The sequence below is a fragment of the Kitasatospora sp. NPDC040550 genome (genome assembly GCF_055594965.1).
The window spans coordinates 750-165,573 of sequence record NZ_JBVIWC010000022.1 but is presented as its reverse complement, the minus strand read 5'-3'; the positions used below and the strand labels follow the sequence as shown (position 1 = coordinate 165,573).

At 73.9% G+C, this 164,824-nt stretch carries 122 protein-coding genes, 1 tRNA gene and 2 pseudogenes; 29 read left to right on the top strand and 96 right to left on the bottom strand.

The annotated features are described in order from the left end of the window. Positions 1 to 127 precede the first annotated feature (127 nt). Together ACZ58X_RS28945 and ACZ58X_RS28940 are read right to left on the bottom strand one after the other, a co-directional pair. Complete coding sequence (locus tag ACZ58X_RS28945; protein ID WP_470336527.1) at positions 128 to 556, bottom strand: DUF4267 domain-containing protein; 429 nt, start codon at positions 554 to 556, stop codon at positions 128 to 130. A 32-nt stretch (positions 557 to 588) separates the two neighbouring features. Next, positions 589 to 1,035 carry an anthrone oxygenase family protein gene (locus tag ACZ58X_RS28940; RefSeq protein ID WP_470336526.1) on the bottom strand — a complete coding sequence of 149 codons (447 nt, stop codon included), beginning with the start codon at positions 1,033 to 1,035 and terminating at the stop codon, positions 589 to 591. An 88-nt stretch (positions 1,036 to 1,123) separates the two neighbouring features. Here ACZ58X_RS28940 and ACZ58X_RS28935 point away from each other — a divergent pair, with 88 nt between their 5' ends. Beyond that, complete coding sequence (locus tag ACZ58X_RS28935; RefSeq protein WP_470336525.1) at positions 1,124 to 1,702, top strand: TetR/AcrR family transcriptional regulator; 579 nt, start codon at positions 1,124 to 1,126, stop codon at positions 1,700 to 1,702. A 51-nt stretch (positions 1,703 to 1,753) separates the two neighbouring features. Here ACZ58X_RS28935 and ACZ58X_RS28930 read toward each other — a convergent pair whose 3' ends face one another. From ACZ58X_RS28930 to ACZ58X_RS28920, 3 genes and pseudogenes are all read right to left on the bottom strand, one after another. Continuing rightward, the gene (locus ACZ58X_RS28930; protein ID WP_470336524.1) at positions 1,754 to 2,884 is read right to left on the bottom strand and encodes an acyl-CoA dehydrogenase family protein; all 1,131 of its coding nucleotides are present in this window, start codon (positions 2,882 to 2,884) and stop codon (positions 1,754 to 1,756) included. Positions 2,885 to 3,000: 116 nt separating this feature from the next. Continuing rightward, positions 3,001 to 9,813 (bottom strand): annotated as a pseudogene (locus tag ACZ58X_RS28925) (amino acid adenylation domain-containing protein); the annotation flags it as partial. A 130-nt stretch (positions 9,814 to 9,943) separates the two neighbouring features. Continuing rightward, positions 9,944 to 19,375 carry a type I polyketide synthase gene (locus ACZ58X_RS28920; protein ID WP_470336523.1) on the bottom strand — a complete coding sequence of 3,144 codons (9,432 nt, stop codon included), beginning with the start codon at positions 19,373 to 19,375 and terminating at the stop codon, positions 9,944 to 9,946. 473 nt (positions 19,376 to 19,848) lie between these two features. Here ACZ58X_RS28920 and ACZ58X_RS28915 point away from each other — a divergent pair, with 473 nt between their 5' ends. After that, on the top strand, positions 19,849 to 20,814 hold the full coding sequence (locus ACZ58X_RS28915; RefSeq protein WP_470336522.1) for a LysR family transcriptional regulator: 966 nt from the start codon (positions 19,849 to 19,851) through the stop codon (positions 20,812 to 20,814). Here ACZ58X_RS28915 and ACZ58X_RS28910 read toward each other — a convergent pair. The 11 genes from ACZ58X_RS28910 to ACZ58X_RS28860 form a co-directional block, all read right to left on the bottom strand. Then, positions 20,775 to 22,046 carry an MFS transporter gene (locus ACZ58X_RS28910; RefSeq protein ID WP_470336521.1) on the bottom strand — a complete coding sequence of 424 codons (1,272 nt, stop codon included), beginning with the start codon at positions 22,044 to 22,046 and terminating at the stop codon, positions 20,775 to 20,777. The two genes, ACZ58X_RS28915 and ACZ58X_RS28910, sit on opposite strands and share 40 nt — an antisense overlap. Continuing rightward, positions 22,043 to 22,744: a TIGR03086 family metal-binding protein gene (locus tag ACZ58X_RS28905; protein WP_470336520.1), complete on the bottom strand. Its 702-nt coding sequence runs from the start codon at positions 22,742 to 22,744 to the stop codon at positions 22,043 to 22,045. The genes ACZ58X_RS28910 and ACZ58X_RS28905 overlap by 4 nt, the downstream gene beginning before the upstream one ends. Then, complete coding sequence (gene paaI / locus ACZ58X_RS28900) at positions 22,741 to 23,211, bottom strand: hydroxyphenylacetyl-CoA thioesterase PaaI (RefSeq protein WP_470336519.1); 471 nt, start codon at positions 23,209 to 23,211, stop codon at positions 22,741 to 22,743. The genes ACZ58X_RS28905 and paaI overlap by 4 nt, the downstream gene beginning before the upstream one ends. Before the next feature lie 110 nt (positions 23,212 to 23,321). Then, positions 23,322 to 24,641: a flavin monoamine oxidase family protein gene (locus tag ACZ58X_RS28895; protein WP_470336518.1), complete on the bottom strand. Its 1,320-nt coding sequence runs from the start codon at positions 24,639 to 24,641 to the stop codon at positions 23,322 to 23,324. Next, positions 24,638 to 24,871 (bottom strand): phosphopantetheine-binding protein, encoded by a 234-nt coding sequence (locus ACZ58X_RS28890; RefSeq protein ID WP_360237721.1) that lies wholly within the window; start codon positions 24,869 to 24,871, stop codon positions 24,638 to 24,640. Before ACZ58X_RS28890 ends, ACZ58X_RS28895 begins: the two co-directional genes overlap by 4 nt. A 17-nt stretch (positions 24,872 to 24,888) precedes the next feature. Beyond that, positions 24,889 to 26,436, bottom strand: coding sequence for an amino acid adenylation domain-containing protein (locus ACZ58X_RS28885; RefSeq protein ID WP_470336517.1), 1,548 nt, complete (start codon positions 26,434 to 26,436; stop codon positions 24,889 to 24,891). 63 nt (positions 26,437 to 26,499) lie between these two features. After that, positions 26,500 to 27,765 (bottom strand): MFS transporter, encoded by a 1,266-nt coding sequence (locus tag ACZ58X_RS28880; RefSeq protein ID WP_470336516.1) that lies wholly within the window; start codon positions 27,763 to 27,765, stop codon positions 26,500 to 26,502. 10 nt (positions 27,766 to 27,775) lie between these two features. Beyond that, complete coding sequence (locus ACZ58X_RS28875; protein WP_470336534.1) at positions 27,776 to 29,167, bottom strand: class-II fumarase/aspartase family protein; 1,392 nt, start codon at positions 29,165 to 29,167, stop codon at positions 27,776 to 27,778. Positions 29,168 to 29,333: 166 nt separating this feature from the next. Next, on the bottom strand, positions 29,334 to 31,274 hold the full coding sequence (locus ACZ58X_RS28870; RefSeq protein ID WP_470336515.1) for an FAD/NAD(P)-binding protein: 1,941 nt from the start codon (positions 31,272 to 31,274) through the stop codon (positions 29,334 to 29,336). Positions 31,275 to 31,316: 42 nt separating this feature from the next. Next, the gene (locus ACZ58X_RS28865; RefSeq protein WP_470336514.1) at positions 31,317 to 33,032 is read right to left on the bottom strand and encodes a class I adenylate-forming enzyme family protein; all 1,716 of its coding nucleotides are present in this window, start codon (positions 33,030 to 33,032) and stop codon (positions 31,317 to 31,319) included. Continuing rightward, positions 33,025 to 34,365 (bottom strand): KamA family radical SAM protein, encoded by a 1,341-nt coding sequence (locus ACZ58X_RS28860; RefSeq protein WP_470336513.1) that lies wholly within the window; start codon positions 34,363 to 34,365, stop codon positions 33,025 to 33,027. The genes ACZ58X_RS28865 and ACZ58X_RS28860 overlap by 8 nt, the downstream gene beginning before the upstream one ends. Positions 34,366 to 34,932: 567 nt before the next feature. Here ACZ58X_RS28860 and ACZ58X_RS28855 point away from each other — a divergent pair. The 3 genes from ACZ58X_RS28855 (at position 34,933) to ACZ58X_RS28845 (ending at position 39,389) form a co-directional block, all read left to right on the top strand. Further along, positions 34,933 to 36,516, top strand: coding sequence for a class I adenylate-forming enzyme family protein (locus ACZ58X_RS28855; protein ID WP_470336512.1), 1,584 nt, complete (start codon positions 34,933 to 34,935; stop codon positions 36,514 to 36,516). Positions 36,517 to 36,588: 72 nt separating this feature from the next. Next, the gene (gene hemA / locus ACZ58X_RS28850) at positions 36,589 to 37,836 is read left to right on the top strand and encodes a 5-aminolevulinate synthase (RefSeq protein ID WP_470336511.1); all 1,248 of its coding nucleotides are present in this window, start codon (positions 36,589 to 36,591) and stop codon (positions 37,834 to 37,836) included. Then, the gene (locus tag ACZ58X_RS28845; protein ID WP_470336510.1) at positions 37,833 to 39,389 is read left to right on the top strand and encodes a long-chain-fatty-acid--CoA ligase; all 1,557 of its coding nucleotides are present in this window, start codon (positions 37,833 to 37,835) and stop codon (positions 39,387 to 39,389) included. The genes hemA and ACZ58X_RS28845 overlap by 4 nt, the downstream gene beginning before the upstream one ends. On the opposite strand, the gene ACZ58X_RS28840 is transcribed toward ACZ58X_RS28845, so the two are convergent. From ACZ58X_RS28840 to ACZ58X_RS28765, 16 genes are all read right to left on the bottom strand, one after another. Next, positions 39,343 to 40,029, bottom strand: a complete 687-nt coding sequence (locus tag ACZ58X_RS28840) for a helix-turn-helix transcriptional regulator (protein ID WP_470336509.1) — start codon at positions 40,027 to 40,029, stop codon at positions 39,343 to 39,345. The genes ACZ58X_RS28845 and ACZ58X_RS28840 overlap by 47 nt on opposite strands. A gap of 90 nt (positions 40,030 to 40,119) precedes the next feature. Beyond that, entirely contained in the window at positions 40,120 to 41,568 is a 1,449-nt protein-coding gene (locus ACZ58X_RS28835) for an MFS transporter (protein ID WP_470336508.1), read from the bottom strand. Positions 41,569 to 41,638: 70 nt separating this feature from the next. After that, the gene (locus ACZ58X_RS28830; protein ID WP_470336507.1) at positions 41,639 to 43,525 is read right to left on the bottom strand and encodes an AMP-dependent synthetase/ligase; all 1,887 of its coding nucleotides are present in this window, start codon (positions 43,523 to 43,525) and stop codon (positions 41,639 to 41,641) included. Between the two features lie 35 nt (positions 43,526 to 43,560). Next, on the bottom strand, positions 43,561 to 44,910 hold the full coding sequence (locus ACZ58X_RS28825; RefSeq protein WP_470336506.1) for a cytochrome P450: 1,350 nt from the start codon (positions 44,908 to 44,910) through the stop codon (positions 43,561 to 43,563). A gap of 45 nt (positions 44,911 to 44,955) precedes the next feature. After that, positions 44,956 to 45,810, bottom strand: coding sequence for a methyltransferase domain-containing protein (locus tag ACZ58X_RS28820; RefSeq protein ID WP_470336505.1), 855 nt, complete (start codon positions 45,808 to 45,810; stop codon positions 44,956 to 44,958). Further along, a complete protein-coding gene (locus ACZ58X_RS28815) occupies positions 45,804 to 46,634 on the bottom strand; it encodes an alpha/beta fold hydrolase (RefSeq protein ID WP_470336504.1) in 831 nt (276 codons plus the stop codon). Before ACZ58X_RS28815 ends, ACZ58X_RS28820 begins: the two co-directional genes overlap by 7 nt. Next, positions 46,631 to 47,287: a LysR substrate-binding domain-containing protein gene (locus ACZ58X_RS28810; RefSeq protein ID WP_470336503.1), complete on the bottom strand. Its 657-nt coding sequence runs from the start codon at positions 47,285 to 47,287 to the stop codon at positions 46,631 to 46,633. The genes ACZ58X_RS28815 and ACZ58X_RS28810 overlap by 4 nt, the downstream gene beginning before the upstream one ends. Beyond that, a complete protein-coding gene (locus ACZ58X_RS28805; RefSeq protein WP_470336502.1) occupies positions 47,280 to 48,014 on the bottom strand; it encodes a DUF6182 family protein in 735 nt (244 codons plus the stop codon). The genes ACZ58X_RS28810 and ACZ58X_RS28805 overlap by 8 nt, the downstream gene beginning before the upstream one ends. A 17-nt stretch (positions 48,015 to 48,031) precedes the next feature. Then, positions 48,032 to 49,189, bottom strand: a complete 1,158-nt coding sequence (locus tag ACZ58X_RS28800) for a hypothetical protein (protein ID WP_470336501.1) — start codon at positions 49,187 to 49,189, stop codon at positions 48,032 to 48,034. Then, positions 49,186 to 50,628, bottom strand: a complete 1,443-nt coding sequence (locus tag ACZ58X_RS28795; RefSeq protein WP_470336500.1) for an FAD-dependent oxidoreductase — start codon at positions 50,626 to 50,628, stop codon at positions 49,186 to 49,188. The genes ACZ58X_RS28800 and ACZ58X_RS28795 overlap by 4 nt, the downstream gene beginning before the upstream one ends. Before the next feature lies 1 nt (position 50,629). Then, on the bottom strand, positions 50,630 to 51,487 hold the full coding sequence (locus tag ACZ58X_RS28790) for a class I SAM-dependent methyltransferase (RefSeq protein ID WP_470336499.1): 858 nt from the start codon (positions 51,485 to 51,487) through the stop codon (positions 50,630 to 50,632). A gap of 55 nt (positions 51,488 to 51,542) precedes the next feature. Beyond that, complete coding sequence (locus ACZ58X_RS28785) at positions 51,543 to 53,246, bottom strand: GH3 auxin-responsive promoter family protein (protein WP_470336498.1); 1,704 nt, start codon at positions 53,244 to 53,246, stop codon at positions 51,543 to 51,545. Continuing rightward, positions 53,233 to 53,763, bottom strand: a complete 531-nt coding sequence (locus tag ACZ58X_RS28780) for a hypothetical protein (protein WP_470336497.1) — start codon at positions 53,761 to 53,763, stop codon at positions 53,233 to 53,235. Before ACZ58X_RS28780 ends, ACZ58X_RS28785 begins: the two co-directional genes overlap by 14 nt. Before the next feature lie 131 nt (positions 53,764 to 53,894). Beyond that, positions 53,895 to 55,127: a 3-deoxy-7-phosphoheptulonate synthase gene (locus ACZ58X_RS28775; protein WP_470336496.1), complete on the bottom strand. Its 1,233-nt coding sequence runs from the start codon at positions 55,125 to 55,127 to the stop codon at positions 53,895 to 53,897. 46 nt (positions 55,128 to 55,173) lie between these two features. Further along, on the bottom strand, positions 55,174 to 55,689 hold the full coding sequence (locus tag ACZ58X_RS28770; protein ID WP_470336495.1) for a hypothetical protein: 516 nt from the start codon (positions 55,687 to 55,689) through the stop codon (positions 55,174 to 55,176). Between the two features lie 158 nt (positions 55,690 to 55,847). After that, a complete protein-coding gene (locus ACZ58X_RS28765; protein ID WP_470336494.1) occupies positions 55,848 to 56,981 on the bottom strand; it encodes an acyltransferase family protein in 1,134 nt (377 codons plus the stop codon). Between ACZ58X_RS28765 and ACZ58X_RS28760 the strand changes: the two genes are divergently transcribed. Next, complete coding sequence (locus ACZ58X_RS28760; protein ID WP_470336493.1) at positions 56,980 to 57,108, top strand: hypothetical protein; 129 nt, start codon at positions 56,980 to 56,982, stop codon at positions 57,106 to 57,108. The genes ACZ58X_RS28765 and ACZ58X_RS28760 overlap by 2 nt on opposite strands. Here ACZ58X_RS28760 and ACZ58X_RS28755 read toward each other — a convergent pair. The 7 genes from ACZ58X_RS28755 to ACZ58X_RS28725 all read right to left on the bottom strand — a co-directional run bounded on the left by ACZ58X_RS28755 (position 57,092) and on the right by ACZ58X_RS28725 (position 64,353). After that, on the bottom strand, positions 57,092 to 58,444 hold the full coding sequence (locus ACZ58X_RS28755; protein ID WP_470336492.1) for an aldehyde dehydrogenase family protein: 1,353 nt from the start codon (positions 58,442 to 58,444) through the stop codon (positions 57,092 to 57,094). The genes ACZ58X_RS28760 and ACZ58X_RS28755 overlap by 17 nt on opposite strands. Continuing rightward, on the bottom strand, positions 58,445 to 59,542 hold the full coding sequence (locus ACZ58X_RS28750; protein ID WP_470336491.1) for an acyl-CoA synthetase family protein: 1,098 nt from the start codon (positions 59,540 to 59,542) through the stop codon (positions 58,445 to 58,447). A gap of 28 nt (positions 59,543 to 59,570) precedes the next feature. Then, a complete protein-coding gene (locus tag ACZ58X_RS28745) occupies positions 59,571 to 60,716 on the bottom strand; it encodes an FAD-dependent monooxygenase (RefSeq protein WP_470336490.1) in 1,146 nt (381 codons plus the stop codon). Positions 60,717 to 60,750: 34 nt separating this feature from the next. Next, positions 60,751 to 61,221, bottom strand: a complete 471-nt coding sequence (locus ACZ58X_RS28740) for a PPOX class F420-dependent oxidoreductase (RefSeq protein ID WP_470336489.1) — start codon at positions 61,219 to 61,221, stop codon at positions 60,751 to 60,753. Between the two features lie 159 nt (positions 61,222 to 61,380). Beyond that, a complete protein-coding gene (locus ACZ58X_RS28735) occupies positions 61,381 to 62,619 on the bottom strand; it encodes an MFS transporter (protein WP_470336488.1) in 1,239 nt (412 codons plus the stop codon). A 29-nt stretch (positions 62,620 to 62,648) separates the two neighbouring features. Beyond that, positions 62,649 to 63,473: an oxidoreductase gene (locus ACZ58X_RS28730; RefSeq protein WP_470336487.1), complete on the bottom strand. Its 825-nt coding sequence runs from the start codon at positions 63,471 to 63,473 to the stop codon at positions 62,649 to 62,651. Between the two features lie 64 nt (positions 63,474 to 63,537). Beyond that, complete coding sequence (locus ACZ58X_RS28725; RefSeq protein ID WP_470336486.1) at positions 63,538 to 64,353, bottom strand: alpha/beta fold hydrolase; 816 nt, start codon at positions 64,351 to 64,353, stop codon at positions 63,538 to 63,540. 290 nt (positions 64,354 to 64,643) lie between these two features. Between ACZ58X_RS28725 and ACZ58X_RS28720 the strand changes: the two genes are divergently transcribed. Together ACZ58X_RS28720 and ACZ58X_RS28715 are read left to right on the top strand one after the other, a co-directional pair. Then, positions 64,644 to 68,513 carry a type I polyketide synthase gene (locus tag ACZ58X_RS28720; RefSeq protein ID WP_470336485.1) on the top strand — a complete coding sequence of 1,290 codons (3,870 nt, stop codon included), beginning with the start codon at positions 64,644 to 64,646 and terminating at the stop codon, positions 68,511 to 68,513. A gap of 185 nt (positions 68,514 to 68,698) precedes the next feature. Beyond that, the gene (locus tag ACZ58X_RS28715; RefSeq protein ID WP_470336484.1) at positions 68,699 to 69,283 is read left to right on the top strand and encodes a TetR/AcrR family transcriptional regulator; all 585 of its coding nucleotides are present in this window, start codon (positions 68,699 to 68,701) and stop codon (positions 69,281 to 69,283) included. A 107-nt stretch (positions 69,284 to 69,390) separates the two neighbouring features. Here ACZ58X_RS28715 and ACZ58X_RS28710 read toward each other — a convergent pair whose 3' ends face one another. Next, the gene (locus tag ACZ58X_RS28710) at positions 69,391 to 69,891 is read right to left on the bottom strand and encodes a PaaI family thioesterase (protein WP_470336483.1); all 501 of its coding nucleotides are present in this window, start codon (positions 69,889 to 69,891) and stop codon (positions 69,391 to 69,393) included. A gap of 227 nt (positions 69,892 to 70,118) precedes the next feature. On the opposite strand from ACZ58X_RS28710, the gene ACZ58X_RS28705 reads away from it, so the two are divergent. After that, positions 70,119 to 70,748, top strand: coding sequence for a TetR/AcrR family transcriptional regulator (locus ACZ58X_RS28705; RefSeq protein ID WP_470336482.1), 630 nt, complete (start codon positions 70,119 to 70,121; stop codon positions 70,746 to 70,748). 109 nt (positions 70,749 to 70,857) lie between these two features. On the opposite strand, the gene ACZ58X_RS28700 is transcribed toward ACZ58X_RS28705, so the two are convergent. The 13 genes from ACZ58X_RS28700 to ACZ58X_RS28640 all read right to left on the bottom strand — a co-directional run bounded on the left by ACZ58X_RS28700 (position 70,858) and on the right by ACZ58X_RS28640 (position 89,660). Then, positions 70,858 to 72,213 carry an MFS transporter gene (locus ACZ58X_RS28700; RefSeq protein ID WP_470336481.1) on the bottom strand — a complete coding sequence of 452 codons (1,356 nt, stop codon included), beginning with the start codon at positions 72,211 to 72,213 and terminating at the stop codon, positions 70,858 to 70,860. After that, positions 72,162 to 74,711: an alpha/beta fold hydrolase gene (locus tag ACZ58X_RS28695; RefSeq protein WP_470336480.1), complete on the bottom strand. Its 2,550-nt coding sequence runs from the start codon at positions 74,709 to 74,711 to the stop codon at positions 72,162 to 72,164. Before ACZ58X_RS28695 ends, ACZ58X_RS28700 begins: the two co-directional genes overlap by 52 nt. A 19-nt stretch (positions 74,712 to 74,730) precedes the next feature. Next, the gene (locus tag ACZ58X_RS28690; protein WP_470336479.1) at positions 74,731 to 75,558 is read right to left on the bottom strand and encodes an aminoacyl--tRNA ligase-related protein; all 828 of its coding nucleotides are present in this window, start codon (positions 75,556 to 75,558) and stop codon (positions 74,731 to 74,733) included. Further along, on the bottom strand, positions 75,555 to 76,766 hold the full coding sequence (locus tag ACZ58X_RS28685) for an acyl-CoA dehydrogenase family protein (RefSeq protein ID WP_470336478.1): 1,212 nt from the start codon (positions 76,764 to 76,766) through the stop codon (positions 75,555 to 75,557). Before ACZ58X_RS28685 ends, ACZ58X_RS28690 begins: the two co-directional genes overlap by 4 nt. Beyond that, positions 76,763 to 77,038: an acyl carrier protein gene (locus ACZ58X_RS28680; RefSeq protein ID WP_470336477.1), complete on the bottom strand. Its 276-nt coding sequence runs from the start codon at positions 77,036 to 77,038 to the stop codon at positions 76,763 to 76,765. The genes ACZ58X_RS28685 and ACZ58X_RS28680 overlap by 4 nt, the downstream gene beginning before the upstream one ends. Then, positions 77,035 to 77,934, bottom strand: coding sequence for a hypothetical protein (locus tag ACZ58X_RS28675; RefSeq protein ID WP_470336476.1), 900 nt, complete (start codon positions 77,932 to 77,934; stop codon positions 77,035 to 77,037). The genes ACZ58X_RS28680 and ACZ58X_RS28675 overlap by 4 nt, the downstream gene beginning before the upstream one ends. Then, a complete protein-coding gene (locus ACZ58X_RS28670; protein WP_470336475.1) occupies positions 77,927 to 78,565 on the bottom strand; it encodes a phosphopantetheine-binding protein in 639 nt (212 codons plus the stop codon). The genes ACZ58X_RS28675 and ACZ58X_RS28670 overlap by 8 nt, the downstream gene beginning before the upstream one ends. Positions 78,566 to 78,591: 26 nt before the next feature. Continuing rightward, a complete protein-coding gene (locus tag ACZ58X_RS28665) occupies positions 78,592 to 79,401 on the bottom strand; it encodes a class I SAM-dependent methyltransferase (protein ID WP_470336474.1) in 810 nt (269 codons plus the stop codon). 2 nt (positions 79,402 to 79,403) lie between these two features. Further along, positions 79,404 to 84,062 carry an amino acid adenylation domain-containing protein gene (locus ACZ58X_RS28660; RefSeq protein ID WP_470336473.1) on the bottom strand — a complete coding sequence of 1,553 codons (4,659 nt, stop codon included), beginning with the start codon at positions 84,060 to 84,062 and terminating at the stop codon, positions 79,404 to 79,406. Positions 84,063 to 84,132: 70 nt separating this feature from the next. Then, positions 84,133 to 85,161: a guanitoxin biosynthesis L-enduracididine beta-hydroxylase GntD gene (gene gntD / locus ACZ58X_RS28655; protein ID WP_470336472.1), complete on the bottom strand. Its 1,029-nt coding sequence runs from the start codon at positions 85,159 to 85,161 to the stop codon at positions 84,133 to 84,135. Continuing rightward, positions 85,154 to 85,375, bottom strand: a complete 222-nt coding sequence (locus ACZ58X_RS28650) for an MbtH family protein (RefSeq protein WP_470336471.1) — start codon at positions 85,373 to 85,375, stop codon at positions 85,154 to 85,156. The genes gntD and ACZ58X_RS28650 overlap by 8 nt, the downstream gene beginning before the upstream one ends. A gap of 32 nt (positions 85,376 to 85,407) precedes the next feature. Further along, positions 85,408 to 88,842: a non-ribosomal peptide synthetase gene (locus ACZ58X_RS28645; RefSeq protein ID WP_470336470.1), complete on the bottom strand. Its 3,435-nt coding sequence runs from the start codon at positions 88,840 to 88,842 to the stop codon at positions 85,408 to 85,410. After that, positions 88,839 to 89,660, bottom strand: coding sequence for a phytanoyl-CoA dioxygenase family protein (locus ACZ58X_RS28640; protein WP_470336469.1), 822 nt, complete (start codon positions 89,658 to 89,660; stop codon positions 88,839 to 88,841). Before ACZ58X_RS28640 ends, ACZ58X_RS28645 begins: the two co-directional genes overlap by 4 nt. Positions 89,661 to 89,979: 319 nt before the next feature. On the opposite strand from ACZ58X_RS28640, the gene ACZ58X_RS28635 reads away from it, so the two are divergent. Continuing rightward, positions 89,980 to 90,237, top strand: coding sequence for a helix-turn-helix domain-containing protein (locus tag ACZ58X_RS28635; protein WP_470336468.1), 258 nt, complete (start codon positions 89,980 to 89,982; stop codon positions 90,235 to 90,237). Beyond that, on the top strand, positions 90,237 to 90,869 hold the full coding sequence (locus tag ACZ58X_RS28630) for a hypothetical protein (RefSeq protein WP_470336467.1): 633 nt from the start codon (positions 90,237 to 90,239) through the stop codon (positions 90,867 to 90,869). The genes ACZ58X_RS28635 and ACZ58X_RS28630 overlap by 1 nt, the downstream gene beginning before the upstream one ends. A gap of 240 nt (positions 90,870 to 91,109) precedes the next feature. Here ACZ58X_RS28630 and ACZ58X_RS28625 read toward each other — a convergent pair whose 3' ends face one another. Then, on the bottom strand, positions 91,110 to 91,415 hold the full coding sequence (locus tag ACZ58X_RS28625; protein ID WP_470336533.1) for an SsgA family sporulation/cell division regulator: 306 nt from the start codon (positions 91,413 to 91,415) through the stop codon (positions 91,110 to 91,112). Between the two features lie 256 nt (positions 91,416 to 91,671). Next, on the bottom strand, positions 91,672 to 92,565 hold the full coding sequence (locus ACZ58X_RS28620; protein WP_470336466.1) for a ribose-phosphate pyrophosphokinase-like domain-containing protein: 894 nt from the start codon (positions 92,563 to 92,565) through the stop codon (positions 91,672 to 91,674). 321 nt (positions 92,566 to 92,886) lie between these two features. Here ACZ58X_RS28620 and ACZ58X_RS28615 point away from each other — a divergent pair, with 321 nt between their 5' ends. Further along, positions 92,887 to 94,014, top strand: a complete 1,128-nt coding sequence (locus ACZ58X_RS28615) for a hypothetical protein (RefSeq protein ID WP_470336465.1) — start codon at positions 92,887 to 92,889, stop codon at positions 94,012 to 94,014. A 60-nt stretch (positions 94,015 to 94,074) separates the two neighbouring features. Then, on the top strand, positions 94,075 to 94,290 hold the full coding sequence (locus ACZ58X_RS28610) for a hypothetical protein (RefSeq protein ID WP_470336464.1): 216 nt from the start codon (positions 94,075 to 94,077) through the stop codon (positions 94,288 to 94,290). Positions 94,291 to 95,626: 1,336 nt separating this feature from the next. Here the strand turns inward: ACZ58X_RS28610 and ACZ58X_RS28605 are convergent. The 7 genes from ACZ58X_RS28605 to ACZ58X_RS28575 form a co-directional block, all read right to left on the bottom strand. Next, entirely contained in the window at positions 95,627 to 95,758 is a 132-nt protein-coding gene (locus tag ACZ58X_RS28605) for a hypothetical protein (protein ID WP_470336463.1), read from the bottom strand. Positions 95,759 to 95,815: 57 nt separating this feature from the next. Next, positions 95,816 to 96,235: a hypothetical protein gene (locus ACZ58X_RS28600; protein WP_470336462.1), complete on the bottom strand. Its 420-nt coding sequence runs from the start codon at positions 96,233 to 96,235 to the stop codon at positions 95,816 to 95,818. A 706-nt stretch (positions 96,236 to 96,941) separates the two neighbouring features. Next, positions 96,942 to 97,799, bottom strand: coding sequence for a type I-C CRISPR-associated protein Cas7/Csd2 (gene cas7c, locus ACZ58X_RS28595; RefSeq protein ID WP_470336461.1), 858 nt, complete (start codon positions 97,797 to 97,799; stop codon positions 96,942 to 96,944). 31 nt (positions 97,800 to 97,830) lie between these two features. Beyond that, on the bottom strand, positions 97,831 to 99,678 hold the full coding sequence (gene cas8c, locus ACZ58X_RS28590; RefSeq protein WP_470336460.1) for a type I-C CRISPR-associated protein Cas8c/Csd1: 1,848 nt from the start codon (positions 99,676 to 99,678) through the stop codon (positions 97,831 to 97,833). Between the two features lie 2 nt (positions 99,679 to 99,680). Further along, positions 99,681 to 100,373, bottom strand: coding sequence for a type I-C CRISPR-associated protein Cas5c (cas5c, locus tag ACZ58X_RS28585; protein WP_363628911.1), 693 nt, complete (start codon positions 100,371 to 100,373; stop codon positions 99,681 to 99,683). A 472-nt stretch (positions 100,374 to 100,845) separates the two neighbouring features. Beyond that, positions 100,846 to 102,984, bottom strand: a complete 2,139-nt coding sequence (locus ACZ58X_RS28580) for a CRISPR-associated endonuclease Cas3'' (protein ID WP_470336459.1) — start codon at positions 102,982 to 102,984, stop codon at positions 100,846 to 100,848. 1,011 nt (positions 102,985 to 103,995) lie between these two features. Beyond that, positions 103,996 to 104,127: a hypothetical protein gene (locus ACZ58X_RS28575; protein WP_470336458.1), complete on the bottom strand. Its 132-nt coding sequence runs from the start codon at positions 104,125 to 104,127 to the stop codon at positions 103,996 to 103,998. 921 nt (positions 104,128 to 105,048) lie between these two features. Here ACZ58X_RS28575 and ACZ58X_RS28570 point away from each other — a divergent pair. Next, positions 105,049 to 106,962, top strand: a complete 1,914-nt coding sequence (locus ACZ58X_RS28570; RefSeq protein WP_470336457.1) for a DNA/RNA helicase domain-containing protein — start codon at positions 105,049 to 105,051, stop codon at positions 106,960 to 106,962. A 111-nt stretch (positions 106,963 to 107,073) separates the two neighbouring features. Here the strand turns inward: ACZ58X_RS28570 and ACZ58X_RS28565 are convergent, their stop codons facing one another. Next, positions 107,074 to 108,003, bottom strand: a complete 930-nt coding sequence (locus tag ACZ58X_RS28565; protein ID WP_470336456.1) for a phosphorothioated DNA-binding restriction endonuclease — start codon at positions 108,001 to 108,003, stop codon at positions 107,074 to 107,076. A gap of 256 nt (positions 108,004 to 108,259) precedes the next feature. Here ACZ58X_RS28565 and ACZ58X_RS28560 point away from each other — a divergent pair, with 256 nt between their 5' ends. The 6 genes from ACZ58X_RS28560 to ACZ58X_RS28535 all read left to right on the top strand — a co-directional run bounded on the left by ACZ58X_RS28560 (position 108,260) and on the right by ACZ58X_RS28535 (position 114,570). Next, positions 108,260 to 108,865: a hypothetical protein gene (locus ACZ58X_RS28560; RefSeq protein ID WP_452181613.1), complete on the top strand. Its 606-nt coding sequence runs from the start codon at positions 108,260 to 108,262 to the stop codon at positions 108,863 to 108,865. Positions 108,866 to 109,080: 215 nt separating this feature from the next. After that, complete coding sequence (locus tag ACZ58X_RS28555; protein WP_470336455.1) at positions 109,081 to 110,448, top strand: tyrosine-type recombinase/integrase; 1,368 nt, start codon at positions 109,081 to 109,083, stop codon at positions 110,446 to 110,448. Between the two features lie 623 nt (positions 110,449 to 111,071). Beyond that, a complete protein-coding gene (locus tag ACZ58X_RS28550) occupies positions 111,072 to 111,377 on the top strand; it encodes a hypothetical protein (RefSeq protein ID WP_470336454.1) in 306 nt (101 codons plus the stop codon). Further along, positions 111,378 to 112,628 carry a tyrosine-type recombinase/integrase gene (locus ACZ58X_RS28545; RefSeq protein WP_470336453.1) on the top strand — a complete coding sequence of 417 codons (1,251 nt, stop codon included), beginning with the start codon at positions 111,378 to 111,380 and terminating at the stop codon, positions 112,626 to 112,628. Between the two features lie 96 nt (positions 112,629 to 112,724). Further along, the gene (locus ACZ58X_RS28540; protein WP_470336452.1) at positions 112,725 to 112,910 is read left to right on the top strand and encodes a hypothetical protein; all 186 of its coding nucleotides are present in this window, start codon (positions 112,725 to 112,727) and stop codon (positions 112,908 to 112,910) included. A 298-nt stretch (positions 112,911 to 113,208) separates the two neighbouring features. Continuing rightward, complete coding sequence (locus ACZ58X_RS28535; RefSeq protein WP_470336451.1) at positions 113,209 to 114,570, top strand: restriction endonuclease; 1,362 nt, start codon at positions 113,209 to 113,211, stop codon at positions 114,568 to 114,570. Positions 114,571 to 114,753: 183 nt separating this feature from the next. Here the strand turns inward: ACZ58X_RS28535 and ACZ58X_RS28530 are convergent. From ACZ58X_RS28530 to ACZ58X_RS28500, 7 genes are all read right to left on the bottom strand, one after another. Continuing rightward, a tRNA-Pro gene (locus ACZ58X_RS28530) sits at positions 114,754 to 114,827 on the bottom strand. Positions 114,828 to 114,976: 149 nt separating this feature from the next. Further along, complete coding sequence (locus ACZ58X_RS28525) at positions 114,977 to 116,314, bottom strand: MFS transporter (RefSeq protein ID WP_470336450.1); 1,338 nt, start codon at positions 116,312 to 116,314, stop codon at positions 114,977 to 114,979. A gap of 169 nt (positions 116,315 to 116,483) precedes the next feature. Beyond that, the gene (locus ACZ58X_RS28520; protein WP_470336449.1) at positions 116,484 to 117,272 is read right to left on the bottom strand and encodes a DUF1684 domain-containing protein; all 789 of its coding nucleotides are present in this window, start codon (positions 117,270 to 117,272) and stop codon (positions 116,484 to 116,486) included. A 196-nt stretch (positions 117,273 to 117,468) separates the two neighbouring features. Then, positions 117,469 to 118,329, bottom strand: coding sequence for an acyl-CoA thioesterase (locus ACZ58X_RS28515; protein ID WP_470336448.1), 861 nt, complete (start codon positions 118,327 to 118,329; stop codon positions 117,469 to 117,471). A 217-nt stretch (positions 118,330 to 118,546) separates the two neighbouring features. Next, positions 118,547 to 119,242 carry an alpha-ketoglutarate-dependent dioxygenase AlkB family protein gene (locus ACZ58X_RS28510; RefSeq protein ID WP_470336532.1) on the bottom strand — a complete coding sequence of 232 codons (696 nt, stop codon included), beginning with the start codon at positions 119,240 to 119,242 and terminating at the stop codon, positions 118,547 to 118,549. Positions 119,243 to 119,266: 24 nt separating this feature from the next. Further along, positions 119,267 to 119,746 (bottom strand): transglycosylase family protein, encoded by a 480-nt coding sequence (locus ACZ58X_RS28505; RefSeq protein WP_470336447.1) that lies wholly within the window; start codon positions 119,744 to 119,746, stop codon positions 119,267 to 119,269. Positions 119,747 to 120,051: 305 nt separating this feature from the next. Then, positions 120,052 to 120,852 (bottom strand): transglycosylase family protein, encoded by an 801-nt coding sequence (locus ACZ58X_RS28500; protein WP_470336446.1) that lies wholly within the window; start codon positions 120,850 to 120,852, stop codon positions 120,052 to 120,054. A gap of 627 nt (positions 120,853 to 121,479) precedes the next feature. Here ACZ58X_RS28500 and ACZ58X_RS28495 point away from each other — a divergent pair. Both ACZ58X_RS28495 and ACZ58X_RS28490 read left to right on the top strand, forming a co-directional pair. Next, positions 121,480 to 122,337: a hypothetical protein gene (locus ACZ58X_RS28495; RefSeq protein ID WP_470336445.1), complete on the top strand. Its 858-nt coding sequence runs from the start codon at positions 121,480 to 121,482 to the stop codon at positions 122,335 to 122,337. A 188-nt stretch (positions 122,338 to 122,525) separates the two neighbouring features. Beyond that, positions 122,526 to 123,302: a hypothetical protein gene (locus ACZ58X_RS28490; RefSeq protein WP_470336444.1), complete on the top strand. Its 777-nt coding sequence runs from the start codon at positions 122,526 to 122,528 to the stop codon at positions 123,300 to 123,302. A 199-nt stretch (positions 123,303 to 123,501) separates the two neighbouring features. On the opposite strand, the gene der is transcribed toward ACZ58X_RS28490, so the two are convergent. The 5 genes from der to ACZ58X_RS28465 all read right to left on the bottom strand — a co-directional run bounded on the left by der (position 123,502) and on the right by ACZ58X_RS28465 (position 129,859). Then, a complete protein-coding gene (der, locus tag ACZ58X_RS28485) occupies positions 123,502 to 124,953 on the bottom strand; it encodes a ribosome biogenesis GTPase Der (protein ID WP_470336443.1) in 1,452 nt (483 codons plus the stop codon). A gap of 227 nt (positions 124,954 to 125,180) precedes the next feature. Further along, positions 125,181 to 125,918 carry a (d)CMP kinase gene (cmk, locus tag ACZ58X_RS28480; RefSeq protein WP_470336442.1) on the bottom strand — a complete coding sequence of 246 codons (738 nt, stop codon included), beginning with the start codon at positions 125,916 to 125,918 and terminating at the stop codon, positions 125,181 to 125,183. 164 nt (positions 125,919 to 126,082) lie between these two features. Then, on the bottom strand, positions 126,083 to 127,474 hold the full coding sequence (locus tag ACZ58X_RS28475; RefSeq protein ID WP_470336441.1) for a DUF4419 domain-containing protein: 1,392 nt from the start codon (positions 127,472 to 127,474) through the stop codon (positions 126,083 to 126,085). Next, positions 127,471 to 128,643: a DUF4419 domain-containing protein gene (locus ACZ58X_RS28470; protein WP_470336440.1), complete on the bottom strand. Its 1,173-nt coding sequence runs from the start codon at positions 128,641 to 128,643 to the stop codon at positions 127,471 to 127,473. The genes ACZ58X_RS28475 and ACZ58X_RS28470 overlap by 4 nt, the downstream gene beginning before the upstream one ends. Positions 128,644 to 128,773: 130 nt before the next feature. Further along, positions 128,774 to 129,859, bottom strand: a complete 1,086-nt coding sequence (locus tag ACZ58X_RS28465; protein ID WP_470336439.1) for a prephenate dehydrogenase — start codon at positions 129,857 to 129,859, stop codon at positions 128,774 to 128,776. A gap of 446 nt (positions 129,860 to 130,305) precedes the next feature. Here ACZ58X_RS28465 and ACZ58X_RS28460 point away from each other — a divergent pair, with 446 nt between their 5' ends. From ACZ58X_RS28460 to ACZ58X_RS28450, 3 genes are read left to right on the top strand one after another with little or no spacing between them, the layout of a single operon-like run. Further along, positions 130,306 to 132,570 carry a DUF4139 domain-containing protein gene (locus ACZ58X_RS28460; RefSeq protein WP_470336438.1) on the top strand — a complete coding sequence of 755 codons (2,265 nt, stop codon included), beginning with the start codon at positions 130,306 to 130,308 and terminating at the stop codon, positions 132,568 to 132,570. Between the two features lie 3 nt (positions 132,571 to 132,573). Further along, complete coding sequence (locus ACZ58X_RS28455; protein ID WP_470336437.1) at positions 132,574 to 134,175, top strand: mucoidy inhibitor MuiA family protein; 1,602 nt, start codon at positions 132,574 to 132,576, stop codon at positions 134,173 to 134,175. 54 nt (positions 134,176 to 134,229) lie between these two features. Next, entirely contained in the window at positions 134,230 to 134,592 is a 363-nt protein-coding gene (locus tag ACZ58X_RS28450; protein ID WP_470336436.1) for a DUF952 domain-containing protein, read from the top strand. Between the two features lie 58 nt (positions 134,593 to 134,650). Here ACZ58X_RS28450 and ACZ58X_RS28445 read toward each other — a convergent pair whose 3' ends face one another. From ACZ58X_RS28445 to ACZ58X_RS28400, 10 genes are all read right to left on the bottom strand, one after another. Further along, positions 134,651 to 135,658 carry a TrmB family transcriptional regulator gene (locus ACZ58X_RS28445; RefSeq protein ID WP_470336435.1) on the bottom strand — a complete coding sequence of 336 codons (1,008 nt, stop codon included), beginning with the start codon at positions 135,656 to 135,658 and terminating at the stop codon, positions 134,651 to 134,653. A 225-nt stretch (positions 135,659 to 135,883) separates the two neighbouring features. Beyond that, a complete protein-coding gene (locus tag ACZ58X_RS28440; protein ID WP_470336434.1) occupies positions 135,884 to 137,287 on the bottom strand; it encodes a pseudouridine synthase in 1,404 nt (467 codons plus the stop codon). 62 nt (positions 137,288 to 137,349) lie between these two features. Then, positions 137,350 to 137,943: an SMC-Scp complex subunit ScpB gene (gene scpB / locus ACZ58X_RS28435; RefSeq protein WP_470336531.1), complete on the bottom strand. Its 594-nt coding sequence runs from the start codon at positions 137,941 to 137,943 to the stop codon at positions 137,350 to 137,352. Positions 137,944 to 138,287: 344 nt separating this feature from the next. Continuing rightward, entirely contained in the window at positions 138,288 to 139,166 is an 879-nt protein-coding gene (locus ACZ58X_RS28430; protein WP_470336433.1) for a segregation and condensation protein A, read from the bottom strand. 161 nt (positions 139,167 to 139,327) lie between these two features. Continuing rightward, on the bottom strand, positions 139,328 to 139,939 hold the full coding sequence (locus ACZ58X_RS28425; protein WP_470336432.1) for a hypothetical protein: 612 nt from the start codon (positions 139,937 to 139,939) through the stop codon (positions 139,328 to 139,330). Next, positions 139,936 to 141,003: a ParA family protein gene (locus ACZ58X_RS28420; protein WP_030245868.1), complete on the bottom strand. Its 1,068-nt coding sequence runs from the start codon at positions 141,001 to 141,003 to the stop codon at positions 139,936 to 139,938. Before ACZ58X_RS28420 ends, ACZ58X_RS28425 begins: the two co-directional genes overlap by 4 nt. Before the next feature lie 436 nt (positions 141,004 to 141,439). After that, complete coding sequence (ald, locus tag ACZ58X_RS28415) at positions 141,440 to 142,555, bottom strand: alanine dehydrogenase (protein WP_470336431.1); 1,116 nt, start codon at positions 142,553 to 142,555, stop codon at positions 141,440 to 141,442. Between the two features lie 261 nt (positions 142,556 to 142,816). Beyond that, positions 142,817 to 144,898 (bottom strand): tetratricopeptide repeat protein, encoded by a 2,082-nt coding sequence (locus tag ACZ58X_RS28410; RefSeq protein ID WP_470336430.1) that lies wholly within the window; start codon positions 144,896 to 144,898, stop codon positions 142,817 to 142,819. A 221-nt stretch (positions 144,899 to 145,119) separates the two neighbouring features. Further along, positions 145,120 to 145,767, bottom strand: a complete 648-nt coding sequence (locus tag ACZ58X_RS28405) for an NUDIX domain-containing protein (protein ID WP_470336429.1) — start codon at positions 145,765 to 145,767, stop codon at positions 145,120 to 145,122. Between the two features lie 98 nt (positions 145,768 to 145,865). Continuing rightward, entirely contained in the window at positions 145,866 to 147,548 is a 1,683-nt protein-coding gene (locus ACZ58X_RS28400) for a CTP synthase (RefSeq protein ID WP_470336428.1), read from the bottom strand. 723 nt (positions 147,549 to 148,271) lie between these two features. Here ACZ58X_RS28400 and ACZ58X_RS28395 point away from each other — a divergent pair. Next, positions 148,272 to 150,278: a glycoside hydrolase family 15 protein gene (locus ACZ58X_RS28395; RefSeq protein ID WP_470336427.1), complete on the top strand. Its 2,007-nt coding sequence runs from the start codon at positions 148,272 to 148,274 to the stop codon at positions 150,276 to 150,278. A gap of 7 nt (positions 150,279 to 150,285) precedes the next feature. Here ACZ58X_RS28395 and ACZ58X_RS28390 read toward each other — a convergent pair whose 3' ends face one another. The 3 genes from ACZ58X_RS28390 to yczE form a co-directional block, all read right to left on the bottom strand. Beyond that, a complete protein-coding gene (locus ACZ58X_RS28390; protein WP_470336426.1) occupies positions 150,286 to 151,452 on the bottom strand; it encodes a glycosyltransferase family 4 protein in 1,167 nt (388 codons plus the stop codon). A gap of 181 nt (positions 151,453 to 151,633) precedes the next feature. Beyond that, a complete protein-coding gene (recN, locus tag ACZ58X_RS28385) occupies positions 151,634 to 153,367 on the bottom strand; it encodes a DNA repair protein RecN (RefSeq protein ID WP_470336530.1) in 1,734 nt (577 codons plus the stop codon). 88 nt (positions 153,368 to 153,455) lie between these two features. Beyond that, positions 153,456 to 154,142 carry a membrane protein YczE gene (gene yczE, locus ACZ58X_RS28380; RefSeq protein WP_470336425.1) on the bottom strand — a complete coding sequence of 229 codons (687 nt, stop codon included), beginning with the start codon at positions 154,140 to 154,142 and terminating at the stop codon, positions 153,456 to 153,458. A 131-nt stretch (positions 154,143 to 154,273) separates the two neighbouring features. Here yczE and yczR point away from each other — a divergent pair, with 131 nt between their 5' ends. Continuing rightward, positions 154,274 to 155,776, top strand: a complete 1,503-nt coding sequence (yczR, locus tag ACZ58X_RS28375) for a MocR-like transcription factor YczR (RefSeq protein WP_470336424.1) — start codon at positions 154,274 to 154,276, stop codon at positions 155,774 to 155,776. 25 nt (positions 155,777 to 155,801) lie between these two features. On the opposite strand, the gene ACZ58X_RS28370 is transcribed toward yczR, so the two are convergent. The 4 genes from ACZ58X_RS28370 to ACZ58X_RS28355 all read right to left on the bottom strand — a co-directional run bounded on the left by ACZ58X_RS28370 (position 155,802) and on the right by ACZ58X_RS28355 (position 158,777). After that, a complete protein-coding gene (locus tag ACZ58X_RS28370; protein ID WP_470336423.1) occupies positions 155,802 to 156,710 on the bottom strand; it encodes an NAD kinase in 909 nt (302 codons plus the stop codon). Between the two features lie 91 nt (positions 156,711 to 156,801). Beyond that, positions 156,802 to 157,608: a TlyA family RNA methyltransferase gene (locus tag ACZ58X_RS28365; RefSeq protein WP_470336529.1), complete on the bottom strand. Its 807-nt coding sequence runs from the start codon at positions 157,606 to 157,608 to the stop codon at positions 156,802 to 156,804. 37 nt (positions 157,609 to 157,645) lie between these two features. After that, positions 157,646 to 157,936, bottom strand: coding sequence for a hypothetical protein (locus tag ACZ58X_RS28360; protein WP_470336422.1), 291 nt, complete (start codon positions 157,934 to 157,936; stop codon positions 157,646 to 157,648). Continuing rightward, positions 157,920 to 158,777, bottom strand: a complete 858-nt coding sequence (locus ACZ58X_RS28355; RefSeq protein ID WP_470336421.1) for a hypothetical protein — start codon at positions 158,775 to 158,777, stop codon at positions 157,920 to 157,922. The genes ACZ58X_RS28360 and ACZ58X_RS28355 overlap by 17 nt, the downstream gene beginning before the upstream one ends. 165 nt (positions 158,778 to 158,942) lie before the next feature. Here ACZ58X_RS28355 and ACZ58X_RS28350 point away from each other — a divergent pair, with 165 nt between their 5' ends. After that, complete coding sequence (locus ACZ58X_RS28350) at positions 158,943 to 159,290, top strand: SCP2 sterol-binding domain-containing protein (RefSeq protein WP_470336420.1); 348 nt, start codon at positions 158,943 to 158,945, stop codon at positions 159,288 to 159,290. A 202-nt stretch (positions 159,291 to 159,492) separates the two neighbouring features. Here ACZ58X_RS28350 and ACZ58X_RS28345 read toward each other — a convergent pair whose 3' ends face one another. Further along, on the bottom strand, positions 159,493 to 160,530 hold the full coding sequence (locus ACZ58X_RS28345) for an HAD-IIA family hydrolase (RefSeq protein ID WP_470336419.1): 1,038 nt from the start codon (positions 160,528 to 160,530) through the stop codon (positions 159,493 to 159,495). A gap of 72 nt (positions 160,531 to 160,602) precedes the next feature. Further along, entirely contained in the window at positions 160,603 to 161,163 is a 561-nt protein-coding gene (locus tag ACZ58X_RS28340) for a tetratricopeptide repeat protein (protein WP_470336418.1), read from the bottom strand. 92 nt (positions 161,164 to 161,255) lie between these two features. Between ACZ58X_RS28340 and ACZ58X_RS28335 the strand changes: the two genes are divergently transcribed. Continuing rightward, a complete protein-coding gene (locus tag ACZ58X_RS28335) occupies positions 161,256 to 162,626 on the top strand; it encodes a DUF1015 family protein (RefSeq protein WP_470336417.1) in 1,371 nt (456 codons plus the stop codon). A 113-nt stretch (positions 162,627 to 162,739) separates the two neighbouring features. On the opposite strand, the gene ACZ58X_RS28330 is transcribed toward ACZ58X_RS28335, so the two are convergent. Next, complete coding sequence (locus tag ACZ58X_RS28330) at positions 162,740 to 163,648, bottom strand: tetratricopeptide repeat protein (RefSeq protein WP_470336528.1); 909 nt, start codon at positions 163,646 to 163,648, stop codon at positions 162,740 to 162,742. A gap of 165 nt (positions 163,649 to 163,813) precedes the next feature. After that, positions 163,814 to 164,824 (bottom strand): annotated as a pseudogene (locus tag ACZ58X_RS28325) (hypothetical protein); the annotation flags it as partial.

Here is a 164,824-nt window from a genome sequence, read left to right as displayed (position 1 = left end):
AAACGCTCGGCTGGGAAACCCCAGCCGAGCGCCTGCATAAACTCATCGCGGCCTAGACAACCGACCACGTGTTGCAACGACCCCTAGAAACCGCCACCCCGGGCGGGGGCTCCGCGCGCTGCCGCGGTCAGGCCGCAGCAGCGGCCGGGGCGGACACCGGGGCGCCGGAGGGCCGACGCGTCTCCCACAGGGTCAGCAGGCCGGTGACGACCATTCCCACCCCCGTCAGGCCGTGGACGCCGAACGCGGCGCCGGCGGAGCCGTGGTGGGCGAGCACGGTGGCCATGTCGCCGAACGGGATGACGGACCCGGCGAGCAGGACCCAGGCCAGGGCCCGGCGCTGACCGGTCAGCAGCAGGACGCCCAGGATCAGGCCGTCCGCGACGTCGCGGATGCCCTTGAGGACGAGGAAGCCGCCGCCGTCGCCGTAGGGCCAGCTCGGCAGGCCGAAGGTCGGCGCGATGCTCCCGGGGGCCAGGACGAAGGTCAGCCCGAACCAGAGGACGAAGAGGATGCCCGCGGTGGTCAGGGCAGTGTTCACGGTCTTGAGGGACATCGGCACTCCTTGCGGGGATCGAGCGGGCGGGCTCAGACGAGGGCGGCGACCAGCAGGGCGAAGGCGGCGACGAGGACGGCGACCCGGAGGTAGTGGTAGCGGTCCCAGCGGTCCGACTGCTCCTTCCAGTCCGCGGGACGGTTCTCCGGGGTCCAGGTCTTGCTCCGGTTGTTGATCGGGACGAGCAGCAGGACCGACATCAGCACGCTGACGATCAGCAGGGCGCCGGAGGTGACGAGGAGTCCGGTGCCCTGGTGGTGCCGGTCGGTGACGGCCCAGACCGCGACCAGGACGAGCGAGCCGATGTACCAGAACGGCATCACGGCGCCGAGCATCCGCCCCCCGTGGGCGCGGCCGAGCTGGCCGGCGTCCTCGGGGAGCGCCTTGAGGATCCGGTTGAGGACGACGGCGACGGCGAACTCCACTCCCACCATCACGCCGAGTTCCACGGTGGTGAGGACCTTGAGTGCGTTGAGCATGATGCCCCCTGGTATCTAGCGCTGCTAGCTGACAGGGCGATGCTAGACCTACTGCCGCTTGCATGTCTAGCGCTGCTAGGATCGAGTCATGTCGGTACAGGAACGAAAGCAGCGCGAGCGGGCGGAACGTGAACGCCTCATCGTGGCGACGGCCCGCGAACTCGCCGAGCAGCAGGGCTGGGAGGCGGTCACCACCCGCCGGCTCGCCGAGCGCATCGAGTACAGCCAGCCCGTCCTCTACAGCCACTTCCGCGGCAAACGGGAGATCATCGGCGCCGTCGCCCTGGAAGGCGTCACCGAGATGGCCGCGGCCCTGCGGGCCGCGACCCGCGCCGCGGACGGCCCGCGCGCCCGGGTCACCGCCCTGGCCCGCACCTACCTCGACTTCGCCGCCCGCAACCCGGCGGTCTACGACGCCCTGTTCCAGCTCGACGGCGGCCTGGCCTTCGCCGAGGAGGACACTCCCGAACCGTTGAAGGACGGCTTCGCCGCCCTGCTGGAGACCCTCGGCGACGTCGCCGGGGAAGGCATGGACCCGGGACTGTTCACCGAGGTGTTCTGGGCCGCCCTGCACGGACAGGCCACCCTGACCAGGTCCCGGCGGCTCCCCCCGGAGGACACCGAGCGCAGGGTGCGGCTCCTGGTGGACCGGCTCGCCGTGCTCTGAACCGCCGCCGGTCGCCGCCCGGAGGCGGCGACCGGCCCGCGGGCAGCCCGGTCAGAGATGGGGCGAGGAGGGGTCGCCGCCGAGGCGCAGCTCGCCGACGGCGTCGAGGATGCGCTCGGCGGAGGCGACGTGCCGGCCGGCCGTGAGGACGTCGCGCAGGCAGCGGTCGAGCGGGGTGCGCTCGGTGTAGACGGCCGCGGCGCCGACCAGGTCGTAGAGGCGCTGGACGGCCTCCCGGCAGGCCCGGTGGGCGTACTGGCGGGCGAGGGCGGCGGTGCCGCGTTCGGGGGCGCGGCCCGCGGCCTGGGCGGCCCAGGCCCGGTCCAGGGTGGTGTAGACGTACGCGTCGGCGGCGCCGATCAGGGCCTCCGCGTGGGCCAGCTCGGCCGGGGCGGAGGGCCTGGGCAGGGCCGGGCCGCGGGCGGTGAGCAGCTCCCGGGCGCAGGTCAGCGCGGAGCGGGCGATGCCGAGCGGGATGCCGGCCATCTTGAGGGCGAGGTTGTCGGCCCGCAGGTGGAGCGGTTGCGGGGCGCCGGCCGCCGGGGGCGTGAAGGTGTGCCGGTCCGGGACGAACAGGTCGGTGACCTCGAAGTCGTGGGAGCCGGTGCCGCGCAGCCCGGTGGTGTGCCAGGTGTCGAGCACCCGGACGTCGGCGGCGTCCAGGACGGCGACCCGCGGGGTCCCGCCGGGGGTCTGGAAGCCGGCCAGCACCCGGTCGGCGTGGGTGATCCCGCTGGCGGACGCCCACCGGCCGGACAGCAGGTACCCGCCGTCGCGCCGGACGGCCCGGCCGAGCGGCGGCAGCACGGTGGCGGTGATCAGGTCCGGGTCCGGGAACAGCTCGGCGAACACCTCGGCGGGCAGCGAGACCACCGCGAGCGAGGCGTTGAGCGCGACGGCGGCGCACCAGGCGACCGAGGCGTCGCCCTCGGCCAACAGGTCGACGGCCCGGGTGAGTTGCGGCGCGGTCAGCTCGACCCCGCCCAGGGCGGCCGGGAGGGCGGCGCGCAGCAGCCCGGTGGCCCTGAGGCCGTCGAGCAGGTCGGCCGGGATCCGGCCCAGCCGCTCGACCTCCGGCGCGCGGGCCGGCAGGGTCGCGGCGTAGACCCGGACCAGCTCCAGCACGTCGTCGGCGGTGAGCCCCGACCCGGGGGCCCGGTACGGCAGTTCGACGACGGTCATCCGCTCGTCCTCCAAGCTCGGCCGGTCCGGCCGGTCCGGCCGGTCCGTCGGTTTCGTCCGGTCCGCCAGTTTCGTTCGGTCCATCAGTTTCGTCCGGTTCGTCCGGTGGATGTCGGTCACAGGTCGGCCAGCGCCTTGTCGAGCTCGGCCGCCAGGGTTCGGAGGTGGGGCGGGCTCATGACGCTGTAGTGGTCGCCGGGCAGGTCGACGGCCTCGGCGCGGGCGCCGAGCAGGTCCAGCCACTGGCGGGTGGTGGCGGTGGTGGCGCCGTCCATGGCGCGCAGCAGCCTGACCCGGCCCCGGTAGGGGGTGGGCCGGTGCTCGGCGAGGGCGCGGCCGAGGTGCAGGAAGCGGCCCGCGAGCCGGTCCAGGGTGGCGGGGTCGACGTCGTCCGGGAGGACGGCCGCCTGCCGGGCCCGGGTGAGCAGTTCCTCCGTCGGGGTGCGGTCGCCGGTGGACTCGAAGGCCTCCGGGCCGGGGTTCCAGTCGCGCCCGGCCAGTCCCGCGAGGTCGCGGGCGAAGCGGGCGAGCAGGGCGGCGTCGGACTGCGGCCCGGCCGGGCCGGGCGGCTCCAGCAGGTCGACGGCCGCGACGAGTTCGACGGTGGCGCCCCGGGCGGTGAGCAGCGCGGCGGCCTCCAGGGCGAGCACCCCGCCCATGGACCAGCCGCCGAGCCGGTACGGGCCGTTCGGGAAGCGCTCGGTGATCGCGTCCACGTAGTGGGCGGCCAGCTCGGCCACGCTGCGCGGCGCCGGGTCGGGGTCGGGGTACTGGAGGGCGTGCACCGGCTGGTCGGCGTCCAGCAGGGCGGCGAGCCCGGCGTAGCAGAGCACGTCGCCGCCGACCGGGTGGATCAGGAACAGCGGCGGCCGGCTGCCCGCGGCCCGGACCGGGACCAGCGCGGCCCGGGCCCCGTCGGCGGCCGGGCCGGGCCGCTCGCGCAGCACCTCGGCGAGCGCCGCGACGGTCGGGCGGGCGAGCAGGGTGGCGACGGGGAGCGAGCGCCCGGTCGCCCGGTGGATCCGGGCCATCATCCGCACCGCGAGCATCGAGTCGCCGCCGAGGTCGAAGAAGTCCTCGGTGACGCCGAGCTGCCGGGCGGCCGCGTCCGGGAAGAACTCGGCCCAGATCCCTGCGAGTTGACGCTCGACGGCGTCGCGCGGCGGGACGGTCGCGGCGGAGCGCGGGGCGGCCTCCTGCGGCGCGGGCAGCCGGCGGCGGTCCACCTTGCCGTTGTCGGTCAGCGGCAGCTCGTCCAGCCGGACGATCCGGGCGGGCACCATGTAGCCGGGCAGCTCCCGGCCGAGTGCCGTGCGCAGTTCCTCCTCCAGGAGCTCGGCCGCCGCGGTGTCGCCCACCACGTACCCGACCAGCCGTCGGGGCCCGCCCCGCTCGCCCTCGGCCACCGCGGCCGCCGCCCGGACGCCCGGGAGGCGCAGCAGCGCGGCCTCGACCTCGCCGAGCTCGATCCGGTGCCCCTGGATCTTCACCTGGAAATCCGCGCGGCCCAGGAACTCGATCTCGCCGTCCGGCAGGTAGCGGCCGAGGTCGCCGGTGCGGTAGAGCCGCTCCCCGGTGACCGGGTGGTGCGGGAAGGCGGCGCGGGTCCTGGCCTCGTCGCCGAGGTAGCCGCGGGCCAGGCCGGTGCCGGCGATGTACAGGTCGCCGGGGACGAGGGCCGGGCGCGGCCGCAGCGCCTCGTCCAGCACGTGGAAGCGCTGGTTGCGCATCGGCCGGCCGTACGGGATGCTCGCCCGCTCCCGGTCCGCCCGCTCGACCGGGTGCTGGATCGACCAGATGGACGCCTCGGTCGCGCCGCCCAGGGCGTGGACGCGCGCGCCGGGCAGCAGCTCGGCGACGGCCTCGGGGAGGGTGACCGGGATCCAGTCGCCGCTCAGCAGCGCCAGGCGCAGCGGGGGCGTGCCGCCGACGGCCCGCAGGTGTTCGGTGAACATCTCCATCAGCGCGGGGACGCTGTTCCAGACCGTCACCCGGTGCCGTTCGGCCAGCTCCAGCCAGGCGGCCGGTTCGCGCCGCGCGGCCTCGTCGGGCAGGACGACGGCGCCGCCGGCCGCGAGCAGGCCGAAGACGTCGTAGACGGAGAGGTCGAAGTTGAGCGCGGACAGCGCGAGGACGCGGTCCTCGGCGGTCACGCCGTACCGGTCGTTGACGTCCCGGATGGTGTTGACGGCGCCGGCGTGCTCGATCATCACGCCCTTGGGCACGCCGGTGGAGCCCGAGGTGAAGATGACGTACGCGAGGTCCTCGGGCCGGGCCGGGGAGGGCGGCACCGGGAGGCCGTCGCCGACGCCGTCCGCCGACTCGGTGTCGACATTCAACGCACGTGTGCCGTCCGGCAGTTCGAGAGTGTCCGCGAGCGCCGAGCGGGTCAGTACCAGCCCGATGCCGGCGGACTCGACGATCATCCGGAGCCGGCGGGCCGGCATCGCGGCGTCCACCGGCACGTAGGCGGCCCCGGCCTTGAGCACGCCCAGCGCGGCGACCACCTGCTCCCAGCCCTTGTCCGTCACGATGGCGACCGGCACGCCCGGGGCCGCGCCGTGCGCGATCAGCCGGCGGGCGATCCGGTCGGAGCGGCGGTCCAGCTCGCCGTAGCTCAGCGTCCGGTCGGCGGTGATGACGGCGGGGGCGGTCGGCCGGGCGGCGGCCTGCCGCAGGAAGCCGTCGTGCAGCAGCTCGGCCGGAACGGCGGCGTCGGTGGCGTTGACGGCCCGGCGGAGGGCCAGGTCGGCGGCGGGCACGGGCACGGCCGCCGGTCGGCGCCACGTGCCCTCGCCGCACAGCTCCCGGACCAGCTCCCGGTAGGCCGCCCACATGCCGTCGACCACGCCGTCGGGGAACACCTCCTCGACCACGTCCCAGTTCAGGACCAGTTCGCCCGCCTCCTCCAGGGCCTGGTGGTCGAGCCAGACCTGCGGGGTGCGGACCGAGCTGGAGGCCAGTCGGCCGGAGCGGCCGAGCCCGGTCAGCGCCGTCAGGGCACCGCCGCCCTCACCGGAGGCGTCCTGGCCCGAGAAGCCGATGGTGCTGGTGAACACCACGGGCATGCGCGCCAGGCCCGTCCCGCCCCGGGTGCGGTTGAGCTCGCGCAGCACCTCGACGCCGCTGACGTAGCCGTGGTCGAGGTCGGTCAGCAGCTGGTGCTGGAGCCGCAGGGCGCCGGTGGCGAAGGACTCGGCGGGGGCGGCGTCGACCTCCAGCAGGGTGGTCGCGCTGAGGTTGCCGAGGACCCGGGCGACGTCCTCGTGCAGCGGCCGCCGGTGGAAGGCCAGCAGATTGAGCGTGAAGCGCGGCGACTCGCTCCAGGCGCCCAGCACCTGCGCGTACGCGGCGCACAGGGCCGCCGAGGGCGAGACGCCCGCCGCGTCGGCGTTCGCCTTGAAGCGCTGCCACGCCGCCGGCTCGATCCGGGCCGTGCGGTGGGTGAACACCGGCCGGCGCGGTAGCGCCCCCGGGCGCAGTGGCAGCCGGGGTGCGGACGGCAGGGTGGCGAGGCGGGCCTGCCAGTAGGCGAGCGAGTCCGCGCGCCGCTCGGCGTCCGTCCGGGCGGCGGCGAGCACGTAGTCGCGGTAGCTGACGCCGGGGGCGGGCGTCGCGGGGGCGCCGTCGCGGTAGGCCTGCGCCCACTCCCGGAACAGCACGCCGGAGCTGCGGCCGTCGACGATCAGCGCGTCGAAGGTGAGGTGCAGCCGGGTGGTGCGCTCGTCCAGCAGGGTCGCCCGGACGTCGAACAGCGGCCAGGCCTCGGTGTCGAAGACCCGGTCGCGCAGCTCCCGGCGGGTCTCGGCCAGGCGCTCCGTCCGCTCGGCCGCGTCGAGGGCCCGCAGGTCGACGGTGGCGATCCGGTACGCGGGGACGTCGGCGAGCACCCGCTGGTACCCGTCCCGGGAGACCACCGCGCGGAGCATGTCGTGGCGGTCGATCAGCTGCCGCAGGGCGGCGGCGAGCCGGTCGAGGTCGGTGTCGGTCAGGTCGAGCTCGACCAGGAAGGAGGTGGCGACGTTGCCCAGCTCGAAGGCGTCGGTCCGGCCGACCAGGTAGGCCTGCTGGAGGTCGGTGAGCGGGAACGGCTCGTACCGGGCCGCCGGGTCGGCGACCAGCGCGGCACCGGGCCGCTCCGCCGGGGCGGTGGTGGCGGCGCCGCCGTACGAGGCCCGGACGCGCTGCGCGAGCTCGGCCACGCTCCGGCCGTCCAGCAGTTCGGGCAGCGGGAGGTCGACGCCGAGCCGCCGGGCGAGGGTCTGCCGGATGTCCATCGCGATCAGCGAGTCGGCGCCCAGGCTGCGCAGCGGCCGGTGCAGGTCCTCGCCGGTGACGGCCGCGCCGCGCGCCCGGCCGACGATGCCGACCACCAGCTCGGCGACGTCGACCTCCTGGTCCCCGGGTGCGGCCTGCCCCGGCACGGCGTGCTCCGGTACGGCCCGCTCCGGTACGGCCTGCTCCGGTACGGCCCGCTCCGGCCGGGCGGTGCTCGGCACCGCCTCCAGCCGTACGCCCTCGGCCAGGGCCACCGGCGTGCCGTCGGCGCCGACCAGCCGCACCTGGGCGACCAGCGGCCCGCCGCCGCCGTGCGCCGGCGTGCCCTCCGGCCGGGGGCCGCCGTTCCAGAGCCAGTAGCGCTCGCGCTGGAACGGGTAGCCGGGCAGCGGCACGGCCGGGCCGACGGGCTCGCCGTGCACCCGCGCCCAGTCGATCCGGGCACCCCGGACGTACAGCGCCCCGAGACCGTCCAGCAGGGTGCGCCGGGCGTCCTCGCCCGCGCGCAGCGACGGCAGGAACCCGGCGTCCCCGGCCTCCGCCCGGGCCCGGTCGAGGAGCGGGGAGGCGGGGCCGAGCACCACGAAGCCGCGGTGCCCCTCGCGCAGCAGCGCGGCGAGGCGCTCGGCGAACCTCCGGTCCGCCTCGGCGTCGGTGGCGGCGGCATCGGTGACGCTCGCGCGCGCCGCCCGCAGCGCCTCCGCCGGGCTCATCGTGCCGGTGCCCGCGACACAGGCGGCCACCGCCTCGCCCTCGGTGCCGTGCCCGAGGACGGTGGCGGGCCGCACGCCCCAGGACCGCCACAGCTCGGCCAGCGCGTACTGGACGGCGAACGCCGAGGGCCGGGCGCCGGGCTGCTCGGCGCACCGCTCCAGGGCGCCGCGGAACACCGGCTCGGTCGCGGCCAACTCGGCCGCCGCGTCGGCGAACTGCCCGTCCGGGCCGCCGGTGACCAGGAACACCGGGCCGCGGCCGCCCTCCGGGGTGCCGGCCCCGCGGCGGACCCCGGCGGGCAGTTCCCCGTCCGGGCCGGTCCGGGCGAGCAGCCCGCGCAGCTCGGTGGTGGTGGAGGCGACGGCGGTGAGCCGGTGGGGGAAGTGCGCCCGTCCGAGGCCGGTGGTCCGGCAGAGCGCCGCGAGCGACCGGCCGGCGGCATCGGCATCGGCATCGAGCAACTCGACGTAGCGACCGGCGAGTTCGGTGAGGGCGGCCGGGGTCTTCGCCGACAGGGTGAGCAGCTCCGGCCGGTCCGGCGCGGTCGGCCCGCCCGTCGCGGGGGCGGCCGGGGCCTCCTCGAGGATCACATGGGCGTTGGTGCCGGTGATGCCCTGGGAGGACACCCCGGCCCGCCGGGGCCCCGCGCTCGGCGGCCAGTCGCTCGCCTCGGCGACCAGCTCGACCGCGCCCGCCGACCAGTCCACGTGCGGGGTCGGCTCGGCGACGTGCAGGGTGGCGGGGAGCCGGCCGTACCGCATCGACAGCACGGTCTTGATCACCCCGGCGACGCCCGCCGCCGCCTGGGTGTGCCCGATGTTGGGCTTGAGCGAGCCGAGCCGCAGCGGCTGCCCGGGGTCCCGGTCGCGCCCGTAGGCGGCCAGCAGGGCGCGGGCCTCGATCGGGTCGCCGAGCGGGGTACCGGTGCTGCTCGCCTCCACCACCTGGACGTCGCCGGGCGAGAGCCGGGCGTCGGCCAATGCCTGCCGGACGACCCGCTGTTGGGCCGAGCCGCTGGGCGCGGTGAAGCCGTTGCTGGCGCCGTCCTGGTTCACCGCGCTGCCGCGCACCACGGCCAGCACCGGGTGGCCCAGCCGCCGGGCGTCCGACAGCCGCTCCACCAGCAGCACGCCCACGCCCTCGGCGAGCCCGCTGCCCGCGGCCCGCGCCGAGAACGGGCGACATCGGCCGTCCGGCGACAGCCCCTGCATCCGGGTGAACTCGGTGAACAGCTGCGGGGTGGACATCACCGTCGCGCCGCCCGCCAGCGCCATCGCGCACTCGCCGCGGCGCAGCGACTGCACGGCCAGGTGCAGCGCCACCAGGGAGGACGAACAGGCCGTCTCCACGGTGAGCGAGGGGCCGCGCAGGCCCAGCGTGTACGAGATCCGGCCGGCGGCCGCGCCGCCCACCGAGCCGGTGGTCAGGAAGCCCTCCGCCTCCTCGGGCACCTCGCCGCGCCCCTGCCCGTAGTCCAGGCAGGACAGCCCGGTGAACACCCCGGTCTCGCTGTCGCGCACCGACTCCGGGTCGATCCCGGCGTCCTCGAAGGCCCGCCAGGCGGTCTCCAGCAGCAGCCGCTGCTGCGGGTCCATGGCCAGCGCCTCGCGCGGGCTGATGCCGAAGAAGGCCGCGTCGAAGTCGGCCGCGTCGGACAGGAAGCCGCCGGAGCCGGTCAGGCTCGGACCCCGGCCGCCGACGGGGTCGTGCAGGCCCTCCGCCCAGCCGCGGTCCCGGGGGAACGCCCCGACGGTCTCCCCGCCGGAGGCCAGCAGCCGCCACAAGGCCTCGGGCGAGTCGACGCCGCCGGGGTAGCGGCAGGCCATGCCGACGATGGCGATCGGCTCCTGGGGCCCCTCCTCCAGTTCGCGCAGGCGCTCGCGGGTCCGGTGCAGGTCGACGGTGAGGCGCTTGAGGTAGCCGAGCAGCTTCTCGTCGGCGGCCGGTGCCGCTGCCGGGGCCGGTACTGGTGCCGGTGCCGCTGCCGGTACTGCTGCCGGTACTGGTGCTGTTGCCATGACGGATCGGTCCTTGCGTGCGTGGGAGGAGAGGGGAGGAGGCGAGGGGTCAGGCGAGCTGACGGTCGATGAAGGCGAACAGCTCCTCGGCGGTGGCGGCCTCGATCAGCGCCGTCACGTCCGCCGCCGGATCGGCCGGTTCCGCCGCCACCTCCGTCTCCGCCGCCACCTCAGCTGCCGATTCCGGCTCCGGCTCCGGCTCCGGCTCCGGTGCCACCGGCTCGACCGGCACGAGCGCGGCGTCCAGCACGGCGACCAGCTCCGGCAGCGTCGGCGCCTCGAACAGCAGGGTGACGGGCAGCTTGACCTCCGTCGCCGCGCCGAGCCGGTTGCGGAACTCGACCGAGGTGAGCGAGTCGAAGCCGAGCTCGCCGAACGGCCGGTCGGCCGGGACGGCCTCGGGACGGCAGCCCAGTACGGCGGCCATCTGGGTGCGGATCAGCTCGGCGAGCAGCTCGGCGCGTTCGTCGGCGCCCAGCCCGGCCAGCTCCTCCCGCAGCGGCCGGTTCCGCCGCCCGGGAGTGTTCCCCGGCCGCTGCGGTCCGGCGGCCGCCAGGACCCCGCGCAGCACCGGCGGCAGGTCGCCGCCGAGCTCGCGCAGCGCCGCGCGGTCCAGCCGGGCGGGCAGCAGCGCCGCGTGCGGGGACGGCAGGGCCGCGTCCAGCAGGGCGAGGCCGAGCTCGGGCGCCATCGCGACCAGTCCGGCCCGGGCGAAGCGGGCGCGGTCGGCGGCGCCGAGCCCGCCGAGCATGCCGTCCGGGTCGTCCCACAGGCCCCAGCCGAGGGCGAGCCCGGGCAGGCCCTGGGTGCGGCGGTGCCGGGCGAGCGCGTCCAGGAAGGCGTTGGCGGCGGTGTAGCCGCCCTGCCCGGCGCCGCCGAGCGTCGCCATCACCGAGGAGATCAGTACGAAGGCGGTGAGCGGGTGGCCGGCGGTCAACTCGTGCAGGTGCCAGGCGCCGTCGGCCTTGGTCCGCATCACCCGGTCGATCCGGTCGGGGGTGAGCGAGGTGATCGGGGCGTCGTCCACCACGCCCGCGGCGTGCACCACCGCGGTCAGCGGGTGCCGCTCGGGGACGGCGGCGATCATCGCGGCCACGGCGGCCCGGTCGGCGACGTCGACCGCCGCGAACCGCACCTCGGCGCCCGACCGCGCCAGTTCGGCGGCGAGTTCGGCCGCGCCGGGCGCGGCCGCGCCGCGCCGTCCGGCCAGCAGGAGCCGCCGGGCGCCGTGGGCGGCGACCAGGTGCCGGGCGAGGGCCCGGCCGATGGCGCCCGTCCCGCCGGTGATCAGGACCGTCCCGTCCGGGTCGAGGACCGGCGGCACGGTCAGCACGACCTTGCCGACGTGCCCGCCCCGGCTCAGCAGCGCGAAGGCCTCGGGGGCGCGCCGCACGTCCAGGTCGGTCACCGGGGCCCGGCCGAACGCGCCCTCGGCGAACAGCTCGACCACCCGGCGCAGCAGCCGGCCGAGGTGCTCGGGCGCCAGCTCCAGCAGGTTCATCGCCCGGTAGCGGGCGCCGGGGTGGGCGGCGGCCACCTCGGCGGGGTCGCGCCGGTCGGCCCGGCCGAGTTCGACCAGCAGTCCGCCGGGGCGCAGCGACCGCAGGGACTCGTCGACGGGTTCCCCGGTCAGCGAGTTCAGCACCACCGCCATCCCCCGTGCGCCGGACGGGAGTTCGGCGAAGCGCCCGCCGAAGCCGGGCTCGCGGGAGGAGGCCAGGTGGGCGTCGTCCACCCCGAGGGCGCGCAGGGCGGGCCACTTGGCGGGGGCTGCGGTCGCGAAGACCTCCGCGCCCAGGTGCCGGGCGAGTTGGACGGCGGCCGTGCCGACGCCGCCCGCCCCGGCGTGGATCAGCACGGCGTCGCCCGCGCGCACCCCGCCCAGTTCGACCAGGGCGTGCAGGGCGGCCAGGTGGGCGACCGGCACGGCGGCGGCCCGGGTGAAGGACCAGCCCTCGGGGATCCGCACCAGGGTGCGGTGGTCGGCGTGGGCGACGGTGCCGAAGGCGGCGGGGAACAGGCCCATCACCCGGTCGCCGACGGCCAGCCCGGTGACCCCGGGACCGGTCGCGGTGACCACGCCCGCACCCTCCAGCCCGAGCGGGCCCGGGTCCCCGGCGTGCAGGTCCAGCGCGCCCAGGACGTCGTGGAAGGTGAGCCCGGCCGCGCGGACGGCGATCCGGACCAGGCCGGGGCCCGGTGCGGCGGCGGCCTCGGGGCAGGGGCGGAGCTCCAGGGCGTCGAGGGTGCCGGGCCCGGACAGGTCCAGCCGCCAGGCCGCCGCGTCCGGCGGGACGGCCAACGCGCGCTCCCCCGCCGCGGATCGCAGCCTGGGCACCAGGACGGCACCGTCCCGGACGGCCAGTTGGTGCTCCTCCGGCGTCAGGGCGGCGGCCGGCACCTCGGCGGCCCGGAGCACACCGAGCTCACCGGACGCAGCGACCGGGTCGGCGGCGAGGTCGACCAGGACGAACCGGCCCGGGTGCTCGACCTGGGCCGTCCGCACCAGTCCCCAGGCCGCCGTCTGGGCGAGGTCCCGGACGGTCTCGCCGTCCCGGACGGCGACCGCCCCACGGGTCACCAGCACCAGCCGGACCCCGGCGAGCCGTTCCTCGGCCAGCCAGCGGCCGAGCAGTTCCCGCGTCCGGCGGGTCACGGTACGGGCCGCCGTCGCCGGATCGGTCCCGTCCGCGCCCGCCGGACAGTCCACCAGGACGTGCGCCGGCGGCTCGGCCGCCGTGCACAGCGCCTCCAGGTCGAGGGCCGCCCAGGGCACAGTCGAATGATGCTCTGTCAATTCCGCTCCGGGCTGGGTCAGTTGCTCCCAGCCCAGGGTGAACAGCGAGTCCCGTGCGGCGGCTTCGGGATCGACCGAGCCACCGGTCTCCGCGACCGGACACAGCTCCACCGACTCGACCAGCCCCACCGCGGCCCCTGCGGCGTCCCGCAGGGTCAGCCGCAGGCCCCCGTCCCCGGCGGGCACCGCGTGCACCCGCAGGGCCGTCGGGACGGCGCCGCCGGTCAGCGTCACGCCGCGCCAGCGCAGCGGCTGGGTGCGCCGCCCCCGCCGCTCCAGCGCGTCGGCGATCAGCCCGTGCAGGGCGGCGTCGAGCAGGGCGGGGTGCAGCCGGTGGGCCCCGGCGGCCTCGGCGGCCGGTTCGGGCAGGACGGCCTCGGCGTACTGCTCGTCACCGCGCCGCCAGGCGGCCGTCAGCCCCTGGAACACCGGCCCGTACGCGTGGCCGTGCAGGGCGAGGTCCTGGTACGCGCGCTCCGGCGGCACCGGCACGGCGCCGACCGGCGGCCACTCCCCGGCCTCCGGTGCGGGTACGGCGGCGGGGCCCGCGACCGCGAGGGTGCCGGCGGCGTGCTCGGTCCACTCCCCGCCGGTCGCCCCGCCGGTCGCCCGGCCGGAGATCCGGCAGGTCTGCAGCCCGGCCCCGTCCTCGCCGGTGATCCGGACCCGCAGGTCGACGGCGCCGTCCGCGGGCAGCACCAGCGGTGCGGTGACGGTCAGTTCCTCGATCCGGGCGGCCCCGGACCGGGCACCCGCGTGCAGGGCCAGGTCCAGGAAGGCGCTGCCGGGCAGCACGACCGCCCCGGCGAGGACGTGGTCGGCCAGCCAGGGGTGGCTGCGGATGGCCAGCCGTCCGGTGAACACCGTCTCGCCGTCGCCGAGTTCGACGGCCGCGCCGAGCAGCGGGTGGTCGGCCGGGGCCTGGCCGAGGTCGGCGGTGCCGGTCGGTCCGGCGGTGGCGGTGAGCCAGTAGCGCCGCCCCTGGAAGGGGTAGGTGGGCAGTTCGGGGCGGTCGGCGGCGGTGCCGGGGCCGGTGAGCCGGTCCCAGGCGACCGGAAGGCCCCGGACGTGGGCCTCGGCGGCGGAGGTGAGGAAGCGGCGCAGTCCGCCGTCCTCGCGGCGCAGCGAGCCGGTCACCGTCCCCTCGACCCCGGCCTCCTCCAGGATCCGGCCGATGCTGGCGACCAGCACCGGGTGCGGGCCGACCTCGACGAAGGTGGTGTGGCCGGCGGCGATCAGCGCCTCGACGGCCTCCTGGAAGCGCACGGTGTGCCGCAGGTTGGCGTACCAGTAGGAGGCGTCGAGCCCGGCACCGTCCTGCCAGTCGGCGGTGACCGAGGACATCAGCGCCGTGCCGCCCTCGCGCGGGGTGAGCGGCGCCAGCCCGGCCAGGATCCGCTCCCGGATCGGTTCGACCGCCGGGCAGTGCGAGGCGAAGGCCGCCGGGATGACCCGGGCCTCGACGCCCTCGGCCCGGTAGCCGTCGACCAGTTCGGCGATCGCCGCCGGCGGCCCGGCCACGGCCGTACTGCCGGGGCCGTTGATCGCCGCGACGGCCAGCGGCTCGACGAGCCGTTCCCGCACCCGCGCCGCGGGCAGCGGGACGACGGCCATCGCGCCCTTGCCCATCAGCTCGATCGCCACGCTGCTGCGCAGCGCGATGGCGCGGGCGCCGTCCTCCAGCGAGAGCGCCCCGGCCACCACGGCGGCGGCGATCTCGCCCTGGGAGTGGCCGACCACGGCGTCCGGGACGACCCCGGCGGCGCGCCACAGTTCGGCCAGCGACACCATCACGGCCCACAGCGCGGGCTGCACGACGTCGATCCGGTCCAGCAGCGGCGCCCCGGCCAGGACGTCCGCCAACGACCAGTCCACGTACGGCGCGAGCGCCCGCTCGCACTCGGCCAGCCGGGCCGCGAAGACCGGGCTCTCGGCGGCGAGCGCCGCCGCCATGCCCCGCCACTGGCCGCCCTGGCCGGGGAAGACCAGGACGGTCCGCCCGGGCTCGCCGGCCCGGCCGGTGACGACGGCGCGGTGCTCCTCGCCGCGGGCCAGGGCGTCCAGCGCCCGGTCGGCCTCCGCGCGGTCGGCGGCGATCACCACGGCGCGCTCGTCGAAGGCCGTACGGGCGGTCAGGGCCGGTGCGGCCGCGATCGGGTCGAGCGGGGCGGCGGCCAGCCGCCGGGCCTGCTCGCGCAGCGCCTCGGGGGTGCGCGCCGACAGCGGCACGGGCACCACGGGCGGGCGCTGCGGCCGCTCCGGGGTTCCGGCCGCGGCGACGGGCGGCTCGGTGAGGATGACGTGCGCGTTGGTGCCGCTGATCCCGAAGGAGGAGACGCCGCCGCGCCGGGGCCCGCCGGTCTCCGGCCAGGGGCGGGCCCGGTCGAGCAGGGCCACCGCCCCGGCCGTCCAGTCCACGTGCGGGGACGGCCGGTCGACGTGCAGGGTCGCGGGCAGGGTGGCGTGCCGGATCGCCTGCACCATCTTGATCACGCCGCCGACGCCGGCCGCCGCCTGGGCGTGCCCGATGTTGGACTTGAGCGAGCCCAGCCACAACGGCCGACGCCCGTCCCGGTCCTGCCCGTAGGTGGCCAGCAGGGCGTTCGCCTCGATCGGGTCGCCCAGCGCGGTGCCGGTGCCGTGCGCCTCGACGGCGTCGACCTGCCGCGGGGTGAGCCCGGCGTCGGCGAGGGCGTCCTCGATGACGCGCTGCTGGGCGAGGCCGTTCGGCGCGGACAGCCCATTGGAGGCGCCGTCGGAGTTGACGGCGCTGCCCGCGACGACCGCCAGCACCGGGTGGCCGTGCCGGCGGGCGGCGGAGAGCCGCTCGACCACCACCATGCCGGCGCCCTCGCCCCAGCCGGTGCCGTCCGCCTGCGCGGAGAACGCCTTGCAGCGGCCGTCGGCGGCCAGCACCCGCTGGCGGGAGAGCTCCACGAACATGCCGGGGGTGGCCATCACGGTGACGCCGCCGGCCAGGGCGAGCGTGCACTCCCCGGAGCGCACGGAGCGCACCGCCTGGTGCAGCGCCACCAGCGAGGCCGAGCAGGCGGTGTCCACGGTCAGCGCCGGGCCGTTCAGACCGAGCAGGTAGGCGATCCGGCCGGAGACCACGCTCACGCTGGTGCCGGTCAGCAGGTGCCCGGCGACGCCGGGGCCGGCCGTCTCCATGCCGGGCCCGTAGTCGGCGTGCATCACCCCGGCGAAGACGCCGGTCCGGCTGCCCGCCAGCGCCGTCGGGTCGATCCCGGCACGCTCCAGCGCCTCCCAGGCGACCTCCAGCAGGAGCCGCTGCTGCGGGTCCATGGCGAGCGCCTCGCGGGGGCTGATCCCGAAGAACTCCGCGTCGAAGTCCGGCGCGTCCCGGACGAAGCCGCCACGGCGGACGTACGACGTCCCGGTCCGCTCCTGGTCCGGGTGGAACAGTGCGGCCAGGTCCCAGCCGCGGTCCTCCGGGAAGTCCCCGGTGGCGTCCGTCCCGGCGTCGACCAGGCGCCACAGGTCCTCGGGCGAGCGCACCCCGCCGGGGTAGCGGCAGGCCATGCCGACGATCACCACGGGGTCGTCCTCGTCGGGCTCCGGCGGCCCGTCCGGCGCCCCGTCCGACTCCGGCGCCCCGGTTCCGGCCGGTACCGGGGGCTGCTCGACCGGCACCGGGCCGGTGCGGAGCGCCCCGATCGCGACGGCCAGGGCGGCCGGGCTCGGGTGGTCGTACAGGACGGTGCTCTCCAGCGTCAGGCCGGTCGCGGCCGACAGCCGGTCACGCAGTTCGAGCGCCATCGCGGAGTCCAGGCCCAGCTCCCGGAAGGTCCGGCCGGGCCGGACCTCCGCGGCCGAACCGGCGTCCAGCACCACGGCGGTGTGGCTCCGGACCAGCTCCAGCAGCGCCCGCTGGTCCACAGCGGGGGCCCGCAGTGCGACGGGCGCCTGCGGGGCGGGCGGGGCCTGCGGGGCGGGCGGGGCCTGCGGGGCGGGCGGGGCCTGCGGGGCGGGCGGGGCCTGCTGCCCGGCAGGCCGAACTGCCGCCTCCACCACGGCTCTTCTCCCCTCCGGCACCGCCCCCGGCAGCCCCGCCGGCCAGCAGGAGCGCCGCTGGAACGGGTACGTCGGCAGGTCCACCAGCGGCGCCGAGCCGGGCAGCAGCGCCGCCCAGTCCACCGCGACGCCCCGGACGAAGGCCTCGGCGGCCGCGGTGAGGAAGCGGCGGCGGTCCCCGCGCCCGCGCCGGAGCGTGCCGAGCACCGCGCCCGCGCCGCCGCGCGCGTCGATCGCCTGCCGGACGCCCAGCGCCAGCACCGGGTGCGGGCTGATCTCCAGGAAGGCGGTGTGGCCCGCGTCCAGCAGCTGCTCGACGGCCGGCCCGAAGCGCACCGGCTCGCGCAGGTTGCGGTACCAGTAGCGGGCGTCCAGCTCCGCGGTGTCCACCGGCGCCGCCGTGACGGTGGAGTGGAACGGCACCTCGACGGCCTGCGGGGCGATCCCGGCGAAGGCGGTGAGCAGCTCCTCCCGCAGTTCCTCGACGGCCGCGCTGTGCGAGGCGTAGTCGATCGGCACCCGGCGGGTGCGCACCCGCGGCCCGTAGTGGGCGGCCAGTGCGTCGAGCGCGCCGGGCGGGCCGGCGACCACGGTGTGCCCGGGGCCGTTGACGGCCGCGACCGACAGTGCCCGGTCCACCGCCGCGAGGTCCGACTCGACCTCCCCGGCGGGCAGTTCGACGGACAGCAGTCCGCCGCGGCCGGCGATCCGGTTCAGCGCCCGGCTGCGCAGCGCGACGATCCGCGCGCCGTCCTCCAGCGACAGCGCGCCCACCGCGGTGGCGGCGGCGATCTCGCCCTGGGAGTGGGCCACCACGGCGGCGGGCTCCACCCCGGCCGAGCGCCACAGCGCGGCCAGCGCCACCATGACCGCCCACAGCGCGGGCTGGATCACCTCGTCGCCCGCCAGCGCCGGCGCGCCCTCGGCGCCGCGCAGCACCTCGGTCAACGACCAGTCCACGTAAGGACGGAGGGCCTGCGCGCAGGCCTCGATCCGCTCGGCGAAGACCGGCGAGCCGTCGAGCAGCTCCGCCGCCATGCCCGCCCACTGCGAGCCCTGGCCGGGGAAGACGAAGACCGGACGGACCGGCGGCCCGTCGTGCCGTCCCTCGACCACGGCCGCCGACGGCTGCCCGGCGGCCCGCGCCGCCAGGGCGGCGAGGAAGGCCTCCCGGTCGTCCGCGACGACGACGCAGCGCTGTTCGAAGGTGCTGCGGGTGACGGCGAGCGAGCGGCCCACGGCGGCCGGCTCGAGGTCCGGACGCTCCGCCACCCGGGCGCGCAGCCGTTCCGCCTGGTCCCGCAGCGCGCCTTCGTCCCGCCCGGAGAGCACCCAGGGCAGCGCCCCGGCCGCGCCCCCGCCGCCCACCGGTGCGGGCTCGCCCGCGCGCCGGTCGGCCAGCAGCACGTGGCAGTTGGTGCCGCCGATGCCGAAGGAGCTGACCCCGGCGAGCAGCGGCCGCTGCGGCGCGGGCCAGTCCCGGAGCCCGGTGTTGACCGCCAGGTTGAGGGCGTCCAGCGGGATCCGCCCGCCGGGCCCGGTGTGGTTCAGGCTGGGCACGAGTTCGCGCGCGCCGACGCACAGCACGGCCTTGATGAACCCGGCGATCCCGGCCGCGCCCTCCAGGTGGCCGATGTTGGTCTTGACCGATCCGACCAGCAGGGGGTCGCCCGGCGTACGGGCGGCGCCCAGGGCCGCGCCGAGCGCGGCGGCCTCGACCGGGTCCCCGGCCCGGGTGCCCGAGCCGTGCAGTTCGACGTACTGGACCTCGCCCGGCTCGACGCCCGCGTCGGCGCAGGCCGCGAGCAGCACCCGCCGCTGCGACTCCCGGCCGGGGGTGGGCAGCGTCTCGGTGGCCCCGTCGTTGTTCAGCGCGCTGCCGCGGATGACGGCGTGGATCCGGTCGCCGTCCCGGACGGCGGCGTCCAGCAGCTTGAGGACGACGATCCCGCCGCCCTCACCGCGGACGTAGCCGTCGGCGCGGGCGTCGAAGGTGTGGCAGCGCCCGGCGGGTGAGAGCGTCCCGGCCCGTTCCAGGGCCAGGGTGCTCTGCGGCGCCAGGATCAGGCTCACCCCGCCGGCCAGGGCGAGTTCGGACTCGCCGCTGCGCAGGCTGGCGCAGGCCAGGTGCACGGCGGCCAGCGAGGAGGACTGTCCGGTGTCCACCACCAGGCTCGGCCCGTGCAGGCCCAGCGCGTAGGAGATCCGGTTGGCGGTCACCCCGCGCTGGAGTCCGGTCAGGGTGTGCCCGGTGACCGCCTCGGGGCCGAGGCCGTGCAGCAGCGTGGCGTAGTCGTCGGCGATCACGCCGAGGAAGACGCCGGTCCGGCTGCCGGCGAGCCCGGCCGGTCCGGTCCTGGCGTCCTCCAGGGCCTCCCAGGCCAGTTCGAGCGCCAACCGCTGCTGCGGGTCCGTCGCGACGGCCTCGCGGCGGGAGATGCCGAAGAACTCCGGGTCGAAGGCGTCTACCCGGTCGAGGAAGCCGCCGCGGGCCGGTCCCCGGTCGCCGGGGCGCTCGGTGACGGCGTCCCCACCGGCGCGCAGCAGCCGCCAGAACGCCTCCGGCCCGTCCGCCTGCGGGAAGCGGCAGCCGATGCCGACCACCGCGACCGCCCGGGACGGGAGACCGTCCGCTTCGCGCCCAGCCATGCCCTGCATCGATGCACCCCCGTGAACCCCGGACAATCGGACCGCAGGCGACCGGGCACGGCACAACGGGCCACTCCCTCAAGTGGCCTGATGCACCGTCACCCGGTCCAGCCCCGGTCCCCGCCGACCCGTTCCCCGTAGTCGGCATGCACCCCTGAGCTGTCTGCGTGGTCGACAGAGTATCAGCGTCCTTAGTCGCGTCAACACCTCATCGAGTATCGGGACTGACGGGAATGGGCGCACCGGGGCCGTCCGGCCGGGGTCCCCGGGCGCTCCGCCACCTCGCGCCGCCCGTGACCCGGCCGCTCCGGGGGCCGCCCGGACACTCGCCCGGCACGCCGCGAGTCGGCCGCCACCGCACGAAATCGGCCACTGCGTGAACCGACGCTTCCGGGTTCGGGAGACTGAGGATTACCCGAACAGGCGGCTGGTCATGAGGCATTGTAAGGACCGTGCGATCTGTTGAGGCAGACATGTCTATTCGGGAGGGGGCGGTTCCGGTGCTGGATCTGCGCGAGGTACGGACACTGTTGACACTCGGGGAGGAACTGCACTTCGGGCAGGCCGCCAAGAGACTGCGCGTGTCGCAGTCCAGGGTCAGCCAGACGCTGCGGGACGTGGAGCAGCGCATCGGCGGCCAGCTGTTCGAGCGGACCAGCCGTCAGGTCAGGCTGACCAAACTGGGGGTGGGCCTGGTCGACCGGTTGAAGCCGCTCTACCAGGAGATGACCGCCGCGTACTCCGAGACGGTGGCCCAGGCCTGCGGCGTCGACGGGCAGCTGCGGCTGGGCTTCACCGGTGCGGCCGGCGGGTCGTACGCGGCGGGCCTGATACGCGCCGGCCAGGCGTACGCACCGGAGTGCGACATCACCCTGCACGAGGTGGCCTGCAGCGACCTGCTCGGCCCGCTGCGCCGGGGCGAGGTGGACGCGCTGGTGGTGCGGCTGCCGATCGAGGAGCCGGACATCACGGTGGGGCCGGTGATCGGCCTGGAGTCGCGGATGCTGGCGGTCGCCCTGGACCACCCGGTCGCGGAGCGGCAGTCGATCTCGATCGAGGAGATCGCGCACGAGACGGTGTTCGCGCTGGCGAACACCGCGCCCGACTACTGGCGGGACTTCCACCTACCGCTGGCGACGCCCGCCGGGCACGTGCTGCGCCGGGGGCAGGAGGTGCAGACCTGCCAGGAGATCCTGTCCCTGGTGGCCGCCGGGAAGGGGGTGGCGCCACTGGCGGAGTCGGTGGCCCGCTACTACGCCCAGCCGGACGTGGCGTTCGTCCGGATCCACGACCTGCCACCGGCGCCGGTGGCGCTGATCTGGCGCACCGCCGAGGAGAACGCCCGGATCCGGGCGATCGCGGAGTGCGCGGCCCGACTGGCGGACGCCACCGTTCCCGGTCAGGTCCGCCGGCGGGTCCCGGTCCCCGCGCCGGCCTGACCGGGCCGCGACGGGTCGGGCCGGGGCTGACCCGGCTGTGGCCGACCCGGCTGCGACTCCCCCGGTTTCGGGCGCGCCCATGCCCCGGGCAGCACCGCGGCCACCACCGCGCCCGACAACAGGAAGGCCCCACCGACCCCGACCAGCCGGGAGGCGACACCGACCAGCAGGGAGCCGGCCCCGGTGCCCACGTCGTACGCCATGTTCCAGGCGGTGCTGGCCGTGCCGCGGCGGGCCGGTCCGGTCCGGGCGAACACCAGCACCAGGGTCTCGTTCTGCAACGCCCCGAACCCCGCCCCGCAGAGCACGGCCGCCAGGGCCGCCGGGACCGTCGCCGCAGCGGTGAGCAGCACCGCCGCGGCGATGCCGCCCGTGCCGAGGGCCGCGGCGATCACCGCCGGGACCAGCGTGCGGCCCTCGCCGATCCGGTCGGCGAGCCCGCCCGCCGCCAGCCGGCCCAGGATCATGGCGGCGGACAGCGCGAACAGCACCACCGCCGCCGCTCCCGGGGCCGGCAGTGCGAAGGCCACGAACGAGGTGACGCCGCCCACCGCGGCCGCGCTCGCGGCCAGCAGCGCCAACAGGCCGACCAGCGGCGCGAGTCCGCCGGCCGGCGGGTGCGGTGGAGCCGTCGGCGGCAGCGCGGACGGCTCCACCGCGGCCTCCAGCACGGCAGGCTCCGCGGCCGGCACCACCAGCGCCCACGCGAGCGGCACCGCGAGCCCGCCCAGCAGCGTCGCGCCCAGGAACACCGCCGGGAAGCCGAAGGTCTGCGCGCACCACACCCCCAGCGGCAGGCAGATCACCTGCGGGAGCCCCGCCGCGGCCCCGTACCAGCCGACCACCGCGGCCCGCCGGCCCGGCGGGGCCAGTTCGGCGGCCAGCGCGCTGCCCGCCACGGCGGCCATGCCGAACCCCGCGCCCCGGACGGCCGAGACGGCCAGCACCCACCCCAGCGCGGGCGACAGCAGGTAGGCCGCCGTCGGCAGGCTGAGCAGCAGGGAGCCGGTGATCAGCAGCCGGCGCAGGCCGAGCGCCGGGACCAGCCGGCCCATGCACAGCTGCACCAGGATGCCCGCGCCCATGGTCACCCCGGTGGCCGCCCCGGCGCCGACGTCCGAGGAGCCCCCGGTCGCGGACCAGAGCGGCACCACCGAGAGCAGTGGCGCGTAGTCGGAGAAGACGGCGAAGGTCGCGGCCAGCAGCAGCGGGAGGTTGCGCGCGCGGATCACGCCCCGGCGCCCGGCTCCCCCGGCCCCGCGGAGCCGGACCGCGGTGCGCCCGCTCCGGCCGCGTCGCCCGGTTCGGCCGCTTCGCCAGGTTCGGCCGGCCAGCGGGGCGAGCGGCCGAGCATCGCCAGGATCCGGTCCAGCCGGTCGGTGCTGCCGGTGGGCAGCCCCGGCCGGAAGGAGGACCCGGGCTGGAGCCGGTTGCTCCCGTCCGGCACCTCCTCGACGTACGGCAGCACCGCGTCGAGCAGTTCGGCCTCGTACGCGGCGGGCACCCCGATCGCGGCGGCCACGTCCCAGCCGTGCACCACGTAGTCGACGAAGTGGAAGCCGATCGCCGTACGGGCCGGGAACATCTGTCCGCCGCGGACCTCGGGCAGCCAGAACTCGGTGTCCAGCACGCCCTCCCGGGCGAAGGCCCGGCTCACCCGGGCCGAGGAGTCCCGGAAGGCGCCGGCCCAGTCGTCGCCGAACTCTCGGTCGGCCCAGTCTGCGCGCTCGGTCCGCACGCCTTCGGCGGCGGCGGCGAAGCCGTGGTTCTGGCCGATCATGTGGGCCAGCAGCTTGTGCAGCGTCCACTCCGAGCAGGGGGTCGGCCGGTCGAGGTCCTTGGCCTCGACCCGGTCGATGATCTCCTCGGTGACCTGGAGCGCCCGCCGGTCCCAGGGCCGGATGTCGGGTGTGGTGTCGATGGGGATCACCGGTCCTTCGACTGCGGGCGGGAGGACGGGACGGGCTGGCCGGGCAGCGACTGGCTCTGGCCGCGGAACTCGGCGATCACCTTGCCGTCCGCCCGGCGCACCGTGACGTCGTAGATCCCGCTGCGGCCGAACCGGGAGCGCTCCACCGCCTCGGCGGCCAGCTCGTCCCCGGCCGAGGCCGGGCGCAGGAAGGTCACCTGGGCCGCCTGGGCCACGGTGGCGACGCCGTGGGTGTTGCAGGCGTAGGCGAAGGCCGCGTCGGCGAGCAGGAACAGGTAGCCGCCGTGCGCCGTGCCGTGGCCGTTCACCATGGTGTCGGCGAGCTTGAGGTGCGCGGTGGCGCGGCCGGGGCCGACCTGGTCGATGGTGATGCCGAGCGCCTGGCAGGTCCGGTCGTCGGCGTACATGGCCTCCGCGCAGCGCCGGGCGGTGGCCTCCGCCTCCGGCGCCGCCGAATCACTGGTCATGGGTGGGCTCCTGGGGCTGTCGGGTCCTGGGCGCGGGCGGATGCCGGTACCGCGATCGGTACCGGCACCCACCACAGCGATGTGACGATATATCAGTCGCTCGGGGCCGGTCAGTCGACCGGAGCGATCTCCTCCGCCGCCCGCAGGCCCGAGCGGATCGCGCCCTCCATCAGCCCGAAGAACTCGGTGCTGGTCTCCGTGCCGGCCCAGTGCACCCGGCCGAACGGCTCGGTCAGCTGCGGGCCCTGGGCCAGCCAGTCGCCCGGCCCGAACAGCGCGGCGTAGCAGCCGCGGCTGTACTCCTCGTTGATCCAGTCGGTGACGTGGTAGCCGATCGGCTCGGGCAGCTGCGGGAAGAGCCGCCGGGCCTGGGCCAGGACGGCGGTGCGCTGCTCCTCGGCGGGCAGGGCCGCGAAGGTCCGGGCCTCGCTGCCGGTGACGAAGCCGGTCAGGATGCCGACGCCCTCACCGGGAGGCGAGTCGTCCACGGTGGACAGCAGCGGCCCGTCGGAGCTGACCGACCAGCCGGACAGCCCGTGGTCGCGCCAGAGCGGCTTGGGGTGGATCAGGTGGACCTTGACGGCGCAGCCCCGCGCGGTGGCCGAGCTCGACCGCGGCGCGGGCAGCCCGGGCCGGAACTCGATGGTGTCGGCCAGCAGCGGCGGCAGCGCGATGACCACGCTGTCGCCCTCGTGCACGCCCTGGTCGGTGTGGACCCGGACCCGGTCGCCGATCTGCTCGACCAGGCGCACCGGCCGGGAGAGCAGCACCCGGTCGCCGAGCTTGTCGGCCAGCAGTTCGCTCAGCCGGTGCGCGCCGCCGTCGACCCGCTCCTCCTGGGCGCCGCCCTGGAAGGCGTTGAGGTAGCGGATGCCGCCGCCGGAGTTCAGGTAGAAGGCCATGTGCAGCACCGACACGTCGGCCGGGTCGGCGGCCATCATCTCGCCGAGGAACAGCGGGAAGAACAGCTTGGCGTCGGGGTGCTGGACGTTCTGCTCGATCCACTCGGCCACGGTGAGCCGGTCCAGCCGCTCCGCGTCCGGGGTGAGGTGCGGGGCGTCCGCGCGGACCGCCTTGGTGACCTCGTCCAGCAGGTCGAACATCTCGCCGAGGGCGATCGGGCTGAGCGGCGGGAAGCGGCCGTCGGTGCTCTCCGGGTCGCCGCCCAGGGAGAACCGGCTCTGGCCGAGCATGGTGGTGGGCGCGGTGGCCAGGCCGAGCCGCTCGATCAGTGCCTTGAGCTCGGTGTGGCGCTCGCCGAGGTAGGCGGCGCCCGCGTCGGCCCACTGGCCGGGGGCGACCTCGATGCCGTGGGTGCGGCCGCCGACCCGGTCGCGGGCCTCCAGGACGGTCACCTCGACGCCTCTGGCGGCCAGTTCGGTGGCGGCGGTGAGTCCGGCGAGGCCGGCGCCGACGACGATGACGCTCATCGGGCCGCACCTTCGATCAGCTTGGCCAGGGCGGCCGGGGTCGGGGCGTCGATGAACTCGGCGATGCCGAACTCCGCGCCGAATTCGCGGGCGACCCCGCTGAGCACCCGGGTGGCGAGCAGGGAGTCCCCGCCCAGGTCGAAGAAGTCCGAGTCGGCGGTCACCTGGTCTGATTCCAGGACCCGGCCGAAGATGCCGATCACGCTGTCGACGGTACCAACGGTGGACACGGTCGTTCTCCTTGGCTTCAGTTGCTGGTTGCGTACATCTGGTGGGTCCGGCGCCGGTCGACCTTGCCGCTCGCGGTGAGGACGAGTTCGGGCACGACGGTGATCCGGGACGGTACGAGGTGGCTCGGCCCCGACTGGCGCAGGTACCGGGCGAGCCCGGCCGCGAGGGTGGCGGTGTCGGCGTGCGGACGGGGTGTCACATAGGCGACCAGGACGGTGTGGTCGCCCAGCGCGGCGCCGGTGGCGGCGGCCGCCGCCACGTCCGGGTGGGCGCAGATCTGGGCCTCCACCTCGCCCGGGCTGACCCGGATGCCGCGGACCTTGAGTTCTTCGTCCAGGCGGCCCTGGTGGACGAGGACGCCGTCCGGCTCCCGGCGGACCCGGTCGCCGGTGCGGAAGTAGCGCCCCGGCGCGCCGGGCAGGTCGAGTTCGGCGAACCGCTCGGCGGTGACCTCCGGCAGGCCCCGGTAGCCGAGCGCCAGCCCGTCCCCGCCGATCAGCAGTTCGCCCTCCTCGCCGAGTTGCTCCCGGACGTGCGGCAGCGCCCGGCCGATCGGCACGACCCGGGTGGTCCCCACGAGGACGGCCGGGCCGGCGAGCGGTCCGTGCAGGTCGATCGCGTGGGTGACCAGGGTGGTCTCGGTGCAGCCGTAGGTGTTGACCAGCCGGACCGCGTCGGCGCCGGGCAGCGCGCACCAGTCGTCGATCCGGGCCGGCCGGGCCGCCTCGCCGCCGATGACGACGGTGCGCAGGCTCTCCGGCAGGGCGGCCCGCTCCTCGGTCAGGTGGTTGACGAACTCGTGCCAGAACGCCGTGGGCAGGTCCAGCAGGGTGATCCGGTGCCGCTCGACCATCCGCAGGAAGCGCGGGAAGGAGGCCGAGTAGGCGTCCGCGTCGAAGACCAGGGTCGCGCCGACGGTGAGCGCGGGCAGGATCTCCTCGAAGCAGGTGTCCCAGTTGAGCGAGGCGAACTGGAGCACCCGGTCGCCGGGGGCGACCGCGAACAGGGTCGCCAGCGAGGCGACCGAGGCGCCGATCGCCCGGCGCGGGGTGACCACCGGCTTGGGCTGCCCGGTGGAGCCGGAGGTGAACAGCAGGTAGGCGGGGGCGGCCGGATCGGGGTCGGGCAGCCGGCCCGCCGGGAAGCCGTCGGGCTCCCCGGTGCCCGCGGCGTCGGACGGGTCCAGCACCGGCACCCCGGCGGGCAGCCGCCCGGGGTCCGCGGCGATCGCGCTGCGGACCTCGGCGGCCGCCAGCAGCGCGGCCTTGCGCTCCAGCGGGAACGCGGGGTCGATCGGGCAGTAGGTGCCGCCGGCCGCGAGCACGCCGAGCAGCGCCGCCACGGTGTCCGCGGAGCGGGAGGTCAGTACGGCCACCGTGCCGCAGTCCGGGCCGAGCCGGGCGGCGATCCGCCGTACCCGGCGCTCCAGTTCGCCGTACGTCACGGTCGACGTGTCGTCGACCACGGCGACGGCGTCCGGGTCGCGCCGGGCGGTCTGCAGGAACCGGCGCAGGACGTCCACCTCGGCCGGGTCGTACCCGGCCGGCCGGTTGTCGTCAGTCATGGGAAGCACCTCGGGTAGACGTGGACGGGGACGGGGACGGGGTCGTGGGGAGCCGGTCTCCGGTCAGCGGCGCGCCGACCCGGAGACGGGCACCGGCTCGCTCCCGTCGCGCTGCAGGCGCTGCTCCTTGCGCTGCTGCACCAGCAGCCCCGCGGTGGCGGCCACCGCGAGCACCATCACGGCGATGCCGTACACCGTCGCGGTGGACTTCAACCCGATGTGGCCCACGGCCACCCCGGCGGCGACGGCCGGCAGGCTGAACCCCAGGTAGCAGACGACGTACATGCTGGCGATCAGTTCGGCGCGGACGTCCGGTCCGGCCAGCGGCCCGACGGTCTGGAAGGCGCTCAGGAAGCCCGTCCCGAAGCCGTACCCGGCGATCACCGTGCCGACGAAGAACAGCGGGGTGGAGGCCGCGGCCAGGGCGCCCAGGGTGGCGCCGACCCCGATGAAGAAGGCGACGAAGCCGAGGGTCATGGTCTGCCGCGGCGGGTGGTTGCGGCGCAGCAGCGAGCCGATCGCCCCCGTCCCGGTCAGCGCGAAGATGACCAGGCCGCCGATGACGTGGTTGGAGATGTGCAGGATGCCGGCCGCGATCGACGGGCCGAGCGACATGTAGAGGCCGCCCAGCGCCCAGACCGCGAACAGGCAGGGCACCACCACCAGGAACATCGGCCTGGCCTCGCGCGGGATGCCCATCCGCGGCGTCAGCGAGGCCGGCGCGCCCGGCCGGCGCGGCGAGGTCTCGGCGAGCGCGGGGACGCACAGCGCGCAGAGCACGAAGGCCGCGAGCAGCAGCGCGTACACCAGGGTCTGCGGGTGCGGTGCGTACTGGACCAGCAGGCCCGCGCCGAGCGCGCCCAGTGCCAGGCCGACGATCGGCGCGGCGCTGTTGACCAGCGGGCCGAGCCTGGGCCGGTGCTGCGGGGCGAGGTCCAGCAGCGCGGCGCTGGTCGCCCCGGTCGCGGCGCCGGTGGCCAGGCCCTGCGCCACCCGGGCGGCCATCAGCCAGGCGACGCCGTCGGCGCGGATGAACAGCGCCATGCTGACCACCTCGACGACGAGCGCGCCGAGCAGCACCGGCCGCCGGCCGACGTAGTCGGACAGTCCGCCGACCACCAGCAGCGCGACCAGCAGCGCCAGGGCGTAGGCCGCGAACACCTCGGTCAGGGTGATCGAGGAGAAGCCCCACTTGGCCTGGTAGACCACGTAGAGCGGGGACGGCGCGCTGGAGGCGAACAGCAGCAGGCACTGGGTGGTGGCGATCAGCCAGAACGCCACCGGACCGCGCAGCCCGCGGGGGCGCACCGCCGGGGAGAGGTCACTCATGCTGGCTCCTTCACGCGTGGTTCTCCTGGTGGCGCCGCAGCACGCGGTCCACCAGCTGTTCGGCGGCACCCAGGTAGCCCTCGGGGGCCAGCAGGTCCTGGACGGTGACGCCGGCCGGCAGCTTGGCCACCAGGTCCGCCCGGGCCTCCATCACCTCGGTGAACGAAGCGACGCCGGAGGCGGACCGGCGGGCGCACTCGGCGAGCAGCTTCTTCGCCTCGGCCTTGCCCAGCAGCGGGGCGAGGGCGACGTTCAGCCGCTCGGAGACGATCGAGCCGCCGGTGAGCGCCAGGTTCTCCCGCATCCGCTCCGGGAAGACCTCCAGGCCCTCGGCGAGTTCCACGGCCGTGTACGCCGCGCCCGAGGCCAGCCGCAGCGCCTCGCGCAGCGGCTGCCACTCGGCGTGCCAGGCGCCGGGCGCCCGCTCGTCCTCGGCCACCATGCTCTGGGCCAGGATCAGGGCGTGGGCGGGCAGTTGACGGGCGGCCGCCATGATGAGGGTGGCCAGCACCGGGTTGCGCTTCTGGGGCATCGCCGAGGAGACGCCGCGGCCTGCGGCGGCCGGTTCGGCGACCTCGCCGACCTCGGTCCGGGACATCCCCTGGACGTCCAGGGCGAACTTCCCCAGCGTCCCGGTGACGGAACTGAGCACCCAGCCGAGGTCGTTCAGCGGGACGCGCAGGCTGTGCCAGGGGGCGGAGGGCTCACGCAGGCCGAGTTCGGCGGCGAACCGCGCCGCGAGCTCGATCCCGTGGCCGGGCCGGTCGGCCGGGGTGGCCCGGGCGTACTCCTGGTAGGCCGCCATCGTGCCGGCCGCGCCGCCCAGTTGGGCCGGCAGCAGGGCGGCGGTGCGGTCGACCCGCTCGACGGTGTCCAGCACCGAGTCCAGCCAGCCGGCCGCCTTCAAGCCGAAGGTGGTGGGCACGGCGTGCTGGGCCAGGGTGCGGGCGGCCATCGGGGTGGTGCGGTGTTCGTCGGCGAGCTTCGCCAGCGCCGCGGCCACCCGGGAGAGGTTCTGCCGGATGTCGGCCAGCACTCTCGCGCCGAGCAGCATCGCGGCCGAGTCCAGGATGTCCTGGCTGGTGCTGCCGAGGTGCACGTACCCGGCCGCGGCGGGGTCGACGGCGGCGACCGCCGCCGTCAGCTCCCGGACCAGGACGACGACCGGGTTGGCGGCGCCGCGGGCCTCGGCGGCCAGCTCCACGACGTCGATCCGGGCTCTCGCGGCGCCCTCGGCGATCGCTCCCGCCAGGTCGGCGGGTATCACGCCGAGGGACGCCTGGGCACGGGCCAGCGCGACCTCGGTCTCCAGCATCGCGGCGACCCATGCCTCGTCGCCCAGGGTTCGGAGCGCGTCGGTGCCCGCCCAGACCGGTGAGAGCAGTCCGGCGTCGACGCTCACCGGTGCGCGGTCACTGCCGCTCGGTCGGCGGACGGTCGAATCGGACGCGGTCTGATCGGGCACTGCGCGGTCCTCCTTCTGGATGGTTCAACTCAGGACTTTCTCAAGGGACTCGTCGGTACGACCGGCGGCCGGGGCCACCGGGTGGTGCGGTGCGGCCGGGTACTCAGAGGGTGACCCGCACCCGCGCCGCCGACGGCGAGCGCTGGCCCGGTTCGGCCGACAGGCACGCCCGGGCGATCGCGTCGGCGTCGCCGAGGATCACCGAGTCGACCCCGGGCCGGATCCCGGCCGCGGTCGCCCAGTGCACCGTCTCGGTCGGCACCCCGAAGGCGTAGCGGTACGGGTGCACCCGGCCCGCCGCGTCGACCAGCCGGTACGGGCGCTCGGTGACCGTCAGCCCGCCGGTCTCGACGTGCCCGTCGGTGCCGGTGGGGATCAGGTACGGCCGGCAGGCCCGGCGGTCCAGCAGGTTGCGGACCAGCGGGTCCTCGGTGGTGCGGATGTCGACCTCGGGCAGCCGCGCCTCGATCAGCGCGGTCACCTCGACCTCCCCGCCGGGAACGGACGTGGAGTCGACGGTGAACCCGGCCCCCGCCGGTGCGGGCGTGACCCGCATGCCGGGGGCCAGCATGGTCACCACGCCCGCCTCGACCAGGGCGATCAGCTCCTCGATCCGTCTGGGCGGCGGACCGATCGAGACGTAGGCGTTGAGCGGGGTGTACCAGGACTGCAGCTCGTCGCGGTAGGACTCGCCGGTGATCCCGGCGTGGTCCACCAGCAGGCGGACTTCGTTGCGCAGGTCGCGCATGACGTCCAGGGCCGCTTTCAGCGCCCCGCTGACGTTGCCGCGCCGGGCCTCCACCAGGTCCTGCCGCAGGTGGCCGAGCAGCCATTCCTGGAACTCGACCCGGCTGAGGAACTTGCGGTCCCCGTACGGCCGGGCGATCGCGTCCCAGTCCCAGCGGTCGGCCGGCCCGAGGCCGAACCGGCCGAGCAGCTCCTCGTCGTCCGCGCCCGGCAGCCGGTCGCCGTACTCCCGCAGGAAGGCGTCGGCCTGCTCGCCGCCGCGCCGCTCGGAGATCAGCGCGTGGTAGTAGACCCCGGTGACCTCGCGGTCGACCAGCGGCCAGATGTGCCGGGTGAACTCGACCTCCGCGCCCAGCCGGCGCTGCTCGCGCAGCACGTTGATCCGTTCCATGGTGCGGGAGTTGGGCCAGTGGCGGCCGAAGGCGCCCTTCTGGTTCTCGCCGCGCGCGTGGTACGGGATGCCGCGCCGGGAGCCGGCGTACATCAACGGCTCCCGTCCGGACGGGCGGTAGCGCAGCCGCTCGCCCTCCCGGACGAAGGTGCCGCCGCGGCCGGTGGTCAGCAGCGTCAGGTAGTCGAAGAAGTTGAGCCCCAGTCCCCGCAGCGCGACCGGCTGGCCCGGGGCGACGAAGTCCAGGTCGGCCTCGGCCGGGTTGGCCGGCGGCAGGTAGCCGAGGCCCTGCGCCCGGGCGTAGCCGTCCAGGCCCAGTTCGCCGGCGCTCGGCGGCATGTCCAGGTGCCCCTGGGCCAGGACGACGCTGTCCAGCAGCAGTCCGCTGCCGTCGTCCAGGGTGACGATCTGCGAACCGTCCTCGGCCTCGGTCAGGCTCACCGCGGTGTTGCGGTGCAGCCGGATCGAGACGTGGTCGGGGGCCGTGCTGATCAGGCGGTCGAGCACCCAGACCAGGTAGTGGCCGTAGAAGGCCCGGGAGGGGTAGGAGTCCGGGCCGAGCTCCGCGGCCTCCTTGCTCACCCACTCCGGGTACTCGAGGGGCTCCAGCTCGATGTCCAGCTTCGCCCACTCGTACAGGCTCGGTCCCGGACGTATCGGGCCTTCGCAGGTGACGCTCGGGTCGGTGAACATGGTGACCTGCGACGCCACCGTGTTCATCAGCAGTTCGGTCGGCTGCGTGACGTCCCAGACCCGGCCGCCGCTGCCGACGTACGGATCCACCACGTGGATCACGACCGGGTGGCCGCCCTCCGTCGCGTTGACGGTTAACCGTTCCACGACGGAGAGGCCCCGGGGACCGGCGCCGATGACGCCGATCGCACGTGTCTGCTTCTCTCCTGACATAGCTCTTCCTGGTAGCCGTGAAGGAGTGGAGGTGGAGCCGGACTACTGCTGGGCGGCGTCGGCCGTCAGCGCGGTGGCGTAGCGGGTGCGCAGCTCGCGCTTGAGCACCTTGCCGGTGGGGCCGGTCGGGAAGTCGCCCTCCTGCTCGGCCACGAAGACCGCGGCCAGCTCGGCGAGGCCCGCCGCCGCCATGGCCTTGTTCGCCGCGTCGAGGATCTTGGCCGGGTCGGTGCCGACCGCGCCCTCCTGGAGCCGGACCACGGCGATCGGCTGCTGGCCGTCGCCGAGCGCGCCGGGCACGCCGATGACCGAACAGTCCATCACCAGGTCCTCGCAGTCGGCGATCAGCACCTCCTCCAGCGGGAGGCTGTAGACCGGGCCCGCGGCGGTGTTGATCACGTCGACCGTGCGGTCCAGGTGGTAGAACCGGCCGTCCTCGGTGCGGCGGGCGATGTCACCGGTCAGCCAGTAGCCGGCCAGCTCGAAGCTGCTGGTCAGCTCCGGGTCGTTCCAGTAACCCGGGGTGCGGGACGGGGTCTTGACCGCGAGGTAGCCGACCGTGCCGTCCGGCACCTCGTTGCCGTCGTCGTCCAGGACGGCGGCGTGCTCGACCACCTCGACCGGCAGGCCGACGCAGCGGTCGTCGCGGGGCGTCTCCGGGGTGGTGACCTGGCCGAACAGCGCCATGCCCATCTCGGAGGAGCCCAGCCCGTCGACGAACCGGGAGCCGGGCAGCACCGCCTGGCCGGCGTCGCCCTCGGGGAGCAGCCAGGGCTGGATCAGGCCGGAGGGGCGCTCGCCGAGCCGCACCAGCCGGCGGATGTGGCCGAAGTGCGCCGAGTCGCCGGTGTTGAACCAGGTGTGCACCTTGGCGGCGGCCTCCACCGGCGCCTCGCCGGTGGCGAGTTCGACGAAGGTGCGGGCGAAGGAGGCGACCATGGTGGGCTGGAAGGCCTTCATCACCGGCTCCACCGCGGTGCGCCGCCAGTCGCCCATGGTCAGGGTGGGCAGGCCCAGCAGGATCGTGGTGAGCAGGTAGCTGAGACCGCCGGCGTGGGTGTGCGGCATCAGCGACAGCAGCCGGTCGTACGGCTCGGCCGGGAAGCGCACCATGCGCGTCTCCTTGCCGACCCAGAACTGGCGGTGGGCCACCATGGTGGACTTGGGGGTGCCGGTGGTGCCGGAGGAGTGGATCAGCCCCACCACGTCCTCGGCGGCGTGCCGGTACGGGTAGACGTCCGGGAGCGTGCCCGACTCGGGGTCGTGCGCGCGGATCTCCGCGGACGGCACGATGAACCGGGGCCGCGGCTGACCGGGCTTGTAGGCCGCCGAGATCAGCCGCGGGTCGTCCGCGACCAGGCCGACCACGCCGACGTGGTCCAGGTAGCGCTTGGCCGTCGCGATCGGCATCGCGTCGTTGACCAGCGCCGGGACGGCACCGAGCGCGGTGAGCGCCAGGAAGTGCAGGATCGGCTGGAGGCCCTCGGCGATGTAGAGCGCGACCGGATCGCCGGGGCGCACGCCGTTCGCCCAGTACCAGCGGGCGTACTGGTCGCGGATGGCCTCCAGTTCGCGCAGGCTGTACCCGCGCAGCGCCACCTGCCCGCGCTCGTCCGTCCGGTGGCTGTAGACCAGCGGCACGTCGGTGTTCGGGTTGTACTTGAGGGCGTACTGCAGGAAGTTGCCGGCCCCCAGGTCGGGATCGACCAGGAACTTCTGCCGTACCGAGAGCGGCGCGATGGGGCTGAGGTCACTCATGGGAGCTCCTGGTGCTCGGGACGGTTTCCGACACTGCGACGTGGGAGCGCCACCACTCGCGCCCCGCCTCGCCGAGGGTCTGGATCGGGTCGTAGTACTCGTACGACTTGGCGAGCGCGTACGGGTCGTCCTGCTCCAGGGAGGTGACGTAGTTCTTGGACCAGTACGAGATGCCGCGCTCGCGGTCGTAGTGCTCGGTCTGGTGCACCCAGCGCTTGCCGACGAACGGCACGTCGCAGACCAGCCGGGGCGTGGCGAAGCCCGGCAGGTACCCCATGACCGACTGCTGCAACGCCTGGGTCTCCCACAGGGCGAGGCGCCAGTGCTCGGCGTTCGGGATCATGTCGCAGAGGTAGAAGTAGTACGGCATCACGCCGGCGCCGTCGAGCAGCGCGAAGCACAGGTCGAGCAGCGACTCGGGGGTGTCGTTGACCCCGCGCAGCATGACGCCCTGGTTGCGCACGTCGCGCACGCCCAGGTCGAGCATGCTCCGGGCGGCCCGCGCGTTCAGCGGGGTCACCTGCTGCGCGGAGTTGGTGTGGGTGTGCACGGCCAGGCTGACGCCGCGCTCGCGCGCGGTGGCGGCCAGCCGGCCCATGGTGCGCTGGGCGTCGTCGCTGAGCCAGTGCTGCGGCAGGTCCATCAGCGCCTTGGAGGCCAGCCGGATGTCCCGGATGTGGTCCAGCTCCAGCAGCGCCGAGACGAAGGACTCCAGCCGCGGCCACGGCACGTTGGCCACGTCGCCGCCGGAGACCACCACGTCGCGGACGGTCGGCGTCCGGCGCAGGTAGTCCAGCATCGCGTCGTGGCGGTCGGCCTGCTTGACCGTGAACTTCAACTTGAGGATCTGCGGCGTCGAGTTGCCGACCAGGTCCATCCGGGTGCAGTGCCCGCAGTACTGGGGGCAGGTGGAGACCAACTCGGCCAGCACCTTGGTGGGGTAACGGTGGGTCAGGCCCTCGACCACCCACATCTCCGCCTCGTGCAGCGAGTCCCGCGAGGCATACGGGTGCGAGGGCCACTCGGGGTCCCGGTCGGAGAACACCGGCAGCATGTGCCGGCGCACCGGGTCCGCGTACATGCTCTCGGCGTCCGGCTCGGAGTGGGGCACCATCATGCTGAGCACGTACGGCGGCAGCAGCAGCGACATGGTCGCCCGCTCCGCCTGGTCGCGCTCCACGTCGAGGTAGAACTCCTCGGACAGCAGGTCGCCGTAGACCGACCTGAGCTGGCGGACGTTCTTCACGCAGTGCACCCGCTGCCACTGCGGATCGTGCCACTCCTGCTCGGTCACCTCGCGCCAGCCGGGGATCCTCCGCCAGTCGGGCTCCACCAGGGCTCTGTACCGATATGAGTAAGGCTGTTGCAACACACTTCCCCCGCAACATCGGTGTAGTGGGAAAAACCGGTGCGGTCGTGACATGGGAACGAGCGGCCCGAAGCCGCCCATCGGATATCCCGTCAGGAAAGTGAGAAAAAATCGCTCGGAGCCGAGAAGAGACGGCCCGCTCAATCCCCCGTGTCACGGCACGACTCGGTGCCTTGCCGGGATCGATCCTGCGCCGTCCGGGAGCGGCGATCAAGCACGATTCCCGAATCGATCCATCCGCCCACCAGATCGTTGCAGGTCAGCAGTTCTGCGCCGCTCCCCCCTCCGTGATCGACGGCACAGACTGTTCACATTCGTCCACTCCCCCGGTCCCGGGGAGCTCCCGACGGGCAGCGCGGCCGCCGCTACCGGGTGGCCTACCCGTTCGGGTACCCCCGTGGTGCAGCCGGTCCGGGCGCACCGTCGACGTGCCCGAACACGCCTGTTCCGCTCCGTTCACGACCAGAAGACTCCAGGTGTCAGGTCAACGGCTGACCGCCGGGTTCGGCGGGGCGGTGAGGAGAGGGCGGCATGGTGACTGCGGGCAGAGCCTGGTGGTCGGACGCGGGCGGCTACGTGCCCGAGGTACTGGAGGCGCTGGCGGAGCACCCCGACAAGGTGGTGCTGCGCTACCCGGGTACGGAGCTGACCGCGGCCGACTACCTGCGGGCCGTCACCGGCACCTACCGCACCCTGCGGGCGAACGGCGTCGGGCGCGGCACGGTGGTCGCCGTGCTCACCGCGCCCAACAGCCCGGACATGCTCAGCGTGCGGCACGCCGCCCACCTGGCCGGCGCCGCGATCTGCTACCTGCGCTCCACCAACCCGGGCACCAGCACGGCGATGCTGCCGCTCACCGACCAGCTCGGCATCGTGCGGGACACGGGCGCGGCCGTGCTGTACGCCGACCGGACCAGCGCGGCGCGGGCCGCCGAACTGGCCGAGCGGTCCGGGGCGGTGCTGGTCGGCCCCGGACAGGACGGGTCCGCCGGGACGGCGCCCACCGACGACCCCGGGGCCGTCGCCCCGGAGCGCGGGGAGCCCGACGACCTGGCGGTCATCATGTTCACCAGCGGCAGCACCGGCCGCCCCAAGGGGATCCGCAAGTCGCTGCGGTCCTGGGAGGGCACCGTGCGGATCGCGGTCGACACCCCCGCGGAGGCCGCCGAGATCACGGCCCTGTTCAGCACCCCGCTGAGCCACAGCGCCGGCCTCCTGGTCGACGGCGCCCTGGCGGTGGGCGGCAGCGTCGTGCTGCTGCCGGAGTTCGACGCGCCGCAGGTGGTGCGCGCCGTGATCGAGCACCGCGTCACCCGCACCTTCATGGCCACCACCCAGCTGTACCGGCTGCTCGACCACATCGACGACCTGGGGCACCGCGACGCCTGGTCGGCCGGACTGGCCGGCCTGCGGAGCCTGAGCTACAGCGGGACGTCGGCGGCGCCCAGCCGCCTCGCCGTCGCGCACGAGGTGTTCGGCCCGATCCTGCTGCAGCTCTACGGCACCACGGAGAGCGGCCGGATCAGCTACCTCGACCCGGCCGGGCACGCCGACCCCGCCCTGGCCGCCACCGTCGGCCGGGTCTTCCCCGAGGTCGAGCTGGAGGTGCGCGACCCGGACACCGGGGTGCCGCTGGCCGACGGCCAGGTCGGTGAGATCCGGATGCGCTCCCCGCAGCTCATGGACGGCTACCTCGACCCGGCCCTGGACGCCGGTGTGCTGCGGGACGGCTGGTACCGCACCGGCGACATCGGCTACCGCGACGACCGCGGCCACCTCCACCTGCTCGACCGGGTCTCCGACGTGGTCAAGGTCGACGGGGTCAAGATCTACCCGGCCGTGGTCGAGCGCGAGCTGCTGACCGTCCCCGGCGTCGCCCTCGCGGCCGTCTACGGCGTGCGCGACGCCGACGGCACCGAGCACCTCCACGCCGCCCTGACCTGCCGCCCCGGCACGCTCGTCGAACCCGAGGCGGTGCGCAAGCACATCAGCGCCGACCTCTCCCCGGCCCTGGCCCCCGAGCGGGTCCTGGTGCTCGACGAACTCCCCATGAACCCGACCGGCAAGCCCGACAAGGCGCGGCTGCGCGAGTACAGCGCCGCCGCCACCGCCTGAGGCCCCGCGTCAACCCGAACTTCCGTACCGATCAAGCCATTTCGCACGTCGTGTCGAACGAGAGGAACTCCCATGCCCCGGCACCTCGACTACTTCACCCAGCAGCTCACCGAGGAGCAGCGCCGCACCCGCACCTTCCTGGAGATCGGCCGCCGCGCGGGCAACTTCCCCAGCGCGATCGCCCGCACCGCCGACGAGGACAACGAGATCACCGTCTGGTGCAGCAACGACTACCTCGGGATGGGGCAGCACCCCTCCGTCCTGGCCGCCGTCCACGACGCCGTGGCCCGGTTCGGCGCCGGCTCCGGCGGCTCCCGCAACATCGGCGGCACCAACCACCGCCACGTGGAGCTGGAGCGCGAACTCGCGGACTGGCACGGCAAGGACGCGGCGCTGCTCTTCGCCTCCGGCTACACCGCCAACGACGGCGCGCTCGCGGTGATCGCGGGCAACCCCAAGGGCACCGTGGTCTTCTCCGACGAGCTGAACCACGCGTCGATGATCGACGGCCTGCGGCGCAGCGGCGCCCAGAAGCGCATCTTCCGCCACAACGACGTCGCGCACCTGGCCGAACTCCTCGCGGCGACCGACCCGGAGGCGCCCAAGCTGATCGTGCTGGAGTCGGTGTACTCCATGTCCGGTGACGTGGCGCCGCTCGCCGAGATCGCCGACCTGGCCGAGCAGTACGGCGCGACCACCTTCCTCGACGAGGTGCACGCCATCGGCATGTACGGCCCGGAGGGCTCGGGCATCGCCGCCCGCGAGGGCATCGCCCACCGGTTCGACGTCATCATGGGCACCCTCGCCAAGGGCCTGGGCACCGCCGGCGGTTACATCGCCGGGCCGCAGGACCTGGTCGACGCGGTGCGCACGATGTCGCGCGCCTTCGTCTTCACCACCTCGCTGCCGCCCGCGACCGCGGCCGGCGCCCTGGCCGCCGTGCGCCACCTGCGCGGCTCCGACGCCGAGCGGGAGAGCCTGGCCCGCAACGCCCAGCTGCTGCACCGGCTGCTCCAGGAGGCCGACGTGCCCTTCCTGTCGACCGACTCGCACATCGTCTCGGCGCTGGTCGGCGACGACGCCCTGTGCAAGGAGGCCTCGGCGCTCCTCCTGGACCGGCACAAGCTGTACGTCCAGGCCATCAACGCCCCCAGCGTCCGCGCCGGCGAGGAACTGCTGCGGATCGCCCCGTCGGCGACCCACACGGAGGCCGACGTGGAGAAGTTCGCCCAGGCCCTGGCGGGCATCTGGCAGGAGCTCGGGATCGCCACCGCGTCCGACCGCGCGGCCGGGCACACCACCGCGAAGGAGCTTGTGTGACCCGCTCCCTGGCCGCCGTGCTCGCCGACACGGCGGCACGGCGGCCGGACCGTCCGGCCCTGGTCCAGGGCGACACCGTCGTCACCTACGGGCAGCTGTGGGACCGGGCCCGCCACTACGCCGCGGTCCTGCGCCGGCACGGCGTCGGCCCCGGCGACCGGGTGGTCCTGCTCCTGCCCAACTCCCCCCGCTTCCCCGCCGCGTACTACGGGGTCCTCGCCCTGGGCGCGGTCGTGGTGCCGATGAACGCGCAGTCCCGCACCGCCGAGGTGGAGTTCGTGCTCAAGGACTGCGACGCGCGCGCCCTGGTCTGCGAGGGCACCGTCGTCGGGCAGGGCGGGCCGGCCGCCTCGGCCGCCGGGATCGAGCTGTTCACCGTGGCGGACGACCGCTCCGGCGGGATCGACCTCGACGCCCCCCACTCCGGGCAGCCGGTCGCCGGGCACGTGGCGGTCGCCCCGGACGACCTGGCGGCGATCCTCTACACCTCGGGCACCACCGGCCGCCCCAAGGGCGCGATGCTCACCCACCGCAACGTCGTCACCAACATCGAGGTGACCGCCGTCTCCCCGTTCGGGGTCCAGGACGACGACGTGCTCTACGGGTGCCTGCCGCTGTCGCACACCTTCGGGCAGGTCTGCGTGATGGGCACCTGCTTCCTGGCCGGCGCCACCCTCGTCCTGGCGCCCCGGTTCGCGGCCGAGCAGGCCCTCCAGGAGATGGCGCGCCACGGCTGCACCGTCTTCATGGGCGTGCCGACCATGTACCACGCGCTGCTGGAGGCGGTGGCCGCGGGCACGCCCGCGCACCGGCTGCGGCGCGCCTACAGCGGCGGATCCGCCCTGGCCGTACCCGTCCTGACGCGGGTCCGGGAGGTCCTCGGCTGCGAGGTGTACGAGGGGTACGGCCTGACCGAGACCTCGCCCTGCGTCTCGTACAACCACCCGGGAACGCCGCCGCGGCCCGGCACCGTCGGGCTGCCGGTCACCGGTGTCGAGGTGGCCGTGGCCCGCGCCGACCTGGAGGGCCGGGTGGAGCTGCTGCCCGTGGGCGAGGTGGGCGAGGTCGTGGTCCGGGGCCACAACGTGATGGCCGGGTACCTCGGCCTGCCGAAGGCCACCGCCGAGGTGCTGGTGGACGGCTGGTTCCGGTCCGGGGACCTCGGGCGCCTGGCGCCGGACGGCTACCTCACGCTGGTGGACCGGAAGAAGGACGTGATCATCCAGGGCGGCTACAACGTCTACCCGCGCGAGGTCGAGGACGTGCTGCTGCGCCACCCGGGCGTCGAGCAGATCGCGGTGGTGGGTGTCCCGGATCCGGCCCGCGGCGAGCAGGTCTGCGCCGTCGTGGTGCGCCGGGACGGCTTCGGCACGGACGCCGAACTGGTCGGGGAACTGGACGAGTTGGCCCGCCGGGAGTTGACCGGCTACAAGCGGCCGCGCCGGGTGGAGTTCGTCGAGCGGCTGCCGCTCGGCCCCAGCGGCAAGGTCCTCAAGCGCGAGCTGGTCACGCTGCTGCCGGCTTCGCCAGCAGACCGAGTTCCATCGCCCTGACCACGGCGAGGGTGCGGTTGGGGCTGTTGAGCTTGGCGAGGATGTTCCCCATCAGCCGCTTGACGCCGTTCTCGGAGATGCCCAGTGAGCGGGCGGCCTGCTTGTTGCTGAGGCCGCCCGCGACCAGTTCCAGGACCTGGGTCTCCCGCGCCGTCAGCGCGACGGCGGGGCCGGGGTCGGCGGGCACCAGCAGGCGCCGCGCCAGGCTCGCCGACACGTGGAAGCGCCCGGCGGACACGTCGGAGACCGCCTCCCGCAGCAGGCTGAGGTGCAGGGCCGACCGGTCCACGAAGCCGTGCACGTGCGGGGCCCAGGACGGGGTCATCCGCTCCTCCGGGCCGACCAGGACCACCAGGCGCACGTCGTGGTCGCGCAGCCGCCGGGCCGGCGCCGCGTCCGGGGCCTCCGCCAGTTCGGCGGCGGAGGTGAGCAGCAGGTCCGGCGAGAGCCTCGGGGCCGCCGCCGCGGCGTCGGCGACGGTCGGGTAGCTGAAAATGCTCGCGATCGACTCCAAGGAGTGCAGCATCCCTTCGAGCCCGTAGCGGTGGATGTCCTTGCGGACCGCCAGGGCCACGGTGAGGCCCGGCGAGGGCTGGGAGGACTGCGAGGACTGGGAGGGCTGGGACGTCGGAAGGGGCATGATCTCCTTCTCCTGTACGAGGGTGGGGCCTCGGGTCGTGCGAGGGTGGCCGCCCCGGCCGGGGCGGCCACCCTCCTGCTCCGATCGGGGTCAGTCGGTCAGGACCGGTTCGCCCTCGGGCCGGGGAACGGCCGTCGGGGCGGTCTGCGGGGCGACGGCCGCGGGGGCCTGCTGCCGCACCAGCCACAGGGCGGTGAACACGGCGCTCACCAGGGTGACGACCCCGGCGGTGAGGAACGCGGTGTTCAGGCCGCTGCTGTAGGAGGCGCCGTGCTCCTGGCGGGTGCGCACGATGGCGCCGAGCACCGCGACCCCGAAGACCGCGCCGATCTGGCGCGTGGTGCTGCTGATCCCGGAGGCGAGGCCGCCCTCCTGGGCACTGACCGAGGAGATGGCCGCCCCGGTCAGCGGGGACATGGTGAGGCCGAAGCCGACCCCGGTGACCGCCAGGCGCCACCACACGTTCGGGTACGGCGTGTCGGTGTGCACGGCGGCCATCGTCACCAGCCCGGCCCCGGCCAGGACCAGACCCACGGTGACGACGCTGCGGAAGCCGAACCGCGCGGCGATCCGGGCGGCGTACGGGCTGCACACCACCATCGCGAGCGTGCACGGCAGCGTCTCCATCGCCGAGCGCAGCACCGAGTGGCCCTGGACGGTGGCGAAGAACTGGGTGAAGAAGAAACCCGAGCCCATCAGGCCGAAGCCGACCACGATCATCGCCCCGTTGGAGACGGTGAACAGCCGGAGCCGGAACAGGCGCAGCGGCAGCATCGGCCTGGCCGACCGGGCCTCGACGACCAGGAACAGCACCAGCAGGACGACCGTCGCGGCGAAGCAGGACAGGATCAGCGGCGCCGTCCAGCCCTTGTCACCGGCCTCGGTGAGGCCGAAGGCCAGCGTGCCGACGACCAGGAGCGCCAGCACCTGGCCGGGCACGTCGAGCGGGGGCGCCTCGGGGTTGCGCTGGTCCGGCAGGATGCGCGCCCCCACGATCAGCGTCACCACGCCGATCGGGATGTTGATCAGGAAGATGGCCCGCCAGTCGAAGGCCTGGACCAGCAGGCCGCCGGCCGCCGGCCCGACCGCGAGGCCGATGCCGCTGAACGTGGCCCACTGGCCGATCGCCTTCACCCGGTCCCCGGGGACGGGGTAGCCGGAGGCGAGCAGCGCGAGGCTGGCGGGGCTGAGCGCGGCGGCCCCGATGCCCTGCAGGATGCGGGCGGCCAGCAGCCAGCCCACCGAGGCGGACAGGCAGCACGCCAGCGAGGCGAGCGTGAACACCGCCATGCCGCCCAGGAAGATGCGCTTGCCGCCGAAGCGGTCCGCGAAGACGCCGCCGGCCAGCAGCAGCATCGCCACCGCGAGCACGTAGGCGTTCACGATCCACTGCAGCCCGGTCAGGGTCGTGTCCAGGCGCTTCTGCATGTCCGGCAGCGCCGCGCTGGTGATGGTGTTGTTGAGGAGGACCATGAACTGCCCGATGCAGGTCACGGCGAGTAGGGCGACCCTGTTGTGGGGACGGATCCCGTCGGACACAGGGGTGGCTCCTTATCGAGAGTCGGGGTACTGGGACGCGGGGAAGGAAGGGTCGGGGTCGGACGGGTGGTCAGGTGATCGGGTGCTCGGCCGGTCGCGTGCGCGGATGGTCGGGGTGGGCGGGGTCGGGTCGGTCCGTGCCGTACATCGACTCGATGGCGTCCGCGTGCAGCTCGGCTATCGCCGTCCGGCGCAGGCTGAGCTTCGGCGTCAGCTCGCCGCTCTCCGGCGTCCACGGGCCGGGCAGCAGGCGGTACTTCTTGATCTGTTCGACCCGGGCGAGGACGGCGTTGGCCTCGGCGACGGCCTGGTCGAGGGCGGCCCGGACGGCCGGGTGGCGGGCCGGGTCGGTCAGCCCCGCCGCGTCGACCCCGTTGGCCCGTGCCCAGGTGGGCAGGGCGTCCTCGTCCAGGACGAGCAGCGCGGTGACGTACCGCCGGCGGTCGCCGATGGCGGCGGCCTGGCCGATCAACGGGTGGGCGCGCAGCAGGGATTCCAGTCTCGTCGGGGCGATGTTCTTGCCACCGGCGGTGATGATCAGCTCCTTCTTCCGGTCGGTGATGGTGACCAGGCCGCGGTCGTCCACGGCGCCGACGTCGCCCGTGGGCAGCCAGCCGTCGGCGTCGGTGGCGGGGTCGAGGCCGCCGTCGGCGCGCAGGTAGCCTGCGCACACCACGGGGCCCCGGAGGAACAGCTCGCCGTCGGCGCCGGTCCGGACCTCGACACCGGGCCCCGGACGGCCCACCGCGCCCAGCGCGAAGACCTCCGGCGTGCTGACGGTGGCGGCTCCGGTGGTTTCGCTGAGCCCCCACACCTCGTACACGGACAGCCCGAGACCGGCCAGGAACTCGAGCACGGCGGTGGGAATGGGCGCCGCGCCGCTGAGGGCGCGGTGACAGTCGTCGAGCCCGATGGCGGCTCGGATCGGCTGCAGCACGACATCGTCCAACTTTTCATACTGGGAAGCAAGTTCGTTCGGCACGGCCCGCCCGGCCGACCGCAGCCGGTACACCTCGACGGCGGTCTCCCGCGCCTCGTCGACCGCCGCGGCCTCCCCGGGCGGCAGCTCCGCGAGCCGGGCGCGCGCCGCGACCGCCAGCTTCTCCCACACCCGCGGCACCCCGAAGAGCGCGTGCGGGCGCACCACCCGCAGCGCGGACGCCAGCTGCGCCGGGTCGTCGCAGATGGTGACGTGGCCCGCGTTGCAGATCGGCATGTAGATGCCCAGCACCCGCTCGGCGATGTGCGCCAGCGGCAGGTGGGCGATGGTGCGCGGGTGCGGGGGCACCGGGACGAGACGGTCCTGCATCATCGACTCGTGGATCACGTTGCGGTGCGAGAGCACCACGCCCTTGGGATCGCCGGTGGTGCCCGAGGTGTAGACGACGGTCAGCGGCGTGTCGGGAGTCGCGGCGTCGGTCAGCTCGTCGAAGGCGCGCTCGTCGGGCAGTTCGCGGGTCAGCTCGGCGTACGTGACGTAGCGCGGGTCACCCGCGGGGACCTCGGCCGGCTCCACCAGCACGACCGCGCGCAGGCCCTGCATTTCCGTCAGCACTGGCTTCCAGCGCCGCAGTTGCTCCGCGCCCTCCAGGACCACCACCGTGGCCGCGCTGTGCCGGGCCACGAAGCGCAGCTGTTCGGTGCTCAGCGTGTCGTAGGGGGTGCAGGCCAGCGCGCCGAGGTGGACGGCGGCGAGGTCGGCGACCCAGTGCTCGGGCCGCTTGGACATCGCGATCAGCACCCGCTCGCCGCGGGCCAGACCGACCCCGGCCAGGCCGTGGGCGAGCGCGGCGGTCTCGGCGCGCAGCCGCGACCAGGTCCAGGTGGTGGCGTCGGGGCCGGTGCCGCCGGTCAGCGCGGGGCGGCCGGGGTAGGCGCGGGCGTTGCGGCGCAGCAGCCGGGTGACCGTCAGGTCCCCGGTGTCCAGGGACGGTTGGGGAGGGGTTGCCGATGCCACGGCGGGCTCCTTCGGTTGCGAGGGTCGTTCCGGCTTCACTCGGCGCCGCCGCCGCGCGGGCGCACCACCAGCGGGAGGCTGCGCGGGTACGGCAGGGAGCTCGTCGCCATCCGGATCCGGGCGCCCGGCGCGATGCGCAGCTGCCAGCGGGCGGCGAGGGTGGCCAGGGCGACGGTCATCGTGGTCGCGGCGAGGTGCTCCCCGATGCAGCGGTGCGCTCCGACGCCCCAGGGGACGTAGGCGCCGGGCGGCGGGGCCTGGTCGGGGTCGGCCGCGGCGCGCTCCGGGTCGAAGCGGTGCGGGTCCGGGTAGACGGCCGGGTTCCGGTGCACGGCGCGCGGGCTGTAGCCGACCTCCGCGCCGGCCGGGACGAGGGTCCCGGCGAGGACGACGTCGTGCCGGGCGCGCCGGGTGGACAGCATCGGCGCGTGCAGCCGCAGCGTCTCGTCCACGACCTTCCGGGTGTACGAGAGCTCCCTGACCCGGTCGTAGCCGAGCGGCTGCCCGGCCAGGACGCGGACGGCCTCGTCGTGCAGCCGCCGCTGCACCTCGGGCCGGACGGCCGTCTCGAAGACGGCCCAGGTCAGCGTGGTGCTGGTGGTCTCCAGGCCGGCGAAGATCAGGATCAGGGCCTCGCCGCGGATCTCGTGGTCGGTGAAGGGGCGGCCGGTGTCCGGGTGGGTCGCCCGCAGCAGGATGTCGAGCACGTCGGGCACGGAGCCGGGGTTGGCCCGCCGGTCCCGGATCAGCGCGTCGATGACGGCGTGGAAGCGGCCCATGGCGGCCTCGAAGCGCCGGTTGGCGGGGGTGGGCAGGGTGGTCAGGACCTCGGGGAAGACGGTCCCGGCGAGCAGCTTGCCGGAGATCAGGCTGAGGGTGTGCCGGATGTCGCGCACCACGGCCGGGGCGAGGTCCGCGCCGAACAGGGAGCGCAGCACCACGGCGGCGACGAAGTCGGAGATCTCCTCGTCCGCCCGTACCGGAGCTCCGGGCCGCCAGGCGCCGAAGCGCCGCTGCGCCTCCTCGACGATGGCCCGGGTGTGGTCGCGCACGCTGGTGCGGCTGAACGCCGGCTGGAGGGTGCGCCGCTGGTGCCGGTGGTCCGCGCCGTCGGAGGCGATCGGCGGGTTCCCGAAGTGCCCGGCCAGGACGTCGAAGAAGCGGCCCCGTTCGAAGGCGTCGGTGTCGACCTGGATGCGGTGCACCAGGGCCGGGTCGTTGGCCAGGTACAGGCCGACGGGCCCGAACCCGACCCGCACCAGCGGGTCCTCGGTCCTGGTCGACTCGAAGAAGGACAGCGGCCGGCGCAGCAGGGCGGGCACGTGGCCCAGGACGGGAACCCGCCCGGGTGCCGGCGGGCAGGGGGCGGTGGTGGTCGCTGACATGGCGCTACGGGCTCCTCGTCGTTGCCTGGGCGGCGGGTGCCGCGGTCAGTGGGAAGGGCCGGGCACGGTGCCGACGGCGAGCACGTTGCCCTCGCTGATGTAGCCGTCGGGGTCGTCCAGCGGGTGGGCGGGGCCGGCCGGGTCGGCGAACCGCCGCCACCCGCCGTCGAGGCCCAGGGCCAGGGCCTGCCCGGCCAGTTGCGCGCACGCGGCCTTGTAGAACTCCTGGGCGGCGGGGGTCAGCGGGGCGTGGTGCTCGATCAGGACGGTCCGCTGGCGCACCTCGGTGAGCCCGGCGCGCCTCAGGTGGCGGTGGAGCTCGCGGCTGCGCAGGAGTTGCCGGGCGTAGCCGGGGCGCGTGCCGGCGGCGCGGAAGAAGTCGGTGAACAGGTAGGGGTCGGCGGGCCGGGCGGTGATCAGGTGGGCGTCCAGGTCCTTGACGGCGACCGTGCCGCCGGGGCGGACCACCCGGATCAACTCGGCCAGTGCGCGGGCGAGTTCGTCGTCGTCCAGGTACTGCACGGTGTTGGCGCACCAGACGGCGTCGAAGCTGTCGTCCGGGTGGGGCAGGTCCAGCAGGTCCGCCGTACGGACCTCGGTGGGGCAGGGCAGCCGCCAGGCGGCCGCGCGGTCGGCGGCGAGCGCGGCGTTCTCCTCGGCCAGGTCGACGGCCGTGATCCGGCCCTCGGCGCCGACCAGCGCGGCCAGGTGCGGCAGGAAGTCGCCGGGGCCGCAGCCCGCGTCCAGGACGTGCTGTCCGGGGCGCAGCCCGGCCCGGCCGAGCAGTTCCAGATAGGGCTGCTCGCAGGCGCGGAAGTGGGCGTCGACGACGGTGTGGTGGGTGAAGCCGAGGCCGGTCGAGGAGGTGTGGCCCCAGGCCTCGTGGTCCTCGGTCAGCATGCCCGGGCCCCGCTCCGGGCGTCCGCCGTGGCATCGACCTCGGCCAGCAGGCCGCGGAGGGCGTCGGTGACCGCGTCGGGGGCTTCCAGGGGCTGGAGGTGGCCCGTGCGGGTGAGGGTGATCAGGCGCCCCTGCGGCAACGCGTCCGCGACGTACCGGGACTCCTCCGGGGCGACCAGGGCGTCCTGGGCGCCGGCGATCACCAGGGCGGGGATCCGGGCGGCGCGCAGGACCTCGGTGGAGTCGGGGCGGGCCGCGATCGCCCGCTGGGCCCAGGCCAGGGCGGCGGGGTCGGCGGCGTGCGCGTCGGCGAGGACCCGGGCGAGCAGGTCGGGGCGCTCGGTGCAGGTGGAGTCGGCGAGCAGCAGCGGGGTGACCCGCTCCACCAGCACGGGCCGGTGGGCCGGGTCCTGGACCAGTTCCGCGAAGCGCAGCCGCTGGGCGGCGGCCTCGGGGTCGTCGGCGGTGGCGCGGGCGGAGAGCAGGGCGAGCCCGGCGACCCGGTCGGGGTGGCGGCGCAGGAACGCCATGGCCGCGTAGCCGCCCATGGACGATCCGACCAGGACGACCCGGTCCAGGCCGTACCCGTCGAGCGTGCGGGCCAGGTCCTCGGCGACCACGTCGAGCGAGGGCGGGGCGTCGCCGAGCGGGACCGATCCGAAACCGCGCTGGTCGACGGCCAGGACGGATCGCCCCAGGGCGCGCAGGGCGCCCTCCTGCGCCGCCCACATCGAGGCGTGCAGGGAGAGCGCGTGCAGCAGGACGACGGGCGTACGGGAGCCGGGCGTACGGGGGCCGGACGTACGGGTGGCGGTCACGGTCACCGGGAGGCCTCCGCCTCGGCCGTGGTGATGAACTCCCGTACGTGGTCGTGGGCCTCGGCGCCGCGGACCCACGCCAGGGTGACCGGGGCGGGCGGCAGGTCGTGGATCGGCACCACCTCGATGCCGGGCGGCGCGAGGTCGGCGAGGGAGACCAGCGAGATGTGCACGGCGTCGCCGGCGGCGACCGTGCGCATCATCTCCGGGACGGTGCGCACCCGGCGCACCCGGCGGATCGGGCGCCCGGCGGGCGTGCGCGGTGGTACGACGTCGTCCCACACGTACGCGGGGAAGACGCCGGGCGGGGCGAAGGCGTCGTAGTCGGCGAGCTCCTCGATGGAGACCGACGCCCGGCCGGCCAGCGGGTGCCCGGAGCCGACGACCACCGCGCGGGCGTCCTCGGTGAGCACCCGGCTGGTCACCAGGTCGGGCTCGTTGATGCCGAACTTCACGATCATCACGTCGAGTTCGCCGGCCCGGACGCCACGGAACGGATCGGCGATGTCGTACTCGACCAGCCGCACGTCGGCCCGCTCGCGGCCGGCCAGCCGGACGATGCGGTCCACCACCTCGGTGGAGCCGTGGTAGCCGAACCGGACGGTCCGGGAGTTCGCGGCGGTCGGGGTCTGCTCGGGCGTCGGGCTCTGCTCAGGCAACGCGGGCCTCCTCGGTCAGTCCGGCGGCCGCCTTGAGCCGTCCGGGAAGGTGCTTCTCGGTGGTCACGCGCACGGTGACCAGGCGCGCGGGGGCCCCGACGATCCGGGGCACCTGGTGCACCACCAGGTGGTCGCCGGGCGCGATGTGGCCGTCCAGGACGGCTTCCGCCAGCACGTGGTTGACGTGCACCAGGGCCTCCGAGATGGTGCACTCCGCGGTGGCGACGTACAGGTCGCGGCGGGCCCGCGGGCGGCCCGGCGGGTGGGGCCCGCCGGGGATCTCGACCAGGGTGTCCGGCCGGTCCGGCAGCCTGGCGGGCGCGTCGAAGGTCTTGAGCAGCCTGCGCAGCGAGGCGGTCCGGGCGGCGGGCCCGGGCGCGGTCCAGGCCGCGGAGCCGTCGGCGGCGGTGTGCGCGAAGCGGAACCGCTCGCGCAGCTGCTCCGGGTTGCCGGCGAGGAAGACGGTGCGGGTGAAGGAGGTGCGCCAGTCCGCGGCCTGTCCGGGGTCGACGCCGAGGGCGAAGATGCAGGTGTCGCGCACCCACCGGGCCAGGTCGAAGGCCCTCAGCACCACCGCGACCGAGCTGCCGGTGTCGCCCTCCGCGGTGATGTCGCTGCGGGCGGCGGTCAGGCCGTCGTACGAGCTCAGGTCGTGCCGGGCGGCGAGGTCGGGCCGGGCGGCGCGGATCCGCATCGCCTCCTGGGCGCGCAGGCGGTCCTGCGTCATGGGGGCGGCCGTCGCGCTCACAGGAACACCCCCCTCAGCAGGTCCTCGGCGGGCGCGGCGCGGCGCTTGCCGAGGAGGTGGGAGGTCAGCCGGTAGGGGTCGACGTACACGTGGTCCTTGCGGTGCCGCGCCAGCCGGTCGGCCAGCGCCGGCCGGTCCGCCGCCGGGCCGGCCTCGTCCAGCAGGCGCGCGGCCCGCCGGACGTACTGCAGCAGCAGGTCGGAGCGGAACGACTGCTGCCAGCCGGGGCCGAGCACCGCGATGAAGTACAGCCGCATGCCCAGGCGTACGGCGTCCTCGTGGTGCTCGGCGCGGGCGGCGTCGATCAGCGTCCCGGCGTGCAGCCCCCGCCAGCCGCCCTGCCGGGCCGAGCGGATCCGGCCCTCGATCGGCACCCGGCCGACCGAGACCCGCCGCACGCGCGGGCCGAGCGCGCTCAGCACCCGCTCCAACTGCTGGTAGTCGGCGTCGAGTTCGTGGTCGTAGAGGAGCACCAGCTCGTCGAAGTCCGGGGCGAGCGGGATGAGTTCCCGCAGGGCGCAGGCCAGGTAGTTCGGCCGCCCGTCCGCGGTGACCAGTCGGCGCAGCGGCAGTCCGAAGCGGGTGAGGTCCAGGTAGACGGGGCCGCCGACCTCGCGCTGGTCCAGGCACATGCCGAGCGCGGTGAGCCGGTCGAGGACGGCGTCCAGGCCCAGGCCGGGCGGCTGGTGCCGCAGCAGGCCCGGGTCGTGCAGGCCGAGGGCCGCGTAGTGCCCGGACCACAGCTCCAGGACGCGGGTGCCCACCGGGTGCACCCAGCCGCGTTCGACGGCTTCGGCGTACGGGAGCAGGGCCTGCGCGGGGGCCCGCTCGGCCGCCCGGAAGGCGACGTACAGCTCGCCGATCCGCTCCTCGGTGAGCTCGCCGTAGTCGGTGGCGCCCCGGCTGCGGTCGAGGAACTCCCAGAAGCCCAGGGTCTGTTCGGTGGCGTGGTAGGTGGTGTGGCTGTAGCGGTAGGCGACGTCCGCGAGCGGGCGGGTGGCCCGGTACATCACGTCCGTCCACAGCAGCCCCTTGAGGTGGCTCGGGCCGAGCGGCTTGGACGGGGTGATGGTGACGGGCGCGAGGAGCACCCGGGGGCGGTCCACCGCGTCCGGCCGCGGGCGGGGGCCCGCCGCGGAGAGGGTCGTCGTCATGTCCGAGTCCCTTCGGTCGCGGTGACCCGGCGCAGGAGCTCGTCCCGGCCGGGCGGCGGGGTCGGTGCGGGACCGGCGGGGGCCGCCTGCCGGACCCGGGCGAGGAACTTGTCGTCGGCGAACAGCTCCGCGGGCGTGCACAGGGTCATGAGCATCCGCGTGAGCCCCCGCCAGACCGTGCCGTCGATGCGGGCCGCGGCGGCGATCTCCGCGCCGCCGGGCAGCTCGCCGGGCGGCACCGGCGCGGCGGGGCGGCCGTCGACGGCGGCCTGCCAGCGGGCGCTGCGGAGCCGGTCGGCGCCCGCGGCCTGCTCGTACCAGGGCAGGAACAGCTCGTGGGTCATCCGGGCGACGGCCAGGCGCTGCGCGGCGTCCACGTCGGGCCGCTCGGCCAGCAGGTCGGCGAGCCGGAAGGCGTGGTCGAGGGCGAGCGACATGCCGCGGCCGAAGAGCGGGTTGGTGATGCAGGCGGCGTCGCCGACCTGGAACAGGCCGGGGACGGGGAACTGCTGCGGGCCGGCCGCCCCGCGCAGGGTGTTGGGCGGGCTGGAGATCACCCGCACCGGGGAGATCGGGGAGCTGACGCCGTCCGCCAGCCAGGGGGCGAGGCCCGGGGTGGCGCGGGCGGCCGCGGTGAACCCGGTGCGGGTGCGCAGTCCGGCCTGGAGGACGCGGTCGCCCGGCAGGGAGCCCAGGGCGATGGAGAAGGTGCCGTCGTCGCCGGGGTGCAGCACGCCCGCGTAGTGGTCGTAGACGTCCCCGACGCCGTGGCCGCGGTTGAGCGGCCCCGGCAGGTCGCGGCCCCGCAGCCGGTAGAAGCGGGTGTGGCCGACCAGCCCGGACGCACTGGTGCGGTCGGCGGTCACGGGGATGCCGGCGTCGTGCAGCCAGCGGCGGGACAGCGCCCGGCGCCCGGTCGCGTCCACCACGATGTCGGCGGGCACCCGCTCGCCCGTACCGGTGAGGACGGCCGCCACGCCCCGGTGCCCGGGGTGGAGTTCGACGCCGACGACGGTGGTGTCGTGCCGGACGGTGACGTCGGGGGTGTCGCCGACCGTCCGGTGCAGCAGCAGCTCCAGGGTGGAGCGGCGGCAGCCGAGCGCGACCAGTTCGCCGTCGCCGGGTTCCGTGGCGCTGTCGGCGGCGTCGGCGGGCAGCGCCCGGGTGAGGTCGAGGACGGGCGCGCCCGCGGCCCTGGCGTCGGCCAGCAGCCGGGGTGCGCGCTCGCGCAGCACCCGGACGCCGAGCGAGGTGAGGGTGTGCGACTGGAGGCCCTGGGGCGCGGTCGGGCGCCGCCACCCGGAGCCGGGATCCGCGGTGGACCACTGCGGCGGTCTCGGGGCGCGCTCCAGGACCAGCACGCGGTACCCGATTCCGGACAGGGCGAGCGCGCTCGCCAGTCCGGCGACGCTTCCGCCGGCGATCACTGCGGTCGGCATGTCAGCGCCGCCGCCCGTGGACGAAGAAGACCCGGCGCACGTCGCGCTCGGTGCGCGGGGGCACCGGATCGGGCCAGCGCCCGTAGTCGGCGCCCGGCTCGCCGGGCTGGGTCGCCCGGACGTCGAACCCGTGCCGGTCGAAGAGCTCCTCCGGCTCGTCCGTGCCGAACAGCCAGGGGCAGCCCCAGCCGCTGAACACGTCGAGCAGGCCGCGCATGTGGGGCAGGGTCAGGGCGGCCGCGTTGACGATGTCGGCGGCGATCCGGCTGCCGGGCGCCGAGATCGCGGCCACCCGCTCCAGGACGCGGTGGGCGTCGGGTGCCGGGACGTAGTAGAGGAGCCCTTCGAGCAGCCAGGTGGAGGGGACGGCGGGGTCGTACCCGGCGGCCTCCAGGCGGGCCTCCCAGTCGGGCTCGGTGAGGTCGACGGCGACCTTCCGGTGGTCGGTGCGCGGCTCGGTCGCCCCGAGCCGCTCGGCCTTGTACGCGAGCACGGCCGGGCGGTCGACCTCGAACCAGCGCACCCGGTCGGGCCAGTCCAGGCGGTAGGCGCGGGAGTCCATGCCGGCCGGGGCCAGCACGATCTGGGTGGTGTCCGGGTCCTCGGCCGCCGCCCGGAGGTAGTCGTCGAAGAACCGGGTGCGGATCGCGTTGTAGTCGGGGGTGCTCGGGATGGTGCGCTCACGGCCCGGGGGGAAGGTCGCGCGGATCACCTCGGCGAGCAGTTCGGGGCCGATGTCCCCGGCGAGGGCGGCGGCGTGCGGGTCCTCGTACAGCCGGTCCGGGCGCCTGCTCTCGGCGGCGCGCAGGGCGGCGGTGAGGAGTGCGGTGCGCTCGACGGCGTCCAGTGAAGTGGTCATGTCGGTCCTCCGGTTGGTGGGGGCGCCGCCCGGGGGCGGCTCGTCTCCGGCCGGCTCAGGGGGCTGCTGTGCCGTGCCCTTCGGGGCCCTGCCCGGTCAGCCGGGCCCACTCCTGCGGGTCCTGTCTGAACAGCCGGTCCTTGACCTGGGTGGGCCGGATGCCGCTCTCGACCCGGGCCTGCCAGTCGCGCTGGAAGGCGTCGGGGTCGAGGGGCAGGAGGGCCGGTGCGCGGAGCCCGCCCCGGCCGCGCGCCGTGCGGTAGTCGGCCGACTGGTGCTGGAGGGCCCGGTCGAGGAGGGCGGTGAAGCGCTCGGACTCCTCCCGGCTCCACGGGGTGCGCGGGGCGACGGCGAACTCGTAGCCCGGGGAGCGCCGCGGGGCTCCGGTGACCCGGCAGGCGACGTTGCGCAGTTCGAGGCCGGTGGCGTCCAGCGCGCCGTGCAGCGCCCTGATCACCTGGGCGTCGCGCAGCCGCTCGCCGGCGTGGTCGGAGCGGTTCGCCCGGCCGGCGTACTCCAGGCGCGGCACGCCGTCCTGGTGGTCGACGACGCGGACCACGTCGCCCACCGCGTAGCGGTAGAGCCCGCCGACGTGGCTGAACACCACGTGGTAGTCGCGGTCCGGCTCCAGTTCGTGCGGCCGGAGGGTGGCGGTGTCGGGGCCGAGGTCCCGGTCGGCGTCGGCGAACTCGTACACCGCGGCGTTCGCCACCAGGCTGCCGGCCCGGCCGTGCCGGTCCAGGGCGACGCCCACCGGGCCCTCGGAGGCGGCCACGGGGGCGGGCAGGGCCACCACGCCGGGGCCGTACTCCTCGCGCAGCCGCGGCAGGTACAGCGAGGCCACCCCGGTGGTCCAGCAGAACAGGGCGCGCATCCGGGGCCAGACGTGGCACGGGCGCACGGTGCCGTGCCGGTCGGCGAGGCGCTCCAGTTCGGCGGCGCGGGCCGGATCGGGGGTGCGGTGCGGCAGCCCGCCGAGCGTGCCGTCCCGGACCTCCTGGATGATCCGGGGCCACCACAGGTTCAGCTGGTACGGCAGCGCGGCGACCATCGCCGGGTTGATCCCGATGACGCAGCGGACGTCGCTCTCGACCGCCAGGCGCAGCCGCAGGTACATCTTCTCCGCGTGCCGGTCCGCCGCGACCGGCACCGGGAGGGTCGCCCAGGGGGCGCCGGTGCCGGGCTCCGCGGACAGCGGCTCCCCGAAGGCGGCGCCGAAGTCGACCTGGCTGGCGCCGACGTGGGGGCGCCCGGAGGCTGTGGTGGGCGGCGCCGCGATCGGGTCGTGCTTGAGGTTCAGCACCGCCCCGGGGGACTCCAGGACCTCCGGGAAGTGCTCGATGAGCGGCGCCCACGCGGCGTAGTAGAAGGGGAAGAAGGTGGTGCGCATGAAGCGGGGGGTGACCGGGATCTTCTTGTGGGCGCCGGTGCTGCCACTGCTGGTGAAGAACACCGCGGGGTGGTCGGCGGTCAGGACGTTCCGCTCGCCGGCCGCGGCCCGTTCGATCCACGGTTCGAGGTCGGCGTAGGTCTGCACCGGGACGGCCCTGCGGTAGTCGTCCAGGGTGCGGATGCGGGCGAAGCCGTGCCGCTTCCCGTACTCGGTGCCCGCGTTGAACTCCAGCAGGTCGGTCAGCACCTGCTGCTGCCGGGCGGCCGGGTCGGTGAACGCGGCCCGCAGGGCCTGCCGTTCGGCGAGGACCCGCTCGCGGTAGCGCCGCAGGCGGACGGGGTCGGACCAGGCCTCAGCGGAACTCATGGGCGACCACCTCCCGGATCGCGGCCGCGGTGAGCTCCGGGCGGTCCAGCTCCTCGATGACGGTCACCGGCAGGTCCTGGATCTCGTCCCGCATGATCTTGGCCAGGTCGCTCTGGTACCGCCGGAAGCCGGCCCGGTCCGGCTGCGGGCCGTAGTGCTCCAGGACGTTGAGGTCGGCCCCCTCACGGCTGCGCTGCCAGGTCGTCGCGGGCGGCACGTCGAGGTAGACCACCCGGCTCGGCCGGGGGAAGGTGCGCCACCAGTCGAGCAGGGGGCTCTCCCCCGCCCCGGCGAGGCGGCACTTCGCCAGCAGCTTGTAGTAGTAGGAGTCGACGACGACGGGGGTGCCGGCGTCGGCGCGCAGCAGTTGGTCGCGCAGGTGGACGACGGCGGTCTGCACGAGGGTGGCGAAGAAGTCCGGGGACCAGACGCCCGGGTGCGGCGCCACGTCCTTGACGACGTTGCGGCGCAGGCGGCCGATGAGCTCGTGCTCGGGGGCGAGGCGGGTGTCGTCCACGGAGAGGAACCGCCACTGGGGGGCGGTCCGGGCGAGTCGGTCGAGTGCCGAGGACTTGCCCGAGTAGTCGGGGCCGAGGAGTACGCAGAAGGGCGGGTGCCCGCCGTCGAAGTCGATGGGAGTCCTCCTCGCTACAGGGCCGACAGGAAGGTGTCGACGGCCAGGGACGCCTGGACCGGGTTGAGCCGGGGGTCGCAGAGGCTGGTGTAGCGCGCCGTCAGGGCCGCCTCGTCCGGCACGTTCGCGCCCACGCACTCGGTGACGTCGTCGGCGGCGGTCTCCAGGTGCAGGCCGCCGGGGCGGATCCCGACGCCGCGCAGGGCGGAGACGAAGCCCCGGATCTCGTCGGAGACGTCGTCCAGGTGCCGGGTCTTGAGTCCGTTCGAGGCCTTGTACGTGTTGCCGTGCATCGGGTCGCAGAGCCAGACGACGGGGTGGCCGGCGTTCTTGACGGCCTGGGCGAGGGCCGGCAGGTGGGTGCGCACGTCGTCCTTGCCGAACCGGGAGATCAGCGTCAGCCGGCCGGGCTCGCGCTCGGGGTCGAGGCGCTCGACCACGTCGAGCAGGTCCTGGACCTTCGCCTTGCCGCTCACCTTGCAGGCCACCGGGTTCATCACGTCGGCCAGCAGGCGCACGTGCGCGCCCTCGCTGTGCCGGGTGCGCTCGCCGATCCACGGGAGGTGGGTGGAGCCCAGGAACCAGCCGCCCGCGGACTCGTCGAACCGCACCAGGGCCGTCTCGTAGTCCATCACCAGGGCTTCGTGGCTGATCCAGGTGCGCCGGCCGATCGCCGGGCTGCGGTCGTGCCGCCCCTCGATGGCGTCGGCCACCGTCTTGGCGGCCCGGTAGGCGCGCAGCATCCGCTCGGGGTCGTGTCTGCGGGCCGCCGCGTCCGGGGCCTCGGAGTTGACGATGTGGCCCCGGAAGGCCGGCAGCGGGCGGCCGTCCACGTCCTCGGTGGGCGCGGACCGGGGCTTGGCGAACTGGCCCGCGATCCGGCCGATCCGGACGACCGGGACCCCGGTCGAGACCGCGACGGTGTCGGCGAGCCGGACGAGGGCGCGCTCCTTGCGGACGGCGTGCTCGGCCGTGCACTCCGCGAAGTCCTCCGCGCAGTCGCCGGCCTGGAGCACGTGGGCGTCGCCGGCCGCGACGCCGGCGAGTTCGCGGCGCAGCTGGAGCAGGTCGGGCAGCCGGGTGAGGACGGGACGGCCGGAGAGGTCGGCGCAGACCTCGTCGCGCCGGGCCGGATCGGCCCAGGAGGGCTGCTGGGCCGCCCGGTAGAAGCGCCAGCCGGTCTGGTCTCCGGCGTGCGAGTGCGGAGTGCGGGCCGCCTGTTCGGCGGTCGCGAGAGCCTGGGGCATGACAGTTCCTTCGCTGGGGTGAAGGGCGATCAGGCGGTGACGGTTCCTAGTCGCTCGTGAGCTGGACCATGTGCGGGTTGAACTGCTCGTGGACGTAGGCCCGTCCGCCGGCGGCGTAGTGGATGACGTACTCCTTGAAGGCGGAGTCCACCCACTGCTCGGTGAGGCTGTCCCGCCAGCGCATGAGTCCGGTGGACAGCTGCTCGCGGTGCTGGTGCACCTGCTGGTCGCGGAGCTGGAGGCCGATCGGGGTGAGCGCGTCGGGCACGCCCATCCGGCTGCGGGCGGCCCCGTCGAACACCACCCGGTTGATGCTGACCACCTCCTGCGAGGGGGTGACCAGGCAGGAACGGCGCTCCAGGACGACGGAGGTGTCCGCGAGTCCGAGCGCGGCGCGGATGCCGTCCGGGAGGCGGCCCGCCGGGGTGTCGCCCTGGGCGTCGACCCGGATCGACAGGTCGTGGCCGGTGAGGGCTTGCAGGAGCAGGGTGGTGGAGCCGTCGCAGGCCAGCAGCATCCGGGTGCTGGCGCTCAGTTCGGCGGTCGGCTGGAGGGGGCTCATCATCGGTCTCCTGGGCTGTCCTTGGTCGGTGTGCCGGAGGGGGGAGCGTCCTGCGGTCGCGCCGTTGCGAGGGAAGGAAGGGAGCGGAGGGGAAGGAGGGGGTGGCCGCGCCGGGGGGCGTGGCGCGACCACCCCGGTTCAGGGGGGCGGCGCGGGCGTCAGTGCGTCCGCACCGCTTCGGCCGGCCGGCCGTCGGGCTCGGCGCTGCCGACCCCGCCCGCGGCGGCGCTCGGCAGCGGCGGCCGGCTGCGCGCGAAGCGCTTCATCAGCGGCTGCTCCACGCCGATGTACAGCAGCCAGGAGAAGAAGAGGCTGATCAGCACTTCGAGGGCGAGGATCCCGGCCCCGACCGGCGCGCTGTGCGAGGCGCTGAGGCCGAAGCGGTCGACGAAGACGTGCACGGTGATGTCGTGGACCAGGTAGAAGGCGAACGAGACCTCACCGAGCCAGACGAAGACGCGCTTGCGCAGGAACGAGGGCCGGCCCGCGATGTCGGTGCTGGCCATCGCGGCGATCAGCAGGGCGACCGGGACCAGCGTCACGGCGCTCATCGCGTAGAGCCACGGCACCCACTTCAACTCGACCACGTAGGCGACGGCGACCAGCGCCAGCGCCGGCACCACCGGGAACTTGATCCAGCGGCCGGTCATCACGATCCGGGCCATCAGGATGCCCACCGCGAACTCCAGGATCCGGAACGGCGGCAGCTGCCACACGAACCAGTACTGCCACACGGAGGCCTGGAACTTCAACGGCATGGCGGGAGAGTCGGGCAGGGCCGCGTAGGCGATGGCGGGGACGGCGACCACGGCAGCGGCCAGGATGCCCACCCAGAGCCACAGCCGCTCCGGCCGGATCCGCTGGATCGCCCGGTGCAGCAGCGGGAAGCACAGGTAGAAGACGGCCTCGACGGAGAGCGACCACGCGGGCGGGTTGATGCTCTGGAAGACCTTGGCGTCCGGGATCCAGGTGTGCAGCAGGAAGAGGTTGGAGATCCCCGCCGTCCAGGTGGCCTTCAGGTAGGCGAACAGCGCCAGCGCGACGAAGAAGGTCACCACGTGGTTCGGGTAGATCTTGACGAACCGGCGCCGCCAGAACTGCCGGGGCTTGTCCCCGGGGCGGGCCGACCAGGTCAGCACGAAACCGCTGAGGACGAAGAAGAACCCGACGCCCAGCCAGCCCGCCTTGCTGACGGCGTGCGTGACGGACGTGGCGGTACCGCCGGTGAAGGGCGTGTACGGCGGCAGGGTCGAGTGGAAGAGGAAGACCATGAACGCGGCGAAGAACCGCATGCCGGTCAGTGACGGCAACCGTGAGAAGCGCGCGGACGCGGGCACGGGTGTCCCGGTCGGACTGGACATGGTGAAGACTCCCGACGGTGAGGTGGGGGACGGCGGCCGGGTCACCCGGCCGGTGTGACTACGCCCTTGGCGTCCAGCAGGAACTCGGTGTAGTTGCCGTCGTGCGGCATGCCCGGCACCAGCTCCCAGGGGAGGACGGCGCCGTCGGTGATCTTCCGGACGGACGGGTCGAGCAGTGCCTGTCCGGTGATCGCGGCGTTCTCGGTCAGCAGGTTGAGCACCAGCGAGGGCCGCAGCGGGGCGATGCCGTCGGCCGGGCTCCAGGGGGCGACCACGACGAACGGGAAGGCCAGCTCGGTGCCGACGGCCGGGTGGTCCGCGCGGTCGGCGGCGAGGACCACGGGGCGCGGCAGGAAGGAGCCGTCGCCGAGGTCGACGAGGAAGTCCTCGCCGTACAACGGGCTGCTGTGGTCGGTGAGTTCGGTGGCCAGCTTGGCCATCTGCCGGCGCAGCCCGTCGGCGCGCTCGCGCCCGACGACGAGGAGCACGCTCTCCGGGTCGGCGGCGGGCAGCACCGGCAGGTGGGCCAGTCGCCCGGCCAGGGCGGCCGCGGTGTCGTGGACGTCGTTGCTGGTCAGGACCGCCGAGAGGTTGGTGCAGCGGGTGCCGCCGTCGAAGGCCGCGCTGGTGGCCAGGTGGTCCAGCAGGGCGTCGGTCAGCGGCACGTCGAGCAGGGCCCGGGAGCGCCCCGGGCCGCGGGTGGCGACCCGGGCGCGGTCGCTCCAGTCGCTCACCGCCTGCTCGTTGCCGTAGATGATGCCGCGGTCGGCGGCGTTCAGCAGGAACGAGCCGACGGCGTGCGGGCTCGGCAGCAGGGCCAGCTTCTCCGGTGGCAGCCCGGCCGCCAGCAGGGCGGCGGCCAGTCGGCGCGGGGTGAACGGATCGCGGCTGCCGGGCCGGACCACGACGCTGTAGCCGTGGTGCAGCGGCTGCACCCAGGTGGCGTGCGGCAGCGGGTGGTTGCTGGCCATCACGGCGGTGAAGAGCCGGCCCGCCGGCGCCCGGTGGACGCGGTGGGTCGGTGTCAGCCGGGCGGCGGGCAGCTCCGCCGCGGTGGTGGCGGGCAGCTCGTCGATCTCGGCGGCCATGTCCGCCAGGCCGCGCCGGACGGTGGTGGAGGCGAGGCCGGTGCCGCGCACGGTGTGCCGCACGTAGTCGTCGGCGCTCTCGCCGTCCAGTTCGGCGGTGGCGAACAGGCGCGCGGCGGTGCGGAACACCGCCGGCTCGGGGGGCAGGCCGTCGGCGTCGCGGCGCAGCCGGTTGACGGCGGCCTGGGCGGCCAGCCTGGGGGCGAGGCCGATGTCCGCGAGCGGTTCGCCGTGCACGTCGGTCAGCACGGTGCGGTCGGCGCTCGGCCGGCTCTCCCCGGCGACCAGGGGGTCGATGACGAGCACTCAGTACACCCCCTCGACGACGTCGGCGTCCTCGAAGGTCGCCACGCTGGTCACCTCCGCGAGGCCGTCGACGCCGCCGTCCGAGGCCGGCCGGACCCGCACGGCGGTGTCCCGTTCCAGCACGTTGGGCAGGAACATCTCCTCGCTGACCAGGTGCAGTCTGACCCGGCCGCGCTCGCCGTAGCCGACCTGCTCGCCGTCCTCGTCCACCAGGTCCAGGCGGGTGGTCTCGGCGAACGGCTCGAAGACGCAGGCGTGCACGTCCTCGGGCGTCCGGACCCGCTGCGGGGCCACGCCCATCAGGCTGTTCCCGTAGATCCCCACCAGGCGGGCGTCGGGGAAGAAGTCCTCCCGGACCACGCGCAGGCTCTCCGGGCTGAACGAGGTGCCGGCCCAGATGATCGCCCCGACCCGGGAGGCGACCAGTTCGTGCAGCTCCGGCCGGGCGCAGATGGCCTCGATCAGCGGCGGCGTGGTGCTCAGCACCCGCACCGGCTGGCTCAGCAGGACCTCGCGGGCCTGGTCGAGGAGGTGGTCGATGTAGTCGTCGGCCTCCTGCTGCCGGCCGGAGCCGAGCAGGCGCTTGACCCAGCGCGGGTCGAGGTCGACGGTGTAGCACAGGCCGCCGGCGGGCTCGGCGTAGCGGGAGGTGTCGAAGGCCACCACGTGCGGGCCGGTGGGCCCCAGGTGCAGCCAGTCGCCGGTCTCGGGGACGCCGTGGTCGGTCAGCCGCTGCCTGGTCCAGGCGCCCATCCGGGAGCGGTAGTTGCCGTCGACGATCCGCTTGGGGGCGCCGGTGGTGCCGCCGGACTCGTAGACCCGGAAGACCTGGCCGGGTGCGGCGCCCCGGGGTATCAGGTCGGCCGCCGGGACGGTGCGCAGTTCGCGGCTGACGTCGGGGAAGCGCAGCAGGTCGGCCGCGCCGGTGACGTCGGTGCGCGGGTCGAAGCCCAGGTCCGCGCGGCGGGCGAGCCAGAACGGCGAGCCGGTGGCCTCGTCGAAGTGCCAGGCCATCAGGGCGCGGACGTGGGCGTCGAAGTCGGCCGCCCCGAGGGGTGGGCGGTGCGGGTCGGACAGGTGGGCGGGGGTGCTGGTCACGCGTTCGTCCCTTCGGAGCGGTGCGGCATCAGATCGGCTGGTTGAGCGCGTCGTCCACCTGGTGGGCGACCGCTTCCAGGCCGTTCCGGATGAAGTCGAGCTGCCGGTCCAGGGACGCCTGGTCGGTGGTGTTCATCTCGGCCAGGAGGATGTTGCGGGAGGCGTCCTGGGCGATCTTGGCGCGGACGAAGCGGCGGTCCTGGAACTCGGCCAGCAGCTCCCGGAGGTCGCCGTCGCGGCCGAGCGTCTCGCCGAGCACGGCGGCGTCCTCAATGGCCATGGCCGCGCCCTGGGTGCGGTGCGGCGCCATGGCGTGGGCGGCGTCGCCGAGCAGCAGCAGCCCGTCCTGGTACCAGGGCAGCGGGAGGAGCACCTCCTCGATCGGCGCGTAGACGATGTCGTCGTCGGGCTTGATGCGGTCGCGCAGGTCGCCGATCAGGCCGGTGTAGCCGGCCAGCCGCTGGGTGAGGTGGCCGTGGAAGTCCTCCCGCGCGTGGCGCGGGTTGCCCGGCTCCGGCGTCACGTGCAACAGGTACATGACATCCGTGTTGAGCGGGAAGAGCCCCGCCTTGGTGCCCATGCCCTGGAAGTACATGTTCCGGGTGACGTCGGGGTGCCGTTCGAGGGCCACCCGCCACACCGAGTAGCCGGTGAACCGGGGCTCGATGCCGAGGGCCGCCTTGCGGAACGAGGAGCGGATCCCGTCGAACGCGACCACCAGGTCGTAGTGCTCGGTGCTGCCGTCGGTGAGGACGGTCTCGACCCCGCCGTCGGCGGTGGTGCGCATCTTCTCCACCGAGGTGCCGTAGCGGATCGTGGTGCCCACGTCGACGCAGGCCTTCTCCAGGATCCGGGCCAGGTCCTTGCGCTGGATCGCGCAGTTGGCGGGCACGCCGTCGACCCCGAGCTTCGACCGCAGCGCGAGCAGCAGCCGGGAGGCGGAGTCGTGGAAGTCGACCCGGTCGAAGGTGAAGCCGTGGCCGAGGACCTCGTCGAGCAGGCCCAGCTGCCTCAGGGCCCGCAGCGCGTTGCCCGGGATGTTGATGCCGACGCCGGCGACGAGGTTCTCCGACTGGATCTCGACGACGGTGGTGTCGATGCCCTGCTGTCCGAGTGCGGCTCCGGCGGCGAGACCGCCGATGCCCCCTCCGATGATCAGGATGCGGCGTTTCACTGTGACTCCTCACGCATGAAGGGACGGATACGGGTCACTGGTGCTGTTGTTGGGGCAGACCGGCCACCCAGCGCGCGTGGTCGCGGACGAGCTGGCGGTCGGGAGCGATGAGGAGCAGCACGCGGTCCGAGCTGATGAACTCGTCGGCGAAGGGGCCGCCCAGGTACTTGCGGGACAGCTCGTCGATGTGGTCGCGGGCCTCGGTGCCGAGGACCTCCTCGACCACCCGGCCGCGGATCTCGGCGAAGTTCAGCGGGTCGTCCTGCTGCCAGATGGTGACGGTGGCCCGCGGGTCGCGGCGCAGGTTGCGCACCTTCTGCCGCCCCACCTCGCTGTTGAGGGCGAGGTACTCACCCCGGGTGGAGACCCAGACGATCTGGGTCTGCGGGGTTCCGTCCCGCATCAGGGTGGTCAGGGCGGCGAAGTTCGGTCCGTCCGCGAGGGCGCGGACCTCCGGGGCGAGGCGGGGACCCGTCTCGACGTCCATCTCCTGGTGAGAAGACATGCTGTGTCCTTCCTGCGGGAGGGGGTTCCTTCGTTCGGGACGCGCTTCCTTCGTTGGTGCTCGGCCGCCGCTGGTACGGCGGTGGACGGCGGTACGGCGGTGGACGGCGGTACGGCGGTCGCCGGTGGAACGGCAGTGGACGGTGCCGGGTGGCGCGGTTCAGCCCTGCAGCGCGGGGCTGGACTCCTCCGCGCCCGTGGGCGCGGCCACCGGCTGCGGGCGCTTGCGGTTGCGGCGCAGCGCTCCCACGCTGACGACCAGGGCGAGGCCGGCCAGCAGCTCGAAGCCGGCGCCGGCCAGCGGGTTCCACCGGAGCATGTCGGCGTCGGCGAGCAGTCCGCCGACCGCGGCGGCGGTCATCTGGCCCACGTAGACGGCGCTGTTGTTCAGCGCCAGCAGCATGTCGCCGCGGTCCCCGCCGATGCCCAGGGCCCGGTGCAGCAGCAGCGGGAAGCTGGGCCAGTGCACCAGGCCCCACACGCCGACGGCGAGTGCCGCGACCAACGGCCACTGGAGGGTCGGGGTGAGCACCACCAGCCAGAGGCCCAGCGCGGTGATGGTGATCGAGAGGCCGACGACCGAGCCGAAGCGGTCGGCCAGCCGGCCTCCGACGAAGACCCCGCCGAAGCTGCCGACGCCGAAGAGCAGCAGGACCCACGACTGCTGACCGGCGGACAGCCCGGTGACCTGCTCCAGGATGGAGCCGAGGTAGGTGTAGACGGTGAACGTGCCCGCGGTCCACAGCGCCGTCACCAGCAGGTGCGTGGGGGCCTGCGGGATCCGGATCGCGGCCATCCGCTCCCGCACCGTGGCGCCGGGGCCGGTGGGCACGTCCGGCAGGAAGAACTGGATGCCGGCCACCGTCACCGCCGCGAGCACCGCGACCAGGCCGAACGCCCAACGCCAGGACGAGAGTTCGCCGATCCAGTTGCCGATCGGCACCCCGAAGGCGATGGCGCTGGTCATGCCCGCGTAGACGATGGCCAGTGCCCGGCCGCGCACCTCGGGCGGGCTGATCCGGGCGGCCACCGCGGAGGCGTTGGCCGAGTACAGGGCGGCGCCCGCGCCGGTGATCACCCGGCTGATCAGCAGCACGGTGAAGTTCGCCGAGACGGCCGACAGGAGGTTGCCGAGGCCGAAGACGAGCATGACCCCGATGAGCAGCGGCTTGCGCCGGAACTTGGCGGTGAGCCCGGCCAGGATCGGCGCTCCCACCGCGTAGGTGGCGGCGAACGCGGTGGACGTCTGTCCCGCGAGCGCCGTCGAGAGGTGCAGGTCCCGTCCCACCGCCGGCAGCAGGCCGGCGACGATGAACAGGTCGGTACCGGTTGCGAACGTTCCCAGCGCGAGCAGCCAGACCCGAGGGTCCACCCGCCCCGCCGAACTCGCCGAGCTCATCGGGGTCCTCCTTCTCCGGGGACGGTCGGTCAGATGGCGGTGTCCAGCGCGAGCTCCCGCCAGGTGTCGAGCTCCTTGGCGACGGTCTCGAGCTTGCTCTCGACCCGGGCGACGCAGTCCGCGCCGAGCGGCAGGCGCACCGGGGGCGCGTCCGACGCGGCCACGGTGACGATCGCGCGGGCGGCCTTGACCGGGTCGCCGGGCTGCTGGTGGTTGTTGTCCACCGCCCACTCGCGGGTCTTGCCCACGGTCTGCGCGTAGTCGTCGATCGGGGTGGTGCTGTGCAGCGAGGAGCCGTCCAGGAAGTCGGTGCGGAAGACCCCGGGCTCGATGATCGTGACGTGGATGCCGAGCGGGGCGAGGTCGGCCCGCAGGGCCTCGCTGAGGCCCTCGACGGCGAACTTGGTGCTGTTGTAGATGCCCCAGCCCGAGCCGGCCGTGAACCCGCCGACGGAGCTGATGTTGAGGATCCGGCCGGACCGCTCCCGGCGCATGTACGGCAGTACCGCCCGGGTGACGGCGAGCAGGCCGAAGACGTTGATGTCGTAGACCGCGCGCGCCTCGGCGTCCGAGGCCTCCTCGACGGCGCCGAGCAGGCCGCGGCCGGCGTTGTTCACCAGGACGTCGATCCGGCCGAAGCGCTCGTACGCGGCCCGCGCGACCTCCTGGGCCTGCTGCTCGTCGGTCACGTCGAGCGGCAGGTACAGCACCTCGCCGCCGGCGTCGCCGAGCGCCGCCCGCACGACCTCCGTGTCGCGCGCCGTCGCGACGACCTGGTGACCGCTGGCCAGCGCCTCCCGGGCGATGTGCAGGCCGAGGCCACGGGAACTGCCGGTGATCAGCCAAACGGACATGAACTTCCTCCAACTTTCGGTGTGTTGCGGCGGCCCTGCGGGCCGGGACCAGCGGGTGTGGTTCTCAGGTGCCGGTGTGCTGCGCGAGGAACGGGCCGAGCACCGCGGCGAACCCCTCGGGGTCCTCCGCCAGCGCGTTGTGGCCCGTGTCGATCTCCGCGTAGGCGGCACCGGGTATGCCCTCGCGCAGCAGCTGCTGCTGGTTGGCCCCGCAGACGCGGTCGTGCGCGCTGGCGAACACCAGCGCCGGCGCGGTGATGCGGCCGAGCAGCGGACGCAGGTCGACGGTGAGGCCGACCTCGAACTGCCGCGCGGTGCCGGGCTGGAAGTTGTCGGCGATCTGCCGGACGAGCTTCCCGTGCTCCGCCTCGTTGGTCGCCTCCCAGTAGCGGGGGCCGAGGGTGGCCAGCGGGAACATCTGCGGAACGAGCGCGGTGCCCAGCTCCGCATCGGTGCGCAGCAGGTCGAGCGAGTAGCGGAAGTCGGCCGTCATCCGCTCGTCGGTGTAGGCCCAGCCGGCGTGCGAGACGACCGAGCGCACCCGCTCGGGGTGCTCGGCCGCGAGGCGCAGCGCCACCACGCCGCCGAGGGAGTGGCCGGCGAGGTGGAAGGCGTCCAGGCCGGCGTGGTCGGCCACCGCCAGCACCTCCGCGACCAGGTCGCCCAGGGTCAGCGGACCGCCGTGGTCGACCGTGTCACCGGAACCGGACAGGTCCGGGGTGACGACGGTGAACCTCCCTTTCAGCTCCTCGACTTGCTGGGCCCAGGCGGCGCCGCGGGTTCCGGTGCCGTGCACCAGGACCAGAGCCGGGCCGCTGCCTTCGATGCTGTACGCCACGTCGGCGTCGCCGCCGCTGATCCGTATCCCCGCACTCGGCATGTCAGGTGCCTCCTCAGGATTGGTCGACTACCGGACAAGATGGGACCATGAGTCGAGGTTGGATGCAAGTATCACTTTTAACTGAGAGCCAAGTACGGGAGCGATCTGGGCCACACCCGGAGGCGCCGCTCGACCGCCCGACGGCGGAGCGGCGCAGGTGAGGGGCACATTCGGTGGCCAGCGATGCAAGTAGGCGGCGCGGGTTCAATCTTGACCTTGCATCAATGATTGAACGACTATCACTTCTGTAGCACCGATGCTTCGCTCGTACATGAAGGCAGGTACGCCCCATGGATCAGCCCGAAGTAGCGTCCGACCGCTCGATCGCCGTCATCGGCCTGGGATGCAGGTTCCCCGGCTCCTCGAACGCCGACGAGTTCTGGGAGCACCTGATCGGCAATGCCGACAGCGTCACGGCGATTCCCGGCGACCGGTACGACGCGGCCGCCCACCACTCCCCCGACCCGGCCACCCCGGGCAAGTCGGTGTCGGCGAAGGGCGGGTTCATCGACGACCCCTTCGCCTTCGACCCCGGCTTCTTCGGCATCTCACCCGCCGAGGCCCGCGCCATCGACCCCCAGCACCGCGTCCTGCTCCAGGTCGTCTGGGAGGCACTGGAGGACGCCGGCATCCGCCCCTCCGCCCTGGCCGGCAGCCGGACCGGCGTCTTCGTCGGCCAGGCGACCGCCGAGTACGGGGACGAGTACCGGTCGCTGACCGACCAGGACATCTGGCGCACCGTCGGCAGCCAGCTGCGCTCGATGGCCTCTGGGCGCATCTCGTACGCGCTGGACCTGCGCGGCCCCAGCATCGTGCTGGACACCGCCTGCTCCTCCTCCCTGGTCGCGGTGCACATGGCCCGGCAGAGCCTGCTCACCGGGGAGAGCGACCTCGCCGTCGTCGGCGGCGCCAACGTCGTCCTCTCCCCCCGGGACGCCGTCGCCTACTCCCAGGCGGGCATGCTCTCGCCGGAGGGCCAGTGCGCGTTCGGCGACGCCGACGCCGACGGGTTCGTGCGCAGTGACGGCGTCGGCGTGGTGCTGCTCAAGCGCCTCGCGGACGCCCGGCGCGACGGCGACCCGGTCCTCGCGGTGCTGGCCGGCAGCGCGGTCAACAACGACGGGCGCAGCAGCGGGCTGCTGGTCAAGCCCTCCGTCCCGGGCCAGGTCGAGATGGTCCGCGAGGCCTGCCGCAGCGCCGGGATATCCCCGGCCGACCTCGGCTACGTGGAGGCGCACGGCACCGGCACCGCCGTCGGCGACACGGTGGAACTGTCCGCGCTGACGGCCGCGGCCGGCCCGGACCGCACCCCGGGGCGGCCACTGCGGACCGGCTCGGTGAAGTCCAACATCGGCCACGCCGAGGCGGCCGCCGGCATGGCCGGGCTGATCAAGACCGTCCTGATCGCCCACCACGGCGTCATCCCCGCCTCGCTCCACCTGAACAGTCCGCACCCGCTGATCGCCGCCCCGGACTCCCCGGTCCGCCTGGTCACCGAGAACGAACCCCTCGGGGACGGCGAGGACACCTACCTCGGGGTCAGCTCCTTCGGCCTGTCGGGGACCAACGCCCATGTCGTGCTGCGCCCGTACCCCGCCGAGGCCGCCGGTGCCGACACCGCGACGGACACCGCGACGGACACCCGCACGGACGCCGCGACGGACTCCGCGAGGGACGGGCGACCCGAGCTGCTGGTGATCAGCGCCCGCTCGCAGCGCTCCCTGGAACGGCTCGCGACCGCCTACGCCCGCCACCTGCGCCCCGGCGGCGCCGGCCACCGCGAGCCCCTGCGCGACGTCTGCGCCGCGGCCGCGCAGCGCCGCGACCACCACCCGTACCGGATGTGGGCGATCGGCGACAGCCACGAGCAGCTCGCCGAGCGGCTGGAGGCCCTGGCGGCCGGTCAGGAGATCGCCGACGGCGGACGCGGCGAGGCCGGTTTCGGCCCGCCACGGCAGACGGTGTTCGTCCTCCCCGGGCAGGGCGCGCAGTGGCCGGGCATGGGGCGCCGCCTGCTGGCGGCCTTCCCCGCCTTCCACGACCGGATGGCCGAGTGCGACACGGCGATCCGGGCCGAACTGGGCTGGTCCGTCGTCGACCTGCTGAACCGCGAGCAGGAGGAGTTCCCCACCGACATCGACGTCGTCCAGCCCGCCCTGTGGGCGATGGAGGTCTCGCTGGCCGCCCTCTGGCAGGACCTCGGCGTCAGCCCCTCGGCGTGCGTCGGCCACAGCATGGGCGAGGCCGCCGCCGCCGTGATCACCGGCGCCCTGTCGGTGCGCGACGCCGCCGCCGTCATCTGCCGCCGCAGCCGGCTGATGGCCCGACTCGGCGGCCGGGGACGGATGCTGGCCACCGACCTGTCCCCGGACGAGGCCGAACTGGTCGCCGCCCGGTACCCCGACGCGCTCTGCGTCGCGGTCGAGAACTCGCCGCGCTCCACCGTCCTCGCCGGGGATCCGGACAGCCTCGCCCGGCTCGCCGAGGGCCTCACCGAACGCGGCCGGCTGGCCCGGTTCGTCAACGTCGGCGTGGCCTCCCACTCCCCCGACATGGACGCCCTGCGGCCCGAGCTGCTCGACGCCCTCACCGGCCTCGAACCGCGCGGCACCTCGCTGCCGCTGTACTCCACCGTGCGCGCCGAGCCCGTCCCCGGGGCGGCCCTCGACGCCCGGTACTGGATGGACAACCTGCGGCGCCCGGTGCGGTTCGCCGGTGCCGTGGCGCAGTTGGCCAAGCAGGAGGAGAGCGTCTTCCTGGAGATCAGCCCGCACCCGCTGCTGACCTCGGCCGTGGAGGAGACCCTGGAGGCGCTCGGCGCCCCGGCCTTCACCGTCGCCTCGCTGCGCCGCAGGGAGGACGAGGGCGCCGAACTCGCCCGCGCGGCCGGGCGCCTGCACGCCGCGGGCGCCGGTCTCGACTTCACCCGGTGGTTCCGGGGCACGGTCCGCCCCGTGCCGCTGCCCCGCTACCCCTGGGACGACGAGCACCTGCGGGAACCGGCCGCCCTCCCGGCGGCCACCGGCTTCACCTACGAACGGCCGCTGGACATCGAGGCGTTGGGGGTGTCGTTCCGCGGCACGGCCGTCGTACCGCCGATGCTGTACGTCGACGCCGTGCTGAGCGCGGCACGTGCCGAACTCGGCGGGCAGCACCGCCTGGAGGACGTCACCCTGACCGGGGAGCTGGTCGACCGCAGACAGGCGCTCGGCGCGTCCCTCCGGGTCCGGCTGCGCCCCGAGGGTGCCGACCACCTCGCGACCGTCCAGGTCGTCACCCCGGGGGCGGGCGGCGAACCGGCGCTGACCTGCCTGACGGCCCGGGTCACCTCGTCTCCGCCCAGGGGCGGCGCCTCGCCCCGGAGCCTGGACGCGCTGCTGGCGCAGTGCGGCGAGTACCTGCCCGGTCCGGACTTCTACGACGAGGTCCGCGGGTACGGCTACGACGTCCCCGACGAACTCGCCGGCGTCCGCCGGCTCTGGCGGCGGACGGGCCTCGCGGTGGCCCGGATGCACCTGCCGGCCCCCGGGCACCCCGCGGCCTGGGAGGTGCCGTTGCAGCCGCTGCTCGCCGTGCTGCCCCGCAGTGGGCCGGAGGGCACGAGCCACAGCTATCTGGCCGTCGGCATCGACGCCGTGACGGTGCACGGTGACGCGACCGACCTGGCGAAGCCGGTGTGGAGCTCGGCCGTGCTCCGGCCGGTGGCGGAGGGCACGGCGTCCGGTGACTCCGTCGTCCGCGCGGACGTCGTGCTCCACACGGACGACGGGGACCACGTGCTGGCGGAGCTGCACGGGGTCCAACTCCTGCGACTGACCGGCCCGATGGCGGCGGAGGCCGGACCCGGGCCCGTGCCTGCGCCGGCCGCCGTACCCGCCGCCGTACCCGTACCGGCGCCCGGAGCAGCGCCCGAGGCCGCACCCGCGCCCGCGCGGGCCGCCGACCGCGAGGCGGCCGTGCTGACGCACGCCGCGGCGCTGCTCGGCACGACCCCCGAACGCATCGACCGCCGACGGCCGTTGCGCGAGCTGGGCCTCGACTCCATCACGGCCGTCCGGCTACGGCAGCGGATCCGGACCGCCATGGGCATCGACCTGCCGGTGGGGCGTCTGCTCGGCCGGGAGAGCATCGGCCGACTGCTGGAATCGACTGAGGTTTAAACGAATACTACGCATCAAAGTTAACTTCTGGTATAACTCCGCAGAGGAGGACCGGGCCCGGCCGTACGGGCCGCGCAACAGATGGTTACAAGGTCCACTCCCTTGTCGCTGGAGAACGTATGTATGCTGCTGACCCCCCTCTCGCGCCCGTCGCCATGGGCCGCCGCGAACGCAACAAGCAGCGGATGAGGGAACGAATCTTCTCCGCTGCCCTGAGCCTCTTCGCCGAGAAGGGCTTCGAGCAGACGAAGGTCGACGACATCACGGAGCGCGCCGACGTCGCGCGCGGCACGTTCTTCAACCACTTCCAGCACAAGGAAGAGCTCGTCACCACCTGGAGCAGCCAGCGCCAATCGAGATTCGAGGAGAAGATGCGACAGAGGACGCCCTCGAACGACGACCTGTGCGTCGCCCTCGGACGGTGCATGACGGCACTCGTCGAGATCAACGAGGAGGAGGAGCCGGGGTTCAACCGGGTCATGCTCACCTCGTGGGTGCGGGCGGGTCTGCCGATCACCGAGCCGCCGCGCACGGCCGAGGTGTTCGCCAACGTGATCCGGGCCGGACTGGCGGAGGGCCGGATCAGGGCCGGCGTCGACCCGATGCAGGTGGGGTACCTGCTGCGGGACGCCTACCTGGGAGCGCTGTTCCGTTGGTGCCGCGGCGACTTGAAGGCCGACGGCCTGGCCGCGGAGCTGCAGCGCATCGTGGACTTCCTGCTGCCCAGCATCGTCCACGACAGCCCCGTCGTCGGCAGCAGCAGGAAGTAGCCGGCGCGGCCGACCCCCCTCGCGAGCAGACCCGCGCACGACCTCGAAGGCGCCGCCCGAACACCGGGCGGCGCCTTCGAGGTCGGCGGTGTCGCCGTGACGGACCGTCAGTGCGAGGCGCTGGCACCGCCCTTGGCCACGTCCCGGATGAGGCAGGTCAGGCGCGAGGTGCAGACCCGGCGGCCCTGGTCGTCGGTGATGACCACCTCGTAGGTCGCCGTGGTGCGGCCGCGGTGGACCGGAGTCGCCGTGCCCGTGACGATCCCCTCGCGCATCCCCCGGTGGTGGGTGCAGCTCAGCTCCACCCCGACCGCGACCCGCTCGGGGCCGGCGTGGAGGGTCGCACCGATCGAGCCCACGTGCTCCGCCAGGACGGCCGAGGCGCCGCCGTGCAGCAGGCCGTACGGCTGGGTGTTGCCCTCGACCGGCATGGTGGCCACCACCCGGTCGGCGGTGGCCTCGACGAGCACGATGCCCATGCGGTTGCCGAGGTGCCCGGAGGCGAACATCGCCTCCAGGTCGACGCCGCCGTCGGCGAAACGGCTGAGGACCTCAGGCGGGATCGCCACGGTGCGCGGCATGGTCTGCGTCTGGGTCTGCTCACCCATGGGTGCGGCTCCGATCGGCGATGGGGTCGGGAAAGGGTCGCTCGTAGGACTGTAGTTTGCCCCATCTGTCCATCGCTGCACTGTGATTGACGTCTCCCCGTCAGAAAGTGTGCAGCGCCGCGGCCCTGACCGACATGAACCTGGCATGTGACTCTAAACTTAAATCCTAGTATAAGTTATGCAAGGGCTGACCCAGGAACTGACACCCTCACCCCACAGGAGAACGCATGGCCGACGAAGCCTCCGTCGCACTTGTCCCGACGGGCCGCCGGGAGCGCAACAAGCAGCGGATGAGGGAACGTATCTTCTCGGCCGCCCTGAGCCTCTTCGCCGAGAAGGGGTTCGAGCAGACCACGATCGACGACATCACGGAGCGCGCCGACGTCGCCCGGGGCACCTTCTTCAACCACTTCCAGCACAAGGAAGAGCTCATCACCACCTGGAGCAACCGGCGCAGAGAGCGGCTGGAGGAGAAGCTCCAGCAAGAGGTGCTCGCGGAAGTCGACGTGAGCAGAGCCCTCGGACGGTGCATGACGGCGCTCGTCGACATCAACGACGAGGAGCCGGCCGAGCTCAACCAGGTCATGCTGATGTGCTGGGTCCGGGCGGGCCTGCCGATCACCGAACACCCCTACACCGCCGAGATGTTCGCGGACGTGATCCGGGCCGGCCTCGCGAACGGCCGGATCCGCACCGGCACCGACCCCCTCCAGGTCGGCCACCTCCTCCGCGACGCCTACCTCGGCGCCCTGTTCCGGCTGCGCCGGAACGACCTCAAGGACATCGACCTCAGGCTGGAACTCCAGCGCGTCCTGGACATGGTCCTCCCCAGCATCCTCAGCGACGCCCCCCGCTGACCCACCCCGACCGGTCCGGCCCCTCCGGCCCCTCCGGCCCCTCCGGCCCTTCCGGCCCCCCGCAGCCCCGAAGCCGGCCCCACCGCCTCCGGGGCCGGCCACCGCGACCTCAGCCGGCGGGCTGCGGGTCGGCCTCCTCGACCGGGGCCTGCGCCCGCGACTCCGGGTCGGGCTCGTTGCGGCGCGACCACGGCAGCGAGGCCAGACCGGCCAGCCCCAGCAGCGCGGCCCCGCACCACAGCGGGGCCCGCAGGCCCAGGTGGGCGGCCAGCAGGCCGCCGCCGAGCGAGCCCACCAGCAGCCCGAGCAGGCTGAACGTGCGGGTGGCCCCGGTCACCCGGCCGATCAGCTCGCCCGGGATCAGGCTCTGGCGCAGCGAGGAGACCGTGATCGTCCACACGGTGGTGTAGAAGAAGTAGACCGCCAGCATCGCGGTGACCAGCAGGGCCGAGTCGGTCACGGCCATCACCAGGTAGGCCGCGGCGCCCAGCAGCAGGGTGGCGCCGATGGTGCGCCCGGTACCGAGCAGTCGGCGCACCGCCGGAGCCGCGAAGCTGCCGACCAGGCTGCCCGCCGCCGAGACGGTCAGCGCCAGGCCGTACTCGGCCGGGCTCAGTCCCAGGGTGTCGGTGGCGAACAGCACCAGCACCGAGAACGGCAGCATGTACGCCAGGTTGGTGACCACCGACATCAGGGCCAGGGTGCGCAGCAGCCGGTGCCCGACCAGGTAGCGCAGACCCTCGCCGATCTGCGCGAGCGCGTTCGGCCGCGGCTCCCCCGAGGCGGCGCCGGCCGCTCCGGCGGGAACCGGTCCGGGGGTGACCGGTCCGGGGGTGACCGGTCCGGGGGTGAAGTCGCCCTTCAACCACCAGAAGCAGCACGCGGCGAGCACGAAGGACGAGGCGTCCAGCAGCACCGGCAGGATCGCGGCGATGCCGAACAGCAGGCCGCCCAGCGGCGGCCCGGCGATCTCGTCGCAGACGGTCTGCGCGGCCGCCAGCCGCCCGTTGGCACGGTCCAGGTGCCGGGGGGCGACCACGGTGGGCAGCACCGAGAAGGACGAGACGTCGGCGAGCGTCTCGAACAGGCCGAGCACCACGAAGACGCCGTACAGCACCCAGATCGAGGCCAGGCCCAGCCAGACCAGCAGTCCGAGCGCCCCGAGCACCGCGCCGCGGACCAGGTTGACGCCGATCAGCAGCCGGCGCCGGTCGAAGCGGTCCACGGCGACACCGCTCAGCACCGCCACCAGCAGCCGCGGCACCGCGTAGGCCGTGGACAACCCGGCCACCAGCTCCGGACGGTCGGTCAGGGACGAGGCGAGCAGCGGGACCGCGACGAAACTCGCCCCGTCACCGAGGTTGGAGACGGCACTGCCCAGCCACAGCTTGCCGAACTCCGGCCCCAGCCCCTTCACCTCGCCCCCGCGGAGTCCGCGCCGTGCCTCGGGTGCCGCTTCCACCATGTGTCGATCTCCTCCGCGATGCGCCGGACCCGGGGCCGGGTCATGACGTTGAAGTGGTCCCCCGGAACGGTACGGACGGTCAGCCCGCCGGACAGGGCCGTCTCCCAGGGCGCCCAGCGACGCCGGGCGGCGTCCTGCTCGGCGGCCAGGTAGAGCACCTCGCCGTCGTACCCGGGCACCCCGGGGCGGGCCAGCACGCCGACGTTGGTCCGGAACACCTCGGCCATCGCGGCGAAGCGGCCCTCGTCCAACTCCGGTCCGATGATGCCCTCCCGGCGCGCCCAGGCCCACAGCGCCCCGTCGTCGGGGCACTCGGCCGCGGTGGTGCCCACCGCTCCGGTGCGGCCCGCCGCGGCGGCCAGGTAATGGCTGAACTCGGCGGTCAGGTCGGCGTCCTCGTCGCCGGGACCGGGCATCGGGGCGTCGATCAGCACCACCTCGGGGCGCGGGCCGGCGGCGGCCAGCCGGTGCGCCATCTCCACGGCGACCACCCCGCCCATCGACCAGCCGACCAGGGTGAGCGGCCCGGCGACTCCCCCGGCGGCCAGCAGGCCGAGGAAGTGCTCGGCCAGTTCACCGGCGGAACGCAGCGGGGCGCGGTCGTCGTGCAGGCCCGGTACGGCGGCCGCGTACACCGGCCGGTCGGTGTCGAGCGCGCCGGCCAGCGCGGCGTAGCACAGGATGTCCCCGCCGATCGGTGGCAGGCACAGCACCGCCGGGCCGCTGCCGGGCCTGATGGTGCGCAGGGCCCCGGGGCCGGCGTCGGGTCCGCCGCCCGCGCTCTCGCCCGCGCTCTCGCCGAGCAGCCGGGCGAAGGACTCGACGGTGGGGGCCTCGAAGAGTTCGACCGGGTGGAGGTCGGTGCCGCAGATCTCGTTGAGCCGGGCGACCGCCTGGAGGGCGACCAGGGAGCGGCCGCCGAGTTCGAAGAAGTCGTCGTCCAGGTACACCTCGGGGCGCTCCAGCAGGGCGGCCCAGGTGTCCGCGACCGTACGCTCCAGCGCGGTCACCGGCGGCCGGCCGGTGCGCGTACCGGGCCCCGCCGCCGCGGCCCCCGGTGCGGGCGCCGCCTCGGGGAGCGCCTCGCGCAGCCGGGGGGCCAGCGACTCGACGCTCGCGCGGGGGTCGGCCGCCGCCGCGCCCAGCAGCCGGAGCAGGTCGTCGGCCAGGCGCTCGGCCGTGGCCGGGGCGAAGCGGTCGGCCGCGTACGTCAGGTCGATCCGCAAGCCGCCGTCCCGGCGCTCGCCGATCCACAGGCTCAGGTCGAACCAGGCGGTGGCCGCGTGCGCCTCCACGTCCTCGCCCGCCAGGCCGCCCAGCCGGACGGGCCGTTCGGAGAAGCCCTCCACCGACAGGAAGGCGGAGAACAGCGGGTTGCGCCCGGTCTCCCGGCGCACCCCCAGCCGGTCCACGAGCCAGTCGAAGGGCACGTCCTGGTGCGCGTAGGTCCGCAGCGCCGAGCCCCGAACCGCCGACACCAGCTCCTGGAAGGAGGCGTCCCCGTCCGGCCGGACCCGGAACACCGTGGTGTTGACGAACAGGCCCACCACCTCGGCCCACTCCGCCCGCGCCCGGCCGGAGACCGGGCTGCCGACCACCAGGTCCGCCCGGCCGGTGTGCCGGCGCAGCACCGCCGCGTAGGCGGCGAGCAGCACCATGAACAGCGTCGCACCCTGGGCCCGGCCGAGCTCGCGCAGCGCACCGGTCACCGTCCCGGACAGCTCCCGGGAGACCACCGCGCCCTCGCCGGGCCGGGGCGCCGGGTCCACCTCGTCGGCGGGGAGCCCCAGGTCGGCCGGGGCGCCGGCGAGTTCGGTGCGCCAGAAGGCCAGGCTGCGCTCCGCCTCCGGACCGTCCAGCCAATCCCGTTGGCCGGCCGCGTAGCCGGGGTAGCCGGCGGTCGGCACCGGCTCGGGGAGCGGGCCGCCGGCCAGGTGGGCGTCGTAGCGGGACTCCAGCTCGCCGTAGAGGAGGTCCAGCGACCAGCCGTCGGCGATGCTGTGGTGCAGGTTGAGCAGCAGGACGTGGTCGTCCTGGGCCAGCCGCAGCACGGAGGCCCGTACCAGCGGGCCCCCGGCCAGCAGGAACGGCGTGCGCGCGTCCGCCTCGGTGTACCGCAGCAGTTCGGCCTCGCGCTCGGCGACGGCCAGGTCGCTCAGGTCGACCAGCGGGCACTCCAGCGGTGCGCCGGAGGGCAGTTGCAGCGGTTCGCCCAGCACCTCGACGTAGCGCATCCGCAGCATCTCGTGCCGCTGCGCCAGTTCGGCCAGCGCCCGGCGCAGCGCGGACACGCTGAACCGCCCGCGGAAGCGGTGCGCCGACGGCAGGTTGTAGAGCGCGCCGCCGTCGGTGAGGCGCTCCAGGAACCAGAAGCGCCGCTGGGCCTCCGAGAGCCGGAGCCGGGCGGCCGCCGCGGGGTTCGCCGCGGCGCGCGCCAGGAAGGTCTGCCGCTGCTGCGCGGTCAGCTGGGTGAAGCGTTCGAACCCGCCGGTTGCCATGCCGTTCCTCGAGACGTCGTCAGACTGCGGTCAGGGCGTCCGGCGCGGTGATCCGGGGCCAGTTGCGCCGGTCCTCGCCGTGCGCGTGCTCCAGGGCGAGGGCGATCCGCTCCAGGCCGAAGGCCACGCAGGAGCTGTGCGCGGCGTCCTCGCCGTGGCGGATGCCGAACCGGCGGCCCAGGTGGTCCCGGTGCCGGTTGGCCGAGGCGATCGCCGTCCCCGGGTCGGTGTCGGTGAGCTTGGCCACGAACTCGTACTTGAGCCCCTGTTCGAGCTGGGTGGAGCGCATCAGCCGCCCGCCCGGACCGAAGAACGGGTCGGTCGCGGAGACCACCCGGACGTCCAGGCCCAGCCCGCCGAGGAACGCCTCGCAGCGCGGTATCCAGGAGTCCCGCCAGTCGGCGGCCTGCTCGGCCGGGCCGACGGCGACGAACTCGCGCATCCGGAAGCTGCGGAAGCGGCCGGTCTCGCTGGTCGCCTCGTGCCGGTAGCAGTAGCCGGCCGCGTCGAGGACGACCTGCTCGTCCAGCTGCCGGCCCGCCAGTTCGGCGTAGAGGTTGTAGCAGACCGCCGGGGCGAGCACGACGTCGGTGGCCGGGCGCCCGTCGGCCGGTCCGCCGGGCCGGTCGGAGCCGTCGGGCGCGTACGCGTGCACGGTGCCGAGCAGGTGCGGGAAGGACTCCGCGTACTCGGCCCGCTCGATCCGTGCGGCGCTCATCAGCGGCGGGTACCAGACCGGGCCGGGGCCGGTCCCGGCGGTGGCGGTGAGCGCGTCCTGGAGTTCGGCGACGGTCCGCTCGAACGCGGGCCCGAGCGCGGGCGCTCCGGGGATTCCGGTGTCCTTCACAGCTGAAACGCCCTTTCGCCGAGGAGCAGCAGGTCGGAGGTGGCCAGGTCGATCTGCCGGTTGGAGATCATCAGCCGGGCCGAGTGGAGGTCGCGGATGTGCCGGGCGACGGAGTAGGGGCCGTCCTCGGTGTAGCCGGCCATGCCGCAGATCTCCAGGGCGGCCTCGGCGATCCGGGCGGCCTCGACGGAGACCGAGGTCTTGAGCGCGTTGGCCCGGGTGGTGACGGTGTGTTCGCCGTCCGCGCCGCCGTCCCAGCGGGCGTAGTCCGCGGCGAAGCTGCGGACCGCGCCCTGCAGCAGGGCCAGTCGGGCGTGCGCCTCGCCGAGGCGCTCGTCGGCGAAGGTCCCGCCGTTGCCGAGCGCGGCCCGCGCCCGGGCCCGGGTGAAGCGCGCCGCGCGGCGCACCGCGTCGCCCGCCACGCCCGTCCAGACGCCGGCCCACAGCACGTGCGAGAGCGGCACCATGCAGCGGGTGGCGGTGGTGCCGAAGGGTTCGGCGAGCACCTGGTCGGCCGGGACGGCGGCCCGCACCAGGAACGGCGGGCTGACGGTGCCGCGCATGCCGAGGGTGTTCCACCCGCCGGTCTGCTCCAGCTCCAGCTGGTCGCGCCGGGCCAGCACCAGGACCTGGTCGGCGGCCGCGGCCTGCTCGTCCCGGCGGGCGGTGATCAGGAAGGCGTCCGCGACCGACCCGTACGAGACGGTGGTGGCCTGCTTCTCCAGGCGCAGCAGCCCGCCGTCCGGGACGAGCGCCGCCCGGCTGGTGCGCAGGTTGCCGCCGATGCCCGCCTCGGAGGTGACCGAGGCGATCAGGTGCTGCTCGCGGGCCGCCTCGGCCAGGTACCCGGCGAGCGCCGGGGAGGCGGCGGCGGAGCGGGCCAGGCAGGCGACCTGGAGCTGGTGCATCGCCCAGATCATCGCGGTGGCGGCGCAGTGCCCGCCGAGCCGGGAGCCGATCCGGGTGAGCTGTTCGACGCCCAGGCCGGGGCCGCCGTACTCGACCGGCACCGCCGCGGACCACAGCCCGGCCTCGCGCAGGGCGGCGATGCTCGCGGCCGGGACGGTGGCGGTGCGGTCGGCGCGGACGGCCTCGCCCTCGAGCAGTTCGGCGCGTTCCTCGATCGCGGCGAGCGCCGACTCCTCGGTCAGCGTCACGGCTCCGGCCGTCCGGGCGGGTGCCGGCGCGGTCTCCAGGTCGGTGGTCACCGTGCGGCCCCCTCGGTCTCCAGCACCTCGACGCAGGCGTCGGTGAGCCGCTCGATGCTGGCGAACAGGGCCCGGGTGAGCATCCGCTCCGGGAACTCGATCGCCAACGCGCCCTCCACTGCCAGCATCACCCGGGCGGAGGCGAGCGAGGTCAGGCCGTGGTCGTACAGGTCGTCGGTGGCCGCCAGCAGGTCGGCGGAGGGCTCCACCTCGGCGTTGCGGGCCAGCGCGTCCCGGACGGCGCGCTCGCAGCGCTCTCGGGTGGTGGTCATTGGTCCTCCTCGTGGTTCCGGTGGATCGCCGAGAGCAGCTCGGCCGCGGCCCGCCGCTGCTCCTGGTCGCGCTCGCCGAGGTCGCGGACCAGCCGCAGCTGGCGCTGCGGCGGGACGCCCCCGGACTCCAGCGCGATGGTGTGGGCCAGGTACCAGCGGCGTTCCAGGGCGGCCAGGCCCTCGGCGACCGGCCGCAGTTCGGGCAGCGGGCCGGCGAGCGCGGCCAGGAACCGGGCGAGGTACATCCGCTCGGCGGCGACCCCGCTGACGTCCGGGGCTCCGGTGGGGTCGGCCGCCAGGTGGTCGGCGAGCGCGGCGGCGTCCTGCTCGTCGTGCGCGCGCAGCTGTTCGCCGAGCTGGCGGGCGAGGGCGGCCGGCCCGGGGCGCCGGGTGGGCCCCGACCGGACCAGCAGCAGCCGGGAGCCCTGGGCGCTCGGCCCGGAGCGCAGCCGCGCCCAGTCGGCCGGGCGGTACCGGACCGGTTCGGGGTTGTTCATCGGGTCGACGACGACCACCCCGTCGGCGTCCGCCGCGACCACGATCACGCAGTGGGTGATGTGCTGCTCGCCCTCGAACGGGGAGGGCAGGTGGAAGGCGTCCACGGCGGCGGCCACCGGCACGCCGGCCGCCAGGCTCTCCCGCTCGTACGCGCCCGCCCGCTCCGGGTCGGCGAACCGCAGGTCGGCCACGTCGAGGCCGTACCCGGTGCCGGCCGCCGCGAGCCAGCGGCCGCTGCCGTCCAGGGCCGCGCCGCCGGGCCGGGAGAAGCCCCAGCTCATGCCGACGGCCTCCTCGGCGGCGGGCACGCCCTGCCAGTCGAGCAGGTTGGCGACGCACTGCTGGTAGCAACTGCCGTACAGCGCGAGGCCGGTGAAGCGCGGTGCGAGGTCAGGCACGGGCGGCCGCCGGTTCGTCCGCGTCCTGGCCGTACACCTCGGCGGCGACCGCGACGATCGCGGCGAAGTCGGGCACCCGGTCGGCCTGGTCGCGCACCAGCGCGGCCAGGCCGGCGAGCGTCGCGTCCTCGAACAGCCGGGCCAGGCGCAGTTCGACGCCGATGACCGCCTCGATCCGGGAGAGCACCCGCACCGCGCGCAGCGAACTGCCGCCCAGGGCGAAGAAGTCCGCCTCGACGGTGCCGACCGGCCGCTCCAGCACGTCGGCCCAGACGCCCGCCAGCCAGCGCTCGACGTCGTCGGCGGGCGCGGTTCCGGCGCCGGCCGGCTCGTCGGCCCCGGTCGGGGCGGGGGCCGCGGCCGGCAGCGCGCGGCGGTCGAGCTTGCCGTTGGCGAGCCGGGGCAGTTCGGCCACCGCCGTGAACCGGACCGGCACGTGGGAGGCCGGCAGCAGCGCGGCGGCGTGGGCGCGCAGTTCGGCGGCGAGCGGCGCCGGGGCGCCGTCGGCCGGGACGTAGTAGGCGACCAGCTCGTGCGGCGCCGGCTCCCGGTCGGACGTCCCGGTCGGGGACAGCAGCCGTGCCAGTTCGGCCAGCTGGTCCTCGGTCAGGTCATCAAGGCTGGGCAGCATGGGGGTGTCTTCCTCTCTCACCGGGTTCAGCGGGTGGCCGTGACGACCGTCATGCGGTCCGTCCACCAGTACTGGCAGTCCGCGGGCGGGACGAGCCCGTCCACGACCTCCACCGAGAACGAGCTGAAATACCGCAGCAGGCTGCGCTGGTGGCGCCGGCTGAGCGAGTCGCGCTCGTTGGTGTAGTAGGTGAACACCCCGCCGGGCCGCAGGTGGGCGGCGGCCTCGGAGAAGAACGCCTCGGCCACCGTGCTGTCCCGCAGCACGTACTGGTCGAACTCGTCCTCGCTGGTGGGGAAGGCGTCCCAGAAGATCCCGTCGAAGTCGCCCAGGGTGGGCATGACGGACTGCCAGTTGCCCTGGATCAGCTCGATGTCGGAGTCCGGGCGCCGGGCGCGCCAGGCCTTGGCCACCTCCAGCACCTGGTCGTTGAACTCGACGATGGTGTGCGAGCGGACGCCCTGCTCCTCGATGTAGGTCGCGGAGAGGCCGAGGCCGAAGCCGATCTCCAGGATGTCGCCGTGGCCGGCGCCGACCCGTTCGGCCATCCGGCGCATCAGCGCGGCCTCCCAGTCCTGCATCACCTGCTGGCCCTCGATGATCAGCGAGCCGTCGTGGTAGTCGGCCTCGCTGCCGTGCCATTCGGCGTTGATCTCGCCGCGGGTGGTGCCGTCCACGAACTCCGGGGCGATCACGTCGAGGTGGCGCAGCTGCTCGGCCAGCTCGTCGACGGCCCGGTGCACGACCCAGCGCTGCTGCTCGGCCCGCGGGGCGGCGATGAACGAGCCGCGGTGCAGCCCCACTTCGATGGAGAAGTCCTTGTAGCGACGCAGCATGGTCAGTGCTCCGGATCTGTGGTGGTGGTCGGGGCGAGGCCGGCGCGGGTGACCCGTTGCCAGGCGGCGGCGGCCAGTTCGGCCGGCGCGGCGGCGAGCAGGGCGGCCACCCGCTCCCTGGTCCGGTCGCCGGCGTCGGCGACCGGCGCCGCGAGGACGGCGGCCCGGGCGATCCCGGGATGGGCCTCCAGGGCGGCGACGACCTCGGCCGGTTCGACCCGGACGCCGCGGATCTTGATCTGCTCGTCGGCGCGGCCCCGGAACTCCACCTCGCCGTCGGGCCGCATCCGGGCCAGGTCGCCGGTGCGGTACAGCCTGGTGCCCGGCAGGTCGCCGGCGAAGCGGTTCTCCACGAACCGGCGCCGGGTCTCGCCGGCGTTGTCGAGGTAGCCGAGGCCGACGCAGTCGCCGGCCAGGTACAGCTCGCCGACCACGTTGACCGGGACGAGCTGGCGGCGTTCGTCCAGGACGACCGCGCCGGTGCCGTCGATCGGCCGGCCGATCAGCACCCGGCCCCGGTCACCGCCGGTGACCCGGTGGAACATCGAGCCGATGCTGGCCTCGGTCGGGCCGTACAGGTTGTACAGCCGGGCGGGCAGGCCGAGTTCCTCGAAGCGACGGGCCACCCCCCGGCCGAGTTCCTCGCCACCGACGATGGCGACCCGCAGCGAGCCCAGCGCCTCGACCGCCTCCGGGCGCCCGGCCGCGTGCCGCACCAGGCCGTCCAGCATGGCCGGGACCAGGTCGATGGTGCGCACCCGGTGGGCGGCGATCACCTCCAGCAGCCGCTCCGGCGAGGCCTGGAGGGTCGGCCCGGACAGCACCGCGCGTCCGCCGAGGGTGAGCGGCCACAGGTACTCCCACACGCAGCTGTCGTACACCGGCGGGGTGGTCTGCAGCACGGTCTCGGCCGCCTCGGCGCCGAACTCGCGGTTCATCCAGGCGATCCGGTTGGCGACGCCGAGGTGGTGGACCACCGCGCCCTTGGGGCGCCCGGTGGAACCCGAGGTGTAGATCGCGTACATCGGCCGGTCGCCGTGCTCCGGGGTGAGCTGCCACGGGGTCGGGGCGTGCTCGCCGACCGGCGCCGAGGGCGCCCGCACCGTCCGGACGGCCCCGACCGCGGCCGGCGCCGCCTCGTCCTCGGCGACCACCGCGAGCGGATTGCCGAGCTCGGCGAGGAGGTCCGTGACGCGCTGGGCGGGCCAGTCCGGGTCGACCGGGACGAAGGCCGCGCCGAGGCTGTTGACCGCGACCATGGCGGCCAGCATCGCCGATCCGCCGGGCAGCACCAGCGGGACGAACTCCGGCACCGGTCCGGCCGCGAGCAGCCGGCCGCGGATGTCGTCGACCAGCGCCAGCAGCTCCTGGTAGGTCAGGCCGGCGCCGTCGGCGACCACGGCGGTGCGCTCGGGGTACCGGCGGGCGGTCCCGGCGATCTGCAGGGCGAGCGGCGCGCGGGGCCCGGCGGCGGGCTCGCCGACGGTCAGCGCCCGGGCCCCGGCCGGGACGAAGGGGATGTCCTTGACCTTGAGGTCGGGGTCGGCGACGACCCGGTCGACCAGGGCGAGGAAGGTCTCGACCAGCCGGTCCGCGCTCTCCTCGTCGAACAGGTCGGCGGAGTACCAGAGCCGGCCCTCCAGCCGCCCGTCGTACTCGCCGAGGATCAGCGTCAGGTCGAGCGTCGAGGTCCGGGCCGGCAGTTCCAGCGTGCTGACCCGGGTGCCCACCAGGTCGAGGTCGATCCGCTCCTCGTCCATCAGGAACATGGTGCGGAAGATCGGGTTCTCGCCGGGCGTGCCGGGTCGGCCGGTGGCCCGCGCGATCTCGTCCAGCGGCAGGTCGGCGGCCCCCTGGGCGGCCAGCGTGCTGTGGCTGAGCCGCTGGACGGCCTCGGCGAAGCGCGGGTTGTCGGCCAGGTCGGCCCGGACCGGCAGGGTGTTGACGAACAGCCCGATCAGCCGCTCCAGCTCCTCCGAGCCGCGGTTGGCGGTGGGCACGCCGATCGCCAGGTCGTACTGGTCGGCGTGCCGGGCCAGGAACACCGCGTACAGGGTGAGCAGGGCGTGGTAGCGGGTGACGCCCTCGCGCTGGGCGAGCGCGGTGAGGGCCGCGGTCTGCCGGGGGCCGACGGTGAACGCCCGGGCCCCGCCGGCGCCGCTGGGCTCGCGCGGAGCCTCCCGGTCGGCCGGCAGCGGCAGGCTCTGCGGCAGCCCGTCCAGGTACTCGCGCCAGAAGCCGTGCAGGCCCTCGGCGTGCGCCCGGAACTCGGGGCCGGCCTGCCAGGCGCTGAAATCGAGGTAGCGGGCGCCGAGCGGGGGCAGGTCCGGCTCGGCCCCGCGGGCGGTGGCCGCGTAGGCGGCGCCCAGCTCGGCGACGAACAGCCCCGAGGACCACTCGTCGAACGCGCTGTGGTGCACCGCGAAGGCCAGCAGGCGGTTCCCGTCCGCGCAGTCCAGCAGCGCCGCGCGCAGCAGCGCGCCGGCGGCCAGGTCGAACGGGCGGGCCACGAAGGCGGCCAACAGCCCGTCGGCGTCCCGCAGTTCCTCTGCCGCGGTGGCGGCGGTGACGGCGGTCTCGATCCGGGCGGCGACCGGGCCGACGGACTGCACCAGGCGGCCGTCCTCGAACCGGATCGCGGTGCGCAGCGGCTCGTGCCGCTCCAGCACGGTGTGCAGCGCCCGCTCCAGGGCGCCGAGGTCGAGCGGGCCGGACACCTCGAAGACCAGCGGCAGGTTGTAGGCGGCCGATTCGGGGGCGAGGCGGTTCAGGAACCACATCCGCTCCTGGCCGGACCAGGCCGGTCCCTGCTCGGCGCCGGTGCGCGGCAGTTCGCGCGGGGTGAGCACGGCCGGGCCGGTCTCCCCGGCCACCGGGGCGTCGGCGGCAACCACGGCGGCCACCACCGCGGCCACCGTCGGCGCGGCGAAGAACTCGGCGAAGCCCAGCTCCACCCCGAGCCGGCTGCGCAGCCGGGTGAGCAGCTGGGTGACCATCAGCGAGTTGCCGCCGAGGTCCAGGAAGCTGTCGTGCGGGCCGATCTCCTGCGCGCCGAGCAGTTCCTGCCACAGCGCGGTGACCGCGGCGACGGCGGCGGGGTGGCCGAGGTCCTCCGGCGCGGACCCGGCCGCGGCGCGGGCGGCGGCCGGGCGCAGGGTGCGCGGCTCGTCCGCGTCGTCGGTGTGGACGGTGTAGCGCTGCGGCTGCGCCGGGGCGGGCAGCCGCTCGGCGGTCGCGGCGGTGAGGGCGGCGACCAGCCGCTCGACCTCGCCGCCGGGGACGGTCGTGAACACCTCGGCGACCACGCGGTCGCGGCCGTCGGGGCCCGGCTCGGCCCCGACCACGGCCTTGGCCACGCCGGGCACGTCCAGCAGGACCAGCTCGACCTCGCGCGGCTGCACGGTGAAACCGCGGACCTTCAACCGGTCGTCGATGCGGCCGGCGAAGCGGAAGCTGCCGTCGGTGAGGGCCACGGCGCGGTCGCCGGTGGCGTACATCCGGGCGCCGGGCTGCTCCGCGAACGGGTCCGGCCGGAACCGGGCGGCGGTGCGGGCGGGCTGGCCGGTGTAGCCGCGGGCGACGGCCAGGCCGCCGACGTACAGCTCGCCGGGCACGCCCGGCGGGACCGGCCGCAGGTCGCCGTCCAGCACGTACGCGCGGACGCCGGGCAGCGGGGTGCCGATGACACCGGTGCCGATCGGGTCGCCCGGGGCGATCGGGCCGGCCACGATCGAGGTGATCGCCTGCTCGGTGGAGCCGTACATGTTGTAGACCGCGCCGTGCGGGCCGGCCACCGCGTGCCAGCGGGCGATCTCGTCGGAGCCGACCTCCTCGCTGCCGACCGCGACGACCCGCACGGTGGCGGGCGGCGGCGGGACGTCCCCGGCCTCGACGGCGGCGAGCCAGGTCGACCAGAAGGAGGTGGGCAGGTCGAGCGCGCTGACCCGGTGTTCGGCCAGGAAGGCGGTGAAGGCGGCGAGGTCGGCGCCGACGGCCGGGTCCATCAGGACCAGCGCCGCCCCGGCCACCCAGGCCGAGAACGCCTCCTCCAGGGTGATGTCGACGCCGAGCGTGGTGAACTGGAGCACCCGGTCGTCCTCGGTCAGCCCCCAGCGCGCGGCGATGCCCGCGCAGTTGTTGAGTAGCGCGGCGTGCTCGGTCAGCACGCCCTTGGGCCGACCGGTCGATCCGGAGGTGAAGACCACGTAGGCGAGATCGGCCCCGGTGCCGTCCCGGTGCACGGCGGGCGCGGGCGGCTCGGCGGCGGCGAGCACCTCGTCGACGTCGACGGCGTCGGCCAGGCCGGCCGCGGCCGCCACGGCCGTGTGCGCCCCGTCGACGAACACCCGGGCCAGGCCGGACTCCTCGGCCACCTCGGCGATCCGGGCGGCGGGCCAGGCCGGGTCCAGCGGTACGTAGGCCGCGCCGCTGCCCAGCACGCCCAGCACCACGGCCAGGAAGCGCTGGTCGCGGGCGCCCAGGTAGCCGACCCGGGCCTCCCGGCCGGCGGGCACGGCGGTGGCCACCCGGTCGGCCAGCAGGCCGAGCCGCTCGTACGACCAGTCGCCGTGGCTGCCGGTCACCGCGGGGGCGTGCGGCCGTTCGGCCCGTTGCGCCGCGAATGCCTCGATCACCGATGTCCAGCCCGTGGGCACCGCCACCGTCGTCTCCCCGTTCACCGTCGTCCCCGTGCTCGCCGTTCCAGTGGGCGCCGTGCCAGCGGCGGCCGTATCAGTGGTCATTGCCGTCCAGAATCTGTCGTGCGCCGGCGGCCCGGGCGGGCCAGCTGCGGCGCAGGTCCCGGCTCACCGACATCCGCTTGAGCCAGCGGTCGCGGCCGTCGTAGTTCGCCCGGAAGGGCTTGCGCCCGTGCACGGCGCGGTGGTTGTCCACGACCAGGATGTCGCCGGGCACCAGCACCACCTGCTGCAACGCCGCCTCCACCACCGCGTAGAAGTCGCGCAGGACGGCCGCCACCACCGGGTCGGCGGGCTCCTCCAGGAAGTACGGGTCCACGCAGACGAAGGGGTGGTCCCGGTCCCCGGTGAGCAGCGCGCGGGGCTTGACCGGCTCGGCGGCGTCGGCGTGGGACTCGTCCGGGCGGTGCCGGAACCGCTCCTCGAACAGCAGGTCGTACTTCGGGTCCGAGAGGTCCCAGTCGGCGGCGCAGCTGACCGTGGTGGCCGCCCGCTGCGGGTTGCGCAGGCACAGCAGGCCGACGTAGTCGGGGCGGTGGCTGTGGAACGCGTCCTCGGTGTGCCACCAGATCGGTTCCTGGCTGGCGAAGTTGATCTGGGTGTTCTCGAACTCGCGCATCGGCAGCACGTCGTGGATCACGGCGCCGCCCTGCTGGGTGTTCCAGCCGAACAGCTCGCCGAACACCGATCCCACCAGGGCGAGTTGGCTCTCGTACCGGTCGGTGCGCCGGACCGCCGCCGGGTCGCGCCAGGTGTCCGGGGTGTCGCCGAGCGCCTCGTCGTCCACCGGCAGGCCGGTGACCAGGGCGAACGCGGCGTCCTCGCGCTGGCGCATGCCGGCCAGCGCGGCGCGCAGCCGGTGCGGCAGCCGCTGGGCCAGGACGGGCGCCTCACGGAAGAAGGCGTGCGCCTGCGGACCGGTCGCGGCACCGGCGTGGGCGGCGGCCAGCTCGGCCAGCTGCCGGCGCTCGTCCGGCTCCAGGGCCAGGGTGAGGCCGGGGCTGAGGGGTCCGGCGCCGATAGGGCCGGGGCTGAGGGGTCCGGCGCCGAGGGGTTCAGTCATCGAGCCCTCCGGCGGTCTGGGTGCGGCGGGCGGCGAGCGGGCGCAGATCGGTCCAGTGCTCGGCGATGTACGCCAGGCACTCCTCCTCGCTCGCCGGGCGGCCGAGCACCGCCCAGCCGAGCGGGGGCTGCCGGTCGGCGGGCCAGAGCGAGTACTGCTGCTGCTCGTTGACCACGACGGTGTGCGAGCCGGTCGCGGCGGGTGCTGAGCTCATGGGGCTGGTTCTTCCTTCCGTGGGCGGCGCGGTCACTGCGCCGGGCCCAGCAGGTCGTCGAAGAGGTCGTCGAGGTGTCGGCGTGCGCGCTGCTCGGCCGCGGCGGCGTCGGCCGCGTGCTCGTCGGCGCCGCCGGGGTCGGCGGTGGTGCCGGTGGCGGGGTCCGGGTGGGGGGCCGGGGCGGCGCTGCGCACCAGTTCGGCCAGCCCGGCCACGGTGGGCCGCCCGTAGAAGTCGGCGAGCGGGAACTCGACGCCGTGGCGGGCCTGAACGGCCCACAACAGCTTGGTGGCGAGCAGGGAGTGGCCGCCGAGCTGGAAGAAGTCGTCGTCCCGGCCGACCCGTTCGGCGCCGAGCAGTCCGGCGAGCTCGGCGGCGAGCTCCCGCTCCAGGGCGTCCCTCGGCTCGGCTTCCGGCCCGCTTCCGGTGGTGAACTCCGGTGCGGGCAGCCGGCGCTGGTCCACCTTGCCGTTGACGGTGAGCGGGAAGCGGTCGAGTGCGACGAACGCGGCCGGGACCATGTACTCCGGCAGCCTGCGGCGCAGGAACTCCCGCAGCTCGGCCGGGCCGGGCGCCGGGCCGTCCTGCGGGACGACGTAGGCGACCAGGCGGCGCTCCGCCGAGCCCTGCCCGTCCACCTTGACGAAGGCCGAGCGCACCGCCGGGTGGGCGTCCAGACCGGCCTGGACCTCGCCCAGCTCGACCCGGAAGCCGCGGATCTTGACCTGACCGTCCGCGCGGCCGAGGAACTCCAGCTCGCCGTCCGGCAGGTGGCGGGCGATGTCGCCGGTCCGGTAGAGCCGGGCGCCGGGCCGGTCGGAGAACGGGTCGGGCACGAAGGCGAGGGCGGTCAGCTCCGGCCGTCCCAGGTAGCCGTGGGCGAGCCCCGTGCCACCGATGTACACCTCGCCGCGCGCTCCCACCGGGACCGGCCGGCGCGCGGCGTCGAGCACGTACACCCGGGAGTTGGCGACCGGGCGTCCGATCGGCGCCCAGCCGGGCCACTCGGCGGGGTCGGCCGGCAGGTGGTGGGCGGTGGTGACGTGGGTCTCGGACGGGCCGTACTCGTTGTGCAACCGGCCGTTCGGCAGGTCGGCGAACAGCCGGCGCAGGTCCTCGGTGACCACCAGCTGCTCGGAGCCGGCGATCACCGTCTCCAGCGTGTGCGGCAGCCGGCCGCCCCGGCGGTACCCCTCGGCCACCTGCTGGAGCGCCACGGCCGGGATGAACAGCCGCTGGACGCGGTGCCGGTTCAGCAGGTCGACCAGGCCGTGCACGTCGCGCCGCTCGTCCTCGGTGATCAGCACCAGGGTGCCGCCCGCGCCGAGCGTGGAGAAGATCTCCTGGAACGAGACGTCGAAGCTGAGCGAGGCGAACTGCAGGGTCCGGTGACCGGGCTGCCGGTGCCGGTAGCGGTCCAGCTGCCAGGCGACCAGGTTGCTGACCGCCCGGTGCGGCATCAGGATGCCCTTCGGGCGTCCGGTGGAGCCGGAGGTGTACGTCACGTACGCGACCGACTCCGGGTCGGCGGGGGCGGCCGGCCGGGCCGGGCCGCCGGCTCCGGGTGCGGCGGGCAGCACGCCGACGTCGATCAGCCGGGCGCCGGTCGCGGGCAGCCGCTCGGGCGTCCCCGCGGCCACCAGGACGACCGAGGGCTCGGTGTCCTCCAGCAGCAGCGCGATCCGCTCCGACGGGTGGCTCAGGTCCAGCGGCACGTACGCCGCACCGGCCCTGAGGGTGCCCAGGACGGCGGCCAGCATCGCGACCGAGCGGGGCACCGCGATGCCGACGAACCCGCCCGCGCCCACCCCGGCCTCCGCCAGCGCCCGGGCCACCGCCTCGGCCCGCCGGTCGAGCTCGGCGTAGGAGACCCGCTCGTCACCGGCCTCGACCGCGATCGCGTCCGGCGTCCGGGCGGCCTGCCGCTCGAACCAGTGGTGGGCCAGCGGCTCGGCGCCCAGGTCGGCGGCGGTGTCGTTCCAGGTCCGCAGGACCAGCTCGCGCTCGGCGGGGTCCAGCAGTTCGTGGTCGGTCAGCGGGCGGTCCGGGGCGTCGGCGAGCGAGCGGACCAGCCGGGCCAGCTGCCGGCCGAGCTGCTCCACCGTCGCGTCGTCGAACAGCGCGGCGTCGTACTCCAGGACGAGCTCGGTGTCGGCGGCCCGCCGGGCGGCGAACAGGGCCAGGTCGAACTTGGCCCGGCCGCCCTCGGCCTCCAGCGGGGTGCAGACCGTCCCGGGTAGGTCCAGCCCGGCGGCGCCGACCTCGTCGGCGGCGAACCAGACCTGGAACAGCGGGTGCCGACCGCCGGAGCGGTCGGGTCGCAGCGCTTCCACCACCTCGTCGAAGGGCACCTCGGCCCGGTCGTACGCCTCGGCGACGACCGTCCGCATCCGGCCGAGCAGGGTCCGGAAGGACGGCGCCCCGGCGAGGTCGGCGCGCAGCGCGAGGGTGTTGAGGAAGAAGCCGATCAGCTCGTGCGTCCAGGCCGGGCCGCGCTGGGCGTACGGCGTGCCGATCACCAGGTCGTCCTGCCCGCCGACCCGGTGCAGCAGGGCCGCCCAGGCGGCCAGCAGGACGGTGACCGAGGTGCAGCCCTCGGCGCGGCCGAGCTCCTCGAGCCGGGCCAGGTCCGCCGGGTCGACCGGCACGGCGAGCTGGCGGGCCGGGCCGGGCCCGGGCTCCTGCCCCGGGCGGGCGGGGAGGTTCACCGTGGTCGGCGCGCCCTCCAGCCGTGCGCGCCAGTGGGCGAGCTGCTCGGCGCGGTCCTCGGTCGGCTCGTGCTGCCGGGCGGCCCAGTCGAGGTAGTGCGCCTTCGTGGGCTCCAGCTCCCCGCCGCCGCCGGTGGCCCGGCGGTACAGCGCGGCCAGGTCGTGCTGGAGGACACCGGAGGACCAGTCGTCGAAGAGGATGTGGTGGACGGTCAGGGTGAGCGTCCAACGCCCGGCGGCGTCCGGGGCACCGTACCGGTCACCGTGCCGGTGCAGGCGCAGCCACACCGGCGGCCGTGCTCCGGCGAGGTCGAGGGGCTCGTCCGCCTCGGCCCGGACGGCCGCTTCGACCGCGGCCTCGCGTACTCCGTCGGGGAGCGCGCCGTGGTCCACGATCTCGACGACGGGCGCCTCGGCGAGCACGGTCTGGCCGGGCTCGCCCTGGGCGTCCACCGTGATCCGGGTGCGCAGCGCGGCGTGCCGCAGGCACAGCTCGCGCAGGCTCTCCAGCAGCGCGGCCTCGTCGAGGTCGCCCTCGATCCGCCAGGCCATCGGGACGTTGTACTCGGCGCTGCCCGGGCGCAGCCGGTCGAGCAGCCAGAGCCGCCGCTGGCCCGGGGAGAGCGGTCCCTCGACGCGCCCGTCCGGACCGCCAGGGCCGGTCGGGGCGGTCGGGCCGGTCGGAGCGGTCCGGCCGGGGGCGCGCAGGCCGCGCTCGGCCAGCAGCTCCTCGATCCGCCGCTCGCGGGCGCCGGTCACGCCCGCCCCGCAGCGGCGTACGGGAGGGTGCGCAGGGCGTCGTCGGCGACCGTGGCGAGCGGGGTGAAGTCGCGGGAGGCGAGGAACTCGGGCCGGGGCGCGGGCACCTCGCCCAGCCGGTTGCGGACGCCGTTGTAGCTGATCAGCACCAGGGTGCGGTTGTTCGGCGACATGTTGGGCACCGACCCGTGCAGGATGTTGCTGTGGAACAGCAGGACGCTGCCCGCCTCCCCCTTGGGGGCGACGATGCCGCGCTCGCGGGTGGCCCGGGCGAGGGTCTCGGCGGTCAGGGAGTACTTCATCTTCGCGGAGAGCGTCCGGCTCCAGTCCGCGTCCTCCTGCACGGTGGTCTCGTACACGCCCTCCCGGTGCGAGCCGGGGACGACCATGAGCGGGCCGTTGAACTCGTCGACCCGGTCCATGAAGACGGCCGCGCTCAGCGCGTGCGGCGCGGGCATGCCGTCCTCGTCGCGCCAGAAGCGGAAGTCCTGGTGCCACTCCCAGACCTCGCCGACCAGTGCCAGCTTGGCGTTGATCTTGAACTGGTGGACGTAGACCTCGTCGTCGAGCAACTGCCGGGCCGGCTCCACCAGCCGGGGCAGCCGGGTCAGCGCGCCGAACAGCGGGTGGGTCGCGTGCACCCCGTGCACCCCGCGCACCACACCGGTACCGGCCTCCAGCACGCGGTGCGGGCCGGGTTCTGCGAATACCTCGGAAAGACCGCCGCGAAGCGCCTCCAGCTCTGCAGAGTCGAAGACGTCAGGAATCAGGATGAACCCGTCCTCGCTGAACAGCCGGATTTGTTCTTCGGTCAGCATGTCGTCAATCAGTCCTCTCCGATGGGGTTGCGGCCAGGCCGATGTCCAAGGCATTCGACCGCCACCCTCACCCAAGCCCGGACCCCGGGCGAGTCACTGCAACTGGTGACTTGACATGCTCACCAAGCTGTGCTTACGAGGGCCCGAGGGCTGCAGTTGACAGGGTGTAGCGTTGTTCGCGGGGTGCTCTCCGACCTGCCCGGCAAGCCTGTGACTCGACAAAACCCGGTGGTAGCCTGACCACTCGGCGGCGGGTGGGGCCCCTTGCGGCGAACGCCGGCCGCTGCGCAACAGGCACATAGTTCAGACGGGGGCGATCATGGACCTGGAATACGTGAATGATTTCTCACCACGCGAGCGCGAGGTTCTGCATCAAATAGCCGGCGGCTGCACCTACGAGCAGGTCGCCCGGCGCCTCGGAATTAGCGTCCACACGGTCAACACCTATCTCCGCCGAATTCGGGCCAAGGCACCCGCCGGAACCCACGCCGACCTGGTCCGGCTGAGCCTGCGGGTCAACGGCCAGGCGTGCGACGACCGGACGGGCAACGACTGGATCGACAGGGCGGTCGCCTGATGGCCGGTCAGCCGACGGACAACCCCACCGTCAGCGCCGCCGAGGCGCTGGCCTACTACGCCAACGGCTGGTACGCCGGCGGCGACACCCGCAAGCCGCAGGCCCCCCTCGTGTGGGAGAGCCCCGAGGCCCGCTGCATCATCGACGTCCGGGGCAGCACCTGGACCCGCTACCTGCGCCGGGCCCGCCGGAAGGTCAAGGCCGGCGGCTTCGAACTCCGCTGGAACACCTCCTTCGACGAGGTGCTCGCCTCCTGCGCCGTGGGCCGCAAGCCGGGCGAGGGCACCTGGATCGACTCCTCGATGTCCGCGCTCTACCGCGAGCTCCACCGGGTCGGCGCCGCCCACTCCGCCGAGGCCTGGCTGGACGGCCACCTCGTCGGCGGCGTCATCGGCATGGGCATCGGCCGCTGGCTCTCCATGGAGACCACCTTCCACTCCGCCCCCGACGCCGGCCACGCAGCCATCGCCGCCATGGCAGAACTGATGGAACGCCGCGGCTGCCTCCTCGTCGACGTCCAGCAACTCCACTCCTTCACCCGCAAGTTGGGCGGCATCGAAATCCCCCGCGACACCTACCGCCAACTCCTCCACGCCGCCCTCGACCCCACCCTCGCCCCACGACCCACCTGAGGCGCGTCCGGGGTACGGGGACCGCCACCGCGTGCCGGTGGTCCGGGTACACGTGCGGCAGGACCGTCGCGTCCGACCGGGCGCCGCCGAGCCTCCCCCTTTCGTCCTGTCACCTTTCGTCGCCGCCCCGGCCCTCCCGGACCGGGGCGGCTGTGGATGCGCCCTTGGGCGGCGCCCCGAACACGCCCCGGGACAGGTCGTCGAACCGGACCGGTGAGGTCTGATGGGGAGGCGCCGGGATCAGCGGGCGGCTGCTCCCGCCGCCTGGCAGCCGCCCGCATCCCACCCATCCCGCTCAACGTCACGCTGGGACACGGTCGTCACCCTGAAGGACACGCGCCGGTTCGCCCGTCTTCGCCACCGAACGGAACATCGGCCGCACCGCCGGCTGGAGCGCCTGCGGTGCTCGCCCACCTGGCGTTGCAGACCGTCGAGCAGGAGGTCTCGCGAGAAGACCCAGGTGAGGTGGGCCTGTTCACCGCTCAGCAGCTGGAGCGTGACACGGAAGGGGCGGTCGGTGCGGTAGGTGAATCGGCCCAGGATCACGAGCGGTGCGGGGTCTCCCGGCGTCGGTTCGGGATTGAGCAGGACGAGGGTGTGGATGGTGGTGCGCCCCAGCGAGGGGCTTTCTGTGACGGCGGGAAGCCGGCTGCGCGAATCGTCCGGCAGCCTGACGGGAGCTGACCGCTTCACGAACTGCCGTGGCGGTCACGGGACATGGCGCGAGTGGCGACTCGCCGGGAGTTCGCGGCCGGTCATCCCCGGATCGGCGCGGGAGCGGCAGGGCGCATGGATCCACGGCTCATGGCACAAGGTCCTTCGGTCCGGCGTCGGGCGCGACAGGCCTCGGCCCGGCCGCAGTTGACGAGGACGACCGGCAACCGAGCACGCCGAGGACGACCTTGGCAACGACTGGCGCGACCAGCGGCAGGACCGGCAGCACGTTCACGCCGGGCAGGACGGGTCGGTGACCGGTCGCATCGGTGACGTACAGCGACACGCGGTCGGCGGTCCCGCACAGCGTGCCGAGCTGATCCAGGCACGTCCCGCTCGGCCGCAGGTGGGGGGCGATGACGTCCACGCGCAGATCCGGTGCCTGTTCGCGGACCGCAGCGGTGACGGCCCGCAGCATCGACCCGGCGGTGACGAGGCCGTCGACGATCACGGCACGGCCGTCCCGCCCCAGATGACGCCGAGTGGTGCTCAGCGATATCCGGATCCGGCCACCGGTCGGCCGTCCTCTGATCGCGACGACGGTCGGCACGCCCAGGGACCTTCCCAGAGCGCGTACTTGGGCAGCCGAGGCGATATCGGCCGCCACCAGGAAGTCCGGGCGCCCGTCCAGGGTGCTCAGCAGCGCCGACTGCAGCGGAAGCAGCGGAAGCAGGGTCAGCGACGACGAGGCGAACGCCGGATGGAGGGAGTCCCGCGTGTCGCAGGCGAGTGTCGTGAGGTGACCGATCCCGGCTGTCGCGGCCAGATCGGCGAGCAGCGTCGAGTTCAGCAGCCGTCGCTGTCCGGGCGCCTGCTGATCCTGCTGGGCGTAGGAGAGGTGCGGGGCGAACGCGGCGATCCGGTCGGCTCCGCGTTCCCGGTAGGAGCGGGCGGTGGCGAGCAGGGCCATCAGGGCCTTGTCCGGATCGCCACCTCCGGCAGGACGCCCGGTCCGGCGGATCTCCGACCGGGTAGCGGGCACGGCAGCCGGTGTCCCCGAGGTACCTGACCAGATTCTTCGCGGCCCGGGTCACCCGGGCATCGGTCGGATGCTCGGTGGCGCCCGGGACCCGGATCCGGCGGTTGCCGGATTTCGGCGGTGAGACGCAGAGCAGGGTGCGGACGGAGCGCACGGTGCGCGATCGGCCGCCGCGCTCGGACCGGGAGCGACCGGCCGGGCGGCGGACGATCAGGTCGCGGTGCCGTCCAGGAACGGCGTCCGGTCGTCCCTCGACGGCGGCAAGAATGGGCCACGACGGTGCGATGCGGCGCCGCGCCGCGACAGTCCTGGAGGTACGAACCCGTGACCCGCTACAGCGTCGACCCCGAACGACACGAGCTGATCGCCACCTGGGGAACCGGCGAAGGTGATCTCGCCACCCGCATCGCCGTCCTCCCCGCCACGGCCGAAACCTCCACCCTCCTGAGTCTGGCCCGCGCCCTCACGCGCCTCTCCGAGGCCGCCTGGCGCACCTACACCCACCCCGCCAGCGCCGCCTCCTCCATCGAGCCCAACTCCGAGGGCTGGCGCCGCGAGGAGGAGCGCGAAGCCTTCGACGAGGTCCCCGGCGCCATCGCCCGGCCCAACCTCCCCCAGGACGGCATGCTCGACGTCTCCTACATCCCCCTGGTCGAATCCGCCCACCGCGCCGGGCGCGCCCTCCACGCTCTCGACAACGCGGCCCTCACCGACGCCGTCCTCGCGGAAACCGCCACCGAACTCGCCGCCGTGGAGAACGCCGAACTCGGCGACCTCACCGACCGCGCCCGCCAGGCCGTCCTCCTCAGCCGCGAAGGCGCCTCCCCCGTCCAGGTCGCCGCCGCCGACCGCCTCCTCGAACAGAACCCCTTCGGCCCCGCCGCCCTCCTCACCGAGATCGACCCCACCGCCGCCGCCGTCGCCGCAGCCCACTGGCTCGCGGCCGCCGCCGAGGTCACCGCCGAAGCCACCGGCCACTCCCCCACCACCGTGCTCCTCGAAGCGGACGACATCGAAGCCCTCCCCCACCAAACCCCCACCCTCGTCCTCGAACTCCTCGAAGCCGGCGTCTCCCCCTACGACGCGGTCACCGGCCTGGTGCGCCACGCCCTCCACGTCGCCGACGGCCTCCTCCCCGACCCCGCCAGCCTGCGCGAACAACTCGAAGACCTCGACGAATACGCCGCCCCGGACGCCGACCCCGAGGACACCGGCCTGCGCCTGACCCCCCTCGACCCCAAACGCCCCGCCCGCGACCTCCTCGAAGACCTCCTCACCGGCATCCACGGCTGCCGGCTCCTCCACGACGACTACGACGACCTCGACGACCTCGACGACGAGGAGCAGGACCGGGACGGCGAACAGGCCGAGCGCCACCAGAACCGCAGCCGCGAACGCTTCGCCCACCTCGTCCGCGAAGCCGCAGCCACCCACCACGCCCGGCTCACCTGACCGGCCACGGAGACCGCCCGCCCGGACACCGGACGCATCCCCTACCTGGACGAACGCTTCATGTACATCCGCCGGACGCTCTCGGCCATCGACAACACCGAACTCGCCCTCACCGAACCCAGGACCGGTTCCAGCCGCAACTGGGCCGCCCTACCGGACCGCGCCACCGCGGCGATCGCCCACCATCCCGCCCCCGACACCTTCCGCGCCCCCGACCCGGCCTGCACGGCCACCACGCCACCCGAATCCCCGCAGCCCCCGCGACACCACGCCTGACCACCCACCAGACACGGAAAACGACACAACGTCGCCAACCAGCGCCCCGGCCAGCCCACCGGGACCACGCTGCGACCACCAGATGACGACACAACAGAAAGGCCGCTCCCGCCAGAAGCGGAAACGGCCTACGACCTGCAAAAACGCTGGTCGGGACGACAGGATTTGAACCTGCGACCCCTTGACCCCCAGTCGCCCGGCGATAGCCATCCCTGCACGTCAGACGGTAGACAGCCCGCGCTGTTCGTTCACCGAGAGGCGCCTCAGAGACGGTGGTGAACGACGCGTGGTCCCCAGCAAGTCCCCCCGACTCGGTCTCGGCTGCTCCAGGGAGCGATTGCCACTCTCGTCTCAGGGCCCAGCTCGGCACCGCACCGGAACTGCGATCCTGGCCGCCCAAGAGGGCAACCGCCACCACCCTCCGGCGCTGGGTTCGCGGACAGCGCGGCATCGCGTTGCGATCCTCGGCCGCCCCGAAGAGCGACCGCCACCGGCCAAGGCCTGGTACTCCTGCACGCGGGCGACGTTGTTGCGATCCTCGGCCGCCCAGGAGGGCGACCGCCACCAGCGCGCGGTCGCCCGGGATGCGCGAGGCGCGTTCGTTGCGATCCTCGGCCGCCCCGAAGGACGACCGCCACTCATACCCGCTGTGTCGCCGAGGCCCTGCCAGTCGTTGCGATCCTCGGCCGCCCGGAAGGGCGACCGCCACTCGAGGAGGGCCTGATGGACGGCCTGACGAAGGAGCAGTTGCGATCCTCGGCCGCCCGGGAGGGCAACCGCCACCCGCACGGGTGGCGGTGCGCAGCACCGCCTTGGAGTCGTTGCGATCCTCAGCCACCGAGAAGGGCGACCGCCACCAGGCGGACTCGGACGGCTGCAACGCCTACCCGTCGTTTTGATCCTCGGCCGCCCCGGAAGACGGCCGCCACTGGGTGATCTGGGTGAGCAGGCCGGCGAGCTGGCCGTTGCGATCCCTGGCAGCCCCGAGGGGCGGCCATCACTGCCTGCGGCGTGGGTACTCTCGCCGACATCGAATTCGTTGCGATGCTCGGCCGCCCGCGAGGGCGACCGCCGCCGCCCAGTTCATCACCTCGGCCTGGGCGCGGGAGTTGCAATCCCGGGCCGCCCCAGAGAGCGACCGCCACGACGCACGACCAGGCCGGTCGCCGAGTTCCGTGTCTCGTTTCGATCCCCGGCCGCTCCAAAGGGCAACCGCCACCACGCAACAGGGTGCAGGCTGCGGTGGCGTCAGGGTTGCGATCGTCGGCCGTCCGGGAGAACGACCGGCCCAACCTGCGCGCCCGTCAGACGCCCACGCAGGCCGTCATTGCGATCCTCAGCCGCCCAGAAAGCCGACGGCCACCACGGTGACGATGCAGGCCACCGTGCGGGTGTCGTCATTGCGATCCTCGGCCGCCCCGGAGGGCGGCCGCCAATGCGCCATCGCTGCCTTGGCTGCGTCGATCACACGGTTGCGATCCTCGGCCGCTCTGGAAGACGACCGCCACAACTACATCAAGGAGCGCTACGACAGCCCCGTCAAGGTGTTGCGATCCTCGGCCGCCCCGGAAGACGACCGCCAACAGAGCCTGACCCAGCTCTTCGGCTTTGGTGCCGTTGCGATCCACGGCCGCTCCCGGAGGGCTACCGCCACCTGCCTGGGGACATCGCCCTTGCGCAGGATGACGATGTTGCGATCCTCGGCTGCCCCCTGAGGGCGACCGCCGCCCCAGGAAATCCAGAGCATGTCGATAGCGGAGTACCAGTTGCGATCCTCGGCCGCCCCGAAGAGCGCCCGCCACCAGGTGGCCGGGTTCACCGGCACCGACGTGACCCTGTTGCGATCCTCGGCCACTCCAGGGTTGACCGCCAACAGTGCTGTGCCCAGCTCTTCGGCTTTGGTGCCGTTGCGATCCTCGGCCGCCCAGCGGGGCGACCGCCACATTCATGCCCATGGCACTCTCGTCGGCCTTCTTGTCGATGCGATCCTCAGACGCCCCGAGGGACAACCACTATTCCCCGCCGAGTTGGCCCGCCACCGACCGGGGCGACGTTTCAACCCTCAGCTCTCCCCAAGGACAGCAGCCATGTCGACGACAATGACCCAGGTGTCGAGGGCAGGTGCGATCACCGATCGCCGAGGAGGATGGGCCGCCTCTCTTAAACCGACTCCTCACCACTGTCCCGACAGATGTTGCAAACCTCAGCCGCCCCGAAGGGTGACCGCCGCTGCTGTACGCCTACATCGGCACCACCGGCGCGTACAAGTTGCGATCCTCGGCCGCCCCGATGGACGACCGCCAGTGACCCACCCCGCTAGCAGGCCCATCAGCCATTCAGCGTTGTGATTCTCAGCCGCTCAAGAGCAACTGCCACCCAAACAGCTCGACATAGACCATGTGGTGCCGCTCGCGTTGCAAATCCTCGGCCGCCTCGGAGGGCGACCGTCGGTGCAGCACCGTTGACGCCCAGATTCGCCGTCGGCGTTTTGTTGCGATCCTCGGCCGCCCAGGGCGACCGCCGCAGTTTGCCCATCCGAAGGTCGACAGTGCCGTTGCGGTTGCGATCCTCGGCCGTCCCTAAGAGCGACCGCCAGCAAGCGTGGGCTCAGCAACAGCACCGGTGACCTTCTGATGCTGAGCAGACACTACCTAGTCCACGAGCGCCGTGAGGGAGATTCCCTCCGGAACGTCTGCGTCGACGGTTACCTTGTAGTCGGAGTACGAGCGTGCTGCGGTGTGGCCGAGCGGGGTGACGTGCACGCGATCGAGGAGCTTGTGGGCGGGGGTTTGGCCGTAGGCGTTGGCGTGGCTGAAGACCCAGAGGCCGCGGAGTGCCATGGAGGCGCGGGCGGCGGCGCGGTCGTGTTCCAGCATCATTTCGAAGGCCTGCCACAGGGCCTGGAGGTCGTCGCTGGTGACGCCGGTCTTGGCGGCGAGCGGGGCTGAGAAGTGGCCGGCGCCGCGGTAGAGGCCGTAGGGGACGATGTTCTTGGTGCCCATCTCCGTCTGCTTGGTGGCCAGGTCCTCGACTCGGGTCGGGGTGACGCGGGTGATGGGGACTTCGATCGTGGTGACGGGGTCGATGGACCTGCTGAACGTGAGCTGCAGGGGGCCCTGGACGCGACCGGCGGTCCGGTCGCGGTTCTTACCGGTGGTCATGACGGCGCCCATCATGCGGATGTCGTAGAAGGTCTGGCACATCCAGCCGCGGGCTTCGGACTCGTTGGCCGCGCCGCCGGTGTCGTAGGCGCGCTCGTGCTGGGCGTTGAGGGCAACGCCGGCTTCCACGTAGATGTCGTAGCCGGGGCGGCCGGCGTTCAGGAGGCCGACGGTGTTGCGGATCTTCCGCTTGAGGGCGACGTCGGTGACGTAGCCCTGCATGGTGATGGGGTCGGTACGGGGGGCGCCGCCGTTGTCGGGGTCGCCGTTGGGGTTGCCGTCGACGATGTCGAAGAGGAACACGAAGTCGTGCTTGCGCGCGGGGTCGAGGTGGGCGGGGATCGTCATGGTGGGCTCTCGCTTTCCGGTAAACGGGTGGTCAGGCGGTTTCGGCATCGGCCGGGGCAGCTTCGATGAGGTCCGAGACGTCGAAGAGCGCACCGGCCCCGGCAGGCTGGGGCTCGGCCGGCCCGGCGGCATGCTCCTTGGCAGCCTTGTAGGCGAGTGCGGCAGTGATGTCGGCCGCGCGCTGGTGTTCGTAGCCGAGGACGAAACGGCCCTGTTCGGGGACGGTGAGCAGCAGGGGGACGTCGTTGAGGTGTTGGTAGATGTCGCGCATGCGGGCTTCGAGGGCGTTGGCGGTGGGCTGGTTGCGGCGGCGGATGATGCGGAGGTGGTTTTCGGCGCTGGCGCGGAGGTTGGCGAGGACGGTGGCGGGGCTGCTCATGGCGGTGCCGAAGTATTTGTCGGTGATGGTGGTGTTGACGGTGCGTCCGGTGTCTTTTGCTGCGCGGCGTTGGACGGCGGCGAGGGTGGCGAAGAGGCGGCCGCACATGTAGGCGGAGTCGTTGGCGTTGGGGTCGAGGCCGGGCATGCCGTGCTCCTGGGTGTGGTGGCGGGTGAGGGCTAGGCGTAGGAGGGCGGTGCGGGGGCCGTCGATGCGGCGGTCGGCGCGGATGCGGGCGAGGAGTCGGGGGAGCATCCAGGCGGGGGGTGGTGTGCCGTGGAGGGCGCTGTGGAGGAGTGCTTCGTCGATGCCTTCGGGGATGGTCTTGGGGTGGTATTTCTTGTCGGTTTTGACCCATCGGGCGCAGGCGAGGGTGAGTCGCCAGATCGGGTAGGCCTGGTAGCGCGGGTCGGTGTCCGGGTGCGGGTGGTCCTGGGTGCCTTGGGGTGACCAGGGGTCGAGGTATCGGTGGTCGCGGAACCAGCGGCCGAGGCAGTCTTCGATGACGGGCAGGGGGACGTCGATCCAGTCGCGTACAACGACGCGTGAGGAGTTGGCGCCTAGGGTGGCGGAGTAGAACTTGTTGACGTCGGCGGAGTATTCGGTGGTCCCGGTGCCCGGTTTGAAGATCTTCGCGATGAGATTGGCGATGTCCTCGGGTTGCGGGTCGTCCAGGTTTCCGAAGTGGTTGCGTTTGACAGGTTCGCGGGTCCACCAGACCGTCACTGCGGTGTCGGCGCGCCGGCGGTGCTTCGGGTCGGCGAGGAGTTCGCCGAGCGAGGTGGTGGCGGCCGTTCCGCACCTCTCGCACAGGGGGGTGGCGGCGAGTCCGGCGGTGACGCCGGCGCGGCCTTGGGCGGCGGTGTTCACGCTGACGAGCTGGGTGCTCTTGGCCTGTTTGGCGGGGATGGCGCCCATGGCGATCGAAATCGGAACGGTGGCGAGCAGGGGGCGTTCGTGTCCGCAGACGAGGCACAGGCCGGTGTTGCCAGCTCCTTTGGAGTCGCTGACCTTCTCCGCCCAGAACTGCAGGGCGGTCGGCTGCTGGTGGGCCCATTGGCCGTCGACGCTGATGGCAACCAGGTCGCCGGCGGCCATGTCAGCCGGCAGCTCCATCGTGGTGCCGAGGAAGCGGACGACGGCTTCGGCGGTGGGGTCGCCGGGGTTGGCGGCTGCCCATTGCCGGGCGAGCTCGGCGAAGGCCGTGCGGCATTTCGCCGCCCGGGCGGCGTCCTTGTCCTTGATCTCTCCGGTTTTGGGGTCGGCCTTCGGTACGCCGAAGACGTACTGGGCGTTGTCGGCGAGCAGGCACGGCGCGATGGCGACCGTGCGGGTGGAGGTCGGCACGGCCAGGCGGAGCGCGGGCTCGCCCTTGGGCATTCGCATGTCCTGGAGGTCCGCCAGGTCGCCGTCGAGGAACACGGCCCATTTGATCGTCGCCGGTTTCGTGTAGGAGTGTTCCTGGTCGGCGACGCGTTCAGTGAGGCGTTGCAGCAGCATGGTCAGGCTCCGGTTCGCCAGGAGCCGGCGGGCATGTGGACCTCGTCGTCGCCCAGAGGGCGTCGCGGAACGTGGAGCACGCCGTTGTCCAGGCGGGCGCGAAACCAGTGGTAGGTCTCCTGGCCGCGGTCGCCGTACCTGATCGAGTGCAGCATCACACCGAGTTCCTCCGTGCGCTCGATGGGGCCGGCCTTCGTGTCGGCGGGGCTGCCGGGCCATGATCCGCGGGGGCCGAAGCCCGCGGAGAACTCCCGGCAGCCGAGGAAGGGCTGCGAGAAGCACCCGCCGCGCTCGGTGCGGCGCCGCAGTTGCTCCCGGTATTTGGCGGCCGGTGCCTTGGCGCTGCGGGTCGGGATGATCTGGGTGTTCACCCGGTAGGCGACGTCGCGCAGCGCCACGGTGTTGCGCTGGTCCCGGTCGTGCTCGACGTCGTAGCGCTCTTTGTGGTCCGCGCGCAGGGCCTTGATGCGGGGTGCGGTGATGACGGACTTGACCTCGTTGCGTCGGATGTTGATCCAGTCGATCGGGGTGAGGATCTCGATCGACTGGATGACGTACTGCATCTCCGGTTTCCAGAAGATGGCGCTGAGCGCTCCGACGGCCGCGGAGGGCGTCATGACGGGGTAGCTGACCCGTTCGACTTTCAGTTCGGGTCGCGTGAAGCAGGCCAGTGGTCCCCACAGCTCGACGGTCACCGGCGGCTCCGGCCAGCGCGTCTGGGCATGGCTCGGCAAGGAAATCACCCTCTCCAGGGCAATGTGACGATGTGTCAGACACGGACCGTAGCATCACTAGCACTCCTATGAAGCTGCTTCCCGGGACGGCTTGACAGCCTCGACGGCACCGTGATGCCCACGGCCCATGTCGTTGCCGAATGTGTATCAGGGGTCACTGACAATGACGCCCCCGCCGGCAAGCCGACGGGGGCGCGAACGTGCTGACAGACACCAGCACGCCTGTGTTTCGATCCTCGCCACCCCTCCGAGGAGGCGGCGCCACGGTCCGGGAGCCTACCCAACACGCGCGTTCCGACCCGACTGTCCTCGCCGGACCGCAGTCAGGCCTCCGCACGCTCAGGGCGAGGAGGCGCAGGGAGTCCCTCGCGACGTGGCCAGCCGACTCGCTTCCGGGCGAGAGTGGTCGGGGCCGGCAGCCGCCCGGGCACCGCTACCGATTCGGCGGCTCGATGCCACGCTGTGGATGGTAGGGACCGACCCACTCGACGAGGTCGTCGACGATGAGCTTCGCGTGGCCGGCTTCCAGCGCCGCGTCCGCCTCGGCCCTGGGGACGCCGGCGATGTGGGGCTGCAGGACGCGCAGGGTCTCGGGCCCGCAGGGCTGACCCGTGCGAAGCATGTCGATAGCAGCACGGGCCGCAGCCTGCTCCTCGGGCTTCAGCTCGGGCCGGACATGGACGACGCTCGCCGTACTCTCACCGATCATGACGAACTGCTCCGCCACGGCCGGGAAGTCGAGTTCCCGGCGCAGCGCCTCGATCGGGTCCCCGAGGTTGGCGAGGCCCTGGAGCCGGTATCGGGTCCTGGAGTAGCGGGCGAGTGCGGTGAGATTGTCCGGGTCGGCCTTGTCGGGGCCGTCGCCGAAGCGGTTGCCTGCGATGCCGAGCGAGAGCATGTACGACGGGTCCGGGATCCTGCCGCTGTCATGGGCCTTGAAGACGACGACCGTCCCGCGGTGCAGGCGGCCCTCACGGTTGCAGCGGCCGGCCGCCTGCTGGAGGTTCTCCGGCGGGGCCCAGGCACGGAAGACGATCGGGAAGTCGAGATCGACGCCGGCCTCGATCAGCGACGTCGACACAACCCGGACACACTGCTCGGCCGCCAGGAGCGTGCGGATCTCCTCGATCGTCTCCCGGCGGTGTCCCGAGGTCATGCGGGTGGACAGGTGCAGGGCACCCTCGGGCAGCTGTTGGTGGACGGCGTTGGCGTCGCGGGTGGTGGAGACGACCATCAGCATCTGCTCGTGCCGGGAGGCTACGCCGGCCATGGCGGCCAATGTGGTGTCCTCTCGCCACTCGTAGCGGACGCGTTCGAGAGCCGAGAAGAGCGGCGCCGGGTCGGGAATGACGTGCCGGTGCCTCGTGCCGTCGATGCTGCTGAACTCCGGCTGTGTCGCGGACGACAACAGCACCGTCGTGCCGAACCGCTCGGTCAGACCCCTCAGTGCCGACAGGATGGGAACCAGCAGCCGGTCCGGCAGCGCCTGGACCTCGTCCAGGACGATCACGGCACCGGCCAGCCGGTGGAGCTTGCGCATCCTCGACGGCGAACGACTGAAAAGGGACTCGAACAGCTGCACCGTGGTAGTGATCACGAACGGCGCGTCCCAGTTCTCCGCCGCCAACCGGGCCCACCCCGCACGCTCGAGATCGACGGAGGAGTGGTGTTCGAGGACATCCTGCTCGCCGAGCATCCTTCGGTAGACGGAGGCGTTCTGCTCAGTGATGCTGATGAACGGCACCGCGACGATGATCCGCCGCTGACCGTTGCGCGCGGCGTGGCGCAGCCCGAACCCAGCCCCGGCCAGTGTCTTCCCCCCGCCGGTCGGAACGTGCAGCCGGTAGATCCCCTGCTCACCGTCCGCCGCGGCGACAGCCTGCTCGTAGATGTCCGTGCGGATCTCGTCGATCCCCGACGGCTTCCGGCCTGCGAGCATGGCCTTCCGAGCGTCCTCGAACCGCTCGGCAAGGGCAGCCATGTCCGCGTCCGGCCGGACATACGGCGAGCGGCCGCGAAAATGCGCGTGGGTATCCAGGTGGTCCGCGTCGACGACACTGCTGAACAGCATCCGGACCATCAGGTCGACATCAGAAAGGCCGTTGTCGCCGTCGGGGTTGGACAGCCAATCCGGCACCGCGATCCCCGCAGACTCGACCTCGGGAACGTCCGCCGCGACTCGGCGAATCGCCTCGTCCACAACGCCAGGCCGCGCGCGCAACTCCCTCAGCAAAGCACGTATCTCACTCCCGGACTGCAAGCCTCCGTGGTGCCCCTCCACGACCCCGGCAAGAGGCCAGGGCAAATACTGAGCAGCGAGACGGACTCCCGCCCGCTTGTGATCGATCCCGACCTTCGCTCCGGTATCGGCAACCTTCGCCAGTTGGTCCTGCCACGCACAGGCGCCCTTGCCGACATCGTGAACGAGCGCCAAGTACTCTGCCACGGCAGCCATTCCGAACACCGCACCGAACCGAGCAGCCAGTTCAGCCGATCCACTGAGATGATCACCCAGCAGATGCCACTGGCCAGCACCATTGGGCGAGTGGGCATAGAGAGGCTTTTCACGCATGACCCATAAGGCTATCCATCCGATACGACAAAGGAGTTACGACTGCGATCAGGTCCCCGTATCAGGTCGCTACACAAGCGCAAACCACCCAGAGGGGAATGACAATCCTCGTGTCGGCGACCGCCTCCGGTGATGCGTTCGCCCCAGAGAGAGACAGCCACTCGCTGTCGCTGGCTTCAATCTCGTCTCCGCTCCAGCGTTGCAGCCCTTGGTCACCCCGGAGGGCGACCGCCACGTGGAGACCTCCAGGCTGGATACCCACAGAGCGCCGTTGCGATCCTGGGCCGCCGGGGAGGGCGACCGCCGCTGTGCACGCGGTTGCGGGCCAGCTGGCCGTTGGCCAGGTTGCGATCCTCGGCCGCCCCCAGGGGACGACCGCCGCCGGTCTCGACTCAGACCCCCTTGCGCACGTCGTAAGCGTTGCGATCCTCGGCTGCTCGGGAGGGCGACCGCCACCCGGTGCTTGCGCTCGCGGCGCCGGCGGACAGGCTCGTTGTGATCCTCGATCGCCCTGAAGGACGACCGCCACAGGCCCGGCGTCGTGTCACTCCCACGGGTCGAAGCAGTTGCGATCCTCGGTCACCCCGGAGGGCTACCGCCACATGCCTCATCATCGCCTCCCGGGGACTTGTGGCAAGCGTTGCGATCCTCGGCCGCCCGGGGGGCAACCGCCACGGCCAGTGCCTGGTGGGCCGGGTCAACCTTGTCGGAATTGCATCCTCGGCGCCCCAGAAGGCAACCGCGACTGCCGACGTAGGTGAAGGAGTGCTCCTCGCTCTCCAGGTTGCGATCCTCGGTCATCCCGGAGGACAACCGCCACACGGCGACGACCCCGAAGTCCTGGGGTCCTGGCAGTTACGATCCTCGGCCACCCCGGAGGGCGGCCGCCACTGCTCGACGGCATCTACGACCACGCGTCGCTGATGGAGTTGCGATCCTCGGCCGACCCAGAGGGCGACCGCCAGCAGTCCGGCGAGGGGTTTGGCAGCCAGCGGCACGGTGTTTCGATCCTCAGCCGCCCCAGGAGGCGACCGCCACGGCGATCCTGTCCGGCGGGCGCTGGTTCCAGGAGTGGTTGCGATCCTCGGTCGCCCCGGAAGGCAACCGCCACTGTCCGGCCAACTGCTCATTCGGCTTGAGCATGCGCTTACGGCCCTCGGTCATCCCGGAGGATAACCGCCGCCCTACATCGCTGTTGACTGGCGCCGTCCGCGCGACTGGTTGCGATCCTCGGCCGCTTCGACGGGCGACCGCCACTCGGTACTGCCGACGCCATCGCCACCTTCTTCAACATGCTGCGACCCTCAGCGATCCTCAAGGGCGACCGCCACCAGGGTCTCGACGGTGTCGCTGCCCAGGTCCTCGTAGTTGCGGTCCTCGGCCACCCGGGCGGGCAACCGCCACCAAGAACGGTCTTGCTGGTCTCGATGGACGTAAACTTGTTGCGATCCTCGGCCGCCTGAATGGGGACGACCGCCACGCTGGTGCCGGCGGTCCACTGGCCGCCGATCGCGTCGTTGCGATCCTCGGCCGTTCCGTAGAGCGCCTGCCACGAGCTCCCACAGCAGCATGTTGTTGTAGATCTCATTGCGATCGTGAGCCACCTCGACGGTGACCACCACATGGGTCCGCCGCGGCTGCGCGGTTGAGTACCTGCCGTTGCGATCCCCGACCGTCCCGGAGTCCGGTCGCCGCATAGTCATCGCGACCCCTGGGGCGGCGACAGGCGAGGGAGAGATATGGAGGAGTCAAGCAGCGCCGTGGCGCCCGTATTGGCGCACAGTCTAAACATATCAACCTGGTGTCACACCGTAGAGAGCCACCAGTCGAACGCAGCCTCGCTGACGCAGCAGCTTTGCCCATGCCCGTCCGGAGATGTGCACTTAAGCGTGCCAAACGGAACTCGCTATTCGTGCAACAGAGCGCACCTCACGCGGACACTCAACCATCAGCTCGGGCTCTCCGTTGTAGGTTTGGCCCTGTCATCAGCGCGGCCCGCCGGGCTTCCCGTCAGGGACATGCCCCCACCCGCACGAGTCACTTCGTGCTGCCTGGGAGCATGTCTTGCTGTTCCGCGACTCCGCGTCCGCGGTCGCCGCCGAGAGCCTGGCCGGATCACTGTTCGTGCGTCTCATCGACCAGTTCGTTCACAAGCACGGCCACAAGCCGAGCCCGTCCGAGGTGCGGTCCTGGGAGCGGAGCATCCCGGTTCTGACCAACGCGCTGCTGGACGCCGGTCTCGGCATGGTGGAGGTGCTCCTCGAGTATTCGCTGCCGCTCAACAGCAAGCGCGCGGACGTCATACTCGCCGGCGTCCACCCGGGCACGGGCGAGCCGTCGTACGTGGTAGTTGAGCTCAAGCAGTGGAGCAGCGCGCTGCCGGAGGACGGTGAGCCGCTGCTCTGCCGGGTCGACGCGTACACCCGGCCGGTGCTGAACCCGATCGAGCAGGTCCGCGGCTACTGCGACTACCTGATCTCCTTCAACGGCGCGCTCGCCGCCCGTCCCGAGCGGCTGTCCGGTGTGGCCTTCCTCCACAATGCGACGGAGTTCGGTGTCCAGGGCCTCTACGAGGTGCCTCAGGACGATCGCGGCCGGCTCTTCACCGCGGAGCGCCGCGGGGAGTTCGTCCAGTACCTCCGTTCGAAGCTGAAGCCGGTCTCCGGCGCGGCGGCGGCGGACGAGTTGCTCGCTGGCAAGGTGGCACCGTCCAAGCAGTTGATGGCGGTCGCCGCCGACGAGGTCCGCGAGCGCGAGCAGTTCGTGCTGCTGGGCGAGCAGCGGGTCGCCTACGAGCTGGTGCTGCGCGCGGTCCGCCAGGCGCAGCAGTCCGATCACAAGGAGGTCGTCGTCATCACGGGCGGCCCGGGTACCGGGAAGAGCGTCATCGCGCTATCTCTTCTCGGTGATCTGTACCGGCGCGGAGTCACGGCTCTTCACGCGACCGGGTCCAGCTCGTTCACCACCACGATGCGCCGGGTCGCCGGGGCGCGGAAGCGTGAGGTGCAGGACCTGTTCAAGTACTTCAACAGCTTCATGACCGCCGAGCGCAACGGTCTGGACGTGCTGATCTGCGACGAGGCGCACCGGATCCGGGAGACGTCGGCGAACCGCTACACACGGGCCGCGCAGCGCACGGGGAAGGCCCAGATCGAGGAGTTGATCGACGCCGCGCGGGTGCCGGTGTTCCTGCTGGACGAGCACCAGGTGGTCCGGCCGGGCGAGATGGGCACGGTGGCCCAGATCCGGGCCGCCGCCGCCGTGAAGGGCCTGGACTGCCAGGTGGTGGAGCTGGACAGCCAGTTCCGCTGCGGCGGCAGCGACGCCTACCTGAACTGGGTGGTGCGTCTGCTGAACCTCGAGCCCGGTGGCCCCGTCGGATGGGAGCCCGACGGCAAGGTCGCCCTGGAGGTCGTGGACAGCCCCCAGGAGCTGGAGGCGTTCCTCGCGGCCCGGCGCGCCGAGGGGTACGGGGCCCGCATGTCGGCCGGGTACTGCTGGAAGTGGACGACGAAGGTGGCCCCGGGAGACCCGCTCCCCCTCGACGTGCACATCGGTGACTGGGCCCGGCCGTGGAACGTGTACGGCGACCGCTCGATCGCCGGTGCCCCACCGGCCGCGTTGTGGGCCACCGATCCGGCCGGCTTCGGCCAGGTCGGCTGCGTGTACACCGCGCAGGGCTTCGAGTACGACTGGAGCGGCGTCATCCTCGGGCCGGACCTCGTCTGGCGCACCGACCGGTGGGTCACCGACCGGACGGCGTCCAAGGACCCGGTGTTCCGCAAGTCCACCAGCGATGCCGACATCGACCGTCTGATCCGCAACACCTACAAGGTGCTGCTGACGCGGGGAATGATCGGCACGGTGGTGTACTCGACGGACCCGGAGACGCGGGCCAAGCTTCGGGAGCTGGTCACGGAGCAGGTGGGACAGACCGCGATGGAGCAGAGCGACCCACGGCCGATGACCACTCACTGATTCCGGGCAGGACACACGGTCCCGTCGATTCTGCGCGATCGGGAACGGGCCACCCGAGTTGGAGTCGGACGGCGTACGGTCGCTGACCAGTCAGCGACCGTACGGCCTCTGTCAGCCCGAAAGCGCCGGGGTCTGGGGCTCCCGGGCCTCACCTCGGAAGACCTGTTCGGCGTGCCACTGCCGGTGCCGGCCCGCGACCGGAGGAACCCCCGCCTGGGGGCCGATGACCGGCCGTCCGGCCAGGGCGAGTACATGCTGCCTGCTGGCCTCGCTCCGCCCGACGAAGCGCTGCGAGACGAGTATGCGGCGGCCCTCCCCCAGGCCCAGCACGCCCTTGTCGAAGAGCTTGTGGTGCAGCGAGCACAGGCACAGGCCGTTGTCGACCTCGTCCGGCCCGTCGTAGGACCACCAGCGCACGTGCGCCGCCTCCAGGCCGACCGTGCTCGTGCCCAGCATCCCGTCGTAGCCGCAGAAGGCGCACTGGAACTCATAAGCGGTCAGGACGAGTTCACGCATCCGCCGGTCCCGCTGCCGTCGCGCCGCTCGCTCCCGCCCGCCCGGGCCGCCGGTCACGCCCGCGGCCTCGATCGGGTCCAGGTCAAGGCCGACGGCCTCGCACAGGTCTGCGTGCAGTGACGGCGGGAAGTGGAAGTCCAGGAGCACCCGCGCCAACCGGCCCAGGAGCGCCGGCTCCTTCCGCAGCGCCGTTCGCAACTCGGACGCGAGCCTGCCGGTCGCCCCGCTGGAGCGCAGGACCCGCACGCCACTCCCCGGGCTCCCCAGCCCCTGGTCGGTCCTGACCTCCCAGACACCGTCACTGACCAGATGGTGGAACGGGTACGCGGGGGTGGTCGGATGGGACGGCCCGTACTCCTCGAGCAGCCGCTTCAGCTCCTCCTCGACAGCGCTGTACCGCAGTTCACCGTCGGCATCGCGCTGGAAGCTGCCCAGCGCGTACAGCAGCAGCAACGGTTTGTGCGGCGCCCGAACGTCGTTGCTCGTCCACCGTCTCAGCTTCGCCACCCGCTCCAGCCAGTCCATGGCCGCCTAGCGTATTCCGGGACACGGACACCACCTGAGCCTCAGCCCCCAGCAGAACATCGTCCTGGCGTCGCCTGCGGACACAGAGCGGTCCGGACTCCTCCCGACGATGCCCGAACCAATCCCCAGCCTCACCACGCAGCACCACCTGCTCCGTGCGCCCTGAGATCCCCCGATGCGCCCTTGATCCACCGTGCAGATCGGCGGACTGTCGGACCCTGAGGGTGGTCATCAGACGATCGATCGGGGGATTTGCATGTCGGACGCACACTCGGCCAGTCCGTGGGCACGCACGGTCTTCGGCTCCCTCGCCGCCGAGGTCGCGGGCATCGTGCCTGCATGCCTTGTCCGGGCCCACGAACGTGCCCAGGGCGGCCACGAAGGCGTTCACACGCAGACGCTCGAAGCCTACGGACACGGGCTCTACGCCGCTCAGTACGAGGAGCTGTCGGCCGGCCTCTGCCAGCTTCCCGGCGTTGAGCTGGTGCGCCTCCAGGCACGGACCGTCGCCGTGGTCGCCGGCCATGTCGTCTATCCCTACCGGTACGCGAAGAAGGACGTACCCGTGACCGCTGCCAGACTCCGGAGCGCGTCAGGGCTTCGCGCAGACCTCATCCGCAGGCATGGCCCCGACCCGCGTCAGGGAGAGCTGGATCTCGGCATCGAACTGCCGGACGAGGACGAGCCTCATGCGGATCTCGCGCGCCTCTCGCCGGACACCAAGCTTGTGCTCGTCGCCTACGCCTGCTCGTTGGCTGAGGGCGTGGTCCGCCTGGAATGGGGATCCGCGGAGCTTCGCCGCGAAGATCGATCACTGATCTGGCACCGCCACGAGCCCCTGCCCATCCCGCGGCAACGCTGATGTGAGGGGTCTCCGACAGACGGCCGATTGCGGGTTCGATCTTGTCCCGAGTCGATCTGCTGAAAGCAGGGGCTTGGCCGTACGCCTCGCCGCGCTTGTCGCTTCCGAGCGCCGTTCAAGAGCCTCGCCGGTTGACCTCCGGAACAGGGCGGTCTCGCGGCGCCACAGGTACATGCTGGCCATACGTTCATCTGCTAATCCAGAGGGAGGACGTCATGCGTGGCACTGGAACGATCTACAAGCGGTGCGGCTGCCGGGACTCCCGTACCGGCCGGCAGCTTGGAAGTCTCTGCCCGCACCTCCACCGCCGTGGCCACGGTTCCTGGTATCTCGCGATGCCACGGCACGCGGCCGTCGACGATCACCGCTCCCGGCTGCGCCGGGGCGGCTACCGTACGCGGGCTGAGGCCGAGCGCGCGCTCAAGCGCCTGCGCGACCCCAACCTCGCGCACCAGGGCGGACTACTCACAACCGGCCAGTGGCTACAGCGCTGGTACGACATCGTCGAGCCCCATCTCCGGCCGTCGACCGCCCGCGGCTATCGCCAGCACCTGGAGCAGTACCTCCTGCCGCTGCTGGGCCGCGAACTGCTTTGCGACCTGACCAACGACTCGGTACAGCAGGCCTTCAGCACCATCGTTCGCCGACACCAAAGCGCCAACCGGCCGATCAGCGCAGGCACATTGCGTCGCGTGCAGGCGACACTTCGTGCCGCTTTGAACCATGCGGTGCGCAACGGCCTCCTGACGGCCAACCCCGCCCGGAACCTGGATCTCCCACGAGCGCCGCGACCGCACCCGGTGGTCTGGACAGACAACCGAGTGGCGGAGTGGAAACGGACCGGCGAGCACCCACCCGTCGCAGTCTGGACACCCACCCAGACAGCCGCGTTCCTGGCGTACGCCAGCGATCACCGCTTGTACGCCCTCTATCACCTGTACGCCTTGAGGGGTCTGCGCCGCGGGGAAGGCGCGGGCCTCCGCTGGTCGGACTTCGACGCCTCGAGCCGCACACTCACGGTCGCACGGCAACTACAGCAACGGGAGAACGGACGGCTGGAGGTCTGCCCCGTGAAGACGCGCGCCGGCGAACGGACGATCGCCCTCGACGGAAACACCATCCACGTGCTGAACACACACCGTAGCCAGCAGAGAAAGGAGAAACTGGCCGCGGGAATTAGTTGGAATGAGTCCGATTACATTTTCACCGATGCCTACGGACGTCCGCTGCGCCCGGACCACATCGGCCACGTCTTCCAGAACATGGTGCGCAGAAGTGACCTACCGCCAGTCCGGCTCCACGACCTGCGCCACGGAGCGGCGAGCCTCGCCTTGACCGGCGGATCCGATCTCAAAGTCATCCAAGCCCAGTTGGGGCACTCTACGATCATGACCACCGCCGACACCTACACCTCGGTCCTCCCCGAGACGGCCCATCTCAGCGCCGAGGCAACAGCTCGAGTGGTCATCGATGCGGCCCGAAAGCTCTCCCTAGGCATCCGGTACCAGCCGAGGCCGCACAAGCGGCGCACGGAGGCCCGGCCGGGAGCCTCCCCAAACAGAGGGATTCGTAGCTCAGCGTAGGAATTTGACGGTCCATCGCCAGACCCGGGCACCCCACGAACGACCCACTCACGGCCCATCGAGGACGAGAAAGTCGCCCGGCCGCGCCCTCAGGGGCGCAAGAAAGACCAGGTCACAAGGGATGGCGGAACGAAAGGTGATCCCCGAACGAAATCGGCAGACCTGCGGATTAAAAGTCCGCAGCTCTTGAGTTAGCGTCGGCCCGAGGTAGGGGACCGACGACCCCGGACTCCTTACATCCGTCACAGACCGTAGCTGCCGTCCCGCGCCTGCCGTCATTTTCAGGGTACTCCGGGCCAACTCCGCGGCGCACCGGCCGCGACCCACCAGGCAAGAACGCCATTTACGGCCTGCATCACTGCCAGCGCCGCCAACCGCCCCCTCTGCCCGGGGTGACCTGCGCGGACTCCCATGGCAGCAGGCCCTCGTCAGCGGTCGCAGACGTCAAGCCGCCTTCCACCCGGCGTGCCCGCCGGAGCTCGACGCGCTTCGAAGAACGACCCGTGCGTACGGTCTGCCCCGTTCAGCACGCCAAACCCTGTTCCGCCCGTCCAGGCGGACAGGTGACTGTGGGCGTGCCCGGCCGAGCCCGAGCGGCTCCACCACCCCATCAGAGGGAGACCATGCACGTCCGACCCTACGTTCCCGCCACAAGCCGCCTCTCGGTTCCGACCCAGACCCCTGCCGGTCCCGCTCACGAGGCCAATCCGGCACCGGAGTTCGACCTCCTGCACAGCGGCTGGTACTCCACCGAGGAACTCGCCTTGCTGTTGAAGGTCGACCCCTCGACCCTGCGGCGCTGGCGCTCCGCCACTCCCCCTCAGGGCCCGCCCTTCGTCCAGATCGCGCCCCGGCTCTACCTGTACAGCATCCCCGACACCCAGCTGTGGCTCGCCCAGAAGCGCACCGACCCATCCGAGGCAGCCTGAATGCCCGACCACACCCCGCTCATCCCCATGGGTGTCGACCTCACCGACGACATCGAGCACCGCCCCGACCGCCGCCCGCAGTTCCGCTACCGCGCCCGCGTGCGCTGGACCGACCCCAACGGCGGCGGCCGCAAGTCGGCTTCCTCCTCCGTCCCCACAGAGGAGGAAGCCAAGGCCTGGATCGCCCGCATGCAGCGGGCCGCAGCACGCGGCATCACCCCCAAGACCCTCACCATGACCCTCGCCGAGTACGGCGACGAGAACTGGGACCTGGCGATGCGCGGCCTGGAGACCACCACCCTCGACCCCTACACCGCCGGCTGGAAGCTGCGCGTCACCCCGGTCCTCGGCCACATACCCGTCACCAGCATCACCAACGGCATCACCGACCGGGCCCTCCACTCCTGGATCGCCGACGGACTCAGCATCTCCTCCGTCAAGAACAGCCTCGCCCCACTCGTGCGCATCATGGAGCAAGCCGTCCGCGACGGCCTCATCGACTTCAACCCCTCCCGCATGAGCGGCTGGCAACGCCTCTACAAGAAAGCCGAAGACGAACTCGACGACCCCCGCTCCCTCGCCCTCGACGACTGGGACGCCCTCGACGAACTCGCCAACGCCCTGGTCGAACGCTCCCACAACCACTACCGCGGATGGGGCGACATCGTCCGCTTCGCCGCCTGCACCGCCGCCCGCATCGGCGAAGTCTCCGGCGTCCGCGTCAAGGACATCAACCGCTTCGACTGGACCTGGGACCTATGCCGCCAAACCACCACCGGCCCCGGCGGCCTCATCGACAAAGGCACCAAGGGCAAGCGGCGCCGCACCGTCCCCATCATCGAAGAGATCCGCGACCTCGTGAACTGGCGCATGAACGTCGTCGGCAACGACCCCATGGCCCGCCTCTTCACCGGACCACGCGGCGGCCGCATCACCACCGCCATCCTGCGCGACGCCACCCACTGGGACGAAGTCGTCGTCAGCCTCGGCTACGAATACCTGCGCCGACACGACCTCCGGCACACCGGCCTCACCTGGCTCGCCGACGCCGGCGTCCCCATCCACGTCCTCCAGAAGATCGCCGGACACGGCCACATCACCACCACCCAGCGATACCTCCACCCGGACAAGAGCTCCATCGAAAAGGCCGGCCAGACCCTCAGCAGGCACCTGTCGGCCGACCGGCACACCTCGTCGCCGACGGCGGCACCGGCCGAGGCGACAGTGCGCCATCTGCGCCTCGTCCAGTAACAGCCCCACCGGGCATCCGCCGGCGAACCCCCCACTGGCACGTTGCCCGCAACGGCGGGCTCGTCATCGTCAACCACCGTGCTGTAGAAGTGGCCTGTGGCAGACGATGAAGAAGACGCGCCGCCCTGGGTCCGGTTACTGCTCCGTGAGCAGACCGCGCGCAACATCCACGGCAGCCTCCAGGCATCTGGAATCGCCGCGCCGCTGGAGGACGTACGCGACCTGTGCAACCGCCCGGTCGAGATGTACGACGGAGGCCCGTCTCCACTCCCGCGTGAGTGAGCACTTCATCTCCCCAGCGGCGGCGGCACGTTGTGCCCCCGTATCGGTTGCCTCTCCCCGACTCGGCTCGGAGCCGCTGATTCTCGGCGGCCCCAGCCGGGTAGTGCTGCTGGCATATCGCGCTGTCGTGGACCAGGGGGTGGACCGGGTGGCACGCCGAAAGACGGTGGCGGAGATCCTTGCCGAGGCGTACCGCTTGAAGCAGCAGGCGCGAGCCGCACAGGCGCAGGGCGGGGCCAAACAGGCGGTCGGCCGCGCTGCCGCTCCGGCGGCTCAACCCCGTCCCAGGAAGCGGAAGGTGGACCCCGCCGTCGAACACGCCCGGCTCCTGGCCGCCGGCGAGAAGCACCTCCAGCGCGAGGAGGCCGCCCGTGCCAAGGAAGCCGCCCGGGTGGAAGCCGAGTTGGCCAAGCGCCTGACGGCTCGGCGCCGGGAGGAGGAGGCGAGGAAACGCGCGGACGCCCAGGCCGAGAAGGAAGCCCAACGGCAAGCCCGGCAAGCCGAGACGACCCGACTCAAGGCCCAGGCCGAGGAGGGCACCGCCGAGTGCAACCGGCGCCGCGAGGAGCTGGAATCAGTCCTGCTGCTGCGCCCCGAGGGCCTGGAGGCGTGGCACCCTCACGTCGAAGAAGCGTTCGCCCACGATGGCCCTCAGGGTGTCACGGAGCTGATCGAGAACCTGCTGCAGCGCTCCCCTGTCCCCTCTGGCTGCCGGACCGCGGCCCAGGCGGTCTACGTCCCCGAGGCCCAGCAGCTCCTGGTCGACGTCGAGCTGCCGAACCACGAGATCGTCCCGGCGGTGGCCTCTTACCGCTACATCGCACAGCGCGCCCAGGTCGTCCCCCAACCCGCCAAGCCGGCCGAGCTCAACGAGGCCTACGCCAGGCTGGTGGCCCGCCTGGCCCTGCGCGCGCTGGACGAGGCGTTCTCCGCCACACCGGCCGCGTTCGTGGAGACCGTCATCCTCAACGGCCGCGTCAACGCCACCGATACGGCGACCGGCCAGGCGATCCGGGCCTGCGTCGTCAGTGTCGTCGCCCAGCGCAAGGACTTCGCCGAACTCGTCCTGGACGAGCCCAGGCTCGACCCGCAGCAGTGCCTCCACCGGCTCGGCGCAACCGTCTCCAAGCACCCCCACGACCTGGAACCGGTCACACCCATCGTCGAGGCCGACCTGTCCCGCTACCGCATCACCACCGACACCGCCGTGGTCGCCACCCTGGACAGCCGGCCCGACCTGCTCCAGATGAACCCCTACGACTTCGAACGCCTGGTCCGTGAACTCTTCGAAGCCATGGGCTACGAGACCTGGCGCACCCAGGGCTCCCGCGACGACGGCGTGGACGCCGTCGCGACGTTGACCGACCCGACCGGGTCCACCATCTTCGCCATCCAGGCCAAGCGCTCCAAGAACATCGTCCCGGTGAACACCGTCCGCGCCATGTCCGGGGTCATCCAGGACAAGGACGCCGGCTACGGCATCGTCGTCACCACCTCGTGGTACGGCAAGGACAGCTACGACTTCGCCCACCGCAACGGCCGCCTGCGCCTCATCGACGGCCGCAACCTCAAAGCCCTGCTCGCCGAGCACCTGAACATCGACGCCCTGATCGGACTGCCCAAGGTACCCCCGGGCTGGCAGGCCGGCGACCTCGTGTAGGTGCGAACGCGCGCCCGCCGCACAGGGTTGCGGCGGGCCTTCGGCCGATGGCCGCGGTCCCCGGCTGGTCCCCGGCAAGATCACGGAGCGGTGGCATCGCAGCCGCCCACCATCTGTCGGGCCATCAGCAAAAAGGCCGCTGATCTGGGATTTCTCCCGATCAACGGCCTTCCGACATCACTGTCGGGACGACAGGATTTGAACCTGCGACCCCTTGACCCCCAGTCAAGTGCGCTACCAAGCTGCGCCACGTCCCGTGGTCTCGGTGCCTTGCGGTGCGGCCTGGGGGGCCCTGCCGGTCGGCTTCTCGACCTTGTCTCCGGTTGTTGTCCCGGCGACGTGGAAAACAATACAGCACGTCGGGGGGTGCTCGCTGCCAGGTTTCGGGGTGGGGTGGGGAGGGGGGTCAGGGGGTGGGGTGGCGGGCGTCGTAGGTGAGGAAGGCGGGGCGGCGGGCGGCGAGGAGGAGGACGCAGGCGACGCAGGCGAGGCCGCCGGTGATGACGGAGGTGGCCGGGTTGCTGAGGGCGGCGACGGCGCCGGATTCGAAGTCGCCGAGGCGGGGGCCGCCGGCCACGACGACGATGAAGATGCCCTGGAGGCGGCCGCGCATCTCGTCGGGGGCCGCGACCTGCATCATCGTGTTGCGGAAGATCATGCTGACGGTGTCCGCGCAGCCGGCCACGGCGAGCAGGAGGAGGCCGAGCCAGAGGTTGTGGAGGGCGCCGAAGGCGGCGATGGCGAGGCCCCAGGCGGAGACGGCGGCGAGGATCGCGACGCCCTGGCGGTGGACCCGCCCGACCCAGCCGGAGAAGAGGGCGCCGATCAGGGCGCCGACGGCCGGGGCGGAGACGAGCAGGCCGACGGTGCGGGCGTCGCCGGCGTAGAAGGTGACGGCGATCGCCGGGAAGAGGGCGCGGGGCATGCCGAAGATCATCGCGGCGAGGTCGGCGAGGAAGCTGGTCCGCAGGTTGGGCTGGTCGCGCAGGAAGCGCAGGCCGTCGAGGACGGACGCGCGGCCCTTGCGTTCGCCCTCCGGCCGCATGGCGGGCAGGCGCCACATGGCGTACAGGGTGCCGGCGAAGGCGACGGTGTCGACGAGGTAGGCGGCCTGAGCACCGAAGGCGCCGATCAGGACGCCGCCGAGCATCGGGCCGACGGTGAGGCCGAGGTTCATGCTGACGGTGTTCAGCGCGTTCGCCGCCGGGAGCTGGTGGGCGGGGACGAGCCGGGGGATCATCGCCGAGCGGGCGGGCGAGCTGATCGCGAAGAACCCGGCCTGGAGGGCGACGGCGGCGTAGAGGACGGCCACCAGGCTGAGGCCCGCCAGGGCCTGGGCGGCGAGCAGGGCGGAGACGACGGCCAGGCCGGCCGAGCCGATCAGGCCCAGCTTGCGGCGGTCGACGGTGTCGGCGATCGCACCGCCGTACAGGCCGAAGGCGACCAGCGGGACGAGCGAGAACAGGCCCACCAGGCCGGTGGCGAAGGCGGAGCCGGTCAGGTCGTAGACCTGGACGGAGACGGCCACCGCGGTCATCTGCTGGCCTATGGAGGACACCGCCTGCCCGGACCAGACCCGGCGGTAGTCGGCGTTCTCGCGCAGCGGGCTGAGGTCGGCGAAGGCCCGCCGGTACCAGGGCACCTGCACCGGTGCGGCCGGAACAGCGGCGGTAGCAGGGGCGGGGACGGCAGCCGCAGCGGGGGCGTCGGCGGTCGGGGTATCAGGGGGTTGGTTGGTGGTCACAACAGTCCATGGTTGCCCCGGCCTCCGCCGCACCCGACACCGGGGCCCCTTGAACGCCCGGCGGATGCGGGAACGGCGCCGCGGCCCGCCCGCCGCGCCGGAACAGCGCCACGGACGGAGCCACGGACGGAGCCACCGGCGGAACCCCGCGAACGAAAGGGTGCTCGGACTACCGGGTGAGCACCTGCTTCTCCCCCGCCTCCACCGCGAAGTCCAGGCGGTTGCCCGGCGGCGGGAACGGGCAGATGAAGTGGTCGGCGAAGGCACAGGGCGGCAGGTAGGCCCGGTTGAGGTCGAGGACCGTCCGGCCCTCGTCGTCCGGCGCCGGCAGGGTGATGAACCGGAAGCGGTAGGTGTCGATGCCGCTGGTGGCGTCGGCGATGACGCCGGTGAGGTTCCGGCCGGAGCGGCCCACGGTCAGGGTTCGGTGCTCGCCGGCGACGGTGAACTCGATCCGCCCGGTGACCGCCAGCGGCCGGTCCTTGCCGTCCGCGTTCGGGACGAGCACCGACTGCCCCTCCTCCTCGAACGGGGTGTAGACGGCGGGGACGGCCCACTCGGGCGCGTACGGGTAGGCGGCGATGCCCGCGAAAGCGGTGCGGGTCGGGGCGGCCGGGTCGAAGACCCGCAGGGCGAGCTCGCCCTCCCGCTCGATCGGGACGAGCAGCAGGTCGCCCAGGGTGGCGGTGTCGGCGGCCGGGTCGGTGTCCGGGCGGAGCAGCGCCTCGCCGTCGACCGGCTCGTCGGCCCCGGCGACGGTGATGCCGTCGGCGGCCGCGGCTCGTACCCGGACGCCCTCGGTGTCGGCCCACCAGAGGCCGGGCAGGCCCGGGACCTCGACCGGCTCGGGCTCCAGCCAGTGCGTGCCGGTGAGTGCGAGCTGGCCGTGCAGCGCGCTCACCGACGCCGCCCGCCCGTCACTCCAGTGCTTCCAGTCCTCCGCGGCCGTCGCCGTCATCGGTCAACCCTCCCGGTCCGGTCCGCGGACGGCCCGCCGTTCGGGCCGTCCGTATCGGTCATCCTGCACAACACCGCCCGCCGGTGCGGATCATTCCCGGCTCCCGGCAAGCCGCCGGACCCGTAAGGAGACTGCAATGCCACGGCAACAGGCGGCAGCCGAGCGCCCGACTCCCACGCCCGCCACTACCCGCCGGTCAGCCCTTCAACGGCCGGAACAGTCCCTCCTGCACCACCGACACCACCAGCTGCCCGCTCCGGTCGTAGATCTGCCCGCGGGCCAGGCCGCGCGCGCCGTGGGCGATCGGGGACTCCTGCTGGTAGAGCAGCCAGTCGTCGGTCCGGAACGGCCGGTGGAACCACATCGCGTGGTCGAGCGAGGCCATGTCGAAGTGCCGGGTGCCCCAGAGCGGCTCGACGGGGGCGCGGACGGCGTCCAGCAGCGTCATGTCGCTGGCGTAGGTGAGGGCGCAGACGTGGATCAGCGGATCGTCCGGCAGCGCACCGTTGGTGCGCAGCCACACGCCGCTGCGCGCCTCGACGTCGACCAGGTCCTCCTTGTTCCACCGCAGCCGCTCGACGTAGCGGATGTCGAAGGGCTGGCGACGGCTGATGAACGGGGGCAGCTCGCCGAGCCGGGAGCCGACCTCGTCCAGGGCGCTGGGCAGGTCCTCGGGTGCCGGGACCGCCGGCATCGGGTACTGGTGCTCGATGCTGCCCTCCTCCGGTCTGTGGAAGTCGGCGGTGAGCGAGAAGATCGACCGGCCGCCCTGGATGGCGAGCACCCGGCGGGTGCTGAAAGAGCGGCCGTCGCGGATCCGGTCGACCTGGTACACGATCGGCACGCCGGGCACCCCGGGGCGCAGGAAGTACGCGTGCAGCGAGTGGACGGGGCGCGCGTCGTCGATCGTGCGCCCCGCCGCGACCAGCGCCTGCCCGGCGACCTGGCCGCCGAAGGTGCGCTGCAGGGCCTCCTCGGGGCTGCGCCCGCGGAAGATGTTCAGTTCGATCTGCTCCAGGTCGAGCAGATCGACGAGGTCGTCGACGGGGGTACCCATGCGCGCGCTCCCTCTCGTGATTCCGTTCCAGTTCTCCAGCTCACTCGAATTCTCCGGCGCCCCGGGGCATTCCCGCTCACCGACCCCCACCCACCGATTCACTCGAACGAGTAAGCGAACCACCCGGGCCACGCCACCGGCCAGGGCCACGTCGCCGACCCTGACCACGCCACCGGCCAGGGCTACGCCTCCGACCCGGGCCACGCCACCGACCGGACTACGCCGCCAGCCCCGACTGCCGCACCGTGACGTTCAGCCGCCCGACCAGTTCCAGCCCCAAGCCCGGATCCGCCGTCCCCGGCAGCGTCCGCACCACCCCGTGGTACGCGAACCGGGCCGGCCCGCCGAACACCAGCAGGTCCCCGCTGCGCAGCTCCAGGTCCGTCCACGGCCTGGTCCGGGTCTCCGTGTTGCCGAGCCGGAAGACGCAGGTGTCGCCGAGCGAGAGCGAGACCACCGGCGCGTCCGCGCGCTCGTCGCGGTCCTGGTGGAGGCCCATCTTCGCGCCGTGGGGGTAGTGGTTGACGATCGCGGTGTCGGGCTCGTAGGCCGCCGCGCCCGCGATCCCGCCGACCGCTCCGCCGTACGCGTCCGCGACCGCCTGCTTGGCGAGCTCGCCCAGCAGGGGCGGGAACGGCTTGACGGGGGTGCCGTCCTCGGCGGTCCGCGCGTACCCGTAGGGGTACCAGTGCCAGCCGAGGCTCACCATCCGCACCGACATGAGCCCGCCGGTGGGCATCCGCACGCTGTGCAGCCCGGCCGGCGGGCGGGCCCACTCCCGGCAGGCGGCGACCAGCCGCAGCTGCGCGGCCCGGTCCAGCCAGCCCGGCAGCAGCACGGCCCCGGGAGCCGGTTCGGACCGCCCCCGGACGGCCTGCTCGCCGGACGGCTCCCCGAACAGCTCACCTTGGATCACCCCACCATCCTCCCGCAGCCCCTACCCCGGCACGAGCCGCTCCCCCGACTTCGACTCCGACTCCGGCGCCGGCTCCTCCGCCCCGGAGCCCGGTTCCAGCTCCAGCTCCGGCCCCGGCCCCGATGCCGACCCCGGCCCCATGCCCACGCCCGGCCCCGCCCCCACTCCCGGCCCGATCATCCCCAGCTCCCGCGCGCAGGCCGGCCAGGCCTCCCACCCCTGCTGCCGCAGGATCTCCTCCCCGACGGTGGTCTGCTCCCGCCGGCTCCCGTGGTCGGGCCGGTCGGCGAAGCGCAGCCCGCCCGCCTCCGCCCAGGTGGCCGGTCGGATCTGCAGGCCGCCGTAGTAGCCGTTGCCGGTGTCCGCCTGCCAGTCGCCGCCGCTCTCGCAGTCGGCGAGCTCGTCCCAGACGAGGTCCGCGACCCGCGTCGCCGCACCGGCCCGTACGGTGCCCGCGACCACGGCCAGCACCACCGCCACGGCGGCGCCCGCCCGGATCACGGCCCGGGCTGTCCGATCGTCACACCGACCCGGCCGTCCCCGTCCCCGTCCCCGGCCCCGCCCCCGTCCACCCCCGCACCCGCCCCCGCACCCGCACCCGCACCCGCACAACACGGCGCCCCCGCACAACACGTCAGACGAATGCGGCACAGCAGCCGACCCTAGGGAGCCCGCACCCCACCCCGCCCCGCCACGCCGGAAACGCCGACGGCCGCTCCCCCGCGTGGCGGAGGAGCGGCCGTGACGAACAGCAGAACGACCCGACGGCAGAGCGACCAGAGGTCAGCTCAGCATGCCTCAGAGCCTCAGATGCTCAGGGTCTGACCCGGGAAGATCAGGTCGGGGTTGCCACCGACGACCTTGGCGTTGTTCTTGTACAGGTCGTGCCAGTCCAGGCCCTGCGCGGCGGCGATGGAGCTCAGGGTGTCACCGGACTTGACGGTGTAGTTGCCCTTGGCCGGCTTGGCGTCGTTGGAGGTGTTCCAGGACTTGGCACCGTTCGAGGACTTGGCAGCGTCCGTCTTCGACGGGGCGTCGGTCTTCGGCGCGGCGTCAGCCTTCGGCGCAGCGGCCTTCGGGGCGGCGGCCTTCGGGGCAACGTCGGCCTTCGGCGCGGCCGCGGCCTTCGGGGTGGCCGTCTTCGGCGCGGGGGTCTGCGCCGGCTTGGCGGCGGAGGTGCCGGCCGAGGTGTCGACGGCGGCCGGGGCACCGCCCTTGGTGAGGCCCGCCTTGACGGAGCAGACCGGCCAGGCGCCGGGGCCCTGCGAGGCGAGGACCTTCTCGGCGACCGCGATCTGCTGCGCCTTGCTGGCCTGGTTGGCCTGCGCGGCGTAGGCGGTGCCGCCGAAGGCGGCCCAGGTGCTGGAGGTGAACTGCAGACCGCCGTAGAAACCGTTGCCGGTGTTGATGGCCCAGTTGCCGCCGCTCTCGCACTGGGCGACGGCGTCCCAGGTGGAGACGGGGGCGGCGGAGGCCGAGGTGGCCGTGACGAGGCCGGCCACCGGCAGGGCCGCGACAGCGGCGCCCGCCACGACGGCCATCCGAACGCGGTTGCGCTTGGTGGCGGCGGTGGTGGTGGCAGCGGCGTTCTCGTTACGGAAGGTCATGGGGTTCCTCTCGACAGCCCCGGGCGGGCATGCGGAACCAGACCCTGGGGAGGGCCGCGTTTCGCTTGCCGCGTCCGTCGGACGGCCGTGCACGTGTCGGACGTGCCGCTGCCGCCCTGGCCACCCAGCCGCTCGCCGGCGACCTGTTCGAGCGATCGCGTCGGCGGGCACCTGCCGCGCCCGGCCGGAGCCGGGGAGCGGTGCGTCGGGGGTGAACCCGGGTGGCGCTCGTTGCGCCGCCAAGAAAGCTAGGGGTCGGTCGGTGGGGAAACCAAAACACCACCGGTCTGCCCAGCTCAGCAAAGGGTTACCGGCGGTAATAGCCATGCATTCTTGCCCGAAATGTCCGCTTTGGCCATCGATTCCTAGATCAAACATCGAGTCGGCGTGACTCACCTCACCGTTTCATTCCGGCAGTCCTGTGACCGACATCGACAGATTGCGACCACGAGAACACGCGGCGCGGTCGGATCCGGGGCAATTCCCGTCAGCCTCGCCGGGCACCCGTGACGCCTGACACAAGGGCCCGTTGGGCATGGCGACCTCCCCATGCCCGCCCCATGCCCGCCCCATGCCCCGCCCCCGTGCCCGCCCCTGACCCCACCCGCACCCATCCGAGGAGAACCCGTGCCGCGCATGCTCGACGTCAGCGACGAGGTCCGATCCGAGATCGGCGACGACGAGGCCGACCGCCTGCTCGGCGGCGACCGCGCCCCCGACAGCTACGAATGCACCTCCTGCCGCACCCCCGGCGACACCCACGTGGAGCCCACCAGCACCGTGCTGTTCGTCGGCGACGAGACGGCGGTCCTGGCCTTCGCCCACGCCCGGTGCATCCCCTCCCAGGTGGTGCCGGTCGCCGAGGAGCAGCTGGTCGGCGCCGTCCGCAGCATCAACCAGTCACAGCCCGCCGCGCCCGGCCTCACCGTCCCCGCCCCGGACCTCGCCGGGCCCTCTCCGGACCTCGCCCTCCCCGCGCCGGCCGCCCCCGCCGCCCAGCCGCCCGCCCCCGGCCAGGCCGCCATCCTCGGCATCACCTGCGGGCTCGTCCTGCACGGCAAGGTCGGCCACGCCTCCCTCGTGGTCGAGCCCACCGGCCCGGTCGGCCGGCCCGGTAGCACCTCCGGCGAGGACGAGTTCCTCGACCTGCTCCAGGACGCGGGCTTCCAGCCGGTCACCGACCTCGACGAGACCCCGGAGCAGCTGCCCGGCTGGTCGGTGCTGGTCGCCATGGGCAAGCTGCACGCGATCCTCCAGCCCGCCGCGGCCGGCGGCAGCACCGGCTGGTGGCAGGCCCACCAGCCGCTCCAGGTCACCGACGCCTGGCGGATGGCCGCCAGCCAGCTCTCCGAGGTGACCATGTACGCCGTCCCGGCCGGCATGGTCGGCCGCCAGCCCCGCGAGGACCTGCTGCGCCAGGCGCTGGAGCGGGCGGTAGCGCTGGGCCAGGTGGTCGCCGCCTCGCTCCCGCTCGCCGGTACCTGATCCCGCCGCTCAGGCCTACCGGGTGCGGCGGAAGAGCGGACGGCCCTCCGCCCTTCCGCCGCACCCGGCACGCCCGCCGCACCCGGCGAGCCTGGCAAGCCACGCAAGCCCGCCCCTCCCCTCCGGACGCCGAATCGGTACGCCGAACGCCCCCGCATCCCCGCCGCCTCTCACTCGTTGGCCCCTACGTGTACAGCTACGACGTCTCCGCACCCGCCGGACGGTCGGCCACCGCCCCCCGCTCGATCCCGGGCATGCGCCCGTCGTACGACGCGGAGCACCCGCACTCGACGACCCCCATCTACGACGAGCTGTACTCCGAATACCGACGACTGTTCCGCGCCCTGCCCGGCGACCGCTCGGGCGAGGAGGACCTGAGGTTCACCGGCTTCGCGATCCGCGACGGCCACCCGCTGCTCGGCGAGCAGCGCCCGTACCCGTCGGCGCAACAGCAGGCCTTCCACACCTACGCGGGCCAGCCGTCCGGCCTCCCCCAGTTCATGCCGGCGCAGTCGCACCACACCGCGCAGCACCACACCGCCCAGCACCACACCGCGCAGCACCCCACCCACGCCCAGCACCACACCCCCCAGCACCACACCCCTCAGCACCACGCGCACGTCCACCCCCAGCACCCCCAGCACCAGCCGAACCCCCACGCGCACACCCCCGCACACCCCCACCCAGAACCCGTCACCGCCATGGCCGCCACCGCGACCGCAACCGCCGCCACCAGCGACGGCCACGGCCAGGCCGTCCCCCCGGCCCCCCAGTTCACCAACGGCCAGGGCTGGGTCGCCGCCGGCTACCTCGGCGCGGTCCAGCACACCGTGCCCGCCCCACCGCCGGCCCCGTCCCCGCTGCTGGGCACGGCCACCGGCCTCGCCACCGCCCCCGCCCCGACCGGCGGCCGCCACCGGCAGATGCTCTCGCTCCCCCCGGGCCGCACCGGCGACCACCACTGACGGGCCCCCGGCCGGCCCCGGCCAGCCCACGACGGGCCCCACGGCCCCGACCGGCCCCGAGCAGCCCGACCCGCCCAGGCCACACCACCACCGGCAGCGGAAATGCCCGAGGGCCCCGCCACCACCGGTGACGGAGCCCTCCAGCTCGTACAGCTACAGCTACAACTCCATTTGCAGGTGCAGCTGCAACTGCTTCTACCTACTTCTTCTTGCGCTTCTCCCGCACCCGCACCGAGATCGAGATCGGCGTCCCGACGAAGCCGAACTCCTCACGCAGACGACGCTCGACGAAGCGCCGGTATCCCGCCTCCAGGAAGCCCGAGGCGAACAGCACGAAGCGCGGCGGACGGATGCCCGCCTGGGTGCCGAACAGGATGCGCGGCTGCTTGCCGCCGCGGATCGGGTGCGGGTGGGCGGCGACCAGCTCGCCGAGGAAGGCGTTCAGGCGCGCGGTGGTGATGCGGGTCTCCCAGCCCTCCAGCGCGGTCTCGATCGCCGGGACGAGCTTCTCCATGTGTCGGCCGGTCTTGGCCGAGACGTTGACGCGCGGGGCCCACTGCACCTGGACGAGGTCGCGCTCGATCTCGCGCTCCAGGTAGTAGCGGCGCTCCTCGTCGAGCTGGTCCCACTTGTTGTAGGCGACGACGACGGCACGCCCGGCCTCGACCGCCATCGAGATGATCCGGGTGTCCTGCTCGGCCAGGGTCTCGCTGGCGTCGATCAGGACGACCGCGACCTCGGCCTTCTCCAGCGCGGCGGAGGTGCGCAGCGAGGCGTAGAAGTCGGCGCCGGCGGTCAGGTGGACCCGGCGGCGGATACCGGCGGTGTCCACGAACTTCCAGGTCTTGCCGCCGAGTTCGATCATCTCGTCGACCGGGTCACGGGTGGTGCCGGCCAGCTCGTTGACGACCACCCGCTCCTCGCCGGCGACCTTGTTCAGCAGGCTGGACTTGCCGACGTTGGGCCGGCCGATCAGCGCGATCCGGCGCGGGCCGCCGGGGGCGGCGTCGCCGAAGGTCTGCGGCGGGGCCTCGGGCAGCGCGTCCATGACGGCGTCCAGCAGGTCGCCGGAGCCGCGGCCGTGCAGGGCGGAGACGGGGAACGGCTCGCCCAGGCCCAGCGACCACAGGTAGGCGGCCTCGGCCTCGGTGGACGGGCCGTCGACCTTGTTGGCGCACAGGACGGTCGGCTTGCCGGCCCGGCGGATGAGCTTGATCAGGGCCTCGTCGGTGTCGGTGGCGCCGACGGTGGCGTCCACGACGAACAGGACCGCGTCGGCCTGCTCGATGCCCAGCTCGGCCTGCGCGGCGACCATGGCGTCGATGCCGAGGACGTCGATCTCCCAGCCGCCGGTGTCGACCACCTTGAAGCGGCGGCCGTTCCAGCTGGCCTCGTAGGTGACCCGGTCGCGGGTGACGCCCGGCTTGTCCTCGACGACGGCCTCGCGGCGGCCGATGATGCGGTTCACCAGGGTCGACTTGCCGACGTTCGGGCGGCCGACGACGGCCAGCACCGGCAGTCGGACGTGCTCGGCGCCGTCCTCGCCGTCGAAACCGTCGAGGTCGAAGCCCTCCTCGGCCGCGAGGGCCATGTACTCGGCGTAGTCGGCGGCGTCCAGCTCGCCGGGCCCGGCGGAGTGGTCTGCGGTCATGTTCGTCTGTTCCGTTTCCCGGCCCGGCCCTTCCCAGGGGCGTGCCGTGCGTACCTGCCCCGCTGGGGCAGCGCGATGGTTTCCTCCCGCGGCGCCTGACGGCCCGCGGTTCGTTCGATGGTCGGCCGGACCGGCCGACCGGACCCACAAGGGTCAACCGGTCAGACCGACCGGACCCACGCGGGTCAACCGGTCAGACCGACCGGACACCCACGCGGGTCGATCGGTCAGACCGACGACAGCCCGGCCCGCTCCTCCACCAGCGCGGTGATCCGGCCGATCACCTGCTCCAGGGTGAGCTCACTGGTGTCCACCAGCACCGCGTCCGCGGCCTGGGCCAGCGGCGCCGTCTCCCGGGAGGAGTCGGCGGCGTCGCGGCGCGCAAGGTCGGCGGCCATCGCGGTGATGGTCGCCTCGTCCACGCCCTTGGCCCGCAGCTCGGCCGCCCGGCGCGCGGCCCGGGCCGCCTCGGAGGCGGTCAGGAACACCTTGACGGTGGCCTGCGGGAACACGACGGTCCCCATGTCCCGGCCCTCGGCGACGATGCCGCGCTCGGCGACCTCGGCGCAGCCGCGCTGCAGCTCCACCAGCCGGGACCGCACCGCCGGCACCGCGGAGACGGCGCTGACCTGCGCCGTCACCTCGGGGCCCCGGATCGGGCCGGAGACGTCCTGACCGTCCACCGTGATGGTCGGCCCGTCGGCGTCCGTACCGGACACGATGACGGGCTTGCCGCACGCGACGGCCACCGCCTCCGGGTCGTCGACGTCCACGTCGTTGGCCAGCATCCACCAGGTCATCGCCCGGTACATGGCGCCGGTGTCCAGGAAGCTCAGGCCCAGCCGGGCGGCGACCGCCCGCGAGACGGTCGACTTGCCGGAGCCGGAGGGTCCGTCGATGGCGACGACGACCGGGGCGTGCGCTCGGTCGGCAGTGTCCACGGGGCCGAACCTCTCTCTGAGCATGCTGACGCATGGAAGCCGGCGCCTACGGGGGCGGGCGGCCGGGGATTGTCTCCCTCAAGGTTAATGGACCGCCGCCGAACCCCGTCCCAGTCCGGTCACCACCCCACCGCCGGAGCGGTCACCCCACCACCTCCGAGGCGGTCACCACCCCACCTCCGAGGCGGTCACCACCCCATCCCGGGCAGCACGTCCGCCAGCTCGGGCCCACGCGCACCCTCGCAGCCGACGATGCCGTCGCGCGGGTTCAGCATCCCGACGTGCCACGGGCCGTCGGCGTCGAACCGCACCACGCAGCCGATCCCGAAGCGGATCAGGGCGGTCGGTCGCCCCATCTCCGCACCGGTCATGGCGTCCACGGCCCGGATCCCGTCGGTGCTGAGCAACCGGGCGCCCTCGGCCCCGCTGACCTCCCGCACCCGCTCGACCGTCCACCCGGCCGGCAGCTGCGCGGCCGCCAGCGCCGCCTGCTCGGCCGCCGGGTCCACGGGCTCCCGCAGCACCTCCAGCACCGCGTTCCCGAGCCGGGGCCGCAGGTACCCGCCGTCCAGCTCGATCCCGAGCACCCCGCCGAGGAAGGCCATCGACCGCGTCCCGACCGGGGTCTGCCACTGGAACGGCACCTTGGACACGTGCGAGGGGAAGGCGTTCTCCTCGAACCGCACCCGTCCGTCCCGCCAGCGGAAGTCCGTGCGCGGCTGCGGCCCCGAGAGCCGCTGGGTGTGGGCGAAGAAGGCGGTGATCCAGCCGGAGACGAAGTCCCCGCCGGACTCGGACTCCCACTTGTACAGCGAGCGCCAGAAGCCCTCGTCCACCGGGCCGCCCGCCGCCGTCGCCGCGATCTCCGCCAGCACCGGGCGCAGCCCGTCGAACCACGGCACCAGCGGCTCGAACCGCTCCGCGAGCTCGCCGACCCGCCGGGCCAGCAGCGCCCAGTCCTCGGCGGTGCCCTCCAGCCGGATCCGCGGGATGCCGCACATCGTGGTCCAGAGGAACTCGTAGTACGGGCTGACCACGTCCATCAGCGCGACCAGCACCGAGGAGACGTCGTCCGGCGTGGTGGTCGAGAACGACGGCCGGAAGAACTCCACCAGCTCCGGCCCGATCTCCGCCGCCAGCGGCTCCCGGACCAGCCGGACCGACCGGGCCCAGTCCGCGTCGGCGTCCAGCAGGCTGTCATCCCTGACCTGGACGGTCCGCTTCCCGCCGCCGGGGGTGGCGTTGAACAGCCCCTTGTACCGCTCCGCGTTCAGCCGTACGTGTACCGCGACCTCGTGCACCACCGCGTACCAGAGCACGTCCGGCGACAGGCTCAGCGGCAGGTGCTCGGCGAAGGCGGTGTGCGCGGCGCGCAGCAGCAGGCTCCAGGTCGGCTCCGGCTGCTTCGCCCGCGGCTCGTACGTCTTCGGCGCCGCCGTCAGCGTCCCCGTACTGCGGTGGAGCACGCTGAACTCCCCGCCGACCACGGCCGCCAGGAAGCCGTCGTTCCCGACCGTCTCCAGCCGCGCCGCGTCGCCCGGCTGCTGCCCGTCCCCGAGCGCGACATCGATGATCGTCACAGCCCACCCCGTCTCTCCAGCACCGCGTGCCCCAGCCGGGGCCGCAGGAATTCACCGTCCCGCTCGATCCCGAGCACCCCGCCGACGAGGACCATCGGCCGCTCGACGCCCAGGAGGTCCCAGACGAACGGCACCGCGGACAGGTGCGAGGGGAAGTCGTTCACCGCGAAGGCGTCCGGGTGGTACGAGGTGCCCGCCGCCTCCCGCCAGCCGAAGGTCTGCCGTAGCCGGGGGCCGTCCGGGGTCTGGGTGTGGGCGAAGAAGGCGGTGAGCCAGCCGGTCACCAGCGGACCGCCGGACACCGACTCCCACTTGTACAGCGAGCGCCAGAAGCGCTCGTCCACCGGGCCGCCCGCCGCCGTCGCCGCGATCTCCGCCAGCACCGGGCGCAGCCCGTCGAACCACGGCACCAGCCAGTCGAAGCGCTCCGCCAGCGCGTCCACCCGGGCCGCGAGCAGCGCCCAGTCCCCGGCGGTGCCCTCCAGCCGGATCCGCGGGATGCCGCAGCGGGTCTCCCAGCGGAAGTCGTAGTAGGGGCTGACCACGTCCATCAGCGCGACCAGGGCAGAGGCCTCGTCGTCCGGCGTGGTGGTGGAGAAGGCCGGCCGGAACAGCTCGACCACCTCCGTGCCGAGGGCCGCCGCCAGCGGCTCCCGGACCAGCCGGACCGACCGCGCCCAGTCGGCGCCGCCGCCCACCGGCGAGTCGCCCGGCACCGGCAAGTCACCCCGCACCGGCAAGTCACCCGGCACCGGCAGGTCGCCCGGCACCAGCGAGTCGTCCCGTACGACGAGCGTCCGCGAGCGGTCCGCCGCGCCGAACAGCGCCCGGTAGCGCGGCGGGTACATCCGCACGTGCGCCGCGACCTCGTGCACCACCGCGTACCAGAGCACGTCCGGCGACAGGCTCAGCGGCAGGTGCTCGGCGAAGGCGGTGTGCGCGGCGCGCAGCAGCAGGCTCCAGGTCGGCTCCGGCTCGGCGGGCTCCGGTGCGGAGAACTCCGCCCGGACCGGCTGCGGCCGGGGCCGCTCGACCATCGCCGCCACGCTGCGGTGGCGGACCAGGAAGTCCCCGCCCACCACCGCCCGCAGGAAGCGCTCGTTCCCGAGGTCCACCGGCTCGCCCGCGAACCCGTGCCGGGTCTCCCCCAGCGGCAACTCGATGATCACGCTCGCTCCCCCTCCCCGCCTGCTTCCGCTGACACCGCCCCGACCCCGCGCGGCACCCGGTCCGCGCGGCACCCGGTCCGCGCAGCACCCGATCCGCGCACCGCCCCGCCCCGGACACCGTCCGGAAGCGTCAGTCCCGGACGCTCCACCCGCCCGCGCGCAGCGCCACGGTCAGCCGCTTGACCGCCATCGGCGCCACCGACAGCTGGACGAAGCCGACCTGCTGCCCGTCCGAGTGCTCGATCAGGACGTCCTCGATGTTGACCCCGGCCTCGCCGACCTCCCCGAACAGCCGGCCCAGCTCGCCCGGTTGGTCGCCGAGGACGACCGCGACGGTCTCGTACCGGGTGGGCGGGGCGCCGTGCTTGCCGGGGATGCGGGCCTGGCCGGTGTTGCCGCGCCGCATCACCGCCTCGATGCCCTCGGCACCGGAGCGGCGCGTGCCCTCCTCCTCGGCCGCCAGGGCGCGCAGCGCGGTGACGGTCTCGCCGAGGTCGTTGGCGACCTCGGCGAGCACGTCGGCGACCGCGCCCGCGTTCGCGGACAGGATGTCGACCCACATCCCGGGGTTGGAGGCGGCGATCCGGGTCACGTCGCGCACGCCCTGGCCGGAGAGCCTTATGGCCGTCTCGTCGGCGTGCTCCAGCCGGGCCGCGACCAGTGAGGAGACCAGCTGCGGGGCGTGCGAGACCAGGGCCACGGCCCGGTCGTGCGCGGCGGCGTCCATCACGATCGGCACCGCGCCGCACATCGCGACCAGTTCCAGCGCGGCGTTGAGTGTGTCGGTGTCGGTGTCGGCGGTCGGGGTGAGCACCCAGGGGCGGCCCTCGAACAGGTCGGCGCGGGCGGCCAGCGGGCCGGAGCGCTCGCGGCCGGCCATCGGGTGGCTGCCGATGTAGTGGACGGTGTCCAGGCCCAGCGCGGCGATCTCGCTGCCCGGGCCGGACTTCACGCTGGCCACGTCGGTGTACCAGTGCGCCAGGTTGCGGCGCTGGCAGTCCGCGAGGACCTTGCCGACCAGGGCCGGCGGGACGGCGATGATCGCCAGGTCGACCGGGCCCTCGGCGGGTTCGGTGATGCCGGCGCCGAGCGACTCGGCGGTGCGGGCGGCGTCCGGGTCCGCGTCCTCCAGATGGACGGTCAGCCCGCGTGCGGCCAGGGCCAGGGCTGCGGAGGTGCCGATCAGTCCGGTGCCGACGACGACGGCAGTGCGCATGGCGGGTGGCTCTCCTCGATCACGGTTCTCGACTGGACGGTTCACACGGGCGGTGCTCGACATCGGGCGGTGCTCAGCGGGTGCCGGAGGGCGCGACGAAGTACCGGAGCCGACCGGGCGCGCCCGCGCCCCATCCTCCCACCCGACGCCCCCCGCCGACCCCCGACCCCGCCAACGGCCACGCCCCGGCAACCAACACCCCCACCGGCCGCCACGCCCCGGCAACCAACACCCCACCAACCGCCGCGCCCCGGCAACCGCCACGCCCCGGCAACCACCGCGCCCCGCGCCCCGTCCCACCCAGTGCACACGCCGTGCCCCGGGAAATCCGGCGACGCCCGGCCCCCGGCGGGGCAGACTGGCCGCCCGGGGGACAGGCGGGGCGAGCCGCGGCACACCGGACGACCGGCCGGCAGGACGACCGGACGCGAACGAAGGGGATGCGCATGGACGATCAGCACAGCAGCCAGACCGGGCCGTCGAAACGGCCGGCCGTACCGGCCCACCCGTCGGTCCTGGACTCCGTCGTGGTGTACGCCGAGGGCGCGGTGTGCCGGCGCCGGGCCACCGTCCCGGTCCCCGCGGGTGGACGGCTGCGACTGACCGGCCTGCCCGACTCGCTGCGCGCGGACTCGCTGCGGGCCCGGGTGCTCTCCGGCCCGGCCGGCACCGCGGTGGTCGAGGCCCGCCTCGAAACCCTCGCCGAACTCCACGAGCCCGGCGAACTCCCGCAGCTGCAACGTGAGTTGGACGAGGCCATGGAGCGCCAGGGCGCCCTGAACGAGCGCCACCGGCTGGTCCTGGCCGCGATCGCCGAGACCGCCGCGCTGCGCGCCGTCCCGCCCCAGCGCCGCCCCGACGAGCCGCTGCGCCGCACCCCGGCGGACGCCTGGCTGGAGCTCGCCGACTTCGTCGACGAGCGACTGGCCCGGCTCCAGGAGCGCTCCGAGCGGCTCACCCGGGAGATCGAACTCGCCGACCATGAGCGCCAGTTGGCCGCCGACCGACTGGACCGGGCGTCCACCGCCGACCGCACCGAGCCGGTCGGCACCACCGAAACCGTCCTGCTCACCCTCACCACCAGCGCAAGCACCCCAGCCCCCGACACCCCAGCCCCCGACACACCCGAAACCGCCCCCGAAACCGACACCCCCGGGACCGTCCCCGACCGGATCGAACTGGAACTGGAGTACGGCGTCCCCACCGCCCGCTGGGTCCCCGCCTACCGTCTGAGCCACCGCACCGGCGCCGACACCGCCCACCTGGTCCTGCGCGCCGCCGTCGCCCAGCGCACCGGCGAGGACTGGACGGGCGTCCGGCTCGCCCTGTCCACCGCCGACCTCGACCGCCGCACCGACCTCCCCCGGCTCGCCTCCCTGCGGATCGGCCGCAGCCAGCCCGCCCCGCCGCCCTCCGGCTGGCGCGAGCCCCCGGCCGGCCTGTCCGACCTCTTCACCGGCTACGACACGGCCACGGCCGACCGCCCCGCCCGCCGTCCCCGCCGTCGCAACGTCCCGCTCCCGGTCCCACCCGGCGCACCCAAGCCCGGCCCCCGCTTGTCGGCCCGGGTCGGCGGCGCCCGCCCGGCCGGCCCCCGCGCCGAGTTCCTCGCGGACGAGGCGGCGCCCGCCGGCCCGTCCGGCGGCGGCATGCTCAGCGTCCCGGAGCCGCCCTCCGCCCCGCTGCCCTCCGCACCCAGCACCCCCGCACCCCCCGCCCCCGTGGCGCCCGGCTTCGCCGGCTACGGCGCCCCGCCCGCCCCCGGAGCGCCGGCCCCCGCGGCCGCCCCGATGCCGCAGGCCTTCGGCGGCGCCCCGCCGGCGGAGGCCCGCCGTTCCGCCCGCCGCCGCCGCGCGACCCCACCCCCCACCACCGGCTTCGTCCCGGCGGCCGACCTGCTCGACTACCCCGACCTCCAGCTGGCCGGCCCCGACGCCCCCGCCGACCGCCGCGGCACCCTGCGCCCGGCCCCGGCCCGGCTGGAGCACGACACCCGACAGCGGATCCACCCGGGCACCCGCCTGACCGGCCTCACCCTCCCCCGCCACGCCGTCCCGCCCCGCGTATCGGCCGGCTCCTTCGACCACCGCTTCGACGCCGCCGCCCGCGCCGACGTGCCCTCCGACGGCACCTGGCACACCGTCACGGTGGACGAGATCCCGCTCTCCGTCAGCCCCGAGTACGTCACCGTCCCGGCCGTCGAGGAGAAGGTGTACGCGACCCTGGTGCTCGCCAACCGCACCGACCGCGCCGTGCTGGCCGGCCCGGTCGAGGTCACCGTGGACGACGAGTTCCTGCTCACCGCCGCCCTGCCGACCCTCGCCCCCGGCGGCACCCGGAGCCTGGGCATCGGCGTCACCGAGAGCGTCGAGGTGGCGCGCCGCACCGAGCTGCGCGAGTCCGCCACCGGCATGCTGAAAGGCAACAGCACCGTGCTCGACCACCGGGTGCACGTCCAACTGGCGAACCGGCTCGGCCGCCCCGTCACGGTCGAGGTCCGCGAGCGCGTGCCGGTCGCCTCGGACGCCGAGATCCGGATCGAGGAGCGCGCGGACTGGCAGGCCCCGGCCGTCCCCACCCCGGAGTGCCCGGCCGGCACCCGGCTCTGGCGGGTCGAGCTGGCGCCGGGCGGCCGCACCGAGCTGGACGGCGGCTACCAGATCAAGATCCCGGCCGGAAAGGCCATCGTCGGCGGAAACCGGAGGAACTGACAGATGACCGAAGAGACCGTTCCCCTCCCCGTTCCTCTCCCCCTTCCCGGCCCCGTCCCCGGCCCCGTCCTCGTCCCCCTCCCCGTCACCGCCGTCACCTGCCTGGAGGACCGCGCCCAGGTCGAGCGCTCGGTGACCGTCCGCCTCGCCGCGGGCGTCCAGCGGCTGCGGCTGGGCCCGCTCACCGCCCTCGCCGTGGACCGCACCCTGCGCGCCGAGTCCGCCGCCCCCGGCACCCGGGTGCTGGAGGCCCGGCTGGTGCGCTCCTGGTCCCCGCGCGCGCCGCTGCCGCCCGGCCCGGCGGACTCCGCGCTACGCCACCGGCTGCACGGGCTGGAGGCCGAGTACCGCCTCGCCGACCAGACCCGCGCCCGGCTGGAGGCCCGGCTCGCCCTGCTCGCCCAGCTGACCGCGGACCTGCTGCGCGAGGTCGGCGAGGGCGCCGGCGTCGGCGAGATCGAGCGCACCCGCTGGGCCCGCGAGCTGGACCGGGTGGACGCCGAGCGGGAGCGCCACGGCGAGGAGCTGCGGGCCGCCCGCTCCCGGCTGCGCCGCCTGGACCAGGAGCGCTCCCAGGCCCTGCTGGCCCTGGACGAGGCCGAGGAGGAGCCCGCCGAGCTGCACGCCCACCTGGAGCTCACGGTCGAGGCCGAGCACCCCGGCCCGGCCGAGCTGACCGTCCACCACCTGGTGCCCTGTGCCCTGTGGCGCCCGTCGTACCGCGCCACGCTGGACGCCGGCAGCCTGCGACTGGAGTCGGAGGCGGTGGTCTGGCAGCGCACCGGCGAGGACTGGACCGGCGCCCGGCTGACCTTCTCCACCGCCCGCTCCGCCCTGGCCACCGACCCGCCGGTGCTCACCGAGGACCTGCTGGTGCTGCGCGAGCGCACCGACGAGGAGCGCCGCACGGTCGAAGTCGAACTGCGCGAGGAGGAGGTCAGCACCCTGGCCCCGGACGCGGCCGTCCCCGGCCTGGACGACGGCGGCGAGGTCCGGGTGCTGCCCGCCCCCGCCCCGGCCACCGTCCCCTCCGACGGCCGCGCCCACCGGGTCCCGCTGGGCGCCTTCACCGGCCCGGCGAGCAGCGAGTTCGCCTGTGCCCCGGAGCTGTCCCCGCTGGTCACCCGGGTGGTCCGGTTCCGCAACGCGGCCGGGCACCCGCTGCTGGCCGGCCCGGTCGAGCTGGTCCGCGGCAGCGGTTTCACCGGCCGCGGCGAGCTGCGCTTCACCGCCGCCGGCGCCGACACCGAGCTGTCCTTCGGCAGTACGGACGGCTACCGGGTGGTCCGCGAGACCGAGGAGCGAAGCGGCACCACCGGCCTGAGCGGCCGCCGGACCACCACCCGGACCGTCCGGCTGCACCTGTCCCGCTTCTCCGGCCCGGAGGAGCACGACGAGCAGCTGGTCACGGTCCGCGAGCGGGTGCCGGTCTCCGAGGTGGCCGAGGTCGAGGTGCGGCTGCGCAAGGAGGAGTGCTCCCCGGCACCGGACGCCTTCGACACGGAGGGCATCGTCCGCTGGGACGTCCCGCTCGGCCCGGGCGCCCGCCGCAGCCTCACCCTGGTGTACGAGGTGTCCGCCGCCGCCAAGGTGGCCGGGCTGTGAGGCCAGAGGCCCCGTGACGACCGCTCAGGACCGGAAAGCGGGTACAAAAGGAACATGATCCTCCATCTCGCCCCCCTGGACGACTGGCTGTCCGACCCCGGCCGCCCGTACGCCACCGCGTCGCTGCTCACCGACGGGTTCATCCACTGCTCGGCGGACGAGCAGACGGCGCTCGCGGTGGCCAACTCCTTCTTCGCCGACACCCCGGACCCGCTGATGGTGCTGCTGATCGAGGAGGCACTGGTGGAGCCGATGGTCAAGTGGGAGGCCGCGCACGGCGCCCCGCCGCCCGGCGCCACGCCCGGCGTGCTGTTCCCGCACATCTACGGGCGGCTGAACCGGTCCGCCGTGGTCGGCCTGGAGAAGGTCGACCGCGGCCCGGACGGCCGCTGGGCCTCGCTCAGCCCCTGGAGCTGAGCGGCCGACCGGAGCCCGTCACCCGGGTCGACAGCCACCCCGCCTCAGAGCCCCCGGCTCACAGCCACCCCCGCTCCCGGGCCGCCATCCCGGCCTGGAAGCGGGTGGTGGCGCCCAGCGAGCGCATCAGGGCCTGCAACCGCCGCTGGGTGGTCCGGGCGCTCCAACCCAGCGAGCGGGCGATCGACTCGTCGGTCAGTCCGGCGGCCAGCAGCCCCAGCAGCTTGCGGTGGTCGGCGTCCGGCTCCGGCGAGGCGTCCCCGGTGCCGATCGCGGCCTGCAACTGCACGGCCCGCTCCCACTCGGCCTCGAACAGCGTGTCCAGGGCCTGGAGCAGTGCCGAGGGGTGGATCACGTAGGCCGCGTCCAGCACGCTGTCGCCGACGCTGATCGGGATGATCGCCATCCGGTCGTCCGAGATGATCATCTTCATCGGCAGCGTCGGCCGCACCCGCGCCTCCTCGCCGTCCGCGACGCCGACCAGGATGTTCCGCTCCAGGCGGCCGGGCCAGGCCACCGCCTCCCGGTCGTAGACCGTCCGGAACCGCAGGCCCTCCCGCAACCGCCGCCGCTGCAACGGCATCGCCGAAACCGGGTCCTGGATGTACGGCGGGCGGTCGAAGCCGCGGACCTGGTACTGGCTGGTCCCGGTGATGTGCTCCAGCCGCTGGGCGATCGCCTCGCCGCCGGTCAGCACCTCCACCGAGTGCGCCGGGTCGGTGTACCGCGAGGCCTCCCGGAAGGCGTCCATCAGCCGGTGCATCTCGGCCCGGGCGCTGCGCAGTTCGGACTCCCGGTGGCCGATCAGGGTCCCTATCGCCACGTCCGGGGCGACCGGCAGGTAGCGCTCCCGGTCCACCGGCGCCCGGGTGGCCATCCCCTGCTGCGCCAACCGGTCCAGCGCGCGCACGCCCTGCTGGAGCGTCAGGCCGCAGCTCTCGGCCAGCTCCTCCGCGGTGGACTGCGGGTTGGCGACCAGTGCCGCGTACACCTGCCCGTCCGGCTCGGCCAGTCCCAACGGGCCGAGCGCGTGTCCGGCGGACCGCCCCAGTGCTGCATCGGACACGACGCCGTCTCCCCCTGTTCGCTCCGGAACACCCCTGCGGCGCCCGTGCTGGCGCAGTCCCGCCACGCGGCGGGGCGGTGCTCCGGTGGCCATCCTCGGCCACGGATCATGGCGCTGACAAGGCCGTGACCAGCGGTTGCGTCCCGGCTCACACACACGTCGGAGGGTCCCCCGCCACCACGGGCGGGGGACCCTCCGACGAACAGCGGCCGTACGGCCCGGGTCCTACAGGCCGACCTCGCGCATCAGCTGGCCGACCTCGGGGTTGGTCAGGCGGCGCAGCCAGCCCGACTTCTGGTCGCCCAGGGCGATCGGACCGAAGTGGGTGCGCACCAGCTTCTCGACCGGGAAGCCGACCTCGGACAGCATCCGGCGGACGATGTGCTTGCGACCCTCGTGCAGGGTCACCTCGACCAGGTAGTTCTTGCCGACGTTGGAGATCACCTTGAAGCTGTCGGCGCGCGCGTAGCCGTCCTCCAGCTCCACGCCCTGGGCCAGCTGCTTGCCCAGGTCACGCGGGATCGGGCCCTGAATGGCGGCCAGGTAGGTCTTGGTCACGCCGTACTTCGGGTGGGTGAGGCGGTGGGCCAGCTCGCCGTGGTTGGTGAGCAGGATGATGCCCTCGGTCTCGGTGTCCAGCCGGCCGACGTGGAACAGCCGGGTCTCCCGGTTGGTCACGTAGTCGCCCAGGCACTGGCGGCCGTCCGGGTCCTCCATGGTGGAGACCACGCCGGCCGGCTTGTTGAGCGCGAAGAACAGGTAGGACTGGGTGGCGACGGTCAGGCCGTCGACCTTGATCTCGTCCTTCTCCGGGTCGACCCGCTTGCCCTGCTCGGTGACCTGCTTGCCGTTGACCGCGACCCGACCCTGCTCGATCAGCTCCTCGCAGGCGCGCCGGCTGCCGATGCCGGCCCGGGCCAGCACCTTCTGCAGGCGCTCGCCCTCGGGCTCGCCGAAGGTCTTGGGCAGCTTGACGGCCGGCTTGTCGTGCCGGGCCAGCACGGCGTCCTCGATCTTGGCCTGGAGCTCGCGCGAGCGCTGCGGCTGACGGCGCGGGTCGCCCGGGGCGCCCTGGCCCTCCCGGCGCGGGCGCGGGGCCGGGCTGGGCCGCCGGCCGGCGAAGCCGCCGCGGGCCGGGGTGGCGTTCGGGCCGCCACCGAACTCGGGGCGGTCGTACCTGCGCTCCTCGGGCCGCAGCGGGCGGTCCGGGAAGCGGCGGTCGTCCCGCCGGTCGTCGCGCCGGTCGTCCCGACGGCCGCCGTCGCGCCCGTACGAACCGCCGCGCGAACCCGAACCGGAACCCGAGCCGCCACCGTACGAACCACCGCGCGAGCCAGAGCCCGAGCCGCCGCCGTACGACCCGCCGCGCGAGCCAGAGCCCGAGCCCGAGCCGCCGCCGTAGGAGCCCCCACCGTAGGAGCCGCCGCGCGAGCCCGAACCGGAACCCGAGCCACCGCCGTAGGAGCCCCCACCGTACGAGCCGCCGCGCGAACCCGAGCCCGAGCCCGAACCGCCGCGACCGCTGCCGCCGCCGCTGCCGCCGCCGTAGGAGCCGCCCCGACCCCCGCCCTGTCCGCCGCGACCGCTACCGCCGCCGCTGCCGTTCCTGCCGTTGCCACTGCTACGCATCAAAGTGTCCGTACGTCGTTCCGTCTGGGATGTGCGGTCGTCTCGGCCGACCTCACCTCCCCCTACCGATCAGGCGTTGCCCGATCGGCCTCGCCACTGCCGTCCGCGGCCTGCGCGGCAGCGGCGGAGACCGCCTCCGCGATCATCGTGCCCTCCAGGGACTCCGCTTCCACGTCGTCGACCTCGGGCAGGAAGGGAGCGAGCTCCGGCAGCTCGTCCAAGCCGCGGAGCCCCATCCGTTCCAGGAAGTAGTTCGTCGTCCGATACAGGATCGCACCTGTTTCGGGCTCGGATCCGGCCTCTTCCACCAGTCCTCGCTGTACCAGGGTACGCATCACGCCGTCACAGTTCACACCGCGGACGGCGGAAACCCGTGATCTGGACACCGGCTGCCGGTAGGCGACCACCGCCAGGGTCTCCAGCGCGGCCTGGGTGAGCCGGGCCTGCTGGCCGTCCAGCAGGAAGCGGTCGACCGTCTCGGCGCAGGTCTCCCGGCTGTAGAACCGCCAGCCACCGGCCACCAGCCGCAGGTCGAAGCCCCGCCCCTGGGCGGTGTACTCGGCGGCCAGGCCGCGCAGCGCCGCGGCCACCTCGGCCCGCGACCGCTCCAGCAGCCCGGCCAGCCGCTCCTCGCCGACCGGCTCGTCGACGACCATCAGGATCGCCTCCAGCTCGGCCCGCAGCCCCGGCCCGACCGGCCCGGGCTCGACCGGATCCGTTCCCACCGAATCCGTCCCGGCCGAATCCGTCCCGACCGGCTCCGGCGCACCGGAAGTCGACGGGGCCGACTTCTGGTGCACCACCCGGGGCTCGCCGTCCCTCGGCCCCGGAGCGGCCTCCGGCGGCACCGCTGGAGCTGCCGGAGCCGCCGGCGCCGCCACCGGGTCCGGCAGCAGCTCGAAGGCCGGCTCCAGCCACTCCTCCGCCCGCGGCTGCCCCGGCAGCCCGAGCGGGCGCCGCACCGGCCGCCCGCCGCCGTTCCCGCCGTCCTTCCCGCCGCTCATCGCCGCCCGTCCTCCTCCTCGGCCCGTTCCGCACCGCCGGCGGGCCGGTCGAACTCGTCCGTCACCTCGACCGGGCCCCGGCCCTCCTCGGCCACCCAGCGCACCCGCAGCTCCCCGAGCGCCTCCGGCTGCTCGAAGTCCAGCGCCCGCTCCCGGTACAGCTCCAGCAGCGCCAGGAACCGGGCGACCACCACCAGGGTGTCCGGCGCGTCCGCGACCAGCTGCTGGAAGGAGGCCTCACCGAGCTCGGTGAGCAGCCCGACCACCAGCGCGGCCTGTTCGCGCACGCTGACCGGCGGGGTGTGGATGTGGTCCACGTACACCACCGGTTTCGGCCTGGGCTCCATCGCCTTGGCCGCCAGCCGGGCGAGCCGCTCCGCGCCGACGGTGATGACCACCTCGGGCAGCAGCTCAGCGTGCCGGGGCTCCAGCCCGACGGTCCGGGGCCGCCGCAGCAGCTCGGCCGCCCAGCGCTCGCCGAACACGGCCGCCGCCCGCTTGTACGCCCGGTACTGCAACAGCCGCGCGAACAGCAGGTCACGCGCCTCCAGCAGGGCCAGGTCCGCCTCGTCCTCGACCTCGGCCACCGGCAGCAGCCGGGCGGCCTTGAGGTCGAGCAGGGTGGCGGCCACCACCAGGAACTCGGTCGCCGCGTCCAGGTCCCAGTCCGGGCCCATCGCCCGGATGTGCGCCAGGAACTCGTCCGTCACGGTGGCCAGTGCCACCTCGGTGACGTCCAGCTTGTGCTTGGCGATCAGGCCGAGCAGCAGGTCGAAGGGGCCCTCGAAGTTGTCCAGCCGTACCCGGAAGCCGCCCCGGGACTCCTCCTCGGTGGCGTTCACGGCGCTGGCGGCTGGTTCGACGGTGCTCGGCATGGCGGTCCATCTTCACCCGCCCGCACCGGCCGTCCGGCCACGGGGCCCACCGACACGCCGCCGACACCCCGCCGACCGGCCCGCCACGGACCCACGGCACGGGACAGGCCCACGGACGGCCCCGACAGCCGGGCCGAGGAGTCGGGCCGAGGAGCCGGGCCCTAACGGCCGCGCAGCCGCCGGACCAGGATCGAGGCCTCGCCGCGCTGCTCCAGGTCGGCCAGGACGACCGCGATGGCCTCCCGGACGATCCGCCCGCGGTCCACGGCCAGGCCGTGCTCGCCGCGCAGCACCAGCCGGGTGTGCTCCAGGTCCATGAGCTCCTCGGCGGACACGTACACGGTGATCTTCTCGTCGTGCCGCTCGCGCCCGCTCGGGCGGCGCGGCGCCCGGCCGCGCGGCCGGGCGCGTCCGGCGGCACCGGCCTGCTCCTCGGCGGCGCCGGCGTGGGAACGGCCCGCCGGTGCGGGGGCGGTGTCGCGGCCGGCGGCCGCGGTGGCCCCGGCCGGTGCGGCGCCCTGGCCCCCGGCGGCCCGCTGGGCGGGCGGCTGGCCGGGCTGCGGCACCGCGGTGGCCGGCTGCTGCTCCTGGGGTGCCCGCCGGCCGTCCTGGGCCCCCTGGGCGGCCTCGGCACCCTCGGCGCCCTCGGTGCCGTTGACGGTCCGCGCGGTCTCCGGTCTGGATGCCTCGGCGGCCGGACGCGGGGCGAGGGACGGCGACAGCGCCATCCCGCCGGTGGTCCGGAACAGCTCGTCGGCACCCGGGAGACTCACTCGGCGGGGCGGCACCGGTCGAGCACCTCCCTGGCGAGCTGGCGGTAGGCGGCGGCCCCGACCGAGTTGGTGGCGTAGGTCGTGATCGGCTCGCCGGCGACGGTGGTCTCCGGGAAGCGCACGGTCCGCCCGATGACGGTGTGGAAGACGTGCTCGCCGAACGCCTCGACGACCCGCGCCAGCACCTCGCGGCTGTGCACGGTGCGCGAGTCGTACATGGTCGCGAGGATGCCGTCCAGGCGCAGCTCGGGGTTGAGCCGCTCGCACACCTTCTCGATGGTCTCGGTCAGCAGCGCGACGCCGCGCAGTGCGAAGAACTCGCACTCCAGCGGGACGATCACGCTGTGAGCGGCCGTCAGCGCATTGACCGTCAGCAGGCCCAGCGAGGGCTGGCAGTCGATGATGACGTAGTCGTAGTCCGGCAGCAGCGGCTTGAGCGCGCGCGCCAGCGCGGACTCCCGGGCCACCTCGCTGACCAGCTGCACCTCGGCGGCGGAGAGGTCGATGTTGGAGGGCAGCAGGTCCATGCCCGGGACGGCGGTCTTGAGCAGCACCTCATCGGCCGTCAGGCCCCGCTCCATGAGCAGGTTGTAGACGGTGACGTCGAGCTCCATCGGGTTGACGCCGAGGCCGACCGAGAGCGCGCCCTGCGGGTCGAAGTCGACGAGCAGCACCCGGCGGCCGTACTCGGCCAGCGCCGCGCCCAGGTTGATGGTCGAGGTGGTCTTGCCGACGCCGCCCTTCTGGTTGCACATGGCGATGATCTGGGCGGGGCCGTGCTCGGCGACCGGCGCGGGGATCGGGAAGTACGGCAGCGGGCGGCCGGTCGGGCCGACCCGCTCGCGGCGCTGGCGGGCGGCGTCGGGGGCCAGCGTGGCGGCGTACTCCGGGTCCGGCTCGTACTCGGCGTCCGGGTCGTCGTAGGCGCCGTAGGCGAACTCGCCGTAGGCCAGGCCGTAGGCCGCCAAGTCGGCGTCGTGATCGGTCACCGTGGTCACCTGTGCTGTGTTCTGGCGTGCTTCGAAGGTACGGAGTGCGACCGAGCCGACCTCGGCCGAGCCCACGGTTGCCTGCCGGGCCCCGGGCTCCTCACTCGGCTGGCCGGCGGTGAGCTCCGCCAGTCCTGGCTGACCACCCCCGGGAGCAATTGTCGACTCATTCACAAGTCGTCTTACCTCCTTGGGGATCCAGGACTCTATGTCGATTCGTCAGCGTGGCAGCATGCCGACGGTTTGCGACTCTAGGCCGTTCAAGGCGTTCGCAGCAACACAATCCACGGTAGTGGGCACGATGTGTCGACTATCGGGCGGGCTGCTGTCAAGGGATGAGCAGGCCCATGACCCTAACGTTTCTGCGGGACGCCGAGGGTCGGGTGACACCACCGACGGAAATTGACGACAGAGCGACCCGCCCGGTCCACCCGCTGTTCACGGGCACGGCGAAGCCCCCGACCCGAGGGCATCGGGTCGGGGGCGAACGACCGCCGTGCGGTCAGGGGGTTCAGGCGAGCACGCTCTCCAGCGTGACCGACTCCAGGCCGAAGGCCTCGGCCACGGCCGGGAAGGTGATCTGGCCCTCGTGGACGTTCAGGCCCTTGGCGAGCGCCGCGTCACGGCGCAGCGCCTCCTTCCAGCCCCGGTTGGCCAGCTCCAGCACGTACGGCATGGTGGCGTTGGTCAGCGCGTAGGTGGAGGTGTTCGGGACGGCGCCCGGCATGTTGGCCACGCAGTAGAAGACCGAGTTGTGGACCTGGAAGGTCGGGTCGTCGTGCGTGGTCGGGTGCGAGTCCTCGAAGCAGCCGCCCTGGTCGATGGCGATGTCGACGAGCACGGAGCCCGGCTTCATGCGGGAGACCAGCTCGTTGGTGACCAGCTTCGGGGCCTTGGCGCCCGGGATCAGCACGGCGCCGATGACCAGGTCGGCGTCCAGGACGGCCTTCTCCAGCTCGAAGGAGTTGGACATGATGGCCTTGATCTTGGTGCCGAAGATCCGGTCGGCCTCGCGCAGCTTGTTGATGTCGCGGTCCAGCAGGGTCACGTCGTAGCCCATGCCGATGGCGATGGTGGCCGCGTGCCAGCCGGAGACGCCACCGCCGATGACGACGGCCTTGGCCGGGTGGGTGCCGGGCACGCCGCCGGGCAGCACGCCGCGGCCGCCGGCCGGGCGCATCAGGTGGTACGAGCCGACCTGCGGGGCCAGCCGGCCCGCGACCTCGGACATCGGGGCGAGCAGCGGCAGCGCGCCGTTGCCCAGCTGCACGGTCTCGTAGGCGATGGCGGTGGTGCCGGAGGCGACCAGCGCGTCGGTGCCGGCCCGGTCGGCCGCCAGGTGCAGGTACGTGAAGAGGGTCTGGCCCTTCCGCAGCCGGTGGTACTCGGAGGCGATGGGCTCCTTGACCTTCAGCAGCAGGTCGGCCGTGGCCCACACCTCGTCGGCGGTGGGGAGGATGGCGGCGCCGGCGGCCACGTACTCCTCGTTGGGGATCGAGGAGCCGAGACCGGCGTTGTCCTCGATGTAGACCTCGTGGCCGTTGCGGACCAGCTCATGCACGCCGGCGGGCGTGATGGCCACGCGGTACTCGTGGTTCTTGACCTCGCGGGGGATGCCGACCTTCACGACTGAACACGTCCTCTTGCCATGGGGGTCCCGACCGGAGAAGACCGGTGGGCGACGCGCACGTGGGGAAGCCTCCGGGCATGCCGGGGCAGGGGATCGCTGCGCGACTGAGTTCGAGTGTAATGAAGCCCAGGCGGCCTGTCAGCCTTCCAAATCGAATAATTTCGGCGAAGGCATTGGCAGGTTCGTAGGCTTCCACTGGAACTTACCTGTCATAGGTGTCGTAACAGGGCACTTTCGACGATACCTCCGAAACCGCCCTCACCACCCGCCGTCGACGCGTTCCCGCAGGTCCGCGAGGGCCGTGCCGACCGCCTCCCGGCCGCGCTCGTCGCCGATCCGGCGCAGCACGGCCAGCGCGGCCCGGTACTCCCGGTCGGCCTCCTCGAAGCGGCGCTGGGCGGTGTGCGCCTCGGCGACCCGGGCCAGCAGGCGGGCCTCGGCCGCGTGGTCGCCCAGCGACTGCCGCAGCCCGAGCGCCCGCCCGTACCAGTCGGCGGCGCGCACCGCGTCGCCGAGCGCCCGGTGGCAGCCCGCCGCGCCCTCCAGGGCCCGGGCGCAGAGCGGTTCGTCGCCGACCGCACGGGCGTGCTCCAGGGCGGCCCGGTAGTGCCCGGCGGCCTGCTCCCAGCGGCCCGCGGCGGCCTGGAGGTCACCCAGGTTGAGCAGCGCCGCCGAGGCCCGGCGGGGGCGCCCGTTGCGCTCGGCGACGGTGAGCACCAGCTCGTGCAGCCGGTAGAGGTCGGCGGGGGCGGCCGTGCCGGTCAGCGGCAGCGCCCGCAGCAGCGCGGTGACCAGCCGGCCGGCCGAGCCGTCCAGGTCGCCCTGGCCGATCGCGTCGGCCACCGCGCCGAGCAGCAGCTCCCGCTCCCCGGCCAGCCAGTCCCGGGCGTGCCCGGCCGAGTCCAACCGCAGCGCGGCGGGCAGCGGGTCGGGGGCCGGGCCGTCGGCCGGGTCCAGCAGGGCGCGGGCCGACTCGGTCAGCCGGACCAGCCGCTCCAGCAGCCGGGCCCGGGCGAGCTCGGTCTCGGCGGGCCGGTCCTCCTGCTCCCGCAGCCGGACCAGCCGCTGGTAGAGCCGCCCGGGCACCCGGTAGCGCGGGGTGCCGTCGGCGGCCGGCGCCTCCGCGCCGAGCAGCTCCAGCTCGGCCAGCGCGGCCAGCGTCGCGGCCGCCTCCGGCACCGGGCAGCCGACCAGGGCGGAGGCAGTGCGCGGGTCGGCGGTCTGCGCCGGGGCCAGCGTGAGGGTGCGCAGCATCCGCGCCTGGGCGGCCGGCAGTCCCCGGTAGAGCAGGGTGAAGGCGCCCAGCAGCGGGTCGTTGTCGGGGACGGGCACCGGCTCGGCGGGCGCGGGCGCGGGCTTGACCCAGGTCGACGGGTCGCCGGCCGGCTCGGGCGCGGCGACGGACTCCGCGGCCCCGTCCTGTGCCTGGGCGCCCTCCTCCTTCTTCTCCGCTGCCGTGTCGGTCCTCAGCGTCCGGCCGGCCTTGGCGGTCCTCGCGCCCTTCGCGGCCTTGGCCTTCCCCGCCCGGCGACCGGCGCCCTCGGCGCCCGAGGCCTCCGACTCCTCCCCCACCGCCCGGGTGAGCTCGCGGGCCGCGTCCGTGACCGCGATCTTCGGGTTGCCGCGCAGCCACCGCGAGATCAGCCGCAGCGCGGCCGGCCCGGAGGCGCAGGCCTCGGCGAGGTCGGCCGCGCCGACCGGGTCGCAGGAGACCCGGGTGCCGCCCACCAGGTCGGCCAGCAGTTCCCCGGAGGCCTGCCGGTCCAGCCCGCCGAGGATCACCGGGTCGATGTCCTCGATGCCGGTGAGCGGCCCGGCCGTGGTGGCGAGCACCAAGCAGCCGGGCTCGTCGGCGAGCAGCGGCCACAGCTGCCCGGCGTCCCGTACGTCGTCCAGCACCAGCAGCACCCGGCGTCCCGCCAGGGCCTCCCGCAGGGCCACGCCGCCCGGTTCGTCCCGGCCGTCCTCGACGGCGCCGGGCAGCGGCACGGCGGCCTGCGGGTCGAGCTGCTCCAGCAGCAGCCGGGCGGCCCGGCCCGGCGGCACCCGCCCGCCGTCCGGGGCGGACAGCCGGGCGAACAGCACGCCGTCCGGGTAGTCGGCGGCGACGGTCCGGGCGAAGCGGGCGGCGAGCGCCGTCCGGCCCGAGCCGGGGCGCCCGGCCAGCACCAGGACGGGGCAGCGGCCGCTCACCCGGCGGGTCGCGGCCGCCCGCAGCGCGGCCAGTTCGGTGCGCCGCCCGGCGAACAGGGCGGGCCCGGCGGGCAGCCGGTCGAGCCCCGGGACGGCGCCGGCGGGCGCGTCGGGGCCGGGGTCCATCGTCGCCGTCTTCCTCGCCACCCGTGCCACTCCCGACGTCATCCCGCGCCCGGCGTCCGGCCGGTCGGCCCGCTGCGCTCGGCGGAGGCGGCCCGGGACGGGCGCCCTGTCTGCGAAGCGTAGTTCGACCGTCCGACTGATCGGAGGTGACATCCGGTCGTACGAACCGGTGAATCACCCCAAGGCATCAACCCCGCTGGTTCGCCCACGCCCCGAACGGGTCCCCGCGCCCCGACGGGTGCTCAGACCTCGAAGGGGCGGGCCGGCCACGGCGCGTCCGGGCGGCGCAGCCCGTCCAGGCCGTCCGGGGAGGTCAGCGCGGCGTGCACGGCGAGGACGCCGGTGACCAGAGTCGGGTTGTGCAGCTGCCCGGCCTGGATCAGCCGGATCAGCTCGGGCACCGGCACCCAGGCGACCTCGATCTCCTGCTCCTCGCCCTCGGCCTCGTACCGCTCGCCCTCGGCCTCGGCCAGGTCGGTGGCCAGGAACATCCGCAGCGCCTCGTCGGTGCCGCCCGGGGAGGTGTAGTAGTCGGCCAGGATCCGCCAGGTGTCGGCCCGGCAGTGCGCCTCCTCGTACAGCTCGCGCTGGGCGGCGTGCCAGGGGTTCTCGCCGGGCACGTCGAGCAGGCCGGCCGGCAGCTCCCAGAGCCGCTGGCGGACGGGGTGGCGGTACTGGCGCAGCACCAGCACCCGCTGCTTGTCGTCCAGGGCGAGCACGGACACCGAGCCGGGGTGGGTCTGGTAGTCGCGCCGGGACCAGCTGCCGTCGGGCATCCGGACCTCCTCGCTGCGCACGCCGGTGACCCGGCCCTGGAACGGCGTCGAGCTCGCCCGGACCTCCCACTCCTCGGCCGTGTCGGCGATCACCAGGTCGCTCTGCTCGTCCATCGCTCTCCCCTTTTCGTCAGTACGACACAATCTAACGCCGGACGGCGGCCCCGCGGGAATCGCGGGACCGCCGTCCGGTGAACGACCGGGGCCGGGGACTACTCCGCGGCCGCGGCCGTCTTGATCTCGATGGCGGCCTTGACCAGGCCCGCGAACAGCGGGTGCGGGCGGGTCGGGCGGGACTTGAGCTCCGGGTGGGCCTGGGTGGCCACCAGGTACGGGTGCACCTCGCGCGGGTACTCGACGTACTCGACCAGGTCGCCCTTGGGCGAGAGGCCGGAGAACTGCAGGCCGGTCTTCTCCAGGTCCGCGCGGTAGGCGTTGTTGACCTCGTAGCGGTGGCGGTGGCGCTCCTCGACGTACGGCTCGCCGCCGTAGACCTCGCGGACGATCGAGCCCTCGGCGAGCTTGGCCGGGTAGAGGCCCAGGCGCATGGTGCCGCCCAGGTCGCCCTTGCCGTCGACGATCGCCAGCTGCTCGGCCATGGTGGAGACGACCGGGTGCTTGGCGGCGGCGTCGAACTCGGTGGAGTTGGCCTCGGGCAGGCCGGCCAGGTTGCGGGCGGCCTCGATGACCACGCACTGCAGGCCCAGGCACAGGCCCAGCAGCGGGACCTTGTTCTCGCGGGCGAAGGTGATGGCGCCGACCTTGCCGTTGACACCGCGGTCGCCGAAGCCGCCGGGGATGCAGATCGCGTCGACGTCGCCGAGCTGCTCGCGGGCGCCCTCGGGGGTCTCGCAGTCGTCCGAGGTGACCCACTTGATCTCGACCCGGGCGTTGTTGGCGAAGCCGCCGGCGCGCAGCGCCTCGGTCACCGACAGGTAGGCGTCCGGCAGGTCGATGTACTTGCCGACCAGGGCGACCTTGACGATGTGCTGCGGCTCGTGGACGCGGCGCAGCAGGTCGTCCCAGGTGGTCCAGTCCACGTCGCGGAACGGCAGGTCCAGGCGGCGCACCACGTAGGCGTCCAGGCCCTCGCCGTGCAGCACCTTCGGGATGTCGTAGATCGACTTGGCGTCGATGGCCGCGACCACGGCCTCCTCGTCCACGTCGCACATCAGCGAGATCTTGCGCTTGATCGCCTGCGGGACCTCGCGGTCGGCGCGCAGCACGATCGCGTCCGGCTGGATGCCGATGTTGCGCAGCGCGGCGACGGAGTGCTGGGTGGGCTTGGTCTTGAGCTCGCCCGAGGGGCCGATGTACGGCAGCAGGGAGACGTGCACGAAGAACACGTTGTCCCGGCCGACCTCGTGGCGGACCTGGCGGACGGCCTCCAGGAACGGCAGCGACTCGATGTCGCCGACGGTGCCGCCGACCTCGGTGATCACGACGTCGACGTCCTCGGTCGCCATCCGGCGGATCCGGGACTTGATCTCGTTGGTGATGTGCGGGATGACCTGGACGGTGTCGCCCAGGTACTCGCCGCGGCGCTCCTTGGCGATGACCGTCGAGTACACCTGGCCGGTGGTGACGTTCGCCGAGCCGTGCAGGTTGGTGTCGAGGAACCGCTCGTAGTGGCCGATGTCCAGGTCGGTCTCGGCGCCGTCGTCGGTGACGAAGACCTCACCGTGCTGGAACGGGTTCATGGTGCCCGGGTCCACGTTGAGGTACGGGTCGAGCTTCTGCATCGTCACGCGCAGGCCGCGGGCCTTGAGCAGCGCGCCGAGGCTGGAGGCGGTCAGCCCCTTTCCGAGCGAAGAGGCGACACCCCCGGTGACGAAGAGGTGCTTGGTCGTCACGGCGCGGCCGTTCGCTGCCTTGCCGGAATGGGGCTGTGCCAAGAGGGGGCTCCCGTGGGTCGCGTGTCGAAAGTGACGTGGGCGGGAGAAGCTCGCGGCTCGCCGGGCGACGGGAGGCCGGCGGGGTGCGCGGCGCTCGAAGGGTCGTCGGTTCGGCTGGTCCGGGGCGTTTGATCCCGCCGGTCCACGGGATACCAGGGTAACAGTGACCTGACCGGGACGCCTTTCGGCCCGCGCTCGGCACTCCGGGAGCGTGCGCCGGGCGCACCACCGGCGCATCATCCGCCGCACGCGTCACACCGGTCGCACCACCCACCGGACCGGGCCAGCCGGGGCGCTCCGACCGGGCCATGCCAGCCCGTCCGTTACGGCCACCCGGAGCTGATCCTTCCGGACCATCCTGCGCCGCGCCCCCGCGATGCACGGCATTTCCGCCGAATTGCGGCGCCACACGAGGCTGCGCCCGCGTGCTTCGCCCCTTTCGTCCGTCGTAAGCTGCACGGACGCATCGCGACAGCACGAGCACGCGGAGGGCGTGGGAGCGTCAGGACACTCCCGGTCCCCGATGCGCGACCGGACCTCCCCGTAATCCAGCTTCCTCCCCACCCACCCCCAGGGGCTCACCGAGCCCCGCGCGGACACTCCAGCAAGGCCCGCCACCACCCCCCGGCGGGCCGGACGTCCCGGGGTGAACCTCCGGCCCCGCAGACCCGCTCGCTCCCTGGTTCGCCGATGCCCTGACCACATTGCGAACTGGAGATCCACGTGGCCGGCCGTATCGAGGACTACGCACTCATCGGGGACATGCAGACCGCTGCCCTGGTCAGCAGGGACGGGGCGGTGGACTGGCTCTGCCTCCCCCGCTTCGACTCGCCGGCGGTGTTCGCCGGCCTGCTCGGCACCGATGAACACGGCTTCTGGCGGATCGGACCGGCCGAGGCCGTGGCGACCGAGCTCCCCGCCCCGGCCGCCGCCCCCGCCGAGGCCGCCCTGCCCCGCCTCGGCGACACCGCCGGCCTGCGCGTCCCGCCGCCCACCGCCGCCGCCCCCGCCGTGCCCGCCGACCGCCGCCGCTACCGGGGCGACTCGCTGATCCTGGAGCAGGAGTGGGACGCCCAGGGCGGCACCGTCCGGGTGATCGACTTCATGCCGCCCCGCCCGCTGGCCGGCAAGGACTCCGTGCCGCAGATGATCCGGATCGTCGAGGGCGTGGCCGGCACCGTGCGGATGCGCTCGGCCCTGCGGATGCGCTTCTCCTACGGCCGGATCGTCCCCTGGGTGCACCGGGTCGAGCAGGCCGACGGCGGCCACCGCACCGTCGCCGTGGCCGGGCCCGACTCGGTCTGGCTGGACGGCGAGGCCGAAACCTACGGGCGCGACCTCACCACCTACGCCGACTTCACCGTCCGGGCCGGCGAGCGGATCGCCTTCGCCCTCACCTGGCAGGCCTCCCACCTGGAGCCGCCGGCCGTCCCGGACGCCGAGGCGATGCTCGACGCCACCGCCGAGTTCTGGCACGACTGGGCCGACCAGTGCACCTACCAGGGCCCCTACCGGGAGGCCGTGGTCCGCTCGCTGATCACCCTCAAGGGCCTCACCTACGCCCCCACCGGCGGCATCGTCGCCGCCCCCACCACCTCGCTGCCCGAGGACATCGGCGGCGAGCGCAACTGGGACTACCGCTACACCTGGCTGCGCGACGCCGCGATCACCCTCTCCTCGCTGCTGCGCACCGGCTACCGCGAGGAGGCCCGCGCCTGGCGCGAGTGGCTGCTGCGCGCGGTCGCCGGCGACCCGGAGAACCTGCAGATCATGTACGGCATCGCCGGCGAGCGCGAGCTCACCGAGTCCTCGCTGGACTGGCTGCCCGGCTACGAGGGCTCACTGCCCGTGCGGATCGGCAACGGCGCCGCCGGGCAGCTCCAACTCGACGTCTACGGCGAGGTGGTGGAGGCCCTGCACCTGGCCCACATGACCGGCCTGGTCCGCAACGACCACGCCCACCACCTCCAGCTGCGCCTGATCGAGTACCTGGAGGACCACTGGCAGAACCCGGACGAGGGCATCTGGGAGGTCCGCGGCCCGCGCCGGCACTTCGTCCACTCCAAGGTGATGGCCTGGGTCGCTGTCGACCGCACCATCAAGCTGCTGGAGCAGACCCCCGAGGACGCCCCCTCCGACGGCCACCTGGAGCGCTGGCGCGTCCTGCGCGAGACCATCCACCGGGACGTCTGCGAGAGGGGCTACGACCCCGAGCGCAACACCTTCACCCAGTACTACGGCGGCAAGGAGCTGGACGCCTCGCTGCTGCTCATCCCCCAGGTCGGCTTCCTGCCGCCGGACGACAAGCGGGTGATCGGCACCATCGAGGCGATCCAGCGCGAACTGTCCACCGAGGACGGCTTCGTGCTGCGCTACCCGACCCACGACGAGTCCGGCAACAACGTGGACGGCCTGTCCGGCCACGAGGGCGCCTTCCTGGCCTGCTCGTTCTGGCTCGCCGACGACCTGGCCATGATCGGCCGGGTGCAGGAGGCCCGCGAGCTGTTCGACAAGCTGCTGTCCCTGCGCAACGACCTCGGGCTGCTCGCCGAGGAGTGGGACCCCCGGCTCAAGCGCCAGGTCGGCAACTTCCCGCAGGCGTTCAGCCACGTCCCGCTGATCGACACCGCCCTGCGGCTGACCGCCTGCGGCGCCGCCTACCTGTCGGCCCAGCCGGACGGCGCCGAGGCGGACCGGGCCACGGAGCAGGTGGAGCGGGCCGGCGTCTGAGGGCTGCTCAGCCCCGCTGCACCAACTCGTCGTAGGTGCTGAGCACCTGGGCGACGGTGGCGGCCTCGTCCGGCCAGGTCTCGGCCTGCTGCCGGCCGGCCGCCACCAGCTGCTCCCGGCGGGCCGGGTCGGCAAGCAGCCCCCGCACCGCCCGGCCGAGCGCCGCGGGATCCCCCGGCGGCACCAGCAGGGCGGCGTCGCCGACCAGCTCGGGGATGCCGCCGACGGCGGTGGCGACCACCGGCACACCGGCCCGCATCGCCTCCTGGACCACCAGCGAGCGGGCCTCCCAGCGGCTGGAGACCACCACCACGTCGGCGGCGGCCAACAGGTCGGGCACGTCGGTGCGGTAGCCGAGCAGGCGCACCGGCAGCTTCTCGGCGGCCACCCGCTCGCGCAGCGGGCCCGCCTCCGGACCGTCCCCGGCGAGCAGCAGCAGCGGCTCCGGGTCCAGCCCGGACAGCTCGGCGGTGGCGTCCAGCAGCGCCCCGAAGGCCTTCTGCGGGACGAGCCGGCCGACCGCCAGCACCAGCGGGCGGTCCGGGCCGTCGCCGAGCAGCGCGGCCCGCGCCTCGGCCCGGCCGAGCCGGCCCTCGGGCATCGGCGGGGCGGCCACCGGGCCCAGCCGGGCGTCGGTGGCGCCCAGTTCGCGGGCCCTGGCGACCAGGTCGGAGGAGGCGCCGAGGACCAGGTCGGCGGCGCGCGCCACCCGGCGCTCCATCAGCCGCTGCAGCCGCCGTTCCATGCCGGTGGCCAGCAGCGCGTGGTGCGAGGTGACCACCAGCGGGGTCTCCGGGCGCAGGCCCGGGAAGCGGCCGGCGGTCCGCAGCGCGAGGTCGGACAGCAGGCCGGCCCGCAGCCCGTGGGCGTGCACCACGTCGGCGCCGGTGAAGGCCCGGCGCAGCTCGCCGATCGCGGTGGCGTCGCTGCGGGCCCCCGCGGTGGGGGTGATGTCGACGGTGTGGAACCGCGCGCCGGTGCGGGAGAAGCCGAACAGCGCGTCCGTGCCGGCCGGCGCGCAGACCGTGACGGTCACCCCGTGTGCGACCAGGCCCTGGGCCAGGGAACGCACGTGCGCACCGATGCCGCCGGTGCTGGCGGCCAGGACGAGTACCACGTGCAGCTGCCCCGGTTCCGGGGCGGCCGCGGTGGCCCGGGCGGCGGAATGGTCCACGTCGTCTCGCATCCGACTCGATCAGGTTCGCGCGCCGCTTCGCGAGGATTGCCCGCCCGGCGGCGCTCGGGACTGGAAAGCCAGTGTCCAGCCGCCACCATGCCAGGTCGGCGGCCCTCTTGGACAGTCGGCGCCACCGGGGGCGCGTCGCCGTCCCGACGGGGAGGGCCGCCGGTTCCGACTACTGGTGGCGAGGGGCCCGGGCGGCGGCCAGCAGCTCCTCGGCGTGGGCCCGGCCCAGCTCCGAATCCTCCAGGCCGGCCAGCATCCGGGAGAGTTCCCGCACCCGTTCCTCGTCGTTCAACACCTTGACCCCGGAACGGGTCACGGTGCCGTCGTTGGTCTTCTCCACCACCAGGTGCCGGTCCGCGAACGCGGCCACCTGCGGGAGGTGGGTGACCACCACGACCTGGGCGGATTCGGCCAGTTTGGCCAGCCGGCGGCCGATCTCGACGGCGGCCTTGCCGCCGACGCCCGCGTCCACCTCGTCGAACAGGTAGGTGGGGACGGGATCGGCGCCCGCGAAGACCACCTCGACGGCGAGCATCACCCGGGACAGCTCACCGCCCGAGGCGCCCTTGGCGATCGGGCGCGGCTGGGCGCCCGGGTGCGGGGCGAGCAGCACCTCGACCTCGTCCACGCCGTGCGGCCCGTACGCGACGGTGCGGCCGTCCAGTTCGATGCCGGCCAGGTCGTCGACCCGGGTGATCGAGAAGGTCACCCGGGCGTGCGGCATGGCGAGTTCGGCGAGCTCCGCGGAGACGGCCTCGGCGAAGCGCCCGGCGGCGGCCTGCCGGGCGGCCGACACCTCGGCCGCCAGCTCGGCCAACTCGGCCCGCAGCTCGGTCTCCTGGGCGCCGAGCTGGTCGATCCGCTCGTCGTCGCCGTCGAGTTCGGCGAGCCGGGCGGAGCCGGCCTCGGCCCAGGCGATCACCTCGGCGAGGTCGTTCTCCTCGCCGCCGTACTTGCGCAGCAGCTGGGCCAGCACGGCCCGGCGGTCCTCGACCGCGGCGAGGCGCACCGGGTCGGCGTCCAAGTCGTCGGCGTAGCCCGCGAGGTCCCCGGCGACGTCGGCCAGCAGGTAGCCGACCTCGTTCAGCCGGTCGGCCAGGGCGGCCAGCCGCTCGTCGTGGTGGCGCACGGCGTCCAGGGCGCGCCGGGACTGGGCGAGCAGGGTGCCCGCGTCCAGCGCCTCCGGGTCCGCCGGGTCGCCGGCCAGGGCCGCGTGGGCGAGGGTCGCGGCGGAGGACAGCGCGTCGGCGTGGCCGAGCCGCTCAGCCTCGGCGGCCAGCTCGACGTCCTCCCCGGCCACCGGCTCGGCGGCGGCGATCTCGTCCAGGCCGAAGCGCAGCAGGTCGGCCTCCTGGGCGCGCTCGCGGGCCCGGGTGGTCAGCTCCTCCAGGGTGGCCGCGACCTCGCGCAGGGCGCGGTAGGTCTCCCGGTAGCGGGCCAGCGGCTCGGCGACCGTCCCGCCCGCGTAGCGGTCCAGCGCGCCGCGCTGGCGGGCCGGGCGCAGCAGCCGCTGCTGGTCGGTCTGGCCGTGCACGGCGATCAGGTCCTCGCCGAGTTCGGTGAGCAGCCCGACCGGGACGGCCCGCCCGCCGACGTACGCCCGGGAGCGGCCCTCGGCGGAGACGGTCCGGCTGATCAGCAGCGCTCCGTCGTCCAGTTCGGCCCCGGCCTCGACGGCGCGGGCCGCCACCGGGGAGTCTGCGGGCAGTTCCAGCCGGCCCTCCACCACGGCGCGCCCGGCCCCGTGGCGCACCAGGCCGGGGTCGGCGCGGCCGCCGAGCAGGAGCCCGAGGCTGGTCACCACCATGGTCTTGCCGGCGCCGGTCTCACCGGTCACGGCGGTGAAGCCGGGAGCCAGCTCGACCACCGCATCGTCGATGACCCCAAGATCCCGTATCCGCATCTCGTCCAACACGGAGACGACCTTACGAGGTTCCGCCCCCGGAGCGCGACGAGCGGCAACGGCGCGCGGCAACTCCGTGCCGCCGGGTTCACTCCTTCCGGGGCGTTTGGGCGGCCGTGGGGACCGTGCACCACGGCAGGAAGAACTGCACCAGCGGACCGATGAGCAGCGCGTACACCACCGTGCCGACCCCGGCGGTGCCGCCGAGCAGCAGTCCGACGGCCAGCACGGTGACCTCGATGCCGGTGCGGATCAGCCGCAGCGAACGCCCGGTGCGTCGGTGCAGTCCGGTCATCAGGCCGTCCCGGGGGCCCGGGCCGAGCCGGGCGCCGATGTAGAGGCCGGAGGCCAGGCCGTTGAGCAGCACCGCGGCGGCCATCAGCGCGGCCCGGGCGGGCAGGCCCTGCGGGCCGTCGACCACCCGCAGGGTGAGGTCCATCGCCGCGCCGATCACCAGCACGTTGGCGACGGTGCCCACCCCCGGGCGCTGGCGCAGCGGGATCCACAGCAGCAGCACCAGGGCGCCGCAGACGGTCACCCAGGCGCCCACGGTGAGGCCGAACACGCGTTGCAGGCCCTGGTGGAAGACGTCCCAGGGGTCGAGGCCGAGGCCGGAGCGGAGCATCAGCGCCATGCTCGCCCCGTACAGGGCGAGGCCGACGGCGAGCTGCGGCAGCCGGCGGCCCAGCGCGTGGGTGTCGCCGAGGATCCGGACGGCCGGACCTGAGGCGGACGGTGAGGTGGACGTGGACGTGGACGCGGTCGTGGTGGCCACTGCTGCTCCTGCGGGTGGTGCTGCACCCCGGGGCGGCCCCGGTGGTGGCGGCGCGGTGGCCGCCCTGCCATCATGAAGGGGCCAAAGTGGCTCATGACAGAGCCAATTCCGAGCAAGTGGACTGATCAGCGATGGCCGACTGGCACACCACCGTCACCCCGCCCGCGCTGGCCCGGCTGCTCGCCACCGCGCGACTGCCCGAACCGGCCACCGCCCGCCGCCCCGCCTACCGCACCCTGGCCGGGCAGATCCGGCTGCTGGTCACCGAGGGCCGGCTGCCGGTCGGCGCCCGGCTGCCCGCCGAACGCGAACTCGCCTCCGCCCTGGAACTCAGCCGCACCACCGTCGCCACCGCCTACGAGGCCCTGCGCGGCGACGGCTACCTGCTCAGCCGCCGCGGCGCCGGCAGCTGGACCGCCCTGCCCGAGGGCGCCCCGCCGCCCAGCGACGCCCTGCACCCCGTCCCCCCGGACGAACAGGGCCGGATCCTCGACCTCGGCGTCGCCGCCCTGCCCGCCCCCCAGCCCTGGCTGGGCCGGGCCGCCGCCCGGGCCGTCGAACTGCTGCCGCAGTACGCCGCCGGGCACGGCCACTACCCCACCGGCGTCCCGGTGCTGCGCGAGGCCGTCGCCCGCCGCTACACCGAGCGCGGCCTGCCCACCACCCCCGACCAGATCCTCGTCACCACCGGCGCGATGGGCGGACTGCACCTGGCCCAGCGGGCCCTGGTCGGCCGCGGCGACCGGGTCGCCGTCGAGGCCCCCAGCTACGCCCACACCCTCCAGGCGCTGCGCCTCACCGGGGCACGCCTGGTGCCGGTCCCCTACGACACCGTCGGCGCCCGGCGGCGCTGGGACCTGGAGGAGTGGCAGCGGGTGCTGCGCGGGGCCGCCCCCAAGGTCTCCTACGTCATCCCGGACTTCCACAACCCGACCGGCGCCCTGATCGACGAGGACCAGCGCCGCCGGCTGCTGGCCGCCGCCCGGGCCGTCGGGAGCATCGTGCTGGTGGACGAGACCACCGCCGAACTCGGCTGGGGCGTACCGGAGTCCACGCCGCTGCCGCGCCCGGTGGCGGCGCTGGACCGGGCCGCCCAGGTGGTCACCGTCGGCTCGGCCGGCAAGCTGCTCTGGGGCGGCCTGCGGATCGGCTGGGTCCGGGCCGCGCCCGCGCTGGTCCGGCGGCTGGCCACCGAGCGGGTCTACAGCGACGTCGGCACCCCGGTGCTCGACCAGCTGATCGCCGCCGAGCTGCTGGGCGAACCGCTCCCGGCCGTCCGCGCCCACCAGCTGGACCGGCTGCGGGCCACCGCGCACGCCTTCGCCGCCGCACTGCGCGAACAGCTGCCGGAGTGGAGCTTCCCGCTGCCGCCCGGCGGCCTCGCGCTCTGGGGCACCACCGGCGGCCTGTCCGGCGCGGCGCTGGCCCAGGCCGGGGAGCCGGCCGGGATCCGGATCGCGGCCGGCAACCGGTTCGGCTCGGACGGCGCCTTCGAGCACCACATCCGGATCCCGCTCACCGTGCCCGCCCCGGCCGTCCCCGCCGCCGTGCGGCGGCTGGCCGCGGTGGCCGCCCGCGCCACGGCGGGCGGCCGGCTCGGCACGGCCGACGAGGGCCAGGCGCTGGCGGTCTGAATCGCCCGGACGATCCGGCGGACCGTCAGCAGGGGGTGTTCGAGCGGCCGCGCCAACCCGTCACCGGCAGGGCGAACTTGGCGACCAGCCGGTCGGTGAACGGCGCCCGGTGCAGCCTGGCCAGCCGCACCGGCGTCTTCCCCCGGCGCACCTCCACCCGCGCCCCGGCGGGCAGTTCGACCGAGCGGCGCCCGTCGCACCAGAGCACCCCGTGCGGGGTCTTGGGCTGCACCTCGACCGCCAGCACCGAGTCCGGCGAGGTCACCAGCGGCCGGGCGAACAGCGCGTGCGCGGAGATCGGCACCATCAGCAGCGCCTCCACCTCCGGCCACACCACCGGCCCGCCGCCCGAGAAGGCGTACGCCGTCGAACCGGTCGGCGTCGCACAGACCACCCCGTCGCAGCCGAAGTTGGAGACCGGACGGCCGTCCACCTCGGTCACCACCTCCAGCATCCGCTCCCGGGACGCCTTCTCGATCGACGCCTCGTTCATCGCCCAGTCCTCGTGCACCACGTCGCCGTTGGTGCGGACGATGACGTCGATCGTCATCCGCTCCTCGACCTCGTAGTCGGCGTCCACCACCCGCTCGACCACCACGGCCAGGTCGTCCCGCTCCGCCTCGGCCAGGAAGCCGACCCGGCCGAGGTTGATGCCCAGCATCGGCAGCCCGTGCGAGCGCGCCAACTCCGCGCCGCGCAGCAGCGTGCCGTCCCCGCCGGCCACCAGGATCAGCTCGCACCCGTCCGCCGCGCCCGGCCCCTCGGCCACCTTCTCGACCCCGTCCGGCAGGTCGAGGTCCACCGCCTCCGCCTCCAGCAGCCTGATCCGCAGCCCCGACTTCAGCAGCCCGTGCACCAGGGCCTCGACGCTGCGCAACGCCGCCTCCCGGCCGGTGTGCGCGATCAGGAAGACCGTGCGTTCTTCATCGCTCATGCCGCTGCCCTCTCCCTACGCCTGCCGGGTCGCCCTCGGCCCGGTGCGGCCGCGCCATCCAGCATGACGGGCCGGACGCTCGCAGAGCACCCTATCGGGGCCCCTCCGCCACGGCCCGGTCCGCGTCCGCGGGGTCCAGCTGCGGGGCGTCCCGGCGCATCCAGAGGAAGTACTCGACGTTCCCGGACGGCCCCGGCAGGGGACTCGCGGTGACCGCGCGCACGCCCAGCCCCAGCTCCCACGCCTGCCCGGCGACCTGCCGGACCATCTCGGCACGCAGCTGCGGGCTGCGCACCACCCCGCCGCTGCCGAGCCGCTCCTTGCCGATCTCGAACTGCGGCTTGACCATCAGCACCAGGTCCGCGTCCGCCGCCGCACAGGCGGCCAGCGCGGGCAGCACCAGGCCCAGCGAGATGAAGGAGAGGTCACCGACGACCAGGTCGACGGGGGTGCCGCCGATCGTCTCCAGGGTCAGCTCGCGCACGTTGGTGCGGTCCATCACCGTCACCCGCTCGTCGCTCTGCAGCGACCAGGCCAGCTGCCCGTAGCCGACGTCCACCGCCAGCACGTGGGCCGCCCCGGCCCGCAGCAGCACGTCGGTGAACCCGCCGGTGGAGGCGCCGGCGTCCAGCGCCCGGCGGCCCTCGACCACCAGGCCCTGCGGCACGAAGGCCGCGAACGCCCCGGCCAGCTTGTGCCCGCCGCGCGAGACGTAGTCGGGGTCGTTGTCGTCCTTGGCCACCACGACCGCCGCCGAGGTCTCCACCTGGGTGGCCGGCTTGGTCGCGGTGGTGCCACCGACGGTCACCCGGCCGGCCGCGATCAGCTCGGACGCGTGCTCACGCGACCGGGCCAGCTTGCGGCGGACCAGCTCCGCGTCGAGTCGGCGTCGTGCCACTGCCACTGGTGTTTCAGCTCCTACGGGGTCCTGCGGATCAATCCTGGTCGAGTGCGGCCAACGCGTCGGCGAGCCGCTGGTGAACATCTTCGTACACCGCGACGTGTGCCTCGGCCGGGACCCCGTCCAGAGCCTCCAGCCGGGCCAGCCCGGCATCCACCCCGGGGTGCCCGGTGGGCAGCAGTTCGACCCCGAGCGGCCCTACGGCCAGGGCGGCGGCGTCGGTGAGGACGGTGGGCTCTGCGGGCTCTGCGGGCTCTGCGGGCTCTGCGAGCTCGGTGGGCTGTGCGGGCTCGGCCGGTGCGCCCGGCTCACTCGTCCCGGACATCGGGCTTCTTCGTGCTGCTGGCCTTGCGGACGGTGGTCTTCCGGGTCGCCGTGCGCTTGGCCGCCGTCCCGGCCCGGCCGTCCGCCTCGGTCGGCTTCGCGGTGGCCGTCTTCTTCACCGTGGCCTTCTTGGCGACGGCGGTCTTCTTCGCCGCGGTGGCCTTCTTCGCCGGGGTGGCCCTCTTCGCCGCAGTGGCCTTCTCGGCGGCCGTGGTCTTCTTGGCGGCGGTCTTCTTCTCCACTGCGGCGTTCCCCGCCGTCGCCCCCTCCGCCACCGGGTTCCCGGTCACCGCCACGGGCGGCACCGGAGCCACCGGCGGATCGACCTCCACCGGCTCGTCCACCTCCACCCGCTCGGCCACTATCGGCTCCGCCGCCACGCGCTCGTCCTCGAACTCCCAGCCGCGCCCGAACAGGTCGTCCGCCCGGGGCGCCGGCACCGGCTCCTCCGCCGGGTACCCGGCCGTGGACGGGCCCGGCCCGGCCTTGGCCGCGGACGGCTCCTCCTCGACCTCGCGCAACTTGCTCTCCAGGTACGCCAGCACCACGCCGACCTTGGTCACCTGGTCGCCGACCTTCTCGAAGGCCTTCTCCACCTCGTTGCGCGCCACCCCGACCGCCAGGTCCACCCCGGCCCGCCCGGCGGTGACGGCCTCCTCCGCCAGGGTCTGCAGCGTCTTCGCCGACGGCGGGAACTGGCCGCCCAGCCTGCGCTCGACCTCGGCCACGTCGACGCCGGTCTTCTCCAGGACCGCGGCCGCCGTGTCGACGACCCGCTTGCCGACCTCCTCCACCACCACGGCGGCGGCCGCCACCGCTCCCCGCACCGTCCTCGGCAGCATCCGGGTGCCTCCTCCGCGCCTGCGCGCGCCCGCGCGCCGCGCTCCGTCGCCCTCGGCACCCGGGCGATTCCGGGCACCCCACTGACGACGCTACCGCCAAAACCCTCCTGAGGTACCGTGGCCCGGCAGTCCGCACCGTAGTGACCTGGGGATGGAGCGAGCGCCGTGGCGAACGCCGAGGAGTGCCGGGAGGCACTGGAGCAGCTCAGCCGGAACATGGCGAAGGCCACCGGCGACGTCCAGAAGGCCGCCGCCCTCGACCGCTCGCTGAGCTGCCGGATCACCGACCTCGACCTGACCTTCACCGGGCAGCTGCGCGACGGCCGGATCCAGGACCTGGTCGCCGTGCCCGGCCCGCCCGCCGAGAAGGCCGCGATCCGACTCACCATGGCCAGCGACGACCTGCTCGCCCTGGTCGGCGGCGAACTCCACTTCGCCTCCGCCTGGGCGAGCGGCCGGGTCAAGCTGGAGGCCGGCCTCCGCGACCTGCTGCGGCTGCGCACCCTGCTCTGAGGGCCTGGGTCGGGCGCCTGACACGGACGTCCGTACCGAGGGTCGGTTCGTACGTCCGTGTCAGACGCCCGGCCCGGATGAGCCACCCCGAACGACCCGTCGTGGACGTCTGAATCGGACGTACGACTCAGACGGCCGTCCGGGGCGACCGACCCGAACGACCGTCTCGGACAACCGACCCGAACGACCGTCCCGGACGACCTCAGAACCCGAGCTCGGCCAGCGCCTTCCGCCCGTCCACCGGCCCGCCGTCCGCGTCCAGCGCCGTCCACGCCGCCGCGCACAGCGCCCGCAGGCCGTCCCAGCGGTCCCCGGCACCGGCCAGCCGCAGCACACCGCCCTCCGCCACCGCCGTCCAGCCGCCGCAGGCGAAGCCGCCGCCCGCCGCCGTCACCGCCGACTGCGTGACCAGCAGGCCGCGCAGGTCGGCCGCCAGGTACGTCGGCCGGTGCTCGACCGGGGCCGCCAGCAGCTGCGCCGGGGTGGTCACCCCGGTGAACACCAGCAGGCTGTCCACCCCGCCGTTGAACGCACCCTCGATGTCGGTGTCCAGCCGGTCCCCGACCACCAGCGGCCGCCGCGCACCCGTCCGCAGCACGGTCTCCCGGTGCATCGGCGGCAGCGGCTTGCCCGCCACCTCCGGGTCCACCCCGGCCGCCGCCCGCACCGCCGCCACCAGCGTCCCGTTGCCGGGCGCGATGCCGCGCGCCGTCGGCACCGTCATGTCGGTGTTGGAGGCAACCCACGGCAGCCCGCCGCGCACCGCGTACGCGGCCTCCGCCAGCTGCGCCCAGCCGACCGACGGGTCGAAGCCCTGCACCACCGCGAGCGGCTCCTCGGCCAGCGAGCGGACCGCGACCAGCCCGCGCTCGGCCAGCGCCTCCTCCAGCCCCAGCCCGCCCACGACCAGCACCTTCGCCCCGGCCGGGACCTTCTCGGCGACCACCCGGGCGGCCGCCTGGGCCGAGTTGATCACGTCCGCGGGCTCGGCCGGCACGCCCAGCTCGGTCAGGTGCTCGGCGACCACCCGCGGCGGTCGGGAGGCGTTGTTGGTCACGTACGCGAGCCGCATCCCGGCCGTCCGGGCCGCCGCCAGCGAGTCCACCGCGTGCTCGATCGCGTGCGGGCCGGCGTAGACCACGCCGTCCAGGTCCAGCAGCGCCGTGTCGTACGCCTCGGTCAGCGGGCGGTCGCTGCCGCCGGGGGCGGTCCGTCGCACGGGGGTGGCCGTCTCGGTCATGCCTGCCCTACCTCATTCACTGCGGTTCGTCCGCGTTCACCGCGGTCCGTCTGCTCGTCACTGTCCGCCCGGTCAGGCGTCCTCGTCGACGCCGCCGGGCTCCTCGACCTGCCCGGGCACCCCCGGCCCACGGTAGCCGGGCGCTCCCGGCAGCAGCGGGCCGTAGGCCCCGGCGCGGGCCGCCAGGGTCGCCCTGGTCTGCCGCAGCGCCGCCCGGTAGTGGTCGGCCTCCGGCCGCATGGCCACCGCCAGCGCCAGGTGTTCGGCGGAGGTCTCGAAGTCGCCCAGCCGGGCCGCCGCGACCCCCCACCCGAACTGAGCGTAGTCGTCCGAGGGATCGGCCAGCGCCACCGCCCGGAAGTTCTCCAGCGCCGCCGCGTACGAACCGGCGTCGAACTGCGCCCGGGCCAGCGCCTCCCGGATGCTGCGCGAGTGCGGCTCGGCCTCCGCGGCCCGGGTCAGCAGCTGCTCGGCCGCCGCCGGGTGCCCCTGGGCCAGCAGCTTCGCGCCCCGGCGGAACCAGTCGTAGACGTCCCCGGCCGGCTCCCCGGGCCGCCCCTGGGCGGGCACGCCGCCCGTCGGCAAGCGCTCCCCCGGCACACCGCCGTCCAGCCGTTCCTGCCCGTCCTCCATGCCGTACCTCGCCCTCGGTCGTACACCCGCCCGACCGTTCGGCACGGGGATTCCGATCTCTCAACAACGCGTACCCGGTTACGATGCCCAGAATGAGCACACCCAGTGCAGAAGACGGAGTCGAGACTCCCGTGGGCGGCCCCGGCGATCCCGGGCACGTCGCCACCGCAGGCCTGTCCCTGTCCCCCTTCCGTGGCCTGCGCTACGTCCCCGACCGGGTCGGCGCGCTGGCCTCGGTGATGTCCCCGCCGTACGACGTCGTCGATCCGGGGCGCCGGCTCGACCTGGAGACCGCCGACCCGCACAACGTGGTCCGGCTGATCCTGCCCCGCCCGGAGCCCGAGGACGCCGGCGACCGCCCCGACCGTGACACCAAGTACCGGCACGCTGCCCGGCTGCTGGCCGCCTGGCAGCGCGAGGGCGTCCTCGCCGCCGATCCGGAGCCGGCCATCTACGTCTACGAGCAGCGGGTCCCCGGCAACGGTGACACGCCCGAACTGCTCCAGCGCGGCCTGATCGGCGCCCTCGCGGTGAGCGGCCCCGAGGCCGGGGTCGTCCTCCCGCACGAGGACGTGATGCCGCGGCCGGTCGCCGACCGGGTCGGACTGATGCGCACCACCCGGGCCAACCTCGAACCGCTGCTGCTCACCTACCGCGGCAACGGCGGCGCCTCCGGCGTCATCGAGCGGACCGTCGAGGGCGAGCCGCTGCTCTCCACCGCCACCACCGACGGCACCCACCACCGCCTGTGGGCCGTCACGGACCCCGCCGACCTCGGCGAGATCAGCCGCGACCTGGCCACCTGCCGGGCCCTGATCGCCGACGGCCACCACCGCTGGGAGATGTACCTGCGCCTCCAGCGCGAGCACCGCCACCTGCCCCGCAGCCCGTGGGACCGCGGCATGGTGCTGCTGGTGGACACCGCCCGCTACCCGCTGCGGGTTCGGGCCATCCACCGGGTGCTGTACCGGCTGCCGGTGGCCGAGGCGCTGGAGAAGCTCGGCGACCAGTGGAAGGTCAAGGAGGTCCCCGGTCCGCTGACCGCCGCCCTCCAGGCCCTCGCCGAGCAGAAGCGGCACGGCGGCAACGGCTTCGTCCTCACCGGCGGCGACGGCGTGTTCTGGCTGCTGGGCGAGCCGGAGGAGGCCCTGCTGGGGGCCACCGTGCCGCACGACCGGCCCGAGGAATGGCGTCACCTGGACGCCACCGTGCTGCACGCCACCCTGCTCGACCACACCTGGCACGTCCCCGACGGCCCCGACGACATCGGCTACCTGCACACCGCCGCGGCCGCCGAGCGCGAGGCCGCCCGCACCGGAGGCACCGCCGTACTGCTGCACCCGGTCCGGGAGAGCGTGGTACGGCGGCTGGCCGAACAGGGCGTCACCATGCCGCGCAAGTCCACCTCGTTCGGGCCGAAGCCGGCCACCGGGCTGGTGCTGCGCAGCCTTCCGCTGGGCTAGTCCGCTTCCGCTGGGCCAGTCCGCCGGGCAGCAGGAAGCCCCGGACGCCGTGAGGCCCTGCCGATCTCCCCCGAAGGGGCATCGGCAGGGCCTCACGGCGTGTCTCAGGACGCTCAGGCCTGGGCGTCGCCCTTGGCCTCGGCCTTGTCGGCCTTCTCAGCGGCCTCGGCGCGCTCGGGGACCACGCCGTCGAAGTCCTCGTCGATCTCGAGGTCGTCCTCGTCGTAGAACTCCTCGACGTCCTCCTCGTCCTCGAAGATCACGCGGTCGTCGGAGACGTCGCCGCCGCGCTTCTTCGCCGGGGCGTCGGCCTGGTCGGCGACGTCCTCGTCGGCCAGCTCCGGGTCGAGCGCGTCGGTGAACTCCACGCCGTCGATCTCGGCCAGGCGCTCCGAGGCGTTGGTCGAACCCTCGGTGTCGGCCTCGGCGGCCTTGGCGAACCAGTCACGGGCCTCGTCGCCGCGGCCGGCCGCGATCAGCGCCTCGGCGTAGGCGTACCGCAGGCGCGCGGTCCACGGGTGCACGGCGCTGGAGGCCAGCTCCGGGCTCTGCAGGGTGACGACGGCCGCGTCGAACTGCTCCATGTCGCTGCGGGCACCGGCCGCGACCAGGCGCATCTCCACCTGACCGGCCTTGTCCAGCTGCTTCACCTCGGGCTCGCCGGCCATCGCCAGCGCCCGCTCCGGACGGCCCAGACCGCGCTCGCAGTCGGCCATCACGGGCCACAGGTCGGCACGACCGGTCATCCGACGGGCGGCGCGGAACTCGGTCAGCGCCTCGGAGTAACGCTGCGTCATGTACGAGGCGAAGCCGGCCGCCTCACGGACGGCGGCCACGCGGGACGCCAGCCGCAGCGCGACGCGCGAGTACTGGTAGGCCTCCTCCGCATCGCCGTCGAGCAGCCGGGCCACCATCACCAGGTTGCGGGCGACGTCGTCCGCAAGGGTCTTGGGCAGGCTCTTGAGCTCCTGGCGCACGTCCGCGTCCAGCTCGAAGCCGGTGACGTCCTCCGGGATCGGCAGGCGCTTGACCGGCTCGTAGTTGCCACGACGGTCGTCGTAGTCCCCACGGCCGCGGTCGCCGCCACGGTCGTCGCGGTCGCGGTAGGACGGACGGTCGTCGCGACGGAAGCCGCCACCACCCTGGCGGTCGTCCCGGCGGAAGCCACCGCGGTCGCCGCCACCCTGCGGACGGTCGCCACGGTCGCGGTTGAAACCGCCGCGGTCGCCGCCACGGTCGTCGCGGTCGCGGTAGGACGGACGGTCGTCACGACGCGGACGGTCGTCGCGGTCATCGCGACGGAACCCGCTCGGACGGTCGTCCCGGCGGAAGCCGCCACCCTGCGGACGGTCGTCGCGACGGAAGCCACCGCGGTCGTCACGGTCGCGGTTGAAGCCGCCACCCTGGGGACGGTCGCCACGGTCGCGGTTGAAACCACCGCGCTCGCCGCCACGGTCGTCACGGTCACGGTTGAACCCGCCCGGACGGTCGTCCCGGCGGAAGCCGCCACCCTGCGGACGGTCGTCGCGACGGAAGCCACCGCGGTCGTCACGGTCGCGGTTGAAGCCGCCGCCCTGGGGACGGTCGCCGCGGTCGCGGTTGAAGCCGCCGCCCTGGGGACGGTCGCCACGGTCGCGGTTGAAACCGCCGCCCTGCGGACGGTCGTCACGGCGGAAGCCACCACGGTCGCCACCGCGGTCGTCACGGTCCCGGTTGAAGCCACCACCCTGCGGACGGTCACCACGGTCACGGTTGAAACCACCGCGCTCGCCGCCACGGTCGTCACGGTCACGGTTGAACCCGCCCGGACGGTCGTCCCGGCGGAAGCCACCGCCCTGCGGACGGTCGTCGCGACGGAAGCCACCGCGGTCGTCACGGTCGCGGTTGAAGCCACCACCCTGGGGACGGTCACCGCGGTCGCGGTTGAAACCGCCACCCTGCGGACGGTCACCACGGTCACGGTTGAAACCGCCGCCCTGCAGACGGTCGTCACGGCGGAAGCCACCACGGTCGCCACCGCGGTCGTCACGGTCGCGGAACGACGGACGGTCGTCACGACGCGGACGGTCGTCACGGTCATCGCGACGGAACCCGCCCGGGCGGTCGTCCCGGCGGAAGCCACCGCCCTGCGGACGGTCGTCGCGACGGAAGCCACCGCGGTCGTCACGGTCGCGGTTGAAGCCACCACCCTGGGGACG

Coding starts and splice junctions, on each gene's coding strand:
- ACZ58X_RS28945 (WP_470336527.1), bottom strand. CDS start 556: ATGTCCCTCAAGACCGTGAACACTGCCCTGACCACCGCGGGCATCCTC.
- ACZ58X_RS28940 (WP_470336526.1), bottom strand. CDS start 1,035: ATGCTCAACGCACTCAAGGTCCTCACCACCGTGGAACTCGGCGTGATG.
- ACZ58X_RS28935 (WP_470336525.1), top strand. CDS start 1,124: ATGTCGGTACAGGAACGAAAGCAGCGCGAGCGGGCGGAACGTGAACGC.
- ACZ58X_RS28930 (WP_470336524.1), bottom strand. CDS start 2,884: ATGACCGTCGTCGAACTGCCGTACCGGGCCCCCGGGTCGGGGCTCACC.
- ACZ58X_RS28920 (WP_470336523.1), bottom strand. CDS start 19,375: ATGGCTGGGCGCGAAGCGGACGGTCTCCCGTCCCGGGCGGTCGCGGTG.
- ACZ58X_RS28915 (WP_470336522.1), top strand. CDS start 19,849: ATGTCTATTCGGGAGGGGGCGGTTCCGGTGCTGGATCTGCGCGAGGTA.
- paaI (WP_470336519.1), bottom strand. CDS start 23,211: ATGACCAGTGATTCGGCGGCGCCGGAGGCGGAGGCCACCGCCCGGCGC.
- ACZ58X_RS28895 (WP_470336518.1), bottom strand. CDS start 24,641: ATGAGCGTCATCGTCGTCGGCGCCGGCCTCGCCGGACTCACCGCCGCC.
- ACZ58X_RS28885 (WP_470336517.1), bottom strand. CDS start 26,436: ATGACTGACGACAACCGGCCGGCCGGGTACGACCCGGCCGAGGTGGAC.
- ACZ58X_RS28880 (WP_470336516.1), bottom strand. CDS start 27,765: ATGAGTGACCTCTCCCCGGCGGTGCGCCCCCGCGGGCTGCGCGGTCCG.
- ACZ58X_RS28870 (WP_470336515.1), bottom strand. CDS start 31,274: ATGTCAGGAGAGAAGCAGACACGTGCGATCGGCGTCATCGGCGCCGGT.
- ACZ58X_RS28865 (WP_470336514.1), bottom strand. CDS start 33,032: ATGAGTGACCTCAGCCCCATCGCGCCGCTCTCGGTACGGCAGAAGTTC.
- ACZ58X_RS28855 (WP_470336512.1), top strand. CDS start 34,933: ATGGTGACTGCGGGCAGAGCCTGGTGGTCGGACGCGGGCGGCTACGTG.
- hemA (WP_470336511.1), top strand. CDS start 36,589: ATGCCCCGGCACCTCGACTACTTCACCCAGCAGCTCACCGAGGAGCAG.
- ACZ58X_RS28840 (WP_470336509.1), bottom strand. CDS start 40,029: ATGCCCCTTCCGACGTCCCAGCCCTCCCAGTCCTCGCAGTCCTCCCAG.
- ACZ58X_RS28825 (WP_470336506.1), bottom strand. CDS start 44,910: ATGTCAGCGACCACCACCGCCCCCTGCCCGCCGGCACCCGGGCGGGTT.
- ACZ58X_RS28820 (WP_470336505.1), bottom strand. CDS start 45,810: ATGCTGACCGAGGACCACGAGGCCTGGGGCCACACCTCCTCGACCGGC.
- ACZ58X_RS28805 (WP_470336502.1), bottom strand. CDS start 48,014: ATGACGCAGGACCGCCTGCGCGCCCAGGAGGCGATGCGGATCCGCGCC.
- ACZ58X_RS28800 (WP_470336501.1), bottom strand. CDS start 49,189: ATGACGACGACCCTCTCCGCGGCGGGCCCCCGCCCGCGGCCGGACGCG.
- ACZ58X_RS28795 (WP_470336500.1), bottom strand. CDS start 50,628: ATGCCGACCGCAGTGATCGCCGGCGGAAGCGTCGCCGGACTGGCGAGC.
- ACZ58X_RS28790 (WP_470336499.1), bottom strand. CDS start 51,487: ATGACCACTTCACTGGACGCCGTCGAGCGCACCGCACTCCTCACCGCC.
- ACZ58X_RS28785 (WP_470336498.1), bottom strand. CDS start 53,246: ATGAGTTCCGCTGAGGCCTGGTCCGACCCCGTCCGCCTGCGGCGCTAC.
- ACZ58X_RS28775 (WP_470336496.1), bottom strand. CDS start 55,127: ATGCCCCAGGCTCTCGCGACCGCCGAACAGGCGGCCCGCACTCCGCAC.
- ACZ58X_RS28770 (WP_470336495.1), bottom strand. CDS start 55,689: ATGAGCCCCCTCCAGCCGACCGCCGAACTGAGCGCCAGCACCCGGATG.
- ACZ58X_RS28760 (WP_470336493.1), top strand. CDS start 56,980: ATGCCGGTCAGTGACGGCAACCGTGAGAAGCGCGCGGACGCGGGCACG.
- ACZ58X_RS28765 (WP_470336494.1), bottom strand. CDS start 56,981: ATGCGGTTCTTCGCCGCGTTCATGGTCTTCCTCTTCCACTCGACCCTG.
- ACZ58X_RS28740 (WP_470336489.1), bottom strand. CDS start 61,221: ATGTCTTCTCACCAGGAGATGGACGTCGAGACGGGTCCCCGCCTCGCC.
- ACZ58X_RS28735 (WP_470336488.1), bottom strand. CDS start 62,619: ATGAGCTCGGCGAGTTCGGCGGGGCGGGTGGACCCTCGGGTCTGGCTG.
- ACZ58X_RS28730 (WP_470336487.1), bottom strand. CDS start 63,473: ATGTCCGTTTGGCTGATCACCGGCAGTTCCCGTGGCCTCGGCCTGCAC.
- ACZ58X_RS28725 (WP_470336486.1), bottom strand. CDS start 64,353: ATGCCGAGTGCGGGGATACGGATCAGCGGCGGCGACGCCGACGTGGCG.
- ACZ58X_RS28720 (WP_470336485.1), top strand. CDS start 64,644: ATGGATCAGCCCGAAGTAGCGTCCGACCGCTCGATCGCCGTCATCGGC.
- ACZ58X_RS28715 (WP_470336484.1), top strand. CDS start 68,699: ATGAGGGAACGAATCTTCTCCGCTGCCCTGAGCCTCTTCGCCGAGAAG.
- ACZ58X_RS28710 (WP_470336483.1), bottom strand. CDS start 69,891: ATGGGTGAGCAGACCCAGACGCAGACCATGCCGCGCACCGTGGCGATC.
- ACZ58X_RS28705 (WP_470336482.1), top strand. CDS start 70,119: ATGGCCGACGAAGCCTCCGTCGCACTTGTCCCGACGGGCCGCCGGGAG.
- ACZ58X_RS28700 (WP_470336481.1), bottom strand. CDS start 72,213: ATGGTGGAAGCGGCACCCGAGGCACGGCGCGGACTCCGCGGGGGCGAG.
- ACZ58X_RS28695 (WP_470336480.1), bottom strand. CDS start 74,711: ATGGCAACCGGCGGGTTCGAACGCTTCACCCAGCTGACCGCGCAGCAG.
- ACZ58X_RS28680 (WP_470336477.1), bottom strand. CDS start 77,038: ATGACCACCACCCGAGAGCGCTGCGAGCGCGCCGTCCGGGACGCGCTG.
- ACZ58X_RS28670 (WP_470336475.1), bottom strand. CDS start 78,565: ATGCTGCCCAGCCTTGATGACCTGACCGAGGACCAGCTGGCCGAACTG.
- ACZ58X_RS28665 (WP_470336474.1), bottom strand. CDS start 79,401: ATGCTGCGTCGCTACAAGGACTTCTCCATCGAAGTGGGGCTGCACCGC.
- gntD (WP_470336472.1), bottom strand. CDS start 85,161: ATGACTGAACCCCTCGGCGCCGGACCCCTCAGCCCCGGCCCTATCGGC.
- ACZ58X_RS28650 (WP_470336471.1), bottom strand. CDS start 85,375: ATGAGCTCAGCACCCGCCGCGACCGGCTCGCACACCGTCGTGGTCAAC.
- ACZ58X_RS28640 (WP_470336469.1), bottom strand. CDS start 89,660: ATGCTGACCGAAGAACAAATCCGGCTGTTCAGCGAGGACGGGTTCATC.
- ACZ58X_RS28635 (WP_470336468.1), top strand. CDS start 89,980: ATGGACCTGGAATACGTGAATGATTTCTCACCACGCGAGCGCGAGGTT.
- ACZ58X_RS28630 (WP_470336467.1), top strand. CDS start 90,237: ATGGCCGGTCAGCCGACGGACAACCCCACCGTCAGCGCCGCCGAGGCG.
- ACZ58X_RS28610 (WP_470336464.1), top strand. CDS start 94,075: ATGTACATCCGCCGGACGCTCTCGGCCATCGACAACACCGAACTCGCC.
- ACZ58X_RS28600 (WP_470336462.1), bottom strand. CDS start 96,235: ATGTGGCGGTCGCCCCGCTGGGCGGCCGAGGATCGCAACGGCACCAAA.
- cas7c (WP_470336461.1), bottom strand. CDS start 97,799: ATGACGATCCCCGCCCACCTCGACCCCGCGCGCAAGCACGACTTCGTG.
- cas8c (WP_470336460.1), bottom strand. CDS start 99,678: ATGCTGCTGCAACGCCTCACTGAACGCGTCGCCGACCAGGAACACTCC.
- ACZ58X_RS28580 (WP_470336459.1), bottom strand. CDS start 102,984: ATGCGTGAAAAGCCTCTCTATGCCCACTCGCCCAATGGTGCTGGCCAG.
- ACZ58X_RS28575 (WP_470336458.1), bottom strand. CDS start 104,127: ATGCTCAAGCCGAATGAGCAGTTGGCCGGACAGTGGCGGTTGCCTTCC.
- ACZ58X_RS28565 (WP_470336456.1), bottom strand. CDS start 108,003: ATGGACTGGCTGGAGCGGGTGGCGAAGCTGAGACGGTGGACGAGCAAC.
- ACZ58X_RS28560 (WP_452181613.1), top strand. CDS start 108,260: ATGTCGGACGCACACTCGGCCAGTCCGTGGGCACGCACGGTCTTCGGC.
- ACZ58X_RS28555 (WP_470336455.1), top strand. CDS start 109,081: ATGCGTGGCACTGGAACGATCTACAAGCGGTGCGGCTGCCGGGACTCC.
- ACZ58X_RS28550 (WP_470336454.1), top strand. CDS start 111,072: ATGCACGTCCGACCCTACGTTCCCGCCACAAGCCGCCTCTCGGTTCCG.
- ACZ58X_RS28545 (WP_470336453.1), top strand. CDS start 111,378: ATGCCCGACCACACCCCGCTCATCCCCATGGGTGTCGACCTCACCGAC.
- ACZ58X_RS28520 (WP_470336449.1), bottom strand. CDS start 117,272: ATGACGGCGACGGCCGCGGAGGACTGGAAGCACTGGAGTGACGGGCGG.
- ACZ58X_RS28515 (WP_470336448.1), bottom strand. CDS start 118,329: ATGGGTACCCCCGTCGACGACCTCGTCGATCTGCTCGACCTGGAGCAG.
- ACZ58X_RS28500 (WP_470336446.1), bottom strand. CDS start 120,852: ATGACCTTCCGTAACGAGAACGCCGCTGCCACCACCACCGCCGCCACC.
- der (WP_470336443.1), bottom strand. CDS start 124,953: ATGACCGCAGACCACTCCGCCGGGCCCGGCGAGCTGGACGCCGCCGAC.
- cmk (WP_470336442.1), bottom strand. CDS start 125,918: ATGCTCAGAGAGAGGTTCGGCCCCGTGGACACTGCCGACCGAGCGCAC.
- ACZ58X_RS28465 (WP_470336439.1), bottom strand. CDS start 129,859: ATGCGCACTGCCGTCGTCGTCGGCACCGGACTGATCGGCACCTCCGCA.
- ACZ58X_RS28460 (WP_470336438.1), top strand. CDS start 130,306: ATGGACGATCAGCACAGCAGCCAGACCGGGCCGTCGAAACGGCCGGCC.
- ACZ58X_RS28455 (WP_470336437.1), top strand. CDS start 132,574: ATGACCGAAGAGACCGTTCCCCTCCCCGTTCCTCTCCCCCTTCCCGGC.
- ACZ58X_RS28450 (WP_470336436.1), top strand. CDS start 134,230: ATGATCCTCCATCTCGCCCCCCTGGACGACTGGCTGTCCGACCCCGGC.
- ACZ58X_RS28440 (WP_470336434.1), bottom strand. CDS start 137,287: ATGCGTAGCAGTGGCAACGGCAGGAACGGCAGCGGCGGCGGTAGCGGT.
- scpB (WP_470336531.1), bottom strand. CDS start 137,943: ATGGTCGTCGACGAGCCGGTCGGCGAGGAGCGGCTGGCCGGGCTGCTG.
- ACZ58X_RS28430 (WP_470336433.1), bottom strand. CDS start 139,166: ATGCCGAGCACCGTCGAACCAGCCGCCAGCGCCGTGAACGCCACCGAG.
- ACZ58X_RS28405 (WP_470336429.1), bottom strand. CDS start 145,767: ATGGACGAGCAGAGCGACCTGGTGATCGCCGACACGGCCGAGGAGTGG.
- recN (WP_470336530.1), bottom strand. CDS start 153,367: ATGCGGATACGGGATCTTGGGGTCATCGACGATGCGGTGGTCGAGCTG.
- yczR (WP_470336424.1), top strand. CDS start 154,274: ATGGCCGACTGGCACACCACCGTCACCCCGCCCGCGCTGGCCCGGCTG.
- ACZ58X_RS28370 (WP_470336423.1), bottom strand. CDS start 156,710: ATGAGCGATGAAGAACGCACGGTCTTCCTGATCGCGCACACCGGCCGG.
- ACZ58X_RS28360 (WP_470336422.1), bottom strand. CDS start 157,936: ATGTCCGGGACGAGTGAGCCGGGCGCACCGGCCGAGCCCGCACAGCCC.
- ACZ58X_RS28355 (WP_470336421.1), bottom strand. CDS start 158,777: ATGCTGCCGAGGACGGTGCGGGGAGCGGTGGCGGCCGCCGCCGTGGTG.
- ACZ58X_RS28345 (WP_470336419.1), bottom strand. CDS start 160,530: ATGACCGAGACGGCCACCCCCGTGCGACGGACCGCCCCCGGCGGCAGC.
- ACZ58X_RS28340 (WP_470336418.1), bottom strand. CDS start 161,163: ATGGAGGACGGGCAGGAACGGCTGGACGGCGGTGTGCCGGGGGAGCGC.
- ACZ58X_RS28335 (WP_470336417.1), top strand. CDS start 161,256: ATGAGCACACCCAGTGCAGAAGACGGAGTCGAGACTCCCGTGGGCGGC.